At 69.1% G+C, this 225934-nt stretch carries 213 protein-coding genes, 4 tRNA genes, 3 pseudogenes and 1 riboswitch (2 of these 221 only partly in view); of the genes and pseudogenes, 105 read left to right on the top strand and 115 right to left on the bottom strand.

Features of this window, described 5'->3' with window-relative positions:
* Window positions 1-271, bottom strand: a protein-coding gene (locus tag HPY32_RS46890) for an IS630 family transposase (RefSeq protein ID WP_444939652.1) (it extends 802 nt beyond the left edge of the window). Within the gene, window positions 1-271 belong to an annotated coding region that runs on past the window's edge; the region does not span the whole gene.
* A gap of 149 nt (window positions 272-420) precedes the next feature.
* On the opposite strand from HPY32_RS46890, the gene HPY32_RS40990 reads away from it, so the two are divergent.
* The gene (locus HPY32_RS40990; protein WP_067587083.1) at window positions 421-1437 is read left to right on the top strand and encodes a DUF418 domain-containing protein; all 1017 of its coding nucleotides are present in this window, start codon (window positions 421-423) and stop codon (window positions 1435-1437) included.
* A gap of 457 nt (window positions 1438-1894) precedes the next feature.
* On the opposite strand, the gene HPY32_RS40985 is transcribed toward HPY32_RS40990, so the two are convergent.
* A complete protein-coding gene (locus HPY32_RS40985; RefSeq protein ID WP_216676723.1) occupies window positions 1895-2626 on the bottom strand; it encodes a hypothetical protein in 732 nt (243 codons plus the stop codon).
* Between the two features lie 559 nt (window positions 2627-3185).
* Here HPY32_RS40985 and HPY32_RS40980 point away from each other — a divergent pair.
* Window positions 3186-3896, top strand: a complete 711-nt coding sequence (locus HPY32_RS40980) for a carbon-nitrogen hydrolase family protein (protein ID WP_067587089.1) — start codon at window positions 3186-3188, stop codon at window positions 3894-3896.
* A 27-nt stretch (window positions 3897-3923) separates the two neighbouring features.
* On the opposite strand, the gene HPY32_RS40975 is transcribed toward HPY32_RS40980, so the two are convergent.
* From HPY32_RS40975 to HPY32_RS40960, 4 genes are all read right to left on the bottom strand, one after another.
* Entirely contained in the window at window positions 3924-4418 is a 495-nt protein-coding gene (locus tag HPY32_RS40975) for a DinB family protein (protein ID WP_171983288.1), read from the bottom strand.
* 246 nt (window positions 4419-4664) lie between these two features.
* Window positions 4665-5897 (bottom strand): glycoside hydrolase family 64 protein, encoded by a 1233-nt coding sequence (locus tag HPY32_RS40970; RefSeq protein WP_067587095.1) that lies wholly within the window; start codon window positions 5895-5897, stop codon window positions 4665-4667.
* Window positions 5898-5970: 73 nt separating this feature from the next.
* Window positions 5971-6303: a sterol carrier protein domain-containing protein gene (locus tag HPY32_RS40965; protein WP_067587098.1), complete on the bottom strand. Its 333-nt coding sequence runs from the start codon at window positions 6301-6303 to the stop codon at window positions 5971-5973.
* Window positions 6304-6347: 44 nt separating this feature from the next.
* Window positions 6348-6713, bottom strand: a complete 366-nt coding sequence (locus tag HPY32_RS40960; RefSeq protein ID WP_082871291.1) for a MerR family transcriptional regulator — start codon at window positions 6711-6713, stop codon at window positions 6348-6350.
* 143 nt (window positions 6714-6856) lie between these two features.
* Here HPY32_RS40960 and HPY32_RS40955 point away from each other — a divergent pair, with 143 nt between their 5' ends.
* Both HPY32_RS40955 and HPY32_RS40950 read left to right on the top strand, forming a co-directional pair.
* The gene (locus HPY32_RS40955; RefSeq protein WP_067595637.1) at window positions 6857-7279 is read left to right on the top strand and encodes an Hsp20/alpha crystallin family protein; all 423 of its coding nucleotides are present in this window, start codon (window positions 6857-6859) and stop codon (window positions 7277-7279) included.
* Between the two features lie 664 nt (window positions 7280-7943).
* On the top strand, window positions 7944-8282 hold the full coding sequence (locus HPY32_RS40950; RefSeq protein WP_067587101.1) for a hypothetical protein: 339 nt from the start codon (window positions 7944-7946) through the stop codon (window positions 8280-8282).
* A 728-nt stretch (window positions 8283-9010) separates the two neighbouring features.
* Here the strand turns inward: HPY32_RS40950 and HPY32_RS40945 are convergent.
* The gene (locus HPY32_RS40945) at window positions 9011-9502 is read right to left on the bottom strand and encodes a GNAT family N-acetyltransferase (RefSeq protein WP_231951921.1); all 492 of its coding nucleotides are present in this window, start codon (window positions 9500-9502) and stop codon (window positions 9011-9013) included.
* 136 nt (window positions 9503-9638) lie between these two features.
* Between HPY32_RS40945 and HPY32_RS40940 the strand changes: the two genes are divergently transcribed.
* Both HPY32_RS40940 and HPY32_RS46390 read left to right on the top strand, forming a co-directional pair.
* Window positions 9639-10637, top strand: a complete 999-nt coding sequence (locus tag HPY32_RS40940; protein ID WP_067595639.1) for a serine/threonine protein phosphatase — start codon at window positions 9639-9641, stop codon at window positions 10635-10637.
* An 843-nt stretch (window positions 10638-11480) separates the two neighbouring features.
* Window positions 11481-11603 (top strand): annotated as a pseudogene (locus tag HPY32_RS46390) (LysE family translocator); the annotation flags it as partial.
* Between the two features lie 48 nt (window positions 11604-11651).
* Here the strand turns inward: HPY32_RS46390 and HPY32_RS40935 are convergent.
* On the bottom strand, window positions 11652-12644 hold the full coding sequence (locus HPY32_RS40935; RefSeq protein WP_067587104.1) for an aldo/keto reductase: 993 nt from the start codon (window positions 12642-12644) through the stop codon (window positions 11652-11654).
* 102 nt (window positions 12645-12746) lie between these two features.
* On the opposite strand from HPY32_RS40935, the gene HPY32_RS40930 reads away from it, so the two are divergent.
* Entirely contained in the window at window positions 12747-13340 is a 594-nt protein-coding gene (locus HPY32_RS40930; RefSeq protein WP_067587107.1) for a TetR/AcrR family transcriptional regulator, read from the top strand.
* A 157-nt stretch (window positions 13341-13497) separates the two neighbouring features.
* On the opposite strand, the gene HPY32_RS40925 is transcribed toward HPY32_RS40930, so the two are convergent.
* Window positions 13498-13833: a GNAT family N-acetyltransferase gene (locus HPY32_RS40925; protein WP_216676845.1), complete on the bottom strand. Its 336-nt coding sequence runs from the start codon at window positions 13831-13833 to the stop codon at window positions 13498-13500.
* 318 nt (window positions 13834-14151) lie between these two features.
* Here HPY32_RS40925 and HPY32_RS40920 point away from each other — a divergent pair, with 318 nt between their 5' ends.
* Together HPY32_RS40920 and HPY32_RS40915 are read left to right on the top strand one after the other, a co-directional pair.
* On the top strand, window positions 14152-14484 hold the full coding sequence (locus HPY32_RS40920; protein WP_197696479.1) for a hypothetical protein: 333 nt from the start codon (window positions 14152-14154) through the stop codon (window positions 14482-14484).
* Between the two features lie 30 nt (window positions 14485-14514).
* Window positions 14515-14979, top strand: a complete 465-nt coding sequence (locus tag HPY32_RS40915; protein WP_067587113.1) for a hypothetical protein — start codon at window positions 14515-14517, stop codon at window positions 14977-14979.
* 435 nt (window positions 14980-15414) lie between these two features.
* Here the strand turns inward: HPY32_RS40915 and HPY32_RS40910 are convergent, their stop codons facing one another.
* Complete coding sequence (locus HPY32_RS40910; protein WP_156674403.1) at window positions 15415-15981, bottom strand: hypothetical protein; 567 nt, start codon at window positions 15979-15981, stop codon at window positions 15415-15417.
* 26 nt (window positions 15982-16007) lie between these two features.
* Window positions 16008-17018, bottom strand: a complete 1011-nt coding sequence (locus HPY32_RS40905) for an MIP/aquaporin family protein (RefSeq protein WP_067587119.1) — start codon at window positions 17016-17018, stop codon at window positions 16008-16010.
* A gap of 518 nt (window positions 17019-17536) precedes the next feature.
* On the opposite strand from HPY32_RS40905, the gene HPY32_RS40900 reads away from it, so the two are divergent.
* Window positions 17537-19747 (top strand): penicillin acylase family protein, encoded by a 2211-nt coding sequence (locus HPY32_RS40900; RefSeq protein WP_067587122.1) that lies wholly within the window; start codon window positions 17537-17539, stop codon window positions 19745-19747.
* 14 nt (window positions 19748-19761) lie between these two features.
* On the opposite strand, the gene HPY32_RS40895 is transcribed toward HPY32_RS40900, so the two are convergent.
* From HPY32_RS40895 to HPY32_RS40880, 4 genes are all read right to left on the bottom strand, one after another.
* Complete coding sequence (locus HPY32_RS40895) at window positions 19762-20682, bottom strand: aminoglycoside phosphotransferase/kinase family protein (protein ID WP_156674404.1); 921 nt, start codon at window positions 20680-20682, stop codon at window positions 19762-19764.
* A 60-nt stretch (window positions 20683-20742) separates the two neighbouring features.
* Window positions 20743-22047: a hypothetical protein gene (locus tag HPY32_RS40890; protein ID WP_067587125.1), complete on the bottom strand. Its 1305-nt coding sequence runs from the start codon at window positions 22045-22047 to the stop codon at window positions 20743-20745.
* Entirely contained in the window at window positions 22044-22463 is a 420-nt protein-coding gene (locus HPY32_RS40885) for a D-alanyl-D-alanine carboxypeptidase family protein (RefSeq protein ID WP_231951608.1), read from the bottom strand. Before HPY32_RS40885 ends, HPY32_RS40890 begins: the two co-directional genes overlap by 4 nt.
* Before the next feature lie 139 nt (window positions 22464-22602).
* A protein-coding gene (locus HPY32_RS40880) for an IS5 family transposase (RefSeq protein ID WP_373686626.1) occupies window positions 22603-23408 on the bottom strand; the annotation gives its coding sequence in 2 pieces (ribosomal slippage) (window positions 22603-23078 and window positions 23078-23408; 807 coding nt in all).
* A gap of 96 nt (window positions 23409-23504) precedes the next feature.
* Here HPY32_RS40880 and HPY32_RS40875 point away from each other — a divergent pair.
* Together HPY32_RS40875 and HPY32_RS40870 are read left to right on the top strand one after the other, a co-directional pair.
* A complete protein-coding gene (locus HPY32_RS40875) occupies window positions 23505-24200 on the top strand; it encodes a response regulator transcription factor (protein ID WP_067587131.1) in 696 nt (231 codons plus the stop codon).
* 10 nt (window positions 24201-24210) lie between these two features.
* Entirely contained in the window at window positions 24211-25287 is a 1077-nt protein-coding gene (locus tag HPY32_RS40870; protein WP_216676908.1) for a sensor histidine kinase, read from the top strand.
* Between the two features lie 17 nt (window positions 25288-25304).
* On the opposite strand, the gene HPY32_RS40865 is transcribed toward HPY32_RS40870, so the two are convergent.
* Complete coding sequence (locus HPY32_RS40865) at window positions 25305-26987, bottom strand: amidohydrolase (RefSeq protein ID WP_231951609.1); 1683 nt, start codon at window positions 26985-26987, stop codon at window positions 25305-25307.
* Window positions 26984-28420, bottom strand: a complete 1437-nt coding sequence (locus HPY32_RS40860) for an APC family permease (RefSeq protein WP_067587136.1) — start codon at window positions 28418-28420, stop codon at window positions 26984-26986. The genes HPY32_RS40865 and HPY32_RS40860 overlap by 4 nt, the downstream gene beginning before the upstream one ends.
* Before the next feature lie 126 nt (window positions 28421-28546).
* Between HPY32_RS40860 and HPY32_RS40855 the strand changes: the two genes are divergently transcribed.
* The 3 genes from HPY32_RS40855 (at window position 28547) to HPY32_RS40845 (ending at window position 30061) form a co-directional block, all read left to right on the top strand.
* Window positions 28547-29146, top strand: coding sequence for a TetR/AcrR family transcriptional regulator (locus HPY32_RS40855; protein WP_067587139.1), 600 nt, complete (start codon window positions 28547-28549; stop codon window positions 29144-29146).
* A gap of 31 nt (window positions 29147-29177) precedes the next feature.
* Window positions 29178-29327 carry a hypothetical protein gene (locus tag HPY32_RS40850; RefSeq protein WP_156674405.1) on the top strand — a complete coding sequence of 50 codons (150 nt, stop codon included), beginning with the start codon at window positions 29178-29180 and terminating at the stop codon, window positions 29325-29327.
* Between the two features lie 239 nt (window positions 29328-29566).
* Window positions 29567-30061: a GNAT family N-acetyltransferase gene (locus tag HPY32_RS40845; protein WP_067587142.1), complete on the top strand. Its 495-nt coding sequence runs from the start codon at window positions 29567-29569 to the stop codon at window positions 30059-30061.
* Here the strand turns inward: HPY32_RS40845 and HPY32_RS40840 are convergent.
* The 3 genes from HPY32_RS40840 to HPY32_RS40830 all read right to left on the bottom strand — a co-directional run bounded on the left by HPY32_RS40840 (window position 30058) and on the right by HPY32_RS40830 (window position 34661).
* Window positions 30058-31062 (bottom strand): SCO2521 family protein, encoded by a 1005-nt coding sequence (locus HPY32_RS40840; protein ID WP_067587144.1) that lies wholly within the window; start codon window positions 31060-31062, stop codon window positions 30058-30060. The two genes, HPY32_RS40845 and HPY32_RS40840, sit on opposite strands and share 4 nt — an antisense overlap.
* Window position 31063: 1 nt before the next feature.
* Complete coding sequence (locus HPY32_RS40835) at window positions 31064-32068, bottom strand: SCO2522 family protein (protein WP_082871295.1); 1005 nt, start codon at window positions 32066-32068, stop codon at window positions 31064-31066.
* 514 nt (window positions 32069-32582) lie between these two features.
* Window positions 32583-34661, bottom strand: coding sequence for an acyltransferase family protein (locus HPY32_RS40830; RefSeq protein WP_067595645.1), 2079 nt, complete (start codon window positions 34659-34661; stop codon window positions 32583-32585).
* A gap of 174 nt (window positions 34662-34835) precedes the next feature.
* On the opposite strand from HPY32_RS40830, the gene HPY32_RS40825 reads away from it, so the two are divergent.
* On the top strand, window positions 34836-35141 hold the full coding sequence (locus tag HPY32_RS40825; RefSeq protein WP_067595646.1) for a nitroreductase/quinone reductase family protein: 306 nt from the start codon (window positions 34836-34838) through the stop codon (window positions 35139-35141).
* An 11-nt stretch (window positions 35142-35152) separates the two neighbouring features.
* Here HPY32_RS40825 and HPY32_RS40820 read toward each other — a convergent pair whose 3' ends face one another.
* A complete protein-coding gene (locus HPY32_RS40820; protein ID WP_067587149.1) occupies window positions 35153-35710 on the bottom strand; it encodes a hypothetical protein in 558 nt (185 codons plus the stop codon).
* Between the two features lie 27 nt (window positions 35711-35737).
* Window positions 35738-36640 (bottom strand): class I SAM-dependent methyltransferase, encoded by a 903-nt coding sequence (locus tag HPY32_RS40815; RefSeq protein ID WP_067587151.1) that lies wholly within the window; start codon window positions 36638-36640, stop codon window positions 35738-35740.
* 175 nt (window positions 36641-36815) lie between these two features.
* Between HPY32_RS40815 and HPY32_RS40810 the strand changes: the two genes are divergently transcribed.
* A complete protein-coding gene (locus HPY32_RS40810; RefSeq protein ID WP_082871296.1) occupies window positions 36816-37817 on the top strand; it encodes an alpha/beta hydrolase in 1002 nt (333 codons plus the stop codon).
* On the opposite strand, the gene HPY32_RS40805 is transcribed toward HPY32_RS40810, so the two are convergent.
* From HPY32_RS40805 to HPY32_RS40770, 8 genes are all read right to left on the bottom strand, one after another.
* Window positions 37807-38619: an SAM-dependent methyltransferase gene (locus HPY32_RS40805; RefSeq protein ID WP_067587155.1), complete on the bottom strand. Its 813-nt coding sequence runs from the start codon at window positions 38617-38619 to the stop codon at window positions 37807-37809. The two genes, HPY32_RS40810 and HPY32_RS40805, sit on opposite strands and share 11 nt — an antisense overlap.
* 4 nt (window positions 38620-38623) lie before the next feature.
* A complete protein-coding gene (locus tag HPY32_RS40800) occupies window positions 38624-39928 on the bottom strand; it encodes a diguanylate cyclase domain-containing protein (RefSeq protein WP_082871297.1) in 1305 nt (434 codons plus the stop codon).
* 693 nt (window positions 39929-40621) lie between these two features.
* Window positions 40622-40957 carry a histone-like nucleoid-structuring protein Lsr2 gene (locus HPY32_RS40795; protein ID WP_067587162.1) on the bottom strand — a complete coding sequence of 112 codons (336 nt, stop codon included), beginning with the start codon at window positions 40955-40957 and terminating at the stop codon, window positions 40622-40624.
* Window positions 40958-41215: 258 nt separating this feature from the next.
* Window positions 41216-42016, bottom strand: a complete 801-nt coding sequence (locus HPY32_RS40790) for a GntR family transcriptional regulator (RefSeq protein ID WP_082871298.1) — start codon at window positions 42014-42016, stop codon at window positions 41216-41218.
* A gap of 58 nt (window positions 42017-42074) precedes the next feature.
* Entirely contained in the window at window positions 42075-42656 is a 582-nt protein-coding gene (locus HPY32_RS40785) for a hydrolase (protein WP_067587164.1), read from the bottom strand.
* 36 nt (window positions 42657-42692) lie between these two features.
* On the bottom strand, window positions 42693-43145 hold the full coding sequence (locus tag HPY32_RS40780; RefSeq protein ID WP_171983287.1) for a MarR family winged helix-turn-helix transcriptional regulator: 453 nt from the start codon (window positions 43143-43145) through the stop codon (window positions 42693-42695).
* A gap of 157 nt (window positions 43146-43302) precedes the next feature.
* Window positions 43303-45063 carry an NRAMP family divalent metal transporter gene (locus HPY32_RS40775; RefSeq protein WP_067587170.1) on the bottom strand — a complete coding sequence of 587 codons (1761 nt, stop codon included), beginning with the start codon at window positions 45061-45063 and terminating at the stop codon, window positions 43303-43305.
* Between the two features lie 263 nt (window positions 45064-45326).
* The gene (locus tag HPY32_RS40770; RefSeq protein ID WP_156674406.1) at window positions 45327-45500 is read right to left on the bottom strand and encodes a hypothetical protein; all 174 of its coding nucleotides are present in this window, start codon (window positions 45498-45500) and stop codon (window positions 45327-45329) included.
* A 269-nt stretch (window positions 45501-45769) separates the two neighbouring features.
* Window positions 45770-45939, bottom strand: a riboswitch (M-box (ykoK) riboswitch).
* A 216-nt stretch (window positions 45940-46155) separates the two neighbouring features.
* Between HPY32_RS40770 and HPY32_RS40765 the strand changes: the two genes are divergently transcribed.
* The 3 genes from HPY32_RS40765 (at window position 46156) to HPY32_RS40755 (ending at window position 48669) form a co-directional block, all read left to right on the top strand.
* On the top strand, window positions 46156-47157 hold the full coding sequence (locus HPY32_RS40765; RefSeq protein ID WP_067587173.1) for a cation diffusion facilitator family transporter: 1002 nt from the start codon (window positions 46156-46158) through the stop codon (window positions 47155-47157).
* 108 nt (window positions 47158-47265) lie between these two features.
* The gene (locus HPY32_RS40760) at window positions 47266-48246 is read left to right on the top strand and encodes a cytochrome c oxidase assembly protein (protein ID WP_067587176.1); all 981 of its coding nucleotides are present in this window, start codon (window positions 47266-47268) and stop codon (window positions 48244-48246) included.
* A gap of 72 nt (window positions 48247-48318) precedes the next feature.
* Window positions 48319-48669, top strand: coding sequence for a hypothetical protein (locus HPY32_RS40755; protein ID WP_156674407.1), 351 nt, complete (start codon window positions 48319-48321; stop codon window positions 48667-48669).
* Between the two features lie 15 nt (window positions 48670-48684).
* Here the strand turns inward: HPY32_RS40755 and lexA are convergent, their stop codons facing one another.
* Window positions 48685-49398, bottom strand: coding sequence for a transcriptional repressor LexA (gene lexA, locus HPY32_RS40750; protein WP_067595651.1), 714 nt, complete (start codon window positions 49396-49398; stop codon window positions 48685-48687).
* 264 nt (window positions 49399-49662) lie between these two features.
* Between lexA and HPY32_RS45975 the strand changes: the two genes are divergently transcribed.
* From HPY32_RS45975 to nrdR, 3 genes are all read left to right on the top strand, one after another.
* Entirely contained in the window at window positions 49663-50157 is a 495-nt protein-coding gene (locus HPY32_RS45975) for a LysM peptidoglycan-binding domain-containing protein (RefSeq protein WP_156674408.1), read from the top strand.
* A 134-nt stretch (window positions 50158-50291) separates the two neighbouring features.
* On the top strand, window positions 50292-51548 hold the full coding sequence (locus HPY32_RS40740) for a hypothetical protein (RefSeq protein WP_067587184.1): 1257 nt from the start codon (window positions 50292-50294) through the stop codon (window positions 51546-51548).
* A gap of 118 nt (window positions 51549-51666) precedes the next feature.
* Window positions 51667-52140 carry a transcriptional regulator NrdR gene (nrdR, locus tag HPY32_RS40735; RefSeq protein WP_067587187.1) on the top strand — a complete coding sequence of 158 codons (474 nt, stop codon included), beginning with the start codon at window positions 51667-51669 and terminating at the stop codon, window positions 52138-52140.
* A 15-nt stretch (window positions 52141-52155) separates the two neighbouring features.
* Here the strand turns inward: nrdR and hrpA are convergent, their stop codons facing one another.
* Window positions 52156-56232 (bottom strand): ATP-dependent RNA helicase HrpA, encoded by a 4077-nt coding sequence (hrpA, locus tag HPY32_RS40730; protein ID WP_171983286.1) that lies wholly within the window; start codon window positions 56230-56232, stop codon window positions 52156-52158.
* A gap of 127 nt (window positions 56233-56359) precedes the next feature.
* Between hrpA and HPY32_RS40725 the strand changes: the two genes are divergently transcribed.
* Together HPY32_RS40725 and HPY32_RS40720 are read left to right on the top strand one after the other, a co-directional pair.
* Window positions 56360-56548 carry a hypothetical protein gene (locus tag HPY32_RS40725; RefSeq protein WP_067587192.1) on the top strand — a complete coding sequence of 63 codons (189 nt, stop codon included), beginning with the start codon at window positions 56360-56362 and terminating at the stop codon, window positions 56546-56548.
* Between the two features lie 192 nt (window positions 56549-56740).
* Window positions 56741-57964, top strand: coding sequence for an aminotransferase family protein (locus tag HPY32_RS40720; protein ID WP_082871302.1), 1224 nt, complete (start codon window positions 56741-56743; stop codon window positions 57962-57964).
* Window positions 57965-58295: 331 nt separating this feature from the next.
* On the opposite strand, the gene HPY32_RS40715 is transcribed toward HPY32_RS40720, so the two are convergent.
* Complete coding sequence (locus HPY32_RS40715; RefSeq protein WP_067587196.1) at window positions 58296-58751, bottom strand: GNAT family N-acetyltransferase; 456 nt, start codon at window positions 58749-58751, stop codon at window positions 58296-58298.
* 141 nt (window positions 58752-58892) lie between these two features.
* Here HPY32_RS40715 and HPY32_RS40710 point away from each other — a divergent pair, with 141 nt between their 5' ends.
* A complete protein-coding gene (locus HPY32_RS40710; RefSeq protein WP_156674409.1) occupies window positions 58893-59513 on the top strand; it encodes a DUF5134 domain-containing protein in 621 nt (206 codons plus the stop codon).
* A 7-nt stretch (window positions 59514-59520) separates the two neighbouring features.
* On the opposite strand, the gene HPY32_RS40705 is transcribed toward HPY32_RS40710, so the two are convergent.
* From HPY32_RS40705 to HPY32_RS40690, 4 genes are all read right to left on the bottom strand, one after another.
* Window positions 59521-59970, bottom strand: a complete 450-nt coding sequence (locus tag HPY32_RS40705; protein ID WP_067587202.1) for a gamma-glutamylcyclotransferase family protein — start codon at window positions 59968-59970, stop codon at window positions 59521-59523.
* Window positions 59967-60167 (bottom strand): hypothetical protein, encoded by a 201-nt coding sequence (locus tag HPY32_RS40700; protein WP_067587205.1) that lies wholly within the window; start codon window positions 60165-60167, stop codon window positions 59967-59969. Before HPY32_RS40700 ends, HPY32_RS40705 begins: the two co-directional genes overlap by 4 nt.
* A gap of 122 nt (window positions 60168-60289) precedes the next feature.
* Window positions 60290-61135 carry an MBL fold metallo-hydrolase gene (locus HPY32_RS40695; protein ID WP_231951610.1) on the bottom strand — a complete coding sequence of 282 codons (846 nt, stop codon included), beginning with the start codon at window positions 61133-61135 and terminating at the stop codon, window positions 60290-60292.
* Window positions 61136-61166: 31 nt separating this feature from the next.
* Complete coding sequence (locus HPY32_RS40690) at window positions 61167-62075, bottom strand: hydrogen peroxide-inducible genes activator (RefSeq protein WP_067587208.1); 909 nt, start codon at window positions 62073-62075, stop codon at window positions 61167-61169.
* 108 nt (window positions 62076-62183) lie between these two features.
* Here HPY32_RS40690 and HPY32_RS40685 point away from each other — a divergent pair, with 108 nt between their 5' ends.
* The 4 genes from HPY32_RS40685 (at window position 62184) to HPY32_RS40670 (ending at window position 67802) form a co-directional block, all read left to right on the top strand.
* The gene (locus tag HPY32_RS40685; RefSeq protein WP_067587211.1) at window positions 62184-62771 is read left to right on the top strand and encodes a peroxiredoxin; all 588 of its coding nucleotides are present in this window, start codon (window positions 62184-62186) and stop codon (window positions 62769-62771) included.
* A 10-nt stretch (window positions 62772-62781) separates the two neighbouring features.
* Entirely contained in the window at window positions 62782-63321 is a 540-nt protein-coding gene (ahpD, locus tag HPY32_RS40680) for an alkylhydroperoxidase, AhpD family (protein ID WP_067587214.1), read from the top strand.
* 105 nt (window positions 63322-63426) lie between these two features.
* Window positions 63427-64119: a PhzF family phenazine biosynthesis protein gene (locus HPY32_RS40675; protein WP_067595655.1), complete on the top strand. Its 693-nt coding sequence runs from the start codon at window positions 63427-63429 to the stop codon at window positions 64117-64119.
* A gap of 212 nt (window positions 64120-64331) precedes the next feature.
* A complete protein-coding gene (locus tag HPY32_RS40670) occupies window positions 64332-67802 on the top strand; it encodes an indolepyruvate ferredoxin oxidoreductase family protein (RefSeq protein WP_067595657.1) in 3471 nt (1156 codons plus the stop codon).
* 285 nt (window positions 67803-68087) lie between these two features.
* Here HPY32_RS40670 and HPY32_RS40665 read toward each other — a convergent pair whose 3' ends face one another.
* The 4 genes from HPY32_RS40665 to HPY32_RS40650 all read right to left on the bottom strand — a co-directional run bounded on the left by HPY32_RS40665 (window position 68088) and on the right by HPY32_RS40650 (window position 72352).
* Window positions 68088-69608 carry a cytochrome P450 gene (locus tag HPY32_RS40665; RefSeq protein WP_067587217.1) on the bottom strand — a complete coding sequence of 507 codons (1521 nt, stop codon included), beginning with the start codon at window positions 69606-69608 and terminating at the stop codon, window positions 68088-68090.
* 143 nt (window positions 69609-69751) lie between these two features.
* Complete coding sequence (locus HPY32_RS40660) at window positions 69752-70774, bottom strand: ABC transporter substrate-binding protein (protein ID WP_067587219.1); 1023 nt, start codon at window positions 70772-70774, stop codon at window positions 69752-69754.
* On the bottom strand, window positions 70771-71565 hold the full coding sequence (locus HPY32_RS40655; protein WP_067587222.1) for an ABC transporter permease: 795 nt from the start codon (window positions 71563-71565) through the stop codon (window positions 70771-70773). The genes HPY32_RS40660 and HPY32_RS40655 overlap by 4 nt, the downstream gene beginning before the upstream one ends.
* Window positions 71549-72352 (bottom strand): ABC transporter ATP-binding protein, encoded by an 804-nt coding sequence (locus HPY32_RS40650; RefSeq protein WP_067587224.1) that lies wholly within the window; start codon window positions 72350-72352, stop codon window positions 71549-71551. Before HPY32_RS40650 ends, HPY32_RS40655 begins: the two co-directional genes overlap by 17 nt.
* Window positions 72353-72399: 47 nt before the next feature.
* Between HPY32_RS40650 and HPY32_RS40645 the strand changes: the two genes are divergently transcribed.
* Window positions 72400-72573: a hypothetical protein gene (locus tag HPY32_RS40645; protein ID WP_156674410.1), complete on the top strand. Its 174-nt coding sequence runs from the start codon at window positions 72400-72402 to the stop codon at window positions 72571-72573.
* Window positions 72574-72597: 24 nt separating this feature from the next.
* Here HPY32_RS40645 and speD read toward each other — a convergent pair whose 3' ends face one another.
* The 5 genes from speD to HPY32_RS40620 all read right to left on the bottom strand — a co-directional run bounded on the left by speD (window position 72598) and on the right by HPY32_RS40620 (window position 79630).
* Window positions 72598-73812 carry an adenosylmethionine decarboxylase gene (speD, locus tag HPY32_RS40640; RefSeq protein ID WP_067587226.1) on the bottom strand — a complete coding sequence of 405 codons (1215 nt, stop codon included), beginning with the start codon at window positions 73810-73812 and terminating at the stop codon, window positions 72598-72600.
* Window positions 73813-73820: 8 nt separating this feature from the next.
* On the bottom strand, window positions 73821-74921 hold the full coding sequence (locus tag HPY32_RS40635) for a type III PLP-dependent enzyme (RefSeq protein ID WP_067587229.1): 1101 nt from the start codon (window positions 74919-74921) through the stop codon (window positions 73821-73823).
* Between the two features lie 188 nt (window positions 74922-75109).
* The gene (locus HPY32_RS40630; RefSeq protein WP_067587232.1) at window positions 75110-77617 is read right to left on the bottom strand and encodes a DEAD/DEAH box helicase; all 2508 of its coding nucleotides are present in this window, start codon (window positions 77615-77617) and stop codon (window positions 75110-75112) included.
* A gap of 45 nt (window positions 77618-77662) precedes the next feature.
* Complete coding sequence (locus HPY32_RS40625) at window positions 77663-78607, bottom strand: proteasome assembly chaperone family protein (RefSeq protein WP_067587235.1); 945 nt, start codon at window positions 78605-78607, stop codon at window positions 77663-77665.
* A 240-nt stretch (window positions 78608-78847) separates the two neighbouring features.
* Complete coding sequence (locus HPY32_RS40620) at window positions 78848-79630, bottom strand: amidohydrolase family protein (RefSeq protein ID WP_067595658.1); 783 nt, start codon at window positions 79628-79630, stop codon at window positions 78848-78850.
* Window positions 79631-79729: 99 nt separating this feature from the next.
* Here HPY32_RS40620 and HPY32_RS40615 point away from each other — a divergent pair, with 99 nt between their 5' ends.
* From HPY32_RS40615 to HPY32_RS40595, 5 genes are all read left to right on the top strand, one after another.
* Window positions 79730-80092: a MerR family transcriptional regulator gene (locus tag HPY32_RS40615; protein WP_067587238.1), complete on the top strand. Its 363-nt coding sequence runs from the start codon at window positions 79730-79732 to the stop codon at window positions 80090-80092.
* A 336-nt stretch (window positions 80093-80428) separates the two neighbouring features.
* On the top strand, window positions 80429-81463 hold the full coding sequence (locus tag HPY32_RS40610) for a polyprenyl synthetase family protein (RefSeq protein ID WP_082871305.1): 1035 nt from the start codon (window positions 80429-80431) through the stop codon (window positions 81461-81463).
* Window positions 81460-82119 (top strand): HAD family hydrolase, encoded by a 660-nt coding sequence (locus HPY32_RS40605; protein ID WP_067587245.1) that lies wholly within the window; start codon window positions 81460-81462, stop codon window positions 82117-82119. The genes HPY32_RS40610 and HPY32_RS40605 overlap by 4 nt, the downstream gene beginning before the upstream one ends.
* 76 nt (window positions 82120-82195) lie before the next feature.
* On the top strand, window positions 82196-82930 hold the full coding sequence (locus tag HPY32_RS40600; protein WP_231951611.1) for a DUF5642 family protein: 735 nt from the start codon (window positions 82196-82198) through the stop codon (window positions 82928-82930).
* A gap of 165 nt (window positions 82931-83095) precedes the next feature.
* A complete protein-coding gene (locus tag HPY32_RS40595; RefSeq protein WP_156674411.1) occupies window positions 83096-84334 on the top strand; it encodes a DUF4192 domain-containing protein in 1239 nt (412 codons plus the stop codon).
* A 29-nt stretch (window positions 84335-84363) separates the two neighbouring features.
* Here HPY32_RS40595 and galE read toward each other — a convergent pair whose 3' ends face one another.
* Entirely contained in the window at window positions 84364-85344 is a 981-nt protein-coding gene (gene galE, locus HPY32_RS40590) for a UDP-glucose 4-epimerase GalE (protein ID WP_067587248.1), read from the bottom strand.
* A 3-nt stretch (window positions 85345-85347) separates the two neighbouring features.
* Entirely contained in the window at window positions 85348-86034 is a 687-nt protein-coding gene (locus HPY32_RS40585) for an iron-dependent transcriptional repressor DtxR (RefSeq protein ID WP_067587251.1), read from the bottom strand.
* 245 nt (window positions 86035-86279) lie between these two features.
* Between HPY32_RS40585 and HPY32_RS40580 the strand changes: the two genes are divergently transcribed.
* The 3 genes from HPY32_RS40580 to ppc all read left to right on the top strand — a co-directional run bounded on the left by HPY32_RS40580 (window position 86280) and on the right by ppc (window position 93060).
* Window positions 86280-87524, top strand: coding sequence for an acetoin utilization protein AcuC (locus HPY32_RS40580; RefSeq protein WP_067587254.1), 1245 nt, complete (start codon window positions 86280-86282; stop codon window positions 87522-87524).
* Window positions 87517-90225: a bifunctional acetate--CoA ligase family protein/GNAT family N-acetyltransferase gene (locus tag HPY32_RS40575; protein ID WP_067587257.1), complete on the top strand. Its 2709-nt coding sequence runs from the start codon at window positions 87517-87519 to the stop codon at window positions 90223-90225. Before HPY32_RS40580 ends, HPY32_RS40575 begins: the two co-directional genes overlap by 8 nt.
* Before the next feature lie 69 nt (window positions 90226-90294).
* Window positions 90295-93060, top strand: coding sequence for a phosphoenolpyruvate carboxylase (gene ppc / locus HPY32_RS40570; RefSeq protein ID WP_067587260.1), 2766 nt, complete (start codon window positions 90295-90297; stop codon window positions 93058-93060).
* A 3-nt stretch (window positions 93061-93063) separates the two neighbouring features.
* Here ppc and HPY32_RS40565 read toward each other — a convergent pair whose 3' ends face one another.
* Entirely contained in the window at window positions 93064-93843 is a 780-nt protein-coding gene (locus HPY32_RS40565) for a putative hydro-lyase (RefSeq protein WP_067587262.1), read from the bottom strand.
* 81 nt (window positions 93844-93924) lie between these two features.
* On the opposite strand from HPY32_RS40565, the gene HPY32_RS40560 reads away from it, so the two are divergent.
* Together HPY32_RS40560 and HPY32_RS40555 are read left to right on the top strand one after the other, a co-directional pair.
* Window positions 93925-94314 carry an ArsR/SmtB family transcription factor gene (locus HPY32_RS40560; protein ID WP_373686716.1) on the top strand — a complete coding sequence of 130 codons (390 nt, stop codon included), beginning with the start codon at window positions 93925-93927 and terminating at the stop codon, window positions 94312-94314.
* Window positions 94311-94784: an SRPBCC family protein gene (locus HPY32_RS40555; protein ID WP_067587268.1), complete on the top strand. Its 474-nt coding sequence runs from the start codon at window positions 94311-94313 to the stop codon at window positions 94782-94784. The genes HPY32_RS40560 and HPY32_RS40555 overlap by 4 nt, the downstream gene beginning before the upstream one ends.
* 193 nt (window positions 94785-94977) lie before the next feature.
* Here HPY32_RS40555 and HPY32_RS40550 read toward each other — a convergent pair whose 3' ends face one another.
* From HPY32_RS40550 to HPY32_RS40530, 5 genes are all read right to left on the bottom strand, one after another.
* Window positions 94978-95373: a hypothetical protein gene (locus HPY32_RS40550; protein WP_067587271.1), complete on the bottom strand. Its 396-nt coding sequence runs from the start codon at window positions 95371-95373 to the stop codon at window positions 94978-94980.
* Between the two features lie 367 nt (window positions 95374-95740).
* Entirely contained in the window at window positions 95741-96709 is a 969-nt protein-coding gene (locus HPY32_RS40545; RefSeq protein ID WP_067587273.1) for a sigma-70 family RNA polymerase sigma factor, read from the bottom strand.
* Window positions 96710-96914: 205 nt separating this feature from the next.
* Window positions 96915-98441, bottom strand: a complete 1527-nt coding sequence (locus tag HPY32_RS40540; protein WP_067587276.1) for a DUF7782 domain-containing protein — start codon at window positions 98439-98441, stop codon at window positions 96915-96917.
* A gap of 51 nt (window positions 98442-98492) precedes the next feature.
* Window positions 98493-99467, bottom strand: a complete 975-nt coding sequence (locus HPY32_RS40535) for a GlxA family transcriptional regulator (RefSeq protein WP_067587279.1) — start codon at window positions 99465-99467, stop codon at window positions 98493-98495.
* Entirely contained in the window at window positions 99464-100195 is a 732-nt protein-coding gene (locus HPY32_RS40530; RefSeq protein WP_067587282.1) for a VOC family protein, read from the bottom strand. The genes HPY32_RS40535 and HPY32_RS40530 overlap by 4 nt, the downstream gene beginning before the upstream one ends.
* Window positions 100196-100284: 89 nt before the next feature.
* Here HPY32_RS40530 and HPY32_RS40525 point away from each other — a divergent pair, with 89 nt between their 5' ends.
* Complete coding sequence (locus HPY32_RS40525) at window positions 100285-101601, top strand: MFS transporter (protein WP_067587285.1); 1317 nt, start codon at window positions 100285-100287, stop codon at window positions 101599-101601.
* On the opposite strand, the gene HPY32_RS40520 is transcribed toward HPY32_RS40525, so the two are convergent.
* Window positions 101572-102024: a DUF3099 domain-containing protein gene (locus tag HPY32_RS40520; protein WP_082871817.1), complete on the bottom strand. Its 453-nt coding sequence runs from the start codon at window positions 102022-102024 to the stop codon at window positions 101572-101574. The genes HPY32_RS40525 and HPY32_RS40520 overlap by 30 nt on opposite strands.
* A gap of 58 nt (window positions 102025-102082) precedes the next feature.
* On the opposite strand from HPY32_RS40520, the gene HPY32_RS40515 reads away from it, so the two are divergent.
* Window positions 102083-102316: a DUF3039 domain-containing protein gene (locus tag HPY32_RS40515; protein ID WP_067595665.1), complete on the top strand. Its 234-nt coding sequence runs from the start codon at window positions 102083-102085 to the stop codon at window positions 102314-102316.
* A gap of 58 nt (window positions 102317-102374) precedes the next feature.
* The gene (locus HPY32_RS40510; RefSeq protein WP_156674412.1) at window positions 102375-102647 is read left to right on the top strand and encodes a penicillin acylase family protein; all 273 of its coding nucleotides are present in this window, start codon (window positions 102375-102377) and stop codon (window positions 102645-102647) included.
* On the opposite strand, the gene HPY32_RS40505 is transcribed toward HPY32_RS40510, so the two are convergent.
* Window positions 102615-103646 carry a YihY/virulence factor BrkB family protein gene (locus HPY32_RS40505; protein WP_082871308.1) on the bottom strand — a complete coding sequence of 344 codons (1032 nt, stop codon included), beginning with the start codon at window positions 103644-103646 and terminating at the stop codon, window positions 102615-102617. The genes HPY32_RS40510 and HPY32_RS40505 overlap by 33 nt on opposite strands.
* A 133-nt stretch (window positions 103647-103779) precedes the next feature.
* Here HPY32_RS40505 and HPY32_RS40500 point away from each other — a divergent pair, with 133 nt between their 5' ends.
* Window positions 103780-105495: a DEAD/DEAH box helicase gene (locus tag HPY32_RS40500; protein WP_231951612.1), complete on the top strand. Its 1716-nt coding sequence runs from the start codon at window positions 103780-103782 to the stop codon at window positions 105493-105495.
* Window positions 105496-105775: 280 nt separating this feature from the next.
* Here HPY32_RS40500 and HPY32_RS40495 read toward each other — a convergent pair whose 3' ends face one another.
* The gene (locus HPY32_RS40495) at window positions 105776-106390 is read right to left on the bottom strand and encodes a TetR/AcrR family transcriptional regulator (protein WP_067595670.1); all 615 of its coding nucleotides are present in this window, start codon (window positions 106388-106390) and stop codon (window positions 105776-105778) included.
* A 109-nt stretch (window positions 106391-106499) separates the two neighbouring features.
* Here HPY32_RS40495 and HPY32_RS40490 point away from each other — a divergent pair, with 109 nt between their 5' ends.
* A complete protein-coding gene (locus HPY32_RS40490; RefSeq protein ID WP_067595672.1) occupies window positions 106500-107240 on the top strand; it encodes an SDR family NAD(P)-dependent oxidoreductase in 741 nt (246 codons plus the stop codon).
* Window positions 107241-107243: 3 nt separating this feature from the next.
* Here HPY32_RS40490 and HPY32_RS40485 read toward each other — a convergent pair whose 3' ends face one another.
* A complete protein-coding gene (locus HPY32_RS40485) occupies window positions 107244-108011 on the bottom strand; it encodes an AraC family transcriptional regulator (protein WP_231951613.1) in 768 nt (255 codons plus the stop codon).
* Between the two features lie 55 nt (window positions 108012-108066).
* Between HPY32_RS40485 and HPY32_RS40480 the strand changes: the two genes are divergently transcribed.
* Window positions 108067-108633, top strand: a complete 567-nt coding sequence (locus HPY32_RS40480; protein WP_067587293.1) for a class I SAM-dependent methyltransferase — start codon at window positions 108067-108069, stop codon at window positions 108631-108633.
* 6 nt (window positions 108634-108639) lie between these two features.
* On the opposite strand, the gene HPY32_RS40475 is transcribed toward HPY32_RS40480, so the two are convergent.
* Both HPY32_RS40475 and HPY32_RS40470 read right to left on the bottom strand, forming a co-directional pair.
* Entirely contained in the window at window positions 108640-109200 is a 561-nt protein-coding gene (locus tag HPY32_RS40475) for a hypothetical protein (RefSeq protein WP_067587297.1), read from the bottom strand.
* 1 nt (window position 109201) lies between these two features.
* The gene (locus HPY32_RS40470; RefSeq protein WP_067587300.1) at window positions 109202-110926 is read right to left on the bottom strand and encodes a DEAD/DEAH box helicase; all 1725 of its coding nucleotides are present in this window, start codon (window positions 110924-110926) and stop codon (window positions 109202-109204) included.
* Window positions 110927-111045: 119 nt separating this feature from the next.
* Between HPY32_RS40470 and HPY32_RS40465 the strand changes: the two genes are divergently transcribed.
* Window positions 111046-111801 carry a TetR/AcrR family transcriptional regulator gene (locus tag HPY32_RS40465; RefSeq protein ID WP_082871309.1) on the top strand — a complete coding sequence of 252 codons (756 nt, stop codon included), beginning with the start codon at window positions 111046-111048 and terminating at the stop codon, window positions 111799-111801.
* Between the two features lie 114 nt (window positions 111802-111915).
* Here HPY32_RS40465 and HPY32_RS40460 read toward each other — a convergent pair whose 3' ends face one another.
* Window positions 111916-112110, bottom strand: a complete 195-nt coding sequence (locus HPY32_RS40460) for a DUF7455 domain-containing protein (protein ID WP_067587303.1) — start codon at window positions 112108-112110, stop codon at window positions 111916-111918.
* 351 nt (window positions 112111-112461) lie between these two features.
* Between HPY32_RS40460 and HPY32_RS40455 the strand changes: the two genes are divergently transcribed.
* The 3 genes from HPY32_RS40455 to HPY32_RS40445 are packed head-to-tail and all read left to right on the top strand — an operon-like array spanning window position 112462 to window position 114525.
* A complete protein-coding gene (locus tag HPY32_RS40455) occupies window positions 112462-112848 on the top strand; it encodes a DUF952 domain-containing protein (RefSeq protein WP_067587306.1) in 387 nt (128 codons plus the stop codon).
* 5 nt (window positions 112849-112853) lie between these two features.
* Window positions 112854-113336 (top strand): cation:proton antiporter regulatory subunit, encoded by a 483-nt coding sequence (locus HPY32_RS40450; protein WP_067595679.1) that lies wholly within the window; start codon window positions 112854-112856, stop codon window positions 113334-113336.
* A 4-nt stretch (window positions 113337-113340) separates the two neighbouring features.
* Entirely contained in the window at window positions 113341-114525 is a 1185-nt protein-coding gene (locus tag HPY32_RS40445) for a cation:proton antiporter (protein WP_067587310.1), read from the top strand.
* Here the strand turns inward: HPY32_RS40445 and HPY32_RS40440 are convergent.
* Window positions 114442-115344 carry a rhomboid-like protein gene (locus HPY32_RS40440; protein WP_197696481.1) on the bottom strand — a complete coding sequence of 301 codons (903 nt, stop codon included), beginning with the start codon at window positions 115342-115344 and terminating at the stop codon, window positions 114442-114444. The genes HPY32_RS40445 and HPY32_RS40440 overlap by 84 nt on opposite strands.
* A gap of 153 nt (window positions 115345-115497) precedes the next feature.
* On the opposite strand from HPY32_RS40440, the gene HPY32_RS40435 reads away from it, so the two are divergent.
* Window positions 115498-116910, top strand: coding sequence for an ethanolamine ammonia-lyase subunit EutB (locus HPY32_RS40435; protein WP_067587316.1), 1413 nt, complete (start codon window positions 115498-115500; stop codon window positions 116908-116910).
* Window positions 116911-117168: 258 nt separating this feature from the next.
* On the top strand, window positions 117169-118005 hold the full coding sequence (gene eutC / locus HPY32_RS40430; protein ID WP_067587319.1) for an ethanolamine ammonia-lyase subunit EutC: 837 nt from the start codon (window positions 117169-117171) through the stop codon (window positions 118003-118005).
* On the opposite strand, the gene HPY32_RS40425 is transcribed toward eutC, so the two are convergent.
* Both HPY32_RS40425 and HPY32_RS40420 read right to left on the bottom strand, forming a co-directional pair.
* The gene (locus HPY32_RS40425; RefSeq protein WP_067595680.1) at window positions 117959-119545 is read right to left on the bottom strand and encodes a cation:proton antiporter; all 1587 of its coding nucleotides are present in this window, start codon (window positions 119543-119545) and stop codon (window positions 117959-117961) included. The genes eutC and HPY32_RS40425 overlap by 47 nt on opposite strands.
* Before the next feature lie 72 nt (window positions 119546-119617).
* Window positions 119618-121207 (bottom strand): Na+/H+ antiporter, encoded by a 1590-nt coding sequence (locus tag HPY32_RS40420; protein WP_067587322.1) that lies wholly within the window; start codon window positions 121205-121207, stop codon window positions 119618-119620.
* Window positions 121208-121313: 106 nt separating this feature from the next.
* Here HPY32_RS40420 and HPY32_RS40415 point away from each other — a divergent pair, with 106 nt between their 5' ends.
* On the top strand, window positions 121314-126065 hold the full coding sequence (locus HPY32_RS40415) for an eIF2A-related protein (RefSeq protein ID WP_082871310.1): 4752 nt from the start codon (window positions 121314-121316) through the stop codon (window positions 126063-126065).
* Here the strand turns inward: HPY32_RS40415 and HPY32_RS40410 are convergent.
* Window positions 126062-127453 carry an RNA polymerase sigma factor gene (locus HPY32_RS40410; RefSeq protein ID WP_067587328.1) on the bottom strand — a complete coding sequence of 464 codons (1392 nt, stop codon included), beginning with the start codon at window positions 127451-127453 and terminating at the stop codon, window positions 126062-126064. The two genes, HPY32_RS40415 and HPY32_RS40410, sit on opposite strands and share 4 nt — an antisense overlap.
* A gap of 155 nt (window positions 127454-127608) precedes the next feature.
* A complete protein-coding gene (ppgK, locus tag HPY32_RS40405; protein WP_067587331.1) occupies window positions 127609-128367 on the bottom strand; it encodes a polyphosphate--glucose phosphotransferase in 759 nt (252 codons plus the stop codon).
* Between the two features lie 142 nt (window positions 128368-128509).
* Here ppgK and HPY32_RS40400 point away from each other — a divergent pair, with 142 nt between their 5' ends.
* Window positions 128510-129433: an inositol monophosphatase family protein gene (locus HPY32_RS40400; protein WP_082871311.1), complete on the top strand. Its 924-nt coding sequence runs from the start codon at window positions 128510-128512 to the stop codon at window positions 129431-129433.
* 54 nt (window positions 129434-129487) lie between these two features.
* On the opposite strand, the gene cei is transcribed toward HPY32_RS40400, so the two are convergent.
* The gene (gene cei, locus HPY32_RS40395) at window positions 129488-130165 is read right to left on the bottom strand and encodes an envelope integrity protein Cei (protein WP_067595684.1); all 678 of its coding nucleotides are present in this window, start codon (window positions 130163-130165) and stop codon (window positions 129488-129490) included.
* Window positions 130166-130614: 449 nt separating this feature from the next.
* Between cei and HPY32_RS40390 the strand changes: the two genes are divergently transcribed.
* Complete coding sequence (locus HPY32_RS40390) at window positions 130615-130917, top strand: DUF4193 domain-containing protein (RefSeq protein ID WP_067587334.1); 303 nt, start codon at window positions 130615-130617, stop codon at window positions 130915-130917.
* A gap of 170 nt (window positions 130918-131087) precedes the next feature.
* Here HPY32_RS40390 and HPY32_RS40385 read toward each other — a convergent pair whose 3' ends face one another.
* Complete coding sequence (locus tag HPY32_RS40385; RefSeq protein WP_067587337.1) at window positions 131088-131594, bottom strand: DUF3093 domain-containing protein; 507 nt, start codon at window positions 131592-131594, stop codon at window positions 131088-131090.
* Between the two features lie 52 nt (window positions 131595-131646).
* Here HPY32_RS40385 and dut point away from each other — a divergent pair, with 52 nt between their 5' ends.
* Together dut and HPY32_RS40375 are read left to right on the top strand one after the other, a co-directional pair.
* Complete coding sequence (gene dut, locus HPY32_RS40380; RefSeq protein WP_082871312.1) at window positions 131647-132144, top strand: dUTP diphosphatase; 498 nt, start codon at window positions 131647-131649, stop codon at window positions 132142-132144.
* Between the two features lie 2 nt (window positions 132145-132146).
* Window positions 132147-133055 carry a DUF3710 domain-containing protein gene (locus HPY32_RS40375; protein WP_067587343.1) on the top strand — a complete coding sequence of 303 codons (909 nt, stop codon included), beginning with the start codon at window positions 132147-132149 and terminating at the stop codon, window positions 133053-133055.
* Window positions 133056-133442: 387 nt separating this feature from the next.
* Here HPY32_RS40375 and HPY32_RS40370 read toward each other — a convergent pair whose 3' ends face one another.
* The gene (locus HPY32_RS40370) at window positions 133443-133904 is read right to left on the bottom strand and encodes a nuclear transport factor 2 family protein (RefSeq protein ID WP_067595686.1); all 462 of its coding nucleotides are present in this window, start codon (window positions 133902-133904) and stop codon (window positions 133443-133445) included.
* A 77-nt stretch (window positions 133905-133981) separates the two neighbouring features.
* Complete coding sequence (locus HPY32_RS40365; protein ID WP_067587346.1) at window positions 133982-134698, bottom strand: alpha/beta fold hydrolase; 717 nt, start codon at window positions 134696-134698, stop codon at window positions 133982-133984.
* Window positions 134699-134954: 256 nt separating this feature from the next.
* On the opposite strand from HPY32_RS40365, the gene HPY32_RS40360 reads away from it, so the two are divergent.
* The 3 genes from HPY32_RS40360 to HPY32_RS40350 all read left to right on the top strand — a co-directional run bounded on the left by HPY32_RS40360 (window position 134955) and on the right by HPY32_RS40350 (window position 136973).
* Window positions 134955-135365 (top strand): OB-fold nucleic acid binding domain-containing protein, encoded by a 411-nt coding sequence (locus HPY32_RS40360; RefSeq protein ID WP_067595688.1) that lies wholly within the window; start codon window positions 134955-134957, stop codon window positions 135363-135365.
* Between the two features lie 3 nt (window positions 135366-135368).
* On the top strand, window positions 135369-136130 hold the full coding sequence (locus HPY32_RS40355; RefSeq protein WP_082871313.1) for a DUF3159 domain-containing protein: 762 nt from the start codon (window positions 135369-135371) through the stop codon (window positions 136128-136130).
* Between the two features lie 258 nt (window positions 136131-136388).
* The gene (locus HPY32_RS40350) at window positions 136389-136973 is read left to right on the top strand and encodes a sigma-70 family RNA polymerase sigma factor (protein WP_067595690.1); all 585 of its coding nucleotides are present in this window, start codon (window positions 136389-136391) and stop codon (window positions 136971-136973) included.
* A gap of 3 nt (window positions 136974-136976) precedes the next feature.
* On the opposite strand, the gene HPY32_RS40345 is transcribed toward HPY32_RS40350, so the two are convergent.
* Both HPY32_RS40345 and HPY32_RS40340 read right to left on the bottom strand, forming a co-directional pair.
* Entirely contained in the window at window positions 136977-137651 is a 675-nt protein-coding gene (locus HPY32_RS40345; RefSeq protein WP_171983284.1) for a potassium channel family protein, read from the bottom strand.
* Window positions 137648-138319, bottom strand: coding sequence for a potassium channel family protein (locus HPY32_RS40340; RefSeq protein ID WP_067587352.1), 672 nt, complete (start codon window positions 138317-138319; stop codon window positions 137648-137650). Before HPY32_RS40340 ends, HPY32_RS40345 begins: the two co-directional genes overlap by 4 nt.
* Window positions 138320-138481: 162 nt before the next feature.
* Between HPY32_RS40340 and HPY32_RS40335 the strand changes: the two genes are divergently transcribed.
* Together HPY32_RS40335 and HPY32_RS40330 are read left to right on the top strand one after the other, a co-directional pair.
* A complete protein-coding gene (locus HPY32_RS40335) occupies window positions 138482-140470 on the top strand; it encodes an APC family permease (RefSeq protein ID WP_067595691.1) in 1989 nt (662 codons plus the stop codon).
* 26 nt (window positions 140471-140496) lie between these two features.
* On the top strand, window positions 140497-141765 hold the full coding sequence (locus HPY32_RS40330; protein WP_067595693.1) for a class I SAM-dependent RNA methyltransferase: 1269 nt from the start codon (window positions 140497-140499) through the stop codon (window positions 141763-141765).
* A gap of 288 nt (window positions 141766-142053) precedes the next feature.
* Here HPY32_RS40330 and HPY32_RS45970 read toward each other — a convergent pair whose 3' ends face one another.
* Window positions 142054-142722 (bottom strand): SIMPL domain-containing protein, encoded by a 669-nt coding sequence (locus tag HPY32_RS45970; RefSeq protein ID WP_067587354.1) that lies wholly within the window; start codon window positions 142720-142722, stop codon window positions 142054-142056.
* Window positions 142723-142876: 154 nt separating this feature from the next.
* On the opposite strand from HPY32_RS45970, the gene dxs reads away from it, so the two are divergent.
* The 5 genes from dxs to HPY32_RS40300 all read left to right on the top strand — a co-directional run bounded on the left by dxs (window position 142877) and on the right by HPY32_RS40300 (window position 148036).
* Window positions 142877-144769: a 1-deoxy-D-xylulose-5-phosphate synthase gene (dxs, locus tag HPY32_RS40320; RefSeq protein WP_067587357.1), complete on the top strand. Its 1893-nt coding sequence runs from the start codon at window positions 142877-142879 to the stop codon at window positions 144767-144769.
* A gap of 95 nt (window positions 144770-144864) precedes the next feature.
* Window positions 144865-145095: a hypothetical protein gene (locus tag HPY32_RS40315; RefSeq protein ID WP_156674413.1), complete on the top strand. Its 231-nt coding sequence runs from the start codon at window positions 144865-144867 to the stop codon at window positions 145093-145095.
* 67 nt (window positions 145096-145162) lie between these two features.
* The gene (locus HPY32_RS40310; protein ID WP_067587363.1) at window positions 145163-145870 is read left to right on the top strand and encodes a response regulator transcription factor; all 708 of its coding nucleotides are present in this window, start codon (window positions 145163-145165) and stop codon (window positions 145868-145870) included.
* The gene (locus tag HPY32_RS45965; protein ID WP_067587365.1) at window positions 145867-147201 is read left to right on the top strand and encodes a HAMP domain-containing sensor histidine kinase; all 1335 of its coding nucleotides are present in this window, start codon (window positions 145867-145869) and stop codon (window positions 147199-147201) included. Before HPY32_RS40310 ends, HPY32_RS45965 begins: the two co-directional genes overlap by 4 nt.
* A gap of 31 nt (window positions 147202-147232) precedes the next feature.
* On the top strand, window positions 147233-148036 hold the full coding sequence (locus tag HPY32_RS40300) for an enoyl-CoA hydratase (protein ID WP_067587368.1): 804 nt from the start codon (window positions 147233-147235) through the stop codon (window positions 148034-148036).
* Between the two features lie 66 nt (window positions 148037-148102).
* Here the strand turns inward: HPY32_RS40300 and HPY32_RS40295 are convergent, their stop codons facing one another.
* Window positions 148103-149353, bottom strand: a complete 1251-nt coding sequence (locus tag HPY32_RS40295; protein WP_067587371.1) for an HRDC domain-containing protein — start codon at window positions 149351-149353, stop codon at window positions 148103-148105.
* Window positions 149354-149375: 22 nt separating this feature from the next.
* Window positions 149376-149927 carry a DUF3000 domain-containing protein gene (locus HPY32_RS40290; protein WP_067595694.1) on the bottom strand — a complete coding sequence of 184 codons (552 nt, stop codon included), beginning with the start codon at window positions 149925-149927 and terminating at the stop codon, window positions 149376-149378.
* Window positions 149928-150846: 919 nt separating this feature from the next.
* Between HPY32_RS40290 and hemE the strand changes: the two genes are divergently transcribed.
* The 3 genes from hemE to hemQ all read left to right on the top strand — a co-directional run bounded on the left by hemE (window position 150847) and on the right by hemQ (window position 154285).
* Complete coding sequence (hemE, locus tag HPY32_RS40285; RefSeq protein WP_171983282.1) at window positions 150847-151923, top strand: uroporphyrinogen decarboxylase; 1077 nt, start codon at window positions 150847-150849, stop codon at window positions 151921-151923.
* A gap of 144 nt (window positions 151924-152067) precedes the next feature.
* Window positions 152068-153417, top strand: coding sequence for a protoporphyrinogen oxidase (locus tag HPY32_RS40280; RefSeq protein WP_171983281.1), 1350 nt, complete (start codon window positions 152068-152070; stop codon window positions 153415-153417).
* A 172-nt stretch (window positions 153418-153589) separates the two neighbouring features.
* Window positions 153590-154285 carry a hydrogen peroxide-dependent heme synthase gene (gene hemQ, locus HPY32_RS40275; protein ID WP_067587374.1) on the top strand — a complete coding sequence of 232 codons (696 nt, stop codon included), beginning with the start codon at window positions 153590-153592 and terminating at the stop codon, window positions 154283-154285.
* 31 nt (window positions 154286-154316) lie between these two features.
* Here the strand turns inward: hemQ and msrB are convergent, their stop codons facing one another.
* The 4 genes from msrB to HPY32_RS40255 are packed head-to-tail and all read right to left on the bottom strand — an operon-like array spanning window position 154317 to window position 158514.
* Window positions 154317-154754, bottom strand: coding sequence for a peptide-methionine (R)-S-oxide reductase MsrB (gene msrB, locus HPY32_RS40270; protein ID WP_082871317.1), 438 nt, complete (start codon window positions 154752-154754; stop codon window positions 154317-154319).
* A 31-nt stretch (window positions 154755-154785) separates the two neighbouring features.
* The gene (locus HPY32_RS40265; protein ID WP_067587377.1) at window positions 154786-156093 is read right to left on the bottom strand and encodes a glycosyltransferase family 87 protein; all 1308 of its coding nucleotides are present in this window, start codon (window positions 156091-156093) and stop codon (window positions 154786-154788) included.
* Between the two features lie 49 nt (window positions 156094-156142).
* Window positions 156143-157708, bottom strand: a complete 1566-nt coding sequence (locus HPY32_RS40260; RefSeq protein WP_067587380.1) for an alpha/beta hydrolase — start codon at window positions 157706-157708, stop codon at window positions 156143-156145.
* Window positions 157709-157740: 32 nt separating this feature from the next.
* Window positions 157741-158514 carry a pyrimidine reductase family protein gene (locus tag HPY32_RS40255; protein WP_067587383.1) on the bottom strand — a complete coding sequence of 258 codons (774 nt, stop codon included), beginning with the start codon at window positions 158512-158514 and terminating at the stop codon, window positions 157741-157743.
* Between the two features lie 35 nt (window positions 158515-158549).
* On the opposite strand from HPY32_RS40255, the gene zapE reads away from it, so the two are divergent.
* The 3 genes from zapE (at window position 158550) to HPY32_RS40240 (ending at window position 161624) form a co-directional block, all read left to right on the top strand.
* Window positions 158550-159572, top strand: coding sequence for a cell division protein ZapE (gene zapE / locus HPY32_RS40250; protein WP_067587386.1), 1023 nt, complete (start codon window positions 158550-158552; stop codon window positions 159570-159572).
* Between the two features lie 93 nt (window positions 159573-159665).
* Complete coding sequence (locus tag HPY32_RS40245; RefSeq protein WP_067587389.1) at window positions 159666-160472, top strand: tyrosine-protein phosphatase; 807 nt, start codon at window positions 159666-159668, stop codon at window positions 160470-160472.
* 237 nt (window positions 160473-160709) lie between these two features.
* Window positions 160710-161624, top strand: a complete 915-nt coding sequence (locus HPY32_RS40240) for a class I SAM-dependent methyltransferase (protein ID WP_067595698.1) — start codon at window positions 160710-160712, stop codon at window positions 161622-161624.
* A gap of 4 nt (window positions 161625-161628) precedes the next feature.
* Here HPY32_RS40240 and HPY32_RS40235 read toward each other — a convergent pair whose 3' ends face one another.
* Window positions 161629-162168, bottom strand: coding sequence for a GNAT family N-acetyltransferase (locus tag HPY32_RS40235; RefSeq protein WP_067587393.1), 540 nt, complete (start codon window positions 162166-162168; stop codon window positions 161629-161631).
* On the bottom strand, window positions 162165-163391 hold the full coding sequence (locus HPY32_RS40230; protein ID WP_067587396.1) for an MFS transporter: 1227 nt from the start codon (window positions 163389-163391) through the stop codon (window positions 162165-162167). The genes HPY32_RS40235 and HPY32_RS40230 overlap by 4 nt, the downstream gene beginning before the upstream one ends.
* A 210-nt stretch (window positions 163392-163601) precedes the next feature.
* On the opposite strand from HPY32_RS40230, the gene HPY32_RS40225 reads away from it, so the two are divergent.
* Window positions 163602-164540: a hypothetical protein gene (locus tag HPY32_RS40225; RefSeq protein WP_231951614.1), complete on the top strand. Its 939-nt coding sequence runs from the start codon at window positions 163602-163604 to the stop codon at window positions 164538-164540.
* A 137-nt stretch (window positions 164541-164677) separates the two neighbouring features.
* Here HPY32_RS40225 and HPY32_RS40220 read toward each other — a convergent pair whose 3' ends face one another.
* The 5 genes from HPY32_RS40220 to HPY32_RS40200 all read right to left on the bottom strand — a co-directional run bounded on the left by HPY32_RS40220 (window position 164678) and on the right by HPY32_RS40200 (window position 169919).
* Window positions 164678-165865: a hypothetical protein gene (locus HPY32_RS40220; RefSeq protein WP_067595702.1), complete on the bottom strand. Its 1188-nt coding sequence runs from the start codon at window positions 165863-165865 to the stop codon at window positions 164678-164680.
* Window positions 165866-166706: 841 nt separating this feature from the next.
* Window positions 166707-167282 (bottom strand): histidine phosphatase family protein, encoded by a 576-nt coding sequence (locus HPY32_RS40215; protein WP_067587399.1) that lies wholly within the window; start codon window positions 167280-167282, stop codon window positions 166707-166709.
* Window positions 167279-168127 carry a CbtA family protein gene (locus tag HPY32_RS40210; protein WP_067587402.1) on the bottom strand — a complete coding sequence of 283 codons (849 nt, stop codon included), beginning with the start codon at window positions 168125-168127 and terminating at the stop codon, window positions 167279-167281. The genes HPY32_RS40215 and HPY32_RS40210 overlap by 4 nt, the downstream gene beginning before the upstream one ends.
* Before the next feature lie 21 nt (window positions 168128-168148).
* Entirely contained in the window at window positions 168149-168364 is a 216-nt protein-coding gene (locus HPY32_RS40205) for a CbtB domain-containing protein (protein ID WP_067587405.1), read from the bottom strand.
* A gap of 172 nt (window positions 168365-168536) precedes the next feature.
* Window positions 168537-169919: an MFS transporter gene (locus HPY32_RS40200; protein ID WP_067587408.1), complete on the bottom strand. Its 1383-nt coding sequence runs from the start codon at window positions 169917-169919 to the stop codon at window positions 168537-168539.
* A gap of 594 nt (window positions 169920-170513) precedes the next feature.
* Here HPY32_RS40200 and HPY32_RS40195 point away from each other — a divergent pair.
* Window positions 170514-171281, top strand: coding sequence for an ArsR/SmtB family transcription factor (locus tag HPY32_RS40195; RefSeq protein ID WP_156674414.1), 768 nt, complete (start codon window positions 170514-170516; stop codon window positions 171279-171281).
* A 56-nt stretch (window positions 171282-171337) separates the two neighbouring features.
* Here HPY32_RS40195 and HPY32_RS40190 read toward each other — a convergent pair.
* From HPY32_RS40190 to HPY32_RS40180, 3 genes are all read right to left on the bottom strand, one after another.
* Window positions 171338-171412, bottom strand: a tRNA-Val gene (locus HPY32_RS40190).
* Window positions 171413-171429: 17 nt separating this feature from the next.
* A tRNA-Cys gene (locus HPY32_RS40185) sits at window positions 171430-171500 on the bottom strand.
* A 23-nt stretch (window positions 171501-171523) separates the two neighbouring features.
* Window positions 171524-171596 (bottom strand) — tRNA-Gly (locus HPY32_RS40180).
* Window positions 171597-171912: 316 nt separating this feature from the next.
* On the opposite strand from HPY32_RS40180, the gene HPY32_RS40175 reads away from it, so the two are divergent.
* The 13 genes from HPY32_RS40175 to HPY32_RS40120 all read left to right on the top strand — a co-directional run bounded on the left by HPY32_RS40175 (window position 171913) and on the right by HPY32_RS40120 (window position 183552).
* Window positions 171913-171984, top strand: a tRNA-Val gene (locus tag HPY32_RS40175).
* Window positions 171985-172138: 154 nt separating this feature from the next.
* Window positions 172139-172402, top strand: coding sequence for a hypothetical protein (locus HPY32_RS44210; RefSeq protein WP_067587411.1), 264 nt, complete (start codon window positions 172139-172141; stop codon window positions 172400-172402).
* A 557-nt stretch (window positions 172403-172959) separates the two neighbouring features.
* Window positions 172960-173565 (top strand): DUF8020 domain-containing protein, encoded by a 606-nt coding sequence (locus tag HPY32_RS40170; protein WP_067587414.1) that lies wholly within the window; start codon window positions 172960-172962, stop codon window positions 173563-173565.
* A gap of 599 nt (window positions 173566-174164) precedes the next feature.
* The gene (locus HPY32_RS40165; RefSeq protein WP_171983280.1) at window positions 174165-175319 is read left to right on the top strand and encodes an AraC family transcriptional regulator; all 1155 of its coding nucleotides are present in this window, start codon (window positions 174165-174167) and stop codon (window positions 175317-175319) included.
* Between the two features lie 449 nt (window positions 175320-175768).
* Window positions 175769-177562 carry a thiamine pyrophosphate-requiring protein gene (locus HPY32_RS40160; RefSeq protein ID WP_171983279.1) on the top strand — a complete coding sequence of 598 codons (1794 nt, stop codon included), beginning with the start codon at window positions 175769-175771 and terminating at the stop codon, window positions 177560-177562.
* A gap of 7 nt (window positions 177563-177569) precedes the next feature.
* Complete coding sequence (locus tag HPY32_RS40155; RefSeq protein WP_067587420.1) at window positions 177570-178076, top strand: Na+/H+ antiporter subunit E; 507 nt, start codon at window positions 177570-177572, stop codon at window positions 178074-178076.
* Window positions 178076-178339, top strand: a complete 264-nt coding sequence (locus HPY32_RS40150) for a monovalent cation/H+ antiporter complex subunit F (RefSeq protein ID WP_067587423.1) — start codon at window positions 178076-178078, stop codon at window positions 178337-178339. Before HPY32_RS40155 ends, HPY32_RS40150 begins: the two co-directional genes overlap by 1 nt.
* Window positions 178332-178628, top strand: coding sequence for a monovalent cation/H(+) antiporter subunit G (locus tag HPY32_RS40145; protein ID WP_067587426.1), 297 nt, complete (start codon window positions 178332-178334; stop codon window positions 178626-178628). The genes HPY32_RS40150 and HPY32_RS40145 overlap by 8 nt, the downstream gene beginning before the upstream one ends.
* Complete coding sequence (locus HPY32_RS40140; protein WP_067587429.1) at window positions 178625-178867, top strand: hydrogenase subunit MbhD domain-containing protein; 243 nt, start codon at window positions 178625-178627, stop codon at window positions 178865-178867. The genes HPY32_RS40145 and HPY32_RS40140 overlap by 4 nt, the downstream gene beginning before the upstream one ends.
* Window positions 178864-179595, top strand: coding sequence for an MnhB domain-containing protein (locus tag HPY32_RS40135; RefSeq protein WP_067587432.1), 732 nt, complete (start codon window positions 178864-178866; stop codon window positions 179593-179595). The genes HPY32_RS40140 and HPY32_RS40135 overlap by 4 nt, the downstream gene beginning before the upstream one ends.
* Entirely contained in the window at window positions 179592-179939 is a 348-nt protein-coding gene (locus tag HPY32_RS40130; protein ID WP_067587435.1) for a sodium:proton antiporter, read from the top strand. Before HPY32_RS40135 ends, HPY32_RS40130 begins: the two co-directional genes overlap by 4 nt.
* On the top strand, window positions 179939-181744 hold the full coding sequence (locus HPY32_RS40125) for a complex I subunit 5 family protein (protein ID WP_067587438.1): 1806 nt from the start codon (window positions 179939-179941) through the stop codon (window positions 181742-181744). The genes HPY32_RS40130 and HPY32_RS40125 overlap by 1 nt, the downstream gene beginning before the upstream one ends.
* Before the next feature lie 56 nt (window positions 181745-181800).
* Entirely contained in the window at window positions 181801-183552 is a 1752-nt protein-coding gene (locus HPY32_RS40120) for a glycoside hydrolase family 15 protein (RefSeq protein WP_067587442.1), read from the top strand.
* Window positions 183553-183555: 3 nt separating this feature from the next.
* Here HPY32_RS40120 and HPY32_RS40115 read toward each other — a convergent pair whose 3' ends face one another.
* Both HPY32_RS40115 and HPY32_RS40110 read right to left on the bottom strand, forming a co-directional pair.
* Entirely contained in the window at window positions 183556-184383 is an 828-nt protein-coding gene (locus HPY32_RS40115) for a nucleotidyltransferase family protein (protein WP_067587445.1), read from the bottom strand.
* A 95-nt stretch (window positions 184384-184478) separates the two neighbouring features.
* Entirely contained in the window at window positions 184479-185036 is a 558-nt protein-coding gene (locus tag HPY32_RS40110; RefSeq protein WP_309247575.1) for a DUF7144 family membrane protein, read from the bottom strand.
* 253 nt (window positions 185037-185289) lie between these two features.
* Here HPY32_RS40110 and HPY32_RS40105 point away from each other — a divergent pair, with 253 nt between their 5' ends.
* Complete coding sequence (locus tag HPY32_RS40105) at window positions 185290-185862, top strand: hemerythrin domain-containing protein (RefSeq protein WP_067587448.1); 573 nt, start codon at window positions 185290-185292, stop codon at window positions 185860-185862.
* A 6-nt stretch (window positions 185863-185868) separates the two neighbouring features.
* Here HPY32_RS40105 and HPY32_RS40100 read toward each other — a convergent pair whose 3' ends face one another.
* On the bottom strand, window positions 185869-186774 hold the full coding sequence (locus HPY32_RS40100; protein ID WP_067595712.1) for an esterase/lipase family protein: 906 nt from the start codon (window positions 186772-186774) through the stop codon (window positions 185869-185871).
* Between the two features lie 450 nt (window positions 186775-187224).
* Entirely contained in the window at window positions 187225-187656 is a 432-nt protein-coding gene (locus HPY32_RS40095) for a hypothetical protein (protein ID WP_156674416.1), read from the bottom strand.
* 590 nt (window positions 187657-188246) lie between these two features.
* On the opposite strand from HPY32_RS40095, the gene HPY32_RS40090 reads away from it, so the two are divergent.
* Window positions 188247-188831: a VOC family protein gene (locus HPY32_RS40090; protein WP_067587457.1), complete on the top strand. Its 585-nt coding sequence runs from the start codon at window positions 188247-188249 to the stop codon at window positions 188829-188831.
* Between the two features lie 547 nt (window positions 188832-189378).
* On the opposite strand, the pseudogene HPY32_RS40085 reads toward HPY32_RS40090, so the two are convergent.
* Window positions 189379-189813: pseudogene (locus HPY32_RS40085) on the bottom strand (nitroreductase family deazaflavin-dependent oxidoreductase).
* 296 nt (window positions 189814-190109) lie between these two features.
* Complete coding sequence (locus HPY32_RS40080) at window positions 190110-190655, bottom strand: GyrI-like domain-containing protein (RefSeq protein WP_373686714.1); 546 nt, start codon at window positions 190653-190655, stop codon at window positions 190110-190112.
* Between the two features lie 712 nt (window positions 190656-191367).
* Between HPY32_RS40080 and HPY32_RS40075 the strand changes: the two genes are divergently transcribed.
* Complete coding sequence (locus HPY32_RS40075; RefSeq protein ID WP_156674417.1) at window positions 191368-191538, top strand: hypothetical protein; 171 nt, start codon at window positions 191368-191370, stop codon at window positions 191536-191538.
* On the opposite strand, the gene HPY32_RS40070 is transcribed toward HPY32_RS40075, so the two are convergent.
* A complete protein-coding gene (locus HPY32_RS40070; RefSeq protein ID WP_067587466.1) occupies window positions 191535-192137 on the bottom strand; it encodes a short chain dehydrogenase in 603 nt (200 codons plus the stop codon). The two genes, HPY32_RS40075 and HPY32_RS40070, sit on opposite strands and share 4 nt — an antisense overlap.
* Before the next feature lie 89 nt (window positions 192138-192226).
* Here HPY32_RS40070 and HPY32_RS45375 point away from each other — a divergent pair.
* The 4 genes and pseudogenes from HPY32_RS45375 to HPY32_RS40050 all read left to right on the top strand — a co-directional run.
* A pseudogene (locus HPY32_RS45375) lies at window positions 192227-192508 on the top strand (VOC family protein); the annotation flags it as partial.
* A gap of 669 nt (window positions 192509-193177) precedes the next feature.
* Entirely contained in the window at window positions 193178-194011 is an 834-nt protein-coding gene (locus HPY32_RS46885) for a hypothetical protein (protein WP_309247574.1), read from the top strand.
* Between the two features lie 269 nt (window positions 194012-194280).
* Window positions 194281-195522, top strand: coding sequence for an AAA family ATPase (locus HPY32_RS40055; protein WP_067587469.1), 1242 nt, complete (start codon window positions 194281-194283; stop codon window positions 195520-195522).
* On the top strand, window positions 195519-196739 hold the full coding sequence (locus HPY32_RS40050; protein ID WP_067587472.1) for a vWA domain-containing protein: 1221 nt from the start codon (window positions 195519-195521) through the stop codon (window positions 196737-196739). The genes HPY32_RS40055 and HPY32_RS40050 overlap by 4 nt, the downstream gene beginning before the upstream one ends.
* A gap of 8 nt (window positions 196740-196747) precedes the next feature.
* Here HPY32_RS40050 and HPY32_RS40045 read toward each other — a convergent pair whose 3' ends face one another.
* Together HPY32_RS40045 and HPY32_RS45370 are read right to left on the bottom strand one after the other, a co-directional pair.
* Window positions 196748-196891 carry a hypothetical protein gene (locus HPY32_RS40045; protein WP_156674418.1) on the bottom strand — a complete coding sequence of 48 codons (144 nt, stop codon included), beginning with the start codon at window positions 196889-196891 and terminating at the stop codon, window positions 196748-196750.
* A 92-nt stretch (window positions 196892-196983) separates the two neighbouring features.
* The gene (locus HPY32_RS45370; protein WP_269456532.1) at window positions 196984-197304 is read right to left on the bottom strand and encodes a TetR-like C-terminal domain-containing protein; all 321 of its coding nucleotides are present in this window, start codon (window positions 197302-197304) and stop codon (window positions 196984-196986) included.
* A gap of 220 nt (window positions 197305-197524) precedes the next feature.
* Between HPY32_RS45370 and HPY32_RS40035 the strand changes: the two genes are divergently transcribed.
* Window positions 197525-198187, top strand: a complete 663-nt coding sequence (locus tag HPY32_RS40035) for a lysophospholipid acyltransferase family protein (RefSeq protein ID WP_067587478.1) — start codon at window positions 197525-197527, stop codon at window positions 198185-198187.
* A 125-nt stretch (window positions 198188-198312) separates the two neighbouring features.
* On the opposite strand, the gene HPY32_RS40030 is transcribed toward HPY32_RS40035, so the two are convergent.
* Window positions 198313-198987 carry a TetR/AcrR family transcriptional regulator gene (locus tag HPY32_RS40030; RefSeq protein ID WP_156674419.1) on the bottom strand — a complete coding sequence of 225 codons (675 nt, stop codon included), beginning with the start codon at window positions 198985-198987 and terminating at the stop codon, window positions 198313-198315.
* 160 nt (window positions 198988-199147) lie between these two features.
* Between HPY32_RS40030 and HPY32_RS40025 the strand changes: the two genes are divergently transcribed.
* The gene (locus HPY32_RS40025) at window positions 199148-200686 is read left to right on the top strand and encodes an MFS transporter (RefSeq protein ID WP_231951615.1); all 1539 of its coding nucleotides are present in this window, start codon (window positions 199148-199150) and stop codon (window positions 200684-200686) included.
* Between the two features lies 1 nt (window position 200687).
* Here the strand turns inward: HPY32_RS40025 and HPY32_RS46380 are convergent, their stop codons facing one another.
* Genes HPY32_RS46380 through HPY32_RS40000 form a run of 5 tightly spaced genes read right to left on the bottom strand, consistent with a single transcriptional unit; the run spans window position 200688 to window position 207367 of the window.
* A complete protein-coding gene (locus HPY32_RS46380) occupies window positions 200688-202259 on the bottom strand; it encodes a helix-turn-helix domain-containing protein (protein WP_067587487.1) in 1572 nt (523 codons plus the stop codon).
* On the bottom strand, window positions 202256-203341 hold the full coding sequence (locus tag HPY32_RS40015) for an S-methyl thiohydantoin desulfurase family protein (protein WP_067587490.1): 1086 nt from the start codon (window positions 203339-203341) through the stop codon (window positions 202256-202258). The genes HPY32_RS46380 and HPY32_RS40015 overlap by 4 nt, the downstream gene beginning before the upstream one ends.
* Window positions 203338-204432 (bottom strand): S-methyl thiohydantoin desulfurase family protein, encoded by a 1095-nt coding sequence (locus tag HPY32_RS40010; RefSeq protein WP_067587493.1) that lies wholly within the window; start codon window positions 204430-204432, stop codon window positions 203338-203340. The genes HPY32_RS40015 and HPY32_RS40010 overlap by 4 nt, the downstream gene beginning before the upstream one ends.
* Window positions 204422-205987 (bottom strand): hydantoinase/oxoprolinase N-terminal domain-containing protein, encoded by a 1566-nt coding sequence (locus HPY32_RS40005; RefSeq protein WP_067587497.1) that lies wholly within the window; start codon window positions 205985-205987, stop codon window positions 204422-204424. The genes HPY32_RS40010 and HPY32_RS40005 overlap by 11 nt, the downstream gene beginning before the upstream one ends.
* 48 nt (window positions 205988-206035) lie before the next feature.
* Window positions 206036-207367, bottom strand: coding sequence for a purine-cytosine permease family protein (locus HPY32_RS40000; protein WP_067595719.1), 1332 nt, complete (start codon window positions 207365-207367; stop codon window positions 206036-206038).
* A gap of 390 nt (window positions 207368-207757) precedes the next feature.
* Between HPY32_RS40000 and HPY32_RS39995 the strand changes: the two genes are divergently transcribed.
* A complete protein-coding gene (locus HPY32_RS39995) occupies window positions 207758-208315 on the top strand; it encodes a GGDEF domain-containing protein (RefSeq protein ID WP_067587500.1) in 558 nt (185 codons plus the stop codon).
* A 333-nt stretch (window positions 208316-208648) separates the two neighbouring features.
* Here HPY32_RS39995 and HPY32_RS45955 read toward each other — a convergent pair whose 3' ends face one another.
* The 3 genes from HPY32_RS45955 to HPY32_RS39985 form a co-directional block, all read right to left on the bottom strand.
* A complete protein-coding gene (locus HPY32_RS45955; RefSeq protein WP_267466421.1) occupies window positions 208649-208783 on the bottom strand; it encodes a hypothetical protein in 135 nt (44 codons plus the stop codon).
* Window positions 208784-209362: 579 nt separating this feature from the next.
* Window positions 209363-209668, bottom strand: coding sequence for a GAF domain-containing protein (locus HPY32_RS39990; RefSeq protein ID WP_156674420.1), 306 nt, complete (start codon window positions 209666-209668; stop codon window positions 209363-209365).
* Window positions 209669-209822: 154 nt separating this feature from the next.
* The gene (locus tag HPY32_RS39985; RefSeq protein WP_067587506.1) at window positions 209823-211049 is read right to left on the bottom strand and encodes an FAD-dependent oxidoreductase; all 1227 of its coding nucleotides are present in this window, start codon (window positions 211047-211049) and stop codon (window positions 209823-209825) included.
* 1028 nt (window positions 211050-212077) lie between these two features.
* Here HPY32_RS39985 and HPY32_RS39980 point away from each other — a divergent pair.
* Entirely contained in the window at window positions 212078-212491 is a 414-nt protein-coding gene (locus tag HPY32_RS39980; RefSeq protein ID WP_156674421.1) for a site-specific integrase, read from the top strand.
* Between the two features lie 154 nt (window positions 212492-212645).
* On the opposite strand, the gene HPY32_RS39975 is transcribed toward HPY32_RS39980, so the two are convergent.
* The 3 genes from HPY32_RS39975 to HPY32_RS39965 form a co-directional block, all read right to left on the bottom strand.
* A complete protein-coding gene (locus tag HPY32_RS39975) occupies window positions 212646-213074 on the bottom strand; it encodes a hypothetical protein (protein WP_067587511.1) in 429 nt (142 codons plus the stop codon).
* 174 nt (window positions 213075-213248) lie between these two features.
* Window positions 213249-213500, bottom strand: coding sequence for a hypothetical protein (locus HPY32_RS39970; protein ID WP_067587514.1), 252 nt, complete (start codon window positions 213498-213500; stop codon window positions 213249-213251).
* Entirely contained in the window at window positions 213500-213901 is a 402-nt protein-coding gene (locus tag HPY32_RS39965; RefSeq protein ID WP_156674422.1) for a hypothetical protein, read from the bottom strand. The genes HPY32_RS39970 and HPY32_RS39965 overlap by 1 nt, the downstream gene beginning before the upstream one ends.
* Window positions 213902-214538: 637 nt before the next feature.
* Here HPY32_RS39965 and HPY32_RS44205 point away from each other — a divergent pair.
* On the top strand, window positions 214539-214754 hold the full coding sequence (locus HPY32_RS44205) for a hypothetical protein (RefSeq protein ID WP_082871325.1): 216 nt from the start codon (window positions 214539-214541) through the stop codon (window positions 214752-214754).
* A 104-nt stretch (window positions 214755-214858) separates the two neighbouring features.
* The gene (locus tag HPY32_RS39955) at window positions 214859-215200 is read left to right on the top strand and encodes a hypothetical protein (protein WP_067587521.1); all 342 of its coding nucleotides are present in this window, start codon (window positions 214859-214861) and stop codon (window positions 215198-215200) included.
* Here HPY32_RS39955 and HPY32_RS39950 read toward each other — a convergent pair.
* Both HPY32_RS39950 and HPY32_RS39945 read right to left on the bottom strand, forming a co-directional pair.
* On the bottom strand, window positions 215179-216369 hold the full coding sequence (locus HPY32_RS39950) for an FAD-dependent monooxygenase (RefSeq protein WP_067587524.1): 1191 nt from the start codon (window positions 216367-216369) through the stop codon (window positions 215179-215181). The genes HPY32_RS39955 and HPY32_RS39950 overlap by 22 nt on opposite strands.
* Window positions 216370-216501: 132 nt before the next feature.
* Window positions 216502-217728: a cytochrome P450 gene (locus HPY32_RS39945; RefSeq protein WP_067587527.1), complete on the bottom strand. Its 1227-nt coding sequence runs from the start codon at window positions 217726-217728 to the stop codon at window positions 216502-216504.
* Window positions 217729-217855: 127 nt separating this feature from the next.
* Between HPY32_RS39945 and HPY32_RS39940 the strand changes: the two genes are divergently transcribed.
* Window positions 217856-218446 (top strand): TetR/AcrR family transcriptional regulator, encoded by a 591-nt coding sequence (locus HPY32_RS39940; RefSeq protein WP_067587530.1) that lies wholly within the window; start codon window positions 217856-217858, stop codon window positions 218444-218446.
* Window position 218447: 1 nt separating this feature from the next.
* On the opposite strand, the gene HPY32_RS39935 is transcribed toward HPY32_RS39940, so the two are convergent.
* Complete coding sequence (locus tag HPY32_RS39935; RefSeq protein ID WP_067595722.1) at window positions 218448-218864, bottom strand: helix-turn-helix domain-containing protein; 417 nt, start codon at window positions 218862-218864, stop codon at window positions 218448-218450.
* Window positions 218865-219469: 605 nt separating this feature from the next.
* Between HPY32_RS39935 and HPY32_RS39930 the strand changes: the two genes are divergently transcribed.
* The gene (locus HPY32_RS39930; RefSeq protein WP_067595725.1) at window positions 219470-220258 is read left to right on the top strand and encodes a cyclase family protein; all 789 of its coding nucleotides are present in this window, start codon (window positions 219470-219472) and stop codon (window positions 220256-220258) included.
* Here the strand turns inward: HPY32_RS39930 and HPY32_RS39925 are convergent.
* Entirely contained in the window at window positions 220237-221838 is a 1602-nt protein-coding gene (locus HPY32_RS39925) for an FAD-dependent monooxygenase (RefSeq protein ID WP_171983277.1), read from the bottom strand. The two genes, HPY32_RS39930 and HPY32_RS39925, sit on opposite strands and share 22 nt — an antisense overlap.
* A 10-nt stretch (window positions 221839-221848) precedes the next feature.
* Window positions 221849-222823 (bottom strand): MBL fold metallo-hydrolase, encoded by a 975-nt coding sequence (locus HPY32_RS39920; protein WP_067587533.1) that lies wholly within the window; start codon window positions 222821-222823, stop codon window positions 221849-221851.
* Between the two features lie 435 nt (window positions 222824-223258).
* Here HPY32_RS39920 and HPY32_RS39915 point away from each other — a divergent pair, with 435 nt between their 5' ends.
* Window positions 223259-225934, top strand: partial view of a Pls/PosA family non-ribosomal peptide synthetase gene (locus tag HPY32_RS39915; protein ID WP_231951617.1) — the 5' portion only. It continues 1260 nt past the right edge of the window; the window shows 2676 of its 3936 coding nt (coding positions 1-2676); its start codon is at window positions 223259-223261; its stop codon lies beyond the right edge, outside the window.

The following is a 225934-nucleotide window of genomic DNA, read 5'->3' as shown; positions in this document are numbered from 1 at the left end:
CCGGGCCCTTGGCCAGCTCGTGTTCGAGTACCTGGAACTGTTCGTCGGACAGCAACGGCAGCGACGCGGGGCCCTTGGACCGCAACGCTTCCCGCCCCGCCGATCCCCACGCCTGGCGCCACCGTTGCACCGACCGCACGCTGACTCGCAGCCGGTGGGCGATCACCGCATTGTCCTCGCCCCGGGCGAAAGCGTCCGCGGCTTCCAGCCGCAACCGCTCCCGCAACATCCGTCGCTCGGCGGTCAGCCCACCGCCTTGCGGATACCGCACCCACCAGATGTACCCCACCCACCAGCCACGGCCGTCAAGCCCAGCGACAACACGAATTCAGCCGCTGTAGTACGTAATCCCCAGGTCGGAGCGGGGTTTCATCCCGTGGTCCGATGAGGACGGCGACGTCGGCGTGCTCGAATTGCGGTATGGAGAAACGGATCGTCGATATTGATGTGGTCCGTGGCTTCGCGGTCGCGGGGCTGCCCGTGGTGAATCTCGGACTGACTGTCGGCAAAACACATTATCCGACGGCGGGGCCACTGGCTTCGGTGATCTACGACGACCTGTTCCTGCATCGCTTCGTCACGATCTTCACGTTCCTGTTCGGGGTCAGTTTCGCGCTGGTGCTGCACGGGGCTTCCGAGCGAGCCGCCCGGCCACGGCTGGTGCTGGTGCGGCGGTTGGTCGCGTTGATCGCGTTCGGGGTGTTTCAGCTGTTCCTGCTCGACGGCAACCTGCAACTGTTCATCTACGCGGTACTGGGCCTGGTCGTACTGCTGCCCGTGTCGTACCTGCCTCGACCGGCCATGCCCACGATCGCGGTTGTGCTGCTGCTGTTTTCGCTGCCGTTCGCCGGAGAGGGTCTCGGAGTCGGTGCGGCAGTGAAACTGGTGTCGATATCAATGGCGTTGCTGGTGCTCGGCGCGTCCGTTGTCGCCTACGGGATCCACGCCGACCTGCCGCGCCGCGGACCGGAGATTCGGACGGTCTTCCTGATCGCGGCACCGCTGGCGGTGGTCACCAACGTGCTGAACCATGGCGCCACAACGGTATTCGGGTCAGTCATCGACGAACTCGCCATGTTGTCGACCTCGGTCGCATACGTGACGGGGCTACTGTTGCTATTGCGCACCAGAGCCAGGCGGCCACTGGTCGCCGTACTGTCGCCGCTCGGGCGCATGGCGCTGACGAACTTCCTCGTACAGGCCGCCGCCGCAACGGTTTTCGCCGCCGTGGTCGTCGATATCCGCGACTGGAACTACGTGGCGATCACCTTCGGACTCACGATACTGTTCGTTGCCGTCCAGTCCGTACTCTGCACCCTGTGGCTTCGCAGATTCCGATACGGCCCGTTCGAGTGGCTGTGGCGCTGCGCGACCTGGCTGACCGTGGTCCCGATCGGCTCGACCCCCACACTTTCGTCGGAGGGCACCCCGTCGTGAGCGGGGCAGTTATTGCCACCCTCCCGGATCCACACCCCCTGGCCTACCCGGCCGTCGAGATCCTGTTCGCCGCAACCGACCTGCAAGCGGGGCCGGTCTCGATCCCCGACACGGGCGAGGCCGACCGACGTCGGGTACAGGGCTGCTCGTGCGGCGGCATGGCTTCCACCGCCGCGCGGCATGTCGGTCGTCAGCCGGGTACACAGCTTTTTGACGGCACATGGCACGCGCGACGGCGCGGGGACAGGTTCACCGACCCGAGCAGGGGCGCGCCTACCCGCAGCGGGAAGGACACGACTCCAGCCAATACAGGGCATAGGTGGGTCGGCACCGCATTGACCCCAAGGACTCACTCATTACCCCCTGTCACGGGTTGATGCGAACGCGCCCCACCTGCCTCCCTCTCGTCCATGACCAGCGTTTATGTAGCACACTTCGTGTCATCCGCTCATGCCGCCTATCGCGTGCGTCGTGCAGTTTGCTGATGGTTGTCCGGTGGGGTCTGCGGGTGGGCTAGATCGGTCATGATGGCTCGGTAGGCTTGGCGGGCGATGGAGCGCTCGAGGCAGCGGATGATTTCGCGTTTGGACAAGCCGTCGGTGGTGTGTCTGGCGACGTAGGCGTGGGTCGCCGGGTCGTGGCGCATGCGGACGACCGCGATCATAGGCAGGGCGGCGTTGGCGTCACGGTCGCCGAAGGGATTCAACCGGTGACGGCGGGTTGCCGCTGCTGGCCGGGATCGGGTTCGCGGCGCACAGTGCTGCGAACGCGGATTCCGAGCGCAGCCGGTCGGGTTGCCGCCCGCGGTGACCAACAGCTGGCCCGCGTGGTCGGTGGACACGCCGAACAACGCCATCGTCGTGGGTGCGACCGCTTCCAGCGATGCGGTCGATTGCTTTGTCACGGCGTCGATCTCGTCGGTGAGTGCCGCGATGCGGCGGCCGATGTTGCGCAGCGCGAGTTTCGTGGCCTGAGCGGGATGATCGGGACGGTTGATCTCTACCACCGAAACCGAACGTGATCGCAGATAGCGGGTGAGTCCGGCGCCATAGCAACCGGTGCCTTCCACCCCGACGTGTGTCACGGTCCCGAACGACTCCAGCCATCGCAGCAGAGCGTGGTAACCGCCTGTGTCGGCGTGAGTATCCACTCCGCCGAGGATCGCGTTTCGGTCACCAGCGTTGCTCATCGGCCTCCTCGCGTCGAAACGTCCTGCGCCGCAGCGGGTTGGACGGACACGACAGTGATGAGCTTCGGCAAGGTCCTATGAGGTCACGGCCACCCGCGCACGACGCACGTGCGGTCGCGCGAGCGCCGGGTCGACAGATCGCAAGGACGACATCCCACCTCGATAGGAATCGGTCAAGCCAGAGGTCAAACCCGACACTCGCGCGACCCAACCATCTTCACTGTCCATGCCCGACGAATCGGTGAACAGTGATGGGAGGGTCAGTCCCCGTAGCCCGATGTGCAGGCCCGGTCGACAATGTGGGCGCCGGACTTGTTCTTCGACAGTGCCTCGCTCCGGGCTTCGCGGCGGGTGTAGCCGTCGCCGACTGTCCACAGTGTGTCCGAAGCGGCCAGTGCGCCACAGCCATTGGCCCACGATCAACGGAAACCTCTACGGCGCGGGGGCGATTCCGGAGATCCGCAACGCCTCGACCTTGATCGGGGTCAACCGTACGAACTGTTCGACCAGGACATAGCGTGGGACAGTGCGTTTACCTGGTGCGGCTAGTCTGCGATACATGAGAGTTGCTGCGGCACAGGTTACTTGCGTACCCGCCGATGTTCGGGCGAATATCGGTCGACTGGCCGGGCTTGCTGGGCGGGCGGGTGCGGACTCTGCCGAGCTGATTGTTTTCCCGGAGTTGGCGGTGACCGGGTACGAGCTGGCCGCTATCGCGGCCGATGAGCGTCTGTGGCTCCGCGCCGACGATCCTCGGCTGGATCCGTTGCGCACCACCGGGATAGCGACCGTGGTGAACTGCGCCGCCCCGGCACTCGACGGTCGTCGCCCGGTCATCGCCACCTACGTCTACGGCGCCGACGGCGATCTCCTCACCTGCTATCACAAACAGCACTTGTTCGGCGAGGAGCAGCGATGGTTCACCGCCGCGGACAAGGATGGCCGGTTCGAATTGCGGGGTCTGCGTTTCTCTCTTGCCACCTGCTTCGACAACCACTTCCCCGACCTGGTCGGCCGAATCGCCGATGATGGTTGTGACGTCCATCTGGCCAGCGCCCTGTACGGCACGGGCGGCGGCGTCGCCGAGCGTGCGTCGATCTATCCCGATATCGCAGCACGGGCGGACGTTTACGTGGTCCTTGCCAATCACGTGGGACGGGCGGGTCCGGTCATCGGGTGCGGCCGTGCCGCTGTGTGGAGCCCAGGGGGAGCCCTGCTTGTCCAAGCCGACGAACAGACACCGATGATCGTCACTGCCGAAATCGTCTAGCAGAGGGGACATGTCGCCCTGTCCGGGCTACAGTCCCCGGCTCCCATCGAGAGTTTCTCGGATGATGTCAGCGTGGCCGACGTGCCGGGCGGTCTCCTCGATCAGGTGAACCAGCACCCAGCGCAAGTTGCCGTCGACGATATCGGTACGTGCGCAGGCGTGGTCGAGATCCATGGCGGCCACGATCTGCCGGGACACTCCCACCGCATCCTCGTAGCGAGCGACCCACTGTCCCACCGTATCTGCCTCGTCAACGAGGAAGTCCAGATCTGGGACTTGGGACCGACACTCCGGCCACCCATCGGGAAGGGGGCGTCCAGCGACGACGCCTTGAAACCACCGCTGCTCCCACACCGTCGAGTGCTTCAGTAGCCCGAGCAGGGACAGCGAGCTGGCCGTCGGTGCTCGGCGTGCGTCGAAGTCACTGACCCCTCGGACCTTTCTGATCAACGCATCTCGCTGCTTGTCCAGGAAACCGGTGAGGGCGTCCCGCTCATTCGCCGGAGAGAACTCGACTGCCACGTAGCGAACACTACAGTCGATCAGACATCGTGTGCCACAGTCGATCTCGCCGCACAGAACCCCCGATCAGCGGCTATAAGGGTGCGCTCGCGTGCGGTCAGTGGTGTCGCGCGGCATTCAAGGTCGGCATGATGGTCCATGCGTCGCAAGCCTTCCGCCAAAGTCGCAGTCCGCCGCGCAAAGTCGCAGTCCGCCGCGTCCGCGCGGGTGACCGCTGCGAGCCAGTGCCCGCCGGTGGACGGTCGGCTATGCGCTCGGCTTGCCCGGCGTACCCGAACCGCCGGGCCCGCCGAGCGTCACGGTCAGCCTGGCGGGGTCGGCGGACTGTACGGAGCCGGACAGGTCGGTGCCGCCGGTGGGGTGTACGTCGTCGTAGGGGAAGGCGTAGCCGAGTCCGTTGGTGGCCGTGGCGTGGACGATGCGGGCGTAGTGATTGGTCTGCGCGGCCGTGTAGTAGTCGGAGACGTGCTCGCCGTCGGGCTGCTTGCTGTCGATCAGCAAGGTGGTGCGGTTGAACGCGGCGGCCAGTCGGGCACTGATATTGCCCATCTCGTCGTTGCCGGTCGTGAACGGTCCACTGCTGCAGCTGAATACGTCTCTGGTGGCGGGCTTGGCGAATGTGCCGACTCCGTTGAAGGTCAGCAGTCCGTTCACCACCTGCCCGGTGACCGTGCCCCACGTGTATTGCGTGTCGATGGTGAGCTGGCTGCTCGCGTACTTCGACCAGACCTGGTCGATGTAGTTGTCGAAGTAGCCGGAGAACAATGACGTGCCGCCAGCCATCGCTTGGTTCGGGCTCAGCGCCCTGATGTTGCGGCCGTTGCCGGTGACGATCAACTTGCCCCAGTCGCTGCCGTCGCTGGCGGCTTGCGTGGCCAGGGCCGAGCATATCGTGGTCAGGCCGTCGCCCGGCAGTCCCGCAATGGTCTGTGTGCCTGAGGATGTGGCGAGTGTGAGGCCGATGGGCAGTGCGACGAAGTCGACGAAGCTGATATTCGCGTACAGCTGCGAGGCGTCGTAGGTGAACTCGCAGAAGTCCCACAGGACATTGATATTCGGGTCACTCGGATTGCTGACCGACGGCTCCACCAATGCCGGGCCGGGGTTGACCGAGAACGCCAGCGTGCTGCCGATCGAGAACCAGATTCGCCCACCGGCGATATGCGGGATCGTGATCGTCCTGGGCGAGCCACCCGAGGCGTTGAGCGGGATCGCGCAGTCGACCGCCACCGGCGTCTGCGACGACGGCGAGGGCGGATAGTAGGGGGTCCGACCGTCGGCCTCCAACAGCATCAGGGCATTTCCGTTATCGATCGCCTGACCCGTCACATACGCGTAGACGGTGTTCGATCCGCTGTTGTTCACCACATCGACCGGCAGCGTCGCGGGTGTCGCCGCGGAAACCACCCGTTCGACCCCGACCCCCAGCACCGGCACCGACAACACCGAGGCCCGCAGAAGTGTCCGACGCGATATCACAATGCACCTCCTTCCGGATCACTCCCATGGTCCCACGCGTCGGGAAATCACATCGCTTAAGCCGCAACATAATTCAGTACAGGGGAAATGCCCATCCGCCCGGGTAGTGTAGTTCGCGGTCGTGGCGGAAGGCGGTGCTGGCGTGGGCGACCACTCCTGTCCGCAGTTCCTCGATCAGACCCGCGGCGGCGAGGCTGGCCAGGGTCGTGCCTCCCAGATAGGCCGCGCCGAGTTCGGTCGATGTCAGGCGTAGGTCGGCGGGGGCGTGAGTGCGCTGGCAACTAGCCGACACACTGTCTGCCTGCAGGCGGTAACGTCCCGCGTTCCATGGGCAGAAGCGGTCCTCGATATCGAGGACGATATCCAAGGGGGCCGAGTAGCGGCGTCCGGCCAGCGCCCGGTCCACATCGATCAGCCGAACCCACTTCGGTAGGGCACTGTCCGAGGCTGTTATGGCGCAGTGCGGTCCTCGCGCAGTTGGTCGCGTTCGGCGGTGAGGGCGGCGTTGGCGTGGCGCAGGGCGGTGTTGTCGTCTTCGAGGTCGAGGATGCGGGCGATGGCGGCGAGGTTGATCCCCTGTCCGGTCAGTGCGGCGATACGTGCGAGCCGTGCGAGGTCGTCGTCGCTGTAGCGGCGGGTGCCCCCCGAACTGCGGGCCGGGGTGAGCAGGCCGTGCTGCTCGTACAAGCGCAGTGAATGCGTGCCCATCCCGGACAGTTCGGCGGCGACGGAGATCCCGTACACCGCCTGCCCCGGGCCGGGCCGGTGCGCGGGACCGGGGTCGGTCGGGTGGTGGTCGTGTGGGTCGGGCAGCATCGGACTCCTCTCTCGCTCCTCCAGATTAGCTCAGCATGATGCTTGCACTCTCCTCGGTGGAGTGCTAAAATAAATCTAAGCCAGATGACAGAGGTTATCTGAGTACCTTCGATCGAGAATGGAGAGTGTTGGAGGTGGCGACCATGCTGATGCGCACCGATCCGTTCCGGGACCTGGATCGCTTGACACAGCAGGTGTTCGGCACGCCGGCTCGGCCGGTGGTGATGCCGATGGACGCCTGGCGTGAGGGCAACGAGTTCTTCGTCGAACTCGACCTACCCGGCATCGACCCGGAGTCCCTGGACCTGGATATCGAACGCAATGTGGTGACCGTGCGCGCGTCTCGCCCGCAGTTGGATCAGGATCGGGCGATGATCGCCGCGGAACGCACCCGCGGGGTGTTCAGTCGCCAGTTGTTCCTCGGGGAGAATCTCGACACCGACGCCATTCGCGCCGACTACCACGACGGTGTCCTGCGTCTGGTTATCCCGGTCGCGGAGAAGGCCAAGCCCCGCAAGATCGAGATCACCCGCCACCACGACGAACGCCAGGCGATCAACGCCTGACCCGGGCGGCGTCACGGGAGGGTCCTGTGATGGTGCACGCGACCGGTCCTGCTCCGAGCGAGGCCGCCGAGGAGCTGTCGCGCCTGGATCCCCGGCTGTTGACTCTCGATCCGGACCTCGAGGAGTTGTTCGCCGAGATCGAGGAGGTCTTGTGCGAGGCCCGCGACCGATGGAGGTCACTGCCAGCGCGCGAGCGTCGGATGCCTTGGCCGGGCGCGCGATGGCGGCGTCGGCGGGCGGTCCGACTCCACGCGCGCCGACCGGGCGCGGGGGCGGCCCGCCAGCGCGGTCCGCCCCCGAAGGCCGCTGGCGGCCCACGGTATCCGATGGTGAGTGAGAGCGAGATCCGATGGCGAGTGAGAGCGAGGTGATGCCTGTCGAATCACATGAAATGTTCTCGCGCAGAAAGGTTCTCGCGATGGTCCGAGTCGGCGGCCCGGGTTTCGGCACCTGCACACCGGCGCCAGTGCGTTAGGACATCCCGTCCAGCGCGTGCCAGCCACGGTAGTGGCATCGACAGGCGAGCACGGCTCGCCGCCCCTCGCAGGGAGCATCGCAGAAGGTCCTGTTCAGATTCCTTCCGTCGACGGGTGGGCCCGGATGGCCTGGGTCTTGCGGGCCCACCCGGCCTTTCATTGCATCGTGACATTCGAAAGGGGACATCGTGACCGACGCCTGGACCACCATCTTGGCGGGCAGTGATTTCGACCGCGCCGACCAGAACGTTCCCGTCCACGAATGCGATATAGGCCTGGACACCACCGCGCTGTGCGCCCCGGCCGAAGCAGCGCGCGCCGCGATCGACCCCGCCGAACTCACCGATCGTATCGACCAAGCCTGGATCACCCCACTGGATCTCGAAGACGACTACAGCCTCCGATCACATATCACCGACACAGCCGAACGCTTCCTCCGGATGAGCCACATACCCACCGCCGCAAGCGATCCCGATGTCTCGCCGGTGGTGCGCTGGCCTGAACCCAGCCCGCTGGAACCCTGGTGAAGCACCGTCATGCGTCCTGTACGCCCGACTTGGCGCTGAACAATAAGTCTAGGTAGACGCGATGACGGTCACCGTGCTCCCAGCCGGTGGAACCGCCATCTCGGACGCGCCGCTGACCTACAACACGGACGAATCGGATGCCTTATGAAGGGTGTCGACGATGGCCAGTTCGACAGGCGTGCACAGGTTTCCAGGCGCGGCCCCGCTCCGATCATCGAGGTCGGAGCGGGGCACATATGGAGGCAGGAACCAGCAGCAGTCCGACTCCGCATGTGTCTCCACGATCTCGATGACGCACTGCGCTGGACAACCTGCATGAGCAGCTCGTGCAACACCCGGCACTAGGTTTCCTGACATAGCCGAAACTGCACTGCCTCAATGATATTCGTGCCGAGGATGGGCGCGGCACACGGAATCAGCCACTCGCGCTGGGAATGTCGGCCACCGCGATTCGGCACTCGCGCTGTCCCAGTTCAGTTGGCTCAACCCCGACGGCACCGCGTCTCACCGCAACCACCAATCTCATCAACGGCCTGGGTGCGGCTGGATCGGCGGCGACACCTACCGGGAGTCTCACGAAGGCGAACCAGTCTCCGCGACTGCGTATTTCGAGCACGTGCGCCGGTAGTCGGGCGCGGGCGGGACAGGTATTGGCCGCGCATCACGATCGGATCTGAGCCCGGCCAGATCGAGTGAATTCCAGGACCCTTCAGGCCAACACGATTGATTCAACCGCGCGGCGTCGGCGGCGTGGTCGAGGGGGAAGGAGGTTGGCCCAAAGATGGCTGGTCCTTATCCCAGCAAGGTCGCCAGACGTAACGGATGTCCGGCTCGCGTTCCTCGTTGCGCATCCCGTCGGTCCGGTCGACCTCGACGAATCCGTGGCGCTCATAGAAGCGGCGCGCCGGATGGTTGACCTGGAAGGTCCACAGGCCCAGGCCGTTCGGCCTGCGCTGTTTTGCAAGTCTCATGAATCGGTCGCCGAGGCCGCGTCCTCGCCAGGTCGGTTCCAGATACAGCTGCTCCAGCTCGGCGTCGGCTAATGCCAGCAGTCCGACGATCACATCGTCGGCCACCGCTACCCACGCCTCGTGCTGCGGTAGGACCACCTCGGCGAACCAGTTCCGGACATCGTCATCGGTGTGCCCGTCGCACGGTCGGTAGTGCAGCCGCAAAGGACCGCAGCCACACCTCTGACATGGCGGCCGCGTCGGAATCATCCGCACGACGAAAAGCAACATCCATAGGTTTGGACCTTAGGGGACCGCTCTGGCCTGGCTTGCATAATCGACTATCAGCGCGCATTGGAAGTCCATGTCCTCCAACCAATCCGAACACCTGCGGCAGAATAGTGCGATGACAACCGCCAGGAGGCACCACCAGAAGCTCACGGGAATGTTGGCTTCCCGCAGCGATATCGAGCTCACCGAGCTCATGGAAGCTGGGCGGCCCAACGGCGTTGGGGTGGGTGGTGGCTCCGCTGTTCTCGATGTCGAGGGCGTATCGGTGTTCGCCAAACGTATTCCGCTCACCGATCGAGAGCTCGCACACCGCGGGTCGACCTCGAACCTGTTCGGGCTACCGGTGTTCTGCCAGTACGGCATTGGCGGCCCGAGTTTCAATGCATGGCGTGAACTCGCCGCGAATATCATTGTCACCAACGGGGTTCTGAGCGGACAGACTCGGGCATTCCCGATGCTCTACCACTGGCGAGTTCTGCCCGGCCGCTCTCCGATCGCGGCTGAGCATGCCGATCTGGACGCAGTGGTCGCCGCCTACGACGGCTGCCCAGCCGTAGGCGATCGCCTCGAAGCCCTGGCGGCCGCATCGTCGAGCCTCGTGCTGTTCTGCGAGCACATCCGAGATCCGATATCGAATTGGCTGCGCGAGAACCCGATTGGCAAGGCCGCCGCGGTCGAGCGGCAGCTGTTGCAGATTGTGACGTTCCTACGAGATCGGGAACTGCTGCACATGGACGGGCACTTCGGCAATATGCGCACCAACGGGGAGCGGATCTATCTCAGCGACTTCGGGCTGGCAACCTCGCCGCGTTTCGACCTGTCGGCCGCCGAGCGCGACTTCGCCGAACGCCATACCACTCACGATGCCGATTATGCCGCCATGCGGCTGGTCAACTGGCTGGTGACCGAGGTATGCGGAATTACGATGCCGACCAGCGGCGGCCCGCTCGCGCGCAATGAGTACGTACTCCGGTGCGCTGCCGGTCATATCCCGGACAGCGTGCCGCCGGTTGTGGCTGCAATTCTGACCCGGCACGCACCCGCTGCCGCAAGAATGAATGCCTTCTACTGGAAACTGTTCGGCGGCGACATACATGCCGAATACCCTGGTTGATATGCCCGCCCTGTCATCTTCATTCAGCCGCGGATATTTGAGATGCCATGTGGCCGAGCCCGTGTGGGCCGCCGGAACGTAGTTGGGATGCCGGTCTAGGGTGATGCGCTCGTCCTCGGCAGTGCGGACGTTTCGCGAGATCGGTTGGCGGCCAACCGCTATGTCTCGCCAGGCCCAGAGCGGGAACGCATTCGCGGCCGAGCAAGCGTGGGTGTGCAGCACCGGCTGAAATACCCTGTGGTCTGCACGCCGCAAGCGGGCAGACCACGCTCAACCATAGGGAATCCAGGATGACCCATCCTGGAAATGTCCAGCCGCAACCGAACCTCGACAGGGGTTGAGCCTCGGCCGCGAACCGGACTGTGTCTACGTGCGCTTCCTGTTCCTGTTCTCCAGGGCTTCAACACCGGATTCAGCGGCGGCCGACTTGGCCTTCTTCTCCGCTCGCTTCTCCTTGATGGATTTTCCCTGCTTCTTGGACATCGTGCTACGCGGAGATTTATCGGACAACTGGGGGTCCTTTGTTTGCAAGACCTCGGCGGTCTCGATGCCTCGACCATACGCTACCCCGGAGCGATTCCGCCCGGATACGAGCGAGGCGCGCCGTCGGGGGAGCTGATCGAGACCTGTTCGGCCGCACCGGAGGACGATGAGCGGGACTGGTACGCGCGGTGTGGCGGCGGGGGAGTGGCTCCTGCAACCACCGACCACCCACTCATGAGCGTCCGCCGATCGGATGTTCCTGTTGGGCAATCGGTCAGAAGCGGTTCGATGAACGCCTGCACGGCGGCAATCGGGTGTCGGGTCCGGGATGAATACCGGTGGACGCGAGCAGTTCGCACGGCGTCGACGGCACGGGATTGGTTCGGTCGCTCCCCGCGGCGGTTGTCTCTGGTTGGTGGTGTCGGCGGGCTCACGATGATCGGCCTTGGCGTTGCTGTGGCGGTGACGGGCCGCAAGGAGTGAACGATTCCTCCGCGATACCGGTTGCTGATCCAGATTCGCCCGCAGGTATCAGTAATAGGACGGAATGGGGTGGGGGACGTACGGTGCGGTGAGGCGGTCGAGTTCGTCGCTGGTCAGGGTTAATTCGAGGGCGGCGACGGCATCGTCGAGATGGTGTGGTTTGGTGGCGCCGACAATCGGTGCGGTGACGGCGGGTTGGGCGAGGAGCCAGGCGAGCGCGATCTGGGCGCGCGATATCCCGCGCTCGTCGGCAATGGTGGCTACGGTCTGGGCGACCGCGCGATCGGCGGTCTCGGTTCCGGTGCGGAATTCTCGGTTGATCAATTGGGCATTGTCGTCTTTTGTGGCCCGGTCGGTTTCGGTGCCCCAATCCCGGGTGAGCAGTCCTCTGGCCAAGGGGCTCCACGGTGTGACGCCGATGCCCTCTCGCAGCGCGAAGGGGATTACCTCGCGTTCGTCTTCGCGGGTGATGAGGTTGTACTGGTTCTGAACGCAGATATAGCGGGTCCAGCCGTGCAGATCCGCGGCGTGCTGGGCGACGGCGAGTTGATAGCCCCGGACATTGGAGGCGCCGAGATAGCGGACCTTGCCCGCCTTGACCGCGTCGTGCAGGGCTTCCATGGTCTCCTCGATCTCGGTGTCGGGATCCCATCGGTGGGTGATATAGAGGTCGAGGTAATCGGTATCGAGGCGGCGCAGGCTCTGGTCGAGTTCGGCGAAAATCTCCTTGCGCGACAGGCCACCGGCGACGGGGCCGGTATTCATCGGGCCGGAAACCTTGGTCGCGAGCACCACTTCGTCGCGCCGGGCGAAGTCCTTGACGGCCCGGCCGAGGATTTCCTCACTGCTGCCGTTGCTGTAGACATTGGCGGTGTCGAAGTAGTTGATCCCCGCTTCCAATGCCTGGCGGATGAACGGGCGGGCCTGGTCCTCGGGCAGCGTCCACGCATGCGCCCCACGATCCGGAGCGCCATAACTCATGCAGCCCAACGCGAGTCGCGACACTCGCAACCCGGACTTGCCGAGGCGGACGTATTCCATTGGGGCACTCCTTGATTGGTCGGCAGGTCAGGTCTCCACGGGACACGATAGCATTACTTGGACTAAGTCTAATATTAGATAAAGTCCAGCTATACTGGGGGCATGTCGGCGTCTCCAGTTCTCGGTCACAGGCAGCAGAAGAAGCTCGACACCTGGCGTGCCCTGCGCGAAGCCGCGATTCGGCTGATGCTCGAGCGGTCGTTCGACGAGGTGAGCGTCGACGAAATCGCCGCTGCCGCAAGGGTTTCCCGCGCTACGTTCTTCAACTACTTCCGCAGCAAGGAAGCGGTGATCCTGGATCCCGACCCGGCCATGGCCGCGGAAGCGGTCGAGATCCTGGCCGCCCGCCCCTCCGGTGAACCGATCTGGGAGTCGCTCACCGAGTCGGTCATCGACTTCGCGCGCCGCAACAGCGATCGGCTCACCGTGAAGTACCGCATAACGGCATCGTCCCCCGCGCTGGCGCAATCACGGCGCAACGCAGGCCAACCCTTCTGGGACGAGATCCGCCGATGGCTCGCCGACCGCGTTCCGAACGGTCCCTATGCGCGGTTCCAGATCGACCTGATCACTAATATCGCACTGGCGGTGGCCGATACCGCGACCGCCACCTGGAACCCCGACGACGGGCCTGATGCATTGGCGGAACTGCTGCGGATGGGGTTCGATGCTGTTGAGGTTTCCGGGTTTCGGTAATAGGTACTGCGAGGATTGCGTTGGAACACGATGTCGTGCAACCATTCCGGAGTGAGACGGCTGGTCGAGCCACGCCATGCGGCTGTTAGCGCCTCCAGTCCATGGTGATCGCGAAGGCCGCCTTTGCGATCGGCGGTTCGGAGATTGGGATGGTTTGTCACGTCCGGGGTTTGGTGAGATAGACCGCGCCATTGATGTGACCCGGCGGGGTCGGAACCGATAGCGGGACGAGTCGGTATCCCGCCTTCTGATACATGCGGATGTTGCGCTCACTGCGGGTCCCGGTGAACAGAATGAATTGCTCTACGTGAGGTGGCGCAAGGCCCTCCATCAGGCGGAGAAGGTGCGAGCCGATCCGGCGTCGGGCCAGGTCCGGGGCGACCATGAATCGGCCTATCTGCCAGTCGGTGCCCTCGGTTCTGCCGCGCGATGCGGCGACCAGACGTCCGCGTTGGCGTACGACGAGTGTGGTCCAGGTAGTCGCCCACGCCAGGATCTCCTTCGTCCGGAACCTATCTAGGCGCTCATTCGTAGGATGAGTGTGAGACTGATGCGTCGAGAACGAAAGCGCCGCCGTCGCGGCAGGCTATCTGGCGTTAAGCACGAGGCTGTGGAAGTCGGCGTCGATGTGGCGTCGGAACTGGCTTTATCCGGTGTGCTCCATGCTGCCGTCGCGGGCTTTCGGGCCGTTGCTCGTGTGATCTCTGGACTCCTCGGTTGAGCAAGGTCGTTGTGGCAACTGCCCGACAAGGTCGGCCCGGTTGCCGGTTTCGGGACCGGACGTCCGGACTCCATCCGCCACACTTGTGACGTGGAACGAGAGCTGACCGATAACGAGCAGGAGGCCCTGCACGCCATGTTGGCGGGCGACTTCCCGGGCGCTGTCGAACTGCGAGCGCAGGCGCTCACGGCCAAGGTCGTCGGGCAGTGCCGCTGCGGCTGCCCCACCATCGACCTCATGGTGGACCCGAGCGCACCCGCCGCTGCGAACCTACCCAATCCGGTAACGGAGGCCGCGACCGACGACGGCGGCCTCCTCCTGTTCGTCCGGGACGGAAAGCTGGTCGGCCTCGAGTATTATTCGCTGACCGACGACACACCCGATCGTTTCCCAGCACCGGACCGAATCCGCCTGACGCCGTGACTGGGCTGGTTCAGCGGTAGATTGCAGCACATGACCCGGCACCAGGTATTTCGGACGGCGCATATCGCAGGCCATGTCTTCTGGTGGGTATTCATCGTGGCAGTCATGCTGGCCGGAGGTATCACCTGGTTCAGTGCCGACCAGCCGAACGACTTCGGCTGGACCGCCTACACACCCCTCACCGATCTACCGCGCCGGTACATGGACTATCTGCCCTCGGACGGATTCGACCACATGGCCCCTCTGTCACTCATCGCATTCTGCCTGCTGGCCCTAGCGGCCCTCGTGGAGGCAGTGGCAGTGCGACGCCCCCTCGCCGGAATCATCACCGTAACAGTGCCGTTCGTGGCCGCAGCACTGATCTGGTGCGCACTGCCCCACGGCCACTGGAGCTTCTACATCAAACCCATCGTGGCACTGCCGATAATCCTTGCGGCAGTAGCGATCCGAGAGCTTTGGGAACGAAAGTTCGCCCCCGCGGTCAGTGATACATGATCACGCGAGAACGGGCCGAAGACGCACTGACATCGGCATGAGCGAACGTTGGAAACGAGATGGCAAAGGCTCCCGGATCTCGCCAACACTCGTGGCGCGACGGGACAGGTGAGGCCAGTGCGCGTCGACGGTGTGCCCATCCGACGCCTCGTGATTGTCACTACGTCGCGACTACAAGGCCGGTCTGCAACGGGTTCGGTCCAGATCATCGAATGATTGCCGTGGGATTTGTCCGATCTGGCGGGCACAGGCGTGGCCGATGATCTCCTCGACAGCGTGCTGCGACTGGATTCCGGATCTGGCATTTGCAATCAGGATCGACCGCATACGCGAGCCCGAGCACTGGAACTCCTACTCACACAGCGAATAGCCGACTTCGCCGCAGTGAGTGTTGCGGGATGCGCTGCACCGCAGGGCATCCCGCAACATCCTTTGTTACCGGATCGGTTGATCCGAGTTGTCGGGCGGTATCCTCCCTGCGTAATTGTCCAGTTCGGTCAGTAGGGCGTGGAAGGTCGTGCTGATGCCCCAGGCGCCTACCGCTGCGGCGGCGGCGATGAGGGTGGGGGTGACGTCTATGGCGGCGTTGTACCAATCTCCGTGTGCGGCTAGGGGGGCGACTATGAGGGTGGCTACCGAGGTGAAGACTATGGTTTCGACGGTGGCGATTCGCCAGAGGTGGCCGATGCCCCATCGGATTGCTGCGTCTACGCCGAAGACGCAGCAGATGACCAGGGCGCTTGCCCAGAGGGCGACGGCTGGGCCGTCCCAGGAGACCGGGTCGCCGGGGCCGTTGCCCGGAAGGGAATGGTGGATTGCGTAGCCGGACCACATCATTGCGCCGGTGATGGCCGTGGCCAAGGCGGTCAGGCAGCGGATTCGCTTGTGTCGCAGTCTGTTCGATACCGCGGTCGGGTCGGTGGTTTGTCGGATGTCCGCCATGGCATTGCGGGCGGCGTCGAGATCGGCGGTCTCGCTTCGCAGTTGCCTCCACCTCGTCACCGGCAGCGAGGCTATCGCTCGGGGATTCATCGGGGGAGTTCTTCCTTTTCCGGGCGTCGATTCGGGTGGTCGGCGCCCTCCGAATCGGTCCCGTCCTGGGGGCCGGTGATCGATTCGAAATCCGTACCGCACGCACCGATCGATGCATGCTCGGCCCTTTCCCCCTCGCGCGCAACCGATTCAACTCCGGCGTCGGCGTGCGTCGGGGCATCCTCGCGTGCGAGCACCGACAGTTCCCCCACCGCGTCGGGCACCGTTGTGCGAGTGGTGAATTCACGCTCGAACTCGGCCATGAACACCGCGCCGCTCGGGCGTGGGCCATCGCCGTCCACGGGCGTCGACTCCGGTGTGGAGGAGTGGGCGATGAGGGTGTCCAAGTGTTCGGAGATATCGTCGGCGGGCAGTTCGCAGGCGCGAGTGATGATTTCGCCGACCTGGCCGGTGATCATGTGGTGGCCGAACAGGGCAATGCCGATCATGAGGGGTGCGACGGTATGCACCGCGACACCGAACCAGTCACCGACCCGAAGATAGGGGGAGGTGCTCACGGCGATCATGCCCACCAGCAGGAACACCCCGGTCCAGCGAATCGTGGTCGTGCCCGCGGTGACCGGCCATCGGACCGTGGCCGAACCGGAGACCATGAACACCACGAGCACGGTGCCGATGAAGCCTTCCAGCACGTAGCTGGCCCAGTACAGCGGATCGGTCGGACCATCGGGTGCGATGCTGTGCTGCGCGTTGACCGCGGACCACGCCATCGCGGCGACGACCACGCCGACCAGGCCGCGCACGGACCACTTCTTCACCCGATACAGGTAGGCCAGTTGCGCGTACAGCCCGGACTCACACCGCGCCTCGGCCACCGCCGGACCTGGGGCTGGTCGATGCTCGGAGCGTTCCTCCACTAGCACCAGGACATCCTGGCGGGTCGAGCGCTCGCAGACGATCGTCACCTGCCGGGACGACTCTGCTGAGACCAGCATGCGGTCCTGCATCGGCTGCGATGTGGTCATGGACGGTGTGCGGCGGAACATCTACGGGATCCCTCTTCTGAAAGCGTTGAGCAGAGCGTGGAGCCGGTGGTGGTGCCTTTCCGCGGACGGCAGTGCCCGTGCGGGCCTCCGCGTAGGCACCGGCCGAGCTTTCGCGCAACGAGACGATCTCGCCGCACGACTGGCCGACATCATTGCGCGCCAACGCCCGAGCCGAAGAAGATTCACCCGAACCCATGGCGTGTCGGCGAAACGTGTCGCGTCGCGCCCGGTGTTACTCGGCCGCGACTACCCGACGCGATATCGTGCTCGACGCCCGATGTCCTTCTCTCGGAACGGAATTCGATACGTCGGCCCGTGCGGCGCGCCACTCGATGACTGAGCTACCGTCCAGTCGTCCCCCGTCACGTGTCCGTTCGGTCACTGTGCGGGATGGGCTTCCGCGGCGGTGTGGATCTTCTTGTCGGCTCGGCTGCCGCAGCAGGTCGACGGCGGGAATCGCGTGCGTTCGGCCGCCGAGCCGGATACCGTTGCGGGGCAACCGATCAGGGGAACAACTCATGGACCTTGCACAGAACGACAGGCTGAGCCGACGCCGGTTCCTGGGTGGAGCGGCCGCCGTTGTCGCGGCGAGCCTGCCCTCCGGGCGCGCGGGCGCCGATCCCGCGCAAACCCCGGATCTCGCCCGCTGGTTGATGCGAGCGGCGCAGGTGACGATCACCCGCGACGACTGGGGGATCGCGCATGTCGATGGCGGGACCGATGCCGATGCGGTGTTCGGGATGATTTATGCGCAGGCCGAGGATGATTTCGATCGGATCGAGATCAACTATCTGACCAGCCTCGGCAGGCTCGCCGAGGCGGAGGGCGAGAGTGCGATCTGGCAGGACCTGCGCCAGCGGTTGTTCATCGATCCCGAGGTGCTGAAGAACGAGCTCTATCCGAATAGCCCGGCCTGGTTACGCACGCTGATGGAGGCATGGGCGGACGGGCTGAACTATTACCTGGCGACGCATCCCGGGGTGCGTCCGCTCGTGATCACGCGGTTCGAGCCGTGGATGGCGTTGAGCTTCACGGAAGGCAGTATCGGCGGCGACATTACGCGGGCGTCGCTCACCCGGCTCCAGGCTTTCTACGATAAGCGGGAGGTGGCACCGGCCGATGCGGAGCCCGGGCCGCTGCTCCGCGAGCCCTCGGGCTCGAATGGCATCGCGATCGCGCCGAGCCGCACGCAGGACGGCCATGCGCTGCTGCTGATCAACCCGCACACCACCTTCTACTTCCGCTCGGAACAGCAGGTGACGAGCGGTGAAGGGCTCAATGCCTACGGTGCGGCCACCTGGGGGCAGTTCTTTCTGTATCAGGGTTTCAACGCGAACGTGGGTTGGATGCACACATCGACCGGCGCCGATAATGTGGACGAATTCGCCGAGACGATCGTGACGGGGGCGGATGGCGGCCTTTCCTACCGGTACGGCGGCGAGCTGCGACCGGTGACGACCAAGACGATCACGGTGACCTATCGCGCGGCGGACGGCGGACAGGCCCAGCGCAGCTTCACTACCTTCGCCACGCATCACGGCCCGATCGTGGACGAGGCGGACGGCAAGTGGATCGCGTTCGCGCTCATGAACAAGCCCGTGGAGGCGTTGCAGCAAAGCTACTTGCGCACCAAGGCACGGGACTATGCGGAATACATTCAGGCGGCACAGTTCAAGGCAAACAGCTCGAACAACACGATATTCGCGGACTCGAAGGGCGACATCGCCTTCCTGATGCCGCAGTTCATGCCGATCCGCGACAATCGCTTCGACTACACGCGGCCCGTCGACGGCAGCGATCCGGCGACCGACTGGCAAGGGCTGCACAGTCTCGAGGACATGCCGCAGGCAGTGAATCCGCGAAATGGCTGGGTGTTCAACTCGAACAACTGGCCCTGGACCTGCGCCGGTCCGGACAGTCCCGCGGCGGCCGATTATCCGCGGTATTTCGACCAGGTCGGCGAGACCGAACGCGGGCCGCATGCCGTGCAGTTGCTGACCGCGCGGCACACCTTCACCCCACAGACGTTGCGCGACACCGCCTTCGATTCCCACATCCCCGCCTTCGCTCCCGACGCGGGTAATGGGGAACCGGTGAGCGGGCTCATCCCGCGGCTGGTCGCCGCGTGGGACGCATTGGCCGAGGACAATCCGCGCAAGGCGAAGCTCGCCGACCCGATCGGCCTGTTACGCGGCTGGGACGCTCGCTGGGGCGCGGATTCGGCGGCGACGTCGCTGGCCATATTCTGGGCCGCAGGGCCGCACGACACCGATGAGCAGCGACTCGCATCGCTCGAGGCTGCGATGCAGCGGCTCACGCAGGACTTCGGCAGCTGGCGGGTGCCCTGGGGTGAGATCAATCGATTTCAGCGCCTCGACGACGCGATCAGCCAGACATTCGACGACGAGAAGCCAAGCGCCCCGGTGCCTTTCGTCTCCGCGACATGGGGATCGCTCGCTTCGTTCGGAGCGAATCGCCAGCCGACACCGAACGGTGGCACAACGAAGCGCTTGTACGGCGCCAGCGGCAATACCTTCGTGGCGGTCGTGGAGTTCGGGCCGAGGCTGCGGGCCATGGCGGTGCGGGAAGGGGGTCAGAGCGGCCATCCCGACTCGCCGCACTTCACCGACCAGGTCGAACGCTACGCAAGCGGCAACCTCCGGCCCGTCTATTTCTACCCCGACGACCTCGACGGCCACGTCGAGCGGAGCTACCACCCGGGGATGTGACCCCCGAGCCCGGGTCAGGCGTTGGCTCGACGGAGGCGTTCGGCCGCCTGCGCACGCAGGGCAGCGGAGCACACCGGGGGATCGCCGTGCAGGGCCTCCCAGCGGGCATTGTGCGCCGCGGGCCACAGGCTGGCCGCCCACGCGATCTCCCGCTCCGCCACGGTGAATCGGCGTCCCCGCGCCTGCTGATAGGCCGTCAGGAATGCGGCGGAGCTCTCGATCGGGGCCAGGGTCGGCGGCGAATCGCTGGCGAATGCGCCGCAGGCCGCACCCACCAGCGCCGCCTCCGGCTGCCATGCCAGGCTGTCCCAGTCGTGCACGACCCAGACAGCCCCGCTGCGCCAGCGGAGGTTCTGCGCTTCGAAGTCGGCATGGCCCAGCACACAGGGCAGGTCGGCGGCCAGCATCCGCTCGCGGGCCCGCTCGGCCGTGTCGACGACGTACGCGGGCACGCCGGACTGATCTCGTTCATCGAGGAACCCGATCGACGGCCACAACCCGGAATCGGTGTGATCCCAACGCGCCCACCGCGGATTCGGCAGCGGCGGCGCGACGGTCACGCCGCCCAGTTCGTCCATCAGCCGGGCGAACACCCTCGCGTACCGCACGGCGACCTCCGGCGAGTCACCGCCCAACAGTTCACCACCGGGCCGATACTCCTCCGCATGGACGGCCAGCGCACCGACGCCGACCGCGGGCGTGAGCGGTAGCGCGCACGGAAACCCACGCTCCGCCAACCGGGTTTGCGCGGCGAGACACGATGCGGCCCGCCCATCGTCCTCCCGCGCCTTCACCACGACCTCACGCCCGTCGTCCAACCGCACCCCGAACACGGCCGACACCGAGCACCGCTCGAACAGCACAGCAACCGGCTCGCCCCCCAGCCGCTCCATGCACCAGCGCGGCAACCAGTCGGGCAGATCATCCAACAACACGGTCGAACGGTGCCACGGAAGCTGGCATTCGGGGAAGACCGTTCACCGAACTCGGCATTTCTACAGATTAGGGCGGTTCTGCACCCAGTGGAATGGTGTGCTTCGCTGCGGGAAGTCGTTCGGGTCGATGCGGTCGAGTGTGAGTGTCACCTGGTGGCCGTTCAGTTCGCCGGTCAGGACGGCTCGGTTGGGGGTGGGCTGTTGGAAGGTTAACGTGCCCAATGGGTTTCGGGTGTCGCCGGGGGTTACCGCTGATTGGGGCGGCGCTGCTAGCTGGATGCGGTGGGTGACGGGGTCGACGTCGGTGGGGACGGTTGTCAGGGTGTCGTCCATGCGCTGGTAGGTTACTGCGTTCGGGTTGTCGAATATTACTGTTTTCCAACGGGTTTCGTCGGTGGTCAGGGGTGGGGTCGGTTGGCCGTCGCGGGTGTACCGCGATACCGACCAGATGCCGTACAGCGGGGGTTTGGAGCGATCGGGGCCGCCGCCGCGCCAGGCGTGCCAGCCGCCCTGTACCAGCGCCACCGCGATCCAGATGCCGAGTGCGATCTGGGCGAGGGCTGCGATGCGGCGAGACCTTGTGGCGTGGAACGGATATGGTGCGGCGGATGGGTCGGTGGTGCGGTTGAGTAGCAGTGCTCGGGTCAGTCGCCGAGCCTCGGGCGCGAGCAGCAGCAGCGACATCAGCAGAAGGTGGGTGGACGAAATCTTTTCCGGCACATCGAAGGTCATGTTCAGGACGACGATCTGTAGCGTGTCGATCAGGGTCAGCAGTGCGCCGAGTAGCGCGGTCCGCGGGATGAACAGCAGGATGGCCGCGGTGACTTCCGCTGCGCCGAGCAGCATTTCGTATGGTCTCGATACACCCACCTGCGACCACAGCACCGCCATCGGCGTGAAGTCGCCGTACCTGGTCAGCAGCCTGGTCAGCGATGGCTGCGGCATCTGCGTCGGAATCAGCTTGGCGACGCCGAAGCTCGCCATCTGCCCGGCCAGCATCAGCCGGATGCCGAGCAGATACCAGCCCGCGAGCGTGCGATAGTGCGTGCGGCGACGATCCAGCACCGACCACACCGCCGTCCCGGCCACCGCCACGACCAGGATGCAGAACAGCAGCACCCAGAAGATGGTCTGGTCGCCGACGCCGTTCGGGTACAGCTGTGCGGCAGTGCCGAACAGGCGCTCGCTGACCCAATTCAGGGCAGGCTGCATTTTCCGGATGTGCCAGTACTGAGCGTCGTAGCCCAGCCAGCGGCCGAACCATCCGGTCAGCGTGAAGACGAGCGGGGGAGTCAGTAGGCAGAACAAGCCGAAGTATACGAAGCAGAACCGAAATGCGATGCGGGTGAGCGGTTTCCAGGTCACCGCCGCATCCTCGGATCTTGGGCGGGGTCGGGATACAGGGCAGGGCAACCGTGTTCGATCGCCTCGGGGCGTAATTCGTAGTGCCAGGGTTCGTTGCGGTAGATCTGGCACAGTCCGTATGCGGCGCCGTGCCGGGACAGCCACGCACCGGCGGCGAGGCGGAGGTCGATCGCGGTGCCGGATACGTGCCCGGAGGTGTCCGCGGTGGCGACCCAGCGGGCGGCCTCCGCTTCCGAGCCGTACTTCCGGACCGCCGCACGGCGAAGCCGATTCTGGTAGGCCGGGGAACGCCATCCGCTGGTGACGTAGAACTCGACGCCCTCGGCGGCAGCGGCCGTCGCCGCTGCGCGCAGGGCGTGCAGCAGAGCGGGATCGAGGTTGGCTATTCCGGGATATTTGTCATCGAACACCGTCACGCGGCGGGGGAGGACGCCATCCTGCCTGGTACGGACGCGGGTTGGGTGAATCATGACGCCAGTCAAGGCATCGCGGTGTTGTCAGCGCGTCTGTGATTTTCGGTACGCCGACGATATGTGCGGGCTCTTAGACCGTGTCTCATATGGCCGCTTTCATCAGCTTCTTGAAGCAGGTGAGTGCGGCGGCTAGCGTCAGGAAGCCCAGATAATGAATTCCCTTGCGGTCGTAGCGAATGTTGAGCCGGTGGTAGCCGGTCAGCCACGACACGGTGCGTTCGATCACCCACCGGTGGCGGCCGAGTCGCTGGTTGGACTCGATTCCCTTGCGGGCGATGCGGACTGCGATGCCCCGGTGGCGCACCCACCGCCGCAGTTCGGGCTGGTCGTATGCCTTGTCGGCGTGCAACTTGCCCGGCCGGCGTCGCCGCGGGCCACGTCGCGACCGGACTGCCGGGATCGCTTTCACCAACGGTTTGAGCGCTTGGGAGTCGTGGACGTTGGCGGCCGAAACCGCCACGGACAACGGGATTCCCGTCCGATCGGACAGGATGTGCTGCTTGGAGCCGGGCTTGCCGCGATCGGTCGGGTTCGGCCCGGTCAGATCGCCCCTTTTTTCGCCCGTACGCTCGCCGCATCGACTACCGCCCGCGACCAGTCGATCAGGCCCCGGCTGCCCAGCTCGTCGAGTATCGCCCGGTGCAGTCGCCGCCACACGCCGGCCTGGGTCCACACCGTGAACCGGCGATGCGCCGTCGGCACACTCACACCGAACGACGGCGGGAGCATCCGCCACGCACAACCGCTGGTCAGCACATACACCACCGCCGTGAACACCGCCCGCTGGTCGGTCGGGGCGATGCCGCCGCCCTGCGGGCGCGAGGCGAACTCCGGCAGCAGCGGCTCGACCAGCTCCCACAACTCGTCCGGCACCAACCGCTGCGACAACACATCCGTCACGACCGAACATCATGCAACACAACCAATCTCGGTGCAGGCAAAACGGATTACATCCATGTGAGACACGGTCTTAGCATCGAGGGCATGCGTGTGCTGGTGGTCGAGGACGAGCCCTACATGGCCGAAGCCATTCGTGACGGGCTGCGTTTGGAGGCGATCGCGGCCGATATCGCCGGTGACGGTGACACCGCCCTGGAACTGTTGAGCCTCAATGCCTACGACATCGCCGTCCTCGATCGTGACATTCCCGGGCCCTCCGGCGACGAGATCGCCGCACGCATCGTCGCCTCCGGTAGCGGTATGCCGATCCTGATGCTCACCGCCGCCGATCGGCTCGACGACAAGGCTTCCGGGTTCGAACTCGGCGCCGACGATTACCTCACCAAGCCGTTCGCGCTCCGAGAACTCGTGCTCCGGCTGCGGGCCCTGGACCGCAGGCGCGCCCACAACAGGCCGCCCGTGCGGGAGATCGCGGGCCTGCGGGTGGATCCGTTTCGTCGTGAGGTCTATCGCGACGGCCGCTATGTCGCGTTGACCCGCAAGCAGTTCGCGGTGCTGGAGGTCCTCGTCGCCGCCGAGGGCGGTGTCGTCAGCGCCGAGGAATTGTTGGAACGGGCGTGGGATGAGAATGCCGACCCATTCACCAACGCCGTGCGCATTACGGTCTCGGCACTGCGCAAACGGCTCGGCGAACCCTGGATCATCGCCACCGTCGCCGGTGTCGGCTACCGCATCGACACAACACCCGGCACCGGGGGCGCGGGACGGGACCGTGAATAGGGAACCCGGGGTGAGCGTTCGGCTCAAGCTCACCCTCAGCTACGCCGGATTCCTCATGCTCGCAGGCGTTTTGCTGCTGGCGGTCGTGTGGGTGTTCCTGCTGCGGCATCTTCCGCCCGATAGTTTCGTCCCCACCCTCGCCAATCTTCCGTGCGTCCTCGACCCACACAACTTCGGTCCGTCCGTATTCGGCACGGCGGCAGCCGTTGTGCTGGCGTTCCTGCTGGTGTTCGGTCTCGTGGGAGGGTGGATTCTCGCCGGGCGCATGCTCGCCCCGCTGAATCGCATTACCGAGGCCACCCGGATGGCCGCGAACGGGTCGCTCTCGCACCGAATCCGGCTGCCGGGCCGCAGGGACGAGTTCCGCGAACTCGCCGACAGCTTCGACGCCATGTTCGCACGGCTGGAAGCACATGTCGCCGAACAGCAGCGGTTCGCGGCCAACGCCTCGCACGAACTGCGCACCCCGCTGGCGATCACCCAGGCCCTGCTCGACGTGGCCCGCGAGGATCCGAACCGCGACGGCGGCGAGCTCGACGAACGTCTCCGCATCGTCAATGCCCGGGCGATCGACCTCACCGAGGCACTGCTCCTGCTCAGCCGCGCCGACCGGCGGTCGTTCACCCGGGAACACGTCGACCTGTCCCTGGTGGCCGAGGAGGCCGCCGAAACGCTGCTGCCCCTTGCGGAAACGCATGGTGTCACCATCGAGACCAACGGGGATATCACTCCCACCATCGGCTCACCCGCCCTTTTGCTCCAGATGACCACGAACCTCCTGCACAACGCCATCGTCCACAACCTCCCCGAACAAGGCACCGTGCACGTTCACACCGCCGTCGCCCCCGAGTCCGTCGTGCTCACCGTCGAGAACACCGGCGACACACTCACTCCCCAGCTCGTGTCGACACTCACCGAACCGTTCCAGCGCGGCACCAAACGCATCCGCACCGACCATGCGGGTGTCGGCCTCGGCCTGGCCATCGTCAAAAGCATCGTGCAAGCGCATGACGGCACCCTCACCCTCACCCCCCGGACCGCCGGGGGGCTTCGTGTCACGGTGCGACTACCGCATAGCGGCGGCTGACGATCGGCGGGGTTGCGTTATCTGCCCACCAACCTGACCCTGCCCGAAATCGCCCGCGAACTCGGCCTTCTCGTCCACCGGTGATCACGGGGACGGTCATTCGTCGGCGGCGGGGTCGCGGTGGGTGATCCTGCCGTCGACGACCGTCGCGACGATCGGGGCCGCGGCGAGTTCGTCCGGGTCGGCGCGGAGCGGGTCGACGGCGAAGGCGGTGAGGTCCGCGCGGGTCCCGACCGCGATGATGCCGGTTTCCCGGCGGCGGCCGCGGCGAGGCGGGTGTAACCGTCCAGGGCCATGCGCGCGGTGAGGGCCTGATCCGGTTGCACCGCAGGTATTTCGGGAGCCCCGGCGGGGCGGCGCAGCTGCGCGGTGGCCAGCCCGTGCCGGGCGTCGAACGGGGCTATCGGCCAGTCGGAGCCGAGCACCACCGAGACACCGGCGTCGCGGAGGTCGCGGCAGCGCCAGGCTCGGTCGGCCCGGCCGTCGCCGAGCCGCACCGACCAGTTGTCGGTGTGGTCGGCGCGGGTGAAACGACAGTGCGCCGGTTGCATGCTCGCCACCACCCGCTGGCGGCGGAAGCGGCCGATCAACGCGGACGGCAGGGTCTCGATGTGTTCGATGCGGTGCGGCGCGGCCGCGCGGTGGCCGATGCCGTCGAGGGAGTCCAGGACGTGGCGGACCGCGGCGTCGCCGATGGCGTGGGTCGCCGTCGGCACCCCGGCATCGGCGAATGTCCTTACCGCCCTGGTGTATTCGGCGGGGTCGGGCCAGAAGCTGGAGGTCGACTGCCCGAACGTGTCGGGCCGCTCCAGCCAGGCCGTTCCATTGTCGATCGTCCCGTCGATCATGAACTTGACGCCGCCGATCCGCCACCGCCGCCCGCCACGCCCCTGCACGGCAATGAGCTCCGCCAGGCCGTCGGCGTCGATGCCGGGCACACACCACGGCGCGAACCGCAGGCGCAGCGGGAGATCCGCGAGGTCCTCCGCGGCCGCGACGACGGCGCGACTGTCTCCGTTGAAATCCATGACGTGGCCGCCGGTGAGCCCGGTGGCCGCCATCTCGGTGAGCAGGGCCTGTAACCGCGCCCCGCGCACCGCGACCGATTCGGCCGTGATGTGCTCGGCCACCAGATCCATCGCCGCGGACTCCAGCAGCAGGCCGGTGGGCCGCCCGTCCGCATCGCACACCACGCTGGCGTTCTCGGCGAATGTCCGCGGGCCGTCGACGCCCGCCCGCCGCAGCGCGGCCGGTGTCGCCAGGGCGGAGTGGGCGTCGAAGAGCCGGACGAACGCGGGCCTGCCGCCGACGGCCGCCTCGATGGCCGCGCCGTCGATTCGCCGCTCGCCGAACACATTCGGATCCAGCCCCCACCCCTGCACCCAGTCGCCGGGGGCGCACTCGGCGGCGGCCGCCGCGAGCAGCGCCCGCACCTCCGCCAGCGAGCGGGCGGCGCCGAGGTCGACCCCCGTGAGTTGCAGCCCCAGCACCGGATGGAGGTGCCCGTCGATCAGGCCGGGGGTGAGCACGGCGGCACCCAGATCGACGATCTCGGTTGCGGCGCCGCGCCATTCGCGGACATCGCGGCGGGCGCCGGTGGCGACGACCACGCCGTCGCGCATCGCGATCGCCTCGATCGGACGGTCGTCGTCGGTCAGGGTGTGCACGGTATCCGCGCACAGGACGAGGTCGGGATTCATTCGCGGACTCCTTCACAGGTGGTGAGATCGTTGGCGCCGATGCGGTGGTAGATCGCCGGGCGACGCCCGCGCATCCAGGCCGCGAGGACCCCGCCGAGCAGCAGCGTCGCCGGGACCACGGCGGCCGACAGCGCGTTGATCGCTCCCGAGCCGCCGGTCAGCAGATCGATATGGTCGACGACGAGGAACACCGCGGCGACCAGGAGAACGGTGGCCAGCACGCCGCTGCACACCGTGCCGCGAGAACCCGCAGCCGGATTGCGCCGCGTGAAATACACGACCGCGGCGATCGCCGTAAGTGCCTGCAGCACGAGCAGACCCACGACCCCGGGGGTGTTCAGCCACAGCATGAGCCGCGTGTACGGGTCCGCGCCCGCGACCGCGAACGCCGCGATCAGGACCACCGCCAGCAGCGTCTGCACCGTGCTCGCCCGGTACGGGGAGCCGTACCGGGGATGAGTCTTCCCGACCCAGGCGGGCAGCACCCCGTCCGCGGCGAGCGCGTGGGTGTAGCGGGTGATCGCGTTGTGGAAGGCCAGCTGTGCGGCGAAGACGCTGCTGATCACGAGCAGCCGCATGGTGACGGCCGCCCAGGAGCCGACATACGTTCGGGCCGAATCGAAGAACAGCCCGGTGATGTCCTCGCGGGCCACCGCGACCGCGTGCGCGCTGCCGACGGCCTGGATGACCGCCCAGGCGACAACGCAGTAGAACACCGCCATGAACCCCACCGCCGCGTAGGTCGCCCGCGGGATCGTCCGTTCCGGATTCCGGGCCTCCCGCCGGTACAGCACCGTGGACTCGAAACCCATGAAGGCGGCGAAACAGATGCCGAGCACCGCACCCATCCCGGGCCGCGTCAGCGCGGCGGGCGCGAACGACGCGGCATCGAGCCCGGCCGCCCCGCCCGCGGCCACCACCCGAATCGCCAGCAGCAGCAGGATTCCCGACTCCGCGACGAGCAGCACGCCGAGCACCTTCGCCCCGACATCGATGCCGAGCCGGGCCACCAGCAGCACCCCCGCGACACCGGCGAGCGCGAGAACCGGCCACGGCACCGCGAACCCGAACAGCTCGCGCACCGTCTGCCTCGCCTGCGCGGCGAACAATCCGTAGACGCCGATCTGCAGCAGGTTGTAGGACACGAGCGCCAGCAGGGCGGCGGCGAGTCCCCACCCCTTGCCGAGCCCGGTCGCGATATAGGCGTAGAAACCGCCCGTGCCGTCGACGTGCCCGGTCATCCGGGTGAAGGCGATCGCGAAAACCGTCAGCACCAGCCCCGCGGCCAGATAGCCGACGGGAGCGCCCACGCCGCCCACCGTGATGGCCAGCGGCGCGACGCCCGCCATCACGGTCAGCGGCGCCGCGGCGGCGACCACCATGAAAACCAGGCTGCCGGTGCCGAGTACGCCGAGTTTGAGCTGATCGATCATGGCCGTTCCTTCGGGTCGAGACCCTTAACCGAATAATATTCGGTTAAGGATTCCGCCGACCCTACCGCCCGATTGTTGATTTCGTGTCACAACGACGGAACTTGTCGCGCATACAGTGGAGGACGCATGGTGCAACGACGAAAACGGTTGCTCGACACCGAGATGATCCTCGATGCCGCCCTGGCGTGCGTCGAGGAGTCCGGGCGGCTGACGATGGCGGACCTGGCCGCCCGCCTCGGCGCGAGCGCCTCGTCGATCTACCACCATCTGCCCGGCCGCGCGGCGATCATCGAGGCGCTGCGGCATCGGATCGTCGCCACCGTCGACCCACCCGACCCCGGCGACGACTGGGCGGGCGAGATCTCCCGCTGGATGCGGTCCTATCGCGAGGCATTCGCCCGGCACCCCACCGTGATCGCGCTGCTCGTCGGGCAGACCATGACCGTCGATTCGGCCCTGCGCGGCTACGACCGCGTCGCCGCCCTGCTGCGCGTGGCGGGCGTCCCCGCCGCCGACATCGTGCCCTGGATCAGCGTCCTGGACAGCTACGCCCTCGGCTCCGCCCTCGACCTCGCCGGAGCGGGCGAACCCTGGCCCGCCGACCCCGCCGATCTCCCGGAACTCACGGCGGCGATCGAGGCGGCGCCGCACGGTCGCGCCCGCGCCGACCGAGCATTCGACCTGGGCCTGACCGCCCTGCTGGCCGGGATCGAGCGCCGGATGTAACGCGAGGATCGACGCCGCGAATTCACTAGCGATGGTCAAGGTTTTCACCGTCCTTCGGGACAAGCTGGTCGGCGGGCGCGGGCGCGCGGAACTGCCCGCGGGTCTGCTGGTTACCCGGCGGCTCGATCCCGGCGAGATCACCGTGCGGGTGTGCCGGGCCGAGCGGATCGGGCGGCACTGATTCCGCGCGATGCGGTCGGCTCGTATTTGCCGAAAGGTGTCGGTGGATTGCGCTAGCGTCCTTTTCGACGGCAGATCGAGACCCGGCCAGGGAAGGAGGCGTCTTGATCAGGCAGATGCGCAATGGTCACCGAACGGTTGCGGTATGCGCCGATTCGATGCTCGCCACAACAGTACGAGCGGTATGGGGACGTTCTAGGCTGGAAATCGGACGGCGTATGCCCAGGCGCTAGGGAGACTATGGAGATCGCTGAGGTTCCGCAGCCGGTGTACCGGCAGGCCCGCTTGGAGGACCTGCCCGCGATCGCGGCCATCGAGGCGGAGGTCTTCGAGGAACCGTATGTCTACCTCATGTTGCGCCAACTCTACGACCTGTACGGATCCGATTGGCTGGTGGCCGAACTCGACGGCATGCCGATCGGCTACGCGTTGATCCTGGAGAAGGCGGGGCGGGTGCTGCTGTTCACCTTCGCGGTCGCCCGGTCGTTCCAGTGCCGCGGCTACGGCGGGGTACTGCTCGAGCGCACCCTGGATCGCTGCCGATTATTGCGCGCCGAGGCGATCTACCTGACCGTGCGTCCCGACAATCATCCGGCCTGCAATCTGTTCAAGCAGGCCGGATTCGTCGTCATCGGCCGCGACGACCACTACTTCGGCCCGGCCGATCCGCGCTACGTCTTCGAATACCGGCTGCGGCCCCGGCGCACCGGATTCGGTCCCGAGCCGCGCGACTAGGGCTCCGGCCGCTGCCACTCGTCGCCGAACACCTTCTGCCGCAACGTCTCCAGCGTCGCCACCGCGATGCTGTCCCGCAACCGGCCGACGAGGGTGTTCCACTGCCGGGAGAATCCGGGATCGGACTGCAGCCCGGTCCACAACGCCCGCAACGCCGCCGGGGTGTGCGCGCCCGGCATCCACAGTCCCGCCAGGTGTTCCAGCAGTGGCGCCAGGATGTCCAGGCGCTCGCGGCTGTGCGGCCGGTGGCGGTTCGCCTCGTCCAGCGCGCCCGCGGTCACCGTCAGCAGCCAGTCGTGCGCCGCGAGATCCTCGCAGAAGCGTTGCGCCGCATCGAGATCGGCGCCGTCGCGGACGATCAGCCGGGCCGAGCGGGTGAGGTCGTCGTCCATGTGCAGCGACAGCGCGGGCCCCGCGCCGCCGCCGACCACCGCGGTCCAGCGCAGCCGGGTGATGCCCGCCCGCACCGGCGGACTCTGGTCCAGCCGGGCGTCGGCGCGCACCCGGGCCAGCAGCCGCTCGCTGATCGAGGCCAGATCCAGGATGTCCGGCCCGGCCGCGCCCGTCAGGTAGCCGTCGGCCAAAGCCGCACTGGCCGTGGCCCGTTCGGGAATGCGGCTGATCGCCTCGGTGACGCCGACCCGGCTGATGTAGTGCGACCACGGCTGCCGCCGCCGTTCGCTCGCGCGCACCACCCGGGTGCGGGCCGAGGACTGCACCACCCGGCCGCCGGTCAGCGCCACGCTGGTGGCCACCGTGCCCACCACGCGCGCGGTCGCGCCCTCGGGCATCGCATTGCCGCCCAGGCGCACCTCGCAGTCCACCCCGACCGCCAGCGTCGGCGAAATCGCCAGGGAGCCGGGGCGTTCCCGCCATCGCACGGGGCGGCCGGGCATCAGGGCCAGCAGTTCCCCCGCCTGGGGCCGGGCCAGCGCGGTGGCCGACGGCAGCAGACCGGTGCGCACCTCGCCGAGCACGACCAGGGGCGTTGCGGCGGCCATCTCAGGCTCCGTCGAGCAGCAGGTGCGATAGGCGTTCGCTGACCCGTGCCGGTACCGTGACCGGAATGTGTTCTGCCGCACCGGATGCGGTGATCAGCTCTGCGACATCGTCGTCGAGATCGAGGTGATCGAGGATGAGCAGCACGGCGTGCTCGATGCCGAGGTAGCGCTTGGGGAGCATCGACAGCGCCTTGTACGCTGCGAAGGGCGCGGCCTGCGGATTGAGCTGGAGCAGCGGCGGCACCTCGAACCAGTTGTGCGGCCAGGGGTCCGCGAGCGGCCACGGATACGGCTCGGCCACCGCGGCGCCGTGATACCGCAGCATGCCCAGCCGCAGCAGGTGCCACACCGCGGCCAAAAACGGGCACGACCAGCGGGTGGTGGCGACGCCCCCGGCCCCGACCTGCTGGCTCCACAGCTGCACGTCCAGGAAGATCGAGTGCTCGCGCCGCCCGAACTCCTCCGGCGGCCGATACGTCCGGCCCCGCATCGCCTGCGGCGGTTCGTGTTCGGAGGAGCGGCGGCCGTTGCACAGCCACCCGGATTCCGCGGTGGGCGGGCGGCGGCCGCTGTCGGGCGGCGCGGGCTCGGCGACGATGCGGGCGGCCACCATCTCCGCCACCGCCAGCGACTCGCCCAGCGGCACGCCGTCGACGAAGCGCTCGGTCTGCCAGCAACCGGATTCCCGTGCGAGATAATCGATCACGAGCCCGGCGTCGCTCGCGGCGCCGAGCAGGTTACCGAGAATCTTCGCCGCGTCGGTGTCGGGCTGGAAGTAGTCGTCGATCAGATAGCAGGTGCTGATCCGGGCGTCGGCGCCGAATTGTATTCGCGCACTGTCCCGGAACGCCGCCACCAGCGGCACCATCCGGCGGAATTCGTCGCGCAGCCGATCCGCGGCCCCGACGATGTCGTTGAGGTAGAAGTGCCCGACCTCGATGGACAGATGCGACAACGGCACCGCCGCGATGCGTGGCTGCTCGGTGGCCTCGCTGTATCCCCGCACGATCTACAGCCTTTCCCAGGTGGCGGCATCGACCACCCGTTCCATCCGACCGCCGCACGCCGACACTTAGAGTGTGCCTCCGGTTCGTCCGATCGGCCAGACGGACAACCTCCCCAACCGGGATTTCCCCTGCGACCGTACCCATTTCACCCCCGCGGGCAAGTCGGCTGCATAGCCACGCGTGTGCGGAAATCGTTGCCGCCCGTATGCCCTCACATCACCCGGGTGCGTTTCGATCTCATCATCCGAGCACGCTTCGCCCTCGCCATCCGGCGCTTTGCCGTCGTCATGCGGGCGTGCTGATCCCCGTCATCCGGCGCTTTGCCCCGTCATCCCGGGCGCGCTTTGCCTCGTCCTCCGGGGCGCTTTGCCCTGTCATGCGGCGTTTCGCCCCCGTCATCCGGGCGTGCTTCGCCCCGTTATGCGGCGTTTCGCCCCCGTCATCCCGGCGTGCTTCGCCCCCGTCATGCGGGCGTGCTTCGCCCCCATGATCCCGGCGTGCTTTTGGCCGGGATCACCACCAGCCCAGTACAGGCTGGAGTTTCCGGCCCAGTTCGGGGGCGAGGGAGCGGGAGTAGGTGCTGGTGAGGTGGTGTTCGTCGTGGTAGATCAAGACATTGCCCTCGACCACGGGGCAGACGTCGGGTTCGCAGACGGCGTCGGTCAGGTCGATGGGGAAGACATTGGGGAATGCGGCGGCGGCCGCGAGGGCGGGATCGACGGGGCTCAGGGCGTCCTCGCGTCGCATTCCGCAGCTGACCGGGGTGCCGCGATGCGCCAGGCAGTCGATGGCGCGGTAGCGAATTCCATTGCGCCGCAACCATGGAGTGTCGCGGATGGCGACCACGTTCAGGCCGCGGTCGTGCAGCGCCGACCACACGTCGAGGTATTCGGCGGGCGTCTCGTCGCCGCCGTCGTCGACCGGCCGGGTGCCGGTGGTGAACACCCAGTCGGGGCGCTCGGCGCCCAGCAGATCCACCACGTCGCGGGACCAGTCGCGGCAGTCCGGATTGGGCTCGCCCTTGTACATCGGGTCGTCGGCGAGGGTGAGCGGGCAACCCATCTTGAGGTGCACCAGGATTCGGAATCGGTGCTGTTCGGCGAGGATCTGCAGGGCGGGCATCCAGTGCTCGGCGTGCGAGTTGCCGACCACCGCTAGGGTGCGCTCGGCGCCGAGATCGCCGTAGGTGCAGGTGATTACGTCGCGGGTGTCCCAGTCGGCGATGCAGCCGTCGCGGGTCGGGAACGGCAGCTCGGCGGGCGCCTCCGACACCGTGGGCCGCATCGGCGCGCTCGGCACCGGCAGCCCGCTCGCCAGCGCCTCCGCGCCCGGATAGCGGTCGGCGTCCAGATAGGCCACCGGCCGTGCGGGATTCGCCTTCGCGACCAGCTGCCAGCCGAACGCCGACCCGGCCACCGCGATCCCGGTCAGCGAGACCAGCGCACCCACCGCGTACCGGGACCGTCGCGGCACGTTCACCCGAATCGGCTTGGCGCGCAACGGCTCCTCGACGAAGCGGTGGGTCAGGTAGGCCAGCACCAACGACAACCCGAGGACGAGCAGCCCGGTCTCGAAATCCGCGCTCGCCGCACCGGTTTCGGTGAGCACCACGATGAGAATCGGCCAGTGCCACAGGTACAGCGCGTAGGCGAGCTCGCCGAGCAGGACCGGTGGCGCGGCGGCGAGCAGCCGATTGGGCAGCGGCAGCCGGTCCGGGGCGAGGCCCGCGCCCGCCACGATCAGCGCCGCGGCCGCACCCACCGGCAGCAGCGCGGCCGGGCCCGGGAACCGGTGCACGCCGTCGACCAGCCAGCCGCACAGCACGACCGCCGCCAGCCCGGCGGTGCCGAGCACGAGCCGAACCAGCCGCCCCGGCGCCAGATACGGCACCGCCAGCGCCAGCCCAGCGCCCGCCAGCAATTCCCATGCGCGCGCGGCACTGTCGTAGTAGTTCCAGCCCTGATGGGTCGAAACACCGTGCGCGGCATAGAGGAACGACGCGACCGCCGCCACCGCGATCACCCCGGCCGCCACCGGGCGCGCCGACTCCGGCCGTCCCAGCGCCCGGCACACCCACGCCACCGCCGCGATCGCCAGCAGCGCGGCGAGATAGTACTGTCCCTGCACCGCCATCGACCACAGATGCTGCAGCGGGCTCACCGACGGATCGGCGGCCAGATAGTCCGACCATGACAGCGCCAGCTGCCAATTCTGGTAGTACAGCAGCGAAGCGATGGTCTGCCGCGCGATATCCGACCACTGCGTGAACGGGCGCAGCGCCACGGTCGCGGCCAGCACCGCCGCCAGCACCACGACCAGCGCCGGAAGCAGTCGCCGGGCGGTGCGCCGCAGGGTAACCAGCACGCCCGCCGACCCGGTCGAGCCGACGCGGCGCAGCAGCGAGCCGGTGAAGAAGTATCCGGACAGCACCAGGAACACATCGACCCCGCCGGACACCCGCCCGACCCAGACGTGGAAGATCGCGACCAGCGCGATGGCGATGCCGCGCAGCCCGTCCAGGTCGCGACGATGACCGCTCGCCCCGGACGGGGTGGTGGCGGTCGCCGTTGCGATCGTCGCGGCGCCCGTCACCGCGTCGGCGTGCACCGGTCGCGGACCGGCGGGTGAACGGCGAGTGAAAGGGACACGCCATCTCTCTTATCACGGGATCCGAAGAAGGGTCCAATTGCGGCGCGGCCGCGCTACGTTGGAGCGGTGACGCTCCCTGCCCTGGTACGACCCGTCGTGCGCGGCGTGAATGCCGCGATGGTCGCCGCGACCCGCCTGCCGCTGCTGGGTCCGCTGCTGCGACGCGGCATAACCGAGATCACCTACGTGGGCCGCCGCTCCGGGCGTACCTTCCGCACCCCGGTCGGCTATCGCCGCGACGGTGACGAGGTCTCGATCATCGTGCTGATGCCCGACCGCAAGACCTGGTGGCGCAACTTCCTCGCCGCGGGCGGCCCGATCGCGGTGCACCTGGACGGCGTCGACCGCCCCGGGCACGCCGTCGCCCGTCGCGACGAGCGCGGCCGCGTCACCGTCACCGTGCGCTTGGACCCCGAGGGCTGATCCGGCGCCCGCTATGGCCGCGGAATCCCGTTGATCAGCAAGGGGATTCGCGCGGCGTAATCGGTGGGCAGATAGGCGATCCGGCTGCGGGTCCACGGCTGGCCCGATTCCGGGTCGTAGCGATCGGGCATCGCGATCCCGGCGGGCGCGTACGCCCGGAAGCCGTGCGCGGCCGTGGTGCGGGTGGCGCGCCACCGATGGTCGGCGAACGCGATCACCCCCGCGGTGTCGCCCGCCACGAGCGGTCCGCGCAGCGCGGCGACCTTGGCGGCCGCCCCGTCGGTGGACAGGTAGGCGAGGGTGCCGTCCGGGCGGCGGTCGGCCGCGACGGGGACCACATCGGTCAGGCCGTACCGCGCGCGCAGCACGTCGGCGATCGGGGTCTGGGCGTAGACCGGGATCGCCCGATCGCCCCGCGCGGCGACCACGGCGGCGGCCAGCGCCTCGTTCACCGGGCCGGGCTCACCCTCGGTGCGCTCGGGATCGGCACCGGCCGGGATCCGATTGCCGAAGCTGTAGGCGATGATCAGGGTCAGCCGATCGGGGGCGATGGTGGGGACGGTCCACATGTCGGTGACATTCGGTTCGGCGTGTTCTCATCGGCTCGTGTCCGGTCGGTCCGCACTACCTGGCCGTGGACGCTGCGCGGCGGACGGTGGTCGATGCGTGGCACGAACGATGTGTGGTGGTCGGGGCAGCGAATCCGGGTAGGTCGGCGGTTGCTCCATGTAGTCGGCCAATACCTCGGGCGCGGAACGGTCTTCGATATCGCGGTAACCCAGGTCGCCCAGCACTCGCGCGAACTCCTCGGCGGTGAAGTACGACCGCCACGGCTCGCCCAGCGCGGCCACCCGGTCGGCCCGCGCGGTCATGGCCGCCTGCGCGGCACCGTTCTCGGTGGCGGGCGGATACAGGTAGTCGAGCACCACCCGCACCGGGGCCGCCTGTTCGGCTATGAAACGCAGTGTGCCGGTGATGGTTTCGGGCGTCAGATAGAACACGACACCCATCCAGGCGAATACCGTCGGGGCCGTGCGGTCGAAGCCCGCGGCGGCCAGGCCCGCCGCCAGGGTTCCGGTCTCGAAGTCGACCGGGGCGAAGGTCAGCGAGGTCGGGATCGCAATGTCGGCCTCGGCCAGCCGCTGTCGCTTCCACGCCTGGGTGTCGGGGTGGTCGACCTCGAACACCCGCAGCCCCGGGTGCGGGTTGCGGCAGCCGAACGTGTCCAGCCCCGCCCCCAGGATCACGGCCTGCCGGGCGCCGTCGGCCACCGCCTCGGCAATGGTGTCCTCGGCGAATCGGGCGCGGCCCGCCAGGAACAACCGCCGCAGCCGCGGCCACTCGTCCCCGCTGTCGTTCGTCTCGCCGAGCTCGGCGGCCGGAATGCCCGCGATCGGCACCGCGAGTTCGTCGGTGAACACCCGCGGCTCCGCGGCGACCTGGTGATACGCCCGCGCGTACGCGGTGGCCAACGCGGTCCGGCTGGGTTGTCCGTTCATAGGCGCCAATCTATGCCCGCCCGCCGCGAGCGGGCCCCGGATGCCCGGGGTGATCTGGGCCGCATTCGGCGCGCCGCCGGAACGCCGGTCGGTTGCCGGTCGTTGGAGGGGTGGCGTCGCGCTGCCGGGACGGCGGGCCGCCGGACCGATGTCGACAGGACGTGAGGCGACTGGCATGCGAAAAGAATTGCGCAGGTGGGGCGGTCGAACAGCGCTCGCGGGACTGGTGGCCTCGATGCTGGCGGCGGTGCCGGGATTCGCGGTCGCGGCCCCTGTCGCGGCGGGTGCCGATGGTTCGCGCATCGACCACGTGGTCACCACCGACGCCCGGCGCTCCACCGTCTACGTGTACTCGGCCGCCATGGACCGGGTGATCGCGCTGGACCTGCTCCGCCCCGCCGACACCAGCCGCCCGCGGCCCACGCTGTACCTGCTCGACGGGGCGGAGGACGGCATCGGCGCGAACGGCGCCGAGACCTCGTGGGAGACCAAGACCGACCTGGCCGCCTTCACCGCCGATCAGAACCTGAACGTGGTGACGGTCCTGGACGGCCGCTACTCCTACTACACCGACTGGGCGGCCGACGATCCCCGGCTGGGCCGCAACAGGTGGACCACCTTCCTCACCCGGGAACTGCCGCCGCTGCTGGATTCCTATCTGGGCGCCTCCGGGCGCAATGCCATTGCGGGAGTATCGATGTCGGCGACCTCGGCGCTCGCGCTGGCCGAGGCCGCGCCGGGCCTGTACCGCAGCGTCGGATCCTTCAGCGGCTGCGACCAGACCAGCGTCGATCCCGGCCGCCGCTACCTGCAGGCGGTGGTGCTGTCCGGCGGCGGCAATCCGTGGAATATCTGGGGCCCCGACGGCGCACCGGGCTGGGCCGCCAACGATCCCTCCACCGACGCGAATCTGATGAAGCTGCGCGGCGTGGACCTCTACATCGCCGCGGGCACCGGCGGACCCGCCACCGACGGCCGCCCGGCCAATCCGTCCGGCGGGATGCTGGAATCGGTGGTGGCCGACTGCACCCACCGATTGCAGGACAGCACAACCCGATTGGGCATACCCGCCACCTACCGCTACGTTCCCGGCGGTCAGCACGCCTGGCCGTACTGGCAGGACGATCTGCACGCCGCATGGCCCGAACTCACGCGTCCGCTGGGCATCACCTCTTGACGGCCACCGCCGCGTAACCGTCCAGCGGGCGGACCTCCGGCTCCGGCTCGTCCGGATCGGGACGCCACCGCGCCAGATGCACCAGGCCCGGCTCGATCGGCACGAGATCGCCCAGCAGCTCCAGGATTTCGGCTCGTGTGCGGAGCCGGTCGCCGCGACCGGTGACCTGCGCGGTCACGGCCAGCATGCGTTCGAGTTGTTCGCTGGGGCCCTCCCGGGTCAGGTGTGACAGCGCGAGATGGCTGCCCACGGCCATGGTTTCGCGCAGCCGCGCGAAAAGCCTTGCCGCCACCGCGTCGTCGCCCACGAAATGCAGCACCGACACCAGCAGCACCGCGATCGGGCGGGTGAAGTCGAGCAGCTCGGTGACCTGCGATTGCTCCAGGACGCCATCGATGTCGGTGAGATCGCCGTGTACCGCGGTCGCATTCGGATTGTCGATGAGCATGCGGCGGCTCATGGTGACCGCCACCGGATCGATGTCCACATACACCACCCGGGCCGCCGGATTGCGACGCTGCGCGATCTCGTGCACATTGCCCGCGGTGGGAATTCCGGAGCCCAGATCGAGGAATTGGTCGATGCCCGAGTCGGCGAGAAAGCCGACCGCGCGTTGTAGGAAGGCCCGATTGGCGCGGGCGGTGCGCGGCACCTCCGGAATGATCTCGCGCATCCGGGCGGCGATGCGCCGATCTATGTCGAAGTTGGCGAACCCACCGAGGAGATGGTCGTAAACTCTTGCGGGACTAGGGATCCGAGGATCGATGTCGTCGGCCGCCCAGTCCGGTAGAAGCGGTTGCACCGGCTCATCCTAGGCCGAGGACCCCGGCTCCCGCGGTCACGTCGATGCTGTGCAGCACCCAGCGATTCGGCCCGGCGGCCTTGGCCCGATACAGCCCGGCATCCGCCGCGTCGAGCAGCTTCTCGGCGTCGGTGCCGGCCACCGGGGTGACCACCGCCCCGATGCACGCCGAGATCGTCAGGCAGTGGCCGGCCACGCTGATCGGTTCGGCGAGCGCGTTGAGCAGCGTCTCCGCGATCGCCCCCACGCGTGCGGCGTCGCACGGCGGCCCGAACAGCACCACGAACTCGTCGCCGCCGACGCGCGCGAGCATCGAGCCCACCGCGCGGGCGGCCAAGCGGTTGGCCACCGCGGTCAGTAATCGGTCGCCGACGCCGTGCCCGTACGTGTCGTTGACGGCCTTGAAACCGTCGAGGTCGATGAAGCCCAGGCCGATCCGATCGTCGGGCCCGGCGTCGGCGATGATCTTCGACAGCGCGTCCACCAGCTGCCGCCGGTTGGGCAGCCCGGTCAGCGGGTCGTGGCGGGCCTGCCGGTGCAGCTCGGCCTGCAGGGCGCGGCGCTGCGTGGTGTCCTCGCCGACCACGAGCAGATACGCCGTGCGGCCGCCGGTTTCGGGCACCAGCGTGATCGCCCACGCCGCCCAGCCGACCGCGCCGTCGGCCCGGACGTAGCGCACCTCGAGGCGCTCGGTGCCGGACCCGGCCGCGATCAGGTTCTCGAAGACCCGGGTCTGCACCTCCTCGCGGTCCTCCGGGTCCACCAGCTCGGCCACCGGCCGCCCGCGCAGCTCCGCCGGGGTGGCGCCGACCATGGCGGCGAAGGTGGGATTGACGTCCACGACCCGGCCCGCGGTGTCGCCGATGCCGATGGCGATCGCGGCATTGTCGAACACCACCCGGAACCGGACCTCGGCGGCGTGCCGGGCGTCGGCCATGGCCGCGTGCAGCATCTCCTGGTGGCGGGCCCGGGTTGCCAGCAATTCCTCGGTGTAGCCGCGCGACAGTTCGCCCAGGGCCGGGACGAACCGGTCCGCGTGCGGGGCCACCAGATTCGCCAGCGGCGCGAGTACCGCGGCCGTGCGGGCCACCACCTGGGGATCGGTGAGATTGGCGTGGACCAGCTCCGCGCCGACGGTGCGGGCGGCCACCGGATCGAACGACTCGGCCGTGATGGCGGCGACCAGCCGGTGCAGCAGGTCCACGAGCATCCGGTCGAGCTCGCGTAAAGGCATCGGGATGAAGCCGGTGTCGGCCAGGGCTACCCGCCACTGCCGCGCCAGCTCCGCGAGCGCGCTCTCTCCTGTCACGCAAATCCACCCCCGCCCGGATCCGACCTGCAACCAGCGACTGCGGGAACGGCGTGGCGCCGTACCAGATTCACAGGCTACCGCGTCCGCGGCCTACCGCCCGCCACCGGGACGGTTGTCCGGCGCGTTGCGCGGAAGCTGTCGGTTGGCTGTGAATCTCGTTGCGACGCTGCCGATCCGGTTGATTACAGCCTACCCTGGGAATGGGCTGCGGCATACATGTCCCCCGATCGGGCCGCAACCCGCACAAGCGCGCTCGCCGAGAATCTCTTCCCTCATCCCCTCGGCGGGCGTGCTACATATTTGCTGGGTTGGCCGAAGTGGATGAAGTCGCCGGGCTCGGAGACCGTCGGGTCTGTTCTGGATTGCGGAGAAAGCGATCACAGGTGCGCGGCGAAATCGTGGGGGTTGCCCGTGATTATGAGACCGGCTGGGTTCGGATTATTTGCGCAGGTGGCGTAGTTGTCCCGGCCAAAAGCATGCCGGGATGACGGGAACGTACGCCGGGACGACGGGAACCTACGCCGGGACAACGGGAACCTGCGCCGGGATGACGGGAACGTACGCCGGGACGACGGGAAGGTACTCCGGGATGGCGGGAAGGTACGCAGGGATGACCGGAACGCATGCCGGGGCGGCGGGGAGGGGCGGGCGCGCCGTGCCCCTGATTCCGGGGGCAAAGCGCGAGCGTCGTTACTTGCTGGCTTTGTGATAGGCGGCGACGATCTCGGAGGAAATTCGGCCGCGCGCGGAGACGTTGTAGCCGTGTTTCTTGGCCCATTCCCGGATGGCGACCGTTTGCTCGCGGTCGGCGGCCGACTTCGGGCGGGCGGTGACCGCGCCCTTCAAACGGCCCACCTTGCGGGCCTTTTCCGTCCAGGGCTCGAGTGCTCCCCGCAGCTTGCCGGCATTCAGCGTGGACAGATCGATTTCGTAGGCCGCACCATCGATCGAGAACTGTACGGTCTCATCCGCTTTGGACTTCCCGTCGAAATCGTCGATGAGTGTGACGGTGACCTTCTTGGCCATGAGTGAGCCCTTTCGCACGGACACGGATCAACTCGGATTGTCTATACCGTACCTCAGCGCCGTCGAATGCAGCGAATCCGGCGTTATTCGGCGTTTCCGACGCGTGCCAGGAATGCCGGAATGAAGCGAAAACAATCCGGTCCCTCGGCAATTCCGCCCCGGCCCATTCGGATATGTGAATGTGCCGCGCGGAGCCGCCGCGGTGCTCGTCGCCGGTGGTGTGCACCCGCCCGACCGGCGCTTACGTCCGGCCGGGGCTCAGTGCGGGAGCGAGCCGGTGATATCGATGCGGGGAATGCGGCCGATGTCCATCAGCAGTTCGCTGCGCAGGGTCCCCAGCGCGAAGTCGACCACCCGGCCCGCCCGATCGTGAATTCGCTGGTGCATGAGCATCACCGGCTCGCCGGGCAGCACGTGCAGCAGATCGGCGGAGTAGTCGTCGGCGAGCGCGGCCTGCAGGCTCACGTCGCAGCTGGCGAGGTCGACGCCGCCGGAGTACAGCAGCGCGTAGAAGTCGCGCCGGAACAGGGCCTGATCGAGCCGCGCGGCCTCGGGCCCGCGAACATAGTTGGTGAACACCGCGATCGGGTCCTGATCGGCGAGCGCGACGTATTCGATGCACAGGCAGTCGTCGCCGACGCGGGTGTCGTCGAGCTGATCGGCGACCACCCGCGGCGCCGGGGACCACGCCCAGTGCAGCAGCCGCGGCGTCATCCGGCCGAGCCGCAGATATTCGTCGAACGGTCGCTCGGCGGGCGGCATCGCGCCGGAGACGACGTATTCCGGCCGCACCGCGACGGTGCCCAGCCCGCGCCGCCGTTCGATCAGCCCGTCGGTGCGCAGCAGATCCAGCGCCTCCCGCACCACGTCCGGCGGCGCCTGGAAGTGCGTGATCAGCTCGGCCTCGCCGGGCAGCCGCCCCGAGCCGAACTCTCCGGTGCGCAGGGCGATGCGCAGCAGATCGCGCAGGCGCCGGGCGGACAGGTGCGAGGCTGCCGGTAGCAACTCCCGCACCTGATCGGACTCGGTCGGCTCGGGGCGCTGGTCGCTGGGGAACATGGCCGTAGCGTGCCCATTCCGGAGTGCGGCCGCAAGGTGCCCCCGCGTCAAGCTCCCATTACACGCGCGAATTCAGCAGCGCCAGGATCTCTTCGGTGGTCACCGTCTCGCCCAGCCGCGGGAAGATCCTGGTGACGCTGTGGTCGTGCGAGTCGGCGTCCCGGTCGGCGGACGCGTCGGTGGCGATCGTCACGTGGTAGCCGTGCTCGTGCGCGGCGCGGGCGGTGGACTCGACGCCGATGCTGGTGGCGATGCCGCCCAGCACGATCCCGGTGACGCCGCGACGGCGCAGCTGCAAATCCAGCTCGGTGCCGTGGAACGCGCCCCACTGGCGCTTGGTGATGAGAATGTCGGAGGGCTGCACCTCCAGCTCGTCGACCAGTTCGTCCCAGCCCGCCGGGAAGGGGCCCGCCATGCGCGGGGCCTCGGTGCGTCCGGGCGGGGTGTCGGAGCCGTCCGGCGCGAACGACACCCGCACCAGCACGACGGGCAGCTCGGCCTTGCGGAATGCCCGCGCCAACTCGGCGCCGCGGCCGACGACGTCGGGGGCGGCGTGCGGCACGGTCGGCGCGCCGGCGATGCCGCGCTGCAGGTCGATGAGGACCAGCGCGGTGCGCGGGTCGAGGGTGGTGGCGGGCATGAAGGTTCCTCTCGGCTGTCGGGGTGAATAGGGGGCTCAGGGTTCGAGGAGGCGGCGCAGCAGCGGAATCGCGGTGAGCAGCGAATCCTGTTCGGCGCGCGACAGTTTCGTCGCGATGGCCTGAGCGAGCCAGTCCTCCTTGGCAATACGGGCGGCCTCGATCAGCCGCTCTCCCGCAGGGGTCAGCGACAGCAGCTGCTGCCGCTGATCGGTGGGATGCGGTGTGCGCGTGACCAATTCGCGCTCCTCCAGCGCGGCGAGGGTCAGCCGCATGGACTGCGGCCGCACGCTCTCCGCGCGGGCGAGCGCGGCCACGGTGGCCGGGCCGTCGGTGACCAGGCGGCTCATCACCACCGCCTGCGACGGCGTCACGTCGACATCGGAGCGGGCGGCCCGCAGCTGCCGCAGCAGGCGGCCGACGACGACCCGCAGGTCCGCGGCCGCCCCGGCGAGGTCCGCCGCGGACCGTCCGCCCGGTTGCTTCGACACCCGCACGAGTCTAAACAAGACAGGGAAACTTGCAAGTTTTACTGTCAAAACTGCCAGACCTGCGCGGCATTCATTGCGCTGTCCGCGCTCGGGTGCTATCGACGGCAACGGCCGGGTGGCGCGTCGCGCGCCACCCGGCCGTCCTCGCCGGTTCGTGCTAGCCGGTGATTTGCTGGAAGATCTTCACGCCGACCAGGACCACGGCGAGCAGCAGGTACCCGCGCAGGGCGATCATTCCCGCCGTGCGCAGCGGGGAGAAGCCCGGGCGCTCCAGGGTGTCCAGGGCCGGGGTGCGCCAGATGTCGCGGTCCTGGTCCAGGATCGCCTTGCGCTCGGACCGGGACAGTCGGGTGGAGTCCAGCTCCTCGACCTGGTCGGGGTCGAGGCCGCCGAGTTCGGCCGCGGTCCGCTCGGCCGCCCGGCGCTCGGCGCGGTGCCGGGCGAGGGCGACGGCCAGGCCGCCGAGCACGCCGACCAGCGCGCCGACGGCGAAGCCGATCTCCAGCGTGGTCTGCGACAGATCGTGGAAGAACGTCGTCGCGGTGAGCGCCAGCGACAGCAGCACCAGCGACCACACGATGATGCCCGCGACGATGTTCTGCCGGGTGGTGTTGACCCACGGGCCCAGCACGGCCTTGTCGTTGCACAGCAGCACCAGGAACACCGTGGCCGACGGCAGCAGCACCCCCGCCAGCGCCTGCACGCCCTGGGTGATCAGGCCCAGCACGTGGTCCGGGCTGAACGCGACCGCGGCGGCGATGCCCAGCAGCAGCGCGTAGGCCAGGTAGAACACCGGCGCCTCGCGGACCTTCCAGTGCAGCGAGTGCCGCTTGCCCATGGTGTCGCCGAGGGCGTAGGTGGTGGCCAGCGCCACGGCGTTGGCGCCGATCAGCGAGGCGTCCAGCAGCAGGATCGCGAACAGCGCGCCCACGGTGTTGCCCATGTGGTCGTGCAGCGCGTGCGCGGTGGCCCCGGCGTCGGTGAAGTTGCCGAAGGCGTCGGTGCCCGCCAGGCCGAACGCGGCGGCCGCCATGATCGCCACGGCGCCCAGCATCACCACGACGATGCCGACCCACAGGTCCACCCGCTCGTAGCGGATCCAGCGCGGGGTGATGCGCTTGTCGACGATGTTGGACTGCTGGAAGAACAGCTGCCACGGCGCGACGGTGGTACCGACGATCGAGACGACGAGCAGCAGCAGCGTCGAGTTCAGCCCACCCGGGAAGGACGGGATGACGCCCTTGGCGGTCTCGGTCACGCTGGGGTGCACCATGATCGCCAGCGGGAACATGACGATATTGATTGCGATGAGCGCGAACAGGAATCGCTCCCAGCGCCGGAACGACCCGCCCGCGACGACCGCGAACAGCAGCACCGCGGCCAGCGGCACCGAGATCGACTTGGGCAGCCCGAAGTAGCCCAGGGCCATGGAGACGCCGATGAATTCGGTGACGATGGTGAGCGCGTTGACGATGAACAGATCGCCCACGCTGAACGCGCCCCAGAACTTGCCGAACCGGGAGAAGATCAACCGGGCGTGCCCGACCCCGGCGACCGCGCCGAGCCGGACCACCATCTCCTGATTGACGTAGAGGACCGGGATGAGCAGCGCCAGCGTCCACACCAGCGCCATGCCGTAGTTCTGGCCCGCGTTGGCGTAGGTCGCGACGCCACCGGCGTCGTTGTCGCCGACCATCACGATCAGGCCGGGGCCGATCACGGCCAGCAGCATGCGGAATCGCTGCCAGCGCCCGCGGCCCTCGGTGGTGTCGTGCTGACGAATGGTGCCCAGCGCCCCGACGATGTCGCCGACGTGCGCGGAATCCATGACGGCGCCGTGGGTGGTGGTGTCGACCGGATCCGGTGCGGTGACGGTGCTGCTGTTGCGGCGGGTCCCGCCATTGGAGAAGAAGGCCATGGCCGTCCCTCCCTTCCTGAAATCTTTTGTCTTACTGCGTGTCTCGTCGGGCGGCGGATTCAGTGCGCGCCGTGGCGATCAGGAGTGGGACGACGCCGACCTTCATCTCCGGCGCCGCGGCCACGACACTCGGCCGCGCTGGGTGTGCTCATCGAAACTTCCTCGGGTTCTTCGGACACGGCGAACACGCCGGCCCGCGAAATCGACCGGCGTGCTCGAAACGGTGTGCGGCGCATGGGATTACCCGGCCGCGACGACGGCCCCTACCGGTGGTAGGGGTGGCCGCCCAGGGATGCGGTGACGACGGCCAGCGGGGTGTGCGAGGCCCGCAGGTTGTGCCGCTCCTCGGGGGTGAGCTGGTAACGGGCGCGAACCCGGCGAGCCGAGCCCAGTGCGGTCACGAGCGAGCCCTGACGGGGGAACACGGTGAAGGTCATGGCAATGCTCCTTCATGAAAAGGCAGCTGCCACAGCAGTTTCCGCGCATGCCAAAATGGCCGAAGCCGGATTGTGGTTCGGAATCAGGCGGTCACGGTGCCGCAGCAAGCTGGGTGCGAAACGGGTTTTCGAACCGGACTCGGATACGGACTATCGCCGGACTTCATTTCGTCCCTTCACCTCCTTGCTGCCAGGACGCACGTGCGCGTCGGTACTCGGCGTCAACCGCGTAGTAATGGGGGGCTCAACCCGCCGAACGAGGGCGGGATGCTGCACCCCTCTCGTCAGAGCTTCGGCACTGAACGACGTATCCCCTCGCGGGAAGCCACTTGGGATCACCCCTTAATCCGGGAAGATCTGTCCTAACCCTGGGCGTCTCTCGACGTCGTGGGGTCAGTGGCCTGTGTTCGAACAGGAGCCTCGCCTAGCGAGGTGCTGACCATGAAATGGTGGACCCCATACCGTGATAAGTCAAGTCGGACGCGCCGGTGGGCGAAATGTCCTGTCGATCAACGGATTTGACATCCGAGCGCGTCGGGTTAGCGGTGGGATTGCGGACTCGCTCCGAGCCGGTGTGACCTCGCCGACTTTGTACACATAGGCATGTATGCATATGATCGGGAGGGTGGCCCGAACAGACAGAGAGGGGAACGTGATGGGTGTCGGACACGCGCATGGCAACGCGTCCGCAAATGGTCACGCGCACGGTGGGCATTCGCACGTACACGCCACGCCGGACAGCGACCGGCGCTGGCTGGCGGGCGCGCTCGCCGTCATCGCGGTCTTCATGGTCGGCGAGGTGACCGTCGGCATCCTGGCCGGATCGCTGGCCCTGCTGTCCGACGCCGCGCACATGCTCACCGACGCGGCATCGATCGTGTTGGCGCTGTGGGCCATTCGGCTCGCGGCGCGCCCCGCGGCCGGGCGGATGACCTTCGGCTGGAAGCGGGTGGAGATCCTGTCCGCCCAGGCCAACGGCCTGACCCTGCTGCTGCTGGCGGCCTGGCTCGGCTACGAGGCCGTCCGCCGCCTGATCACCCCGCCCCCGGTGACCGGTGGCCTGGTGCTCACCACCGCCCTGATCGGCGTGGTGGTCAATCTGCTCGCGACCTGGATGATCTCGCGCGCCAATCGCACCAGCCTCAATGTCGAGGGCGCCTATCAGCACATCCTCAACGACCTGTTCGCGTTCATCGCCACCGCCGTGGCCGGTGTCGTGATCGTGCTCACCGGCTTCGAGCGCGCCGACGCGATCGCCACCCTGGTCGTGGTGGCCCTCATGCTCAAGGCCGGTGTCGGCCTGGTTCGCGCCTCCAGCCGGATCTTCCTCGAGGCCGCGCCCGTCGATCTGGACCCCACCGCGATCGGCCGCGCCATGGCCGCGCGGGACGGCGTGGTGGAGGTGCACGACCTGCACATCTGGGAGATCACCTCCGGCTCGCCCGCGCTCTCGGCCCACGTGCTGGTGCAGCCGGGCCGCGACTGCCACGCCGTGCGGGAGGATCTGGCGCACTGGCTGGCCGACGATCATCACATCGAACACGCCACCCTCCAGGTCGATCATGCGCAGCCGGAGCTGATCCAGTTGGGTTCCGCCGCCGGTGCCCACTGCGAGGATTCGCACGGGCCGACCCATCGGTCCGATCGCGCGAACTGACCCGGGGCCATCCGGCCGTTTACCCGAATGATCCGAATTGTCCGGTCCATCACCGGGTTCGGATGAGGGGGCCGCGCGGCCGGGTGGATACTGGCTGCCGTGGCATGGATGGACACCCCGCTGACCTTGCAGTCGCCGTTCACCGAATGGCGGTGGGACACCGCGACGGTGGTGGTGACCGCCGCGCTCGCGATCGGCTACGGCGTGGCGCACGCTCGGGCCAACCGGCGCGGCGCGGCGCTCGCGGGCGGGCGGGCGACGGCGTTCCTGGTCATGGGCCTGGGCGTGTGGCTGCTCACCGGGGTCAGCGTGATCGGCGTCTACTCCGGCACGCTGTTCTGGGTGCGGGCGCTGCAGATCCTGCTGCTGCTCTATGTGGTGCCGTTCGGCCTGGCGACCGGGCGGCCGGTCACCGTGTTGCGCGCGGCGCTCGGCCCGGCGGGGCAGGGGCGGCTGGATCGGGTGCTGGCCACGCCGATCGCGCGGGTGCTCACCTATCCGCTGGTGCCGTCCGCGGCCATCCTGGCCCTGCCCTGGCTGCTGTTCCTGACACCCTGGTACGAGGCCGTGCTCCGCAACGGCGCGGTCGATGCGCTGACCCGAATCCTGGTGGTGGCCATCGGATTCGGGTACTTCTACTCGCGGTTGCAGACCGACCCGGTGCCGCACCGGTACTCGCAGGGGATCTCGCTGCTCATCACCGTGTTCGAATCGCTCGCCGACGGCATCCTGGGGATCGTGCTGTGGTGGGGCCCGCTGGTCGCCGCGGGCTACTACGCCGAGGTCGGGCGCGTCTGGGGACCGGATCAGCGGCTGGATCAGACCATCGGCGCGGGCATCATCTGGGTGCTCGGCGACGTTCTGGGCCTGCCCTACCTGCTGGCCCTGATGCGGTCCTGGGCCGCCGACGAGCGCCGCCGGGCCGCGGAGGTCGACGCGGAACTGGATGCGGCCGAAGCGGATTCGGCTCCCGCCCCGGCCGCGCGCCGCACCGTGCGGGCGGCCGCGTCCGCCGCGCCGGAGGAGCCCGCCACCACCGGGCTGTGGTGGGAGAACGACCCGCAGCTGCGCGATCGCTTCCGCCGCTGACCCCTGGCGCCGCCGCAACACGTCGGGTCCGATTAATCCAAATCTCATGGTCGGCGGAGGACCATGGGTGGCATGGCCTCGCCTCGTACGCTCGCCCGCCGCACCGGCCTGCTCGTCTTGACGGCGGCCGCGCTGATGGCGGGTGCGGCCGGACCCGCCGGGGCGAGCCCGGCCGTGGCCTATCGCGGCGGGAAGACGATCGCCGCGCACGTCACGGGCGAGCGGCACGGCTACCGCTGCCAGGTCGCCGCCCACGATATCGACGGACCCTGGCAGACGGTGAATTCCGCCGGTGTGGCCGACCTCGATTCCGGGCCGGTGCCGCCGGGGCGGCACCTGGTCCAGGTCATCTGCGAGGACCTTCGCCGCGGCGATGTCACCACCCATGTCGTCGGCCGGAGCACCGAGGTGGTCACCGGCTGAGCGCCGCGCTGGCGCTCAGATCTTGCGGATGACCGTGACGACCTTGCCCAGGATCTGGGCGTCGTTGCCGGGGATGGGCTCGAACAGCGGGTTGTGCGGCAGCAGCCAGACCTGCTTGCCGGTGCGCTTGAAGGTCTTGACCGTGGCCTCGCCCTCGATCATGGCGGCGACGATGTCGCCGTTCTCGGCCACGTTCTGCTGGCGCACGACCACCCAGTCGCCGTCGCAGATGGCGGCGTCGATCATCGACTCGCCGACGACCTTCAGCAGGAACAGCGAGCCCTCGCCGACCAGCTCGCGCGGCAGCGGGAAGACATCTTCCACGGCCTGCTCGGCCAGGATCGGGCCACCGGCGGCGATCCGGCCCAGCACGGGGACGTAGGTGGGCAGCGGCTGGTCGCCCGCGGCCTCGGTGTCCACCGTGCGCAGGCGCGTGACGCCCGCGACCGCGCGCACCGCGGTCTCGTCCAGACCCCGGACATCCACGGCGCGTGGACGATTCGGGTCGCGGCGCAGATAGCCCTTGCGCTCCAGGGCGCGGAGCTGGTGGGCGACCGACGAGGTCGAGGTGAGACCGACGGCGTCGCCGATCTCGCGGATGCTGGGCGGGTAGCCGCGCTCGGCCACCGAGGTGCGGATGACCTCCAGAACCTTGCGCTGGCGGACGGTGAGATCCGCCCCGGTGCCGGGCGATTCGGCGCTGTCGGTCGTCACGACCGGGCCGTCCACATCGTGTCCGTCCGCCGTACGTTCGCTCACGGTCGCCGTCCTCCGTTCATGGGTGTGCTGGGTTCTCCTCGCGCGATGGCGTGTCTCGAATGTAGTCCGGTCGCGGGCAGGTTTCAAACATCTGTTCGACGCATGTCGCGGAAATCGATGACTTTGTCGGCGGCCCGTGGTAAGAATTCGAACATCAGTTCTTCGAACAGATGATCGAACGATACCCGTCACGCACAGAGATTCCATCCCGCCCACCTCATGGAGGTCTGTCCGATGCGCACTGCGATCAGCGAATCCGATTCCGTCACAACCGGTCCGGATGTCCCCGGCGCGCCCGCCCTGCGCCCGGCGCCCGCGCCCCGCGCCCGGCACGCCGCCGTCCGCCGCCCGCGCGGCGCCCGGCCGCCCGCCGCGACGGTGCGCTACGAGCGCGCCCACCTGGCCACCCGCCCCTGCGGCCCGCACCCGGCGCAGCGGGTCGACCGCGCCCGGGTCGGTTTGGCGACCATCGCGGTGACGGCCCTGCTCAGCGCCGTGGCGGTGGGCGGTCTCCTCGCCGTGGCCCAGCTCCGGTCCGAGGGCGGCGTCGCCACCGGCACCACGCTCGTCCAGGTGCGCGAGGGCGAGTCGCTGTCGGAGGTGGCCGCGCGCGTCGATCCCGCCGACCCGGTCCGCGCCACGGTCGACAAGATCATCGAACTGAACGGCCTGCGCGGCGCGGAGGTGGCGCCCGGGCGGACGCTACTCGTGCCGACCCACGAGCGCTGACCGCGCGCCGGTGTGGCCGGGCGGCCATGGGGCGTGGCCGATTTTGTTGATCAATAGCCGAAACATGTTGCTACTGTGCTCGAAATGTGATCCAGGCGACATTCGCCGATCATCGATTTCGAGGGCGTGGCAGCATGACGCAACCCATCTCGACCGCGCGATGCGCGCGGGTGCTCCTCCGATTCGCCGCAGTGCTGGCCTGTTTCGGGATCGCGCTCGCGACCACGTCCGTCGCGCAGGCCGCCCCCGCGTACACCCCCTACCTGGACCTCCCGGCCGTCAACGGTGACGGCTCCGGCGGGGGCGGGCTGAATCCCGCACTGCCGCTGGATATTCCGACCCTGCGGGCCGCCGTCGAGCAGGCCCGCGCGGCAGGCATCCCGCCGCGCCGGTACGCGACCCTGCTGCACCAGTACTGGCTGGTCGTGGCCACCACCAACGCCGGTATCGACCTGGCCGCTTGGGATCCGGCCCGGGGGGTGGCCGCGAACTCCCGCACGTTCATTCAGGTCTACGAGAACTACCGTCGGCTCACCCTGCAGCGCCCGGACTTCTACTGGGCGGGGCTGGCCGAACTGGCGGGCGGCTCGTTCGCCTCGGGTTTCATGGATATGACCGATGTCGGCGGGTTGCTCGGGGTGCCGGGCATTCATCAGCTCGGCGCCGCCGTCGCCGATCGGCTGCGCGGGCTGCCGCCGGAGGTGCTCGACCGGCTGCCGTCGGATCTGCGGCTGCTCGGCAGCGAGGGGGAGCGGCTGACGCCGGAGGATCTGACCTGGTACCAGACCCGCCTGATGATCATGCAGAAGCACATCTTCCTCGACCAGGTGCCGATGCACGAGGCGTACCTCGCCGAGGGCCTGCCCGCCATCGAGGAGATGCACCGCGCCGGGATACTGGACGAAAACGCCGTCGCCGCATGGCATTCCATCGCCTCGGGCACGGCCGCCGGATTCGACGACGCGCTGCTGCGCATGACCGACCGCGAGCAGAACCAGATCATCGCCGACCAGTGGGACGCCACCGCCGCCGGGCGCGGCGTCCTGGGCCGGGTGCTGACCTACGTGAGCACGCTCGCCGGTAAGCCCGCGGTGCCCGGGGTCCGCGCACCCGGCGTCTTCGCGCCCATCGCGTTCACCGCGCAGGTCGGCGGCCGGTCGATGACGCTGGATGTGCCGCTGCCGAACTTCAACTGGGCCGATCGCGACACCCGCTGGACCTACATCACCGGCGACCTGCTGCCCCGCTACACCGACCTGCAGGCCGACCCGCCCGGGGCGCGGGCGGTGCTGTCCGAACCGTTCGCGGCGAAACTGGCGGCGGGACGGCTGCTGCGGCGGCTGCCGGATCTGCTGACCGATCTGACCGGCCACTGGCAACTCACCGACTGAACGTCTGCCGACCGACCGGTTGTCGAGGCCGTGGGACGGATGAGTATCCTGGAGATTGCTGTGAACCTACCTGCCGTCCACAGCGGCGGCGAGCCCAGGCATCGACGAAGGACTTCGGATGCATTGCCCGTACTGTCGGCACCCCGATTCGCGAGTCGTGGACTCGCGTGAGGCCGAGGAAGGCTCGGCGATCAGGCGTCGTCGCGCCTGCCCGCAGTGTGGGCGACGGTTCACCACGGTCGAGACCGCCATCCTGTCGGTGGTCAAGCGCAGCGGCGTCACCGAACCGTTCAGCCGGGAAAAGGTGATCCGCGGGGTGCGCCGCGCCTGCCAGGGCCGCGAGGTCGACGACGACGCGCTGAACCTGCTCGCCCAGCAGGTCGAGGATGCGGTGCGCGCCAAGGGTTCCCCCGAGGTGCCCAGCCACGAGGTGGGGCTGGCCATCCTCGTGGCTGGGCACCTCGACGAGGTCGCCTACCTCCGGTTCGCCTCGGTCTACCGATCCTTCAGCTCCGCCGACGATTTCGAGCACGAGATCGCCGAACTGCGCCGCCACCGCGCGGAGCACGCCGTCGGCGCGACCGCGGACTGACCCCGCCCGCGGCGCTCACCGCCGGGCGGGCGCCGAGCGCACCGCGGTGATCGCCCGCTCGATCCGCTTGGCCGACACCGGATACGGCGTGCCCAGCTGCTGGGCGAACAGGCTGACCCGGAATTCCTCGATCATCCACCAGATCTCGGTGACCTCGGGCGCGGTCCGGCGGCCCGGCGCCACACTGTCGAGCAGCCGCTGATAGGCCGCGTGCACGCGGTCGAGTTCGACCATGCCCTGGTGATCGCGCTGCGCCGACGCGGGCAGCGCCTCCAGCCGGACCACCGCGGCCTGCAGGTAGCGCGGCAGCTCCCGCAGCCGGGCGCTGCCGAACTCGGCGATGAATCCGGCGAACACCAGCTCGTCCAGCTGCGCGCCGACATCCTCGGCGATCTCGCGATCGGCGGTGCCGGACAGGGCCGTTCGCACCCGATGCGCCTCGGCCAGCACCGGCACCGCGAGCCGCAGAATGCGCGCCACCGCGTCGCCGAACTCCGGCCGGATCGCGTCCACCAGCTGCTGGAACCGGTCGGGGCTGCGCACCGGGCCGCCGCGGGCGGCGATGAGTTCGTCGGCGGCGCAGGCGCGGCAGTCCTCGATGAGCGCGTCCAGCGAACCGTACGGATTCTGGCTCAGCGCCAGGCGATCCGCCGCCGACAGACCGGCGGTCAGCCCGCGCGGCGAGGTCGGCAGCCGCCGCAGCAGCAGCGCCCGGGTGCCCGCGCGCATGGCGGCCGCCTGGGCGGCGGGGGAGGACAGCACCCGCACGGCGACGCCGTCGCCCTCCGGGACCAGCGCCGGATATCCGGTGATGGTCTGCCCGCCCACCTCGCGGCGCACCGTCGGCGCCAGCGTGCCCAGCGATTCCGAGGTCCACACCGTCGCCGCCGGGCGCTCCGCGGCGCTGGTCGCGCGCGCGACGGATTTCGAGACCTGGTCGGCCAGGCGGGTTTTCAGCTCCGCCAGGTTCTTGCCGCGCGCGGCCACCGAGCCGTCGGCGGCGACGGCGGCGAAGGTCATCCGCAGGTGGTCCGGCAGCGCCGCCGGGTCCAGGTCGGCGGGAGTGATCGTGACCGAGCCCAGCCGCGACAGCTCGCGGGCGAGCCCGGTGCGCAGCGGTTCCGCGCGCGGGGTGAGCCGGGCCAGCGCCGCCGCGGCGAAGTCCGGGGCGGGAACCACGCTGCGCCGCAGCTGTTTCGGCAGCGTCTTGATCAGCGCCGCCGCCAGCTCCTCGCGCATGCCGGGCACCAGCCAGTCGAATCCGACCGCCCGCACGTGCGCGAGCTGGGCGACCGGAATGTGCACGGTCACACCGTCGTCGGCCTGGCCGGGCTCGAACTGGTAGGTGAGGCCGAAGGTCAGCTCGCCCTGGCGCCAGCTGTCGGGGAAGGCGGTCGGATCCAGCACCGCCGCGTCCTCGTTGACCACCGTCGAGGTCGAGAAGTCCAGCAGCGTCGGATCCTTGCGCGCGGCCTTGCGCCACCAGCTGTCGAAGTGCCGCACCGAGACCACGTCGGCGGGGACGCGCCGGTCGTAGAAGTCGAACAGCACCTGATCGTCGACGAGGATGTCGCGGCGGCGCGCCCGGTTCTCCAGATCGGCGACATCCTCGAGCAGGTCGCGATTGCGCTGGAAGAACTCGTGGCGGGTCTGCCATTCGCCCTGCACCAGCGCGTGCCGGAGGAACAGCTCGCGCGCCAGCTCGGGATCGATCCGGCCGAAGTCGACCCGGCGCTGGGTGACCAGCGGAATGCCGTACAGCGTGACCCGTTCGTAGGCCATGGCCGCGCCGCGCCGGGCGGACCAGTGCGGTTCGGAGTACTGGCGTTTCACCAGATCGCCCGCCAGCTTCTCGGCCCACTCCGGCTCGATGCGACCGGCCATGCGGCCCCACAGCCGGGAGGTCTCCACCAGTTCCGCGGCCATCACCCAGCGCGGCGGCTTCTTGGCCAGCGAGGAGCCGGGGAAGATCATGAACTTGGCGTTGCGCGCGCCGAGGAACTCTCGGGTCTCGCCCTCGCGCAGGCCGATGTGCGAGAGCATGCCCGCCAGCAGCGCGCGGTGGACGGCCGCGGAATCCCAGGGCAGGCCGTCGGATTCGCCGACCGGGGCGAGGGAGCCCTCGCTGCTCCAGCCCAGGCCCCGGGTGATGGTGCGCAGCTGGCCGTGCAGGTCCTGCCACTCCCGAATGCGTAGGTAGTGCAGGAACTCGTCGCGGCACATCCGCCGGAACTGATTGGACGACAGCGCCTTGCGCTGTGTGCGCAGATAATCCCAGAGTCGCAGGTGGGCCAGGAAATCCGAGCCCTCCACCACGAAGCGGGCGTGTTTGGCGTCGGCGGCCTGCTGCGCCTCCGCCGGACGCTCGCGCACGTCCTGGATCGACAGCGCCGCCACGATCACCAGCACCTCGGGCAGGCAGCCGGTCGCGTTGGCCTCCACCAGCATTCGCGCCATGCGCGGATCCACCGGAATCTGCGCCATCTCCCGGCCCACCGCCGTGAGCGCGAGATCGCCCACCGCGGCCGCACGATCGGCGCGCTTGCCGTCGCCGCGATCGGCGTCCTCGGTCGCGGCGTCGGGCGGTGCGTCGCCTCGGTCGGTGGATCGCGGCGTGGGAGTGGGCTTGCGGGTGAGGGCGCCCAGTTCCTCCAGCAGCGCGATGCCGTCGCGGATGGCGCGGCGGTCGGGGGGCTCCACGAAGGGGAAGTTCTCGATGTCGCCCAGGCCGAGCGCGGTCATCTGGAGGATGACCGCGGCCAGGTTGGTGCGCAGGATCTCCGGTTCGGTGAAGGCCGGGCGCGCGTCGAAGTCGTCCTCGGAGTACAGCCGGATGCAGATGCCGTCGGCGACGCGGCCGCAGCGGCCCGAGCGCTGGCGCGCCGACGCCTGCGAGATCGGCTCGATCGGCAGCCGCTGCACCTTGGTCCGTATCGAATAGCGGGAGATGCGGGCGGTTCCCGGGTCCACCACGTAGCGGATGCCGGGCACGGTCAGCGAGGTCTCGGCCACGTTGGTGGCCAGCACCACGCGACGTCCGGTGTGCGGCTGGAACACTCGGTGCTGCTCGGCCGCCGACAGCCGCGCGTACAGCGGCAGGATCTCGGTGCGCGGCAGCTTCAGGTCCCGCAGAGCGTCGGCGGTGTCCCGGATTTCGCGCTCACCGGAGAGGAAGACCAGCACGTCGCCGTCGCCCTCGGACAGCAGCTCGGTGACCGCGTCGCCGATGGCGTCCACCGGATCGCGGTCGACGATGCGCGGATCGTCGTCCTCGTCGTCCTCCCCGTCCCCGGCGGGCGCCGAGATCTGCAGCGCCAGCGGCCGATAGCGGAGCTCCACCGGATACGAGCGCCCGGAGACCTCGACAATCGGTGCGGGAGTGCCCTTCTCGTCGGCGAAGTGCCTCGCGAACAGCTCCGGATCGATGGTGGCCGAGGTGATGATCACCTTCAGGTCCGGCCGCCGGGGCAGCAGCTGCTTCAGATATCCGAGCAGGAAGTCGATATTGAGGCTGCGCTCGTGCGCCTCGTCGATGATGATCGTGTCGTAGCGGCGCAGCATGTGGTCCCGCTGGATCTCGGCGAGCAGGATGCCGTCGGTCATCAGCTTGACCAGGGTGCGATCGGACGCCTGATCGGTGAATCGCACCGTGTAGCCGATCACGTCGCCGAGTTCGGTGCCCAGTTCCTCGGCGATGCGCTCGGCGACGGTGCGCGCGGCCAGCCGGCGCGGCTGGGTGTGGCCGATGGTGCCGCGGATGCCGCGGCCCAATTCCAGGCAGATCTTGGGTATCTGGGTCGTCTTACCGGAGCCGGTCTCGCCCGCGATCACCACGACCTGGTGCGCGGCGATGGCGGCGGCGATGTCCTCGCGGCGCGCGGACACGGGTAGTTGCTCCGGGTACCCGATGCTGGGCACGGCGGCACGACGTTTCGCGATCCGCTGCTCGGCGGTGGCGATGTCGTTCTCGAGCTCGGCGAGGTCGCCGCCCCGGGCCTTGTCGAGCCGCCGGCGCAACCGGTGTTCGTCGCGGATCGAGAGATCGGCCAGGCGGGTACGGAGCTCGCGGGGAAGGGCGGCGGTCCTGGTCATTGCATTGTCCAGCGTAGCGAAGTCGGGCGCGGGTCCCGAACCCAGCGGCGTACCGGTCGGTTCACTAGATGATTGCCGTTTTCTTGATCTTGGACCGGGCTCGCGCCCGATATGTCACCATCGAGGAATGACCGCTGGTTCGGGTACTCCGCTGTGGGTCCGCGCCCTGCGGGCCCTCTCGCTCCTCGTCGGGATCGGGGCCCTGGTGTCGTCGCGGCTGCGCGCCCTGGGCGCGACCATCCGCACCACGCTGGGCCGATCGACCGATCGGGGACGCGACCCCGGCTATGGCGGACCCGCCGCCGAATCCTCCTGATCCGACTTTCGCGCCGCCCGGGGGAGTACCCGGCATCCTCGTGGCACACCCCGCGCCCGGCGCTCGCCGACGCGCGGTTGCCAGGCAGCTGCGCAACGGAGGGATTCCCTCGAATCCGGCCCGCGTTGTGAATCATCCCCGGGCGCACGGCAAGATGGGATGCGGTCGACCGAGGTGAGAGGAGCGGAGATCATGGGTGCGCTGTGGCACGGATTCGCCGATATGGGGGCGGTCGAGCGCGAGGGGGCGTTCGTGGTGGCGCGCGGTGACGGCGCCTACATCTGGGATCGCGACGACAACCGCTATCTCGACGCGACCGGCGGGCTGTGGTTCACCAATGTGGGGCACGGGCGGCGCGAGATCGCGGACGCGGTGGCCGCGCAGCTGAGCACGCTGGCGCACTACTCGAACTTCGGCGACCTGACCGCGCCGGTGACCCAGGAACTGGCGCAGCGGCTCTCGGAGATCGCGCCGGTGCCGGGCAGCAAGATCCTGTTCACCTCCGGCGGCTCCGATTCCGTCGACACCGCCGCCAAGCTGGCGCGCCGGTACTGGCAGGAACTCGGGCGTCCGGAGAAGACGCTGCTGATCGGGCGTCGGCTCGCGTACCACGGAATGCATGTCGCCGGAACGGCTCTGGGCGGTATCCCGGTCAATCGCGAGGGTTACGGCGAGCTCATGCCCGACGCCCGCACCGTCGAGTGGAACGAGGCCGAGGCGCTGCGCGCGCTCATCGAGGCGGTCGGCGCCAACCGGATCGCCGCGTTCTTCTGCGAGCCCATCATCGGCGCGGGCGGGGTGTACCTGCCGCCGGAGGGCTATCTCACCGAGGTGCGCCGCCTGTGCCGCGAACACGACATCCTGTTCGTCGCCGACGAGGTCGTCACCGGGTTCGGCCGCATCGGCGGATCCTGGTTCGCCTCCACGCGTTTCGGCCTCGAGCCCGATCTGATGACCACCGCCAAGGGCCTCACGTCCGGCTACCTGCCGATGGGCGCGGTTTTCGCCGCGCCCCGGGTGGCCGAGCCGTTCTTCGCGGGCGGCGTGTGGTTCCGCCACGGCTACACCTACGGCGGCCACGCCGGCGCCGCCGCCGCGGCCATGGCCAACCTCGACATCCTCGAGCGCGAACACCTGCTCGACGCCAGCAAGAACCTGGAATCCCTGCTGCACGAGCACTTCTCACCACTGGCCGCGCACCCCCGGGTAGCCGAGGTCCGCAGCGGCCTCGGCGCGGTCGCCGCCGTACAACTCGCCGACCCGACCGAGGGCCCCGCCATGGTGAAGGCCCTACGCGCCCAGGGCGTCTCGGGCCGCGCCGCAGGCCAGGGCGCCCTCCAGATCTCCCCGTCCTTCGTGATCACCGAGCAGCAGGTCGCCGACATGGCGGCGTCCTTCGAACGCGCGCTGGGCTGATCCCGGCGCTGGCCCACCCATTCCGGCACCCGCTCACCTCATTCCGGCGCTGGCCCGTCTCGTTCCGGCGTCGGCCCGCCTCGTTCCGGCGTCGGCCCGTCTCATTCCCGCGTCGGCCCGCCTAATTCCGGCGTCGGCCACATCTCTTGATTCCGGCGTGCTTTTGGCCGGAATCTCGCGGTAGATCCCGGCCAAAAGCACGCCGGGATCAGGGGGTTGGGTTTGCGTGTCGGGATGAGGGGGTTGGGTTTGCGTGTCGGGATGAGGGGGTTGGGTTTGCGTGCCGGGATCAGGTGGTGTGTGCGCCGGGGTCTGGGGCGGCGCGGCGGGGCTATAGCCGCAGGGTTATGAAGATGCTGTTCGGGTCGGGGGTGTAGTCGGCGAAGGGTGGGCACGGCCGGAAGCCGTGGCGTTTGTAGAGGTGGCGGGCGGGGGCGAAGTAGGGCTGGGCGCCGGTTTCCAGGCTCAGGTGGTGGTAGGCGCGGGTGCGGGACTCGGTGATGATGTGGTTGAGCATGAGGGTGGCGATGCCGCGGCGGCGGAAGGTGGCCGCGGTGCGCATGGACTTGATCTCGCCGTGGGCGGGGTTCAGCTCCTCGAGGGCGCCGCAGCCTGCGAGGGCATCGGCCTCCCAGATCGACCAGAACGTGATCTCCGGTTTGCGCAGTGCGGTCAGGTCCAGGGCATGCACGCTCTCCGCGGGAGAGGTCGCGTACATGTCGCCCAGGTGCTCGCCGAGCAGCGCGATCACCTCGGGTCCGGTCAACTCGTCCACCACGATTCGCATGTCGGCACGGTAGCGCGCCCGAACCGGGCGTTTTGTTACGCCGGGTAACGGGCCGGAAAAGCCTGGCAAAGGGTGGCCTTACCCGTGGGCGGGTGCGAGCATGGAGAGGCCGGGCTCGCCGCTCGAGGAAGGTGGTGGGGTGTGGGTGCTTTCGCGATGCAGTACGCCGCGCTGCGGTGGATCGTGGCGGCGGCGTTCGTGGGTACCGCGCTGATCGTGGCGGCCCGGTCGATCACCCTCCCGGTGTCGGACAATGCCGGGGGGCAACGAGTTTCCGCACCCGCCGTCGATCACGAATCCGACGCCGCGCATCTGCTGATGTGCCTGGTGATGCTGACCATGCTGCTCTTCCCGGCCGCCGCGCCCGAAGCCGTGCGGGGCGTGCTCACCGCGCTGACGGTGGTGTTCGCCGCCCTGCTCGCGGCGCGAATGCTGCGGTGGCGCAGGGGAAGTCGCGCCGAATCGGCGGGCCGCGCCGCGGCGCTGGGCTACCACCTGGTGGCCGCCGCCGCGATGACCTACACCATGTCCGGCGCAATGTCGGATGCCATGCCCGGTCACGCCGGTCTCGCGCACCGGGTGCTGCTCGCGCTGGCCGCGCTGTTCGCCCTCGACGCGGTCCTGATGCTCACGCCGGGCACCAAAGCGATTCTGCGACACACCATTCCGCATCCCGCGGGCGTCACCGGCCCGATCGCGGCCGTGCCGCATCTGGTGATGGACCTGGGCATGGCCTACATGCTGATCGCGGCCACGATGTAGCGGGCGGCTAGACCGGCTCGCCCTCGCCGCGGCGCCAGCGCGCGCAGCGGGCGACATAGCGCTCCAGGTGGTCGGTGGCGAAGGTCTCGGCGATCCAGTCGTTGCGGGTGACCTCGGCCGTCCACACGTACGCGGGCACCGGGTCGTCGCGCCCGATCAGCCGGATCGGATGCAGTTCGTACTCGTCGTCCTCGAAGGCGTCGATGACGTCCCACTCGGCCGCGGTGAGACCGCCGAGGACGAGACCGCCTGCCAGGCGGCCCGGTTGCGGCACCAGGCCCGGATACAGTCGCCGGGGCAGGACCGCCACCCGCCAGTCGCGGGCGACCGCGACCTCGAAGTCGGGTACGCGCCCGAGCAATTCGTCGAGCACGGGACCGAACTGCAAGGTGCCGTAGACGAACAGGGAATCGGTGACCGCGGCGAGCCTGCCGCCGGGGGTCGCGCCGTCGGTCACGCGAATCCCCGCTGCACTCTGCCGTCGGGCAGCACCCGGTAGGCCGCCCGAAAACGCATGCCGCCCACGGCTTCGGCGGTTGGTGCCGAGACGGCCCGGTCGGCGCGCAGGGTCTCGAGCGCATCCGCGATCCGCACCAGCCGATCGGGACGCGCCACGGTCAGAAGGGAATCGAGTTCGCGTGCATTACGTGTCATATATCCACTGTGCCGCAGCATTCCGGCAAAACCCGTATTGTCAAGCGTGACACCGCTCACGCTGCGTGTCGATTGCCGCGACAACCTAGCCCGGTTGTCGCGCAAGCGGTTTCGACCGCGGCCTATCGCACCGGCGGCGCGCTCGCGCCCGACAGGCGCGCGAACGCCTCCGGGTCGTGCGAGCAGAAGATCGTCATCTCGCCGCCGTGCATTCGGTTCAGTTCCACCAGGCGCCGCCGGTTCTCCCGATACGCCGGTCCGACGATCGCGCCCGCCTCGTATACGCGCCACAGCGGCGGCGTCCGCGGCCCGGCCGGGTCGATCTCGCTGCTCAGATAGAAAGCGTCCCCGGCGTGCAGCAGCCAGCCGTTACCGGTGTCCACCGCCACGCCCGCATGCCCGCGGGTATGCCCCGGGAGCGGAATCACCAGGATCTCCGGCGGCAGGCCCGGCAGGTCGCGCACCGCGCGGAAGCCGAACCAGTCCTCGCCGCCGTCGATTTCGTTGACCATCCACTTCGGCCCGTGCGCCCACTGCACGGCCCGGTAGCGCAGCCGCTCGGACAGGGTGCGGCCCGCCGTCGCCGCCCGGAACTCCGGCCCGTGCACGTGCACGACCGCGTCCGGAAAGTCGGCCAGCCCCCCGGCATGATCGAGATCGAGATGGGTGAGCAGGATGTGGCCGACATCGGCCGGGTCGTAACCCAGCGCCTGGATCTGGCGGTAGGCCGTCTCGTGCTCGACCGGCCGCACGCCGAGGAAGAAGCGGTTCGGACCCACCATCCGTCCCGGATTGCGCACGCAGTCGAGGCCGAACCCGGTATCGACGAGCACCAGGCTCGTCCTGGTCTCGACGAGCAGGCAGTGATCGACCATGCCCATTCCCATGCTGCCGCAATTGAGATGATGAATCCGCACGGCCCCGAGCGTCGCAGACGCGTCCGCGCCGGTCAATTGCAGCGCGCCCACTCCGTCATCCCGGCATGCTTTCGGCCGGGAATCACATCGGGCGCTGGGACCGAATGATGTCCGCGAGCTGTTCGTAATCCTCGGTGCGCGCGGTCGAGCCGCGGAACACCAGGCCCAGGGTGCGGCCCGGGGCGGGGCTGGCGAAGTGTGCGATATCCAGTGTGCCCCGGGCGGTTTCGGACGCCACCGCCATCCGCGGGATGAGCGTCACGCCCAGCCCGCCCGCCACGCACTGCACCGCGGTGGTCAGCGACGCGGCGCGGGTGTCGCCCACCGGTCCGGGCGTGATCTCCTGGGCGCGGCACAGATCCAGGGTCTGATCGCGCAGGCAGTGTCCCTCGTCGAGCAGCAGCAGCGGCAGCCGGTTCAGCGCCGCGGGGGACAGGTCGTCGCGCCCGGCCAGCTCGTGGTCGCGCGGGGTCACCAGGACGAATTCCTCGCTATAGAGCGGGATCTCCAGCAGGCCGGTGGCCTCGGTCGGCAGCGCCAGCAGCGCGACGTCCAGCACGCCGGTGCGCAGGCCGTCGAGCAGCCGCGCGGTCTGGTCCTCCACGACGTGCGGCACCAGCGCGGGCAGTTGCCGCCGCAACTCGGGCAGCAGGGTGGGCAGCACGTAGGGTGCGACCGTCGGGATGATGCCCAGCCGCAGCGTGCCGCCCAGCCCGTCGCCCGCCGCGGTGGCCACGAAGCGGTCGGCGGCCTCCAGCGTCGCCATCGCCTGGGGCAGCAGCCGTTTGCCCGCGGCGGTGACCAGCACCCGGCGCGTGCTGCGCTCGATCAGCTGCAGCCCCAGCCCGTTTTCCAGCGATGCCAGCGCCTGCGATAACGTGGGTTGGCTCACGCCGAGACGTGCTGCGGCCGTGCCGAAGTGGCGGTACTCCGCGATTGCCACGAACGCACGCAGCTGTGACAGGGTGGGCTGATAAGTCTGATCAGTCACGCCTATTAGTATAGTGCGACTGATCACCTTTACCTTTGGCTATCGCCTGGGCAAGATCGCAGGCGAAGAACTTCGCACGGCAATCCCGACAACGAAGAAGGAGAAAGCATGGCCCTGCTGACCATCGGCGACCAGTTCCCCGCCTACAACCTCACCGCGGTGATCGGCGGCGACCTGTCGCAGGTGAACGCCCAGCAGCCCGACGACTACTTCACCCAGGTCAGCAGCGACGACTACGCCGGCAAGTGGCGGATCGTGTTCTTCTGGCCCAAGGACTTCACCTTCGTGTGCCCGACCGAGATCGCGGCGTTCGGCAAGCTGAACGAGGAGTTCGCCGACCGCGACGCGCAGGTGCTCGGCGCCTCGGTCGACAACGAGTTCGTGCACTTCCAGTGGCGCGCGCAGCACGAGGATCTGAAGACCCTGCCGTTCCCCATGCTGTCCGACCTCAAGCGGGAGCTGTCCGCCGCGGCCGGTGTGCTGAACAGCGACGGCGTCGCCGACCGTGCCACCTTCATCATCGACCCGAACAACGAGATCCAGTTCGTGTCGGTCACCGCCGGTTCGGTGGGCCGCAACGTGGACGAGGTGCTGCGCGTGCTGGATGCGCTGCAGTCCGACGAGCTGTGCGCGTGCAACTGGAAGAAGGGTGACCCGACGATCAACGCGGGTGAGCTCATGACGGCCAGCGTCTGAGGAGTTCGTCGTGAGCGTGGAGAACCTCAAGAATTCGCTGCCCGAGTACGCCAAGGACCTCAAGCTCAACCTGTCGTCCATCGCGCGTTCCACGGTGCTGTCCGAACAGCAGCTGTGGGGCACCCTGCTGGCCACCGCGGCCGCCACGCGCTCGGCGAGCACGCTGCGCGAGATCGCCGAGGAGGCCGCCGACACGCTGTCGGCCGAGGCGTACAACGCCGCCCTCGGCGCCGCCTCGATCATGGGCATGAACAACGTGTTCTACCGGGGCAGGGCGTTTCTCGGCGGCCGCTACGACGATCTGCGGGCCGGGCTGCGCATGCAGATCATCGGCAATCCGGGCGTGGACAAGGTCGATTTCGAGCTGTGGTCGTTCGCGGTCTCGTCGATCAACGGCTGCCAGCACTGCCTGGAGGCGCACGAGCACACCCTGCGCGAGGGCGGTGTCTCGCGCGAGGTGATCTTCGAGGCCCTGCGCGTGGCCGCCATCGTCGCCGGTGTCGGCCAGGCGGTGCAGTCGACCGAGGCCCTCGCCGCGGCGAACGTGTAACGCATCACGAAAAATGCCCTGCCCCTGTATGTTCGGGGGCGGGGCATTTTTTTCGCGCTCGGCGTGTCTGGCTGGGCGATGATCACGACGGTAGGCTCGGCCCACATGAGCACTTCGCAGGAGGGCGGCACGCAGGTCGAGGTGGTGCGGGTCTTCACCGATCCCGCGGGCCGGTTCGGCAACCCGCTCGGCATCGCCCGCGCCGGTGACGTGGCCGATATCGACCATCAGGCCCTGGCCGCGCGGCTCGGTTACAGCGAGACGGTCGTGGTCGAGGACCCGGCCGCCGACTCCGCCCGGATGCGCATCTACACCCCCACCGTCGAGCTGCCCTTCGCCGGGCATCCCACCGTCGGCACGGCCTGGTGGCTGGCCGAGCGGGGCACGCCCGTGCGGGTGCTCGAGGTCCCGGCCGGTCCGGTGTCGGTCACCCCGGTGGACGGCATGACCTGGGTGCAGGCCCGCGCCGCGTGGACACCCGAGTTCACCTTCCACGAATTCGACGACCCCGAACTTCTCGCCACCCTCGCGCCCGCCGACTTCGACACCGGCAAGCATTACGTCTGGGCCTGGATCGATCACAACCGCGGCGCGGTGCGCTCGCGAATGTTCGCCCCCGCCATGGGCGTTCCCGAGGACGAGGCCACCGGCGCCGCCGCCGTCGCGCTCACCGCCCGCCTGCGCCGCAGCCTGGTCATCACCCAGGGGCAGGGTTCGCAGCTGTTCACCGAATGGGATTCCGACGGCTGGGTCCGCCTCGGCGGCCGCGTGGTTCCCGATCATCCGGTCGTGCTGTAACTCTCGTCTCGTCTTCCCAGGGGGAGTGTCAGGGGTCACAGCACACCCCACACCCTGCATAGCCGGTGCCCATTCCGATCTAGTGAGATTGCGCACTCTGCTCAATTTTGTGGACAACAGTTGTTCATCTAGCGCGGCAGAGACAGGATGACGGCGTCGAATGCTCAACAAGGGAGGCGCCCGATCGGTGCCGACCGGGACGGGTGGAACTGATGACCGAACTCGCCGATCGCGGGTTGATCCCAGCACCGTACGACCTCGCCGACCGCTATCGGGTCGGCGCGGGCACCGTTGTCCTGACCGGTGTGCAGGCCATTGCTCGGCAGTTGGTCGAGCAGCATGTGCGTGACCTGCGTGCGGGTCGGCGGGTGGGGACGTTCGTGTCCGGCTACCAGGGTTCGCCGCTGGGCGGGGTGGATCGGATGCTGGCGGGTATGCCGGGGGTGTTGTCCGAGCACGACATTCACTTCGTCCCGGGTTTGAACGAGGAGCTGGCCGCGACGTCGGTGTGGGGCAGTCAGGGCGAGCTGCCGCAGGGTGCGGCGACCCACGACGGTGTGGTAGGGGTCTGGTACGGCAAGGGGCCGGGCCTGGATCGGTCGACCGATGCGTTGCGGCACGCGAACATGTACGGCGCCAACCCGACCGGCGGTGTGCTGCTGCTGGTCGGTGACGATCCGGCGTCGAAGTCCTCCACCGTGCCCGCGGTGTCGGAGCGGTCGCTGGCCGCGCTGAACATTCCGGTGCTGTTCCCGCGCAATGCCCGCGAGATCATCACGATGGGCCTGCACGGGGTGGCGCTGTCGCGGGCGTCGGGGTGTCTGGTGGCGTTGAAGATCGTGGCCGATGTGGCCGACGGCGCGTGGACGGTGGACGGCACGGTCGGCGACATCGACATTGTCGTCCCCGAGATCCAGTGGGAGGGACGGCCGTTCACCTATGTGCAGCGGCCGATGGCGGCCCCGGCCGACAGCGTGATCGCCGAGGCCGACCTGTACGGGCCGCGCTGGGAGATGGTCAAGGCCTACAGCACGCTCAACGAGCTCGATGTCATCGAGGTGAATCCGGCCCGGGCGAGCATCGGGATCGCCGCCACCGGAACCACATTCGACGCCGTGCGGCAGGCGCTGATCGATCTCGGCGTCGACGACGACGCGCTGTATCGCGCCGGGGTCCGGCTGCTGCGCATCGGCATGCCGTTTCCCGTTGCGCCCGACCAGGTTCGGCGTTTCGCGGCGGGGGTGGAGCGGGTGATCGTGGTCGAGGACAAGACCGCGTTCATCGAGACCCAGATCCGCGAGATCCTGTACGGCACACCGGACGCGCCGCAGATCCTCGGAAAGCGTGATGGGGCGGGGCGGCCGCTGTTCGACCACGACGGCGAGCTCACCTCGGGCCGGATCGTCAAGCCGCTGCGCCGCGCCCTCGACGGCCACCTCGAGATGAAACGTCCACTGCCGCAGCCGCTGTCGCTGTCGGTGCTGCCCGCCAAGCGCGCCGCCTACTTCTGCAGCGGCTGCCCGCACAACCGGTCCACCGCGGTGCCGGAGGGCTCGCTGGCCGGTGGCGGCATCGGCTGCCACACCATGGTCACTCTCTCCAACCGCGAGGACAGTAAGGTGCTCGGCCTGACCCAGATGGGCGGCGAGGGCGCGCAGTGGATCGGCATGGCGCCGTTCACCGATGTGCCGCACCTGTTCCAGAACCTCGGCGACGGAACGTATTTCCACTCCGGGCAGCTGGCCGTGCAGGCGTGCATCGCGGCCGGGGTGAACATCACCTACAAGGTGCTCTACAACGACGTGGTCGCGATGACCGGCGCCCAAGACGCCGAGGGCGCGCTCGCGGTGCCGCGGCTGGCGCACAAGCTGACCGTCGAGGGTGTCAAGCAGATCATCGTCTGCGCCGACGAGCCGAAGAAGTACCGCCGCCGTGATTTCCCGGCGGGAACGCTGCTGTGGCACCGGGATCGGCTCGACGAGGCGCAGCGCACGCTGCGCGAGATCCCCGGCGTCACCGTGCTGATCTACGACCAGCACTGCGCCGCCGACGCGCGCCGCCAGCGCAAGCGCGGCACTCTCCCGGCGCGGCGCACCCGCGTGGTCATCAACGAGGCGGTGTGCGAGGGCTGCGGCGACTGCGGCGTGAAGAGCAACTGCCTGTCGGTGCAACCGGTGGAGACCGAATTCGGGCGCAAGACCCGCATCGACCAGACCTCGTGCAATACCGACTACAGCTGCCTGGATGGTGACTGCCCGTCGTTCGTGACCGTCGAGGTGCCCGATCCGGGGCAGGCGAAGCGGCGCAAACAGGAGCGGCCCGAGCCGCCGACGCTGCCCGAGATCGACGTCGCCGCACCGACATCCACGCAGAACGTCTTCCTCGCGGGCATCGGCGGCACCGGCATCGTCACCGTGAACCAGGTGCTGGCGACCGCGGCCCTGCGTGCGGGATACGACGTGGCGAGCCTGGACCAGATCGGGCTGAGCCAGAAGGCCGGGCCGGTGGTCTCGCACCTGCGGTTCGCGGCGGAGCGGCTGGAGCCGTCCAACCGGCTCACCCCGGCCAGCGCGGACTGCATCGTGGCCTTCGACCTGCTCGCCGCCACCGACAACAAGAATCTGGCCTACGGCTCGAAGGCGACCACGCTGTCGGTGGCCTCCACCAGCGTGACCCCGACCGGCGACATGGTCTACGACAAGTCGGTGAGCTACCCGCAGACCGGCGAGCTGCTGGCGCGGCTGGACCGGGTCTCGCGCACCGTGCGCTCGTTCGACGCGCTGGCCGCCGCCGAGATCCTGTTCGGCAACACCACCGCCGCCAACTTCCTGCTCGTGGGCGCGGCCTACCAGCTGGGCGGGCTGCGGCTGCCCGCCGCGGCGATCGAGGAGGCCATCGAGATCAACGGCGTCGCGGTGGCGGCCAATATCGCGGCGTTCCGGTGGGGGCGGGCCGCGGTGGCGCGGCCCGACGACTTCGCCGCCGCCACCACCCGGCCACAGCCGCGCAAGACCGAGATCCGGGTCCCCGCAGACCTTTTCGACGGGCTGACCGCCACCGGTGAGACCCGCAGGCTCGTCGAGCTGCGCGGCCGCGAACTCGTCGGTTTCCAGGGCGGGCGGGTGGCCCGCGACTACGTGCGGACCGTGGCGCGGATCTGGGCGGCCGAGCGACGGGTCACCGACCGCACCGAGTTCAGCGAGCAGGTGGCGCGCGGGCTGTACAAGTTCACCGCGTACAAGGACGAGTACGAGGTGGCCCGCCGCCTGGTGGACCCGGCCTTCCTCGGCGAGGTCGCCGCGCAGGTGCCCGACGGCGCCAACCTCACCTACCGGCTGCACCCGCCCATCCTGCGGGCCATGGGCCGCAGCAAGAAGGTCGGCTTCGGGCCGCGCAGCCACATCGCGCTGAAGGTGCTCGCGAAGGGAAAGCGCCTGCGCGGCACCAGGTTCGACCCGTTCGGCTACATGCACGTGCGCAAGGTGGAACGCGCCCTGCTCGCCCACTACGCCGCCATGGTGACCGACCTGGCCGCCACCCTGGAACGCGACTACGACCGCGCGGTACAGGCCGCGGGCCTGGCCGACGTCGTCCGCGGCTACGAGGACGTCAAGCTCGCCAACGTCGAGATCTACCGGGACCGCCTGCGGGAACTGGGAATCGAGCCGCCGCAGCTGCCGTGAGGTTCGGGCGGTGCGAGGCCACGATGAGGGGTCGCACCGCCCGTTCCCGCCGTGCGGCACCAATTTGTCCCCGGCGTGCAGTACCAATATTTTCCTGGTGTGCAGTACCAATTTTTCCCGGCGTGCGGTACGAATATTTTCCCGGCGTGCGGTACGAATATTTTCCCGGCGTGCGGTACGAATATTTTCCCGGCGTGCGGTACGAATATTTTCCCGGCGTGCGGTACCAATATTTTCCCGGCGTGCGGTACCAATTTTTTCCCGGCATGCTTTTGGCCGGGATCCCTAGGCCGTTCGCCGCACCGGATTCATCGGCATCGGCCCGTCGGGGCCGCCGGTGAAGGAGATCTGCGGCCGGATCGGACGGGCGTCGGCGGGATGCAGCTCGAGGCGCTGGGCGATGGTGGCCAGCACCAGTACGGCCTCCATGGTGGCGAATCCGTAGGCGATGCACATGCGTTTGCCCGCGCCGAACGGGATGGAGGCGGATTTCTGCTTCGGCTCCAGCCGGTCGGGCAGGTAGCGGGTCGGATCGAATTCGTCGGGCCGGTCCCAGATCCGGCTGTTGTGGTGCAGGCCGTGCAGGATGATCGCGACGGTGGTGCCCGCGCTGATCGGGTAGCCGCCGAGCACGTCGTCGCCGGTCGCCACCCGGGCCAGGCCGATGATCGGCGGGTAGACCCGCATCGTCTCGGACACAACGGCTTTGGTGTAGACCAGCCGGTCGACGTCCTCGGCGGTCGGCAGCCGTCCGGCCAGGACGGTGTCCAGTTCCTCCTGTAACCGGGCGCGCACCTCCGGATGCCTGCCGAGCAGATGCCACGTCCAGGCGAGAGCCGTTGCGGTGGTTTCCATTCCGGCGCCGATGAAGGTCATCAGCTCGTCGCGGATCTCCAGATCGGTGTAGGCGTAGCCGGTTTCGGGGTCGCGGGCGTCCATCAGCAGGGCGAGCAGATTGTCCTTGCGGGTGATGCGGCCGGTGCGGTGATCGGCGATGAGCCGGTCGATCACGTTTTCGACATGGCGCAGGTCCCGCATGGACCGGGGCGCGGTGAGCCAGCCCGCGGCGCGCATGACCCGCATGGGAAGCCGTGGGTTGTCGGCCGATTCGGGATGCGGCCCGTGCCGCAGCACCCACGTGGACATGGCGCGGATCGGGCGGCTCAGGTTGGTCATGAACCCGATCCCGAAGAACCGCAGCAGATTCGCCAGCCGCACCTGCGACATCGGGCCGGACAGGTCGGTGCCGAACATGGTGCGGGCGATGATATCCAGTGTGAGACGGTTCATTTCGGCATTGATGTCGACGGGATCGCCGGTGCGGTGCATGGCGAGGATGCGGTCGGCGGCCTCGCTGGCCGCCTCGGTCATCGGCCCGGCGAACCGGTCCACATTGCGCTTGCCGAACACCGGCTGCACGAGTCGTCTATTGCGCATCCACCGGCGATCGTCCAGATCCGTCACCAGCCCGCGCCCGAATGCGACGGCGAGCATGTCGTACTCGGCGCTCTTGGCGTAGTTGTTCTGATTGCCGACCAGCACGTGCCGGGCCAGCTCCGGGCTGCGCACCACCACGAACTTCAGGAACGGCACCCGCGCCACGATCACGTCGTCCTGCCCCGGCAGCCGGGTCGCGTACTCGACGATGGTGTGATCGCGCACCCTCGGCAGGGTTTTCACCGCGAGTTTCCACGACTCCCACCACGACACGTCGGTGTCGTGCCAGCGGATGAACGCCGGTAACCAGCGTGCCGGGTGAAGCCTGAGGGCGGGTGCCGAATCCGCCCGATCCGCGATCGCTGCCATAGCCGCTCCCTTGTCGACCCCGATTGCGGCCAGTGTACATATGTGCACCGATATGGCCAAGGGGCCTGAACGGAGGGGACGCGCCTTCAGCTGGTGGTACGCGCGCCGCCGAGGGGGCTAGTCGAGAATCGAGTGAACGCGATTCACGCCGGGCCGTCCGTCGGCAGGTACTCGTCGGAGTAGGTGCGGGACAGGTCGATATCGGCCTTGGCCACCTCGGGATCGGATTGGGCGAGCACCTTGCGTACCGCCTCCGCGCCCTCGGCGGGCATCCGGCCGTCGCGCGAGAATCCGTCCTTCATCTTGGCGATCGTGTCGATGTAGACGGCGCGGTTGTCCTGGGCGTACTCGGCGGGCATCGCGGCGGCGATCTGCTCGGCGGTGTGCTGGTCGATCCACCGCAGGGTGCGCACGATCGCGGCGGCGAGCGCGCGGGCATTGCGGTCGTTGCCGCCCAGCCATCGCGGGGTCGAATACAGCACGGCCGCAGGGTAATCGGAGACGCCGAAGGTCTGCCGCACGCCGTCGGCGGTGCGGGTGTCGGTGAGGACCCGCACCCGGTCGGCCCCGGCGCGCTGCTGCAGCAGCGAGAAGGCCGGGTCGACCATGGCCGCGGCGTCGACGCGGCCGTTCTCCATCGCCGCGACGGCGGTGGCGGCCCCGCCGATGGCCTGCACCGACACCGCGTCCGCGGGTGTGCCGCTCCGGGCGAGCAGGTATTGCAGGAAGAAGTGGCTCGACGAACCCGGCGCGGTGACACCGACATTCGCGCCGCGCAGATCGGCGACCGAGGCGATCGGCCGGTGCGCGGCCGGGGATACCGCGAGCACCAACTCGGGCCGGTCCAGCATCGTCACGAACGAGGTCACCGCGCGGTTCTTGGCCTGCATCTGAATGGTGTGGTCGTAGTACCCGGCAACGACGTCGACGCTGCCACCCTGCAGCGCCTGCAGGGCCTTGGACCCGCCCTGCATGTCCTCGATGCGGACGTCGACGCCCGCCCGGTCGAAGAAGCCGAGCCGCTGGGCCAGGGTCAGCGGGAGGTACACCGGCAGCGACTGGCCGCCGACGCCGATCGTAATGTGGTGGCCGCCACCGGATTTCTGCGCGCAGCCGACCAGGGCCACCAGTGCCAGCGCCAGCAGTGCGGCGATCTTCGCTCTCATCGTTCTCCCGTGCTTGTCGTGACTCGAGGGGGTTGCCACCGCAGCAGGCGGCGTTCGGCGCGCGCGACGGCGAGGTCGACGAGCAGCACCACCGCGCACAGCACGGTGATCCCGGTGAACACGCCGGTGGTGTCGAAGGTGCCCTCCGCCTGCGAGATCAGATAGCCGATCCCGCGCGAGGCGCCCAGGTACTCGCCGACGACGGCGCCCACCAGCGCGAAACCGATGCTGATGTGCAGGCTGGAGAAGATCCAGGTGAGCGCCGAGGGCAGCAGCACGTGCCGCAGCAGCCGGGCATCGCTCGCGCCCAGCATGCGGACGCTGTCCACGAGCACCGGATCGACCTCGCGCACACCGCGATAGGTGTTGAAGAAGACGATGAACAACACCAGGCTCACCCCCAGCGCGACCTTCGACCAGATGCCCAGCCCGAACCACAGCAGAAAGATCGGCGCCAGCACCACCCGCGGCAGCGCATTGCACATCTTCAGATAGGGATCGAGCACGGCGGCGGCGAATCGCGCACGGGCCAGCAGGAATCCGGCGACCATGCCCGCCGCGCCGCCCAGGAGCAGGGCCAGCGCCGCCTCGGTCAGCGTGACCCGCAGATGGCCCCAGATCGACCCCGAACCGAACCAGGCGCCGAGCCGGACCGCGATATCGCTGGGCCGGGAGAAGAAGAACACGTCGAGCGCGCCGCAGCGCGCCCCCAGCTCCCATCCGGCGACGACGAGCACGCCCACCAGGATCCGGGCCGCGCCCAGCACGACGCGCTCACCGCCCCGCCGCATAGGTTTTCACCACCTCGTCGCGCAGATCCGACCAGATGGAGCGGTGCATGCGCAGGAAGTCGGGCCGGGTGCGAATGTCGAGCAGCTCGCGCGGGCGCGGCAGGTCGATCGGATAGCTGCCGACGATCCGGCTGCCCGGCCCGGACGACAGCAGCACCACCTCGTCGGACAGGGCGATGGCCTCGTCGAGATCGTGGGTCACGAACAGCACGGTCTTGCCGCTGCCGGTCCACAGCCCCAGCAGCTCGGTCTCCATCAGCTGCCGGGTGTGGACGTCGAGCGCGCCGAACGGCTCGTCCATGAGCAGGATCTCCGGGTCCACGATCCAGGTCCGGGCGATGGCGGCCCGCCGGCGCATGCCGCCGGACAGCTGATACGGATAGGCGTCCTCGAACCCCGACAGGCCCACCCGGGCGAGCCATTCGCGCGCGCGGGCGGTCCGCTCGTCCTTGCCGACGCCGCGGATGCGCAGCCCGAGCGCCACATTGTCCAGCACGCTCTGCCAGGGCAGCAGGGTGTCCTGCTGAAACAGGTAGCCCGCCCGGTGATTACGGCCCGCCAGCGGCTGCCCGTCGACCAGCACCGTGCCGCTCGAGGGCCGCAGCAGGCCCGCCACGAGATTGAGCACGGTCGACTTGCCGCACCCGGTCGGGCCCACGATCGACACGAATCGGCCCCGGCCCACCGCGAGGTCCAGCCCGGATACCGCCACATGTTCCCCGGCGGCGGCCGGATACGACACGGTCACGTCCGTCAGCCGCACCTCGGCGGGGTTGCTGTCTGCCACGGCAATGTACTATATACGTACATACTTAGTATGTCAGGAGAGAGTGCATGCCCGGATTCCCGACGAGACGACAGCTCGCCGCCCTGGCCGACACGACCCTCGCGGCCCTGGCCGACCTCGGCGCGTCGATGGTCGGCATCCCGTATCCGCCGCCGATGGACGACCCGGAAGAGGCGGCGCAGCGAAAAGCCCGTCCGGACACGGTGTCCGGACGGGCCTGATCGGTATTCCCCTGTGCCACGGTGTCAGACGGGGACGGCCACCCGCAGCGCGTAGGGCTCGATGGCGCCGCGCACCAGGGCGCGCTCGTCGACGGTCTCGGCGCGGTAGGGCAGCCGGGACAGCCGCGACGTCATCGCCTCGACCGGGTCGGCGATCGGCTTGGCGACGCCGAACAGGAACGTCCACTCGTGCTCGTCGGAGCCGTAGGGGACGACCGTGTCGAACAGCTCGCCGAAGCGCTGCCAGGAGCGCTTCAGGGTTTCGTTGCGCCACATGGTCGCACAGCCCGCCTGGGCCGCCAGCACGCCGCCGTCGGAGAGCAGCGACTTGCAGCGGGTGAGGAATTCCTCCTCGTAGAGGCGGTTGTGCTGGGCGTCCTCGACCCGCTCGTCGGGCAGGTCGATACAGATGACGTCGTAGCGCACGCCCTGCTCCTGCGCCCGGGACAGGAAGTCCCAGCCGTCGGCGTAGTGCATCTTGATCGGGCCCTCGTGGGCGACCGCCGCGGCCAGATCGGCCTCGGTGTAGCCGTAGGGCAGATGCTTGGCGCACAGCTCCACCTCGAGCTGATCGATGTCGACGTGGTCGACGTGCGAGGCGCCCGCCGCCACCGACATCTGGCTCGCCACGCCCTCGCCCGAGCCGATGATCAGCACCCGGTCCAGCCGCTCGGCCAGCGCGTACGCCGGGACCAGCATGGCCTCGTGATAGGTCAGCTGGGAGAACTCCGTGGACTGGCGATCGTCGTCGGAGAACAGCGACACACCCTGCTCGGTCCGCGCGATCACCATGTGCTGGAACGGAGTTCGGGTGTCGACGATGACCTCGGACAGATCCCAGATCCGGGTCAGCCCGTTGCCGACCGGCTCGTGGATCCGGCGGGCGGTGTGGCCGCGCTGGACCACTTCCATGTTCACTGCCGTCGGCGAAAGTTCTTGCTGCAGTAGCTCTACCGCCTTGGTGGCGCCGGAACCGATACTGCCGCAAGTGAATACGTCGACGAAGATGTCACCGGACTCGGGGTAGGTGTGAATCGAGGCATGCGACTCCGACAGCAGGGCAAGTACCGTGACCCCCTGCGGCTCGAACTGTTTGCGCACGACATCGCAGATGGTCACCCCCGCGGCGACCAACGATTTTCGAAGTGCGGTTTCGAGTCGTTCGAGGTCGTTGCAGAGGGCTGCGTCGACACCACCGAACTCGGCCAGCACATGCCAGCCGGTGAATTCTGCCGTCATGGGCAAACTCACTCTCGCTCAGCGCCGATGACATGGACTGTCAAAGGCGGAAAACCGTTGAAGGACACCGACGAATAGCTCGCCGTATAGGCGCCGGTATCGAGGATCCGAACGGGATCACCGGCTCGCAACGTGGTCGGTAGGAGGACCCGCGTGCGTTGATAGAGTACATCGTCTCCATCGCAGGTCGGACCGGCTATCACCGCCTCGTCCCTGGTGTCACCGTCTCGTAAGGTTTCGATCCGGTAGGCGATGTACTCGTTCTCGGTCTCGGCCATGCCGTTGTAGCGGCCGACATCGAGGTATACCCAGCGCCGCCCGTCCGGCGCCATGCGCACGTTCACGACCTCGGCGTGGATCACCCCGGCGCTGCCCACCAGGGCGCGGCCGGGTTCCACCACCAGATCGGCGTGCTCCGGGAGGTGCCGGGCCGCGGCGGCGGCGATGACGGCACCCAGTTCGGCCAGCTCCGGCGCCGGGTCGGCGTACGAAATCGGCAGTCCCCCACCGATATTCACGGAGCTGACCGGAATGTCCTTGACGGCCAGCGCTTCCGCGATGGCACCGGCCTGTTCGATACCGATCCGCCAGGCGGCCGGATCGAGTTGCTGTGAGCCCACATGGAAATAGGGCCCGACCACCCGCAGCCCGAGATCGCGCGCCCGCACCATCAGCCGCACCGCCTCGCCGGGCGCGCAACCGAATTTGGTGCCGAAGGGCGTCTGCGACTGCGGCGCCGAGGCCAGGAACCGGCACTCGACCTCCGCGCCCGGGGCGTGGATCGCGATGCGCTCCAGATCGTCCTCGGTGTCGAAGGCGTACCGGCGCACGCCCGCCGTGTGGGCGGTGGCGATCTGGGTGGCCTTCTTGATCGGATTGCCGTAGCACATGACAGCCGGGTCGACGCCCAGGCTCAGGCACTGCTCGATCTCGCCGATGCTGGCGACATCGAATTCCGCACCCTCGTCGGCGAGCAGCCGGATGATCTCCGGCACCGGAGAAGCCTTGACCGCGAATCGAATTCGCGCTGTGGGTAGGGCGGATCGGAGTGCGCGGTAGTTGTCGCGCACCCGTTGCAGGTCGATGACGAGGCAGGGCGACTCGGGCACGTTGGAACCGAACAATCTAAGGGGACTCTCTTTCTTCCGGGCAGCCTCCCGCTGCAAGCCGAGCGCGAGGGTATCAGCGGGAAGCCGTGTGAAACGAACCGGTTGACGTCGTCTTGATCACGCGCAGGCGCGTCTACCGGGTTTTCGACGCAGAATTTTGACGACGGTTACGTCGTGACGGGCGGCGTTCATCCCGCCGTCACCGCGATCTCATCGAACACCACTTCGCCGGCGGCGTCGGATTCGGCGAGGTCGACCACGGCGTCGACGGACCAGCCGTGGTCGCCCGCGGGATCGTCGAGTACCTGGCGCACGCGCCAGAATTCGGGCCCCTGCCGGAGCTGGAACAGGCGCGGGCCGCGCGCGTTCGGGCCGGTGCCGATCGCGTCGTACTCGGCGAAGTAGGGGGCCAGCTCGGTCTCCCAGTCGGGGCCGTCGCCGAGCTCGCCGAGGGCGTCCCAGCGGTGCAGCGCGGCCAGCTCCACGCGCCGGAATACGGCGTTGCGCACCATGACTCGGAAGGCGCGCTCGTTGGCGGAGATCGGGCGCACCGTCTCCGCGCCGAACGCCAACTGGTCGGCATCGGTCTCCGCGCCCGGATTGGTGAGCTGCTCCCACTCGTCGAGCAGGCTCGAATCCACTTGGCGCACAAGCTCACCCAGCCACTCGGTGAGGTCCTCGAGCTCCTCGGTGCGGGCCGATTCGGGGACCGTGCGGCGCAGCGCGCGATAGGCGTCGGCGAGGTAGCGCAGCACCATGCCCTCGGAGCGGGCCAGCTCGTACTGGCTGATCAGTTCGGCGAAAGTCAGTGAGCGCTCGATCATTTCGCGCACCACGGCCTTGGGGGAGGGGCTGAACTCCGACACCCAGGGGTGCCCGGCGCGATAGGTCTCGAAGGCCGGTTCGATGAGCTCGGCCAGTGGTTTGGGCCAGGTGATGTCCTCGAGCAGCTCCATGCGCTCGTCGTAGTCGATGCCGTCGGCCTTCATCTCCGCGATGGCGGCGCCGCGCGCCCGGTGCTGCTGGGCGAGCAGCAACTGGCGGGGGTCCTCCAGCGTGGACTCGATGATCGACACCACATCAAGTGTGTAGGTCGGCGCGTCGCTGTCAAGTAGATCGAGCGCGGCGAGCGCGAACGGCGATAGGGGTTGGTCGAGCGCGAAGTCGCGCTGCAGGTCGACGGTGAGCCGGGCGCGGCGGCCGAACTCGTCGGGTTCGTCGAGCTGCTGCACCACACCGGCGTCGCGCAGCGCGCGATACAGGCGGATCGCCTTCAGGATGTGCTTGCGCTGTGCGGGCCGGGGCTCGTGGTTGTCCTCGAGCAGGTGGCGCATGGCGTCGAAGCAGTTGCCGCGGCGCGCGATCACATTGAGCAGCAGGGCATTGGTCACCCGGAAGCGCGACACCATCGGCTCCGGTGCGGCGGCGACCAGCCGGTCGAAGGTGTCCTCGGACCAGGACACGAAGCCCTCCGGCGGCTTGCGGCGCTGCACCTTGCGCTGCTTTTTCGGATCGTCGCCCGCCTTCGCGAGCAGGCGCGCGTTCTCGACCTCGTGCTCGGGGGCCTGCACCACGACCGTGCCCATGGTGTCGTAACCGGCGCGGCCCGCCCGCCCGGCGATCTGATGGAATTCGCGGGCCTTGAGCCGCCGGGTGCGCACGCCGTCGAACTTGGTGAGCCCGGTCAGCAGCACCGTGCGGATGGGCACGTTGATGCCGACGCCGAGGGTGTCGGTGCCGCACACCACCTTCAGCAGGCCCTCCTGCGCGAGGCGTTCCACGAGGCGACGGTACTTGGGCAGCATGCCCGCGTGGTGCACGCCGATGCCGTGTCGGATCAGCCGCGACAGCGTCTTGCCGAAACCGCTGGAGAAGCGGAAGCCGCCGATGGCCTCGGCGATGGCGTCCTTCTCGGCCTTGCTGGCGAAGTTGACGCTGGTCAGCGCCTGCGCGCGTTCGAGGGCGGCGGCCTGGGTGAAATGCACGACGTAGACGGGGGACTGGTTGGTGGTGACCAGTTCCTCGAGGGTTTCGGTGATCGGGGTGCGCCGATAGGAGAACAGCAGCGGCACCGGGCGTTCGGTACCGGCAACGATCGCGGTGGGGCGGCCGGTGCGCTGCTCGAGGTCGCCGCGGAAGAAGTCGACCTCGCCGAGGGTCGCCGACATGAGCAGGAACTGCGCCTTCGGCAGCTCCAGCAGCGGCACCTGCCAGGCCCAGCCGCGGTCGGGGTCGGAGTAGAAGTGGAACTCGTCCATCACGACCTGGCCGACATCGGCGTCCGCACCCTCGCGCAGCGCCAGATTCGCCAGGATCTCGGCGGTCGCGCAGATGATCGGCGCGTCCGGGTTGACCGCCGCGTCGCCGGTCACCATGCCGACCCGCTCCGCGCCGAACACCTCGCACAGCGCGAAGAACTTCTCGCTGACCAGCGCCTTGATCGGAGCCGTGTAGTAGCTGCGCTGCCCCCGATTGAGCGCGGCGAAGTGCGCGCCCAGGGCCACCAGGGATTTACCGGAGCCGGTCGGGGTCGCGAGAATGACGTTGGCGCCGGTCATCAGCTCGAGCAGCGCCTCCTCCTGCGCCGGGTACAGCGTCAGGTTCTGGCCGGCGGCCCATTCGGCGAACGATTCGTACAACCAGTCCGCGTCCACATCGGGCACGACACGGTCGGGAATCAGTTCGGACAGCTGCACGTGGCTCGACCTTACCGGCTGCCGCCCGGACTCCTCACATCGGAACTACCGGTGATCGTCGAATCCGTCGTCGCCGTAACCGGACTGCTCGGCGAGGAAGCGCTCGAACTCGGCGCCGAGTTCGTCGCCGGTGGGCAGGTCGGCCTCGCCGGCCAGCAGGCTGGACTGGCGCTCCTGCGCGGTGACGAAGCTGTCGTACTGGCGCTCGAGCGCGTGCACCACGGTCTCCACCTCGGCATTACCGGCGATGTGCTCGTTGACCTGCTCGCGCACCCGGGCCGCGGATTCGCTCAGCGCCGCCAGCGGCAGATCCAGCCCGGCGTTCTCGGCGACGTTCTCCAGAAGCGTCTGTGCCGCTTCGGGATACGCGGTCTGGGCGAGGTAGTGCGGCACGTGCACGGAGAAGCCGATCGACTCGTGGCCGTGCTGGGCCATGCGGTACTCCAGCAGCGAGGACGCGCTGCCGGGCACCTGCAGCTCACCCGGCCAGCGCTGGTGCTCGCCGATCAGGTCGCGGTCGCTGGCGTGCGCGGTGACGCCCAGCGGGCGGGTGTGCGGAATCGCCATCGGGATCGCGCTCAGGCCGATGGTGCGCCGGACCCCCAGCTGCTCGGCGAGTAGTCGCACCGCGGTGATGAACTTCTCCCAGCGCAGGTCCGGTTCCAGGCCGGCCAGCAGCAGGAACGGCGTCCCCGCGGTGTCACGCAGGGCCCACAGGTTCAGCTCCGGGTCGGCGTAGTCGGAGAAATGGTCGGTCTTGAAGGTCATGAGCGGTCGCCGGGAGCGGTAGTCGAGCAGCTCGTCCACATCGAACGAGGCGACCAGCTCGGCCTCGAGGCTCTCCCGCAGGTGGGTGGTGGCCAGGCGTACCGCGTGGCCGGCGTCGGTGAAACCCTCCAGCCCGTGCACCAGCACCGGACCCGCACCGTCCGCGGACGAGAGCTGGGGAGCGGGAAACTCCAACTCGTACATTCGCGACTCGTAGTCCATCGCGTACTCCTTCCTTCGGTCCACCACATCGGTCCGGCGGGCAACCGCCGCTGCCCGAGGTGGTCTCGCGGACCACCCCCATTGTCTCTCATATCGCCGACGGGCCGTTCCAGCCGGGTGGGCCGCACCCGCACAACAACACCGGGTTACCCGATCGACATTCCCGTTCGCGGGCGCGGGGAACCGCGCACGCCGCGCCGTTCGCTCTCGGCGAAACCCGCCGCCCGCCCGGCCGCATCGCTAGCGGCCCAGCAGCTGGGCGAGGGTTCCGCCGAGGACGCGGTCGCGGATCTCGCCCGCGCGGGTCACCCGTTCGACCGCGGCGCGGGCCAGGACGGGATCACCGTAGGGTGCGTCGGAACCGAACAGGGCGCGATCGGGGATCTCGGCGATCGCCAGCCGGATCGCGAAAATGATGCTGGCCGTGGACAGTTCGAGATACAGGGACGGGTGGTCGCGGACCAGTTCGATGGCGGTGAGCCAATTGGTCCCACCCAGTTGGCTGATCACCAGCGGGACCGTGCGGTAGCGGTCGGCGAGCGCGGCCAGCGTCCGCAGATCGTCGGCGGTAGTGGGGTCGAATCCGTGCACGACCACCGGCAGTCCGCCGTGATCGGCCGCCGCCGCCAGGACCGGCTCGATGATCGCGGCCCGGCCGGGTGGCGGTGTCAGCTCACCGATTCCGCGCAGGCCGCGCCCGGCCACCTCCCGATCGATGTAGTCCGCGATCCGCGCGCCCGGCAGATCCAGCCGGACCGTGCCGAAGCCGATGAACCGATCCGGATGGGCCGCGAGCGCGACATCGAGCTCCCGCCAGGCGATTCGATACGACTCCGGATCGACCTCGCCGCCCACCGCCGCGGTCAGCGCGGTCATCTGCGCGCGCAGCGAGGCCAGATCGGTGGCGCGCTCCGGATGCGGCCGGGTGGCGAACACCACCGCGCGGTCCACGCCCGCCTCGTCCAGCAGCGCGATATGACGGTCCACCGGATCGTGGACGTGGCTGTGTGCATCGATGATCAACGACATCTCCCTCGAACTGCTCCCGGCGACCGCGGAATACGGCCGCCACGGCAGTGTTGAACGTTGTCACTGTGACAAGGTCAAGATCGGGGGCACCGCATGCTGATCGGGCAGTTGGCCGAGCGAACCGGTGTCAGCGAGCGGCAGCTGCGCTACTACGAACAGGCGGGACTGCTGTCGTCGCGGCGGCGGGACAACGGCTACCGCGACTACGACGACTCCGCCGAACGGACGGTCCGGCAGATCCGGGCACTGCTCGCCGCGGGACTTCCGGTGCGGCTGATCCGGCAGGTGCTGCCCTGCGCGCTGGGCGACGGATCGCTGCGCCCGTGTCCCGGGGTGCTCGAAGCGCTACGCGGGCAACTGGATCGGCTCGATCGACGTGCGGCCGAGTTGGCCGATGCGCGGCAGATCTTGCGGCACACTATTGCGGTTGCCGAGAATGCGAGTGTGCGGCCGTGACCAGGCCGGACGACCGACCAGCCTGGTCAATGGGCCTGGTTTTTCCTGATCTGGTTTGCGCCATATAGAACTGATGTCCAGTTCGACGTCCCCGCGATTGTCGGACTGTGCACTGTGCGGGTCTTCGTGTCGCACTGGAGATTCCGTCGCAGGTCGGGCACGGTTTGATCGACTCGGCGGCGCGCGCTCGCCGACCATGATCGCGCACGGAATGTCTGAATCAGGCTGATTTGACAGTCACAAAAGGATTTTGCATCTGTACGTGCAAGCGTGTGCTGTACCGTTACAAGTGGTCTCTTTCTAACCCCCAACTCCCACTGAGCCGAGGCAGCCCCGATGTCGACAGCTGGGGACGCGCGGGTGCGACGACTGGCACCCGAAAGCGTCGATCTCACCGAATTCGCTTCGCTACTCACGTCCGAACTCGAACACGAATATCTGCTCCTGCTGGTTCCCTACGGATTGGAGGCCCATGCGCCCTCGCTCGCGGCCGGAAGGCTGATCCGCTCCCGCCTGGCCGCCACGGCGGCGGGGCTGCTGTCGGATCGGCTGATACGGCGTTGTGCCGCACTGGAAATGATGCACACCTCAACGCTGATCCACGACGACATCCTCGACCGCGGCACCGTGCGCCGGGGCCTGCCCACGTTGTGGAAGGCGGTCGGCCGCGAGCGGGCGCTGCTGATCGGAAACCTCGTCGCCGCCAGGGCTTTGGCGATCGCGCAGGCCGATTCCGCCGAGGCGGCGAACGTCTTCCTGGAGACCTGGCAGCGGGTGAACGTGGCCCAGCTGCGCGAGGTGAACGAACGCGGACGTGTCAAGGATCGGGCCGCGCACGTCGGCATCAGCATCGGCAAGGCCTCCGCCGCAATGGAACTCGGCCTGGTGATCGGCTGCATGTCCAGCCCGGGCTGGCCGGTCGACCTCACCCACCTGCGCGAGGCCGTCCGCGAATTCGGCCTCGGTTTCCAGTTCGCCGACGACGTCGAGGACGTGCGCGCGTGGCTGGGGGCGAGCGGGCCGCGGCGGTCGAAGGAGGCCGAATTCGATATCGATCTCGGCAATCTCACCCTGCCGGTCACCATCCTCGCCGAATCCGCCGGTGTCCGTTTCGAACCGGCGGGCCGCCGCAGCGTCCAGGTGTTACGCGCGCTGAGCCTGGAGGATTGGGAACCGTGCCTGCAGGCGACATTCCGCATCGCGCTCGATCATCTCGACCGCGCCCGTTGGCATCTCGATCGCGCCGAGGAGTTCAGCGGCGACCGGGAACTGGCGCGACGTGTCATCGAATGGGCCGACGAGATGATCGAATCCGTGCGCCGCAAGGGACTTGATATGACATTGAGCGAATTGCCCCAGGTGGCCCGATGATCCGGGCCGTCGTCTTCGATATCGGTGAATGCGTGGTCAATACCGAACGCGAATATCGCCGGTGGGCCCAATGGCTGGGCGTTCCGGCACACACCTTCGCCGCCGCGGTCGGGATGGCATTGGCCCGGGGGTTCGACGAGTACCACGCGCTGCGGCTGGTCGCTCCCGGTATCGACCCGGCCGCGGCGCGGGCCCGGCGCGCGGTCGAGGACGAGCTGGAGTATTTCACCGAGGACGATCTCTACCCCGATGTGCGGCCGGTGCTGACCGCGCTGCGGGCCCGCGGCGTGTGGACCGGCATCGCCGGCAACCAGACCCTCGAGACCCGCGACATCCTGCGATCGCTGCGCCTGCCGTGCGATCTCGTCGCCACCTCGGAGCAGTGGGGGGTGGCGAAGCCCGATCCGGCGTTCTTCCGGCGGCTGGTGCAGCACACCCCGTTCGAGCCGGGCGAGATTCTGTACGTGGGTGATCGACTCGACAACGACGTGCGCCCCGCGGCCGCGATGGGCCTGCACACCGCGCTCGTGCGCCGCGGGCCGTGGAGCCTGCTGCAATCGCCGGGCGCGGGCGACGAGCCCACCCTGCGGATCGGGGAGCTCACCGAGCTCGTGGGCCTGCTCGACCGGCTCGATCGCGATCCGCTGCGGGTATGACTCGCCCATATTCCGGTACGCCCGTACCGGCGTGGCGCGGCGTGCCGCACGCGGCGGGTTCGGCATAGTGAAGAGCGTGAACGAGCCGGATCCACCGGGCCGACGGCACCGGCTGCCCACCCGCCGCGGCGGGTGGCGCCGTGCGCTCGGCTGCGTGGCGCTGGGCTGCGTGCTGACCGCGTGCGGCTCGACCGTGCCCGGCCGGCCCACCGCCGACCCGTCGACGCCGAAGAACCGGCACATCGGCACGGCATTGGCGACGCTGCTGCCGAAGCAGGATCAGTTCCCGTCGCCCTATGCGGCGGTGGTGCCGCCCGCCGAGCAGGCCGCGCACATCGCGGGCGACCTGAGCGGAATCCCGCCGGGCGCCACCGTGGATCCGGCCGACTGCGCGCCGCCGCAGCGGCCGACCGGGCCCGACACGTCCGCCGTGGTGGTCGGCACCGACGCCGCCACGCGGACCACCCTCACCGTGCTGCTGACCCGCGTCGACACGCCGCTGTCGACGGTGCGGCAGCAGGCGCGGGGCTGCGGCACCGTGCACGTGCGCCGCGGCCCGATCACCGATACCGTGCTGACCCAACCCGATCCGGCGCCACCGGTGCGTGCCGACGACACGTTCGCGCTGCACCGCACGGTGACCGGCCCGGCGACCGGGCCGGGGCTGACCCGGTCGATGCGTACGCTGCTGGCGCAGGTGGGAGACGTGCGGATCGAGGCCACCGCCATGTCCTACGGCGACGGGCCGTCCGATCCGGCGGGGCTGGATCAGGTGTTCGTCGCGGCGGTGGAGGACGTGCGCGCGGGCTGACGGCGTCGCGCGAGCGGGCGATCGTATCAGCCTGTGCCGACAGGAATCTCGATCCGTGCACCCCGGCGCGGTGTCGTTCCACATGCCGGGCGGTTATCCCCAGGACCGCCGAAAGCCCAGGTCGGTGCGCGGGCGAGGGCGGCGGTGGCGCGCACGCTGAGGCCCATGACAGCTTCCGCCGATCGCCCCGCCGACAACGACGCCGCCCGCGTCACCGAGGACACCGCTCCGGGGTACTCGCCGCCGGACCTTCCCCGATACGACTGCGCCCGAGGGGAATCCACGCCCGAGCCGGACTGGCGGCACCCACTGCTGCGGGTGGAGCAGCCCGCGGAATTCATCGCCGCGATACCGGCCCTGCTGGGCTTCGTGCCGGAGCGCTCCCTGGTGGTGTGCCTGCTGCAGGACACCCCCGAGCGGCCCGGCGCGGTGTTCCTGGGCGCGGTGGCGCGCCACGACCTGGACGTGTCCGGCTGCGGCGCCTGGGTGCGGGTGGCCGGGCAACTCGCCGCGATCTGCGTGCAGGAGCGCGCCGTCGGGGTGGTGGTCCTGGTCGTCGACGATCGGGCGAGCGTCACCCGGGCGGGCCGCCCCGGCGCGCGGGCGAGCCGCCACCGCGACCTGATCCGGGCGCTCGGCGGCGCGCTGCGGGCCGCGGATGTCACCCTCGCCGACGCCTGGGCGGCGCGCGAGATCGCCACCGGCGCACCGTGGTGGAGCCTGACCGACCCGGAACGCACCGGCACCCAACAGGATCCGTCGGCCTCGCCGGTCACGCTCGCGCACGTGCTCGACGGCCGCCCGATCCGTTCCTCGCGCGCCGAGCTGCTGGCGACCGTCGAGGTGGACCGCGAACTCCGCGACGCGGTGGCCGCCGAACTGGAGCAGGCCGAGCTCACCGCGCGGCGGCTGTACCGGCGGGCCGTGAGCCGCAGCGCGCCGGGCGAATACCGCCGCGCCGCGCTGGAGATGGTGCTCTGGCAGATCGCGGCCGTCGGTTCCGCCGCCCCGATTCCACCGGACGCGGTCGCCGATGTGGCCGTCGCGCTGCGGGATTCGACGGTCCGCGACGCGCTGTTCGCGCTCGCCGTCGGCGAGCACGGGCGGGCGGCCGAGGAACTGTGGACCCGGCTGTGCCGCGCCCTGGACGGCCCCGACCGGGCCGAGGCCGCCACGCTGCTCGGCTACAGCGCCTACATTCGCGGCGACGGGCCGCTGGCCGGGGTCGCGCTCGAGGCGGCGCTGGAGGCCGACCCCAGCCACGGCATCGCCGGGCTGCTGGAGACGGCGCTGCGCACCGGGATGCATCCGCAGGAGATGCGCAAGCTGGCCCGCAGCGGGGCGCTGGCCGCGGCCGGACTCGGCGTAGATCTCGGGGTCGACCCGGCCGGGTGGCAGTCGTGACACCCGGTGCGGCCCAGGCCCGGACGCGGTCAGCGGGCGCTGTGCGCGCGGTCGCCGAGCGACCGCAGGAAGGCCCAGGCGTCGGCCACGATCTCGTCGAGATCGTTGTGCCGCGGGTTCCACCCCAGCTCGGCCACGGCCCGCTCGCTGGAGGCGACGAGCACCGCCGGATCCCCGGCCCGGCGCGGCGCGTTCACCGCCGCGATCGACCGTCCGGTGACCCGCTCGCAGGCCGAAATCACCTGGCGCACCGAGAAACCGGTGCCGCTGCCCAGATTGAAGAGGCGATGCGCACCCGGCCGCGACTGCGCCAGCGCCAGCAGATGCGCCTGCGCCAGATCGCGAATGTGGATGTAGTCGCGGATCGCGGTGCCGTCCGCGGTCGGGTAGTCGGTGCCGAACACCGAGATCGACTCCCGGTGGCCCAGCGCCGTCTGCAGCACCAGCGGAATGAGATGCGTTTCCACCACCCGGTTCTCGCCGAGCCCGCCGTAGGCGCCCGCGACGTTGAAGTAGCGCAGGCTGGTGGCCGCCAGCCCGTGCGCCACCGCGTAGGAGGTGATGGCGTGGTCGATGGCCAGCTTCGACGCGCCGTACGGATTCGTCGGGCGGGTCGGGGCGTCCTCGGTGATCGGCACCTGCTCGGGCTCGCCGTACACCGCGGCGGTCGAGGAGAACACCAGCCGCGGAGTTCCGGTGCGGCGCATGGCCTCCAGCAGGGCCAGGGTCTTGACCACGTTGCCGTACCAGTACTTCTCCGGCTGCTGCACCGACTCGCCGACCAGCGACTGCGCCGCGAAATGCAGGACGCCGTCGAAGGATTCGGATTCGATCAGCTCCACGCCGACGGTGGCGATATCGCCGTCGACGAACTTCGCGCCGTTCGGCACGCCCTCGGCATTACCGGTGGACAGATCGTCGACCACGACAACCTCGTGCCCGTCCTCGATCAGCACCTGTGCGCAGACGCCGCCGACGTATCCCGCGCCGCCCGTGACCAGAAGTTTCATGTATCAGACCAGCTTCACCTGAACCGCATGGGCCATCTCGTCGGACAATTCGAAACCCTCGTGCCCGGGCACCGAGATGACCACCGCGCCGGGCTTGGTCTCCACCGTCACGCGGGCATCGGGCACCACGCCCGCCTCGCGCAGCTGGTTGATGATCTCCGGGCCGGTCTGGATGTGCTCGGACAACCGGCGCACCACCACCGCCGACACCTGGCCGCTCGGCAGGTCCGACAGGCGGATCAGCTTCTCCTCGGCGCCCGAGGTCGGGATCACGCCCAATTCGTCCAGTCCCGGAATGGGATTGCCGTAGGGGGAGGTGGTGGGGTGATTGAGCACCTCGACGAGCCGGCGCTCGACGTCCTCGCTCATCACGTGCTCCCAGCGGCACGCCTCGGCGTGCACGTTCTGCCAGTCCAGGCCGATGACGTCGACCAGCAGGCGCTCGGCCAGCCGGTGCTTGCGCATGACCGCGACGGCCATGGCGCGGCCCTTCTCGGTCAGCTCGAGGTGGCGATCGCCGGCGACCAGCAACAATCCGTCGCGCTCCATGCGGGCAACCGTCTGGCTCACCGTCGGGCCGCTCTGCTCGAGGCGCTCGGCGATGCGCGCGCGCAGGGGCACGACGCCTTCCTCCTCGAGGTCGTAGATCGTACGGAGATACATCTCCGTGGTGTCGACCAGATCCTTCACCTGTTACCCCTTCGTCGGCACGAATTCTACCCACGCCCGGATCTCGCTCCGTGCGTCAGCATATTCGGCTTGTCCTGCGGAAACTTCGAACGCGCGGCGCGTCTCGGGGGCGCCCGGCCGCGGCGCGCCCGTACTGTCTTGCATTTCTACTGCATGACAACGACAAATTGGGTGCCCAGCTTCCCCGTGTTCGGTTCCGATGCAGGTAGCGCGCCCGGTGGCGGAGGTGCATTAGCGTGACAGCCATGGCACGTCGACCCTCCAGCGGCGCCACGGTGGTGTGGACCGATCGGTTTCTCGATTACACCTGGACCCCGGAGCATCCCATGAAACCGGCGCGGCTGCGGCTCACCATGGAATTGGCGCGCGGCCTCGGTCTGCTCGAGGGTGTCGAGACCGAGGCGCCCGGCCCGGCGGGCGAGGCCGACCTGCTGCGCATTCACACCCCCGCCTATGTCGAGGCCGTCCGGGGTGCGGTCCCGCCGCCACCGGGAACCGCGCTGCCGCTGGCGGCCCCGTTCGGGCTGGGCACGACGGACGATCCGATCTTCCCGCGCATGCACGAGGCGGCCTCGGTCCTGGTCGGCGGCACCCTGGCCGCGGCCGAGGCGATCGCGGCCGGGCGGACCCGGCGCGCGGTGAGCATCGCGGGCGGCATGCATCACGCGATGCCCGAGTCCGCCGCCGGATTCTGCGTGTACAACGATGTGGCCGTGGCGATTTCCTGGCTGCTCGACCACGGCTTCGACCGCATCGCCTACGTCGACGTCGACGTGCACCACGGCGACGGGGTGCAGCGCGCGTTCTACGGCGACCCCCGCGTGCTGACCGTCTCCCTGCACCAGCACCCGGCCACCCTGTGGCCCAACACCGGCTGGCCCGAGGAGACCGGCGCGGGCACGGCCGAGGGCACCGCGCTCAATCTCACGATGCTGCCCGGTACCCGGGATGCCCAGTGGCTGCGCGGTTTTCACGCGATCGTGCCGGGCGCGCTGGCGGCGTTCCGGCCGCAGCTGCTCGTCAGCCAGTGCGGGGTGGACACCCACCGCGAGGACCCGCTGGCCGATCTGGAACTCAGCGTCGACGGCCAGCGCGCGGCGTTCCTCGCGATGCGCGAACTCGCCGACCGGTACGCCGAGGGCCGCTGGCTGGCGGTGGGCGGCGGCGGGTACGGCGTGGTGCGGGTGGTGCCGCGCGCCTGGACCCACCTGCTGGCCGCGGCCCTGGACCGCGAGATCGACCCCGCCACCGCGGTTCCGGCCGACTGGGCCGAGCGGGCCCGCGCCTACGCGCCGTCCGTCGAGCCGCCGGGCACCATGGGCGACGGTGTCGACCCGGCCTTCGACCGCTGGGACGGCCCGGGCGGCACCCGCGAGACCGGCGACGAGCGCACCGACCGCGCGCAGCGCGCCCTCGACACCGCCGTATTGGCCACGCGCCGAGCGACTTTCGGGCTGCTGGGCCTGGACCCGGAGGACCCCCGTGACTGAACCCGCCGCGGGGCACGACAGCACGCCCCAGGACCCGCCCCCGCCGCCGCAGCACTGGGTGGCCGACGTGCTGGCCGCCGACGGCGGCGTGGTACGGGTGCGGCCGATCGCCCCCGCCGACGCCGAGGCGCTGCAGCGCTTCCACGCCGGGCTGTCCGACCGCACCCGCTACCTGCGCTACTTCGGGCCGTACCCGCGGATGACGCCGAAGGATCTGTACCGCACCACCCACGTCGACTACCGCGACCGGGTCGGCCTGGTCGTCGAGCTGGGCGCGGTGATCATCGCGGTCGGCCGCTACGAACTGCTGCCGGACCGGGAGGGCCCGCGGGCGGCCGAGGTGGCGTTCGTGGTCGCCGACGAGCATCAGGGTCGCGGTCTGGGCTCGATCCTGCTCGAGCATCTGGCGGGCGCGGCCGCCGAGAACGGCATCGAGACCTTCGTCGCCGAGGTGCTGGCGGAGAACAACGCGATGGTGACGGTGTTCCGCGACGCCGGATACCAGGTGCAGCGCAGCCGCGACGGCTCGGTGCTGCACCTGGAATTCGCCATCGACCCGACCGAAGCCCTGCTGTCGGTGCGGGATTCGCGCGAGCGCGCCTCGGAGGCGCGCAGCGTCGGCAATCTGCTCGCGCCGCGCTCGGTGGCGGTGATCGGCGCGACCCCCTCGTCGGGCCGGGTCGGCGGCGCGGTGCTGGCCAATCTGCTGTCCGGGGTGTTCCAGGGGCCGGTGTTCCCGGTCAACCCGAATCGCAGTTCGGTGCGCGGCGTGCGCGCCTATCCGACCGTGCGCGAGGTTCCCGACGAGGTGGACCTGGCGGTGGTGGCGGTGCCCGCGGGGGAGATCAAATCGGTGCTCGACGACTGTATGGCCAAGGGCGTCAAGGGCTTGGTGGTGCTCACCGCGGGGTTCTCCGAGATCGGCCCGGCCGGGTACGCCGCCGAACGCGATCTGGTGGCGGCGGCGCGCGGGCACGGCATGCGGGTGGTGGGCCCGAGCGCGCTCGGTATCGCCAATACCGATCCGGCGGTCTCGATGAACGCCACGCTGGCCCCGGTGCTGCCCGGCCGCGGCCGGATCGGATTCTTCTGCCAGTCCGGGCCGCTGGGTGCGGCGATCCTCGGTGAGGCCGCCGCCCGCAAGCTCGGACTGTCGACCTTCGTCTCGGCCGGTAACCGTGCCGACGTGTCGGGCAACGACATGCTGCAGTACTGGGACACCGACCCCGACACCGACGTGGTGCTGCTGTATCTGGAGACCTTCGGCAATCCGCGCAAGTTCTCCCGCATCGCGCGGCGGGTCGCGCGCGGGAAGCCGATCGTGGCGGTGAGCAGCGGGCGCAATGCCACGCACACCGCCGGGGCGCTGGACCCGAGCCATCCGCTGGACCGGTCGCTCGAGCGCGACCTGTTCGCGCAGGCGGGCATCGTGCAGGTGGACACCATCTCCGAATTGTTCGACTGCGCAATGCTGTTGGCGTACCAGCCGCTGCCGCCCGGCCCGCGGCTGGCGGTGATCGGCAACAGCGCCGCGCTGGGCTGGTTGGCGGTGGACGCGGCCCGCGGCGAGGGGCTGACCGCGGGCGCGCCGACCGATCTCGGCCCGCAGGCCGAGCCCGCCGACTATCTGACGGCCGTTGCGGCGGCGATGGATTCGTCGGACGTCGACGCGGTGATCGTGATCTTCGCCCCGCCGGTGCCGACCTCGGTGACCGCCTACGCCGAGGCGATCCGCGCGGGTGCGGGCGCGGGCGGCAAACCGGTGCTGACCACCTTCGTCGCCGATCTGGGCATGCCGAACCTGCTGGCCACCCGCGGCATCGGCGGCAGCCTCGAGCGCGGCTCGATCCCGTCCTATCCCGATCCGGAGCGGGCGGCGCGCGCCCTGGCTCGGGTGCGCCGCTACGCCGACTGGCGCACCCGCCCGGTGTCGCCGGTGCGCCGCCCCGCCGACGTGGACACCGAGCGGGCGCGAAATCTGGTGGGGGAGTGGATGCGTCGCGAACCGGACGGCGGCTGGCTGGCCGATCTGGAGGCGGTGCAGCTGCTGGACTGCTACGGCATCCGGGTGGTCGAGTTCCGGGAGGTGCGCGACCCGGAGGCGGCGGAGGCGGCCGCCGAGGAACTGGGCTATCCGGTCGCGGCCAAGGCCACCGGCGAGCTGTGGCGCAACCGGCCCGACCTCACCGGGGTGCGGCTAGATCTGTGGCGGCCCTCGGCGGTGCGGCGGGCCTACACCGATCTGGCCGAGGTCTCCGGCAACGAGGTGGTGCACATTCAGAAGATGGCCACCAAGGGCGTCGGCTGCGTGCTGCGGGTGCAGGACGATCCGTCGTTCGGTTCGGTGATCAGCTTCGGGCTGTCGGGCACCATCATCGATCTGCTGGGCGACCGGGTGTATCGGGCGCTGCCGCTGACCGAGGACGAATCGGCCGAACTGATCGACGCCCCGCGCGCCGCGCCGCTGCTGGATGGCAAGGCCGGGGTCGCGGGCCGCACCATCGGCGAGCCGGTGGACAAGCGGGCGCTGTCGGAGTTGGCCCGGCGCATCTCGGCGCTGTGCGACGACCTGCCGGAGATCCGGGAGCTGGCGGTGGAGCCGGCGCTGGCCTCGGCGCGGGGCGCGGCGATCCTGTACGCGCGGGTGCGCATCGGGCCCGAACCCAGCCGCTTCGACATCGGGCCGCGACGACTGGCCTGACCACCGGCGAACGGCGTTCCGGTACCCGCCCCGCTGCGAGGCGACCGGCGGTGCACAATACTGGCAGGCATGCGGGAAGATCAGATCGAAGCAGCGACCGCGCCGCTCCGGGACGACATCCGGTTCCTCGGCGCGATCCTCGGAGACACCATCCATGACCACGAGGGCGCGGAGGTGTTCGATCTCATCGAACGCGTCCGCGTCGAGGCCTTCCGGGTGCGCCGGTCGGAGGTGGAACGCAGCGCGGTGGCGGAGATGCTGCGCGATACCGACATTCACGTCGCGATCCCCCTGATCCGGGCGTTCAGCCACTTCCTGCTGCTGGCCAACCTGTGTGAGGACCTGCAGCGCGACCGGCGGCGTGCGGTGCACGTGGCCGCGGGCGAGCCGCCGCAGGACTCCAGCCTCGCCGCCACCTACCGCAAACTCGACGCCGCCGGGACCGACGGCGCCACGGTCGCCGAACAGCTCGCCGACGCGCTGGTCTCGCCGGTCATCACCGCCCACCCCACCGAGACCCGCCGCCGCACCGTCTTCGACGTGCAGGCCCGCATCACCGAGCTGATGCGCACCCGCCAGCGCTACACCCCGGCCGAACCCGAATACGCCGAGATCGACACCCAGCTGCGCCGCCAGGTGCTGGCGCTGTGGCGGGCCGCGCTGATTCGCCTGGCGCGCCTGCGGATTCAGGACGAGATCGAGGTCGGCCTGCGCTACTACGACATGTCGCTGCTGGAGGTGATCCCGCGCATCAACACCGAGGTGCGCGACGCGCTGCGCGCCCGCTGGCCGCAGTACGAGCTGCTGGAGCGGCCCATCCTGCGGCCGGGCTCGTGGATCGGCGGCGACCGCGACGGCAACCCGAACGTCACCGGCGAGGTGGTGCACCGCGCCACCCACCGCGCGGGTGCGGTCGCCTTCGCGCACTACCTGAAAGAGCTTGTCGGACTGGAGAAGTCGCTGTCGCAGTCGGCGCGGCTGGTGCGGATCACCCCGGAGCTGGCGCGGCTGGCCGACGCCGGGCACGACGACTCCCCGCAGCGCGCCGACGAACCGTACCGCCGGGCGGTGCGCGGCATCCGCGCCCGGCTCACCGCCTCGGCGCGGCGGGCGCTGGGCGAGGTGCCCGGCGACGCGGGCGTGGATACCGGTGCGCGCCCGTACGATTCGCCGCAGGAACTGCTGGACGATCTGGCCGTCGTGGACGCCTCGATGCGCGCCTCGGGCGACGGTCTGCTCGCCGACGACCGGCTGGCGGCGCTGCGCGGGGCCGTGCAGACCTTCGGATTCCACCTGCAGGGCCTGGACATGCGCCAGAACTCCGACGTGCACGAGCAGGTGGTGGCCGAGCTGTTCGCCTGGGCCGGTGTGCATTCCGACTACGCGAGCCTGCCCGAGGCGGAGCGGGTGCGGCTGCTCGCGGCGGAGCTGACCACGCGGCGGCCGCTGCTCGGCCCCGACGCGCGGCTGAGCGATCTGGCCGCCAAGGAGCTGGGCGTGGTGCGCGCGGCCAAGGCCGCCCTCGACGATCTGGGCCCGGACACGGTGCCCAACTACATCATCAGCATGTGCACCTCGGTCAGCGATGTGCTGGAGGCGGCGCTGCTGCTCAAGGAGGCCGGGATCCTCGATCCGGGCGACGCGCAGACCCCGCCGCACAGCCCGGTCGGGGTGGTGCCGCTGTTCGAGACCATCGACGACCTGCGGGCCGGGGCCGACACCCTGGTCGCCGCGCTGGAGGTGCCCGCCTATCACCGGCTGGTGGTGGCGCGCGGTATGCAGCAGGAGGTGATGCTCGGCTACTCCGACTCCAACAAGGACGGCGGGTACCTGGCCGCCAACTGGGCGCTGTACCGGGCCGAGCTCGATCTGGTGGAGGCGGCCCGCAAGACCGGAATCCGGTTGCGGCTGTTCCACGGTCGCGGCGGCACGGTCGGTCGCGGCGGCGGCCGCAGCTACGACGCGATCCTCGCCCAGCCGGCCGGTGCGGTGCGCGGGTCGCTGCGGCTCACCGAGCAGGGCGAGGTGATCTCCACCAAGTACGCCGACCGGCGCACCGCCCACCGCAACCTGGAGGCGCTGGTCGCGGGCACCCTGGAGTCGACCCTGCTGGACGTGGAGGGGCTGGGCGTCGGCGCCGACGCCGCCTACGAGATCTTCGACGAGCTGGCCGAGCTGGCCCGGCGGGCCTATGCGCGGCTGGTGCACGAAACCCCGGGATTCGTCGAGTACTTCCGCGCCTCCACCCCGATCGCGGAGGTCGCCGACCTCAATCTGGGTAGCCGCCCGGCCTCGCGCAAACCCACCAATTCCGTGAGCGACCTGCGCGCGATCCCGTGGGTGATGGCGTGGAGCCAGTCCCGGGTGATGCTGCCCGGCTGGTACGGCACCGGCACCGCGATCGAGCAGTGGCTGGGTGAGGACGAGTCGCGGCTGGCCGTCCTGTCGGATCTGTACCGGCGCTGGCCGTTCTTCCGCACGGTCATGTCGAATCTGGCGCAGGTGATGGCGAAGGCGGATATGGACATCGCCGCCCACTACGCGCAGCTGGTCGAGGATCCGGCGTTGCGGGACACCATCTTCGGGATGATCCGCGAGGAGTTCGAGCGCACGGTCCGCGCCCACGGCCTGATCACCGGTAGCGACCAGCTGCTGGCCGACAACCCCGCGCTCGCCGAATCCATCCGCAACCGCTTCCCGTACCTGGAGCCGCTCAACCGCATGCAGGTCGACCTGCTGCGCCGCCGCCGCGGCGGGGACGACTCGGAACTGGTCGAGCGCGGCATCCTGCTCACCATGAACGGTTTGGCGACGGCGCTGCGTAACTCGGGGTAGCGATCAGGAGTCGTCGCCGAGGTCGGTGATGAACATGTGCCCCGGCGCGTGCGTAATAGCCAGCGCGGGCCGGGACGCCATGATCACGGCCTGCGGGGTGACCCCGCAGGCCCAGAAGACCGGAACCTCGTCGGGCTCCGGCTCGATGGGATCACCGAAGTCGGGGTGGGCGAGGTCGGCGATGCCGATGGCCTCCGGGTCGCCGATATGCAGCGGGGCGCCGTGGGCCAGGGGAAGTGCGGCGGTGACGCGCCGTGCCGTCGCGACGCTGTCGCGATGGATCGGCCGCATGGACACGACCACGGGTCCGTGAAACCGCCCGGCCGGAACACAGGTCAGCCGGGTCACGAACATGGGCACATTGCGGCCCGACTCCTGATGCCGCAGCCGCACGCCCGCCGCCAGCAGCCGCGCCTCGGCGGTGAAGCTGCAGCCGAGCAGGAAGGCGACACCGTCGTCCGGCCACACCTCCCGCACATCGGTCGGCTCGGCCGCCAGCACCCCGTCCAGGTACACGCGATAGCGCGGCAGATCGGTGCGCAGGTCCGAACCCGGTGCGGCACACCGTGGTTCGGGATCGCCGGGCGCGGTCGCCTCGATCAGCGGCAGCGGCTGCGGGTTGGCCGCGCACAGGGCGCGGAACTCCGCCGCCGCCTCCGCCGGAAGAACCACCAGATTGGCCTGCACGAAGCCGAGGCACATGCCGCTGGTCACCCCGCTCGACCCGCCGGACCGGAAGCGTGCGCGGGCCACCGCAGGCGCCGCACGATCGAGATCACTCATATAGCGATGCTAGGGGGCGGAAAAAGGTAGGTTTTCTCCTACGGTTGACAGGTAGGCGAAATCCTACCTATATTCTGGGGCGTGACCACGTCACAGATCGGAGGGGCGATGCCGCATCGCGTGAAATCCAGCAGTACCGACCTGGTGTTCGGGGCGCTCGCCAACCCCACCCGGCGCGACATTCTCGACCTGCTGCTGGAGGGGGAACAGACGGTGCTGGTCATCGCCGAGCGGTTCGACATGGCCCGGCCCAGCGTGTCCGAACACCTGAAGGTGTTGCGCGACTGCGGCTTGGTCACAGAGGAGAAGCGCGGACGCTTCCGCTACTACCGGGTCGAACCGCAGCCCCTGCACGACCTGCAGTCCTGGCTCGACCCCTTCGAACGCTACTGGCGTGCCCGGCTGCGTGATCTGGGCGAGGTACTCGACGCCATGCCCGACGAGGCCGACCACCGAACGGAGACCACATGACCACCGACGACCCGACCACGATCGAACTCGACCACTTCTACCCGCACCCGCCCGCCAAGGTGTGGCGGGCGCTGACCACACCGGAACTGATGGCGCAGTGGATGATGCAGTCCACCGGCTTCGAACCGGTCGTCGGCACCGTCTTCCACATGCGAGGGCGGGCGGTCCCGCAGACCGGCTTCTCCGGCGAGATCCGCTGCGAGGTCCTGGAAGTCGTCGCCCCCGAACGCCTGAGCATGTCCTGGAGCGACGCGCAGGCCGACACCGACACCGGATGGGTCATCACCTGGCGGCTGCGCCCGGAGGGCACCGGCACCCGAATGCTGTTCACCCACACCGGCTTCGACCCGGACGACCCGACCTCGCAACTGTCCCGCACGATCATGCGCGGCGGCTGGCCCGGCATGCTGGAGCGGCTGGCCATCACGTTGGATGCCCCGGCCAAAAGCGTGCCGGGGCCGACGGGTTGAGAGCGTGCCCGGGTCGACGGGTTGAGAGCGTGCCCGGGTCGACGGGTTGAGAGCGTGCCCGGGTCGACGAGTTCAGAGCGTGCCGGGGTCGACGAGTTCAGAGCGTGTCGGGCCGACGGGTTGAGGTGTTGGGCCGACCGGTTGGGGTGCGGGGGCGACCGGTTGGGGTGCGGGGGCGACGAATTGAGCCGGGTCAGCCCAGGGGGACGCAGGACGAGCCGAGGTTGATGCCGTTGGATACGTGTACCGTGAGGCGGTTCAGGGCATCGGCGGGGTCGATGTAGGAACCGATGGCGACGGCGCTGATGATGTGGTCGCCCGGGGCGCTCGGGGTCCAGGCGATGCTGGCCTGCATGCTGCCACCCTGGTTGGTTACCTGCACGCGGCCCAGGTAGTCCAGGTTGTCGTAGAAGTCCAGGCTCATCGGGTTGCTGGAGGTGGTCGTGGCGGTGACCTGTGTCTGGCAGCCCTGCACGGCGGTGCCGGTCACGGTCATCGTGGTGCTCGCCGCCGCGGGCCCGGCGCCGAGTGCGACGGCCGCCGCGCCGCCCAGCGCGACACCGGTGATGCGAACCAGCTTAGATGCCATGATCTTTCCCTCCGTGCACCGATGCCGCGACGCGGGATTTCGCGCCCGACGACTGCGGCCATCCTAACGGCCCAGGCGCACAACACAACCCGGCGCCGGCCGGTTCGCGCAGTACCCGGAGGGGACGGGACGCGCGCCCGCCGGCCGGCGCCTCCGGTATGACCACCGAACCCACCATGACGAGCACACTGCGTCATTCCAGCGTGATGCGCGGCGAACGGAAACACAAGCGGTGTGGCGCGTACGCGCCCCCGTCCGCGCACCGCCACGGCGGCCGCCGCACAGGCTGCGGCGAACCACCGTGGCGGTGCGACAGAGGAGCTGGGCCGGGTTCCGGTCGGCCCAGCGTCTTGGGGCAGCGGTCGAATCAGCTGGCGTAGGCGCGCAGGCGGTCGGCCCGCTCGCCCTTGCGGAGCTTGGACATGACCTCGCGCTCGATCTGGCGGACCCGCTCGCGGGACAGGCCGAACAGCTTGCCGATCTGGTCCAGGGTGCGCGGCTGGCCGTCGTCGAGGCCGAAGCGCAGCCGGATGACCTGCTGCTCGCGCTCGTCCAGGGTGGCGAGCACGCTGCGCACGTCGCGGTGCATGAGACCGGCGATGACGGCACTCTCGGCCGAGGTGGCCTCGGAGTCCTCGATGAAGTCGCCCAGCGGGGCCTCTTCGTCGTTGCCGACCGGCATGTCCAGGCTGACCGGGTCGCGGCTGTGGTCGAGCAGGTCGGCGATCTTGTCGACCGGGATGCCCGACTCGTTGGCCAGCTCGTCGTCGGTGGCCTCGCGGCCGAGCTGCTGGTGCAGCTCGCGCTTGATGCGGGCCAGCTTGTTGACCTGCTCGACGAGGTGGACGGGGAGCCGGATGGTGCGGCTCTGGTCGGCCATGCCACGGGTGATGGCCTGCCGGATCCACCAGGTGGCGTAGGTGGAGAACTTGAAGCCCTTGGTGTAGTCGAACTTCTCCATCGCCCGGATCAGGCCCAGGTTGCCCTCCTGGATCAGGTCCAGCAGCGGCATGCCGCGGCCGGTGTAGCGCTTGGCCAGCGACACCACGAGCCGCAGGTTGGCCTCGAGCAGATGCTGCCGGGCGGCCTGGCCGTCCCGGACGAGGAATGCCAGATCGCGCTTGCGAGTGGCCGACAGTCGCTTCCCGGTCTCCAACAGGTGTTGGGCGTAGAGGCCCGCCTCGATGCGCTTGGCCAGCTCGACCTCGTCGGCCGCCGTGAGCAGCGCCGTCTTGCCGATCCCGTTCAGGTACACGCGTACCAGGTCGGCGGCGGGGCTCTGGGCGTCGAGGTCGGAATCGCTGGCGCGCACTGCAGTGGTGGCGGGGCTTGTCATGACTTGCCTCCTGTCGGTGGTGTCTCACTCCGAACAACGGACCCGACACCGGGAAAGTTCCCCGCCACCACATCCATAAACCGTTGCTGAGCTGCGGCTTTCGTCACTGCCATCTGAGAAGTTCCTAAGAAGGGCGTATATTGTGCACCTTCGGGAACTTCGTTGCCGGACGGCTATCCCGGCAGAACCGAATCGTGATGTGGCGTCAGGCCGCAGGCACCGGATGGACGAGGCCGTGCCCGACCAGTCCGGTGACGATGTCCAGCGCGGCGGCGCGGAACTCCGCGGTGGCGGAGGTGCCGGTTCGGCCGATTGCGAGCAATTCGACCAACTCCTCCAACGGCAGCCCCTCCGCGCGCATTCCCGCGAGCAGGGCCGCGATATCGTCGTCGATCTCGTGCTGCCAGCGCGGTCCGTCGCCGCGGTGCAGGCGGGCCACCCGCTGCTCCCAGCCCTGCGCGCCGGGCAGATACACCCGTTCCAGCGCGGTCGCCGGGTCCACGGTGAAGCGCGCCGACCAGGCGAGGTCGTCGTCCGCGGCGACCGCGCGCAGCCAGGCCGACCGTTCGAAGTAGGCGGTCGCCTCGGCGCCCAGCGGGTCGTCGAAGCCGTGCGTCAGGTCCTCGGCGAGCAGTTCGGTGGGGTCGTCGGTGGCGCGGAGATAGACGAATCCGAAGCCGACGCCCTCGACGTCGGCGGCCTCGAACGCGGCCAGCCACCGCTCGGCCTCCCGCTGCGCCTGCGGGTCGCGCGGATCGAGCCCGGCGTCGCGCAGCCAGGTGCCGACGTACAGGCCCGGGTCGGCGATATCGCGCTGCACGATCCAGGCATCGACGCCGTGGTCGGGCAGCCAGTCCGACACCCGGGCGCGCCAATCCTGGCCCGCCACATGGACCCACGAGGCCAGCATGGCCGCGGTGCCGCCGGGCGCCAGGACCTGCGGGGCCTGGGAGATGACCAGTTCGCTGGCGCCGTCGAGGGCGAGCCCGGAGTCCCGATAGGTGTGCTCGACGCGGGCCGGGCCGACCACGAACGGCGGATTGGCGACCACCTGGTCGAAGCGGCGGCCCGCGACGGGTTCGAACCAGGAGCCCGCCAGCAGTTCGAGGTCGAGGCCGTTGAGCGCGGCGGTGGCCTCGGCCAGCCACAGCGCCCGCCGGTTGACGTCGGTGCCGGTCACGGTGTTCGCGTAGGCCGCCGCGTGCACGGCCTGGATGCCGCAGCCGGTGCCCAGGTCCAGTACCGAGCCGACCGGCCGGGTCGGGGTCGCGCGCAGCAGCGACAGCGACGCGTGGCCGACGCCGAGCACGTGCTCGGTGGTCAGCGATCGCCGGGTCATCGAGTCGTCCAGGTCCGAGAGCGCCCAGCGGGTGCCCGCGCCCAGATCGAGCGGGCGCAGATCGAGCGCGGCCCGCACCCGGTCGCCGTCGCGGTCGAGCAGACCGGCGGCAACCGCGCGGTCCAGGTCGAGCGGGGCCAGCGCCGCGGCGACCTCGCGTTCGGGGAGAGCGTCGCCGAGCAGCAGCAGCCGGACCAGCGTGCCCAGCTCCCCGGCGTCACGCACGGCGCGGCGCACCGGGACCGGTTCGGACCGGCCGAGGGCGGCGTGCGCGTCGTCGCCGAGCGCGGCGAGCAGGGTGTCGGCGTCGTAGCGGGCGCGGGTCAGCGCGGCGCGCAGCTGCGGGGCCAGTGCGGCGAGCTCGGACGCGGTGGTCGTCTCATTCGTCGGCATAGCTGCGAACTCTGCCACCGCAATCGCCGGGCATTCGGTAGCGGGGCCGAATCACGACGCCGCGGCGCGGAAGGTCTTGCGGTAGGCCAGCGGTGGCACACCCAGTTCGGCGCGCATGTGGTGGCGCAGCGAGCTGGCGGTGCCCAGCCCGGCGGCGCGGGCGACCTCGTCGATGGGCAGCTCGGTGGCCTCCAGCAGTTGGCGGGCGTGCCGCAACCGCTGTTGCAGCAGCCAGGCGCCGGGCGCCACACCGGTCTCGGCCTTGAACCGCCGGGTGAAGGTGCGCACGCTCATGCGGGCGTGCGCCGACAGCGCGGCCAGGTCGAGATCGCGGTCCAGGTGCTGCAGCGCCCAGGCCCGGGTGGGCGCGGTGCCGTCGGAGCCGATCTCGGGCACCTGCCGGTCGATGAACTGGGACTGGCCGCCCTCGCGCCAGGGCGGCACCACGCAGTAGCGGGCCGCCCGATTGGCCACGCCGCTGCCGTGGTCGGTGCGCAGCAGGTGCAGGCACAGATCGACCCCGGCGGCCAGACCCGCTGCGGTGCAGATGTTTCCGTCCTCCACGAACAGCATGTTCTCGTCCAGCCGCACCCGCGGATACAGCCTGCGGAAATCGTCGGCGTGCCACCAGTGCGTGGTCGCGCGGCGGTCGTCGAGCAGGCCCGCCGCGCCCAGCACGAACGCGCCGGTGCAGATGGACACGATGCGGGCCTGCGGCCGGATGGTGGCCAGCGCCTCGGCCAGCCGCGGGGGCAGCGTGCCCCGGTAGCGGGGCTCGGGCATGGTGGTGCCGGGCACGATCACCGTGTCGGCGGTGGCCAGCGCCTCCGGCCCCGCGGCCGGGACGATGGCGTAGCCCTTCGTCGCCGGGACGGGCGCGGTGTCCAGGCCGCAGACGGTCACCTCGTAGAGGGGTTCGCCGTCGGCCGAGTACGCCTCGCCCAGCACGGTGGGTGGAATCGTGAGATCGAAACCGACGACCGGTGCCAGCGCCAGGACCGCCACGCGGTGCGGTGTCTCGGTCATGCGCGGCCCGTGTCCGGGTCGCGGCCGGTGAGGCAGTACACGCCGCCCGCCGGGTCGTTCATGACCGTCCAGTGCGCGCCCTGGGAGATCCGCCGCGCGCCCAGCGATTCGTGCCAGGCGGCGACGGCCTCGCGATCCGAGCACGCCATGTCGACGTGGGCGGCGGCCGGACGATTCTCGTCCAAGCGCTGCAACAGGATTCGCACCGGCATGCGGCGCGGCGGCACCAGCCGGGTGAATTCCGCCAGCGTGGCCGATTGCAGCTGCCAGCTGGTGAGCTCGGCCCAGAACCGGATCTCGTCGGCGTAGCCGTCCCGGCCGATATCGAGGCAGATCTGGTCGAGGCGGCTGCGGACGCCGCCGGGGCCGACGGTCGGCTCCGGTATCCGCGTGCCGTCCTCGGTGGTCAGGCAGAACGCCTGGCCCTGCGGTGAACGGAACGCCGACCAGCCGTCGTGGTCGGACAGCGTGGTCGCGCCGAGCGCCAGGGCTCGGGCGCGGGCGGCGTCGAGATCGTCGACATCGAAGTCCGGGTGCGCGCCCCCGGCGTCGCCTACCGCCTGCGCGCGCAGATACGAATCGCCCTGCGCCGGAATCAACTCCGCGAATTCGCTGTTGCGGCCCGTCCGCTCGGAGGGCCTGCTGCCGGTCACGGTGGCCCAGAAGGCGAACGCCTCGTCGAATCGATCGACCGGGCGGTCGAGGAATGCCCAGTTCCAGCGGATCATGCTGTCCTCCAACGGGTTGGCCAGATCTTGACGGATTGTGGCATTCAGGCCACTCGTCCGGCAACCGGATTTCCTGCACGATCCCCAGGGTGACCGAATTGCAAGACCCCTCTCCGCCAAGGGAATCCGTCGTCGTTGCCGCGCCGCGCGTACATCCGGCCTGGTACGTCGCCGTGGTCGGCTTTATCGCGCTGATCGGGGCGGGCGGGTTCCGGTCGGTGCCCAGCGTGCTGATGGATCCGCTGCATGCCGAATTCGGCTGGTCGCATGGGACCATCGGCGCGGCGGTATCGCTGAATATGCTGCTGTACGGGGTGATTTCGCCGTTCGCTGCGGCGCTGATGGATCGCTTCGGTATCCGCCGGGTGGTCGCGTGCGCACTGGTCCTGGTGGCCGCCGGGGCCGGGCTGACCGTGTTCATGACCCGGCCGTGGCAGCTGATGGCCACCTGGGGGCTGCTGGTCGGCGTGGGCGTGGGCTCGATGTCGATGCCGTTCGTGGCCACCATCACCGGACGCTGGTTCGTGCGGCACCGCGGCCTGGTGACCGGCGTGCTCACCGCGGCCGGGGCCACCGGTCAGCTGGTGTTCCTGCCGCTGATCTCGGCGCTGGCGCAGGCACACGGGTGGCGGGTGCCGTCGCTGGTGGTGGCGGCCACGGCGCTGGCGGTGGTGCCGCTGGTGCTGCTGTTCATCCGCGATTTCCCCAGCGATGCCGGGGTGCGCGCCTACGGCGCCGAACCGGGCAGCACGGTCGGCGTGCGCACGGTGGCGCGCGGCGGCGCGGCCCGGGCGGTGACGGTGCTCGCGCGGGTGGTGCGCACGCCCCAGTTCTGGCTGCTGGCAGGCGGATTCATGGTGTGCGGGGCCACCACCAACGGCCTGGTCGGTACGCATTTCGTGAGCGCCGCCCACGATCACGGCATGCCGCCCACCACCGCGGCCGGGCTGCTGGCCACGGTCGGCATCTTCGATGTGGCGGGCACGGTCGCCTCGGGCTGGCTCACCGACCGCCTCGACTCCCGGTTCCTGCTGGTCGGCTACTACACGCTGCGCGGGCTATCGCTGCTGATCCTGCCGTCGCTGTTCGCGGCCGATACCCGGCCCAGCATGTGGGTGTTCATCATCTTCTACGGCCTGGACTGGATCGCCACCGTGCCGCCCACGGTCGCGCTGTGCCGCAGGCACTTCGGCGACGACGGCCCGGTGGCCTTCGGCTGGGTGTTCGCCTCCCACCAGATCGGCGCCGCCCTCGCGGCCACCGGCGCGGGCGTCATCCGCGATATGCAGGGCAGCTACGACCTGGCCTGGTACATCGCGGGCGGGCTGTGCGCGCTGGCGGCGGTGATGTCCGGGCTGATCCGGGTGCGGTCGCGCTCAGCCGTCGATGGCGCGGTGATGGCCTGATTCGAGCGCCTTGGCGGCCCGCCGCTCGTCCCAGCGACTGGGTTCGTCCTTGCGCCGGGGCGGGCGGTCGTTGGCGATGAGCACCGCGATCCACGGCAGCGGAATGGACACGCCGATGATGGCCAGCGAGATGACCCAGTTGCCCCACAGGCTGTAGGCCACCGCGGCCAGGACCAGGCAGGGGATGCGGAATCCCATCAGGATCGAATACCGCTTCACGCGGTCGCGATGCTGCTGTTCCAGCGACGGCGCGGCCTCGGTGATCAGAGCCGGATGCTTCTGCTCACCGGGGAAGAAACCCTCGGCCGGGCGGGGCGGACGGGGAACCGAACCGGGCGGACGCCTCTCGAACTCGGGGCGCTCACCACCGTCGCGGACCTCGTCGCGGGGCTCGGCCTCGGAGGAGTCGCCGTCACGCTGCATACCCCCGAGTCTGGCACTGTCGAAGATCGAATGCACACGCGGTGGCATCATGGAACGGGTGAGCACCGATACCCTCGTTCGCCCCGACACCACCACCGACGAGACCACCGACAGCGACGTCCCCAAGTTCTTCCACTACGTGAAGAAGGACAAGATCGCCGAAAGCGCCGTCATGGGCACCCACGTAGTAGCCCTCTGCGGCGAGGTCTTCCCGGTCACCCGCTCCGCCAAGCCCGGCTCCCCGGTCTGCCCGGACTGCAAGCGGATCTACGAGATGATGAAGAAGGACTAGCGCTCCCGCGGATCGAACTCGAAGGCGCTCCGGTTTCGGCCCCGGCGGCCCCGGTGAGCTGGGTGTGCTGAACGTGATCGCGACCGACAACGACGAGCACGGCAACCCCGACGTGACGTTCGGTTCGAGCTTCATCGATGTCGTTCACTTCATCGGCGACGGCCCTCCGGTGGTGTCCACGGTGATGACCTATTCCCAATCGAGCGACCCGACCTCCCCGCACTACGCGGATCAAACCGAATTGTTCTCGGCCGGTCGATGGCTCACGGACAGATTCACCGAAGAGCAGATCGCCGCCTCACCCTCGCTGACCATCAAGACCCTCGATTGACTTCTCGGCGAGAGCGGTCGATTCGGGATCCACCCCCCGCATCCGCCGTAACACCCGGCGGCGGATCAGTTCCCACCGGGTGACCCGGGCGGGCCAGAGTTCCTGCACGGTCGCGTTGAACTCCGCGCCGAGGATTACCGCGAAGGCCAGGAAGAAGGTGAACAGCAGGAAGGCGATCGGGGTTGCCAGGGCGCCGTAGCTGATGCCGGTTCGGGCTACCCAGGTCAGGTAGCGGCGGAGGCCGTCGCTGGCGGTCATGAAGAACACGCCCGCCACCAGTGCGCCGCCGAAGAGGCGGTGCCACGGGAGGGAGCGGTGCAGGGCGAGTTTGTACAGCGTGGTGAGGCCGACGATCAGTAGCAGGCCGGTGCCGGGGTAGTAGAACGTGTCGATGAAACGCAGTCCGGGCTCGCGCCACATCTCCGGCAGCACCCGGCCGATCAGCGTCGGTCCCAGCGCCACCAGGGGCAGCACGAAGACCGATACCACCAGGAACAGCACGTACAGCAGGAGCGCGAAGATGCGCTGCCACACCGGATGTCGCGCGTCCTGCTGACCGTGGGCGGCCACGATCGCGTCGACGAAGGTCGCCATCGCCGAGGATCCGGCCCACAGCGACAGCACGAAGCCCACCGACACCACGGCGCCGCGCCCGCGCTGGAGCACGTCGGTGACCGTCGGCGCGATCAGGTCGTCGACCACGTTCGAGCTGAACAGGTTCCGGCTGAAGCTGATGATCTTGGATTCCACGATGTGCACGGTGTCCGGTCCGAACCACCCGCCGACATAGCCGAGACTGCCCAGCAGCCCCAGCAGCAGCGGGGCCAGCGACAGCGTCTGCCAGAACGCGGCCGCCGCCGACTCGGCGAAGATCGAGTCGTCCCACGCCTTGACCGCCACCCGTGTCACCAGTTCCCGCAGCCGCCGCGCGACACGCCCGGCAATGGCGGCACCGCGCCCGGCTGCGGTACGGGCCGGAGGTCTGTCGTGCGCGTTCATCGTGCCTACAGCATCACTCACCAGCGGTGCGATTGCCGAACGGCGATATCCGTGTCGCGTGTGGTGTGATCCTCGGCGCGGCGCACCGCGTGGGATTGGGCAGCTGTCGGTGGCGGTCGCTAATCTCTCTGGAGTGACTTCGGGTGGTGGCGGTTCGTTACGTGCATGGCAGCGCAGGGCTCTCACCAAATACCTGACGACGAAGCCTCGCGACTTCCTCGCGGTCGCGACGCCGGGCGCCGGTAAGACCACGTTCGCGCTGCGCCTGGCCTCCGAGCTGCTCACCGACCGCACCGTCGACCAGATCACGGTGGTGGCGCCCACCGAGCACCTCAAGCATCAGTGGGCGGCCTCGGCCGCTCGGATGGGCATCGCGCTGGACTCCAACTTCTCCAACACCACCGGCGCCACCTCCGGCGACTACCACGGGGTGGTCGTCACCTACGCGCAGGTGGCCTCGCATCCGTACAAGCATCGGGTGCGCACCGAAAACCGGCGCACCCTGGTCGTTCTCGACGAGATCCACCACGCGGGCGACGCCAAGAGCTGGGGCGAGGCCACCGCGGAGGCGTTCGGCGACGCCACCCGCCGCCTCGCGCTGACCGGTACCCCGTTCCGCAGCGACGATTCGCAGATCCCGTTCATCAGTTACGAGCCCGACGAGTCCGGCTTCCCGCGCTCGCGCGCCGACTACGCCTACGGCTACTCCGAGGCGCTGGCCGACGGCGTGGTGCGGCCGGTGGTATTCCTGGCCTACTCCGGCGAGGCGCACTGGCGCGACAGCGCGGGCGAGGAGTACTCGGCGCGGCTGGGCGAGCCGCTCAGCGTGGAACAGACCGCCCGCGCGTGGCGCACCGCGCTCGATCCCGCGGGCGACTGGATGTCGAAGGTGCTCGCCGCCGCCGACACCCGCCTGCGCCAGCTGCGCGCCACCGGCATGCCCGACGCGGGCGGCCTGGTCATCGCCACCGATCAGGAGAAGGCGCGCGACTACGCCGAACTGCTGGAACACATTTCGGGCACGCGGCCCGCGCTGGTGCTGTCCGACGACCCCACCTCCTCGGACCGCATCAGCGAGTTCTCGGCCAGCACCGATCCATGGATGGTCGCGGTGCGCATGGTGTCCGAGGGCGTGGACGTGCCGCGCCTGGCGGTCGGCGTGTATGCCACCAGCGCCTCCACGCCGCTGTATTTCGCGCAGGCGATCGGGCGGTTCGTGCGTGCGCGCAGACCGGGGGAGACGGCGAGCGTGTTCCTGCCGTCGGTGCCGGTGCTGCTGGACCTGGCCGCGCAGCTCGAGGTGCAGCGCGACCACGTGATCGGCAAGCCGCACCGGGAGAAGAACGCCCTCGACGACGAACTGCTGATCGACGCCAACAAGCAGCAGGACGAACCGGGCGAGGAGGAGCGCAAGTTCGTCGCGCTCGCCGCCGACGCCGAGCTGGATCAGGTGATCTACGACGGCGATTCGTTCGGCACCGCCACCTTCTCCGGCAGCGACGAGGAGGCCGACTACCTCGGCATCCCCGGCCTGCTCGACGCCGACCAGATGCGCGCCCTGCTGCGTGACCGCCAGACCCGCCAGATCAGCGAGCGCACCGCCGCCGCGGCCGCCGCCCCCGAATCCGGCCCCAGCGCCGCGGCCGCCGCCGAGCGCGTCGCCACCGCCGACCGCCTCGGCGAACTCCGCCGCGAACTCAACAGCCTCGTCGCCATGCACCACCACCGCACCGGCAAACCGCACGGCGTCATCCACGGCGAACTCCGCCGCGAATGCGGCGGCCCCCCCACGGCCCTCGCCACGGCCGACCAACTCTCCGAACGCATCTCGGCCCTCCGCCGAATGTAGGCCGATATTCGTTGCCCCTTGTTCCCGGTGTTCGTCGACCACTCTTGATTCCGGCGTTCGTCGTCCACTCTTGATTCCGGCGTCCGTCGACCACTCTTGTTCCCGGCGTTCGTCGTCCACTCTTGTTCCCGGCGTTCGTCGTCCACTCTTGTTCCCGGCGTTCGTCGTCCACCCTTGGTTCCGGCGTTCGTCGTCCACTCTTGTTCCCGGCGTGCTTTTGGCCGGGATCTACCGGAAGATCCCGGCCAAAAGCACGCCGGGATCAAGGAATGGTCTTCTGTCATCCCGGCATGCTTGTGGCCGGGACCGGCCAGGCGGACAGGGCGGTGTCGATGGAGGCGGTGAGGTCGGGGTGGGTGGCGCCGTCGCGGGCTTGGATGGAGAGGCCGTAGAGGACCGTGGTGTAGAAGCGGGCCAGGGCGGCGGTGTCGGTGTGGGCGGGGAGGTCGCCGTCGGTGATGCCGCGCTCCAGGCGATGGCGCACGTTTTCGGTTGTCTGCCTGCGTTTTTCGATGAGGAAGTCGCGGATGGCGGTGTTGCGGGTGGTGTAGGTGGAACCGGCGAGCACGACCATGCAGCCGTGCGGCGTGTCCGCGGCGGTGTAGGCGACGGCGTTGTCGCGCAGCATGGCCTCGATGCTCGCCCGGGCGGTGGGCTGCTCGCGCAGGGCGCGTTCGGTGTGGCTGCCCTCGCAGCGCGAGTACAGGTCCACCGCCTCGCGGAACAGTGCCTCCTTGCAGCCGAATGCCGCGTACAGGCTGGGTGAGTTGATGCCCATGGCCGCGGTCAGGTCGCCCATCGAGGCGCCCTCGTAACCGTGCTCCCAGAACACCTCCATGGCCCGCCGCAGCGCGCGGTCGCGGTCGAAGGCCCGGGGTCGCCCGCGCTCGGCCATGATCACCACCCTTTCTGTGTCGATCGTTAAATATACCCCTTGACGCGACCGTCCGGCGTCTGCTTGGGTTATTTATGTACTGATCGACACAAAAATGAAGGAGTGCACCATGAGCGACCTGACCGGCACCGTTGCCCTCGTGACCGGCGGCAGCAGGGGGATCGGCGCCGCGATCGCGCGGCGGCTGGCCGCGGCCGGGGCCGATGTGGCGCTGACCTACCGCGGCGACGAGGCCGCCGCGCGCACGGTGGCCGCCGAGGTCGAGGAGCTGGGCCGCCGCGCGCTGACCATCCGGGCCGACAGCGCCGACGCCGAGCAGGTCGTCGCCGCAGTGCACCGCGCCGCCGGGGAACTGGGGCGGCTCGACATCCTGGTCAACAACGCGGGCATCTTCCCGGCCAAGCCCTTCGAGGAGTTCACCGTCGCCGAGGTGGACACCGCGCTGAACATCCACGCCCGCGCCGCGTTCGTGGCCGCGCAGGCCGCCGTCGGCCACATGCGCGACGGCGGCCGCATCATCGGCATCGGCTCCAACCTGTCCGAGCGCGCCCTGTTCGGCGGCCTGGCGCTGTACAACCTGAGCAAGTCGGCCCTCAACGGCTTCACCAAAGCCCTTGCGCGCGAACTGGGCCCGCGCAATATCACGGTGAACCTGGTCCAGCCCGGCGCCACCGACACCGACATGAACCCCGCCGACGGCGACCACGCCGCCGACCAACTGAAGTTCAACCCCCTGGGCCGCTACGCCGCCCCCGACGAGGTCGCCGCCATGGTCGCCTTCCTGGCAAGTCCGCAGGGCCGCGCCGTCAACGGCGCCATCCTCACCGTCGACAGCGGCACCAACGCCTGACCGTCACCGCGCGAAGTAGCGCCCGGGAGACACCCCGACCGTGCGACGGAACGCGGCCACATAGGCGCTGGGCGTGCGGTAGCCGACTCGTTCGGCGATGCGGGCCACCGGCAGGCCCGCGGCGAGCAGGGGCAGGGAGGCGGCCAGGCGGATCTGAGTCCGCCACTGGCCGAAGGTGATTCCGGTGTCGGCGAGGAACGCACGCGCCAGGGTACGAGGACTGGCGGCGGCCACCGCCGCGAGCTGCGCCAGGGTGCGGTCATCGGCGGGGTTGCGCAGCAGGGCGTCGGCCACCGTCCGGGCTCGGGCGTCGGTGGGGAGGGGAGCGCCGACCGGGATCACCTCGACGGGGTCCAGCAGGTCGAAGACCACCGCCTCGGCGCGGCGGCGCTGCGCGGGGGCCGTGGTCTGCGCGGTGAGATGGTCGAACAGCTCGTGCAGCAATCGGCTCACCCGCAGCATGGTGGGTGCGGTGAAGGCGACCGGGCAGCGCCGGGGCTCGAGAAAGATGCCGCGCATGGCCGCCCCATCCGAGGTGCCGGTGCGGTGCGGGGTGCCGCCGGGCACCCACAGCGCCCGGGTCGGCGGCAGCACCCAGTGCCCGCCGCCCACCCGCACGCCCAGCACTCCCCTCGACGCCCAGACGATCTGGTGCTGCGGATGCTCGTGCAGCTCGAACCAGTGCCCGGCGGGCAGCACGCTGGCACCGAACACCATGGCCGTGGACCCGGTCGGCGCGTCCATCACCACCGGATGACCGTTCTGCGACACAGCTTGTCACCGTAGCGCCTGGCGGACATTTTAGGCGACCCTTACCGTCGTCGACATGGGAATGAACCTCGTACACCGGTGGCTGTGCAGCTCGAAGCGCTGGGAGAAGGCCAGCTCGACCCGGCTCGTCCCGTGGGCGCTGTCCGGCCTGGATCTCGGTGCGGCCACCCTCGAGATCGGCCCCGGTTACGGCGCGAACGTGCCGACGCTGCGGTCGCGGACCGGGGCGCTCACCGGGCTGGAGATCGATCCGGCGCTCGCGGCCCGGCTGCGCGCCCGGCACGGCGACGGGGTGCGGATCCTGGAGGGCGACGGCGCGGCAATGCCGTTGCCGGACGGGGAGTTCAGCGCGGTCGTGTCGTTCACCATGCTGCACCACGTGCCGTCGCCGGAACAGCAGGACGCCGTCTTCGCCGAGGCGCTGCGGGTGCTGCGCCCCGGCGGGACGTTCGTCGGCTGCGACGGCCTGGACAGCCTGTCGTTCCGGCTGCTGCACCTGGGCGACACCTGCGTCCCCGTGTCGCCGTACACCCTGAAGGACCGCCTCGCCCGGGTGGGCTTCAGCGATGTCGAGGTCGAGAGGGGCGTCGGCAGCTTCCGCTTCCAGGCCCGCCGCCCCTGAACGACCTCACGACGCCACGGCGTCGAAATATCGTGCCGGATCGAGCGTATCGATCGGCGTCCAGTGCGGCGGCGGGGCGGCCGGGTCCGCGGCGGCCGGTGCTCCACCGCCGCGGTACCCCTGGAGATCCAGTGCCAGCCAAGGGTTCTCGTCCACCCGGCGGGCCAGTGCGTAGCACGTGGCCAGCACGTGCAGGCACCGGGTGGTGCGGGCGCGGCAGGAACAGTCGGTACCGAGCGGTCGGGGCGCGACGGCGATGCCCGCGGCGCTGATCGTGGCCCGATGCTCATCGGCGAGTTCGACTGCGGCACCGGGGATCAGCGCCGCGATGGCGGCGATCGTCGCGGCCGGGAGCGGCGTCAGCTCCAGATGCGTCACCGACGCCTGCGCGCCGCGATGAATGCTCGCGCGCACCACCGTGCCCTCGATCTCGAGCCGCACCCCGCCGTTGCGGGCGATGCTGCGGGCGCGGGGGAGCAGCGGCTCGGGCCGGGTCGTCGTCAGGGGTTCGGCGAGGCGGACCCAGTCCATGCCCCAGGCGGTGTAGCCGAATTCGTTGTCGGGCATATCAGTTGCCTCGCTTCCGGCGCAGGACATCCAGCAAATGGTCGTCGTCGAGGCGGGCCAGCGCGGCAATGCTCGCGCCGCCCAGATCGGCGAGGGCGGACTTGCGGTCGTGCATGCCCGCGATGTGCTCCTCCACGGTGGTACCGGTGGTCAGCGTGGTGACGGTGACCGGCCGGGTCTGCCCGATCCGGTGGGCGCGGTCGGACGCCTGGGCCTCCACCGCCGGATTCCACCATCGGTCGTAGTGCACGACGTCCGCGGCGCGGGTGAGGGTCAGGCCGGTGCCCGCCGCGCGCAGGCTCAGGATCAGCACCGGTGGCCCGTCGGGAGCCTGGAAGTCCCGGACGATCGCGGCGCGCTCGGCCTGATCCAACCCGCCGTGGAAGAACGGCGCGGCCACGCCGAACCGCTCCGCGCAGTGCCGGACCAGCAGCTCGCCCGTGCGCCGGTACTGGGTGAAGATCAGCGTGGGCGCGCCCAGCTCCAGATTGTTGGCGACGATATCCGCGCACACGTCGAATTTGCCGGAGCGCCCGGCCAATTCGCCGAGGTCGCCGGTCACCAGGCCCGGATGGTTGCAGACCTGCTTGAGCGCGGTCAGCGCCGCCAGCACCCGGCTGTGCCGCTGCGCGCCCGTGCCGAAGCCCTCGGCCTCGGCGCGATCGAGCTGCTCGTCGTAGAGCCGCTGCTGCTCGGCGGTGAGATCGCACACCAGATCGCAGTGGATCTTCGGCGGCAGCGCGGCCGCCACCTGAACCTTCTTGCGCACCAGCACGATCGGCTCCAGCGCGTCGCGCAACCGCGCCGCGGCCGGCGCCGAACCCTCCTGGATCGGGCGCACGAATCGCCGCCGGAACTGCGCCTTGTGCGTGAACGCCCGCGGCACGACCAGATTCAGCAGCGCCCACAGCTCGTCGAGGTGGTTCTCCACCGGCGTGCCGGTCAGCGCCACCCGGGCGTCGGCCGCCAGGGTGCGGGCGGCGCGCGCCAGCTGGGTGCGCGGATTCTTCAGCACCTGCGCCTCGTCGAAAACCGCTGTCGCCCAGTGCTGTCCGGCGAGCACGCCACCGTGCCCGCGCAGCGTCGGATACCCGGTCACCAGCACGGTGCCCGGGGTCGGGGCCGGGAGTTCGCCGCCGCGCCACATGACCGGCCGCAGCCCCGGCGCGAATCGCTCGATCTCGTGCGCCCAGTTGCCGACCAGCGAGGTCGGGCACACCACCAGCTGCGGCCCGTCCGCGATGCGGCCGAGCAGATAGCCGATGGCCTGCACGGTCTTTCCGAGTCCCATCTCGTCGGCGAGCACCGCCCCGCCGTGCGCCGCGGTGGTCTCGCGCAGCCAGGCGATGCCGCGCACCTGATACGGCCGCAGCTCCGCCTTCAGCGTCGAGCGCAGTTCGGCGGCCAGCGCGAGCGTGTCGGCGCACGCCCGCACCGCCCGCGCGGCCGAGACGATCGCGGTCCCCGCGGCATTCGGTACCGCGTGCGCGGCGGGCGGCAGCCGATCCGGGTCGAGCTCACCGTCGAGCACGGCGCGCCAGGCGAGCACCGACGCCCCGGGCGCGGCAATATCCAAGGCCGCGAACCGATCCGCCTCCGCCAGTGCGCAGTCCACCGCGGTCACCGCGATCTCCGATCCGGCGGGCAGGGCGAGTTCCAGTGTCTCCCGTTCCTCGCCGGGCGCGGGACCGGGCGCGTGGCCGGTCCAGTTCCACAGCGCGAACATGTGTCGATCGGGCAGGTAGGTGGCGTGTGTGATGGGCAGAACGCACCCCTTCGTAACTCGGTACGGCGTACGAAGTATTCTAACGTCGTACAGCGTACCGAGATTCCCGGGAGCGTGCCGTGGCCGCCGAACCGCCCGCCGACCAGGCGAAACAACTGCTGAGCCTGCTGTGGCGGCACGCCCTGCCGTCGCGGCCGGTCGGGCGGGGGCCCAAGCAGGCGATCAGCGTCGACGAGGTGGTGCGCACCGCGGTCGCGATCGCCGACCGCGACGGCTACGAGAAGGTGTCCATCCGGGCGGTCGCCGCCGAACTGGGCCTGGGCCCGATGAGCCTGTACACCTACGTGCCGAGCAAGGAGGCGCTGATCGTGCTGATGGTGGACGCGGTGGCCGAGGCCGACGCGCCCATCGACGCGGCGCTGCCGGTGCGCGAGCGGATGGCCGCCATCGCCCACGGGGTGCGCTCGGAGCTGATCGCGCACCCGTGGCTGCTGGAGGTTCCGCCGTGGCGACTCGTGCTGGGGCCCGGGCGATTACGCCGCTACGAACGCCAGCTCGAGGCGCTCGACGGCAGCGGCCTGCCGGATCTGGAGATGGACCGGGTGATCGCGGTGCTGTCGGAGTTCGCGACGGGCAATGCCCGCATGGCGGTGGCCGCGCGGCGCAGCGCCCGCGAGATGAGCGACGCGCAGTGGTGGGAGGTGCACGGCCCGCTGCTGACCGAGCTCATGCCCGCCGCCGACTTCCCGCTGTCGGGCCGCGTGGGCGCGGCGGTCGGCCAGCACTACCAGGCCCCCGGCGACCCCGACGGCGCCTTCGCCTACGGCCTGGCCCGCCTGATCGACGGGATCGAAGGACGCTCGACGTCACGTTAGGCGGGCGGCCGCGCCGTATCCCTCGGCACGCGGAACGGGCGGCCACACCGGCCGCCCGTTCGGGTTGTTCTGTTGGAGGATTCAGTTGTGGGTCGAGCGGACGTGAGGAGCTGATTACAGCGCCGGCGCCGACTCCGTGTCGATCACGGCCTCGAGCTCACGCAGGCGCTCCATGTGCTCGTTGGCGTGATGCTGGCAGAAGAGCAACTCGCCACCGCCGGGAAGGGTTGCGCGTACCCGCGCGCCCGCCCCGCAGCGGTCGCAACGGTCGACCGCGGTCAGTGGGGTGCTAGTCAGTGTTCCTGGCATGACTCCTCCGTCCTGGCTCCCGGCGCAGAAGACCGTTCACCTGGTATGGGGCCCACGGTCCCTTCCGCGGGCTCGCTACCGCTACTTCCCAGCAGTGGATATGACTACTTTGTCAGACGTTCGGGACGGGGGCTTTGTTCCCGGAGATGTTTCTCTGTGTTTTCCCTAACATGACCAGGCGTTTCGCTGAAAGCGAACACACCTGCGCGTACAGGGCAAACGCAGTGGCTCACCTCCACGAACTCGCCGATCCAGTTGTCTACCCGGAGATTACCCCGCACTACCGACACTCACACTCCGGTTCCGGCAAACTCCGAGGCCACGGGGGTAGGGGTGGGCTAGGGTCGAGCCATGGTTGCGGAGAATGACCGAATTGGCAAGGCGCACAGACTGGTTCACCTGTGCACCCGGCAGGAGTGGGCGCAGGCGCAGGTCGGCGGACAGCGGCGGGCCCCGTCGCTGGACAGCGACGGTTTCATCCACCTGTCCACGCCCGAACAGGTGCACGTCCCGGCCAACCTGTTCTACGCCGGACAGCGGGATCTGGTGCTGCTGTGGCTGGACCCGGACCTGCTCGGCGACGTGCGGTTCGAGCCCGGCGTGCCCGCCGGGCCGGACGGCATGCTGTTCCCGCACCTGTACGGTCCGGTGCCGGTCGCCGCGGTCGCGGAGGTCACCGAATACCGACCGGGTCCGGACGGCGTCTTTCCGGCGATCACCCCGCCTGACTTAGGGTGAACTATGTGAACGTCGACGTGACAGCACTCCCCGGAATCGGGGTACGCAAGGATTTCGAAGCGCGCTCGGGTCGCCGCGTGGGGGTGGTCTCCCATCGCGACGGCGGCATCGATCTGATCCTCTCCAAAACGGACGATCCGGACGCATGTGCGGCGCAGATTCCGCTGACCACCGACGAGGCCGCGGTGCTGGCGAATCTGCTCGGCGCACCGCAGCTGGTCGAGAAGCTCAACGCCGAACATCGGGATATGCCGGGCATCGTGACCCGGCAGCTGCCGATCACCGAGAATTCGCCCTATCAGGGCCGCGAGCTCGGTGACACCCGGATGCGCACCCGCACCAAGGCGTCGATCGTCGCGGTGATGCGGGCCGGTCAGGTGTCGCCGTCGCCGGGCCCGGAGTACGTGCTCGCGGCCGGTGACCTGCTGGTCGTGGTCGGCACGCCGGACGGCCTGGACGCCGCCCTATCCATCCTGACGGACGGGTGATGCGGTGGAGTCGACCGCTCTGGCACTCGTTCAACTCGGTTCCATTCTGTTCGCCCTCGGGGTGCTCGGGCGATTAGCGGGAAAGTTCGGGATGTCGCCGATCCCGCTGTATCTGTTAGGCGGTCTGGCCTTCGGCAAGGGCGGGGTGATCCAGCTCGAGTCCGCCACCGAATTCGGCCATATCGCAGGCGAAATCGGGGTGGTCCTGCTGCTGTTGCTGCTGGGCCTGGAATACACCGCCCCGGAATTGATGACGGGACTGCGCCGGTCGTGGCTGGCCGGCGTGGTCGACATCGTGTTGAATGCGACGCCGGGCGTGGCGGTGGCACTGGTCCTCGGTTGGGGTCCGACCGGCGCCATCACCATGGGCGGCGTCACATACATCTCCTCGTCCGGGATCGTGGCCAAGGTGCTCAACGATCTGGGTCGGCTCGGTAACCGGGAGACCCCGGTGGTGCTGTCGATCCTGGTGTTCGAGGATCTGGCGATGGCCGTCTACCTGCCGATTCTCACCACCATCCTGGCCGGGGTGGGCTTCGCGGCCGGGCTGCGCTCGCTGGCCATCGCGCTGCTGGCGATCACCGTCGTGCTGGTGGTCGCGCTGCGCTACGGCCGCTACGTGTCCGCGATCGTGGACAGCTCCGATCGCGAGGTGTTCCTGCTCAAGCTGCTGGGGGCGGGTCTGCTGGTGGCGGGGGTGGCCTCGGCGCTGAACGTGTCGGCCGCGGTCGGCGCCTTCCTGCTGGGCATCGCCATCTCCGGGCCCACCGCGCACAATGCGACGAAACTGCTGGAGCCGCTGCGGGATCTGTTCGCGGCGATCTTCTTCGTCGCCTTCGGCCTCAATACCGATCCGCAGGCCATTCCGCCGGTGCTGGGCTGGGCCGTGCTGCTGGCGGTGGTGACCATGCTGACCAAGATCGGCACCGGCTGGTGGGCGGCGCGACAGCAGGGCATTCGGCGCATGGGCCGCGCCCGCGCCGGCGCGGCGCTGGTGGCGCGCGGCGAATTCTCGATCGTCATCGCCGGTCTGGCGGTGTCGGTCGGCGCGGTGAACGGCGACCTGGCCGCGCTCGCCTCGGCCTACGTGCTGATCATGGCGGTGCTAGGCCCGATTGCCGCGCGCCTGGTCGAGCCCGCCGTGGGGTTGTTGCAGCGGGGGCGGCAGCTCGTTCCCGCGCGGAGCTGAATCGGGGGCGGGGTCGGGGCGCTCGTGCGGGCGCGCCGCCCCCGCCGCCGGTGCGGTCGCCGAGACCTCCGCGGCGAGCGCGGACGTGCGGTCGCGGACCCGTTCCAGCCGCCGCGACGCCAGCACGGCGATCGCACCGACGATCAGGCCGATCACGATCGCGGTCAGGTGCCCGTAGTCGGTGAAGGTGCGCCCGCGCCAGACCCCGAACAGATACCAGCCGACCAGCCCGCCGATCCACAGCAGCCGCGGCGTGCCGCGCAGATGGAACGCCAGGGCGGCGAGGACCGCGGAGGAACCGTACGAGGAGCCCACATCCGGCGCGACGGCCACCTTCACCGGAATCAGCCTGTGGTGCACGGCATATGAGATCCCGGTGACCACGATCAGCGTCGCCCCGACGTGTCCGGTCGCGAAGACCAGGATCCAGCGCAGCGTGCCGAGCCAGCGCTCGGCGAAGGCCATCACGGTCAGGAATCCGAGGATACCGACCCAGGGGAGCCCGCCATCGGTCCAGAACGCCGACGCCACCAGCACCTGGAGCGGATCGCGGCGCATATTGTGCAGATTCGTCGACAACGACAGGATCAGCCGGTGCCCGGCGATATCGCTGATGCCGCGCAGCGTCCACCACGTCACGAACAGGGTGAAGGCGTAGGCGCAGCTGGCGGGGGCGCCGCCGAGAAAATCGTGGACCGCCCGGAGCCCGCGGACGATTCGCTCGGGACGTGTCCACCATGCTCCCAGCGCCCGCAGTTCGGTCCCGATGTCGATGGTCCGGGTCCACGGCGAGCGATAACGGTGCAAAACGGATGGCACACCGGCAAGTCTCTCGCGTCGACCGCTTCGCCGCAGCACGGTCGGCGTCGCGTGTTATCCGGCCGCAACAATTGCCAACCAGTCCGCAACATCGGTCGGCCAGAATCGGCGCGACGTGACCGCGGGGTCGCGGGCCGAGGAGGAACAGCGCAGATGACGGTGTATCACCAGCGGATACGGGGCGTGACCCATACCTTCGACGGCCTGGTGGACCTGCTGGCCAAGGCGACCCCCGCCCGCAGCGGCGACGAATTGGCCGGGTGCGCGGCCCATTCGGACGCCGAGCGGGCCGCCGCGCAGTGGGCGCTGGCGGAGGTGCCGCTGACCGCGTTCCTCTCCGATCCGGTGGTGCCGTACGAGACCGACGAGGTCACCCGGCTGATCCTGGACACCCACGACCGGATGGCGTTCCGCCCGATCGCCGCGCTGACCGTGGGCGGGCTGCGGGACTGGCTGCTGTCGGTGGCCGCCACCGACGAGGCCGCCGCGACGCTGGCGGCGGTCTCGCCGGGGCTGACCCCGGAGATGGTGGCGGCGGTGAGCAAGCTGATGCGCAATCAGGACCTGATCGCGGTCGCGCGGGCGGCGCGGGTGCGCGCCGGATTCCGCACGACGATCGGGCAGCCGGGCACGCTGGCCACGCGGCTGCAACCCAATCACCCCACCGACGATCCGCGCGGGATCGCCGCCGCGGTCCTGGACGGGCTGCTGCTCGGCTGCGGGGACGCGGTGATCGGGATCAATCCGGCCACCGATTCCCCCAGGGCGACAGCCGATCTGCTGCACCTACTGGACGAGGTGCGGCAGCGCTTCGACATTCCCACCCAGTCGTGCGTGCTGGCGCACGTGACCACGACGCTGGGGCTCATCGAATCCGGCGCCCCGGTGGATCTGGTGTTCCAGTCGATCGCGGGCACCGAGGGCGCCAATTCCGGCTTCGGCGTGACGCTTTCGCTGCTGCGGGAGGCGGAGCAGGCGGGCCGGTCGCTGCGGCGCGGGACCGTCGGCGACAACGTGATGTACCTCGAGACCGGGCAGGGGTCGGCGCTGAGCGCGGGCGCGCACCTGGGCACCGACGGGAAGCCGGTCGACCAGCAGACGCTGGAGGCGCGCGCGTACGCCGTTGCGCGCGAACTGAATCCGCTGCTGGTGAACACGGTGGTGGGTTTCATCGGGCCGGAATACCTCTACGACGGCAAGCAGATCGTCCGCGCCGGGCTGGAGGACCACTTCTGCGGCAAGCTGCTCGGCCTGCCGATGGGCGTGGACGTCTGCTACACCAACCACGCCGAGGCCGACTCCGACGATATGGACACCCTGCTGACCCTGCTCGGCGCGGCCGGTGTCGCCTTCGTGATCGCCGTCCCCGGCGCCGACGACGTCATGCTCGGCTACCAGAGCCTCAGCTTCCACGACGCCCTGTACGCCCGCCGAGTCCTGAACCTGCGCCCCGCACCGGAATTCGCCGCCTGGCTCGACCGCCTCGGCATGCTCGACACCACCGGCCGCATCCGCGAGATCGAGCCGCTGTCCTCCCCGCTGCGCGCCCTGGCGGGTAGCCGATGAGGCCGAGGTCGAGGTGCTGCGGCCGCGACGGCGGTCCGACGGGTATCGCGAAACGATCGTTCCCGCTGCTTGTTTCGGCGGGCGGCCGATGAGCGCCGGGCGGTGCCGCTCCCGCGATGGTGGTGTGGCAGGGAGCGCGAAACAGGCTGTACGGCAGCATGGTTCAACGCAGCAGCCACGGATTACCGCTGGCGGCTGGTCCATTCGATGTGTGCTCGGGCCGGACGGCCACCGAGGGCGGCGGGAGGGTGGTAGCTGATGCGAAGCGCGGCGGCCAGGGCCGAAGAACCGGAGTCCTTTGGGCCGGAGGAGTTTTGGAGCGAGTTGCGGCGGAGTACGCAGGCGCGGATCGGGCTCGGGCGGGCGGGGGATGCGGTGCCGACCGAGCATGTGTTGCGGTTCCGGGCGGCGCATGCCGCCGCCCGCGATGCCGTGCACACGCCTCTCGATACGGCGGAGTTCGCGGCCCGGGTGGCGGCGGTGGGGCTGGGGGAGCCGCTGCGGGTGCGCAGCCGGGCGGGCGATCGGGCGGAGTATCTGCGCCGCCCCGATCTCGGGCGCGTTCCGAATGCCGAAGCCGGACAGGGCTGCACCGACCTTCCCCGGGTGCGCGCCGATATCGGTGTCGTGCTGGCCGACGGCCTGTCGCCGCGCGCCCTGCACGAGCACGGCGCGGCCATGCTGGCGGCGCTGCGCGACGAACTGGGGGAGCGGCATCGGCTCGCACCGCCGGTCATCGCCACCCAGGCTCGCGTCGCCCTCGGCGACCATATCGGCGAATCCCTCGGCGTGACAACGATTCTGGTGCTGATCGGGGAACGGCCGGGCCTCTCGGTCGCCGACAGCCTGGGCATCTATCTGACCCACCACCCTCGACCCGGCCGCGCCGACTCCGAACGTAACTGCATCTCCAATATCCACCCGCCCGAGGGGCTGAGTTACCGCGCCGCGGCGCGGGTGGCGGCCAACCTCGTCGCGGGCGCGCGCCGACTGGGCCGCTCCGGCGTCGCCCTCAAGGACACCTCGGGCGGCGAATCCCTCGGCACGCTCAGGGCGGTCGATGCAGAGTGGCATGCAGGTCCAGGTGCCGGATGACGCGGTCGACCACGTCGGTCGGGGCGGCGGGCTCGCGGCGGGCGGCCAGCGCCTCGCGGCGGCCGGTGGCGTGAATCTCGGTGGCGATGCGGCGGATTCGGCCGTCCAGGCGCACGGTGCGGCCGGTGGCGACGGCCGCGTCGCTCCCGGTGCCGAGGCCGAAGGTCGGGCGGGCCGAAAAACCCTCGCGCAGCCCGCGATACAGCGGGCCGGGCAGCCGCTCGGCGACGGCGATCCGGTCCAGGCGGGCCAGCTGCGCCGCGCGGATCCGCTCCCACAGCCGCCGCTCGAACTCCCGGTCGGCGGCGGGATCGGCGCGCACACCCGTCGCCCGGACCACGGCCGGGAGCGTCGGCCCCTGCACCAGCAGCGTGAACAGCACCACCGCGAACGAGACGAAGATGATCTCGCTGCGCCCCGGAAACGGCGCCCCGGCGTCGGTGGTGAGCGGAATCGCCAGCGCCAGCGCGACCGTCACGACCCCGCGCTGCCCCGCCCACCAGGTCACGACCGTCTCCCGCCAGGTGTAGGGCTCGTCCGCGTCGCGCCGCCGCCACCGCGAATGCAGACCCGCCCAGGTCACCGTGAGCCAGCCCAGCCGCAGCCCGACCACCACCGCGATGATCGCCGCGGCCACCCCCAGCAGCGCGGGCCACGCCGAGCCGACCGCGCCCAGCGCGATCCGCAGCTCCAGCCCGACCATTCCGAAAGCCAGCCCGGTGACCAGCATCTCGGTGATCTGCCAGAACGAATCACCCATCAGCCGGTACTCGCCGCCGCACGAACCGAGCGTGGCCTCGGTCAGATACAGCGAGCACACCAGCACGGCCAGCACCGCCGAACCGCCCCACGCCGCGGCCAGCCCGTAGGCCGCGAACGGCAGCATCAGGCCCAGCGCCACCTGCCAGCTGGGCTCGGCGAGCCGCCGGGTGAGCAGGCTGCCGCACCAGCCCAGCCCCAGCCCGACCGCGACCGCCACCACCGCCGACACCACGAACGCCCACACCGCATGCCATCCGGAGAAGTGCCCGGTCGTCACCGCCTGCACCGCGACGGTGTACACCACCACCGCCGTGACGTCGTTGAACAATCCCTCGCCCTCGAGCGCCGCCACCAGCCGCCGCGGCAAGCCCAGCCGACCGGCCAGCGCCGCCACCGCCACCGGGTCCGGCGGCGCCACCAGCGCGCCCAGCGCCACCGCCGCCGCGAGCGGTATCGCCGGATGCCACGCGTACATCACCGCGGCCACCGCGCACGCCGTCGCCACCACCAGCCCGACCGCGGTCAGGCCGATCGCCGCCCAGTCCGCCGCGAACCGCCGCCACGAGGTGCGCCGCGCCGACGCGTACAGCAGCGGCGGAAGGACCAGCGGCAGAATGAGATTCGGATCGAAATGCGATTTCGGCACGAACGGCAGCACGGCCAGCACACAGCCGAATCCGGTCATCAGCACCGCGGGCGCGAGTCCGGTGCGGCGCGACAGGGGCTGCGCGAGGATCGTCGCGAACAGCAACACGAACACCAGCGCCAACTTGTCCACGTCCACCCACTGTCGTCGGCGTGTCTGAGAACCGCCGAAGCCCGGCCTGATGACCGTCGGGTGTAAAGCGGGCTAGAGCAGTGGCGGTGGTCGCAGATCCAGGCGGCGCATGACGCGGTCCACAAGATCCGGTGGCATCCCGGGCTCACGGCGGGCGGCCAGCGCCTCGCCGCGGCCCGCCTCCAGCACCTCCTTGCTGATCGCGCGCATCCGGCCGGTGTAGCGCAGCGTGTTCTCCACCGCCTTGGCGTCGTCGGCGGCCTCGGCGGCCTCCGGATCGGCGCGGGCCAGGCGGCGTTCGATGTTCTCGCGCAGCCGCTGGGAGATCTCGTCGGGGAAGTCCTCGCTGTTGGCGATCTCCCCGAGCCGGGACAGTTCGGCGCGCAGGATCCGGGTCCACAGCCGTCGCTCCAGCACCCGCTCGACCTCGGTGTCGGCCCGGACGCCGGTGGCGCGCACCACCAGCGGCAGCGTCGGACCCTGCAGCAGCAGCGTGAACAGCACCACCGCGAATGCGGTGAACAGGATCTCGGCCCGGCCCGGGAACGGCTCGCCCGAGTCGGTGGTGAACGGGACGGCCAGCGCCAGCGCCACGGTGACCACCCCGCGCATGCCCGCCCACCAGGTCACCACCGATTCCCGCCAGGTGTAGGGCTCGTCGGCCCGCCGCTCCCGCCACCACCGCTGGAACAGCGCGGTGGTGAGCAACAGCCAGATCAATCGCAGCGCCACCACCACGGCGATGACGACCGCCGCGCCGCCGAGCAACCGCTGCCAGCTCGGCCCGGTGGCCGCGAGCACCGTGGTCAGCTCCAGCCCGATCACCCCGAACGCGATGCCGGTGACCAGCATGTCGATGACCTCCCAGAACGAATCGCCGACGATCCGATAGGCCGCGTCGCTGAAATCCGTTGCGGCATCGGTGAGATAGAGCGCGCAGATCAGGACCGCGAGCACCGCCGAACCGTGCCAGTATTCGGCCAGTCCGTAGGCCGCGAACGGCAGCAGCAGTCCCAGCGCCACCTGCCAGGCCGCCTCGTCCAGCCGCCGCATCAACCAGCTCCCGGCCCAGCCGAGCACCACCCCCACCGCGATCGCGACCACGGCCGACACCACGAAATCCAGCAGCGTGTGCCAGGTCGAGAAGCGTCCGGTCACCACCGCCCGCAGGGCGACCTCGTAGAGCACCACCGCGGTCACATCGTTGAACAGGCCCTCCCCCTCGAGCACCGACACCAGCCGCCGCGGCAGCCCGAGCCGATCCGCCATCGCGCCGACCGCCACCGGATCCGGCGGCGCCACCACCGCCCCCAGCGCGAACGCCGCCGCCAGCGGCACCGCCGGATACCAGAGGTGGAACACGGCCGCCACCGCCGCGGCGGTCGCGACCACCAGCCCCACGGCCCGCAGCAGAATCGCCCCCGAATTCGCCGCGAACTGCTGCCAGGAGGTCCGCCGCGCCGACGCGTACAGCAGCGGCGGAAGCACCAGCGGCAGAATGAGCTCCGGCGAGATCTTGATATTCGGCACCGCCGGGATCAGCGCCAGGACCAACCCGAACACGGTCATCAGCACGGCCGGGGCGAGCCCCGTCCGCCGCCCCAGCGGCTGCGCCAGAATCGTCGCGAACGCCAGCACGAACAGCAGAATCAGTTGCTCCACGACCGCTCAGTCTGCTTCGTTCCCGCACCGAAGTCACCGAACCGCCGCGGTGCGTCAACAGGTTTCGCTCGTTGACCCGCGGCAGCCACCGGCCTACCGTCGCGGGATGCGAATCCTGCCGACGGTCGCGGCAACGAGACTTCGGGCGGTCGAGGGGTGGAATACGGATCCGGACCTAGAACGTGCTGTGAACCTGGCCGATTACATGGGCGAGCGCGGAGAGATCACCCTCGCCGAGGCGCTCGACGTCCTGCACCCGGGCGGAACCCGAGCCGCCAAGACTGCTTCGCTGAACCGAGTGGTCGCCGCCGTGCGTGCCTGCTCCGCCGATGTCGAGTTGGATACGACCGGAGCCCGGCATCCGGAGGGCCGCACGATCGGATTCGTCGCGGAGCGGGCAACCGAATCCGAGCCCCGGCTTGCCGAATTGGGCACGGTCGGAACGAGATTCGTGGATGGGCAGACGGCCACGGTGAGCCGGGACGGTAAGCCGCTGGTCCGGGTATTCCTGAGCTACAGCGCCGAGGACGAGCGCCGGGCGGGGGAGTTGTGGAAGCGGTTGTCGGAGTTCGCGGCCATCGATAACCGATTCCAGTTCGAGTTCTGGGATTTCAAGTCGGAGAGTTTGTTGCCGGGGGATGACTGGCATCGGAAGGTACTGGACGCGGTTGATCGGGGCGATCTCGGAATCTTCGCCGTCAGTCGGCATTTCCTGGCGAGTGAATACATTCACCGGCACGAGCTGCCGTCGTTCGTGGAACGCAATGCCGCCGTGCCGGTGCTGCTGGAGAAGATGGATCTGGACAAGGTCGATCTGAAAGGATTGGAGGGCAGGCAGATCTTCCGGCCGGCCGGTCGCGCCTTCGATCAATTGCGTGGGAATGCCGCGAAAAATACCTGGGTGCAGGCACTTCGGGACGCAGTGCACAATGTCCTCGATTGCCGCTCCGTGGCTGCGCGTCCGACCGACGGCACCCGCGACCACCGCTCCGACCGGAAGCGATCGGCGCGAGCCCGGCTGACCGACCTGGACTCGGTGCCCTTCCTCACCAGGGTCCTGGGCCGTCCCGGGAAACTCCCGGGAGACCCGGAACAGGCTGTGGTACAGGGTGGTTCGCGCGTCGACGCGGTCGATCACCTGCTCGGATGGGCGTCCTCCGGACGGTCTCCGCTCGCGGCGGTGCTGGGGGAGTACGGCACCGGAAAGACGATCACCTGCCAATCGGTGATGCGCGAGATCCAGTCGCAGCGAGAGCACGGCCGGACCGACCTACCCGAGCCGCTGTACTTCGACCTGCGCAATGTGAGCGGCCTGCGACAGCGAGAACAGGTCCCGACCCTGACCGAGATCCTCGACGAGTGCGTGCGACGAGGCTGGAGCGCAGGCGAATCCGGACGGCCCACCGCGACCGAACTGCTCGAGCGTGCCAAACGGGTGACGGTGCTGTTCATCATCGACGGACTCGACGAGGCACTAGTGCACCTGGACGGCGGCGACGGGTCGATCTTCACCCGAGAACTGTTGAGCCTGCGCCCACCTCGCGGCGGCAGCGACCCGGTGGCGGGCCCGGACACCAAGGTCCTGCTGTCCTGCCGGACGCATTACTTCCGCACCGTCGCAGAGCAATACGGGCAGTTCATCGGCCAGCACCGCGACATCGCCGAAGGAGACGACTTCGAGGCGTTGCTCCTGCTCCCGTTCACCGAAGACCAGATCCGCGACTACCTGGCTCGCGCCGTCCCCGACCGCGACTCCGGCCAAGTCTACGACATGCTCACAAGTCTCCACGACCTCGGCGACCTCACCAGCCGCCCGGTCACCTTGAAGCTTGTGGCACAACAGGTTTCGTTCATCGAGCGGAGACGAGCGGCCGGGAAGCCCGTGTACGCGGCCGATATCTACCACCGCGTCGTCGAGGAGTGGCTGGAACGCGACAAGGGCAAGGAGCAGCTGCGGGCACGCGACAAACTGACCCTGATGGCTCGCCTGTCGGCGTGGATGTGGCGGCAGAACAGCCGCACGGTCGATCTGGGGGCCATCGAGGATTGGCTGCACGAGCAGCTGACCGCCGATCCGGCGCTCGGCCGCAGGTACGGGCGGATCGACCCCGAACTGCTGGAGGAGGACCTCCGCACGGCCACCTTCCTGGTTCGGCAGGACAGTTCGGACGAATCCGAGACCGAGGGATTCCGCTTCGCGCACAGCTCTTTTCAGGAGTACTTCCTGGCCCGGTACCTGCTGGAAGCCGTGGAGGACCATCGGCCCGGCGACTGGGCCCTGCAGCCCGGTGACGAAACACTCGACTTCCTCGGCCAATTGATCCACGGCCATCGCGACACCGGGGTGCTGGTATCGACCCTGCGCGAATGGAGTCGCCGCTATCACCGCGTCGCGAGCGAACTGCTGCTGCAGTACGTCCTGCTCGCCGAATACCGGGACTGGCCGTGCCCCGATCTCGACGGCATCGACCTGACCGGCGCGGACCTTCTCGGCTCGATGATGATCGGGACTCCGGAGAACCCGGTGAACCTGTCCGGGGCCCGGCTGTCCGGTGCGGATCTGCGCGAATGCAGGCTGGACCATGTGGATCTCACCGCTGCGCACCTCGAGTCGGCACGGCTCGATCATGCGGTCCTGCACGATTGCCGACTCACCCGAGCCGACCTGACCGGCGCGGACCTGTCGGATGCCTTTCTGCACGACTGCCGGTTACATAGCGCCGTTCTGGCCGGTGCGGACTTGCGTGGCCTACGCCACGCGGGCCTCGATATCGCACTGCCCCTCTCATCGACCGCACAGCGGGTCGAATTGACCACGGTGACAGGGCAATTCGTGAGGACTGCCGCGGTCGCGTGGTCACCCGACGGTACCCGATTTCTGTCCGGCAGCGGAGAAGGGACGGCACGGATATGGGATGCCGGGAGCGGGGAACCGCTGCTCGTCCTGCCCGGTGGTGCGCGCGGCATCCAATCGGTGGCGTGGTCGCCGGAGGGGGCGACGATTCTGACCGGTGCCCGTGACGGATCGGTGCGCATGTGGAATGCCGCCACCGGTGAGCTGCTGCGATTGTTCGCGGCAGGGGAGGGCTGGGTCGGTACGGTGTCGTGGTCACCCGACGGAACGAGATTTCTCGTCGTCGGCAGCGGCTGGACCGCGGAGATACGAGACGCGGCGACCGGCAGATTGGTGAGGGAACTGGTCGGTCCCGTGGACCTGCCGAGGATCGGAGCTTGGTCGCCGGACGGGCGCCGAGTGCTGATCGGAGGTTGCGACGGATCGCTACTGATGTGGGATGTCGACACCGGGCGATCGAGGGAATGGGTCGGCCACACCGATGAGGTGACATCCATGGCCTGGTCGCCGGACGGATGCCGGGTACTGACCGGTGGGGAGGACGGGTCGGCCCTGGTGCGGGATGTCGACACCGGCGAGCCTGTGCTGATCTTGGCCACCTCCCAAGGGGCTACTTCGGCGGCGTGGTCGCCCGACGGTACGAGACTGCTCACCTCCGACCGTGCCGGGCATGTGACGATCTGGGACGCCGAGCGAGGTGTCGCCCTGTCGACGCTGCACGATGACGACGACAAGGCGGCGGTCGCCTGGTCACCCGACGGCACCCGAATCCTCACCGGAAGCGTCCTCGGGACGGTGAGTGTGCGAGACGTCCGAACCGGTCGGATAATGCACTGCGGCTACGGGTTCTCCTGGATCGAGACGGTGGCGTGGTCGCCCGACGGTTCCGAGATCGTTCTCACGGGCAGCGGCGTCGGCTGGCCGACGAAGGTGCTCAGCGCCGACACCGGTGAGCTGCGAGCCGTGTTCCCGGCGGGCGGCGCATCGGTGGCATGGTCACCGCAGGGCACTCGCATACTGGCGGCCAACAGTGCGGCGGTGGTCGTGTGGGACATCCGCAGCGGTGAACCGGCGTGGAGGCTGCAAGGAAATGGGATGGTGGAGGCGGTGGCGTGGTCGCCGGACGGCACCCGGGTGTTCGTCGGCTGCACCGACGAGGTCGTCACGTCGTGGGCGGTCGGGAGTGATCGGCCCGTGCTACTGGCCGATTTCAGCCACACCGCCAAGTCGGCGGCCTGGTCGCCGGACGGCACTCGGATACTCGTCGGAACCGAGGCCGACGGGACGCAGATCTGGGACGTCGATCACCTGGAATGCGTGCTGACCCTGCGCGACACCGAGGCGGTGCGTGCGGTGGCCTGGTCCCCAGACGGCGATCGAATCCTGACCGGCGATGGCGAAGGGGCGGTCTGCGTATGGGATGCCACGGACGGAGAGTTGTTGCGGCAGTTGGCCGGTCACCGGGACCGAGTGCGCGCGGTGGCCTGGGCGCCGCACGGCGACCGGGTGCTGACCGGTAGTGACGACCAGTCCGTGCGGATGCTGGATGCCGCCACCGGCGAGCAGCTGCGGGAGTTGATCGGTCATACCGACTGGGTGCGGGCGGTCGCCTGGTCCCCGGACGGTACACGGGTGGCGTCCTGCGGCTGCGACGGGTCGGTGCGGATCTGGGACGCAGACTCCGGCCACGAAATCCTGCACATCGCCGTGCTCCCCGACGGCGAAATCGCCTCGTGGACACCCGGAGCCGACGCCCTCCGGTACGCCACCGCAGGCGCATGGCGGCACCTGCGCGCCGCATGCTACGACGCCGAGGGCCGCATTCTCGGCCTGCAACCGCACGAGCCGTACTTCACTCCCGAGATCGCGCCCGCCGCAGGGCAACGAACCTTGGGCACCACTCGCTTCGGACGGTACTTCCGGCCGCTACTGCCGGTGGCCCCGGCCGAAACGACAAGCGCCGCCGGAGTTCCCGGCGGCGCTCGTCGTGTCCGAAGGACCTAATCCAGGTAGTCCCGCAAGACCTGCGACCGGCTCGGGTGGCGCAGCTTGCTCATCGTCTTCGACTCGATCTGGCGGATGCGCTCGCGCGTCACCCCGTAGACCTGGCCGATCTCGTCCAGCGTGCGGGGCTGGCCGTCGGTGAGGCCGAAGCGGAGGCGGACCACGCCCGCCTCGCGCTCGGACAGCGTCTCCAGCACCGACTGCAGCTGGTCCTGCAGCAGGGTGAAGCTCACCGCGTCGACGGCGACTACCGCCTCGCTGTCCTCGATGAAATCGCCGAGCTGCGAGTCGCCCTCGTCGCCGATGGTCTGGTCCAGCGAGATGGGCTCCCGGGCGTACTGCTGGATCTCCAGCACCTTCTCCGGGGTGATGTCCATCTCCTTGGCCAGCTCCTCCGGAGTGGGCTCGCGGCCCAGATCCTGGAGCAGCTCGCGCTGGATGCGGCCCAGCTTGTTGATGACCTCGACCATGTGCACCGGAATACGGATGGTGCGGGCCTGGTCGGCCATCGCGCGGGTGATGGCCTGCCGGATCCACCAGGTGGCGTAGGTGGAGAACTTGTAGCCCTTGGTGTAGTCGAACTTCTCGACCGCGCGTATCAGGCCCAGGTTGCCCTCCTGGATCAGGTCCAGGAACGCCATGCCGCGGCCGGTGTAGCGCTTGGCCAGCGACACCACCAGGCGCAGGTTGGCCTCGAGCAGATGGTTCTTGGCGCGGTTGCCGTCGCGCATGATCCAGTTCAGGTCGCGGCGGGCCTGCATGGGCAGCTTCTCGCCGCCGTCGGTCAGCTCGCGGACCTTCTCGGTGGCGTAGAGCCCGGCCTCGATGCGCTTGGCGAGCTCGACCTCCTCCTCCGCGTTGAGCAGCGCGACCTTACCGATCTGCTTGAGGTAGGCGCGCACCGAGTCGGCGGAGGCGGTGAGCTCGGCGTCCTTGCGGGCCTGCCGCAGCGCCTCGGACTCCTCCTCGTCCCAGACGAAGTCGCCGGACGCCTTGTCCTTCTCGGACGGCTCCTCGGCTTCCTCCGCGTCGGCCTCGTCGTCCTCGACGGTGACCTCCTCGTCGGCGAGGTCGGCGTCGTCGGCCAAATCGTCGTCGGAGACGTCGATATCACCGAGGTCGTCCAGTTCCAACGACTCGTCTTCGAGGGTCTCTTCGACCTCGTTCTCGGCGCCGGGCGCGCCCTTCTTGGCCGCCGCCTTCTTCGCGGGCGCCTTCTTGGCGGCCTTCTTGGCCGGCGCCTTCTTCGCCGCGGCCTTCTTGGCCGGGGCCTTCTTGGCCGGGGCCTTCTTCGCGGCAGCCTTGCGGACCGGCCGTGCTGCGGTACCTTCTGCGGAGTCGGCGGCTTCGGCCGATTCGGCGGTCTGTCGGGTATTCGTGGCTACCACGTACGCCCTTTCGTGACGGTCTCGTGCGGCGTCACGCCAGAGTTGATCATTCCGGCGGAGCGGTTCTGTCGGGGGTTAAACCCGGCTCTCCGGCCGGGGTCGGTTCCGGCTCACCGCCGGGCATGTGTTCCATTGTAACGATCGAACAGGGATGCTCATGGCGCGATACCGCCATCGACGGCCATGGCGGCCCCCACAATGCCCGCGGTGTTCTTCAGATGCGCGGCCACGACCGGAGTTCGGTTGCCGAGCAAGGGAATCCAGTGCTCGGCGTCGCGGCTGATGCCGCCGCCCGCCACGATCACGTCCGGCCACAGCAGATTTTCCAGGGTGATCAGTACCTTCGTCACCTCGCCCGCCCACGCCTTGTAGGACAGGTCCTTTCGCTCCTTCACCGAGGAGGCGGCGCGGTGCTCGGCCTCCTTGCCCTTGACCTCGATATGTCCGAATTCCGTGTTGGGGACCAGCGTGCCGTGATAGAGCAGGGCCGAGCCGATCCCGGTGCCGAAGGTGAGCAGCATGACCAGGCCCTCGATATTGCGGGCCGCGCCGTAGCGGTCCTCGGCCATGCCGGCGGCGTCGGCGTCGTTGAGCACCACCACCTCGCGGCCGTCCAGCGCCAGCGAGAACAGCTGCCGCGCGTCGGTGTCGACCCACGCCTTGTCGATATTGGCGGCGGTGCGGGCAATGCCGTTGACCACCACGCTGGGCAGGGTGATGCCGACGGGGCCGTCCCAGTCCGACTGCGCCACCAGCTTGGCGACCGTCTCGGCGACGGCGTTCGGGGTCGAAGGCTGCGGAGTGGCGATCTTGATGCGGTCGTGCGCGAGCTCGCCGGTGGCCAGGTCGACCACCGCGCCCTTGACGCCGCTCCCCCCGATATCGATACCGAAAGCTAGCCCCCGAGTGGACATACGACTCCTCGTTCGCTGTGGTGCCAGGTCGAAAACACGCGCGCGCGGCACAATACACGCCGCTGTGTGGTGGGTTGCTCGACGGACGGGTCTGTGTCGTGCACGACAAGCCTAATGCGCGCCGCGCCGGATCTGTGCTGCGATGGGTGTCGTGCCCGATTCGAACCCCGTGAACTCACCCGCCCCCGTCCCCGCCGATCCCGCCGTCGACCCGTCCGAGATCGCCGAATTGCGCCGGATCGCAGTTCATCTCGCCGAGACCGCCGCCGCGCACGTGCGTGCCCGCCGACGCGAGGTGTTCGACGCCGCCGATGCCCGCCCCGACGATGCCGTGCAGGCCAAGAGCTCACCCACCGACCCGGTCACCGTCGTCGACACCGAGACCGAGCAGCTGATCCGGGCCCTGCTGACCGAGCTGCGTCCCGGCGAGCGGGTGCTCGGCGAGGAGGGCGGCGGCAGCCTGGGCGGCGAGTCGGAGATCGTATGGGTCGTCGACCCGATCGACGGCACCGTGAACTTCATGTACGGCCTGCCCGCCTACGCGGTCTCGGTGGCCGCCATGCGCGGCGGGCGGTCGCTGGCCGGGTCGGTCGTCGACGTCGACCGCGCGGTCACCTACAGCGCCGGGCTGGCGGCGGGCGCCACCCGCACCGGCGTCGACGGCACGGCGCTCCCGTTGCGCTGCACCGCCGTCGACTCGGTGTCGATGGCGCTGGTGGCGACCGGCTTCGGCTACGGCGCCGCCCGGCGGGCGCGGCAGGGCCGGTTGGTGGCCGAGCTGCTGCCGCGGGTGCGCGACATCCGCCGCGTCGGCTCCGCCGCCCTGGATATGTGCATGGTGGCCGCCGGGATGGTCGACGCCCACTACGAGCACGGCCTCAACACCTGGGACTGGGCCGCCGGCGCCCTGATCGCCGCCGAGGCGGGTGCCCGCCTGTCGCTGCCGCCCGCGGGCTCGGTGAGCAAGACGGGCGAACTCACGGTGGCCGCCGCCCCCGGCATCGCCGACGAACTGCTCGAATTGTTCGACCACCTCGGCGTGTCGGAGGCGATTCCGCAGAACTGACCCGTCATTCCGGCGTGAGAACTGACCCGTCATTCCGGGGGCTGTCGGCCGGAATCAGCAGCGACCCTTGCGCGCCGCGTCGAGCAGGCCCGAGTCGATGCTCGGGCCGCCCGGCGCGGGGTTCTTCAGGGCCTTGAGGACCTCCTCGGCATTGGTGTCGGGGTGCAGGTCGTTGCTGAACAGCTCACCCAGGGCCAGATCGACCGAGTCGTCGCCGCGCTGGTCCTCGATCAGCTCGGCGCAGGGGGCGATCAGCTGCACCGACGCGGCGGCCGGGCGACCGTTGACCCCGTACCGGATCTGGCCGGTGCACTGGAGGTCGCCGTTGACGTATACCGGATCGTTAGCGAACTGTGGCGCGGGCGGACTCGCGAAGCCGTAATCGGCCAGCCGCGAGGCGATGTGCTCGGCCAGCCCGCGCTGCCCCGAGGCGTTGTACACGCGCACCTTGGACTGCGCCAGCGGCGCCGGTTCCACGTCGTGCAGCCGCGATGGCGACACCCGCTGTCCCAGCGGCGCGGGCTTGGGCGCGTTCGGGTCCGCGGCCGGGGTCGGCGAGTTGCAGGCCATCGCCGCATGCCCGTGCCCCTCGGTGGTCATCGCCTTGATCCACACGATGGCGCAGATGAGGGCGAGGATCGCGACCATGGCGACCCAGGGCTGGTAGCGGCGGCGGAGGAACGGGCGCCCCTTGTCGTCGACGGTGCGGCCCTCGGTGATCAGTGAAACCACATGCACACCATACGAGTTGGCCGGGAGTGATCTTGCATGTGGACACCCCGCGCGCCCGCGATCCGGGCCGGATATCGCTCCGGTAACGATTCGCTGGACAGTCGACTACGGAATCCGGTGTCGGGTATGGGCCGTGGTGACGATTGCCAGTCAGTTTCGGCCGAGGTGGGTTTTGATTGCGACTTTTGCTCCGCTGTCCGCTATTGTCTGGCGGCCCGATCCAATCGACTGATGTGAATCAGGGGAGCGATTTCGGGAACAACCAGGGCATGTCCTGCGTTGACCGAGCGCGATCCGGTACGGATCTCCGAGATCCGGGCCGGTCGGTGACCGGTGTACACGTGACGTACACCACGGCGGGACGGTGCTCGTCGAGTCGATTCCGGTAGGGGATCGACGCGGAGGGGGCCGGTCCGGGATATACGGAGTAAGGACGAGGGGAAGACGACATGGCAACCGACTATGACGCACCGAGGCGCACCGAATCCGACGAGGTGTCGGAGGACTCGCTCGAGGAGTTGAAGGCTCGTCGCAACGAAGCCGCGTCCGCCGTCGTGGATATCGACGAATCCGATACCGCGGAGTCGTTCGAGCTTCCCGGCGCGGATCTGTCCGAGGAGGTGCTGTCGGTTCGGGTGATCCCGAAGCAGGCCGACGAGTTCACCTGCTCGAGCTGCTTCCTTGTGCATCACCGGAGCCGGCTCGCCAGCGAGGCGGGCGGTCAGTTGATCTGCATGGACTGCGCGGCCTGAGCGTCGAGAGCGTAATCAGGTAATTCAGTCAGCCCGCGCTCGGCACGCCGAGCGCGGCCGGGGCCTGCCCGGGTCCCGGTACGCACGCTGACGCTCCTGTCGGGGCACAGCCCGCACCCGACAGGCTCTTTCGGCCGGCGCGGCCGCCCTGCGGCCCGCGCGTGGCCGGTTCACCGGGCGCTCGGCACCCCGAGCGCCGCCAGGACCTTCTCCGGCCGACGCGTGCTGATCAGCCAGTACGGCGTCGGGTCGTCCGGATCGTCGAGGACGAGCAGCACCATGGGCCCGATCCAGGGCCGGTGCTGGACGTAGGCGGCCGGGTCGAGTTGGCGACCGAGCGCCGCACTCTTCGCACTCACCGGCACCGCCGCAGCCCGGGCCACATACGTTACCGGCAGATGGGCCTTGCCCGTGCGCAATTCGAGCGTGCCGTCGGCATCGGATACCACTTCTACGCGATTGCGGCCCATCCACAGCAGGACCCACGTGGCGATCGGCAGCAGCACCGCGTACGGCAGCCACGACTGCACCCCCGGCGCGCCCATGTGCAGCGTCGCCGCGAGCAGCGTGATGATGCCGAGACCGGCCGGCCACCACCACAGGGGAGCCCACTGACGCTCGGAGTAGACGGGTGTGGTCGGGGTGGAGCCGGAAGCTGCCGGCGGCTGGTCGGACACGACATCAGACTAGGTCAGTGCGGCCGAGCGCGAACGCGTAGGCTCGCTGTACGTGACCGGTATTCCACCTATCTCCCTGCTGCGGCTCGATCCCGGCATCCCCGTCCCGACGCGCGCCCACGAAGGCGACGCGGGAGTGGACCTGTGCACCACCGAGGACGTCATCCTGGAGCCGGGGGAGCGGGTGCTCGTCGGCACCGGTATCGCCGTGGCGCTGCCGGTCGGCACCGTCGGACTGATCCATCCCCGCTCGGGCCTGGCCGCCAAGACCGGTCTATCGATCGTCAACACCCCTGGCACGGTGGACGCCGGATACCGGGGCGAGATCAAGGTGTGCCTGATCAACCACGATCCCCGCACCGCGATCGAGCTGCGGCGCGGCGACCGGATCGCGCAGCTGGTGGTGCAGCGCGTGGAACTGGTCGACTTCGTCGAGGTCGAGCGGCTCGACGAAACCTCGCGCGGCGCAGGGGGTTACGGATCCAGTGGCGGGCATGCGAGCCTGGCCACAGGGGTCGGCGGGGTGGGCCCGGCCGACAAGGAGGCATGACGATGTTCGGACGGAAGAAGAAGCGCTCGGAGGAAGACCTACAGCGGTCGGAGTATCACGACGACGCCGAGGATTACGGCTACGACGAGTACGAGGACGACCGGTACGCGGACGAGGAGTACGAGGACGGCGGCGAGTACGACGACTACGCCGAACCCGCCCGCGCGGCAACCGAATACGACGACGAGCCCGCCGCCGACTCGGGACCGCGCACCGGCCCCTACGACTACGAGGACGTCGCCGACCGGCTGGCCGCGGTCGCCGAGCAGCGCCTGGACCTGGGTTCGGTGATCCTGCCGGTCCCGCCCGGCGGCCAGCTGCAAGTGGAGATGACCCCGGACGGCACCCCGCAGGCGGTGCACCTGGCGACCCCGCACGGCCGGTTGACCGTCGCCGCCTACGCGGCCCCCAAGTCGCCGGGCCAATGGCGCACCGTCGCCGCGGATCTGGCCGATTCGCTGCGCACCGACGGCGCGCAGGTATCGATGCAGACCGGGCCTTGGGGGCGCGAGCTGCACGCCGTCACCGAGGGCGCGGACCTGCGCTTCATCGGCGTGGACGGTTACCGCTGGATGGTCCGGCTGGTCGCGGCGGGCCCGTCGGGCGCCGCGGACGACGGCCAGCCGCTGGTCGCCGCGGCCCGGGCGATCCTGGCCGAGACGGTGGTCCGCCGCGGCGACGAGCCGCTGCCGGTCCGCGAGCCGCTGCCGGTGGTGCTCCCGCAGGAACTGGCCGACCAGCTGATCGCCGCCCATCAGCAGCAGATCCAGGCCCAGCAGCAGGCCCGCGCGGCCCAGGCCGCCGAGGCCCAGGCCCACGCCACCGGCCAGTTCCCGGTGGTCCCCCCGGACCAGCAGGAACCCCGCCGCGGCGCGGAAGGCTCGGCCATGCAACAACTACGCCGCAACTGAGCTGTGTCATTGGCGCCGCCTCCGGCGTCGCGGTTTGCGGCCTCGTGACCCCGTCGTTCGGCACCCGCTGCTCGCGACTTCGTCGCATGCGCAGCGGGCACCGAACGACGGGGCGGCCGCAAACGGGGTCCGATCACGTCATCCGGCGTGTACCGCCGTCCCCGTCGTCCTGGCGTCTGCCGTTTTCGTCGTCCTGGCGTCTGCGGTCTTCGTCGTCCTGGCGTCTGCGGTCTTCGTGATCCTGGCGTCTGCGGTCTTCGTGATCCTGGCGTCTGCGGTCTTCGTGATCCTGGCGTCTGCGGTCTTCGTGATCCTGGCGTCAGCGGTCCTCGTCATCCCGGCGTCAGCCGTACTCGTGATCCCGGCATGCTTTTGGCCGGGATCGGCCTACCCCGCGAATGCCTGGGCGACCGCGAGGCTGTCCTCGTAGACGTGGTGGCGGGTGACCAGGCCGTTTTCGATGGTGAGGTGGAGGGCGAAGCGGGCGCGGTAGGGGCGGTTGGTGGGGCGGGCGGTCTGGCGGATCTCGCCGAGTACCACCGCGTCCGTGCCGTCGACGAGGATGCGTTCCACGACGGTGTCCACCTCCTCCGGCACGTGGTGGCGGGTCAGTTCCCGGTAGTGGTCGGCCGCGTCGGCCCGGGTGCTGCGGTGCCGGATCCACGGAGTCTCGGCGCGGCCGTGCTCGGCCTCGGGCCAGTTCAGCTTCCAGTCTCCGACCGGGGCGTACAGCTCGGCGATGTGGTCCGGATCGCCCGCGCCGATGCGGCGCAACAGTTCCGCCACGACCCTGCGGGTCTCGGCGGCGGTGTCGATGGTCACGGTGTCACTGGCGCGGGACGTGGTCATGATCACCACTGTGCCCCGGTCGGGTGCGAGGGTCGATTACCCGACAGGTAATGGACTCGGCCCCAACGATTTCGGCGTCAGCGGTGCGCGGCGTGGCGGTGCGTCAGCCGGGCCAGGCCACGGGCGCCGAGCACGCCCGGATCCGCGCCGAGCTCGGCCAGGGTGATGCGGTGCAGGTCGGCGCGCGGGATCAGATCGGCCCACTGCTCGGCCACCGCGATCGGGTGCACCGGGTCGTCGACGGCGGCCACGACCGTGGCCGGAACCGGCAGCGCCGCAAGGGTTTCCGAGGCGGGCCAGGGGTAGGCGGCGGCCTCGTCGAGGGCCTGCGGCAGGTGCGGCCACTGCGCGGTCCAGGACTGGGTCAGCGCGGCCGCCAGCCAGGGCGGGCTGCTGTCGCGCATGCGCGCCACCACCGCGTCGAGCCCGTCGGCGCGCAGCTGCGCGGCGGTCGCGGCGGCGCTGAGGGCTGCCGGGCACCCGGCGGCGTCGGGGCCGATCCACCCCGGCAGCGCCGCGATCACCCCGAACGCGGAATCGGCACGCCCGCAGGCCCATTCGACGGCGATCGCCGCCCCCAGCGAGATCCCGGCGGCCAGCACCGCGCCCGAGCGGGCGGCGGTGTCGAGGGCGGCGCGGCAGCTGGCCACCACCGCGCGCGGATCCGGTTCGACCGCCAGGAACGGCAGATCCAGTGCGGCACAGGCGGGTCCGAAGGCGCGCCGGGCGAAGTCGGCGTCGGATCCGGTGCCGGGCAGGGCGACCACGAGCGCCGGGCGGGGAAGATCGGGCACGCGCCGAGCCTACGCGGCGCCCGGGGTGGTTCGGCGGAGGCGGGCATGGGTAATCGTTATGGGTACGATCATCGCCGCGGCGGTGGGTGCGCGTAGAGGAAATCGATGCCCGCCTCCCGGTGGCGTCGGCCTCGAGATCCGGCGAGGATCTCAACTACAGTGGCGAGCAAAGTCGGCCGACCGGCCGAACCTCGAGAAGTCTGGTAACCGGAGACGACGTGCGAGCACGCCGTCCGCAGTGCAGGAAGAGTGCGAGATGCCTTTCACGGGCGCGAACCGGACCGCGGGCAAGGCGGGCCCCGACAGCGGCTATTTCCGCCGCCTGGGCCGCCGCCTGACCGCCGATCTCGGCACCCTCGACGCCGAGGAGCTGGCCGAGACCTCCGAGGCCAGCGGGGCCTGCCGGGCCGCCGAATGCCGGCGCGGCGAGGAGGTCACCATGCTGGGCCGGCTGCGCAGCGTGGACGCCTGCCCGTCGGCGGCCACCGCCAACCTGGAGGCCGAATTCTTCGACGGCACCGACGCGGTCGCGCTGGTGTGGATCGGTCGGCGTCGCATCCCGGGAATCGAACCCGGACGCCGTATCCTGGTCCGCGGCCGCATCGGGGAACGCGATGGCGCCAAGGTCATGTACAACCCCTACTACGAACTTCGCGGGAATTCCTGACCCATGCCGATACCCCGGAACGACGACGGCGCCGAGCGCGCCACCCTGGCCGACGACGAACGCACCGCCGTATTACCGGTCGTGCCGCCCGAGGATTACGCCGACACCGATCGCGCCCGCGCCGCCGCGGTCGACGACGAGCCCGGCCGCGCGGAGGAGCTGGAACAGACCCTGCTCGAGCAGCTGGGCGGCATCAGCGGCCTGATCTACTCCACCCTGCCGGTGGTGGTGTTCGTGCCCGCCAACGCGCTGTGGGGGCTCACCGGCGCGATCTGGGCGGCACTCGCCGTGGCCGCCGCGATCCTGGTGTGGCGCCTGGTGCGCCGATCGCCGATCCAACCCGCCATCTCCGGTTTCCTCGGCGTGGGCGTGTGCGCGCTCATCGCCTACCGGATGGGTGCGGCCAAGGGCTTCTTCCTGTTCGGCATCTGGGCCAGCCTGCTGTACGGGGGCGTGTTCCTGGCGTCGCTGGTGGTGCGCTGGCCGCTGGCCGGGGTGATCTGGGGCGTGCTCAACGGGCACGGCACCGAGTGGCGCTCCGATCGCCGCGTGCTGCGCCTCTACGATCTGGCGACCGTGGTGTGGGTGGTGGTGTTCGGCGCCCGCTTCCTGGTGCAGCAGCACTTCTACGAATCCGACAGCACCGGCCTGCTCGCCATCGCCCGCATCGCCATGGGCTGGCCGCTGACCGCGGTCGCGTTGCTGGTCACGGTGTGGGCCGTGCGTCGCGCCGGGCATCTGCCCGCCTCCTCGGCGCGCGATTGAACCTTCGCGGCCGTCGCCGCGAACAACCGGACGAGAACCTCTGCGCGCCCGCCGTTTCCGGTCAGGTGGGGATGAACCCACCCCTGGGGTGCCTATTGCGCGACCCCGGATCGTCGCACGATCGTTTCCGAGATCGATGATCGGCGAAAGGATTCCGGGGTGGTCACCGAGGACGATGCGGTTGCGACGGACACTGCGGTCGCGGCCCGGACGGGTGAGGCGCGGTCGAAGGGCCGGGGATCGGATCGGACCGCCGCGGTGGGCTCGGAGAGCCGCCGGGCCGCCGCGGAACTGGATCGGCTGATCGGACCGGCCGCCGCCGGGGACCAGCGGGCCGTCACCGACATCATCAAGATTGTTTACCCGCTGGCGCGCCGCTACTGCGCGGCCCGCATCGGCAGCGGTGGCCATCTGAGCGTCACCGCCGAGGACATCGCCCAGGAGATCTGCCTGTCGACGGTGCAGGCCATTCCGCGCTACCGGGATCAGGGCAAGTCGTTCCTGGCGTTCGTGTACGGCATCTCCGCCAACAAGGTCGCCGACGCGTTCCGCAAGGCCCAGAACCATCCCGCCTACCCGGTCGCGGAGTTCCCGGACCAGGCGTCGCCCGCCGCCGGGCCCGAGGAGCTGGCGCTGGCGTCCGAGCGCCGCCGCTACACCCGCGAGCTGATGAAGGTGCTCGCGCCCGCGCACCGCGAGGTGCTGGTGATGCGGATCGTGCTGGGCTGGACCGCGGCCCAGACCGCCGAGGCCATCGGCACCAGCCCGGGCGTGGTGCGGGTGATGCAGCACCGGGCGCTGAACAAGCTGCGCGCAGAGCTGCGGGCGACGCCGGCGTCCTGAGCGTCAGCGGTCGCCGGAACCGTTGACGCCCAGCGCCTTCCGCAACTCGTCCTCGGCATCCACCGAGGTTACGAACAGCAGTTCGTCCTCGCCCTCGAGCGGATCGTCGCGCTGCGGCACGATCACCCGGCCGCCGCGCAGGATGGTCACCAGCGCGACATCGCGCGGCAGCATGAGGGTGTGCACGGCCCGCCCGGCCAGCGGGGTATCGGCGGGCAGCGTGATCTCCACCAGATGCGCCTGACCCTGCCGCAACGTCAGCAGCCGCATCAGATCGCCCACCGACACCGCCTCCTCGGCGAGGGAGGCCAACAGGCGCGGCGTGGAGACCGCGACGTCCACACCCCAGGCGCCGTCGAACAGCCACTCGTTGCGAGGATCGTTGACCCGGGCCACCACCCGCCGCACCCCGAACTCGGTCTTGGCGAGCAGGCTGAACACCAGATTCACCTTGTCGTCGCCGGTGGCGGCGATGACCACGTCGTAGTCCTGCAGCCCGGCCTCCTCGAGCAGTTCCAGCTCGCAGGCGTCGCCGTGCACCCAGGTGGCGGCGGGCGCCACGATCGGGTCGACGTGATCGAGGCGGCGCTCCAGCAGGGTCACCGCGTGGCCGCCGCGCACCAGTTCCTGGGCGATGGAGCGGCCGACGGCGCCGGCTCCGGCGATGGCTACCTTCATGATCCGACCTCGCTCGACGGGGTGGTGGTGGCGAGCGCCACGGCCTCGCCGACATTGCCGGACAGGGCGGCGATATAGATCTTGTCCTCGGCCTGTAGCACGGTCCTGCCGTCGGGCAGCACGCCCTGCCCGAAGCGCAGCACGAACGCCACCCGGGCGCCGATCGCGGTCTCCAGGTCGCGCACCGTGTGGCCGTACCAGTCGTCGTGCAGGGTGAGCTCGGTGATCGCGACCGTGCCGGTGGGGTCGCGCCAGGTGGTCGTGGTGGTGTCGCCGACGATCGTGCGCAGGAAGCGGTCGGTGGTCCACGGCACCGTCGCGATGGTCGGGATGCCCAGCCGCTCGTACACGGCGGCGCGCTTGGCGTCGTAGATGCGGGCGACGACGCGTTCGATGCCGAACGTCTCGCGGGCCACGCGGGCGGCGATGATGTTGGAGTTGTCGCCGGAGGACACCGCGGCGAACGCGCCCGCGCGCTCGATGCCCGCCCGCAGCAGCACGTCCCGGTCGAATCCCACCCCGGTGACCGTGGCGCCCGCGAAATTCTTGCCGAGTCGCCGGAACGCCTCCGGGTCCCGGTCGATCACGGCGACCTCGTGGCCGACCCGGACCAGGGCGCGGGCCAGCGCCGAGCCGACTCGGCCGCACCCCATGATCACTACGTACACGTGTCGTCCCCAATTCGAAACCGTGATGTGCGGTTTGGTTCGTTTTTCGGGGGAACCGTACCCCGCCGATGCTTCTCCGAGCCACGTTCCCCCTGCGCCGCCGATCGAAACGTGGGGCACCGCCGCACCGCGGCCCGGGACAGTGGCCTTATGCTGGGGCGAGTGTCGAAGTTGACGACGGCAGCCAAGCGAATGGTGGTCGGCCGCCCGTTCCGTAGCGATTCCCTGGGACATACCCTGCTGCCCAAGCGGATTGCGCTACCCGTTTTCGCCTCGGACGCCCTGTCGTCGGTGGCGTACGCGCCGGAGGAGATCTTTCTCGTCCTGTCGACGGCCGGGCTGTCGGCGTACGTGTACGCACCCGCGATCGGTGTCGCGGTGGCGGCCGTGATGGCCGTGGTGGTCGCGAGTTACCGCCAGAACGTGCACGCCTACCCGTCGGGCGGCGGCGACTACGAGGTCGCGACCGTGAATCTCGGCCCGATGGCCGGATTGACCGTCGGCAGCGCGCTGCTGGTGGATTACGTGCTCACCGTGGCGGTGTCGATCTCGTCGGCGGCCTCCAACATCGGGTCGGCGATACCGTTCGTCGCCACCCACAAGGTGCTGTTCGCGGTCGCGGCGATCGTGCTGCTGACGGCGATGAACCTGCGCGGCGTGCGCGAGTCGGGGACCATGTTCGCCATCCCCACCTATGCGTTCATGATCGGTATGGGGGTGATGGCGGTCTGGGGCTTCTTCCGGATCGAGGTGCTCGGCGATCCGGTGCGCGCCGAATCGGCGGGGTTCGGCCTGAACGGCGAATCGCATCTGTACGGCGTGGCGTTCGCGTTCCTGATCGCGCGCGCCTTCTCCTCCGGATGCGCGGCGCTGACCGGTGTCGAGGCGATCAGCAACGGCGTCCCGGCGTTCCGGAAACCGAAGTCGCGCAATGCGGCGACCACGCTGCTGCTGCTCGGTGTCGTCGCGATCGCGTTGCTGCTCAGCATTATCGCGCTGGCGCGCCGGATCGGGGTGGTGTACGCCCACGACGCCTCCGACCTGGTGGGCGCGCCCGCCGGATACGAGCAGAAGACCCTCATCGCACAACTGGCGGAGGCGGTGTTCCGAGGTTTCCCGGCCGGGTTCTACTTCGTGACGATCGTCACCGCGCTGATTCTGGTGCTGGCGGCCAACACCGCGTTCAACGGATTCCCGGTGCTGGGGTCGATTCTGGCGCAGGATCGGTTCCTGCCGCGGCAGTTGCACACCCGCGGGGACCGGCTGGCGTTCTCCAACGGCATCCTGTTCCTGGCCGGGGCCGCCAGCGCCTTCGTGGTGCTGTTCGGCGCGGAGGTGACGCGGCTGATCCAGCTGTACATCATCGGCGTGTTCGTCTCGTTCGTGCTGAGCCAGACCGGGATGCTGCGGCACTGGACCCGCCTGCTGCGCACCGAGACCGATCCGGCGGAGCGGCGGCGGATGCGGCGGTCGCGGGTGATCAATGCGATCGGCCTGACCATGACCGGCACGGTGCTGGTCATCGTGCTGGTCACGAAGTTCCTGGCGGGCGCGTGGATCGCGATCGTCACCATGGCGGCGGTGTTCGTGCTGATGCGGATGATCCGGCGGCACTACGACACCGTCGCACGGGAATTGGACGAGACCGAGTGGGACACGGTGCTGCCCAGCCGGACGCATTCGATCGTGCTGGTGTCCAAGCTGCACCTGCCCACCCGGCGGGCGGTGGCCTACGCGCGGGCGACGCGACCGGACGTGCTGGAGGCGGTGACGGTGAACGTGGATCAGCCCGACACGCGCGAGCTGGTCCGGCAGTGGGAGGGCAGCGGGATCCCGGTGCCGCTCAAGGTGATCGAGTCGCCGTATCGGGAGATCACCAAGCCGGTGGTGGATTACGTCAAACGAGTACGCCGCGCGTCGCCGCGCGACGTGGTGACGGTGTTCATTCCCGAGTACGTCGTCGGTCACTGGTGGGAACAGTTGCTGCACAACCAGAGTGCGCTGCGGCTGAAGGGGCGGCTGCTGTTCGAGCCGGGGGTGATGGTGACCAGCGTGCCGTGGCAGCTGAGCTCGTCGACCCGGGCCCGGCAGCCCGGCCTGGTCGATGCGCCCGGTGCGGTCCGGCGCGGCTATGAGGGGCGGGGGTCGTGAGTACCGGCGAATCCGGTTGGGAGGGCATGGTTGTCGAGGTGCGGCTGGGCCCGCCGGGGCACGGCGGGTTCTGTGTGGCGCGGCACGAGGGCCGGGTGCTGTTCGTGCGGCACGGGCTGCCAGGGGAGCTGGTGCGGGCGCGGGTCACCGAGGATCGCGGGAAGTCGTTCTGTCGCGCCGAGGCCGTGCAGATCCTCGAGGCGTCGCCGGATCGGGTTCCGGCGACCTGCCCGGTCTCGGGGCCGGGCGGCGCCGGATGCTGTGACTTCTCCTTCGCCACCCCGGCGGCGCAGCGGGCGCTGAAGGCGTCGGTGGTGAGCGAGCAGCTGCGGCGGCTGGCGGGCTGGGAGACCGAGGTGGTGGTCGAGCCGATTCCCTTGGGCGACAGTGCGATCGATGCGGGCGACGGATGGCGGACCCGGATCCGGCTGGTGGTCGACGACGAGGGCCGCGCGGGTGTGCATCGCTATCGCAGCACCGACATCCTCACCGATCTTCGCTGCCCGCAACCGGTTTCGGGGGCGATGGCCGCCATCGCGGACCGATCCTGGACGCCGGGCGCGGAATTGGTGGTTGCCGTGGACGGCGACGGGCTGCGGCACATTGTCGAGCTGGCCCCGCCCAGGGTCGCGCCGCGCCGCGGCGGGGATCGGCGCAGTACGACGGCGCGGCGGGCGGCGGCGCATGCGGCGCGGGCAGAACGCGTCGCCGAGGGCAGCGGGCGGGCCGTGCAGTATGTGACGGGCCGCCGCTGGGAGGTGTCGGCCACCGGGTTCTGGCAGGCGCATCGCGGTGCGGCGCAATGCTATTCGGATGTGGTCGCGGAGTGGTCGGACGCGGCGCCCGGCGATGTGGCCTGGGATCTGTATTGCGGCGCGGGCGTTTTCGCCGCCCGCCTGGGCGAGCGGGTGGGCCCGACCGGGGCGGTGCGCGGGGTCGAATCGGCCCGCTCCGCGGTGGCCGACGGCGCCGCCGCGCTGCGCGACCTGCCGTGGGCGACGCTGCGAGCACAGCGGGTGGAGCACTGGATCGGCGACCGGATCGGCAGTGACACACCGAATGTCGTGGTGCTGGACCCGCCCCGCGCGGGCGCCGGAAAGGACGTGATCGGCCCGCTCACCGCATGTGCGCCCGACCGCATCGTGCACATCGGTTGCGACCCGGCATCATTCGCCCGCGATATCGGCCTGTACGGCAATGCCGGGTACCGCCCGACGCGCCTGCGCGCCTTCGACGCCTTTCCGGCCACGCACCACGTGGAGTGCCTGGCCCTCCTGGAACGTACCACCCCCTGATTCCGGCGCGCTTTTGGCCGGAATCTCGCGAGGTCCCGGCCAAAAGCACGCCGGGACCTGGTGCTTGGACGTGCTGGCCTTGGTGCTTGGACGCGTTGGGGCTTGGTGCTTGGACGCGTTGGGGTTTGGTGCTTGGGCGTGCTGGGGTTTGGTGCTTGGGCGTGCTGGGGCTTGGTGCTTCGACACGCCGGGACCTGGTCCTTGGTCAAAGCCGGGACCTGGTTCTTGTGGAAGCCGGGACTGGTTTTGGTCGAAGCCGGGAGTGGTCCTTGGCCGAATGTGGCGGGGCTAGTCGAGTTGCCAGGTGACGCGGATGGTGGCCGATACCTCGCTCTCGCCGTACTCCACCGGGACGGGGGAGGCGGGGGCGGCCATCTTGGCGGCCATGAGCTGGACGCCGTCGGAGGGGACGGGTGGGGCGGTGAGGTTCTCGGTGATCTCGAGCACCGCGCCGAGGGTGCGGTCGGCGCGCCCGGCATAGCGGTCGGCCTTGGCGCGGGCGTTGTCCCAGGCGGCGTCGCGGGCGCGGACCAGCAACTGCTCCTGATCGGCGAAGGTGAGGGTCAGCCCGCCCAGCCGCACGTCGTCGCCGCCCGCATCGACCGCGTGCGCGATGATCGCGGCCGGATCCGCGGCGTCGCCGCCGATGCGCAGCGACACCGTGAGTGTGGTGCTCGCGACATATCCGGTGATGCGGCTGCCGCCGCCCTCGATCCAGGTGGTCTCGGTGTGCACCGACAGGCCGTGCGTGCTGATCTCGGCGGAGCGCACGCCGTCGGCGCGCAGCGCGTCGGTCACCGCGCCGGTGCGGGCACCGGCCTGGTTGTAGGCGAGAGCGACTGTGCTGGCGCGGGTCTCGATGGATATCGAGACCCGCATCAGGTCGGGCGTGGCCGCGGCGGCGCCGTGACCGATGGTGGTCACCGTGGCGACGGGCCGGGCATGGTCGGCGGTCACGTGATCCCTCCTGAGGCGAGAACGGCTGGGGCACAGCGCAGAGCCCACTGTATCTTCGCAAAGCTCACTGTATCTTCGACCCGTCGGCGGCACCCCGAACGGCTCCGTAGACTGTTCCGAACAGACAGACGAGCCATCCAGAGGAGCGAGAGCGGTGGGAGTTCTTTCCCGGGTCGATACGCCCGAGGACCTGCGCCGACTGACGGTACCGGAGCTGTGCGAACTGGCCGAGGAGATTCGCGAGTTCCTGGTCCGCAAGGTCGCGGTGACGGGCGGTCACCTGGGACCGAACCTCGGCGTAGTGGAGCTGACGATCGCGGTGCACCGCATCTTCGACTCCCCGGCCGACCCGATCATCTTCGACACCGGCCATCAGGCCTATGTCCACAAGATCCTCACCGGGCGCAAGGACGGCTTCGACACGCTGCGCAAGCAGGGCGGCCTGTCCGGCTACCCGAGCCGCGCCGAGAGCCCGCACGACTGGGTGGAGTCCTCGCACGCGTCGGCGTCGCTGTCCTACGCCGACGGTCTGGCCAAGGCGTTCGCGCTGACCAAGCAGCGTCGGCACGTGGTCGCGGTGGTGGGCGACGGCGCGCTGACCGGCGGCATGTGCTGGGAGGCGCTGAACAATATCGCCGCCGGGCCGGATCGCTCGCTGATCGTCGTCGTCAACGACAACGGCCGCTCCTACTCGCCGACCATCGGCGGCCTGGCCGACCGGCTCTCGGCGCTGCGCATGCAGCCCGCCTACGAGCAGGCGCTCGACGCGACCAAGCGCTTCGTCCAGGGCATTCCGCGCGTCGGCGGCTCGGCCTATTCGATGCTGCACGCGCTCAAGGCGGGGATCAAGGATGCGGTGGCGCCGCAGGAGCTGTTCAGCGACCTCGGCCTGAAATACCTCGGCCCGGTCGACGGGCACGATCCGGTCGCGCTGGAGGCGGCGCTGCGCCGCGCCAAGGACTTCGGTGGCCAGGTGATCGTGCACGTCGTCACCCAGAAGGGCCGCGGCTATCGGCATGCCGAGGATCACGAGGCCGACCAGATGCATTCCATCGGGGCCATCGATCCGGAGACCGGGCAGCCGACGGGCGGCAGCTCGGTCGGCTGGACCTCGGTGTTCTCCGAGGAGCTGATCCGCCAGGCAGAGCAGCGCGACGACATCGTGGCCCTCACCGCCGCCATGCCCGGGCCCACCGGCCTGACCCCGTTCGGCGAGCGGTTCCCCGAGCGCATGTTCGACGTCGGCATCGCCGAACAGCACGCGGTCACCTCGGCCGCGGGGCTGGCGCTGGGTGGGCTGCACCCGGTGGTCGCGATCTACTCCACCTTCCTCAACCGCGCCTTCGACCAGTTGCTGATGGATGTGGCGCTGCTGAAGCTGCCGGTCACGCTGGTGCTCGACCGTGCCGGTGTCACCGGGGACGACGGGGCCAGCCACAACGGCATGTGGGATCTGTCGGTGCTGGGCATCGTGCCCGGTATCCGGGTGGCCGCCCCGCGCGACGCCGCCACGCTGCGCGAGGAACTGGCCGAGGCGTTGGCCGTCTCCGACGGCCCGACCGCCGTGCGGTTCCCGAAGGGCGCTGTCGCCGAGGACATTTCGGCGGTCGAGCGGCTCGACGGCGTGGACGTGCTGCGGTTGCCGGACGCGGGCCCGGCGCAGTCGGTGCGCGGCGACGTGCTGCTGGTCGCGGTCGGCCCGTTCGCGAGCATCGCCGTGCGGGCGGCGGAACTGCTTGCGCCGGAAGGGATCTCCGTGACGGTGGTGGATCCGCGCTGGGTGCTGCCGGTCTCGGACACCATCGTGAAGCTGGCCGAGAACTATCGGCTGGTGGTGACGCTCGAGGACAGCGGCCTGCACGGCGGCATCGGTTCCACCGTCTCGGCGCGGCTGCGGGCCGACGGACTGGACGTGCCCACCCGCGATATCGGTGTGCCGCAGCGATTCCTGGATCATGCCTCGCGCGGTCAGGTGCTGGCGGAGCTGGGGCTGACCCCGGCCGACATCGCCCGGCGCATCTCCGGCTGGCTCGCCCGCGGCGTCTGATCCGGCGCGGGTCTGGCACACTGCTCCTCAATTATCTGGCTGTTCGCTGTCCGATCCGAGGGCGACGATTTCGTCCGTGAGTGTTGGGAGTGTGCATGAGGGTGTTCTCTGTTCGCCGGGTGGTTGCTGTCCTATTGCTCGCGGCGGTCGCGGTGGCGGTGGCGGCCACTGCGGCGGGTGCGGACAGTCGGCCCGGCGTCTCGGTCGGCACCGGCTCGTCGGCCAAGGCCGGATCGTCGGACGGCTCGAACGGATCGAGTCGGCCCGAGAGCGATCCGGCACAGGGAGAGCCCGTCGAGCGGTCGTTGGTCATACCGTCGCGGTAGGCGTTTTCTATCCGAGTTCTAACCGTTCGTTGGCAAACGGCCGGGGATCGGCGCATGTCGCGCGGATATCGTCGACGTCGTGACGAACAGTCTGGTGCTGGTGGTGGATGACGACGCGCGGGTGTTGGCGTCGGTGGCCCGGGGCCTGCGATTGTCGGGTTTCGACGTCGACACCGCCGCGGACGGACCGGGCGCCCTGCAGCGTATCGCCGCGGTCGCCCCGGCCGCCGTCGTGCTCGACCTGAATATGCCGACGCTGGACGGCGTGCAGGTGGTCACGGCGCTGCGCGCGCTGGGCAACGAGATCCCGATCTGTGTGCTGAGCGCGCGCTCGGAGGTCACCGACCGGATCGGCGCGCTGGAGGCGGGGGCCGACGACTATCTGACCAAGCCGTTCGATCTCGGTGAGCTGGTGGCGCGGCTGCGGGCGCTGCTGCGCCGCGCCGCCACGTCCGCGGTGGCGACCGATTCCGGGCGGATCGTCGTGGGCCCGCTGGTGCTGCACCCACCGGCGCGGCGCGCGTACGTCGACGGCGCCCTGCTCGATCTCACCAAGCGCGAATACGACCTGCTCGCCGCGCTGGCCGCCGCGCCCGGCCAGGTGTTCTCCCGCACCCGGCTGCTGGATCGGGTATGGGGCTACGACTTCGAGACCCAGACGAAGGTGGTCGACGTGTTCGTGTCCTATCTGCGCCGCAAGATCGAGGCGACCGGCTGCCCCCGCCTGATCCACACCGTCCGCGGCGTCGGCTTCGTGCTCCGGGAGGAACCGTGACCCGCCCGTTCTCGCTGCGCGCCCGCGTCGCCCTGGCCAGCGCCGGCGCGGCCGCCCTCGTGGTGGTGGCAATGAGCGTGGTGATCGTCGCCGCCGTACAAACCCACACCGGACGCCAGGTGGACACGGTCCTCCGTTCGCTGGAGATCACCGGCCCCGGCGGCGTCCAGGCAGTTCCCGCCCTGCCACTCGGCTCCGCACCGTCCATCCCCCGGCCGCCCGCACCCGTAGCGCCGTCGCCTACCGCTGGCGGGTCCTCGGAGGTTCCGGTTGCCGGGCCTGCCGTTCCGGCGACGCCCGGGTCGCATGTCCTCGTTTCGGATGGCTCCGGTTATCAGTGGGAGCTGCCCACTCCGGGGAATCAGGTCACGGTGGCGGCCACGGTGCCGCGGTCGGTGGTGGCGTCGGCCATCGATACGCAGCGGGAGTACATCCTGCTGGTCGGGGTGGTCGCGATCGTGCTGGCGGCGGGGCTGGGGTGGGTGTTCGCACACCGGGCGGTGCTGCCGCTGCGGCGGCTGACCGCGGCCACGCAGGGGGTGGGATCGCGGCTGGCGCTGGATGTTTCGCCGCGGCCGGGGTCGACCGAGACCGCGGAGCTGGCCGGGGCCATGAACCGCATGCTCGACCGGATCGCCACGGAGCGTCGGCACACGGCCGAGGCGCTGGCCGCGGCGCGGGACTTCGCCGCCACCTCCGCGCACGAGCTGCGCACGCCGCTCACATCCATGCGTACCGACCTGGAGGTGCTGCGGTCGATGCCGCTGCCCGAGGCCGAGCGGGCCGCGATCCTCGACGACGTGCTCGCCGCGCAGCGGTCGGTGGAGAACACCCTGCTTGCGCTGGAGCGGCTGGCCCTGGGTGAGTTGACCACCGCGGCGGACTTCGAGGAGGTCGATCTCGACGAGCTTATCGATCAGGTCGTCGACGACGCGCCCCGGGCGCATCCGGGCCTGACCGTCGCCTCCGCGGTCACCGAGCCGGTGCGCATGCGCGGCCTGCCCGCCGGGCTGCGCTGCATTCTCGACAATGCGGTGACCAACGCCGTCCGGCACGGCGCGGCCACCCGGGTGCGCCTCGACGCGCGCACCGAGCCCGACGGCACCGTCACCCTGATCGTGGACGACGACGGCAGCGGCGTGCCGGAAGCCGAGCGCGAGCGGGTCTTCCAGCGCTTCTCCCGGGGGAGCACCACCGCGCCGGGCAGCGGGCTGGGCCTGGCGCTGGTCGCCCAGCAGGCCCGATTGCACGGCGGGACAGTGTGTCTGGAGGACAGCCCGCTCGGCGGCGCCCGGCTCCGCGTGACCTTGTCGGGACCGGTGGCGGCATAGTGACATTCTGAAACAGGTTACAGTTGTGCCCATGTCGTTCGTGCTCGTCGAGAAACCGCGTCCACACGTCGCGCTGGTCACGCTGAACCGGCCGGAGCGCATGAACGCCATGGCCTTCGATGTGATGATCCCGCTGCGCGAGACACTGGAGAGCGTCGCCGCGGACAACGAGGTGCGCGTCGTCGTTCTGACCGGAGCCGGACACGGTTTCTGCTCGGGCGCGGATCTGCAAGGGGCGGGCCGGGTTCCGAATGTCGACGGCCTCACGAAGACCACCGTGGCGCGGCGGTCGATGGATCTGCTCAACGACGTCATGGTCACGCTGCGGCGCATGCATCAGCCGGTGATCGCGGCCGTCAACGGCGCGGCGATCGGCGGCGGCTTCTGCCTGAGCATGGTCGCCGACATCCGGATCGCCTCGGAGCAGGCATATTTCCGGGCCGCGGGCATCAACAACGGACTCACCTCGGCCGAACTGGGCATCAGCTACCTGCTCCCGCGCGCGATCGGCACCTCCCGAGCCTTCGAGATCATGCTGTCCGGCCGCGACATCGACGCCACCGAGGCCGAGCGCATCGGCCTGGTATCCCGCACCGTACCCGCCGGCGGACTCCTGACCACCTGCTACGACCTGGCCGAGCGGATCATCGGCTTCAGCCGAGTGGGCACCGAGCTCACCAAGCGCATGCTGTGGACCGGCCTGGAGGCGGGCAGCTTCGAATCGCACATGCAGCACGAAGGGACGGCCCAGCTGTATGTACGGCTGACCACGGAGAACTTCGACGAAGCCATCCGCGCCCGCCGCGCCCGCCGTCCGCCTGTTTACGAGGACTGAGCGCCTTACCTGCCCGCGACCTCATGATTCCGGCATGCTTGTGGCCGGAATCCACCCGGGCGCGATTCAGGCACCGAACAGGGCCTTCGCCAGCTGTGGTACCGCGAGTTCGCGCTGCCAAGGCCGGGCGCCTCCGGCCTTGAGGAAATCGTCGATCTCGGCCGTCGGGTCGTCCGGGGTAGTGCCGGAACGGAATTCGGGCAGGCCGTCCCAGCACAGGCGGCGGACCAGGTCGGGGGTGAGGAGGTTCTCGACGGGGATCGCGTGCTGTTCGGACAGGGACGCCATGGCGGTGCGGGCGGCGGTGAGGCGGGCGGCGGCCTCGGGGTCGCGGCGCTCCCAGCGGTTCACCGGGGGCGGGCCATCGTAGGACTGGGTCAGCGTCGGTAACGCCGAATCCGGCAGCGTTCGAGCCCGTTCCACCGCGCCCAGCCACTCCCGCGAATAGCGGCGCTGGCGCGGGCCGCCGAACACGGGCAGCCCGCGCAGCTGCGCGATCGTCTTCGGCTCGGCCTCGGCGGCGGCGATGATCGCCGAATCCGGCAGGATCCGCGCCGGAGCCACGTCCCGGCCGCGCGCCAATTCGTCACGCGTGGTCCACAATTCGCGCACCACCGCGAGCTGTCGGGTGCGTCGCAGGGTGTGGATGCCCGACGTGCGCCGCCACCGGTCGGCCTTCGGCGCGTTCGGTTCGGTGCGGCGGATATGCTCGAATTCCTGCGCGGCCCAGTCGGTTTTCCCCTGCTCGTCGAGCGCGGCCGCCACCGCGTCGCGCAGCTCCAGTAACAGCTCCACGTCCAGCGCCGCGTAGTTCAGCCAGTCCGCGGGTAGCGGCCGGGTGGACCAGTCGGCGGCGCCGTGCCCCTTGCGCAGTTCGCGGCCCAACAGTCGCTCCACCATGGCGGCCAGGCCCACTCGCTCGAAACCGGCCAGCCGTCCGCCCAATTCGGTGTCGAACAGCCGCGCCGGGCGCAGCCCCAGCTCCGCCAGCCCCGGCAGATCCTGATCCGCCGAGTGCAGCACCCACTCCAGCTCGTTGATCACCTCGGCCAGCGGGCCCAACTCGCCGTGCACCGGGATCGGATCGATGAGGAAGCTGCCGGAGCCGTTGCGGCGCAACTGGATCAGATAGGCGCGATTGGAGTAGCGGAAGCCCGAGGCGCGTTCGGCGTCGACGGCCAGCGGACCGGATCCGGCGGCGAGGCGGGCCGCGGCATCGGCGACGTCCGCGGCGGTGTCCAGCACCGGGGGTACGCCGTCGGCGGGTACCAGCAGTGGGACGGCTACAGCGTTTTCGGACTCGTCGGCAACGGACATAGCCCAGAACTTTACGTGGCGGTCAGAACTGGTCGTCGGCAATCTGCGGACGAGGCCGCAAATGAGTAATGCCGGCGGGCGGCAAACCGGCCGCGTATGCCAGCACTTCGCAGAACGCCTCCACATGCGGTCCGAGCTGGGTGGAGCCCACCGTCCACGACGCCCGCAGCTCCAGCTGATAGGCGCGCGGCGGCCCGGCGATATCGCCGTAGCGCACCGAACTGGTGGAGGTCACCGTGCCGCCCAGCGCGGTGAACGGCTCCCCGTGCGACTCCAGCGCATCCACCAGCCAGCTCCACGCCACCTCCGGCAGCAGCGGATCGCCCGCCAGCGCGGCGTCGATATCGGCCTGGATATAGGCCACGAGCCGGAACACCCCGTGCCATGCCTCGTGCCCGTTCGGGTCGTGGAGCAGGATCAATCGGCCGAATGCGTCGCCGTCCGAATCGACCGGCACGACGTTCGTGTCCGGATGTTTGACTTCGGCTCCGATGGCGTATGAATAAGGTGCCAGTCGTTGCGGCGGCCGGATCGGTGCAAGCTCGATCCGGGGATGCACGGATGCGGTGCCCATCGCCTCGACCGCGGCGCGAAACTGGGCTGGTTCGCTGTCGGGGCCCGGGGTCGGTGCGGCGCCGTCGCGGAAGTCGAGCGGTGTCACGCCCCTGAACCTAGCTCCGAACGGCCCGGATCCGTCGGAGGCGCGCTGTGTTGGATTGCCTCCGCTCCGCTGCGGCGTGTTCGCGGCCCTGATGGCTCGTCGTTCGGCGGTCGAGACTCGCGCTGCGCGCATGCGCTTCGACCGCCGAACGACGAGCCGGCCGCGAACGGTCGCTCGTAAGACTCGCTCCGTGCACTATCCGCAGGTAGTGGGGACTTTTGAGGAAGCTTTCGTTGGGTCGGGAGTTTCGAGTGAGCTGTCGTTGCGTTGGGGCGGGCCTTGGACGAGCCGCTGTTGGGTTGGTGCGGGGGCCTTGAATGAGCTGTCGATTGGGTTGGGGCAGTGAGCTGCTGTCGGATTGGGGCGAGGGGCTGGGCGAGCTGCTGTTGCGCTGGGGCAGGGGCTGTCGAGCGAGCCGTCGGCGGGGCGAGTAGGGACTTCGAGGAGGCTTTCGTTGGAGAGGGACTCTCGAGTGAGCTTCCGTCGAGTTGAGGGGGGCTTTCGAGTGAGCTTCCGTCGCGTTAAGTGAGGGGCTTCGAGGCAGCTTCCGTTGCGGTGGGCAGGGGCCTATCGAGACAGTTTCCGTTGGGGTGAGCAGGGGGCATCTAGACAGTTTCTGTTGCGGTGGGGAGCCGCTATCGAGGTAGCTTCCGTTGGGGTCGGGGGGTTTTCGAGCGGGTTGCTGTTGGGATGGGAGCTTTCGAGCAACCTCTTCGTGTGGGAGCCGGATGGTTTTTCGGGTGGGGCGTCTCGGGGTGCTTGGGGGTTGTGTGGTCGGTGGTGGGGGTTTGTGCCGGTGGGGGCGGGTGGGGGTGGTTGGGGTGGTCGTACGATGGCCGTGATGAGCACTCCACTGCGTCGCCGGTTGACCGAATCGCCGTTTCTTGCTGCCGCTACCGGGGGGACGCCTGGTCGGCGGCCGGTCTGGTTCATGCGGCAGGCGGGGCGGTCGCTGCCCGAGTATCGGGAGTTGCGGGCGGGGGTGGGGATGTTGGAGTCGTGCTTCGATCCGGAGTTGGTGTGCGAGATCACTATGCAGCCGGTGCGGCGGCATGGGGTGGATGCGGCGATCCTGTTCTCTGACATCGTGGTTCCGTTGAAGGCGGCGGGGATCGATCTCGACATCGTGGCGGGGGTCGGGCCGGTGGTGGCGAATCCGGTGCGCACCACCGGCGATGTGCGGGCGCTGCCGCGGCTGCGGCGCGAGGAGGTGGGCGCGGTCGTCGACGGGGTGCGGTTGCTGGTGAGCGAGCTCGGTGACACCCCGCTCATCGGATTCGCCGGGGCCCCTTTCACTCTCGCCTCCTATCTGGTGGAGGGCGGGCCCAGCAGGAACCACGAGCGCACCAAGGCGATGATGCTCGCCGACCCCGACACCTGGCACGCGCTGCTGGGTGCGCTGACCGACATCACCATCGAATTCCTGCGCGCCCAGCTGTCGGCCGGTGTGGACGCGCTGCAACTGTTCGACTCCTGGGCCGGGGCGCTGTCGCTGGCCCAGTACCGCGAATTCGTGCTGCCGCATTCGGAGCGGGTGTTCGCGGAGCTGGCCGAGGCGGGCGTGCCGCGCATTCACTTCGGCGTCGGCACCGGTGAGCTGCTCGGCGCCATGGGCGAGGCCGGTGCCGACGTGGTCGGCGTCGACTGGCGCGTGCCGCTCACCGCGGCCGTCCGCCGCGTCGGCGCGGGAAAGGCATTGCAGGGCAACCTCGATCCGGCCACGCTGTTCGCCGGGCCCGCCGTCATCGAGCGTGAGGTCCGGCGCATCGCCCACGAGGCCGACGAGGCCATCGCGCTCGGCGCGGCCGGTCATATTTTCAATCTCGGTCACGGCGTCCTTCCCGACACCGACCCGGCCGTGATCACCGCCACGGTCGACCTGATTCACAGCCTGCCCGCCCCGCTCTGAGCGCTCGCGCACCGGCCGCCGAACACTCTCGGCCGTCGGTGCCCCGAATTCGGGCCGAGAGTACGGACCCGGCGTGGAGCATGTGCGCGGGACGGGTAGCTTGCAGGGAATCGGGTGGGGACGAGTCGGGACGAGGAGTGGGCGATGCGGATCGCAGTGGTGGGGGCGGGGATCAGTGGGCTGGTGGCGGCCTATCGGCTGCGCACGGCGCTGGGTCCGGGGCTCGAACTGGTCCTGGTCGAACAATCGGAGCGCATCGGCGGGATTCTGCACACCGGTGCGGTGGCGGGAGAGCCGCTGGACCTGGGGGCCGAGGCATTCGTGGGGCGGCGGCCCGAAATCCCGGCGCTGCTCACGGAATTGGGGATCGGCGAGCAACTGGTGTACCCGGCGGGCAGGCGGCCGCTGATCTGGTCCGGCGGGCGGGCGCATCCGCTGCCCGAGCGCACCCTCATGGGTATCCCGGCCGCCCCGGAGGCGATGGCCGGACTGGTCGACGAGGCGACGCTGGCCCGGATCGCCGATGAGCCCACGCGCCCGCTGCACTGGGTGCGCGGTGGCGATATGGCGGTAGCCGATCTGGTGGCCGACCGGTTCGGTGAGCAGGTGGTGCGCCGCAGTGTGGACCCGCTGCTCGGCGGAGTGTATGCGGGACTGGCGAATTCGATCGGCGTGCGGGCGGCGCTGCCCCCGCTGGCCGCGGCACTGGACCGGGGCGCGGCCAGCCTCTCGCAGGCCGTCGCCGAGGCGCTGCCGCCGCCGTCGACCGCGCCGGTGTTCGCCGGACTGCGCGACGGCTACCGGGTCCTGCTCGACGCCCTGCTCGCGGCGGCCCGGCCCGGCCTCGAAACCGGCACGGCGGCAAAGAATCTGGAGCGGACCCCGACCGGCTGGCGGCTGGATCCGGTGGGGGAGGTGGACGCGGTGATTCTCGCCACCCCCGCCCCCGTGACCGCCGCGCTGCTCGCCCCCCTCGCCCCGGACGCCGCCGCGGCCGCCGCGGGCATCGAGCTGTCCTCCTCGGTCGTGGTGGCGCTGGCCCTGCCCGCCGACACCGCCCTGCCGGACAACTCCGGCATCCTGGTCGCCACCGGGGAATCGTTGCGCGCCAAGGCATTCACGCTGTCCAGCCGCAAGTGGCCGCACCTGGCCGAGCGGGGCGTCGCGCTGGTGCGCGCCTCCTTCGGCCGCTTCGGCGACGACTCCGTCCTGGCCCGCACCGACGCCGAACTCGTCGCCGCGGCCGTCGAGGATCTGTCGACGGTGACCGGCCTCGACCTCGCCCCGAGCGGTGCCGTCGTCCAGCGGTGGCGCGGCGGACTGCCGCAGTACACGCCGGGCCACACCGAACGGGTGGCCGCCATCGAGTCCGCCCTCGCCGGGCTGCCCGGACTCGCGGTGGCGGGCGCATACCTGCACGGCGTGGGCGTCCCGGCCTGCGCGGCCTCGGGCACCGCCGCGGCGGAGCGGATCGTCGTGCACGCCGGGCGCTGAGCCGAATCGCATCGAGGTCATGCGCACAGCGTGACCCGGCGGCACCGACGCGGTCGAGGCGCTGCGCCGAGTCTTGTTGATCCGCACCCTTTTCCGCGGCGTGGCGAGGGCGTGTCGGTATGCAACGGGTGCGGCTGACGACCGGCGATCCCGGCAGTGGCACGATAGGGATATGGCGCGACTCGACTACCAGGCCCTCAACGACACGATCCGGTACCTGATGTTCTCGGTGTTCCAGGTGGAACCCGGTGCGCTGGGCGACGATCGGGAGGCCGCCATCAAGGAGGCCCGCGAATTCTTCGACTCGCTCGCCGAGCGCGGCGTGGTGGTCCGCGGCATCTACGACGTGGCGGGCATGCGCGCCGACGCCGACTTCATGATCTGGACCCACGCCGAGCGCATCGAAGACCTGCAGGCCGCCTACGCCGACTTCCGCCGCACCACCGAACTGGGCCGGGCCAGCATTCCGGTCTGGAGCAACGCCGCCCTGCACCGGCCCGCCGAGTTCAACAAGAGCCACATCCCGGCGTTCCTCGCCGGTGAGGACGCGGGCAACTACATCTGCGTGTACCCGTTCGTGCGCTCCTACGAGTGGTACCTGCTGCCCGACGAGGAGCGCCGCGCGATGCTCGCCGAGCACGGCAAGAAGGCCCGCGGCTACCCGGACGTGCGCGCCAACACCGTGGCCTCGTTCGCCCTCGGCGACTACGAGTGGATCCTCGCCTTCGAGGCCCCCGAGCTGCACCGCATCGTCGACCTGATGCGTGAGCTGCGCGCCACCGACGCCCGCCGCCACACGCGCGAGGAGACCCCGTTCTTCACCGGCCCGCGCGTGGACGTCGACAAGCTCATCCTCGCCCTGCCCTGAGGCCGCACGAGTGCCCGAGGGGGAGTGGGATTCACTTCTCCTCGGCGGGCTCCAGCCGCAGCGAGATCGAGTTGATGCAGTACCGCTTGTCGGTCGGGGTCGAGTAGCCCTCACCCTCGAAGACGTGCCCGAGGTGGCTGTGACAGTTCGCGCACAGCACCTCCACCCGCCGCATGCCCAGCGAGTCGTCGGCCCGCAGGATCACCGCGTCGGAGTCGGCGGGATCGAAGAACGACGGCCAGCCGCAGTGCGAATGGAACTTCTCGGTGCTGCGGAACAGCTCGGCACCGCACGCCCGGCACGCGTACACCCCGGCCGTCTCGGTGTCGGTGTATTCGCCGGTGAAGGCGCGTTCGGTACCGGCCTCGCGCAGTACCGCGTATTCCTGCGGGGTGAGCCGCGCCCGCCACTCCTGCGGCGTGAGCTGGATCTTGGGCGCGGGCAGCGTGGTATCGGAGTCGGAACTCATAAGCCGAGTCTAATGAGACCGGGCCGTTCGATCATCCGAGAGCGCTCACCGGGGGCTCGTCGGCCGCCGACACCGCGGATCCATTGCGCCGGTCCGGCGTTCGATCCGCCTGCGGCCGGTCGGTCCGCGGCAGCAGGAAGGCCGGGTCGATGCCCGAGTCCAGCCGCCCCTCCCGGCGCGCGGCCAGATACCGATCGCCCAGCACGCAGAACACCACGACCAGCAGCAGCCCCCAGCCGAAGGTGACGCGCAGGTATTCCAGCGCCCGGCCGGTGGACTGCCAGTGGTCGAGCAGCCACTTGTCGTAGGTCATGAACCCGAAGATCGCCAGCCACGCGGGCCAGTTGCGCAGCACCGAATTGCGCAGCACCACCGTCATCAGGAACGGGAACAGCATCATCGAGTAGTACTGCTGGCCCAGGCCCGGCAGCAGGAACGAGGCGGTGAGGATGACACCGGAGGCGGTGCAGATGAAGAACAGGTCGTCGTTGCGGTAGTAGCGGTACAGCAGCCACAGCGAGATCAACACCAGCACGCCCATGACGATCCGGATGCCCCAGATCAGCCCCGTCGGCAGCCCGTAGTAGGTGGCGTTGCCCACGATCGCGCTGTTGAAGTAGTCGCGCGACTTGAGAATGTAGGGACCGGTGCGGTGCACGAAGTCCATCGGATCCTTGATCAGCGGCCACGCCACCGCGGTCAGCACGACGGGCACGCCGATGGCGGTGATGAACACCTGCCACTGCTTGCGCACCAGCGGGATCAGCAGCAGCGGCGCCAGCGTCGGCTTGACCGCGATCGTCAGGCCCATCACCACCCCCGCCCACAGGTCGCGGCGCTTGAGCAGCAGATGGAAGAACACCACCTCGGCCAGCAGCAGGCAGCCGTTCACATTGCCGAAAGCCAGTGTGTTGATGACGGTTTCGGAGGCGAACATGAGCAGCAGCAACAGCGGCGCGGCCCACGACCGGATGCTGAACTTGAACAGCCGCAGCAGCAGATACCACGCCAGCACGATGGCCACGGCGTTGAGCGCGACGAAGCACCACTTCGACTTCTCGGGGTCGATGATCGCCAGCGGCGCGATGAGCAGGGTGCCGCTCGGCGGGTACAGGTAGTGCGGGTCGACCAGGTCGAAGTTCTCGTTGTAGACGGGGTTGTGGTTCAGGAACGCCAGCGACGCGTTGTACACCGGAGCGAAGTCGTCGGTGATCGTGAAGTTCGTGGCCTTGACGATGACCTGATGCAGCATGGTCATGATCGCGAACGGCCACAGCGCGAAGTTCAGGACCTCGGCGGCGGTTCGAGCGGTGCGGGGCTCGAGCTGACGAAGGAACACTGGGGCACGGTACACCGGATCGCCCCGGCGTGGTTGCGCGGACTCGCCGTCACGCGGGGCAGGCGGTCCCGTCGGCGGGCAGTTTCGCGTCCTTCAGATAGTCGGCGATCGCCTGCTGCGCGCACCCGGAGTGCGTGAACACCGGATGTCCCCAGCCCTGCCACATCACGGTGGAATCGGTCGCGCCCGCCCGGCCCAGCGCGCCGGTCACCGTCGGCAGCGCGTCGGAGCCCACCAGCGGATCGGCGGCCGAGCCGAGGACCAGCACCGGCAGGTTGAGCTTCGTCGGCAGCTGCGCCGGGCTGGGCACCGGCCACGCCACGCACGCCATGAGCCGCGCCGCGGCGTCCCGGCCGAAGACGGGATACCGGGTGGCCCAGGTGTTTTCGAGGGCCTTGGCCCGATCGGGCGTCACCGGCTGCTGATTGTCGCTGCACCGCGCGACGAACTGGCCGTCCCCGGCGGTGGCGCCCAGCTCGCGCGACACCAGCCCGGTGAGCGGGGCGGTATTACCGTTCCCGGCGGCCGACAGGGCATCGGCGAGCTCGCCGACCCGGGTCGGCTGATCGGCGCGCGGCTCACTCAGGAATCCGCCGATGGCCGTGAGCAATTCGCCCGCGGACACGCCGGGCAGACCGCCGCTACGCGCCCGGTTCACCAGATCGGCTACCGCGCCCTTCGGATTCGGGCCCAGCGAACAGCCCACGGCCGCACAGCGTTGCGCGAATCCGGTCAGCGCCGCCTCGGCGCCCTTGACCTGCTGCTCGGCACGGGTGACCTGGTCGGCCCCCACCGCGGTCGGGGCGTCGAGGACGAGCCGGGCCAGATGGTCGCCGTACTTGGCCGCGTAGGCGAGCGCGACGCGGCCGCCATCGCCGGTGCCCAGCACGGCGATCCGGTCGACCTGCCACTGCTTGCGCAGCTGCTCGAGGTCGTCGGCGGCGTGGGTGGCGTCCAGGGTGCCCTGGTACGGCTGCAGGAAGTCCTGGCAGGCGACGGTCGCGTCCTGGCTGATCTGGGCCATCGTGTCGACCGGGTCGCCGCCGGTCGAATTCTGTCCGGCCGCGGCCAATCCGCCGCGCACGTCGGTGGGCATGCAGTCGATCGGCTGCGAGCTGCCCAGGCCGCGCCGGTCCACCGCGACGACCGGATGCGCGGCCAGCACGGCCGCGGCCGGACCACTGGCGAGCCCGGCCAGAGTGGCGGTGGAGGAGCGATCGGAACCGGAGGTCAGCACCAGCGGCGCGGCGTCGGCGGGGGTCTGCGGCAGCCGGGCGCGGACCGCGCCGGTGCGGAAGGTGCCGAGCACCGTGCCGCCCGCGTCGATCGGGGCCGAGTACTGGGCGCACTCGAAGACCAGGCCCGGCGGCGGGGCGCCCAGGCCCAGCTGGTTGAACGTCGTTGCGGCGCAATCGTGCCAGTTCAGATCGGTCTTGGGCACCTGCGCCGGGGGCGGGCCCGCGGGGGTGGTCGTCGGATTGGCGGGTGCGGCCCCGGCCTGGTGCGGGCGCTCCACCGCGACACCGGGCCGCTGCGAGGGGCCCGCGCCGCAGGCGGCGGTGAGCAGAACCGTCAGCGACGACGTTGCCAGCAGGGCGGCCCGAGTCCAACGCATGCGCTACAGCCTGCCAGGTCCGGCGAGTCGTTTCAGCTCTGGGTGTGCGCGCGTTCCCATCGGGTCAGCACCGTGCCGTCGTCGTCGAGCAGGGCGTGCCGCAGCGCCATCGGGGTGGGCATGTCGTTGGGCGACACCGCGATTCGCCGCGCGGTCCCGCCGACGAGCAGCGGCGACACGGTCAGGCACAGCTCGTCGGCGGCACCGGCGGAGATCAATTCCCCGAACAGCGACGGCCCGCCCTCGCACAGCACCCGTAACAGTCCGCGGGCCGACAGCGCGTCGCGGATGCCCGCGGCGGTCACGGTGGTCTCGCCCGCCTCGATCACCTCCGCGCCCGCGTCGGCGAGGGCGCGCTTGCGATCGCCGGGGGCGTCGGCGGTGGTGAGGATCAGCGGCGGGCGCGTGGTGTCGGTGAACAACCGGCCGGTCGGATCGAGGGCGGCGCTGGCGGTGACGACCGCGATGGGCGGCGGCGCGCCGTCCTGCGCGCCGCCCAGGCCGTGATGGAACAGCCGGATGCGCCGGTGCGCGTCGGTCCGGGCGCCGCCGTAGTTCTCCTCGCGCACCGTGCCCGCGCCGACGACGATCACATCGGCCAGATCGCGCAGGATGGCGAACACCTGCTGGTCCGCGCTGCCGCCGAGGGCGCCGGAGCGTCCGTCCAGGGTCGCCGCGCCGTCGATGCTGCAGATGAAGTTGACTCGGATCCACGGGGATTCGAGCCACGACGGGTAGGAATACAGCCGCACCAGATCGTCGCCGGTCAGTGTTGTGAACTGGATCGCATTGGGGACACGCTGCATAACGACCGATCACACCACGTCAGTACGCTACGAGGGTGCAACAACGCCTCGTCGATCGTCATCCGGAGGTTCCGGCCGAGCAGCTCATCGCGCAGATGGTGCCGCCCCCGACCTTCGACGAGGTGAGTTTCGCCTCCTACATCCCCGATCCGAAGGAGCCCAGCCAGGCCGCCGCCGTCGCGAAAGCCGAGGACTTCGCCGGGCGCGTCGCGAAGATCCACGCCGCCGCCGGACGCAAGGGCCTGTTCGGGAAGAAGAAGCAGGTCGACGGGGCGGGCCTGTACCTGGACGGCGGCTTCGGCGTGGGCAAGACCCACCTGTTGGCCTCGATCTTCCACGCCTCGCCCGCGCCGAAGTCGTTCGGCACCTTCGGCGAGCTGACCAATCTGGTGGGCGCGCTGGGCTTCACCAACGCCGTGGACCGGCTGGCGGGCAACAGCGTGCTGTGCATCGACGAATTCGAGCTCGACGATCCCGGCGACACCATGCTGGTGTCGCGGCTGCTCACCGAGCTGACCGCCCGCGGAGTGTCGGTGGCGGCGACCTCCAACACGCTGCCCGATCAGCTGGGCGAGGGCCGGTTCGCCGCCCAGGACTTCCTGCGCGAGATCCGCAAGCTGGGCGCGCTGTTCGAGGCCGTGCGCGTCGACGGCCCGGACTACCGGCACCGCGACCTGCCGCCCGCGCCGGAGCCGACCGCGCCCGAGCTGCTGGCCGAAAAGGCCGCCGCCACACCGGGAACCACGCTCGACGACTTCGACGCGCTGCTGCGGCACCTGGCCACCCTGCACCCGTCCCGCTACGGCGCGCTGATCGCGGGCGTGTCGGCGGTGTACATCGACCATGTGCACACCATCACCGATCAGGCGGTGGCGCTGCGCATGGTGGTGCTGGCCGACCGCCTCTACGACGCGGGCATCCCGGTCACGGTCTCGGGCGTCAAGCTGGACCGGATCTTCTCCGAGGAGATGCTGGGCGGCGGCTACCGCAAGAAGTACCTGCGCGCCATCTCCCGCCTGCTGGCGCTCTCGCGCTTCGAGGTCCCCGCGGCATCCTGACCAACCTGCCACTCGGTAGGTGTGGGATGTGCGCGGTGTACGGTGAGCACCGGTTGTAAGACGACTGTCCAGTTCGCTCGATTGGGAGTTGCCATGGTCTCTCGCCCGATACGTCTCACGGCCGCGGTGGCCGCGGGTCTCACCCTCGCCTGCGGCCCGGTGCTCGGCGCCGCGACGGCCGCCCCGCCGCCCGCCGCCTCCGCTGCGGTGGTGTCGACCGTCGACCAGCGCGCGCTCGGGTTGCAGGGCGTGCAGAACGCCCGCGATCTCGGCGGCTACCGCACCACCGACGGCCATGTGGTGCGCGACGGCCTGGTGTTCCGCAGCGGTGACCTGAGCAAGGCCACCGACGCCGACCTGGCCGCGCTCACCGATCGCAAGGTGCGGGTGGTCGAGGATCTGCGCGCCTCCTATGAGCGGCTGGTCGCGCCGGACCGGGTTCCCGCGGGCGCGAGAGACGACTGGAACGACATCATCGGTCACGCCCCGCCGCAGGTGCTGGTCTCGACCCTGGTCGCGGGCACCGATCTGTACCGGGCGTTCATCACCGCGCCCGGCGCGAACCAGAGCTTCGCCAACGTGCTGCACGACATCGCCGATACCGACGGCGCGGTGCTGTTCCACTGCACCGCGGGCAAGGACCGCACCGGCTGGACGGCCGCGGTGCTGCTGACCATCCTCGGCGTCGACCGCGACACGGTGAACTACGACTACCTGCTGTCGAACTACTACCGCAATGCCGCGCCCGGCGACGCCCTCAACGGCGTCGTCCCCGCCGCCCTGGACGCGGCCTTCGATCAGGTGAACGCCAGCTACGGCAGCTTCGACAACTATGTGCACACCGGTCTGGGCCTGACCGACGCCGATATCGCCGCGTTGAAGGCGAAACTGCTGTCCTGACACCGTTTTCGGCCCTGGGGCCGCGGACCTGCGGGTTCGCGGCCCGTTCCATTGTTGCGGCCGCGATCGTTTCCAGTTATTTCCATCCTGTCCGATTCAGGAGCGGCGCGCGGGCCCGAGCGCTCGTAGGATCAATCTCGGTCACCACGGACGTCCATTCGAGACCGTTACCGCTTGCTGTTCACAGACTTTCGCCCGCTGTGCAGAGATCGCGTGCTGTTCAGGGGTTGGCTGTTCATGGATTTGGGAGGAAAGATCGTGCGTACCGACGGAGATACGTGGGACATCGTCAGCAGCGTGGGTGTGACCGCGCTCGGTGTCGCGGCCATGCGGGCGATGGAAACGCTGCAACCCGACCCGCTGATTCGCGACGACTACGCCGCGCTGTTCGTGGCCGCCTCCGGCCATGAGCCGATGAGTCGGCTGCTCGAGGATCCGGAGCCGCCGCAGGATTCGCCGCTGGCGTTCGGGCTCATGGGGCACCGCAGCAAGTTCTACGACGACTTCTTCCTGGATGCGGCGGCCGACGGGGTGCGCCAGGCGGTGATCCTCGCCGCCGGACTGGATGCCCGCGCCTACCGGCTGTCGTGGCCGACCGGCACGGTGGTGTTCGAACTCGACCAGCCGAAGGTGCTGGAATTCAAGCAGACCGTGCTCGACGAGCACGGTGCCGTCCCCACCGCCGATCGCCGCGCCCTCGCCGTCGACCTGCGCGACGACTGGCCCGCCGCGCTGCTCGCGGCGGGGTTCGATCCGGCCGCGCCGACCGCCTGGTCCGCGGAGGGGCTGCTGCCGTACCTGCCCGGCGCCGCCCAGGACCTGCTGTTCGAGCGGATCGAGCGGCTGTCCGCGCCCGGCAGCCGCCTGGCCACCGACATGGTCGCCGATCCGGACGGCCTGATCCGGATGCAGGACTTCTCGAAGGAGGAGTTGCAGGACACCATGTGGGGCGATGTCGACATCCGGGAACTGTTCTACACCGACGACCGCGCCGACCCCGACATCTGGTTCGCCGAACGCGGCTGGACCACCGGAGGGCTGCTGCCGCACGAACTGGCCGCCCGCTACGACCGACCCATGCCGGAAGTGCCCGAACCGTTTTCGGCGATGATGAACAGCATCCGCTACGTCACCGCCGTGCGGCCGCGGTGAGCGATCACAGCTCCCGCCGCATCACGTAGTCCCGGCAGGTCCGGGCGCCGAAGGACACGGATTTCGTGCCGACCGTGCGGAATCCGTGTTTGGCGTAGAAGCGCCGGGCGCGTTCGTTGTCCTGATTCACGCCCAGCCACACGCTCGCGTATCCGCCGCTGCGGGCGCTGTCGATGGCCGCCTGCATGAGCGCGGTCGACACCCCGCTGCCCTGGTGGCCGGGCAGCACGTACATCTTGCTGATCTCGATCATCGGGCGGCGATCGACGACCTCGGCGACGGCCGGGTCGGCGGGCTCCCCGGCGGTCAGCATGGTGTAACCAACGATGTCGCCGTCGGCCACGGCCTTGAGCACCGTGCGGTCCGGATCGGTCAGATAGTCGCCGAAGCGCTCGTCCGACAGCGCCTCGGTAATGAAACCCTCGATGTCCTCCGGCGTCAGCTCGGGCGGGCAGGCCAGCGGAAACGTCGCTGCCGCAACATCGCTGAGCGCCTCGGCGTCCCACAGTCCGGCCCGGTCCACGGTGACAGGGTTGACGATCATGAGTCCAGTGAAGCACGACTCGCGGGCGGCGAGGCGGCACGACCGCTGGACCCGTCACGGGTATGGAAGAACCGCGCGCCCGCGATCAGCGCCAGCGCGAACACCAGCGGAATCGCGAAGCCGATCCGCAGGCTCGCGGCCGCGGCCAGCGCGCCCACCACGCCGCCACCCACCAGCGTGCCCGCGTAGTTGAACAGATTCAGCCGCGCGATGACCGCGTCCAGACCCCGGCCGCCGGTCAGCCGCCCGGCCTCGCTGAAGCACAGCGGCGCGATCACGGGCAGGCCGAGCCCGGCGATCAGGAATCCGATCAGCGCGGGCACCGGTCCGGGCGCGCCGACCACGATCGCCAGGCCGACCGTGCCGATCGCCGCCGCCACCCGCACCACCGCGCGCGGCCCGAACCGCCGCACCCACCGGTCGCCGGTGAGCCGGGTGAGCAGCGACGCGCCCTGGTAGCAGGCCAGCGCGAGCGCGGCGGTCGACGACGAGGACAGCAGACCGTCGCGCAGGTACAGCGCCGACCAGTTGCCGACGGCGAGGTCGATCGCGAACACCAGCGCCATCGCCACGCCCAGCGCCAGATACGCCCGCAGCGGGGTGACCGCGGTCGTGCCCGCGTCGCCGGGATCGGCCTCGGCCTGCCGGGTGCCCAGCAGCCTCCGGCCCGCCGCGATCCCGGCGACGAGCACGATCGCGGCGGCGGTGAGCACCGATTCCCGCAGTGTGACATGGACTTTCTCGCAGGCGGACACGAACAGCGCCCCGAGGATCGAACCTCCGCTCCACGCCGCGTAGAACGACGACAGCACGAAGGTGCCGTACCCGTGCTGAATGAACACCGCCTGCATATTGGTACCGGCGTCGACCACGCCGACCGCGATCCCGTACACCCCCAGCGCCACGAACAGCACCGCGGTGTTCGGCGCCAGCCCGATCCCGACGCCGGTGACGGCGATCAGCGCCAGCCCGAACCGCAGCGCCACCCGGCTCGACCACCGCACGGCCAGCCGCTCGGCGAGCAGGCTGCCCCCGGCGGCCAGCAGCGAGATGAGCACCACCGCAAGCAGAATCAGCGTGTCGCTGAGGTGGAAGCGGTCCTTCTCCTGCGGCAGCTCGGTCAGGATCACCGCGAGGAAGAAGCCCTGCAACCCGAACGCCACCGAATTCGCCACCCGCGCGCCACGCAGCGGCGAGCCGGGGGAGAGCACGGGCGTGATCATGCGCGCAGCCTAATCGCCGGCGGGACATCGGGTGCGGCGAAATCGAATCGAGACCATGATCACCATCCGACCCACCGATGATCACGCCACGCTCCCGGTTCCATAACGAATCCTGTCAGGATCACATGAAGGCAGCCGCCATTTGCGGCACTCTGGAGGGAGTGGATCCGAGATCGGGTCGGCTGGTTGACGGGTAGGGGCGGTGCGGGCATGAGCGCTGAGGAACAGGTCGAGATCGGGCGCGCGGTAGTGCTGGCCCCACCCGACCAATTGGAACTGCCTGCGGTGGAACCGAATCCGCGCGGCCACCGCACGGGTGAGCGCTGCCGGGAGGCGGACTGCGGCGATTGTCGCTGGGACGTGCAGCGGCTCAAGTATTGGCTGCGCGGGCGGCTGCTCGCCTGCGGCGCCGACGACGCCGAGGTCGACAAGCCGCTCGGCGCGCAGACCACCGGCGTGCTGTGGCGGCGCGGGGCCCGGCTGTGCGCCATCGAAGTGCGCAGTGCGCCGGTCTCTTTGGTGCACGCGCAGGAGCGCACCGCCCGGCTGCGGGCGGTCGGCTGCGACGAGGTGCTGTGGCTGTGCCCGCCCGGCTTCTGGGTGCCGCCGGTGCCCGCGCTCGCCGTGGACGACTTCGCGCCCGCGGTGTGCGACTACCGGGTGGTGTCCGGGCTGCTGGAGTGCGGCCCCACCGGAGCGGTGGTCCCGCGGGAGAAGACCTGCGGGGTACGGGAATTCATCGAGCGCTGGGTCGCGGGCGAGGTGGCCTGGGGCTACCGCGACGAGAACACGGGAGGATGGGCGACGGTGACCGACTGGGAACAGCACACGCGCGCGCAGGCGCTCGTCATCGCGCAGCAGCGGCAGGAGCTGATGTACGAGCGCACCGCGGTGGCGTTGGCGCGCAAGGCGACCCGGGACAAGGCCAAGCAGGTGCACAAGCTCCTGCACCGCCTCGAACGCTACGAACAGATCGCCGAGGAACTCGACGGCGCCCGCCGCCGCCTCGCCGACCACGACCGCGTCGACGCCACCCTCCGCATCACCGTCTCCCGCCAACGCACCGCCCTCATGCACTGGCAACTGATCGCCTGCTTCGCCATGCTCCTGATAATCGCCTTCATAGCCGCAGGCATGATCCTGCACTGACGCGGCGGCCCGCCCTGCCCGTCTCCGTACCTTCGTCTTCTCTCCCGTATCTCCGTCTTCCCTCCGCACCCCCGTCTTCCCTCGGCACCCCCGTCTTCCCTCGGCACCCCCGTCTTCCCGCACGAAGTGCGGGACCATCACTCCCCCCGCGACAGCCGGAACGGACCTCGCTCCCAGCGCCACCCGTGCCGCAGCACCATGGATGCGAGGTCCACCACGTCGATGCCGGTCTCGTCTACGTAGCGGCGGAATTCCGTCCACTCCAGCGGCCCCGCGGCCAGTCTGTTGCGCAGCACGTTCTCGTGGCGGGCGTCGACGGTATGGGCGCGCAGGTCGGGCTCGCCGGTGCGGCTACCGGTGAAAACCAGCCAGCCCCAGCCGTGTTCGTGCGCCCGGTCGCGGGCGGCGTCGAGCTTGGCGCGATTGCCGTACACGGCGACGCGGCCCAGCGGCACCACATCGATCAGCACGGCGCGCCCGTCGGTGAGCCGGGCGGCGACGGTGGGGTGATGCAGGCGTTCGGTGCCGTCGAGCCGGTACTGCACCGCCAGCGGCCGCTCCGTGAAGGCGGCGACCTGCTCGCTGCCGTCCAGCATGCGCAGCAGCCGCGCCTCCAGCGCCGTGTCGAACGTCGTTTCCCTGCCGAGCTTTTCGGAGTACATCGAGCCGCGCGCGTCGTCCCCGGCATCGACGGTTCGAAGCGGAAGCTCCGGCAGGTCGGTCGGTTCGGTACGCGCCCACTCCACCCGCCGCAGCAGCGGAATCAATTGTCCCGCAACAGGTTCGACCGGACGCGGCTCCGCCGGATGCCAGCGCCCGCGCTGCTGCCAGCCCGCGATGCGCTGAAAGACGAAGCCCGCCATGCGTTTGGCGTCCATCAGCGCGTGCCCGGCCAGCCGGAGCTTGAGGTAGGCCAGCTCCTGCGCGGCGAGATCGACGTCGGTGACATAGGTTTCGGCGAGCAAGGTACGCACCAGCCGCTCGTCGCCCCAGCCGACCGGGTAGCGCTCGGCGAAGATCGCGGTGTCCGGATGGCCGGTGGCCTGCACCCGCCGCACCATCTGCCCGACCGCGCGGGTGTACAGCTGGCGGGTGCGGTCGCGCGAATACGCGTACCGGGCCCCGATCATCGTCAGCGTCTCGGGCCGTTCGCCGTCGAGACCGAGCCGCTGGGTGATCAGCTCGCCATCGCGCGGGCGCTCCTCGGCCTGCGCGGCGACCATCTCGGCCAGCGTCTCGTCCACCGCCTCGAGCCCGAACGACACACCCTCGCGCAGGTCGTCGAGCAGTCCGGCGTGCCCATCCTCGATCCGGATCGTCGTCACCACTCCCCGCTTTCGCCCGTCCGTTCGAAAGCGTAGCCCCCAGAACCGCGCACGTGTCGCAACCCCGCCCGTGTCGCCCTGCGGCACAGCCATTCTCACCACCCCCGTCACCTGCCAACCTGCCAGGTAGCCGAGCCACCAACCTGTCGGCCCGCCGACTCATTGGCCCGCCTACCCGTTGGGCCGCCGACCCGTCGCCTACCTCCCCGATGCTTGCCACGCATTGGTCCGCCGACCCGTTCCGTCCGAGCAGTTGGGTCCCTGACCTGCCGGGCCATTGGGGCTGTCGGGCTGCCGCCCCCGTTGGGCTATCGAGCCATTGGAGCTGTTGGGTTGTCGACCTGTTGGCCTGCCGGGCCGTCGGGGCTATCGGGCTGCCTACTTTTGACCCGCCGACCCGTGACCTGCCGGAGCCGTTGGGCCGCCGATCCGTCGCCCTACCTCCCCGTTGGCGTGCCATGCGTTGGTCTGCCGCCCACCCCATTGGAGCCGTTGGGCCGCTGATCTGCCAGGCCATAGGGGCTGTTGGGCCGCCGACCCGTTGGCCTGCCGGGCCGTTAGAGCTTTTGGGCTGTCGGCCTGTTGGTCTGCCGGGCCGTCGGGGCTGTTGGGCTGTCGACTTGTTGACCCGCCGACTCGTGACCTGCCGGGGCCGTTGGAGCCGTTGGGCTGTCGGCCCGTTGGTTTGCCGGGCCGTTGAGGCTTTTGGCTGTTGGCCTGTCGGGCCATTGGAGCCGTGGGCCGCCAACCTGCTGACTTGCTAGGCAGTCGGGCTGTTGGGCAGCCCGACCGGCTGGATCGTCGGGCGGTCGGTACCCATCGGCCGCCGGTCGGCAGGGGGCTACTGCCCCGCCAGCGGCGCGGCAGTACTGCGGACCGTCCACACGGGCCCGCGTCCGTGCAGGGTGGTGGCGCTGAGCGGTGGGATGTCGATCCGCCAGAAGGACGCGGCGGGCGCGGTGAGGGTGAGCAGTACCGCTGCTCGGACGATTCCGGGGTGGGTGACGGCCACGATGCGACCGGGCTCGGTCAGCGTGGCGAGCCAGGCCCGGACGCGTCCGAGCAGGTCCTCGATGGATTCTCCGCCGTGTTCCCGGAAGCCGGGATCGCCCAGCCACTGCCCGAGCTGCTCCGGCGGTACCTCGTTCATGGTCGCTCCAGACCATGAGCCGCAATGCAGATCGGCCAGTGCCGGTTCCACGGCACCATCGAGCCCGAGCGCCGCCGCGGTCTGCCGGGTCCGGGCCTCCGGGCCGACCCGGACCGTGCGGTCCGAATCGGCCTCCGGAAACCTGCCGATCTTCTCGACCGCGCGCAGCCCGAGCGCATTGAGCGGCTCGTCGGCGGGAAACCCGGCCTGCTGCACGGCATCGGTGATCGCGTGCGTCACCAGGGTGAGCCGGGTGACCGTACTCATCCGGCGATGGCGGTGGCGGAGTTCGTCTCCCGGTCCTCACCCAGCAGCCGCGGCGCCAGCCAGGCGAAGCCCACCCCGATCACGATCCACAGGATGGCCTGGGCCGCAAACGAATACAGCCGGAAGTGGAACAGGTCGTCGGCCGGGAACCCGGGATAGACGATCCGGCCGGTCGGGTCGGTGAGCGGTCGCGGTGTCTCGGTGTCGAAGTCGCCGTAGGCGTGATTGGCCGACAGGTGCCCGAGCGGGGGCAGCAGCACCATCACCACGCCGATCGCGACCACGAACGCCACACCGGCCGCGATCGTGGCGGTCCAGGTGTCCAGCCGCGCCCGCAGTTTCCGGCCTAGCCAGATCGCGCCCAGCAGAAGCACACCCGTGAGCACCACCATGGCCACATACAACCCGGTCCGCTCCTTGATGGTTTCCGGATGCCCGATCGACGGCGGGTTCGCCGGATACTTCAGGAACGGTACCGCGTACAGCGTCGCGAACATGCCCGCCGCCACCAGCAGCGCGAGCGTGCGCGACCGCAGCGCGCCCACCCGGCCCAGACAGACCGTGTACACGACCGCGAACAGCGCCCCCATGGCGACGCCGAACACGATCACCCCGAACCCGAGCCCGATATTGGCCTGCACGTCGCGGGTGAACAGCTCGGCGCCCTCCATGGGCATCGGACGCCCGGCGGCCTTGTCCAAGGCCATTTGCGCGTCGTCGCGCCCGCTCTCGTAGTCGATGGCGCGACCGATGATCGGCTCGGCCAGAATCCGGGCGAAGACGAACGCCAGCAATCCGCCGAGCGCGCCCAGCAACACACCTCGGCCGATGATTCGCTTTTCCATTGTGTGGGCTCTGCTCCCGCGTCAGTGGCAGGGGAATCCGAGGAAGTGCCGCCCGTCGTGGACGAACTCGTGCACGTGCATATCGCTGCCGAAGATCGACACCGCGCCCTGATCGATACCGATGAAGTAGTAGGCCAGCAGCGCCAGCACGGTGGTGCCGACCAGCCACAGGGCGGTGGTCGGAATGGACAGCTGCACGGCGCCCAGGCCGGTGCGGGGAGCGTAGGACGTGGCCACGACTTCTCCTCTACTACGGGGGATTTCGCGTCCCCGTCATCGTTGTGGCAATGAGCCGAGGGTCTGACTCGCACCCGGCGGACCGGATGCTCACAGTGGCGCGACCGCTCCGGAGTTGCACCGGATTCCTCGAATCATCGCTCACTCACGATACGAATCGGCGACGAGCAGGTCAATCGCGATGCGCTCCGGCAATGCCGAAGCGCGCCAGCGCCAGCGCCGCCACCCAGGCCACCGCCGCGGCGGCGCTGAGCGCATGAATGCTGCCGACGAAGTGCCCGCCGGTGGGCGCGCCCGCGACCGCGCCGAAGACGGCCACCCCGGACGCGGTCCCGATCTGCCGCGAGGTATTGGACATCCCGGTGGCGAGCCCGGCCCGATCCGGGGGAGTGGCCCGCACGACCGCGGCCACCGCGGCGGCGGTGGCCAGTCCCGCGCCGCCGCCGAGCAGCCCGAAACCGGCCAGCAGCCAGCCGATTCCGCCCGTCGCCCGCACACCGATCAGCAGCAGCGATCCGGCGGCGGCGATCGCGCAGCCGAGGCCGACGGCCGCGCGCGGCCCGCGCCGGGCGGTGATCCGTCCCGACACCGGCGCCAGCACCACCAGCGGAATCGCCATGGGCAACACCGTCACTCCGGCGACGATCGGCGAAAAGTGCCGCACGTCCTGCAGATACAGCATGCCCACGAACAGCGTCCCGTTGAAGATCAGGTTCATGGTCAGCGCGACCACGTTCGAGCTCAGGAACTCCTTGCGACGCAACAGGTCCAGCGGGAGCACCGGATGATCGCTGCGGCTCGACGACATCGCCGCCGCGCTCAGCGCCAACACGGTCACCAGCGCCGAGATCCCGACGACGGGCAGTCCCGCGCGATGCCCGGCGGAGATCACGGTGAACACGAAGCCGACCAGTCCGACGACGAATCCCGCGAGCCCGGTCACGTCGAGCCGCCCGCGCCGATCCCCGGGCCGATCCGGCACGACCAGCAGGATCGCGGCGATGGCGATCGCGGTGAGCGGCACATTGATCCAGAACACCGGTCGCCACCCGAACCAGCCGACGAGGAATCCGCCCAGCAGCGGCCCGGCGGGCAGCGCCAGCGAGGAGAACGCCGCCCAGGTGCCCAGCGCGCGGGCCTGTTCGCCGCGCTCGGGAAACGCCTCCACGATGACCGCCATCGTGCCCGGCAGCAGCAGCGCCCCGCCCACACCCTGCACGACGCGCCCCGCGATCACGACCCCGACGGTCGGTGCGAGCGCGCACACCAGCGAGGCCGCCCCGAAGATCGCGAACCCGGCCAGCAGCACCCGCCGATGCCCGATCCGATCGCCGATCGTGCCGCCCGCCAACAACAGTCCCGCGATCGCGACGACATACCCGTCCACCACCCACTGCAACATCGCCACATCCGACCGCAGCCCGTGCCCGATGCTCGGGAGCGCGACATTGACGATGGTCACATCCAGCAGCACCAGGAACATCCCGGCGCACATCACACCCAGTATCCGCCCCCGCCGCTCGACGTCCGCGGCAACGATTGTCGAAACATCCATGCGGGCAGTCTTTCCCCGAAACCCTTCGCCCCCGACCGAACTATTGCCACCCGGTCGCACCGCACCCGCTGAGCCGCTGAATCCCTCCGCGGCAGCCGCACGGTCATCCGCCGTTCCGACCTGACGATCCGCTCCAGCGTGGTCGTTCGTCGCTCGGGAGTGGCCCTTCGTCTTCGGGAAAGCAGGCCATCGTTCAGGCGTCGTATTCCGTCGTTCCGGTGATCACTCGTTGGTCGATGTGGTTGTTGGTTGTTCCGAGTGCTCACTCGTCGGGTGGTGTGGTCGTGGGTTGTTCCGAGTGCTCACTCGTCGGGTGGTGTGGTCGTGGGTCGTTCCGAGTGCTCACTCGTCGGGCGGTGTGGTCGTGCGTCGTCCCGGGTGATCATTCGCCGGTCGGTGTGTTTGTTCGTCCTTCCGAGTGGCCATTCCTCGGTCGGCGTATTAGTTGGTCGTTCCGGGGCATTCGCCGGTCAGTGTGGTCGGTCGTCCTTCCGCGTGGCGATTCGTGATTCCGGCGTGTTTGTGGCCGGAATCCACAGAGCGTGCGAGGACGCTTCGGTGCCAACCGAAGTATCTTCGCGACACACTGGTCTCATGAACGATGATCGCCCCTTGTATGGCTACGCGGATATCGCCGCGGTCGGCGCATTACTGGCGGATGCGACCCGGGCGCGCGTGGTGACCAGCCTCGCCGACGGCCGCGCCCTGCCCGCGTCGGTGCTGGCCGCCGAGGCGGGGGTGGCGGCATCGACGGCGAGCGAACATCTGTCCAGGCTGGTGGACGGCGGGTTGCTGACCGTGGAGCGGTCGGGTCGGCACAGGTACTACCGGCTGGCGAACGAGCGCGTGGGCGCGGCGATCGAGGCACTGGCCGTGCTGGCCCCGACCCGCCCGGTGCGATCGCTGCGGGAATCCACCCGGGCGGCCGCCCTGCGCCGAGCGCGCAGCTGCTACGACCATCTGGCCGGGCGCCTGGGCGTGGCGGTGACCGAGGCCCTGCTCACCCACGAGGCGCTGGTACGCACCGACGGCATCACGGGAACCGTTCGCGCCGAGGGCGATCCGATCTCCGCACCACTGCGCGAGCATCCGTACCGCCTGGGCCCCAACGCCGAATCACTGTTCGACCGGCTGGGCGTCGACCTCGAGTCGGCCCTGGACCAGCGCCGCCCGCTACTACGCTTCTGCGTCGACTGGAGCGAACAGCGTCACCACCTGAGCGGAGCCCTGGGCGCGGCGGTTCTCACCCGGATGGAGTCGGCAGGATGGGTGGTCCGCCACGATTCACGCCGCGCGCTGCGACTCACCGATTCCGGTGCGCGCGTACTGGATCGAGTGCTGGGCGTAGAACTGGCCGCCTGACCACAGCCCGGGAAACGACTGAAGGGGGCCCGGATATCCGGGCCCCCTTCAGGAGGTGGTGCGCGATACTGGGATTGAACCAGTGACCTCTTCCGTGTCAGGGAAGCGCTCTCCCGCTGAGCTAATCGCGCATGGTCTTGCCTCTAAGAGGCGGCGACGGGAATCGAACCCGTGTGCACGGCTTTGCAGGCCGTTGCCTCACCACTCGGCCACACCGCCAACCAAGGCCGGGTTGGCCTTCGAGCGGATGACGGGATTCGAACCCGCGACCCTCACCTTGGCAAGGTGATGCGCTACCAGCTGCGCTACATCCGCATGTCCCACCCGGTGGCTCTTCCGTGCCACCCGGCGACGAGAGAGAACATTAGCCGACAATCCGAGCGAGTAACAAATCGCCTGGTGAGCAGGGGTAAATACGAATCTCGAGTCTGTAATTCCCCATTCGCCCCCACGTCACCGCCGCCCCACCTCCCGTTCGACAACCCGCCACCCTCACTCCCTATCCGCACCCCAGCCCTCCGCTCCGAAAACCCCCAGGTAGACCCCCGATTTGGTGTGACAAGGGTGGTGCGTGTTAATGTTTCATCTCGTTCGGAGCGAGCCCCGCAGCCCGCCCCGGATTCCCACGCAAGGTCCCATAGCTCAGCGGGAGAGCGCTCGCCTCACACGCGAGAGGTCGCTGGTTCGAAACCAGCTGGGACCACTCGAAGCGGCTGGTCAGTGCGGTTTTCTGCAATGACCGGCCGCTTTTGTGCACTATACGTGCAGTATCGCTACTGGCGGACATGCCAAAGGCTGACGTAAAGCGTCGCGGAACCGAGGCAGCGCCGAAATTCTCGAGTGATGCTCGGAAGCCGTTGGAGTGCAATCCATTCCGTCTCTATACGCCCAAGCGCACCTCCACCCTCGACACCGAACTGTCCGCCGCCTACATCGAACACTTCTGGCGCATTCCGGCCTCGGCGATCCGGAGTGAGCGCATCGGAGGTTGGCTGGTGCACACCGAGCGGGGCAGTCGGGTGCACGCGTGGGCGTGTCGCGCGGATCTGCCGGGCGAGTGGTTCCGAATGACCTCATGGCTACACACGCTGGGTGATAGCCAACCGGGTGGATTCCTCTGACACGGCAGTATTAGATCAGGTGTTTTCGTGTCGAGGACTACTACTCTCGACACGAAAACACTCTTGGATGCTGTTCGGGCCCAACCCTATTCGATACAAGAAGCCGAATACCAGACCGCTGACGGGGGATGGTCGACGGGATCGACTGGGACGCATCGACTCTCGAGGCGGCCGAAATCTGCACCAGAATCTTCGCGATGCTGGCGGCGCTGCCGCCGGGTGAATCCGCCTAGCGTGCAAACACCGGGCAATCTCATGTCGACCGGTTGCGCCGCTGCCGGGTCTGCCGGGTGGCACTGTCCGGTCGGACCCCGGAACTGTCCGCTGTAACCCTCCATGTGGGAAATACGCCACGAATAAGGTCACTGACTGCCAGTAATTTCACATCGGGGTTGTATCTGACGGCGGGCGTGGCTCGATTCGGATGCAGCCAGGTTCATAGTCCAATTGTCGACAGGTCGGTCGCAATCAATCTGTAGTTATCGGCCTGCCGCGGTTGGGTCCCCGATCCGGAAAATGAGCTGGATCGTCGATGAAACCGAGAGGTTGTGATTAGCATGAGGATCAAGAAGTTTGTGGCGACGTCGATTCTCGCCATTGCCGCGACGGGCATCGCGGCCGCCGTGGCCGATGCCGAACCCGCCGCTCCGGCATCGCCGCTGAGCGGTACCGATCAGGGGGTCGGCTACACCACATCGCTGGCCGACAATCAGCAGGGTGTGACGACTCGTCTGACCGGTGGCTCGTTCTCGGTATCGGACGGTCAGCTCGTGGTGAAGAACTCGGACGGCGTGGTGATCGAACACGCTCCGCTGGCGTATCAGGTTGCCGGGCGTTCGGTCAGCCTGGAGCCGCAGGTGAGTGCGGACGGCGGCACCCTGACCCTGGGGACCCCGGACTGGAATACCCCGGTCGACAATGCGACCTTCGACAAGGGCATGCGTGATGTCGTGATGCCGCAGGTGCGGGCGAATCTGCCCGGTGAGCAGCAGGTCGGTCTGCTCGGCGCCTCCGCCGGTGCCATCATCGGTGTCGCGATCGGCGCCGCCGTCGGGTTCGCGGTGGGTCTGCCGTTCCTCGTTTTCGGCGCCATCCCGGGCATGTTCATCGGTGGTGCGGTCGGCGCTGCGATCGGCGCCGTGGTCGGTGCCGTCGTGCTCTGACGATCGGCCGCCGGATACGAGTCGTGCGGGCCACGAATCCTTATTCGTGGCCCGCACGACTGCGTCGTTCGTGACGAGCTCGCTCATCTTCGGCCACAAGGAAATCCAATCATTTGCGGGGCGACGGCGTGAACGGTTCATTGATGGTCGTGAAGTATTGGACGAGCCCAGATCGGCTTCGATGAGCACAGATTCTCCGGATGTGGAGCCGACCGGGCATTTTCGGATGCGACGCCGACGGCAGCGGTCGTCACAATCGGAAGTAATGCAACTGTCGTTAATTTTCCGAGATATGAGTACGCGGTGGCTTCCGATCACACGTTTCTACCACGGCCCCACGGCCGAAGAATTCGAGATCGTATACTCGAAAAAGCGTGGCATTATCGCACGTATTTTCACAGGGCTACTGCGGCCATCGAGGGGGTGTAGGCGGCCATCGTCCGATGCGGGCCGTGCCGTAAGCGGAAGTTAACTGAAAGGTTGCTACGCGGTCAACTGTGTGAGAAGATCACCCCACATCAGCTCGGCCGAACGACACCGCCAGCGGTTCCTCGCGCATCGCGCACGAGGGTCACCACCGCGGCCCGTCGAATGCGACCGTGGCGGCCGTCCGGCGACATGACCCTGTTCCGATCGTGCTCTGCCAGCGCGACCAGCACGAAGTCGACGTGCTGCGATCGAAGGAGTTGCCGTCGATGGACATCTGCGATCCCCAATTTAGTGTCGCCACCATCCCGCCGACCATCTTGGCGCGCTTGCGCGATATCGCTGCCGAACGCGGTTTCGACCCGGACCCGTGGTTCGTCGGGACCGGGGTATTGCCGGGGCAACTGGACGCCCCGGAAAGCCTGGTCTCGTTCCGGCAGGCCACGACGATTCTTCGCCGTGCCCTGCGTGCACTGCCGGACGGACCGCTGGGTGTGGAGGTCGGTGCGCGCAATGCGATCGTGGGATTCGGCGTTCTCGGCTTCGCGATGCGATCGTGCCGGACCGGCACCGAAGCCTTCGGCTTGGGAATCGAGATGCACCGCCTGTGCGGCAGCCTGCTGGATTACGAACTGGTGCAGGGCGATCCGCTGAGCACCCTTCGGGTCTACGAGCGCATTCCGGATCCGGAACTGTCTCGCTTCCTGATCGAGGAAACGTTCACCAACGCGCTGTTGTTCTCGCGGTCGGTGCTGAACGAGGAGATCATCCCGGTGCACGCCAGCGTCGGCTATCCGAAACCGGTCTACGCCGAGCAGTATCGCCGATACTTCGGCTGCCCGATCGAGTTCAATTGCGGCGTGACCGAGGCGAGCTTCGCCACCGAGTTGCTCGCCCGGCCCATCCGCACGCACAACGAGGCCAATTTGGCCGCAGCGCTGGATGCGGTCAAGCGCATGGCCGCCGCCACGAGCAGTCAACACGACACCGTTGCGTCGGTCGAGGCCATTCTCGGCGATAACCTGCGCAGGTCGATCACGATGGCCGAGGTCGCCGACCGACTGTTCGTCACCGAGCGCACATTGCGCCGACGGCTCAATGCCGCGGACGAACGCTTCAGCGACATCCTGGACCGGGTTCGGCAACGACGAGCACTGTTCCTGGTGCACGAGACCACCATGACCATCACGCAGATCGCCGCCGAGACCGGCTACAGCGACGCCCGCGAGTTCCGCCGCGCCTACATCCGATGGAACGGTGAACCGCCGAGCGATACCCGGCGGCTCCGGGAATTGGCGCGCGTCGATGCGGGCGCCCCTTGCGGGTGAGGAGGATGGCCAGGTTGCGGTTTCGCGGTCGGTGGTCACGTCGTTGAGGATGTGCTGATTGCCGATGTTGTTGGAGCGGCTGGGAATTCCGAGATCTCCGAGACGATCAGGCCGGTCGCCGTTGCCGAGTGCGACCGTTCGCTGCGGGCCGAGTGGCTGCGACTGGGCCTGAACCACTTCGTTCCGGATGGGTCGATGCTCACTCGGCATAACTCCTCTGCTATCTCCAGGATCGCGCAACCCAACTGGAGTCGGCGTGCCACGTCGACGGTTTTGCCTATGCCTGGTCGGCGGTCTAGGCACGACCAGCAGTCCGGTCGGGGTCAGTTCCTGCTGAGCGGTCGAGGGCGATTCCCGGCTCCACCACCCGGTGGTCATACGCGTGGTTTGGTCGGTGTGGGTCGGGTAAGCGGCGGGCAAAGAGGACTCGATGTGGATAGGAGAAGGGGATGACGCAGCAGGTTGGTGATTACGTCTTACAGCGGCTTCGGGAGTGGGGTGTGGCCCGGGTGTTCGGGTATCCGGGTGATGGGATCAATGGTTTGGTCGCCGCGTTCGGGCGGGCTGGGGATGATCCGGTGTTTGTGCAGGCGCGGCATGAGGAGATGGCGGCGTTCGAGGCGGTCGGGTACGCCAAGTTCAGTGGTGAGGTCGGCGTGTGCACCGCCACGTCGGGGCCGGGGGCGATTCACCTGTTGAACGGCCTGTACGACGCGAAACTCGATCATGTGCCGGTGGTGGCGATCATCGGGCAGGTCGCGCGGTCGGCGATGGGGGGTAGTTATCAGCAGGAGGTGGATTTGCAGTCGTTGTACAAGGATGTGGCCAGCGACTACCTGGTCGAGGTGAACGTGGCTGCCCAGTTGCCGAATGCCTTGGATCGGGCGTTCCGGGTGGCGCGTGCCCGGTCCGCTCCGACGGCGGTGATCATTCCCGCCGACCTGCAAGAAGAGCCCTATGAGCCGCCGACGCACGAGTTCAAGCAGGTCCCCTCCAGCCCGCCCGCGGTGTTGGGGGCCGGGATCGTCGCCCCCCGCGCCGACGTGGAGGAGGCCGCCGCGATCGTGAACGCGGGCCGCCGGGTGGCGATCCTGGTCGGTCAGGGCGCGCGGGGTGCGGCGGGGGAGGTGGTGGAGGTGGCCGAGCGGGTCGGGGCGGGGGTGGCCAAGGCGCTGCTGGGTAAGGATGTGTTGCCGGATGATCTGCCGTTCGTGACGGGGGCGGTGGGGTTGTTGGGGACGCGGCCGAGTTATGAGTTGATGCGTGATTGCGACACGTTGTTGATCGTGGGTTCGAATTTCCCGTATTCGCAGTTTCTTCCGGAGTTCGGGCAGGCGCGGGCGGTGCAGATCGATATCGACGCGACCATGATCGGGATGCGGTACCCGGTCGAGGTGTGCCTGGTCGGTGATGCGAAAACCACCCTGGCGGAGTTGATTCCGTTGCTGGAACGCAAATCGGATACGACGTGGCGGGACACGGTCGTGGCGAATGTGGGGCGGTGGTGGGAGACGGTGGAGCGGCAGGCGATGCTGGGTGCGCGGCCGGTGAATCCGATGCGGGTGGTGTGGGAGTTGTCGCGGCGGATTCCGGAGGATGCGATCGTGACCGCGGATTCGGGGTCGGCGGCGAACTGGTACGCGCGCTGCTGGCGGGTGCGGGGCCGGATGCGGGGGTCGTTGTCGGGGACGTTGGCGACGATGGGGCCGGGGGTGCCCTACGCGATCGGCGCGAAGTTCGCCCACCCCGACCGCCCGGTCATCGCCCTGGTCGGGGACGGGGCCATGCAGATGAACGGTTTGGCCGAACTGCTCACCATCTCCCGGTATCGGGACCGGTGGGCCGATCCGCGGCTGGTGGTGTGTGTGTTCCACAATAATGATCTCAATCAGGTGACCTGGGAGTTGCGGTCGATGGGCGGGGCCCCGAAATTCGAACAGTCCCAATCCCTCCCGGACCTGTCCTACGCCGACGTCGCCCGCGTGTTCGGGTTGGGCGCGGTCGCGGTCGACGACCCCGACGACCTGGCGGGGGCGTGGCGGCAGGCGTTGTCGGCGGACCGGCCGACCGTGCTGGATGTGCGATGTGACCCGGAGGTGCCGCCCATCCCCCCGCACGCGACGTGGGAACAGATGAAATCCACCGCCGAAGCAGTCCTGCGCGGCGACCCCAACGCCTGGCACCTGATCACCCAAGGCACCAAAACCAAAGCACAAGAATTCATCCCCCACCACCACAACTGAGCCGACGATGAACAACGCGGACGATCTCCGACGCCGCCTGCCCGCGATCGCCGAGCACGCGACCTGGTGGATGATCTGCGTCGCGATCTGGCTGGCGACACTGACCTCGTTCAGCGGGCAGGAACTCGTCGCGGCCGGGGTGTGTGCGATTCCCTGCGCTGCCGCCGCCCGCGCGGCCCGGCGCGCGGTGCGGGGGAGCTGGCGGCCGCCGCCGGATTCGCTGCGGGCCGCGGCCCTGCTGATTCCGGCGATCGTCGCCGACGCCGTCGGCGCGCTGCGCCTGGCCGCACGAGGCCGACCCACCGGGCGACTCGCCGCGCTGCCGCTACCGCGCGAACCGACCGAATCTCGCCGGGCCGGACGCGCGGCGGTGACCACCGTGCTGACCTCGGCCACGCCCGGCGCGGTGGTGGTCGGCGCCGACCGCGAACTGCTTGTCGTGCACGCGTTTCCGCTCCCGGCGACTCGAATGTCGCTGCGGCTGCGCCGATCCCGCGCACACCAGGACCGCTGATGTGGCCCGGCCTCTGGCTCGCCGCCGGTTTCGTGCTGCTGGTCGGTGCGATCCCGCCGGGCATCTGGCTGTCGGTGCGCGGTTCGGCGCCCGCGCGGATCATCGGACTGCAACTGGTCGGGTCGGCCGGTGGCCTCACGCTGGTCGCCATCAGCCTCGGCGTCTCGCGTCCCGACTATCTGATCGTGCCGCTGGTTCTGGTGCTGCTGACCTTCGCCGGAACCCTGGTCTACACCCGCTTGACGGGAGAATCCGATGGGTGACGCCGCCGCGGGACTGCTCGGGCTCGCCGTCGCCGTCGCGGTGGTGTCCGCACTGGCGACGCTTCGAGCACGAAATCTGCACGCGCGCTTACATTTTCCGGGGATGATCAGTTCGATCAGCGGGCCGTTGATCGCGCTCGCGGTGCTGCTGCAAGCCGGGCCCGGACTCACGGCGCTGACGGTCGCGGGGATCGCCCTGCTGTCGGCGCTCACCACCCCGGTGCTGACCGCCGCCATCGGCAAGCTGAACACGCCGACCGGCCGCGATACGGAGGCGCGATCCCGATGACCCCGCTGCTCGTTGCCGCGCTCGTCCTGGTCGCGCTGTCGGCGACCCTCGTGGTGTGCATCGGCGATCCACGGCGGCAGGTGGTGTCGCTGGCCGTCTACGGTGTCCTGCTCGCGCCGCTTTTTCTGCTGCTGGGCGCGCCCGATGTCGCGTTGTCCCAGATCGCGGTGGGCTCCGCGGTCGTGCCGCTGATGGTGCTGCTCGCGGTCCGTGTCGTCCGGAAGCGGCAACGCCGATGAGCACCCGCGCGCGCATGGCCTTGTTCGCGCTGGGGGCCACCGCGATGGCCGCGCTGCTGCTCGTTGCCGCGCTGCGGATTCCGTCGTTCGGCACGGACATCCACCCCTATCGTGACGCCACCGTCGCGCTGGCACAGCGACAGCACACCCCGAATGTGGTGTCCTCCATCAATTTCGATCAGCGCGGCCTCGACACCCTCGGGGAGGAAGCCATTCTCGTCGCGGCGGTCGTCGGCGCGGCCACCCTGCTGCGCGGGCCCGGCCGCCCGGCGAAGGACCGCCGGTCGGCCCGGGTGCTGACCGCCACCCGGATGACGGGTTACCTGCTGTTGCCGGTGACCCTCATGATCGGCGCCGATGTGGTCGTGCACGGGCATCTCACCCCGGGCGGGGGATTCCAGGGCGGGGTGGTGCTGGCGACCGGGTTGCATCTGCTCTACGTCGCCGGAGACTACGACGCCCTGCGCCGGATCCGCCCGCTGGCCTGGTACGAGTTCGGCGAGGCGAGCGGTTTGGGCGCCGTCGTCGCGCTCGGGGCGGCCGGATCGGTGACCGGCGCCGGATTCCTCGCCAACACGCTGCCGCTCGGCCGCACGGGGCAACTGGCGTCGGCGGGCACCGTGCCGCTGTTCAGCACGGCGGTCGGTGTCGCGGTCGGCAGCGGCGTCGTCGTGCTGCTCGCGCAGTTCCTCGATCAGTACGTCTCGTCCGAGAAGGGTTCGCCATGACCGTGTTTCCGTATCTGGTCGCCGGATGGCTGCTGCTGGCAGGGCTTTTCGGCGTCGTCCGCAGCAAGCATCTGGTGCACACGGTGGTGTGCGTGTCGGTCGCGCAGTCCAGCACCTATGTGCTGTTGCTGGCCATCGGTTACCAAAGCGGCGCCACCGCACCGATTTTCGGCTCGAGCAATCCGCCGGGCTCCCCGGTGGTGGATCCCGTCGTGCAGGCGATGGCATTGACCGATATCGTCGTCTCCGCGACCGTGACCGCACTGCTGCTGGCGCTGGTCGTCCAGGTCGCCGCCCGGCACGGCACCGTCGTCCCGGACGAATTGCACGCGTTGCGCGGCTGATGACGGCCGCCGCGCTGCCCCCGGCGGCCATCGCCGTACCCATTGCCGGAGCCTGCCTGCTGCTGGCTCTCGGGCGATTCCTGCCGCGCCGCGCGGTCGATCTGCTCGCGTCGGGTGTCGCGGTCGCGGGGGTGGTGGTGGCCGCGGCACTGCTGTGCGCCACGAATCGCGATCTGGTCGTCGCGTGGGCCGGGGGCTGGCAACCGAGCGCGCAGGCGACCGTCGGCATCGTGCTCGTCGCCGATCGGCTCGCCGCCGCCCTGACGCTGGCGATCGCCGCGCTGACCGCGCTCGCGCTGGTGTTCGGCTGGCGCTATTTCGACCATCTGCAGGCGCACTACCCGGCCCTGATACTGCTGTTCGCGGCGGGCATGACCGGATTCACCCTCACCGGCGACCTGTTCGACATGTTCGTGTTCTTCGAACTCATGAGCGTCGCGGCCTACGCGCTGACCGGTTTACGGATCGAGGAACCCGAATCCGTCCAGGGCGGACTGAATTTCGCGGTTGTCAACTCCCTCGGCGCCTACATCTGCCTGTTCGGTATCGCGCTGTTGTACGCGCGCACCGGACAGCTCGGCCTGCCGCAGCTGGGCACCGCGCTGCACGATCACGGCCGAGAGCCGGTGGTGGCCATCGCCTTTGCGTTCATCGCCACCGGATGGCTGGTGAAGGCCGCGATCGTGCCGTTCCACTTCTGGCTCGCCGACGCGCACGCGGTGGCGCCCGCACCGGTGTGCGTGCTGTTCTCCGGAGTCATGGCGCCCCTGGGGATCTACGGGCTAGCCCGGGTGTATTGGACCGTCTTCGACACCGCGATCACGCGGGCCGCCGCACATCGGATGATGCTGGTCCTGGCATTGATCACGGCGGCGCTCGGCACCGTGATGTGCCTGCTGCAACGCCATATCAAGCGGATGCTCGCGTATTCGACCATCGCGCACATCGGCCTGTTCCTGCTCGGCGTCGCGGCGCTGTCGTCCACCGGGATCGCCGCCTGCGCGCTCTACCTGGCCGGACACGCCGCCGTCAAGGGAGCGCTGTTTCTGATGACCGGAATCCTGCTGGCGCGGTATCGATCCCTCGACGAGCACCGCCTGTATCGGCGGGCCCGCCGCCACCGCGCCCTCGGCGCGCTGTTCCTGCTGGCCGGGCTGCTGCTGGCGGGGCTGCCGGTCTCGGGCGCCGGATTGGGTAAGGCGCTGCTCGAGGAGTCCGGTCACTCCGTGGCGCTCGCCGGGTTCGTGGTCGTGGTGTCCGCCGCCACCGGTGCGGCGGTGCTGCGCGTGGGGCTTCGGGTGTTCTTCGGCGTGGGCGCCCCGCCGCGGGAGGACGACGAGGCGGACGAGACCACCGGCGCCCACGAATACCCGGATGTCGTGACCGCGCGCGGCCGCACCCCGGTCACCATGGTCGGCACCGTCGTGGTGTTGCTGGCGGTGGCCGGACTGCTCGGCTTACCGGCCGTCGGCCGCTGGCTCGGACCCGCGGCCGCCGAGTTCGGCGCCAGCGACCGGTACCGTGGGCAGGCGCTGCACGGCATCGCCGCGATACCGGTGGTCGGTCCCGAAATCGGTTGGACCACAGTGGGAATCGTGCTCGGCGCGGTGTCGGCTCTGCTCGCCGCCGCGCTCGCGGCAGTGACCCTGACCCCGCCGCGATGGGCGCGGTCCCGGGTGCCGGACCGCTCGCCCGTTCGTGCGGTGGTCCACGTCCTGCATCGCGCCCACAGCGGCCATCTCGGTGATTACGCCGCCTGGCTCGTGGTCGGCAGCGTGGTCATCGCCGCGCTGATCGCGGGTTGACCGGTCGGTGGTTATCCGGGCGTCGGCGTGGTAATCGGACAGTCGTGGGCCCGGATATGATCTTCGCCCCGCACGTGCTGCGGGAGTACGCGTTCTTGGCGGACGGCCAGCGTGGCGCGCTCGTGGGCCCCCGGGGCGATGTGTCGTGGCTGTGCGTGCCCGGCTGGGACGATGACGCGGTCTTCGCCACGCTGCTGGGTGGTCGCGGCGTGTACGCGGTCGCGCCCGCGGACCGGTTCGTGTGGGGCGGCTATTACGAGACCGGCACGTTGATCTGGCGTTCGCGGTGGGTGGCGGGGTCGGCGGTGATCGAATGCCGTGAGGCGCTGGCCTTTCCGGGACAGGCGCACCGGGCGGTGCTGCTGCGCCGCATCGTCGCGGTGAACGAGACCGCGGAGGTCGATATCGTGTTGCGGCCCGCCGCGGCCTTCGGCGCACGGCCGATGACGGCCCCGCACCGCGACGGCGACGGTGTCTGGCATGCGCGCACGGGGCCGATCCGGGTGCGCTGGACGGGAGCGGCCGCCATGACGGTCACCGACGACGGGTACTGGAGTGGGCGTCTGTCGGTTCCCGCGGGCGAATCGCACGATCTGGTTCTCGAACTGTCCGACACCCGCCTGCCCGAGCGGCCGCCCGAGGCCGAATTCCTATGGGCGGAAACGGAATCCGCGTGGGCGAAGCAGGTGCCCGAGCTGGGTGGGTGCGTGGCGGCCCGGGACGCCGGCCAGGCGTTCGCGGTCCTGCGGGGGATGACCGCCGACAGCGGCGGCATGGTCGCGGCGGCGACGACGAGCCTGCCGGAGCGCGCCGACCAGAACGAGAACTACGACTACCGGTACGTGTGGATTCGCGACCAATGCCTGGCCGGTCAGGCGGTCGCCGCGGTCGGGCCGCATCCGCTGCTGGACGCCGCGGTCGATTTCACGGCCGAGCGCCTGCTCGCCGACGGCCCCGATGTGCTGCCCGCGTATACGGTGGCGGGCCGCCAGGTGCCCGCGGTGCGGGAGCTGGAGTTGCCGGGGTACCCGGGAGCCCGCCCGGTGGTGGGCAATCGGGCGCGCAGGCAGTTCCAGCTCGACACCTTCGGCGAGGCGCTGCTGCTGTTCGCCGCCGCGGGCCGCCACGATCGACTGTCGGCCGAGCATCGCCGCGCCGTCGAGGTGGCGGTCGCGGCCATCGCCGACCGGTACCGCCGCCCCGACGCGGGCATCTGGGAGCTCGACGACCAGCTGTGGACCCATTCGCGGCTGACCTGCGCCGCGGGCCTGCGGGCCGCGGCGTCCTGCCCGTCGACCGGGGTCGACACCGCGGCGTGTTCGGCGCTGGCCGACACGCTGCTCGCCGCGGCGGCGCGCACCGGCCTGCACCCCGAGGGGCGCTGGCAGCGCGGTCCCCGGCATCCCGGAGTGGATGCGGCGCTGCTGTTTCCGATGATCCGCGGCGCCCTCCCCGTCGACGATCCGCGGTACGCCAACACCTTTCGCGCCGTCGAGGACGAATTGTGCAGCGACTTCTACGTTTACCGGTATCGGCACGACGAGCGGCCGCTGGAGGTGTGCGAGGGCGCGTTCCTGCTGTGCGGGTTCACCACCGCCATCGCCGCGGCGCAACTCGGGCGGCCGGTGACGGCGATGCGGTTCTTCGAGCGCAACCGCGCCGCGTGCGGGACGCCCGGGCTGTTCGCCGAGGAATTCGACGTGACCCAGCGCCAGCTCCGCGGCAATCTGCCCCAGGCGTTCGTGCACGCGGCCCTGCTGGAAGCGGCCGTCTGCCTGTCCGGTCTGCGTGAACGCGGTGACGGGTGACGGTCAGTCGAGCCGCTCGCCGGTGGTCGGGGCGGTGCGATCGGTCACGCGAATACTGTTGTACACCTGGAGTTTCGGTGCCTGCTCGTGGACGATGTCCTCGAGTTGCCGCCGCCGGTGCGCGGTGTCGACCTCGCCGCGCAATTCCACCGCGTCGCCCTGAATGTCGACTCCGATACCGAGTTCGGCGGTCCGGGGGTCCTCGGCGAAGGCGCGGCGGAGGTTCGCCTCGAGATACTGGGGGAGGAGGCCACCGGCGGGGGCGACGGTCCGGGAGGCGTCCTCGTGGCTGATGTGCAGGTCGTCGAGCAGACCGAGAAATGCCTTGGCGTACGGCGACATTCCGGTCTCCTCCCGCACCCGTTGCCAGTCGACCTGCTCGCGGAGCGCGCGTGCGACCTGCAGCAGTCCGGCGAAATCGAGCCGGTGCGAGTCCAGGACCATGAGCTTGTCCACCATCAGGTCGGTGGCACTGATCACCGGGGCCATCGTCGGGCCGACGCGCAGCGTGGTCGCCCGCGCGAGCAGGGCCGCGGTGACCGGTCGGTGATTGGGCTGAAATATCAAGTCCACCAAGGTTTCTCCGTCATACGCCTTGGTGAGCCAATCCTCGGCGGGGTCGGCCGCCCGCAGCCCGGCGCGGACCAGCGCCCGCCGCGCGCGGGCGGCGTGGGCGGGTTCGACGAAGATGTCGACATCGTGGTCGGAGGCCGGGCCGCCGCGGGCGTAGATGGCGCACCCGCCCGCCACCGCGAACGGTACCTCCTCGCTGAGCAGGGCGTTCACCACCCGGGTGAGAGTCTGCAGCAACCGATCGATGTCCGTGGTCATGTCGGCGTTCTACCCGCCCGCGGCCCCGCCAATCGCGCAGTGCGGCAAGTCGCGCCGGACATGACCGAGCGCGGACACGATCGGGCTACGGCTCGTCACTCACGAGTGAGCGGCGCGGGTGCGGCAGCGGCGGGAGCGTGGTGGTGCCAGGTGGCCACGGCCCAGATCAGGAAGGCGTCCAGCGCGATGACGAGGACGGACCACCACGGGTTGTGCGGCAACCAGAGGAAGTTCGCCACGATCGACGCGGCGGCGAGCACGATCGCGATGGCCCGCCCCCAGATCCGCCCGGTGAACAATGCCCCGGCGACGACCACGAGCAGCGCGCCGATCACGATGTGGACCACACCCCAGCCGGTGGAGTTCCACTGATAGGTGTATTGCGGGCCGACCACGATGATGTCGTCGGCTTCGACGGCCGAGACCCCTTCCAGGATCTGCACCGCCCCGGCGACGACCAACAGCACCGCGGCCGCGATCGTGCCTACCATCGCGGCCCGGCTCTCGAGGTGCGCGACGTGACCACGGTGTGCTCGCGGCCCGGCCGCGGTGTCGGCGGTGCGGTCCGGAGTGGGCGGTGCCGGGGATGTGGTGGTGGGCGCCGGGGTCGAGGTGGTGGGCGTTGTGGTGGTGGGCGTTGTAGGGTCGGACATCATTCCTCCCTGAGTTCGTTTTGCTGCGAACATGATTTGCCGCACCGGTGCGGCTCGGGTTCGCCCTGCGCGGGCTCTGCCGGACATCCTCGGCCTACCCCTTCGGCCGTCTCCGAATCGCACGGAAACCGACCAGGCGCAATCGTGTGCCATTCGCTTTGGCGCACAGTTTGTTTCGTCTCGCGCAAGGTTGGGCTCGGGTGGCGCGGGTAGCCGGGAAGCGTCGGCCGTTCTGCGGGAAAAGGAGTATCGGATGCGACACGAATTCATCGGGCAGGAGCCGACCGCCGATCTGGTCGCGGTGCTGCTGGATCGGCATCGCCGAATCCATGATCTGCTCGACCGGATCCAGTCCGGCGGCCGGGCGATCCCGCGCCGCTTCGACGATCTGGTCCGGCTGTTCGCCGCGCACGAATACGCCGAACACCGCGTGGCACATCCGGCCGCCCGGAGCGCGGGGATCCCCGGCCATGTGGTCGATCACCTCATGGCCGAGGAGAACGACCTGGAACGCGCGCTCGCCGCGCTGTGCGCCCTGGGCGCCGACGATCCCCGATTCCACCTGGACTTCGGTGAATTCGCCGCGGCGGCGGGCCTGCACTGCGCCCGGGAGGAACAGGAGGAGTTCGTGTGGCTGGGCTCCCTGCCCGCCGCCGACCGCCGCGAACTCGGCCGGTCACTGCTCACGGCCGAGTCGCTGGCCCCCACCCGCCCGCACCCCCTGGCACGACGCTCCGGCCTCGCCCGCTGGACCGTGGCTCCCGTTGCGGCGCTGTGGGATCGGCTCGTCGACACGATGCGCCGGGACCGGTCCCGGTTGCCGTAGGCCGGATCAGACATAGGGCAGCATGGTCGGCTGGCAGGGGATGGGCGTGATCGTTTCCGGGGCAAGGGTATTGAGGATGAGCGCGCCGACGGTGCGGTCCTCGGAGAGGCCGTTGTGGCCGGACAGGTCGGTCGGGCAGATGTCCTGGAGCACGATGGTGGTGGCGTTGGGTGCGGCGCGGACGCCGCTGGTGTAGGGGATGACCTCGCGGTCGGCGGTGGTGACGATGTCGGTGTAGCGCACGCGGTCGGCGTAGACGCCGCTGGCTTGCAGCCGGGTGATGAACGCGGAGCCGGTCAGCATGTCCACGCACGATGCGCAGACGGGTGCCAACGCGGCGGCAGTGGCGTCGTAGGTGCCGGTTGCCTCGAGCGCGGACACCAGGGGCTGCGCGATCTGAGTGCCCTGCCAGATCGGCGCCAGGTTGATCACCTGCTCGACCGCCTCGGAGCCGCCCTCGAATTGGATGTAGTCGGCGCCGACCAGCGTGCCCTCCGACCAGGCCACCATATCCACCCGAGCCGCGCCGGTCGCCGCGCGCACCCGATCGACGAATTCCCGTAGCTGCACGCCGGATTCGGCGATCGGGACGAGCCCGCCCACCCCCGCCAACGGTCCTTGCGCGCCGGGCAGGGCACCGTAGGTGATCGCGAAGACGCAATAGCCTTCGTTGTAGAGCATCGGGGAATAGCTCTGCCAGCTGTCCTCGCCGTTCCCGCCGACCCCGTGCACCAGCACCACCGGCCGCGGATGCGCGGCATTCGGTACGCAGTGCCAGTCGTTGCCGCCCGGTGGGTCGAATGGCGCGGTCGCGGTGACCGCGGACGCGGCAAGCGCCGTCAGCGAATACGGCACGGGTAACGGCTCCGCATTCGCGCGCCCGGCAACCATGGATATCACTACGACCGTCATCGCGAGAAAGGTTCGGCGCACGACAAGCTCCCTGCATCGATTCGATGTTTCCGGTTACCGCAATGCATCGCCACGACTTCGGAACAGCTCGCCGGAGTTCCAACCTCCCGGCTACCGAGAACGATAACCCCGGGCCGTCGGCGGCCCCCGCGCCGACGCGCCCATGAGCGGCGACATTATGCCGCGCCCGGCGAAGTCCGGATAATGCAGATTCCTGACGCCAGAATCACCGAATGGTCGATGTCGCTGCCCGGAGTTCGATCTCCGAGGCGGCGACATCGTTGCCCACCGGTCAGGCCGGAACGGGTGCTGTCCGCAATGACTTCCCGACGCGGCTTGTCGGTCCGGCGACGACGTTGCGCGGCTGGCGGCATTGGTCCCCTTACTCCACGACCGGTCCTCGCGACCTGTGCTGTGCGAGAGTGCATGGGCGCAGGCCAACAGCTTTGCTCATGCCTCACCGCGCCGCTGCCGTAACCATTCGCGACGGCCCATCAAATACGGCTCGATGTCTTCGATTCTGGCTAGCGCAAGTGCATCGATGTCGATCCGCTCGGCCTCGATCACAATGCCATGTCCGGCGTAGGTGGCTGTCGCCCACCACCGATCCGTCCATTGCCAAATGCTGAAGTCCACTTCTTTGGAGTCGATCGGGATTGTCGCCGGAATGCCGGGATCTGCTGTCATGGCACTCAGGGTCTGCCACAGTCGATCCTCATCACCCGCCGGGCCGAGCAACCGCATACGCAAGCCGATTAGATCGCTCATCGTGTCGTTGGTCGTGGTCCGTACCTGAACAACAGGCCCATCCGAATCGGGATTTCCGTGCAGTAGACCTACGACAGCCAACTGCCCGTCGTGATACTCCCATTCGCCCAACATGACTGGCCCTCCCCAGTCCGCAACCTGAAATAGCGCTACGGCAGCGGCTTCCGAGCGAATCCGTCCTTCCGCCTCGTCGTAACGAGCCCAAAACTCCCCGGGCGGCAAGCGCCCTGAAAAATACACCCTTCCAGTGTCGCATCGACGGCGACAATAGCGCCGATCCGATAGGGGCACAGACTGATTCGCCGCACGGTCCTCGCCGAGCCAGGTCTCGAGGGCGGGCAGCAGGCCGGGGTGGGTGCGCGGCGCGGTGACATCGTGGGTGCGGCCGGGGCATACGCCGAGGTCCACAGTGGCCAGCCATCCGAGGCGGTGAGCACCTGGACGTTGCCGTCGTGGCGACGATGTTTGCCCGACGACCACGGATCCACCGGCCTGCCCTTCTTCTTCGTCGCCGTGGGTCCGGGTTCGTGAATGCGGTCGGCGTAGATCAGCGTGGATCCTGGTGCGGTGACGGTATTTTCGGAATATATTGCCGAGCACGGTGTTCCGTAACGCGGATCGGGTGCCAATTACCTGAACGGCTTTCAGTCTCCAACATCCTGACGCATCAACAGGTCAGTCAGTGACCTATTGGCCCTCTACCTTTGGATACGTCCATCCTGTCCACCGACGTCGCCCGGCTCACGAAACTCGGTGCGACCGTGGTGATTCCCGCCACTCAGGTCGGCGACGTGACCTGGTTCGCGGTTCTCGCCGACCCGCAGGGCAATGCCTTCTCGCTGTTTTCCCGCAGCACCAGCGAAAGATTCGAGGAACGCGTGGAAGTGGGGGAGGACTACATCGTCCAAGCCGCCGCCAAACCGGCACGGGGCTCGATGGCCTGGTTCGAGGTCGGAACCACCGACCACAAGGCCACGCAATCCTTCTACACCCGGGCGTTCGGTTGGCGTTTCGAATTCGACGACACCGCGGGCGGCAAGCAGTACTACAACATCTTCACCGGCAAAGAGTGGCCCTCCGGAGGGATGTACGACCTCGGAGCAGACGGTGCCGACTACCTCATCCCCTCGTTCCTGGTCGGTGACGTTCCCGAGGTGAACGAACTCGCCGAAAGCCTCGGAGCCGTAGTCGAATTCGGCCCGGACACCAATCCGGACGGGCTGGTCTACTCGCGCATCCTCGACCCGAACGGCAACCGATTCACGGTGTTCTCCACCCCCGGTATGTGAAGCGGGCGACCGCCGACATGTACACGCCGGTCACCGCACTTCGATTATGTACAACTGTACAGTACTCATATACAGTTCGATGGCTACCAGATAGCAACTTGACGATCACGGTATTGGCTCATCTCACCCTGCCCGAGCAGCATCGACGACTCCCGGCGGGGAGATCGCGGAGCCCCGTCTCCATTGAAGATCGTAGTACAAGGTATTGGCTGCCAGCCGATATTCGAAGGCGGCGGCGCGGGCGGCGAGGTAGCCGCCGGATCTGTTGTCCATCATGGTTGTCGCGTCAGGCCGGATGGCAGCGAAGCCCGCGACCTCGGGCGCGAACGCCTTCTAGTCCGGGCGGAAGGTCAGCCACTGCTCGTGCAGTAGCGTGCCCGGTCCGCGCAGTTCATGAGACGGCCTGCGCGGCGAATTCCACTGTCGCGCAGGGCGGCACCCTCCCGGGGTAATCCGTCAGAGGTCGACCGGAAGCAGCTGTGCCTTTCGAGCGAAGGCACAGTTGCTTTTCGTCGCTTGTGATCGACGTGGGTCGTCGGCTCACTCGCTACTTTGGCTCGAGTACGAACACCGGGATCTGGCGGTCGGTCTTCTTCTGGTAGTCGGCGTAGGCCGGGTAGGCGGCTACCGCGCGGTCCCACCACTCGGCTCGCTCGGTGGCGTCCTCGATCTCACGTGCGACGTAGTTCTTCGTCGTGGTGCCGTCCTGGAGCGGGAACTCGGGGTGCGCCTTGATGTTGTGGTATCAGGTGGGGTGCTCGGCGGCGCCGCCCTTGGATGCCACCACCGCGTACTTGCCGTCGTGTTCCACCCGCATCACCGGGGTGTAGCGCAGTTTGCCGGTCTTCGCGCCGCGCAGGGTCAGCAATACCACTGGAGACCCGAGCACTTCGATCCCCTCCGTGGTTCCGGTCTCGAGGATCTTCTTCGTCTGGTCCTGCACCCATCCCGTGGGGCTCAGTTCTGCGGTTTCGATTGCCATACGTGTTATCAACTTTCATTGCACGCGCCTTATTCCCGCGCCATCAACGTACGTGACGGCGCACTTCATGCAGAGCCATCGGGCGGCCGAGACTCTTGCCTGCCCGCAGTGAGACCGTTGCCGCGAATCAGCGACCTTCCGAGGAGGGGCATGATCGTTCTGCCGGAGATCCGTCGCTTGCTGATCGCGTTCGTGCTAACTCGGCTCAGTCCCGTCGATCACATCCGGCCCCGGTCACGCTGGCGACGCCGTGGCCCGCACTGCCGCCGTCGCGGTCACCACCGACCAGAGTCCGATTAATCCAGCGCCGCTACCGGCTGCCGCAGAACAGTTTTCAGCTTGGCGGAATCGGTCTTGCGCGGGTCGCTGAGGTAGATCTCATGGTGCAGTCCCGCTTCCCGGAGCCTGTTGGCGCGCAAGTAGTTCTGGTGCAGTTCGGCCAGCAGCGGGGCCTCGTCGTCGTAGGAGCCGATGTGCAGCACCTGGGCACATCGACCCTCCTGCAATGTGTGGTGACGCAGGTCGGCGATGCGGGGCAGCTTCTTCTTGGCCAGCGCGGCCTGTTTCGCGTTCTCGACCATGTCCTTGGTGATCCACTCCGGCTGGCTGATCAGCATGGTCCAATGCCAGGTGTCCTTCGCCCGGATCGTGAAAGCCTCATAGTCATCCGCCCACCACAATCCTTCCAGGGGAGCAACCACGAAATCCCGTCCCTCACCGCGCTTGCTTGCGAATTTGAGCGTGTATGCGACGGTGTACAGGGCCTCCACCGCACTCGCGTATTCGGCTGCGGTGTTGGGGTTTCCGACACCATCGACGGCAAGGAACTGCTGCTCGGGCACATCAACCAGCTCCCATGCCCGATTCCTCGGTGCGTACAGCTGTTTGAGTTCCCGTTTCGGATCGTAGGGTGACATGTTCAGCTCTCCTGGTCAGCGGTGTATGGCAGGCGGCCAGCTATGTCTCGTCTGCACACGTCGTGCTGCACAAACTACCCATGCTCCAAATCGGGGCCAGCGCCCGACACACGATCACTCACCTGACCCGTGGCTCAGCCAGGCGAGACTGGTCATCTATCCGATCACACAACGAATCATATACAGCCACAACATGTTCCAGCATCACCTGGGAAACTACAGTACCGAACCGGGCGAGTGCAGTTGCAGTGTTAAGTCGGCATACCGTAGGCGTATCTCCCCCGGCGCCACAGGGTGTCTTTACTCCTGAGGCGCTCTTGAGATGGACAAGCTGTCAGCAGCTTGGGTTGACGCGGTCGTCGCAATACTCGATGTGAGGGGTTGCGGCGATCGTGTCGTTTCGAAGGATGCGGCCGAATTCGGTGCGGCGATGGCGGCGTCCTGCTCGCCGTGACTGTGATCGGTGCCAGCGCGAAGTAGCGCAAGGCCGCGAATTCGGACTCGACTGTCGTCGCGGCTGGCCCGACAGCAACATCCTGGAAACTCCAGCCCGCCTTGGCCTTTGCCGCAGCGCATTCCTCACCGGGCGTGTAACTCCGGGTAGTATGTAGTGACACGATTCTGGAAGGGGGACGTCATGGCGTCGAATAGTCAGCGAGAGCAGGTCGGTGATCCACGCGCCCGGTGGCGCCGTCTGCCCGCCGAACCCGCCCGCTACGTCGAGGAAACCCACGTCGACGGGAGTTCGTCGAGCTACACGGTGCCCGCGGTCGACCCGACCCAGGACTTCATTCGCCTCTACGGCTAGTGCTCAGGTAGGTGATCCGGGCGGATCACCCGCCCGTTCGTCGTCCCGTCGACGAGCTCCACATAGGCGCGGACCACCTCGGACACCGGGGTTCCGGCCGCGCCGTCGCGTCCCATCGACTCCAGCGTTTCCGAAATCCAGCCCGGGCTCACCGAATTGACGCGGATCCCGCGCGGCATCTCGGATGCCGCGGCCGGTACGAATCCGTCGAGCCCGGTATTGACCGCCGCGGCGAACGACAGACCCGATTCGGTAGGTGGCACGACACCGCTGGTGAGAGTGACGAAACCGCCGCTGTTGAGACAACGTGCCGCGTGGCGCACCAAGTGGATCTGACCGAGGTATTTGCTGTCCGGACCGACGAAATAGTTGTCGTCGGACGGATCGGTGAGCTCGGTGAGGCGGCCGCTGCCCGCGACCGCGATCACCCCGTCGATGTTGTCGACCGTGGCGAACAGGGTCTTGATCGAAGCCGGATCGGCCAGGTCGACCCGGACCGCCCCGCGCCGGGAGGCCCGCACGACCTCATGGTCCGCCGCCAGCGCATCCGCAAGTGCCGCGCCGATGGTTCCGGTGGCGCCGATAACAACAATTTTCACGGGTACTCCTCGCGTCTTGTAGCTGGTGGGCGCATCACGGCCACGGGTCAGGCCAACCGCACTCGCGCTGGACCTATTCCGTCATCGCCGTGGATCCGGGACCGGTTCGACACCAGAAGGACGTTCCTCACTCACGAAACTCCTTCTCCCGCACACGCGTGCCCGAGGGGAAGGTGGTCGAGAATCGGGTGCATCTCGACGTGCGGGTCGGGACCGGGCCGGTGGGTGAGGAGCGCTTGGCCGTACTCGAGGCCGAATGCGCGCGACCGGTTGTGTTCGGCGCGGTACGCGTGCGGGTACTGCTTGCCGATGGGGGCAACGAGTCGTGTCTCGTGATGCGGGACATCGAGGGTAACGAGTTCTGTCTCGACTGGGTGGGCGGAATCCGATTGTCTCCCAACGTCTCACACGCCCATTCGTACCCTCGGGTGGCCCGGATCGGGGAGAGGCGATACCATCGACATGATGATGACTCATTCCGATCAAAGATTGGGGGTCCCGTTCGCGCCAGGTGAGTGCTGATGCACAATCACATCGCGAATGGGGACGATTCCCGAATTTCTCTCTGGCTGCGCGTACGTGAATTCGCCGTGCCGCCTTCCATGATCGAGACCGCGACTGTCCGGCGGCGCGTCGGGGACTGGGCCGGGGCATGTGCCGCAGCGGGTTTCGATGTCGATGTCGATCTGCGGTCGCTGGCGCGTACGCACGGCCGGGAACTTGCCGCCCTCGTGCGAGCCGATTTGCGTTGTCTAGCACCGGATCTGCTGCGCTGGCATATGCCCAGGGTTGCTCCCGATGGGTTGCTACGCCCGGGCCTCACGATGACGCTGGCTCGATACCATGCCGGAGCGGGCTCGGTGCACCTTGTGGTCCGAACCGCGCCCGCTTGGGCGGACGCCGGTCAGCGGATCAGCTTGGCGCTCTGGGACGAATCCGGGGTCGGTAACAGCCTGCATCCACATCCCCGTCCCAACCGCCGTTTTCGATTCGACCTCCACCATCACCTGTGGGATGCGCGCAGGACTGATGAACTTCGGATGCGTTCCGGCGCAGAGCAATTCGACGACGATGGCACGTTGGATTCCGCGCTCCGGAAGATGGTGCCGCAAGGTTGCGCCATCGACCGATGGGCGGCCGAGGCGGGGATTCTGCTGCGCGCCGAGGGACTCCCGGACGGTCCACTGCTGGTGCGATTCGGGGCACGGCGACGGATGGTTGTGGAATTACGTTCGCTCAGAGACGATCCGGTGCTGCGGATCGCGGACCGATACCCGCGTGGCAGGGTGCCCGCGCTGCCGATCCTGCCGGACGCTGCGACCTGGATGCTCCCCGACCTGCAACTGATCCGCGCCGGTGCGATAACGGCCGACCGGCTGCATCCACTGGTCGCCTCGGCACTCCTACCGGACTATCCGACCGAAACATCTTGCGGCACAGCCCGAACAGACCAGCTACGCCTGGTGGAGTGCAGGGGAGAGCAGCACCGAATCGGGCTGGTGAACGGCGTACTGACCGCACTGGACCACGACCCGGCCGAAATCCGGCGGGAGGAACTACTGATCGCACTGACCGGCACCCCACTACCCTGCCTACAGGCCATCGACCAAGCACACCGCCACCCGGATTGCCTTGTCGGCGTTCAGGACCGCTTGAGCCACGGCGACATCGCCGGTGCACTGGCCATCGTCGAGGGCCTACTCGGCCCCGACGCAGCACTGCGCCCCGGTGCGCTACGCGACGAACTGGAAGCCTCCGCACGACAACGGATCACCTACGGCCTGTTCCGATCCGGGCTGACCAGATCCACGCCCATTCCCACCGCTCGTCGTCACGATTGCCGCTCACACCCGCGCAATGCGACCTTGCGCTGACAGGGGACCACTCGCGCAATGCGATTTCGCGCTGACTTGGCGATCATTCGCGCAATGCGGTCTCGCGTTGGCCTGGGTTCATTTGCACAATGTGGTTCTCCCGGCGACTTGGAGACTACCCGCGCAACGTGGTCTTGCGATGACCTGGGGACGGACGGCCCGTGCAACGTGATCTCCCATTGACCCGACAACCACCCATTCCATCCAACCCCACGTCGATCCCCGTGACCTTCACGCCCAATTCTCTTCAACCCAAAGGTGATTCGCATATGCCCGCAAACACACCGTGCCTTCCGACCCCGGCCCGCGTCTCCCAACTCGATATCGCCGACGAGCTGCTGACTCTGCTCGGGGAGACAACCACCGAGTCGCGCACGGATATTCAGCTGGAAGCGCTCACGTTGGCTGTGGCTGCTGATCTGCCGGTGCTTCTGTGGGGGGAGCCTGGGATTGGGAAGACTGCGGCGTTGACTCGGCTTGCCGAGGCTCTGGAGCTTCCGTTGACCACTGTGATTGCGAGTGTGCATGAGCCGTCGGACTTTTCGGGACTGCCCGTTGTCGGAGATGATCCTGCGGCCCAGGGGGTTCCGATGGCTCCGCCGGATTGGGCCGTTCGGCTCGTGCGAGCCGGGCGGGGGCTGTTGTTTCTGGATGAGTTGTCGACCGCGCCGCCCGCCGTGCAGGCGGCTCTGCTTCGCCTCGTTCTGGAGCGGCGGATCGGGGCGCTGCAGCTGCCTGCCGGTGTTCGCATTGTTGCCGCCGCCAATCCGCGCTCGTCGGCGGCCGATGGCTGGGAGTTGAGTCCGCCGTTGGCCAACCGATTCGTGCATCTGCAGTGGACGCACGACCATGACGTGGTCGTGCGTGGCCTCGGCGGGACTTGGCCGCATGCGACCTTGCCCACGCTCGATCCCGAAAAGTTTTCGGAGGCAGTGGCTTTCGCTCGGCGGGCGGTGTGCGGACTGCTCGCGGCCCGGCCTAAACTGGTGCATCAGCTGCCCAGTAGCGAGGCACGGCGGGGCGGCGCCTGGCCGTCGCCGCGAAGCTGGGAGATGACGCTGCGACTGATCGCCTTCGCCACGGCGGCCGGTGCCTGCCGGGATGTGCTGTCCCTGCTGGTCCGGGGGACCGTCGGCGATGGTCCGGGCTTCGAACTGCTGACCGCCATCGACCGGATGGACCTTCCCGACCCGGAGGCGTTGCTCGCCGATCCGGCCGCCGCCGACCTGCCCGAACGCGGAGATCTGCGCCAGGCGGTGCTCGACGGCGTGGTGGCGGCGGTTCGTCGGCGACCGGACAGGTCCCGCTGGGACGCGGCCTGGGCGCTGCTGGTGAAGGCCGTGGAAACCGGAGCGCCGGACCTGGTGGTCGTCCCCGCGACCACCCTTGCCACACTGCGCCAAGACAATTGGGCCGTACCGGCATCGATCGAACAACTCGCCGGTATGGTGTCGGTGTCCCGAGACGCGGATCGTGCCGCGGCCCGCGTCGCCGCGAAGGTGGGGCAATGATGGCGGATCTGGATTTCGACAAGCTGTTCACCGCCCGTCTGCTGGCCGTTCGTGCCCGGCCGTACCTGGCGACCGCCCTGTACGCGCTGCACCTGGTCGAGTCGCGCCGGGTGCCCACGATGGGCGTGGATCGGTACTGGCGGTGCTACGTGTCGCCCGCGTTCGTGGACCGCACATCCGTGGAGGAACTGGCTTCGGTACTGGTGCATGAGGTTTCGCATCTGCTGCGCGACCATCACGGGCGCAGCGATCGATTCGCCCGCGAGCACAACCTGACCGGACCGGGGGAACGGCTGCGGATGAATATCGCCGCGGACGCCGAAATCAACGACGACGCGTACGGCGACGGGCTGGTTCGGCCCGAGGGCGCGGTCCTGCCCGCGACCCTGGGATTGCCCGACGGCGAACTCATGGAGGACTACCTGCATCAGTTCCGCCTGGGGCAGCACACGCAGGATATGGCGTGGCTGGACTGCGGCAGCGGCGCCGACGGACTGGACCGCGAGTGGGAGTTGGGGCCCGACGGCGCGGACGGTCTCAGCGAGCAGGAACGCGACGCGGTCCGATTCCGCGTGGCGCAGGGCATTATCGGCCGTCCGGGCGACACACCCGGGGGATGGCGACGCTGGGCGGAGGAGGCATTGCACCCGCCGCAACCCTGGCGAGATCTGCTGGGAGCGGCCATTCGCTCGGCGGTCTCCGCCCCCGGCGTCGGCGAGGACTACACCTACGGTCGACCCGCACGGCGGTCGCCCGGGCTGCCCGGTGTCGTGCTGCCGAGCCTGCGGCGCACACCACCTCGGGTGAGCGTGGTCATCGACACCTCCGGGTCGGTCAGCGACGCCGAACTGGGCAGCGCGCTGCTCGAAACGGCAGCCGTGTGCCGTGCCGTGGGCGGTCGCCGTGATCTGGTCACCGTCCTGTCGTGCGACGCCGCGGCGCGGATCGTGGATCCGCTGTGCCGCGCCGACGGGATACCGCTGATAGGCGGTGGCGGTACGGATCTGCGCACGGGTTTCGCCAAAGCACTACGCGCGCAACACCGCCCGGATGTGGTTGTGGTGCTGACGGATGGTTGGACGGCGTGGCCGACCGGTCGGCCGCCGTGCCGGACGGTGGTGGGGTTGTTCCGTCGGGAGCGCTCGTGGCGCGAAGACGATCCGGATTACGTTCCGGACAGGCCGCCTACGTGGGCGCGGGTGGTCGACATCGGGTGACGACTGGGTCAGAATTCGGGATGAGTTGTGGCCGTGTCCCATTGGAAGGGCCGTCCGGCGCGGAACAGTCCGCCGGTCGGAAGCGTTGCCGCCCAGACGATGCCGGGAGCGCTCTCGGCGGCAGGCCGGGCGGTGAGCGCGTACTTGGCCATCGAATGTCCCGGAGAGTAGACACTGCGCGCAGTGTCAACCTCTCCAGCGCGGCGGTCGCGCAGATCGCCGCCGGTGCCGCCCTTTCCCCGATTCAGCCCGGTGTTCCCAGGTATTGGGCCACCGCCCGTTCCACCAGGACCGGTACCTCGGTGCTCGGGGCGATGGCCTCGTAGCTGCGGTTGGCGACGACGACCGCGATGCCGTGCAGGTTGGTCCACAGGCTCAGTGCCCGTGCGCCCGTCGGGTCGGCGATGCATTCGGTGACGAGGGTTCGCCAATGCCGGAACAGGGGGATGGTGACCGTTTCCCGGAGGTTTTCGCCCGCGCCTTCGAGTAGGTCGTGACGGAACATGAGGGTGAACATCTCGCGGCGGCGGGTCGCGAAATCGACGTAGGCCAGGCCCGTGGCTATCAGCCGCCGTCGTGGCGAATCCGCTTGTACCGCTTCGATTTCGGAGCGGAGATCGGCGTAGCCACTGGCGGCGATCGCCGCGAGCAGGGAATTGTGGGTGGGGAAGTACCGCCGGGGCGCGCCGTGCGAAACTCCGGCTTCCCGGGCGATTGCCCGCAGGCCCAGTGCCTACGCCCATGGGGTAGACACTGTCTACGTGTTGGTTCGGAGGAGGTACTCCATGTGGTACTGGTTGCTGAAGCATGTGTTGGCGGGGCCGGTGCTCCGACTGCTGGGGCGGCCGAGAGTGGAAGGGCTGCAGCATGTTCCGGCCTCCGGTCCGGTCATCATCGCGGCCAATCACCTGGCTGTCGTGGATTCGCTGTATCTGTGCCTGGTGTTGCCGCGGCGGGTCACCTTCCTCGCCAAGCAGGAGTACTTCACCGGGGGCGGCTTCCGAGGCCGCATCAATCGCTGGGTCGTGAATGCCACCGGACAGGTCCCGGTCGATCGCAGTTGCGGCAGCTCCGGCGCTGATTCGCTGGCGGCGGCGGTACGAATTCTGGAACGGGGCGGCATCTGGGGCATCCACCCCGAGGGCACCCGCTCACCCGACGGCCGAATCTACCGAGGCCGCACCGGCGTCATTCGCGTCGCGATGCAAACCGGCGCCCCCGTAATCCCGGTAGTCCTATCCGGAACCGACCGTGTGAATCCCCGTAACCGCCGTTTCCTGCGCCCCGCAAAGGTACGCATCTCCTTCGGCCGCCCACGCTACTTCCGACCCGCCGATCCCCAGGCTGTACGCCGCGCAACCGACGAGCTCATGGCCGACATCTCCCGCCGATCCGGCCGACCGTATGTGGATTGCTACGCAACCACTTTCAGGGCTGGAGCGGCCTGAATCACCGGCCCCGCGCCACGTGCGTACCTGCATGGCTACGCCGTCATCGTTTCCCCGTCAGCCTGCGATCCACCCGAAGTGATCAACACGCCGCCGCTGCGCGCAGGTTGTGCCGGTAGGACCCGTTATCCGGCCGAATTCTCCGGATAGTCGAAAATCCGGTCGAGCCAGCGGTCGAAGACCTCGTCCTGGCTTATCGTCGGGATGTGTTCGTTCACCATGCGGACGGTGGGGAACTGCTCGGGATCCAGGGCTCGGAAGAGTCCTCGGACACGATTCCATGCGGTGGGATCGTTCGGATCGGTCCGTTTCGGATACATCAGGGCGCTGCCGAGGACGAAGCGTTGCAGGCCGCTGAACAGCATGATGGCTGTCTCGATGTCGTATCCGGCATCGAGCATGTGCCGGTACATGCGCTCGCCCATCAGCAGTTGGTGCGGGCTGTCGAGCGCGTAGTCGAGGGCGATGTGCACCAGGCCGGGATGCGCGTTCAGGACTCGATAGTATTGGCGGGCAAGCTCTTTCACGCCTTCGATGCCGGACTGCCGCGGTGCCTCGATACCCGCGAACACGTCGTCGACGAACGCCGCCAGCAGCGAATTCTTGTCCCGGAAATGCCGATAGAGCGCCATCGGATCGACCCCGAGCTCGGTGGCGATGCCGCGCATCGTGACGGCGTCGACCCCTTTGTTCGCGACCGTCGCGGCCACCGCGTCGAGTATGCGGCGACGGTTGAGGCTGCCACGCGGCGTCGTGGCGCGAGCGGCCCGTCCCCGTGCTCGGCTGCTGTTCTCGGTCACACGGCCGAGTCTAGTTGGCACGATGCGGCATTCGGCCGCCGGGCACGACCAGGGGTCAAGCACTAGATACGGCGTAGACTATGGTGTAGCGTAGCGGGCATGGGGCGGACTCGCACTGCCCGTGGGTAATTCGTGCTATCGACGACAAGAAATTCGAAAAATGAATATGACTGTTAATGCGGCGACCAGGTCGGCTCGGTCGTCGGCGGTGGTTCTCGCTGTTCTGTGTGTCTGCGTGATCGTGATCAATATGGACACCATGATCGTGAACGTGGCCTTGCCGGATCTGGTGGAGCAGTTACACGCCAATACCCGTGAGCTGCAATGGGTTGCGGATGCTTTCAATCTGGTCTTCGCGGCGCTGGTGATTGCCGCGGGAAGTCTCAGCGATCGGTTCGGTCGGCGCGGGGCCTTGATATTCGGATTGGCCGTGTTCACGCTGGCATCCGGGCTCGGCGCGTTCAGCGGCACGACGGTGCAGTTGATTCTGGCGCGTGCCGTCATGGGCGTCGGGGCGGCATTCATCTATCCGACGACATTGTCGATCCTGACGACGGTGTTCGTGGGGCGGAAGGAGCGGGCGGCCGCGATCGGCATCTGGGGCGCGTGCTCGGGCCTGGGAATGGTTCTCGGCCCACTCGTGGGCGGGGTGCTGCTACAGGAATTCTGGTGGGGCAGCATCTTTCTCGTCATGGCGCCGGTCGGCCTGGTGGCGCTGGTGTCGACGGCGGCTGTGGTGCCCACCTCCCGCGATCCGGAGACTCCCGATCTGGACAGGAGCGGCCTGGTCCTGTCGTGCCTGGCATTCGGCACCCTGGTGTACACCATTATCGAGGCTCCCCGGCTGGGGTGGGGCAGCGGCGGTGTCGTCGTCGGTTTCCTCGCGGCCGCAGCGCTTTTCGTTGCCCTGTACGTGCGTGAGATCAAGGCGCGCAGCCCGATGCTCGATGTGCGGCTGTTCCGGGACGCGCGGTTCTCGGCGGCGTGCGGGGCGATGACCACGGCGACGTTCACGCTGATGGGATTGACCTTCCTCTGCATGCAGTACCTGCAATTTCTGAAGCACTACACACCGATTCAGACCGGTCTGCGATTCACCCCGGTCGCGATCGGGATGGTGCTCGGCTCGATGCTCGGCGGAAAACTGGCGGTGCAGTGGGGTTCCCGCATCGTGATAACCAGCGGACTCGGGGTGCTGACCGTCCTGTACGTGTGGTTCACCGCCGAGGCCGACGACACGAGTTCTCCGGTGCTGGCCGCTCAAATGGCCCTCGTCGGGCTGGGATTGGGCGCGGTGGGAGTACCGGCGACCGACGCGATCATGCGCGCCGTGCCACCGGCCAAGGCGAGCGTCGGCTCGGCGATGAACGACGCCACCCGCCTCCTCGGTGGCACACTCGGCATCGCCGTGGTCGGCAGCCTCTTCCAATCGCTGTACACGCAACGCCTGATCGGCTCGGCATTACCGCACGAAACCCTGGCCGGAGCCCAGGATTCGATCGGCAACGCCCTGTCGGAGTCCGCGCGATACACCGGCGCCGGGCAACCGGAACTGGCCGAAAGACTGCTCCACACCGCGCAATCCAGCTTCTACCACGGCTTCCACGCCTCGTGCTGGACCATCGCGGCCCTGACGGCGATAGCGGTCGTCGTCGCGTGGTTCTGGCTACCAGCGGACAAACCGCAGGCGGCCGACTAGATCACACGATCGACTCCTGCTGTGCCCTGCGCACTTTGGGCCGCAGGGTCCGGCAGGCCAGCTCGACCGCCAACCGGTCGTCCGGGTCGCGCAGATTGACCCCGAGCATGCGCTGGGTCCGGGCGATCCTGTCCGCCACGGTGTTTCGATGCAGGCCGAGGGCGGCGGCGGTCGCTACCACCGAGGATTCGTGTTCGAGGTAGACATCCAGGGTGGTCAGGAGCAGTTCCTGATCGGACAGGGGAGCGAGCAGGGTGGTGGCGAGGGCGCGGGCCGAGCGGGAGCGGGTCCAGGCGCGGACCAGGCGGCCCACGCCCAGGGTGTCGATGTGCGCGATCCGGGTGCCGATGTCCTGGGTGGTGTCCATGGTGGTCGGGTCGATGGACAGCGCCGCCTCGCGCGCCTCGTCGACGGTGCGGCCGAGGCCGCCGATGCCCGGATGGCCGCGGCCGACGCCCGCCGCGATCTCGAGGCGGGAGCCGAGTCGCGCCAACGCCTTTCGGATCGAACCCAGCAGGTCGTCGACCTCCTGCGGGGACGGATCGTCCTTCGTGGTGTGCCAGGTGACCCAGCCGTCGGACTGTTCGACCAGGGGCCCGTTGATGCCGGTGTCGCCGAGCGCCCGCAGCATTTCGTCGCGGTCGCCGAGATTGTCGTAGGGCGACTCGTTGAGTCGGCGAATGTAGATCCCCATGTGCCAGCCGTCGAGCCGCCAGCCCAGCACGGCGGCTCGATGCCTGGGCACCGGGCCCGCCTCCTCCCGCAATCGCAACAGGTCCGACAGCAGCGTGGTGCGGGCGCGGGCGTCGCGTTCGGCGTCCAGGCGCTGGGTCGCGAGCCAGGCCAGCACCCACGGCTCCGCCGCGGCCAGCACCGCCTGCGCGCTCTCGACCAGCGCCTGCGCCGGGCGCGTCAGCGCGGTGGCGAGCCACAGTGGCGCGGAACCGGTTCGGACCGGATGGATGACGAAGGTGGTCTCGCCCTCCACCACCACCTGCGGCAACGCCAGGTCGCGCCGGAACTCCGCGGGCGAGTGATCGCCGTGCACGAGATCGCCGTCCGGGCTCAGGGCGCTGACCGGAGCCTGCAGCACCTCCGCGGCGGCCTTGATCACCGAGCCCAGGCTCTCCGCGCGCCCGGGGATCCGGCGCAGGAAGTCGAGCACATGCTCGGACCGCACCACCTCGGGAGTGGACACCAGTTGCGCCAGGCGCAGCGCCGCCTCGTGCGGGCTGGCCGTCTCCGGCAGCAGCACCAGCGGCAGGCCCAGCCGCTCGGCCAGCAGCACACTGGTGGCGAGCGGGCCGTGCGGACCGCCCGGCAGCACCAGGCCCGCGACACCGGCCAGCGCGCACCGGCGGATACCGGCCTCCACCTGCCACCCGGTCGAATCCGTAAGCCCGGCAACCACGATCAGATCGCCGTCGCCGAGCCCGGACGCGTCGACGCCGGACCGCACGCACACCCGGCGCACCGCGGTATCCACGACCGGGCCGCCGACCGCGCGCGCCCCCGCCAGCACGGGATGGGCGACGAGCTGACGCAGCGACACGAGACCGGGGGTTTGCTTCACCGCGTGCGCCTCCTCGATCGGTCCGCATAGCGCCGGACGGGGTCGGCGTCCATGCCGTGGGCGCGCGGACCGAACCGCGGCAGCAGGTCCGGGTCCCACAGGCGGTCGGGCACCGGCAGGGTCAGGATCATCACCTCGTGGCCGCGCCGCACCTGGCCGGTCTGGATCGGCCGCAGGCTGTGCGCGTCGAGCAGGCAGATGATGTCCGGGGTCGTGGCGACCACCTCGCCGTCCCGCAGCACCATCGAGTACTCGTTCTGCATTTCCACCCGCAGCACGTGCCGCCCGTCCACGGCCCGCACCGCCACGCTGCCGCTGGCGAAGGTGCCGCCCTCGTACCGGTAGACCTCCAGAACCGTGCCCTGGCCGAGGAAGTCGCCGCCCAGCCGCTCCGCCAGCGCGTCGCCGTCGTCGCCCGCGCCGACCCCGGCCCGGTGCCGATGGCCGAGGGTGAGGGCGTCGGTGACCGTGCCGGGCAACGCGACTCGCCGAAACATGCGCGCGGGAATCGGCGGATACGCCAGGACGGCCCACCCGCCCAGGCCGGTGAGCGCGCCCCGCATCACGCGCTCGGCGATGCGGGCGTCGACCCCGTCGACGATGACGGCCGCACCGCGCGCCTCGGCGGTCACCCAGGTGCCGGTGAGCTCGTCGGCGGGCACGACCGTCTGGTCCAGCCGGGAGAACGCCCGGCCCATCAGATCGCCGTCCACCACCGGTTTTCCGGTCTGGGCGGCCGCGATGAACGGGATCAGCGCATTGCTGCCGCCGATCTCGACCACGCCGATGGCGTCGACGACGGCACCGAGCTGCTGCTCGGCGGTGGCGACGCAGCGGCGCAATTCCTCTCCCGCGGGCAGCTTCTCGATGGCCACCGACGCGGTCGACCCGAACGCGCACATCACCAGCACCCAGCCCCGGTCGAGCTCGTCGATGCCGATCACGGGGACCGCGTCGCCGGTGGCCAGCTCCTTGCTCAGCCACAGCCCGCTCAGATGCGCGTCGCCGCCGCCGCCCGAACCGAGCAGGCTCGCCCCGCGCTGCAACGAATCCACGTCCGCGGCACCGAGTTTCGCGGTCACGCGAGTTCCTCGACCGGCTCGAAGTCGAGATCGAACCCGAACGCGCGCGGCCCGAACACGGCCAGGGCGGCGGATGTGCGCATGATCGGCGGCGCGGAGATCGCGTAGATGGTCACCCGCTGGCCGAAACGCAATGCCTCGGTGGTGATCGGCTCGGCGGTCTCGGCATTGAGCACCGTGATCAGGTCGGGCACCACGACCCGCACCCGGCCGTCGACGCGGGCGAGCAGATGCTCGTTCTGGAACGACAGCTCCAGCACCGACCGGTCGGCGAACGATCGGATCAGCGCCCGGCCGCGGGCGAAACCACCGACCGTGCGGCGTTCCACATCGAAGATCCGGCCGGTGAAAACCGGTGCCGCGTAACCGTAGATCGTCTCCTTGAACAACGCGGTCAGCGCCTGCAGCGGATCGCGGTGCCGCTCCCGGCTCTCGCGCAGGCACCGGCCCACCCGCAGCGACAGGGTGAGGGTGTGGCGAATGGCCGTGCGCCGCACGTCCGCTCCGGTCATCGAATAGTGCGCGATGTTGGCCGTGCCGCCGAGCCGGACCGTCACGCCGCGCGCGATCCGCTCCAGCCGGTGATTGTCGGCGCCGGTGTCGATGATGCCGTGCTCGTCGTGGCTGCCGCTGAATGCCATGGGCGAGCCGGGAATTCCGTACACGGCGAAGGTCAGCATCTGGAGTTCGGGGAACGCGCGGCCCATGCCGTCCGCGTCCACGACCGGCAGCCCGAGCTGCGCGCCGACCAGCAGCGGGACCATCGAATTGGAACCGCCGCACTCGATGGGCATGGTGGCGTCGGCACGGCGGCCGAGGTGCCGCTCCAGGGTGCGTAGCGCGAGCGCGGCCTCGGTGCCGCGCGGCAGCTTCTCGATCCGCACCGTCGGCGCACCCATTCCGGCGGTGGGGATCACGAGCGCGTCGTCGGCGATCTCGTCCGGGTCCACCAGTTCGACCGTGCGCCCGCGCAGGTACTCCTGCTGCACCAGCATCCGTCCCAGGTAGGGATCGCCCCCGCCGCCCGTGCCCAGCAGCGCGGCGCCGCGGGCGAGGTCGGGGAGGTCCTCCGCCTTCAGCTCAGTTCCCACGGCGGCTCGTCAGTAGCAGGTCGCCCACCGCCTTGACCCTGATGCGGGTGGCGTTTCCGGGCAGGTAGGCGATCGGGACCTCGTCGACGTCGACGATCTCCACCCGATCGGGGTCGGCGCCACCGGCGACCGCGCGATCGACGGCCTCCTGTTTGGCGGCGTCCAGCACGGCGTCGCGACGCCCCGGTTCCAGCGGATAGATACGGTCCACCTCACCTCCGATCTGGGCGATGGCCGCGCCGATCGCGTTGGCGACGGCATAGTGCTCGGTGCGGTGCACGCCGTCGACACCGACGAGGGTGTCCGGCACCAGGAATTCGCCGCCGCCGACCACCACGACCGGCGGCAGTTCGCGGGAGGTCCGCATGCGGTCGATCACCTCGCTGATCTTCGCCTCGATACTGCCCAGCGCCCGCTTCACGAAATCGCCGGACAGGTGCCGGACCCGCCCGGCGTCGCCGATGTCGAGCACGCCGGCGGCCACGCCGATGTCGGTCGCGGTGAGCACATCGCCGCCGAAGACCAGGGCCTGCCCGGTGAGCCGGTAGCCGACGCTGTCGGGGCCGACATCGATGCCCTGGGAACCGAACTCGCGCACCAGCGAACCGCCGCCGAGCCCGATGGAGATCACGTCGGGCATCCGGAAGTTGGTGCGCACCCCGGCGACGGTCACCTCGGTCGCCGCCTCGCGCGGGAAACCGCGTTGCAGCACACCGACATCCGTGGTCGTGCCGCCCACGTCGACCACCACGCAGTCGGCGAGCCCGGACAGGAACGCCGCGCCGCGCATGGAGTTGGTCGGGCCGGAGGCGAAGGTCGCGACCGGATACTTTCTGGCGTAGTGGATCTCCATCAGGGTGCCGTCGTTCTGGCTCAGATACAGCGGCGCGTCGATGCCCGCGCCGCGCACCGCGTCGGCCAGCCCGTCCACGATCTGCGTCGCCATCTCGGCGAGCGCGGCATTGATGATGGTGGCGTTCTCCCGCTGCAGCAGCCCGAGCCGCCCGATCTCGTGCGAGAGACTGACCGCCATGCCGGGCGCCTCCGCGGCGAAGATCTCGGCCGCCCGCGTCTCGTGCTCCGCGCTGACCGGTGAGAACACCGAGGAGATCGCGACGCTGCGCATGCCGCGCTCGAGCATGTCGCGTGCGGCGGACCGGATTTCGGATTCGTTCAGGTCCGAGATGGTCTGGCCGTCGTATTCGAATCCGCCGTGGCACAGATACGGGCGGCCCGCGATGGCCTGCACCAGCGACTCCGGCCAGTCCACCATGGGCGGCAGCGCGGCGGTCGCCGGCAAGCCCAGCCGCAGGGCCGCGGTCGGCGCGAGGCGGTTCGCCTCGACCAGGGCGTTGATGAAATGCGTCGTCCCGATCATCACCGCCCGCACCCGCGACGGGGCCACGCCGGAGTTGCGCTCGAGCTCGCCGAGCGCGGTCATGATTCCGGACGTGACGTCGTCGGTGGTGGGCGTCTTGACGGTGGAGACGACCTGCGCGCCGTCCATCAGAACCGCGTCGGTGTTGGTTCCGCCGACGTCGATGCCAATGCGCATGTGATCACCCTACGGGAGGAGACCGGTCGGGGTCACCTCGATGACGGGTCAAACCCTTTGCTGCGGAGCCGCATTGGCCACGGCCGATTCGGTGTCGTAGCTGCCGAACCCGCGCAGCAGCCCGATCCGGTCCGCGGCGACGTAGAGCACGAACGCGGCCACCAGCGCGTTCACGCTGGGCAGACCGACCGTCACGTACTTGCCGAACAGCGAAGCCAGCAGCCAGATCACCACGGTGGCGGGCACCCACAGCGGTGCGGTCCGGGGGAGATCGGCGCCCGCCGCGGCGAGTTGCGGCCGCCAGCGGCGGGCCACGAAGTACTCGGCGATCATGATCGCGGGAATCGGCGGGAACGCCACCGCCAGCAGATTGAGGAAATCGGTGTAGCGGGACAGGATTCCGGCCGCGCCCAGCGCGCTGCCCACCACCCCGGCCACGATGGACACCCACGCGCGATGCACCCGGTAGCCCGAGACCGTCTGCACGAAATTCGTCAGACCCAGCGACGACACGTACAGATTCCAGTCGTTGACCTTGACCGCGGCGGCGACGATCACCAGCACGCCCACCCATCCCGTCGACGAGGTGACGATCGTGGTGACGTCCTTGGTCCGCAGGGCGTGGGCGAGCAGCACCCCGACCGAGCCGATCACCCACTCGCCCAGCGTTATTCCGACGATGGTCTGTTTCACCACGTCCGCGGGCGACCGATTGAAACGGGTCATGTCCGGGGTGATCACGGCCCCGACCATGAACTGCCCGGCGACCAGGGTGACGGCCTGGACCAGGCTCAGGTGCGGCCCCGGCGGGGCGTCGCTCAGCAGGTGCCCCAGGTCGTGGCGGCTCAGCTCGATCACCACCGACACACCGGCCAGGATGAAGAAGGCGGGCACGGTGAGATAGGCGGTCCAGGCCATCCAGCGGAACCCGTAGGTCACGATCACGGTGACCAGCAGGCCGAACAGCATCGACCAGCCCCACACCGGCAGGCCCCCGAGGATCGCGGCCAGGCTCTTGCCCGCCAGCTGCGACTGCAGGCCGAACCAGCCGGTCACGCTCAGCCCGATGACCAGCCCCACCACCGCCGCACCGCCCCGGCCGAACCCGGTCCAGCGGCTGAGCACCGAGGTGGACAGCCCCTCCCGCTGGCCGATGATGCCGACCGCGATGGAGACCAGCTCCAGCACCACCGCACCCAGCGTGAACGCGAGAAACGCCTGCCAGAACGGCAGGCCGAAGCCCAGCGTGGCGCCGAGCAGGAACTGGCTGAGCCCCGAGATCTGGCCGAATCGCTGGGTGGCCATCGAAAGCCATGGGTAGCGCGCCGATTTCGGGACGCGGGACAATGCGTAGTCGTCGTGCCCGAGCGGGGCGGTCATCGGATCCTTCTGCTTTCCGTTGCAGCGTAGCGGGATTCGCATGCTACTGGGGAGCGCCCGCGCACCCCATGTGCGATCGGCACAATCGGCGAGGGGGACCTGTGCACGTCGCCCGGAAACGAATCCCGTATGGTGTCAACACGGTTCGACTGTTCTTGTCGAGGTGTGCCAGCCGCTCGATCGGCGACGTCCATCTGTGCAGTCCGCACGTGGACGGTTGGCGATCGAATATCTACCGTCTGGACATCTGTAGGAGGTGCGCATCGATCGAGAAGGGGGAACAGCGTGTTCATGGAACTGCTTCGCGGCCGTCGTACACGTCACGCGGGGGGTGATCACGGCGCATTTCCCTGCTGCCCCACCTGCGGAACACCGGTAGGCCACCAGGGTTTGGACTGGCTGACCGGCCTGCTCGACCGGCCGACCTGGCACCACCGCGCGGACCAGGCGCTGGCCGCGGCGACGGCACGGCGGAAGCCGGTCACGCTGCTCATCGCGGACCTCGATCGATTCAAGCTGATCAACGATGAACATGGGCATCTCGCCGGAGACGACGCCCTACGCCAGGTCGCGGCGATCCTGCGCTCGGTAACCCGGCCCACCGACCTGGTTGCGCGCTACGGGGGCGACGAGTTCCTGGTCCTCATGCCCGCCACCACGGCCGACGCCGCCCTCGCGGTGGCCCGAAACCTCAACGGCCACTTGAACTCGGCGCGGCTGCGGACCGTGAGCGCTCGGGACGGGGAGACTGTACTGACTGGTCTTTCGGTATCGGTGGGGCTGGCGTCGCGGGAGGGTGCTGCGCGGCTGGAGGGGTTGTTGCTGGCTGCGGATTCCGCTCTGCTGGCCGCCAAGCGTAATGGGCGGGCGCAGAGTTGTATCGAGGGGGACGGGCAGGAGTGGATGTTTGATCAGATGGTGCGGCCTTACGCTTTGCATGTGGGGTGATCCCACCGGCACCCATCCTGATCTCCCAGGGCTGATGACTCGAGAACATTCCGCGGTGTCAACGCGGCAGATCGCAGTGGCTTGTCATAACGAGATCGTGTCACTGTGATGAGGGTGGCGGAACACGGTTCGGGTCTTGTCGACACGCGCGAGTTCGATCATGCCGATTGCCTCGAGGAGAACTGCGGCGGCTTCGGCTTGGTCTGCGCCGGACAGGTGCACATTAGTTTCCTGTTGGCGATGACGTGCCCGGCGCTATAGGCGCTGCCGCAGCGCGGTGGGGCGGGGGAGTTCGCGTTTGCGTTCGACCTCGGTCACGGGCATGGCAATCAATCATCCTCTCCAGTGGATGGTGGTGTGCAGGCGGGCGAACTCCACCAGCGCGATCGGCCGTCCCCGCAGCCGCGCGAAATCCTCGATAAAAGTCGCAACACTGCAATCCCCCTCGAGCAGTCCGGCCCTCTCCATCCGGCTGATCAGGTGATCTGGTCAGTTGATCGTAATACCCCGCGCTGCAGACGATTTACTATCCATCGCGTTCGCCCTCGGGCCTCGGCGGTACCGAAAACCGTTGCTGCGCAGACCGTATCGCCGGTAGACCGTGCCATGCGCGGCTCGGCCGAATGATCCAGTTACAGCCCACGCCGCATCACCTCACCGCCTCGTCGCGCGAGCATCCAGTGCACGGCGGCCACCTGGATGCCTTCAAGAAGGAGGGGTCGTGTCCACGATGCTGAACCACGAGACCCTGCGTGCCGCTGCGCAGCGCTGCTGTGCGACATTCGGGCACCGCAACGTCGCCTGCGGGACGGACTCCACGAGGTGTCCCCGCAGTCTGGATATCTGTGTGGCGGAAAACGCTCCAGCCCGGTCTCGTTCGATACATCTGCTCCCTATGCATCACCGCGGTGGTGGTGGCCGTCGCCGTGCAGGCGAGAACCCCTCAGTGGCAGCGGGAAGCAGGAGACCGAGTGAGACAAGTCGCGAGCTTTTACCCAGCGATATATGCCTGGACGCTACTGGTGGAGACAAGCGCGGAACGATCGGCTAGTTTTCGATGTCCTCGGGATGGATGTCCCACACCCACGCACCGGCCGGCAACCGATCCGGTGGCGCGTCCTCGGGCTTCCCCGCCCACACCTGCACCCCGGTCACGATGTCCTGGGGCGTGAGAAATGGTTCCGCGATCACCCGCGTACCGCGAGAAACCTTGTGGTACGGCTCTTTCGATGTGTACGTCGCGAGGATCGGCTCTCGTGTCGCGCCCCACAACCGCTTGAAGGGCGACAGCGGCCGCGGCTCCCGCCCGATCGCCATGATGCGAGGTTCGCTCTCCGGCAGTGTCGCAACCAAGACCCAACCTTTAGCCATTCTCAGTAGGTTTAGGCCGTGGCACTTGTCCCTTACATCCCGATTGGACACCGCGGTCGAATCGGCCACAGGCCGGAATCGACATCCCTGGCCAGGCCCGGCGAGACCGATTAGGGGCAAGCTGCTGTGTCTTCGATCAGTACGAGCCCCAACGCCCGTACCGTCGTCGGGGAACGGGGATCTTGATAGGGCCGTTGGCCAGCCACATTCCCGCGGGAGGGAAGTAGGGTGCGACGCGGGCGGCGAACGCCCGACCCCGTCGCATCGCCGGGTCGCTGCCGCGCAGGATCCGCAGGCCCCGTCCGGAGATATCTCGGTTGTGCAGCCCCCAGGCCCGGCGCCGGACCGCGCAGCGATCGATCACCTGGCGTGCGTGCTCGGAATCGGTACTGCGTAAGGCGATGTGGATCGCTTCGGCGGCGTCGCTGGCGTCGAACACCCCGGAGTTCAAGCCACGGGCACCCCACGGCGCGAACACATGTGCGGCTTCGCCCGCCAGCAGGACTCGGCGATGCGGATCGGTGTAGGCGCTGGCGACGCTTTGCCGGAACTTGTACACCGACACCCACTGGACATGCTCGGGCTCGGCGTGCCAGGGGTCCACGATCATGGAGACCCATTCGCGCACACCGTCAGGGCTGGACAGGTACTCCACATCGTCGCCGGGCAGGCATTCCAGATCCAGACGCAGACCGGTCGCGAACGGTAACAACAACACATTGCGGCCGAGCAGGCCGGGATGGCGATAGTGGAAGGCGGCAGGCATGGCCGGTGTCGTACCGTCGGGGTGTTCGTCGACATCGGCGATCACGAACGGCGTTTCGTCGGTAACTCCTTCCAGCGTCGCGCCGATCGCCGTCCGCACCACCGACCGCGCGCCATCGGCGCCGATGACATACGGAGTGGTGATTGCCTCTCCCGTCGCCAATTCCACTCGGACACCGGTTCCGCTGGTCTCGACAGCTGTAACCGGCGTGTCCCACCTGAACTGAACGCCTTGTGCCACAGCTTCTTTCAGTAGGATTTCCTCGACCATGCGCTGTGGCAGGTTCGTGCCGAAGACGTGAAACGGCCCCACTTTCGGGTTCGGGGTACGGAATACCCGCCGACCTTCGTAGAACGTGTGGCCGCTCCGCATCGGAATACCCGTGCGGGAGATCGTGTCACCCAAGCCCGGCATGATCGTGTTGTAGCGCCCCAACACGGGCGGGGCGATCCCTATTGCACGACTCCCCGGCCGCACCCGCTGCTGCGGCTCCGCCTCGACCAGCAGGACCGGCACCCCCCACCGCCGCAATGCCAGCGCGGCGGTCAACCCCACCGGGCCCGCGCCGACGACCACACACGGTTCCTCGCTCAGCATCCCAGGTCACCTCTCCCGTCCCGGCTACCCCCGGACATGACTACGGTAGCCTCCAACACGCATACGGTAGCGGGGAAGCTCGCCTACCGAAAACCGTTGCGTGCCAATGGAACACTCATTGACATAGGGGTATGCCGACTCTAGGGTGGGTCCGCTGCCGGATGCGACTGGCTGGCGTAGCATCGGGTGCCCGAGTGGATCCGTCCGGCTGAGGGATTAGTGATCACAGTATCAGCTTGGCTTGATCCGGCACTGTTAGAACTGAGCGAACGCGGTTGCAGGTCAACACATGCCGCTGTGCTCACACATCGGAAAGTCGAACGGCGAGCCTTGTCGACCTCGGAGTCTTGGTCGCCGTGCATTCCGGCCGCTGAGTTGAGATCGGAGAGTCGAAAGCGGTCCCTCGAGCACCGGCCGGGCCCTTGCCCATTGCTCTGCCGCGGGTGAGGACGGAGGGGAGTAAACACATGGGTTATCGGCAATCGACGGAGCCGCCCCACCGGCAACTGACAGAGCCCGAGGGGAATCAGCCGGAGCGCATGGCCGGATCGGGGGACCGGACCATGGCGCAGACGTGCCGCGGACCTCGGCGGTTATCGACTTTGGCGGCCTTTTTCAGGTAACTGAGAAGCCGATCCGGTTCACTGGCATTCCGTTTGCGTTTCCGGAGGCTGCGAAGCCCTCGCCTGTGGGTCGAATTCACTGTGCGACGGCGCGACTCGACGATCATCGGCGAGTGTCGGATCGTTCCGCGTTGCGGTCGCTGGAGTTGCGGTCGCTGGAATGGGGTCCGCGACAGCGGGTGTCGTTCACCTCTGATGAGTCCGCCATACTCGTCCGCTGCGACGAGCACGGCCGTCGGGCGTTGAACGGGGCTGGCTACCTGCAACTTCCGGCCGGGGATGTGGAAGGTAGGCAATCATGAGCGATGACCTCAACGCTGCGGTTCGGCTCATCGCCGCCAAACTCGAGCTTCAGCCCGAGGACCTCGGTCTGGCCTCTGTGCCCTCGGCAAGCTGAGAAAGTCCATGTCGCGCCCGACCATCAGCAGTTACGACTCGTACTGGCGCGTAATCGAAAATGACTGGGGCGAAAGGTATCTCAACGAGCCCACCGCAACCGAGATCGATGAACTGGTCAAACTGCACCGTAGCCGTGCCGTCGTCCGACGCAACTCACGAGGTGGACGTGCCGCCGCGGAGCATCTGATCGCCGCTTTTCGATCGATCTACACCAACGCCCAACGCGACGGGATCCCGATCGACAATCCCGCACGCCAGGTCGCCAAGCCGCGGCGCCAACTGAGCCCTCGGCACGCACTCACCCACGACCAAGTCCTCCAGATCGGCCACGTCGCCTCTACCACGGGCGATGACGTAGAACTTGACTCGCTGCTGGTCGGGCTCCACATCGAAACAGCATGCCGCCGCGCGGGGCCCTGAGTGTCGAACTCGACGGCCTACTTCGAGGTCGCCGAAGCCCTCGCCGTGCTGACAGGCCAGCCCCATCCCCCCGTACGAGCAGCGCGGCGGCCTCTTGCCTCCGGGGCCGACGACAAAGGTAATCTGCTCGCATGAACTGGCATCCGATGCGAGTTCACCACGGTTTGTCGGCCGGTTCTCGTATACCGGGGACGGGCTCCCATGTCGTTTCGTCGCGCAGCCAGGCCGAGCGATGGTAGACGAGCCAATTCACGGCGGCGGTCATCGCGCTGCGCGTTGTGCCGGTGGTCTCGGCGAAGCCGCGAGGTGTGCGCGGCCATTCGGCGTTGCCGATCGCCACCAGCGCACGGATACGGTTCCCGGTGAGCTTCAGCTCGGCCGCGGCCGGATTGTCGGGGGCTGCGTCCTGGAGCGCCTCGAGGATCGCTGGTATCGACGGTTTCGCGCGTCCCTCGATATCGCTGGCGTCGGTGAGCGGGAGCCCGGTGAGGTGGGCGAGCTCGGCGGCGGTGCAGGCGTCCGGCGCATCGGTCAGTGCGCGCAGCACCGCGGATTGTTCATCGAAGAAGTAGCGAGAGCTCACGTTGTCCTTTCCGAGGTTGGTTGATGCTTATGAATCCACTGCTGGGCAACGGTTTTCAGGAAGTCGACGCGGTACCGGATGCTTCGTGCACGACCCTGATCTCGCCCGCGTCGACGACCAACTGTCATCCGCCAGTAGCGGTTTCGGGTCGGTTCGGGCCGCGTGGTTGCTCGTTCATCCGACCGGCTCCGACGCGCGAGCCAGCGCCGCGAGATACTGGAGACAGTCCGGCCCGTGGCCCGCGTGCTCGCAGAGAACGGCCGACCGGATCCTCGAGTGCACGGCATTCCACGCCGCCGCCTTGCGCGGGCAGCGCCGGAAATCGCAGTCCAGGTGGGTGAGCATCGCGAGGTGTGCCTGGGCAACCGTGCCGACCATCATCGCGTCGAGCCCACACGCGTACAGCAACATCAATGTTGCGGCCATCACCGGACTCCGGTCGACGGCGAAACGTGCGCATCCCGCAAGGCTTGTGCCGCAGCGTATTTCCGCGGACAGTTGTCAGGGCAGCCGTTATGAAGTTTCAAGGCCATGACGGCGCCGGTCACGGTGAAGGGTTCGTCGGGGGCGTCGTGCGGGAATCCGGGTGTCCAAACGGTTTCGTCCATCGGGGACTTTCCGTGAGAGTGACGGATGAACGCGGAACGCTGGGGTGCCCGTAGCGGTAGGCACAGCTCGGCCAACGTGAATGCGTTGATCCCTCCAACCAGCAAGATCAGAGACCGGATGCGCCCGATGGTCGAGGCCGTGGTGTAAGGAGACTTCTTGATGGTGCGCGTCGGCGTCACCGGCCATATGAACATCACCCCGGCCAGCGTGGCGCTCATCTATGACGAGATGGTTAGGCACTTTCTCGCAGCTGGAGGTCCTGCCGAGTTGGTGGGGATCAGTTGCATTGCGCGAGGCGCTGACTCGGTACTGTTCGACGAACTACTGCGCCGCGCCCACAACGTTCGAGTGATGGATTTCGACGACACCGGTGCCGACGCCTACGAGGCCGCGAATGACGCGGTCCTCGGTAGCTGCGACCGCCTGATCGCCGTATGGGACGGTCGAGCCGGTGAACGTAGCGGCACCGGCAGCGTTGTCGCTTCAGCGCGGGACAGGGGACTACCGGTCGATATTATCTGGCCCGTCGGCGCGACGTATGGCTCCCACCACCGTCGAACCTGGTTATGGATGACGACGAGCGGTGTCCCTGAGCATGAGGTGCCCCGTGTTTCGGGTCAGTATGGTGCCTGGACACAAGAGCCGAGTAGGTTCCCGATCGCTGCGGGTTCCTGGCGGTGTACGTAGCCGATCCGCTTGTCCGTAGTAGCGACCGCCGCGAACTGCGAGTGCATGACGACGTTGAGGACCCGGTGCGTGTCGGCGGCGGCGTGACCGGCCGCGTTGCGGAGGGATACCGTGTCGGTGGCGTCGATGAGGTGTTCGGTGGCGTAGATCAGGGCATTGTTGCAGGGGTTGGGTCGTTCTGGACGTCGATCACCGGCAGGGCGCGCTTCGGGGTGGGTCTCCGCGGGGACGACGGCCGCCATCGATACCGGCCTGCATCTGCTGCGCGATCAGCACGGGGCCGAGATCGTCAATCGGGTCGCGCGGCGGCTGGTGGCGCCGCCGTATCGGGAGGGTGGGCAGGCGCACCCCTCGGCCTACCGCACAACCTTCCGCCCCACGTAGGCATGATGAAACCCGCTGTACCACCGGGCATTAGGAATCCGTGGGATGCTGTACCGGTTGGTAGGGTCCATCGGTGGGACGGTTCGCGGGACGGGAGGGCGAGGATGGTGGAGGTCCTGGTTGCCGAGGTTCGGTCGGATGGGCGGCCGCGGCGGGGGCAGAAGGATCGGTCGAGTTCGAACTTCTCGTTGGACAGGGTTCCGGCGGGGGTGCGGGAGCTCGTGTGGCGGACGGAGCCCGATACCGGGCACATCAGGTTCAGTGTGATGGTGGATGTCCGGGCCAATTACGATCAGCGCGTTCTGTCGAATATCGAATCCGGGACGAGAACGACCGTGCCGTTGGAGCGGGAGTCGTTGTCCCGCCGCGGTTTCTACATTGCCAATCCCTCCGGCTCGACGCACGATGCGTTCGTCGTGAAGGTCTACGCCTTGGTCCCCGAGTAGTCGCCCGTCGCTCCGTACAGCCAGTCGATGTGGCGGACGATGGTCGAATCGTGGTCGCGCAGATAGGCATTGCGCAGGGTGGCCGCCATGCCGTCGCAATGCCACAGGTCGCCCCACCAGCGTGCGGTGGCCTGTATGCGCGTGGCGCGGGGCACCCGGCGTTCGTGGAAGATCTCGACGGCCTGCCGCCAGTGCGTGGTGTCGAGGGGGCCGTCGCCGAGCGCGCGCGTGAGTTCGCGGGCGTCCTCGATGGCCTGGCATGCCCCCTGGGCCAGGTATTGCAGCATGGGGTGGGCGGCATCGCCGATGAGCAGCAACCGATCTCGGCTCCACCGCGCCAGCGGTTCCCGATCGCTCATCGGCCACCGGCGATCCCGCCGGAGATTGCCGAGCGCGGACCGCACCGGGGCGCAGCATCGGGCGAAGGCCGCGTCGAGTTCATCGGGATCGCTCCACTCGGATGCAGCCGAATCGGCACGGGGGCTGCGGAATACGGCGACCTGATTCAAAATCTCGTGTCGGCGTAGGGGATACTGGACCAGATGGCAGTCCGGGCCGATCCAGCCGACGACATCGGACCCGGCGTGCTCGACCTCGGCGGCCGACACCGTTCCCCGATAGGCCACATAGCCCGATGGCACCGGAGCATCGTCGGAGATCAGCGACCGCAGCCGCGAATGGAGACCGTCCGCGCCGAGCACCACCCGGCTGACCAACTCCGCTCCCGACGCCAATGTTGTTGTCGCGCTGTCGGTGTCGAACCGTACGGCGACGACCTCACTGTCGGTGCGCAGTTCCACCCCGGCCGCCGCGGCCGCGTCGAGCAGGATGCCGTGCAGGTCGCTGCGGTGGGTCACCACATAGGGGCCGCCGTACCGCTGCCGGAACCCCTCGCCGAGATCGAGAGCGATCAGCTCGCGCCCGTCGCGTGCGTCCCGCAGCACCAACCGTGCGGGCAGCACCCCCGAGGCGATCACCCGATCGAGCAGTCCCCACTCGGCCAGGATGCGAGTTGCGTTGGGCCCCAGCTGAAGTCCCGCACCGACCTCACCGAACTCGGACGCCTTCTCCACCAGCCGAACCCGGCGGTCATCACGGGCCAGCGCCGACGCGGCGGCCAGACCCGCCACCCCGCCGCCGACCACCACCACATCAATCCCCGGGTCCATCGTTGTCCTCCCTCACAGCCGAGGTGCGGGAATGCGATCCGAACTGGAATCGAAGTTGAGCACGTAGTCGAAGGCTCTCCTCGTCATTCCGGTGATGTCGCCGATCACCCGATTTCGTTGTGCGAGTGTTGTTTACCAGGCGACCGGTAGGGCGGTGATTCCGGCGATGGCGGAACGGAATGGGGAGCGTTCGGCTGGGCCCGCGAGGTGGAGGGTGGGGATGCGGTCTAGTAGGGTGCGGAAGGCGATGTGGAGTTCGGTGCGGGCGAGGTTTTGGCCTAGGCACTGGTGGATGCCGTAGCCGAAGGCTATGTGGCGGCGGTCGGGGCGGTGGAGGTCGAGGTCTTCGGGGTGGGCGGTGAGGTCGGGGTCGTGGTTGGCGGCGCCGAGGAGCACCATGACGCCCTCTCCGGCGCGGATGAGTTGTCCGCCGATTTCGATGTCGGCCACGGCGACACGCGAGAGTGCGGGTACGAGCGAGACGAAGCGCAGTAGTTCCTCCACGGCGGCGGGGATCAGGTCGGGGTCGGCGCGCAGTTCGGCCAGCCGGTCGGGATGTTCCAGCAGGTACAGGGTGCCCAGGGCGATCATGTTCGCGGTGGTGTCGTGGCCCGCGATGAGCAGGATCAGGGCGAAGCTGACCAATTGGGCGCGATCGAGATCGCCGGTGCGCAGGGGTCCGGCGATCAGGTCGTCGAGCAGGCCGTCGCCCGGGGTGGTCTGCTTGTCCCGGATGAGCCGGTCCAGGTAGTCCTCCAGCCGATCGATCGCCTCGACGCCCCGCTCGGGATCCAGCCGCAGCCGGGCCTGCGTTTCGAAGAACTCGTGGTCGGCGTAGGGGACGCCGAGCAGCGCGCAGATCACCATCGACGGCACCGGGAGGGCGAAGGAGGCGACCAGGTCGGCGGGGGAGCCGTGCCGGAGCATATCGTCGAGCCGCTGGTCCACGATTCGTTGGATCGAAGGCCGTAGTTGCGCAATGCGTTTGACGGTGAAGCTGGGAATGAGCATCCGCCGCTGCCTGCCGTGTTCGGGCGCGTCGACGCCGATCAGTGCGGCGAAGGTATTGCCGGAGGAGTCTTTTCGCCGTCGGCGCAGCAGGGTGGCCGCGGCCGGGAAGGCGACCGGGAAGTTCGGGTGGGAGCGGTCGGAGGAGATGCCGGGGTGGGCGAGCAGCGCGCGGGCGTCGGCGTGGTCGGTCACCGCCCAGACGAGCGTGCCGTCGAACAGCCGCACCCGGCCGACCGAACCCCGGTCCCTGAGGTTGTCGTAGTCGGCCGAGGGGCGGTAGGGACACTCCCGGTCGAGCGGGAGCTCCGGCGGTTCGGGTTGGGTGCGCGAGGCGATGATTTCGGTCATGAGTCGGCCTCCGGACGGAAAAGCGACAAGGTAAAGAGAAAATAAGAAACGGTAGTACCTTATGTGATCGAGTCTAGACTGACCCGGTAAGCGCCGCAAGAGATTTGGCACAGAGAGGGGATCGTTCATGCCGTCCGCCACCTCCCGCCGGCGAGGCGAGACGCTGGAGCGGGCGATCTTCCGGGCCGTCCTGGACGAGCTGGCCGAGGTCGGCTACCAGAAGCTGACCATGGAGGGGGTGGCCGTCCGGGCCAATACCAGCAAGCCCGTGCTCTACCGGCGCTGGCCCAGTCGCCCGGCGCTGGTCCTGGCGGCCCTCGGCCACGACGCCCCCATTGCGGGCGAACTGCCCGATACGGGCGCGCTGCGCTCGGACCTGATCGCCCTGCTGCAGCGGCTGGTTCACCGATTCGACCACGTCCCCGGCACGGTTCTGGTCGGCCTGATCACCGAAACCGCCCGTGACCCAGAGCTTTCCGCCGCGCTGCGGGCCAAATTCGCCGATACGCCGGTGGAGACGCTGGTGCTGGAACTGGCGCGCCGCGCCACCGACCGGGGCGAGTTGGGACCGCGCCGCCCACCGGATCGAGTCGCCCGGGTGCCGTTCGACCTGCTGCGCAACGAGTATCTGCGGCAAGGCGTTCCGGACGACGACATCGTCATCGAGATCGTCGACGACATCGTGCTCCCCCTGCTCCGCGAGCACAGCCGCCGGTGAGCTATTCGGTGCCGTCCGGCGGAATCTCGGGCAACCCCTCGCTCGCCCGCAGCTTCTCGGCGATGGAGATCAGCAGGTTCTGCGCCTCTTCGGACAAATCGAATGCCCGCCTCGCCAACCGGCGCGGTCCGTCACCCTGCAACCGGGACAGCAGCCGGAGGTCGTGATCGACAGTGGCGGTGTAGGTGTCGCTGTCGAAGTAGTCCGGCTTGACCTTGAAGAACTTCGCCAGCGCGGCCACCGTCTCCTCGGACGGATCGGCCCGCTGTCCCGACCGCAGCTGCGCCAGATACGGTTTCGAGATCGGATGACCGGAGGCCGTCAGCGCGGCCACCACCTCGGCGTCGGTGTGCGGCCTACGGTCCGGAGGATGTGCGGTGTCGAACAGCCTGTTCAGCCGCACGGCGAAGGCCCCGATCGCCCGGTTTCTCGCCCACTCTTCGAGCCGGTAGACCGCGCCGGGCTCCTCTGCCTCGTCCGAGGGCGTACGGGTGCCCTCGGCGCGGAACCTCCGATAGCTCACATTCGGTGATAATGCGGGTGAATCCGCCTGCAGCAGACCGAAAAGCCCCAGCACCCGCCGGGGCAACGAGTCCTCGATCTTCCACCACCGCACGGATTCTCTCTCCCCCAGTCGATTTCACTGCTAAACACCACCATCGCGCCGGGGTAGCATCTCATGCCCGACGTCGTCGGCAACCGCGCCGCGCCGTTGCCGGTCGACCGGACCTGCCGGTCTGCCGGGCGGCGCGGCTGAGGGTTATGTGGCTGCCGGGGCGTCGGTCGGGGGTTGGTCGGGGGTGGGGGAGCAGGTCGATCGACGAGGCCACCGCAACCCTGGACACGGCATCCGAAGCCACAATCCGCCATGCCCACCGCATAGTGGTCCTCGAGGCGGGTCGAATAATCGAACAGGGCACCCACACCGAGCTGCTCGCGGCGAACGGCCGTTACGCCGAACTGTGCCGCCACTGATTCGGATTGCCGTCGCGGTCTAGTCGCGATCCTGACACTCTGGTGTCGATGGAGACTGTGGAATGGCGCGTCGAGTTCGACGCCGCGGTGACGTTCAGTAACGGTGGTTCGCTGCGTGTGGAGGGGTTTCGGCTGGATATACCCGGCGAAGACATATCCGATGCGGCGCTGGGCGAGTTGTTCGTGCGGCACCTCGGCCTGTTGATGGTGGGCACCGTGGCGATCGGTGGTAAGCGGCTGATTCGGGAGTCCCACAAGGGGTCACGCGGTGCGGATGCGAGCGGCCCGGTGTCCCGGAAGGTAGTGGAGCTCGGCCGGGTGATTTGCGACGATATGATCACCCACCCGGGCGTATCGGGGCCGCAGATCTCGGACCACCTCAGCCGAATTACGCTGGTAGCCAACACCGGAGTGGGGATCGGTGGCGTGGCCGATCTCGAGGGCATCGTGGTCAGGCTGACCGGGGCCGACGATCCCGCGATCGAGCGGGCAGCGCTGGCGGCGCACGAGGTGACCGGTCGCGCGGTGCTCATCCACACCGGCTGGGATCGGCACTGGGGGAGCGAGGACTACTTGCACGGGCATCCGTATCTGACCGCCGATGCCGTCGACTGGCTTGTCGCGCAGCGCCCGGCGCTGGTCGGTATCGACTCGCGCAATATCGACGGCACCGGTCCCGCGCATACCGCGCTGCTGGCCGCGGGGATACCGATCGTGGAGCACCTGTTCGGGTTGAATCGGTTGCCGCCGAACGGGTTCCGTTTTCATGCCGCCCCGCTGGCCGTGGCCGGAGTGGGTACCTACCCGGTCCGTGCCTACGCGGTTGTCGGGGGGTGACCGCTGGCGCGGCGGATTGCGGTGGTCAGGGCGTTGGGGGTGGGGTGGGGCAGTGTTGCTGCTATGTGGGCGTCGGGGCGTATCAGCCAGACTTCGCCGGGGTTGGATTGCAGTGCGGTGGAGAGGGTTCCGTCGGGGTCTATGGTCGTGAGCGCCAGGGTGGTGGTCGGTGCGGGGGTTGCGGTGGCCGCGCAGTGGGCCAGGGACTTGGCGTTCACGCCCGGCGTGGTCAGCAGGAGAAATCCGGTGCGGGCGAGGGCGCGTAGGCGGTTGGTCCCGCCCGGTAGGGCGATCGGGGTGTCGGGGACGATGGTGCCGGGCGCGGCGGGGTGCATGGTGCCGCGGGCGGGGCGGCCGTGGCAGGGGTGGTGGGGGTTCGGGGTGGTGAGGGGTGAGTCGGCGTACCAGAAGGGTTCGGACAGGCGGCCGGAGTCGACGGCCGCCCGGGCGGTGGGATCGGTGGTCGCGCGTTCCAGGGTTTCGCGGCGGGTGCGGTGCTGTTGGCCGGTGTGCGGTACCAGGAAGTTCATGGTGGCGGTGGTGACTTCGATGTTTTCCAGTGCGGCGGCGTGTCTTTCGTCGTGGTAGGTGTCCAGTAGTTCATCCGGGGCCCAGGCGTTGAGGACGAAAGCCAGTTTCCAGGCGGCGTTTTCGGCGTCGGCTACGCCGGAGTTCAGGCCGCGCGCGCCGAACGGCGATACCAGGTGTGCGCAATCGCCCGCCAGCAGTACGCGATTCACTCGCATTCGGTCGACGACGCGAGAATGGAAGCGGTACACCGAGTTCCAGACGATCTCGTAGGGGGCATCGCCGACTATGCGGCGGATGCGAGCGTCGAGTGCGCCGTTGGCTGTTTCGGTGTCGAGATCGTAGTCGCCGGGGACCTGCCAGTCGATGCGGAAGGTCGAGTCGGGGCAGGGGTGGATGAGTACCTGGCGGCCGGGGTTCCAGGCGGGGTCGAAGTAGAAGCGGCGTTCGTCGGCCCAGCCGGGCAGGTCGGCACGGATGTCGCAGATGAGGAAACGGTCGTCGAAGGACTCGCCGCCGAAGTCGACGCCGAGTGCGGCGCGCAGGTCGTCGCTGTGTGCGCCGGTGCAGGCGATCGCGTAGGCGGCGATCACCGTGGTTTCTCCGCGTACTGTGGTGCAGCGCAGGCGGACTCCGGTGTGGTCCTGGTCGATGTCGGTGACGGTGTGTCCCCAGCGGACGTCGATCAGGCCGGATTCGGCGATGCGGTCGTCGAGGATCTGCTCGGTGCGGGTCTGGGAGATATTGACGAAGGGCGGGAAGGTCGAGTGGCCGGGGTCGGGCAGGTCGTAGGCGAACAGTTCGCGATCGCGGTAGAAGGTGCGCGCGGTGGTCCAGGTGACCGCCTCGTCGGCGATCCGCCGCCCGGCGCCGACGCTCTCCCAGATATCGAGCACATCGCGCTGCTGGCAGATCGCCTTGGAGCCGACGGCGTCGCGCCTCGGGCGGGAATCGAGCACCGTCACCGGAATTCCCCGGCGGGCCAGCAGCAGCGCGGCGGTCTGTCCCACCGGACCGTTACCGACGACGGCGACCGCCTTGCCGGTTGTCACCTCGAAGCCCTCAGTCCTGCAACAGATTCCAGACTTCTCGGTCGCGCTCCGCGGTCCAGATGACGGGCCGCTCGATGCCCGACAGCTCGTCCCACAGGCGCGAGACGTCGAACGGCAGGCAGTGCTCGAAGATCGGCCAGTGCCCGTACCGGTCGTAGAGGGCGGCGTGGGCGGACTCGAACGCCTCCCGGAGGGTCCCGCCGCGCTCGTGCACCGCGCCGACCTCGTGCAGCAGCACCGTCAGGAAGTGCCGGGTCTGCTCGACCGCCGCGGCGCAGGCTTCGCGCCCCTGCACGACCGCGCCGCGGCCGCCGACGAGTCGCTCGGCGCCGAGTGCCGCGACGGCATCGAGGGTGGTCGACGACCACTCACGGTGGAAGGCGTCGCCGGTGTACAGGGCGGCCTCGGCCTCGACCAGATCACCCGCGAAGAGGATCTTGTGCCCCGGCAGCCAGGCGACGATGTCACCCTCGGTGTGCCCGCGCCCGAGGAATCTCAGGTGCAGGTCTCCGCGGTCGCCGCCGAGATCGATGGTCACCGCGTCGGAGAAGGTCTGGGTCGGCCACGACAGGCCCGGGATCGTCTCCGGCTGCTTGAAAAGCCTTGGCATGCGCCCGAATTCGGACTCCCAATCCTGCCGCCCGCGCTCGGCGATGAGCGCGCGTGTGGTGTCGTGCGCGATGATCACCTCCGCGTCGAAGGCGCTGGCGCCGAGCACGCGCACCGCGTGATAGTGCGACAGGACCAGATACCTGACCGGCTTGTCGGTGTGCTCGCGCAGGATCGCCAGCCACTGCCGCGCGGCCGCCGGCGTCGCCAGCGCCTCGAAGCAGACCACGAAATCCTCGCCCTCGATCGCGCCGATATTCGGATCGCCCTCCGCGGTCAGCGCGTACACGCCGTCGGCCAGCACCTCGAGGGTCTGCGCCTTCTCGCCGAGATCCGCCGAGGAGGCGAAAGCCTTCGCACCCACGGACACCTCCATCAGTTCGATTGTTCCGAACGAGTGTAACCCGCGCCACACCGCCCAGGGCGTCGCTATCGCTGCCCGGGGAGATGTGGGATGTCTTGCCGCGCAGCCGGAGAGTCGTGCGCTCCACTACTTCTGCACCGGAAATTCTTATGTTCACGCCGATTCGGATCATTGCTGAGACTGCGCTGTGAAATTAAATTCCGATCATCTGGACAGAGCGGACAATTGTCCTGTCGCATCGGATTCGAATTGTCGCGAATGACGGTAGCTATGGTGCTGTCATAGCGAGCAAACATTGTGGCCGCACGCGGTGGGACGTTTATTCCGTTGCCGTACACCGTGTTTGATCCCACATCTTCCAGATGGAAACTTCGTGGCAACATGTGCAATGTGTAGGAAACACGGAGGCGATGTCGGGGGCGGGATTCAAACCTGATGGAGGGCCGAGTGATCGAACTTGTAGCGGAAAGTTATTCGGCGGACGTGCGGTTCCGTCGAATGCATCACGTCTTCGAGTCCAGCTGCGATGCGAACCCCGATGCTATCGCACTGGATTGTGCGGGGCGGACACTCAGCTACGTCGAACTGGATTCACAGGCAAATAGTTTGGCGCACCATCTTCGAAATATCGGCGTCACCCCGCAGACGCGGGTGGCGGTGCTGCTGTCACGCTCGGTGCACACCTATGTGGCGCTGCTGGGTATCGGTAAGGCCGGAGCCGCGTTCGTGCCGATCGATCCCGGCGCACCGCCGGATCGGGTGGCCTACATCGTCGAGGACGCCGGTGTCGAGGTCGTGGTGACCTCCACCGAACTGGACAGTGCGCTGGCGGGGTTGCGCTGCACCGTCGTTCGGATGGACGCCGATGCGGCGGTGATCGCGTCGGCGCCGAGTACCCGGCCGGACCCGATCGCCGGTGCGGACGATCAGGTCGCGTACGTGATGTATACGTCGGGGTCGAGCGGTCGGCCGAAGGGTGTGCTCATCGCCCAGTCCAGCATCTGCAATTTCCTGGACGTGGTGCCGGATGTGTACGACGTGCGCCCCGGTGACCGGGTGTATCAGGGCATGACCATCTCCTTCGACTTCTCCGTCGAGGAGATCTGGCCGACCTGGGCGCGCGGCGCCACCGTCGTTGCGGGACCGACGGATTCGCGACGACTCGGCGCGGAGCTCGCCGACTTCCTGGAGGCCGCCGGGGTGACGGTGCTGTACTGCGTGCCGACGCTGCTGGCGACGATTCCCCGTGACCTGCCCGCGATTCGCAGCATCCTCGTCGGCGGCGAGGCCTGCCCCGCCCAGCTGGTCGACCGCTGGGCGAGACCCGGGCGGCGCATGCTCAACACCTACGGCCCCACCGAAACCACCGTCACCGCAACGGTCGGCGAGGTGGCGCCGGGGCGGACGGTGACGATCGGCACGGCGCTGCCCACCTACTCGGTCGTGCTGCTGGACGAGGATCGCGAGCCGGTGCCCGACGGCGCGGTGGGCGAGATCTGCATCGGCGGACCGGGTGTCGCGCTCGGCTATATCGGCCGCCCGGACCTGACCGCCGACCGATTCATCGACCATCCGGCCGCGCCCGACGGAAAGCTGTATCGCACCGGCGATCTGGGGCGGCTCGATGCCGACGGCAACCTCGAGTATCTGGGCCGGGCCGATGCCGAGGTGAAGATCCGCGGTCACCGCATCGACCTCGGCGAGATCGAATCCGTACTCCTGGAGGACCCCGCGGTGACCGAGGCGGTGGCCGCCACCACCGACGGCGCGGACGGGCCGGAACTGGCCGCCTTCGTGGTGCTCGCCGACGCGGGCGACGAGCGACTGCGGCAGCGCCTGCACCAGCGGATGCGAAATCGGTTGCCCGCCTACATGGTTGCCTCCTACGTCGAGGTGATCGACGCGCTGCCGACCATGCCGTCGGGCAAGGTGGACCGCCGGGCGCTGCCCGCGCCGACCGGTCACCGCTTCGTCGGGTCCGGCCGGGTGGTGGCACCGGCCGACGCCACCGAGCAGCGCATCCGCGATGTCTGGGCCGAGGCGCTGGGGTTGCCGCCGGAGACGGTGTCGGTGACCGCCGATTTCTTCACCGACCTGGGCGGGCACTCCCTGCTGGCGGCCCGGGTGGTGTCGCAACTGCGGGCGAGCGGTGCGGTGCCGCACGCCGCCCTGCGCGACCTGTACCGGTATCCGACCGTGCGGGCGATGGCCGCGCACCTGCCCGCCCCGCCGATCGCCGCCGCCGTCGAATCGGGCCCGAAACCCTTGCGGCACAGCAATGCAACGGTCGCGCGCAGCGCCGTCGCGCAGCTGGCCGTGCTGTATCTGCTGCTGTTGGTGACCACGCTGCCGTTCGCGTACGTCGATACCGCCAATGACGGTCACCTGTCGGTGCGGATGGTCGGGCAGCTGCTGGCGGCACTGCTGGTCGCCGATGTGGCCGTGCGCTGGGTGCTGCCGATTCTGCTGGTGCGCCTGCTCGGCGCCGGTATCCGGCCCGGCCGGTATCCGCTGTGGGGGCCGACCTATCTGCGGATCTGGGCACAGCACTTGCTGCTGACGGTCGGGCCGCTGCCGGTGCTGGCGGGCTCCCCGCTGGGCAATGCCTATCTGCGGCTGCTGGGCGCTCGAATCGGTCGCGGGGCGCACGTCGGCACCGCGGCGGTGAGCCTGCCCGCGCTGATCGATATCGGTCCCGGTGCGGCGCTCGGATACCGGGTCACGGTGTGGCCGTGGCGAGTCGAGGACGGCTGGGTGATCGTCGCACCGATAACCATTGGGGCCGATGCGTTCGTCGGCGCGCATGCGGTGCTGAATCCCGGCTCGCGGCTGGAATCCGGTGCGGCACTGGGACAGCAGTCGGCGCTCGGCGCGGGCGCGACCGTGCCCTCGGGGGCGCGGTGGGCGGGCTCGCCCGCCGAGCCGACGCAGCGGCTGTCGGATGCCGCCGAGGCGATCCTGGCGGCGCCGGTCCGGCAGGTGCCGTGGACGCTTCCGCAGCTGGCGGCCTTCGCCCTCGCCGCGGGCGTGCTCGAGATCGCCGCGATCGTCATGATCGCGCCCGCGGTCGTTCTCGTGTCCTGGGCGATGCTGGACGTCGACCCGCTCGTCGGCCTGATCGCC

Source organism: Nocardia terpenica, assembly GCF_013186535.1.
Lineage (GTDB): Bacteria > Actinomycetota > Actinomycetes > Mycobacteriales > Mycobacteriaceae > Nocardia > Nocardia terpenica.
The sequence above is the reverse complement of the archived record's forward strand: the minus strand, read 5'-3'. Positions and strand labels throughout refer to the sequence as shown.

What these genes read in the sequence shown, in the direction of transcription:
- HPY32_RS40990 (WP_067587083.1), top strand. Translation starts at nt 421, where the DNA reads ATGGAGAAACGGATCGTCGATATTGATGTGGTCCGTGGCTTCGCGGTC.
- HPY32_RS40985 (WP_216676723.1), bottom strand. Translation starts at nt 2,626, where the DNA reads ATGAGCAACGCTGGTGACCGAAACGCGATCCTCGGCGGAGTGGATACT.
- HPY32_RS40980 (WP_067587089.1), top strand. Translation starts at nt 3,186, where the DNA reads ATGAGAGTTGCTGCGGCACAGGTTACTTGCGTACCCGCCGATGTTCGG.
- HPY32_RS40960 (WP_082871291.1), bottom strand. Translation starts at nt 6,713, where the DNA reads ATGCTGCCCGACCCACACGACCACCACCCGACCGACCCCGGTCCCGCG.
- HPY32_RS40955 (WP_067595637.1), top strand. Translation starts at nt 6,857, where the DNA reads ATGCTGATGCGCACCGATCCGTTCCGGGACCTGGATCGCTTGACACAG.
- HPY32_RS40945 (WP_231951921.1), bottom strand. Translation starts at nt 9,502, where the DNA reads ATGATTCCGACGCGGCCGCCATGTCAGAGGTGTGGCTGCGGTCCTTTG.
- HPY32_RS40940 (WP_067595639.1), top strand. Translation starts at nt 9,639, where the DNA reads ATGACAACCGCCAGGAGGCACCACCAGAAGCTCACGGGAATGTTGGCT.
- HPY32_RS40935 (WP_067587104.1), bottom strand. Translation starts at nt 12,644, where the DNA reads ATGGAATACGTCCGCCTCGGCAAGTCCGGGTTGCGAGTGTCGCGACTC.
- HPY32_RS40930 (WP_067587107.1), top strand. Translation starts at nt 12,747, where the DNA reads ATGTCGGCGTCTCCAGTTCTCGGTCACAGGCAGCAGAAGAAGCTCGAC.
- HPY32_RS40915 (WP_067587113.1), top strand. Translation starts at nt 14,515, where the DNA reads ATGACCCGGCACCAGGTATTTCGGACGGCGCATATCGCAGGCCATGTC.
- HPY32_RS40905 (WP_067587119.1), bottom strand. Translation starts at nt 17,018, where the DNA reads ATGTTCCGCCGCACACCGTCCATGACCACATCGCAGCCGATGCAGGAC.
- HPY32_RS40900 (WP_067587122.1), top strand. Translation starts at nt 17,537, where the DNA reads ATGGACCTTGCACAGAACGACAGGCTGAGCCGACGCCGGTTCCTGGGT.
- HPY32_RS40875 (WP_067587131.1), top strand. Translation starts at nt 23,505, where the DNA reads ATGCGTGTGCTGGTGGTCGAGGACGAGCCCTACATGGCCGAAGCCATT.
- HPY32_RS40865 (WP_231951609.1), bottom strand. Translation starts at nt 26,987, where the DNA reads ATGAATCCCGACCTCGTCCTGTGCGCGGATACCGTGCACACCCTGACC.
- HPY32_RS40860 (WP_067587136.1), bottom strand. Translation starts at nt 28,420, where the DNA reads ATGATCGATCAGCTCAAACTCGGCGTACTCGGCACCGGCAGCCTGGTT.
- HPY32_RS40855 (WP_067587139.1), top strand. Translation starts at nt 28,547, where the DNA reads ATGGTGCAACGACGAAAACGGTTGCTCGACACCGAGATGATCCTCGAT.
- HPY32_RS40850 (WP_156674405.1), top strand. Translation starts at nt 29,178, where the DNA reads ATGGTCAAGGTTTTCACCGTCCTTCGGGACAAGCTGGTCGGCGGGCGC.
- HPY32_RS40845 (WP_067587142.1), top strand. Translation starts at nt 29,567, where the DNA reads ATGGAGATCGCTGAGGTTCCGCAGCCGGTGTACCGGCAGGCCCGCTTG.
- HPY32_RS40840 (WP_067587144.1), bottom strand. Translation starts at nt 31,062, where the DNA reads ATGGCCGCCGCAACGCCCCTGGTCGTGCTCGGCGAGGTGCGCACCGGT.
- HPY32_RS40825 (WP_067595646.1), top strand. Translation starts at nt 34,836, where the DNA reads ATGGTCGCCGCGACCCGCCTGCCGCTGCTGGGTCCGCTGCTGCGACGC.
- HPY32_RS40820 (WP_067587149.1), bottom strand. Translation starts at nt 35,710, where the DNA reads ATGTGGACCGTCCCCACCATCGCCCCCGATCGGCTGACCCTGATCATC.
- HPY32_RS40815 (WP_067587151.1), bottom strand. Translation starts at nt 36,640, where the DNA reads ATGAACGGACAACCCAGCCGGACCGCGTTGGCCACCGCGTACGCGCGG.
- HPY32_RS40810 (WP_082871296.1), top strand. Translation starts at nt 36,816, where the DNA reads ATGCGAAAAGAATTGCGCAGGTGGGGCGGTCGAACAGCGCTCGCGGGA.
- HPY32_RS40795 (WP_067587162.1), bottom strand. Translation starts at nt 40,957, where the DNA reads ATGGCCAAGAAGGTCACCGTCACACTCATCGACGATTTCGACGGGAAG.
- HPY32_RS40790 (WP_082871298.1), bottom strand. Translation starts at nt 42,016, where the DNA reads ATGTTCCCCAGCGACCAGCGCCCCGAGCCGACCGAGTCCGATCAGGTG.
- HPY32_RS40785 (WP_067587164.1), bottom strand. Translation starts at nt 42,656, where the DNA reads ATGCCCGCCACCACCCTCGACCCGCGCACCGCGCTGGTCCTCATCGAC.
- HPY32_RS40775 (WP_067587170.1), bottom strand. Translation starts at nt 45,063, where the DNA reads ATGGCCTTCTTCTCCAATGGCGGGACCCGCCGCAACAGCAGCACCGTC.
- HPY32_RS40770 (WP_156674406.1), bottom strand. Translation starts at nt 45,500, where the DNA reads ATGACCTTCACCGTGTTCCCCCGTCAGGGCTCGCTCGTGACCGCACTG.
- HPY32_RS40765 (WP_067587173.1), top strand. Translation starts at nt 46,156, where the DNA reads ATGGGTGTCGGACACGCGCATGGCAACGCGTCCGCAAATGGTCACGCG.
- HPY32_RS40760 (WP_067587176.1), top strand. Translation starts at nt 47,266, where the DNA reads ATGGACACCCCGCTGACCTTGCAGTCGCCGTTCACCGAATGGCGGTGG.
- HPY32_RS40755 (WP_156674407.1), top strand. Translation starts at nt 48,319, where the DNA reads ATGGCCTCGCCTCGTACGCTCGCCCGCCGCACCGGCCTGCTCGTCTTG.
- HPY32_RS45975 (WP_156674408.1), top strand. Translation starts at nt 49,663, where the DNA reads ATGCGCACTGCGATCAGCGAATCCGATTCCGTCACAACCGGTCCGGAT.
- HPY32_RS40740 (WP_067587184.1), top strand. Translation starts at nt 50,292, where the DNA reads ATGACGCAACCCATCTCGACCGCGCGATGCGCGCGGGTGCTCCTCCGA.
- nrdR (WP_067587187.1), top strand. Translation starts at nt 51,667, where the DNA reads ATGCATTGCCCGTACTGTCGGCACCCCGATTCGCGAGTCGTGGACTCG.
- hrpA (WP_171983286.1), bottom strand. Translation starts at nt 56,232, where the DNA reads ATGACCAGGACCGCCGCCCTTCCCCGCGAGCTCCGTACCCGCCTGGCC.
- HPY32_RS40725 (WP_067587192.1), top strand. Translation starts at nt 56,360, where the DNA reads ATGACCGCTGGTTCGGGTACTCCGCTGTGGGTCCGCGCCCTGCGGGCC.
- HPY32_RS40720 (WP_082871302.1), top strand. Translation starts at nt 56,741, where the DNA reads ATGGGTGCGCTGTGGCACGGATTCGCCGATATGGGGGCGGTCGAGCGC.
- HPY32_RS40715 (WP_067587196.1), bottom strand. Translation starts at nt 58,751, where the DNA reads ATGCGAATCGTGGTGGACGAGTTGACCGGACCCGAGGTGATCGCGCTG.
- HPY32_RS40700 (WP_067587205.1), bottom strand. Translation starts at nt 60,167, where the DNA reads ATGACACGTAATGCACGCGAACTCGATTCCCTTCTGACCGTGGCGCGT.
- HPY32_RS40685 (WP_067587211.1), top strand. Translation starts at nt 62,184, where the DNA reads ATGGCCCTGCTGACCATCGGCGACCAGTTCCCCGCCTACAACCTCACC.
- HPY32_RS40675 (WP_067595655.1), top strand. Translation starts at nt 63,427, where the DNA reads ATGAGCACTTCGCAGGAGGGCGGCACGCAGGTCGAGGTGGTGCGGGTC.
- HPY32_RS40670 (WP_067595657.1), top strand. Translation starts at nt 64,332, where the DNA reads ATGACCGAACTCGCCGATCGCGGGTTGATCCCAGCACCGTACGACCTC.
- HPY32_RS40665 (WP_067587217.1), bottom strand. Translation starts at nt 69,608, where the DNA reads ATGGCAGCGATCGCGGATCGGGCGGATTCGGCACCCGCCCTCAGGCTT.
- HPY32_RS40660 (WP_067587219.1), bottom strand. Translation starts at nt 70,774, where the DNA reads ATGAGAGCGAAGATCGCCGCACTGCTGGCGCTGGCACTGGTGGCCCTG.
- HPY32_RS40655 (WP_067587222.1), bottom strand. Translation starts at nt 71,565, where the DNA reads ATGCGGCGGGGCGGTGAGCGCGTCGTGCTGGGCGCGGCCCGGATCCTG.
- HPY32_RS40645 (WP_156674410.1), top strand. Translation starts at nt 72,400, where the DNA reads ATGCCCGGATTCCCGACGAGACGACAGCTCGCCGCCCTGGCCGACACG.
- speD (WP_067587226.1), bottom strand. Translation starts at nt 73,812, where the DNA reads ATGACGGCAGAATTCACCGGCTGGCATGTGCTGGCCGAGTTCGGTGGT.
- HPY32_RS40625 (WP_067587235.1), bottom strand. Translation starts at nt 78,607, where the DNA reads ATGGACTACGAGTCGCGAATGTACGAGTTGGAGTTTCCCGCTCCCCAG.
- HPY32_RS40615 (WP_067587238.1), top strand. Translation starts at nt 79,730, where the DNA reads ATGCTGATCGGGCAGTTGGCCGAGCGAACCGGTGTCAGCGAGCGGCAG.
- HPY32_RS40610 (WP_082871305.1), top strand. Translation starts at nt 80,429, where the DNA reads ATGTCGACAGCTGGGGACGCGCGGGTGCGACGACTGGCACCCGAAAGC.
- HPY32_RS40605 (WP_067587245.1), top strand. Translation starts at nt 81,460, where the DNA reads ATGATCCGGGCCGTCGTCTTCGATATCGGTGAATGCGTGGTCAATACC.
- HPY32_RS40595 (WP_156674411.1), top strand. Translation starts at nt 83,096, where the DNA reads ATGACAGCTTCCGCCGATCGCCCCGCCGACAACGACGCCGCCCGCGTC.
- galE (WP_067587248.1), bottom strand. Translation starts at nt 85,344, where the DNA reads ATGAAACTTCTGGTCACGGGCGGCGCGGGATACGTCGGCGGCGTCTGC.
- HPY32_RS40580 (WP_067587254.1), top strand. Translation starts at nt 86,280, where the DNA reads ATGGCACGTCGACCCTCCAGCGGCGCCACGGTGGTGTGGACCGATCGG.
- ppc (WP_067587260.1), top strand. Translation starts at nt 90,295, where the DNA reads ATGCGGGAAGATCAGATCGAAGCAGCGACCGCGCCGCTCCGGGACGAC.
- HPY32_RS40565 (WP_067587262.1), bottom strand. Translation starts at nt 93,843, where the DNA reads ATGAGTGATCTCGATCGTGCGGCGCCTGCGGTGGCCCGCGCACGCTTC.
- HPY32_RS40555 (WP_067587268.1), top strand. Translation starts at nt 94,311, where the DNA reads ATGACCACCGACGACCCGACCACGATCGAACTCGACCACTTCTACCCG.
- HPY32_RS40550 (WP_067587271.1), bottom strand. Translation starts at nt 95,373, where the DNA reads ATGGCATCTAAGCTGGTTCGCATCACCGGTGTCGCGCTGGGCGGCGCG.
- HPY32_RS40545 (WP_067587273.1), bottom strand. Translation starts at nt 96,709, where the DNA reads ATGACAAGCCCCGCCACCACTGCAGTGCGCGCCAGCGATTCCGACCTC.
- HPY32_RS40540 (WP_067587276.1), bottom strand. Translation starts at nt 98,441, where the DNA reads ATGCCGACGAATGAGACGACCACCGCGTCCGAGCTCGCCGCACTGGCC.
- HPY32_RS40535 (WP_067587279.1), bottom strand. Translation starts at nt 99,467, where the DNA reads ATGACCGAGACACCGCACCGCGTGGCGGTCCTGGCGCTGGCACCGGTC.
- HPY32_RS40530 (WP_067587282.1), bottom strand. Translation starts at nt 100,195, where the DNA reads ATGATCCGCTGGAACTGGGCATTCCTCGACCGCCCGGTCGATCGATTC.
- HPY32_RS40520 (WP_082871817.1), bottom strand. Translation starts at nt 102,024, where the DNA reads ATGCAGCGTGACGGCGACTCCTCCGAGGCCGAGCCCCGCGACGAGGTC.
- HPY32_RS40505 (WP_082871308.1), bottom strand. Translation starts at nt 103,646, where the DNA reads ATGAACGCGCACGACAGACCTCCGGCCCGTACCGCAGCCGGGCGCGGT.
- HPY32_RS40495 (WP_067595670.1), bottom strand. Translation starts at nt 106,390, where the DNA reads ATGGCCGAGCGCGGGCGACCCCGGGCCTTCGACCGCGACCGCGCGCTG.
- HPY32_RS40490 (WP_067595672.1), top strand. Translation starts at nt 106,500, where the DNA reads ATGAGCGACCTGACCGGCACCGTTGCCCTCGTGACCGGCGGCAGCAGG.
- HPY32_RS40480 (WP_067587293.1), top strand. Translation starts at nt 108,067, where the DNA reads ATGGGAATGAACCTCGTACACCGGTGGCTGTGCAGCTCGAAGCGCTGG.
- HPY32_RS40475 (WP_067587297.1), bottom strand. Translation starts at nt 109,200, where the DNA reads ATGCCCGACAACGAATTCGGCTACACCGCCTGGGGCATGGACTGGGTC.
- HPY32_RS40470 (WP_067587300.1), bottom strand. Translation starts at nt 110,926, where the DNA reads ATGTTCGCGCTGTGGAACTGGACCGGCCACGCGCCCGGTCCCGCGCCC.
- HPY32_RS40460 (WP_067587303.1), bottom strand. Translation starts at nt 112,110, where the DNA reads ATGCCAGGAACACTGACTAGCACCCCACTGACCGCGGTCGACCGTTGC.
- HPY32_RS40455 (WP_067587306.1), top strand. Translation starts at nt 112,462, where the DNA reads ATGGTTGCGGAGAATGACCGAATTGGCAAGGCGCACAGACTGGTTCAC.
- HPY32_RS40435 (WP_067587316.1), top strand. Translation starts at nt 115,498, where the DNA reads ATGACGGTGTATCACCAGCGGATACGGGGCGTGACCCATACCTTCGAC.
- eutC (WP_067587319.1), top strand. Translation starts at nt 117,169, where the DNA reads ATGCGAAGCGCGGCGGCCAGGGCCGAAGAACCGGAGTCCTTTGGGCCG.
- HPY32_RS40415 (WP_082871310.1), top strand. Translation starts at nt 121,314, where the DNA reads ATGCGAATCCTGCCGACGGTCGCGGCAACGAGACTTCGGGCGGTCGAG.
- ppgK (WP_067587331.1), bottom strand. Translation starts at nt 128,367, where the DNA reads ATGTCCACTCGGGGGCTAGCTTTCGGTATCGATATCGGGGGGAGCGGC.
- HPY32_RS40400 (WP_082871311.1), top strand. Translation starts at nt 128,510, where the DNA reads ATGGGTGTCGTGCCCGATTCGAACCCCGTGAACTCACCCGCCCCCGTC.
- HPY32_RS40390 (WP_067587334.1), top strand. Translation starts at nt 130,615, where the DNA reads ATGGCAACCGACTATGACGCACCGAGGCGCACCGAATCCGACGAGGTG.
- HPY32_RS40375 (WP_067587343.1), top strand. Translation starts at nt 132,147, where the DNA reads ATGTTCGGACGGAAGAAGAAGCGCTCGGAGGAAGACCTACAGCGGTCG.
- HPY32_RS40370 (WP_067595686.1), bottom strand. Translation starts at nt 133,904, where the DNA reads ATGACCACGTCCCGCGCCAGTGACACCGTGACCATCGACACCGCCGCC.
- HPY32_RS40360 (WP_067595688.1), top strand. Translation starts at nt 134,955, where the DNA reads ATGCCTTTCACGGGCGCGAACCGGACCGCGGGCAAGGCGGGCCCCGAC.
- HPY32_RS40355 (WP_082871313.1), top strand. Translation starts at nt 135,369, where the DNA reads ATGCCGATACCCCGGAACGACGACGGCGCCGAGCGCGCCACCCTGGCC.
- HPY32_RS40345 (WP_171983284.1), bottom strand. Translation starts at nt 137,651, where the DNA reads ATGAAGGTAGCCATCGCCGGAGCCGGCGCCGTCGGCCGCTCCATCGCC.
- HPY32_RS40330 (WP_067595693.1), top strand. Translation starts at nt 140,497, where the DNA reads ATGGTTGTCGAGGTGCGGCTGGGCCCGCCGGGGCACGGCGGGTTCTGT.
- HPY32_RS40315 (WP_156674413.1), top strand. Translation starts at nt 144,865, where the DNA reads ATGAGGGTGTTCTCTGTTCGCCGGGTGGTTGCTGTCCTATTGCTCGCG.
- HPY32_RS40300 (WP_067587368.1), top strand. Translation starts at nt 147,233, where the DNA reads ATGTCGTTCGTGCTCGTCGAGAAACCGCGTCCACACGTCGCGCTGGTC.
- HPY32_RS40295 (WP_067587371.1), bottom strand. Translation starts at nt 149,353, where the DNA reads ATGTCCGTTGCCGACGAGTCCGAAAACGCTGTAGCCGTCCCACTGCTG.
- HPY32_RS40290 (WP_067595694.1), bottom strand. Translation starts at nt 149,927, where the DNA reads ATGGGCACCGCATCCGTGCATCCCCGGATCGAGCTTGCACCGATCCGG.
- hemE (WP_171983282.1), top strand. Translation starts at nt 150,847, where the DNA reads ATGGCCGTGATGAGCACTCCACTGCGTCGCCGGTTGACCGAATCGCCG.
- HPY32_RS40280 (WP_171983281.1), top strand. Translation starts at nt 152,068, where the DNA reads ATGCGGATCGCAGTGGTGGGGGCGGGGATCAGTGGGCTGGTGGCGGCC.
- hemQ (WP_067587374.1), top strand. Translation starts at nt 153,590, where the DNA reads ATGGCGCGACTCGACTACCAGGCCCTCAACGACACGATCCGGTACCTG.
- msrB (WP_082871317.1), bottom strand. Translation starts at nt 154,754, where the DNA reads ATGAGTTCCGACTCCGATACCACGCTGCCCGCGCCCAAGATCCAGCTC.
- HPY32_RS40260 (WP_067587380.1), bottom strand. Translation starts at nt 157,708, where the DNA reads ATGCGTTGGACTCGGGCCGCCCTGCTGGCAACGTCGTCGCTGACGGTT.
- HPY32_RS40255 (WP_067587383.1), bottom strand. Translation starts at nt 158,514, where the DNA reads ATGCAGCGTGTCCCCAATGCGATCCAGTTCACAACACTGACCGGCGAC.
- HPY32_RS40245 (WP_067587389.1), top strand. Translation starts at nt 159,666, where the DNA reads ATGGTCTCTCGCCCGATACGTCTCACGGCCGCGGTGGCCGCGGGTCTC.
- HPY32_RS40240 (WP_067595698.1), top strand. Translation starts at nt 160,710, where the DNA reads ATGGATTTGGGAGGAAAGATCGTGCGTACCGACGGAGATACGTGGGAC.
- HPY32_RS40235 (WP_067587393.1), bottom strand. Translation starts at nt 162,168, where the DNA reads ATGATCGTCAACCCTGTCACCGTGGACCGGGCCGGACTGTGGGACGCC.
- HPY32_RS40230 (WP_067587396.1), bottom strand. Translation starts at nt 163,391, where the DNA reads ATGATCACGCCCGTGCTCTCCCCCGGCTCGCCGCTGCGTGGCGCGCGG.
- HPY32_RS40225 (WP_231951614.1), top strand. Translation starts at nt 163,602, where the DNA reads ATGAGCGCTGAGGAACAGGTCGAGATCGGGCGCGCGGTAGTGCTGGCC.
- HPY32_RS40215 (WP_067587399.1), bottom strand. Translation starts at nt 167,282, where the DNA reads ATGAGTACGGTCACCCGGCTCACCCTGGTGACGCACGCGATCACCGAT.
- HPY32_RS40210 (WP_067587402.1), bottom strand. Translation starts at nt 168,127, where the DNA reads ATGGAAAAGCGAATCATCGGCCGAGGTGTGTTGCTGGGCGCGCTCGGC.
- HPY32_RS40200 (WP_067587408.1), bottom strand. Translation starts at nt 169,919, where the DNA reads ATGGATGTTTCGACAATCGTTGCCGCGGACGTCGAGCGGCGGGGGCGG.
- HPY32_RS40195 (WP_156674414.1), top strand. Translation starts at nt 170,514, where the DNA reads ATGAACGATGATCGCCCCTTGTATGGCTACGCGGATATCGCCGCGGTC.
- HPY32_RS40170 (WP_067587414.1), top strand. Translation starts at nt 172,960, where the DNA reads ATGAGGATCAAGAAGTTTGTGGCGACGTCGATTCTCGCCATTGCCGCG.
- HPY32_RS40160 (WP_171983279.1), top strand. Translation starts at nt 175,769, where the DNA reads ATGACGCAGCAGGTTGGTGATTACGTCTTACAGCGGCTTCGGGAGTGG.
- HPY32_RS40155 (WP_067587420.1), top strand. Translation starts at nt 177,570, where the DNA reads ATGAACAACGCGGACGATCTCCGACGCCGCCTGCCCGCGATCGCCGAG.
- HPY32_RS40150 (WP_067587423.1), top strand. Translation starts at nt 178,076, where the DNA reads ATGTGGCCCGGCCTCTGGCTCGCCGCCGGTTTCGTGCTGCTGGTCGGT.
- HPY32_RS40145 (WP_067587426.1), top strand. Translation starts at nt 178,332, where the DNA reads ATGGGTGACGCCGCCGCGGGACTGCTCGGGCTCGCCGTCGCCGTCGCG.
- HPY32_RS40140 (WP_067587429.1), top strand. Translation starts at nt 178,625, where the DNA reads ATGACCCCGCTGCTCGTTGCCGCGCTCGTCCTGGTCGCGCTGTCGGCG.
- HPY32_RS40135 (WP_067587432.1), top strand. Translation starts at nt 178,864, where the DNA reads ATGAGCACCCGCGCGCGCATGGCCTTGTTCGCGCTGGGGGCCACCGCG.
- HPY32_RS40130 (WP_067587435.1), top strand. Translation starts at nt 179,592, where the DNA reads ATGACCGTGTTTCCGTATCTGGTCGCCGGATGGCTGCTGCTGGCAGGG.
- HPY32_RS40125 (WP_067587438.1), top strand. Translation starts at nt 179,939, where the DNA reads ATGACGGCCGCCGCGCTGCCCCCGGCGGCCATCGCCGTACCCATTGCC.
- HPY32_RS40120 (WP_067587442.1), top strand. Translation starts at nt 181,801, where the DNA reads ATGATCTTCGCCCCGCACGTGCTGCGGGAGTACGCGTTCTTGGCGGAC.
- HPY32_RS40115 (WP_067587445.1), bottom strand. Translation starts at nt 184,383, where the DNA reads ATGACCACGGACATCGATCGGTTGCTGCAGACTCTCACCCGGGTGGTG.
- HPY32_RS40110 (WP_309247575.1), bottom strand. Translation starts at nt 185,036, where the DNA reads ATGTCCGACCCTACAACGCCCACCACCACAACGCCCACCACCTCGACC.
- HPY32_RS40105 (WP_067587448.1), top strand. Translation starts at nt 185,290, where the DNA reads ATGCGACACGAATTCATCGGGCAGGAGCCGACCGCCGATCTGGTCGCG.
- HPY32_RS40100 (WP_067595712.1), bottom strand. Translation starts at nt 186,774, where the DNA reads ATGACGGTCGTAGTGATATCCATGGTTGCCGGGCGCGCGAATGCGGAG.
- HPY32_RS40095 (WP_156674416.1), bottom strand. Translation starts at nt 187,656, where the DNA reads ATGTTGGGCGAATGGGAGTATCACGACGGGCAGTTGGCTGTCGTAGGT.
- HPY32_RS40075 (WP_156674417.1), top strand. Translation starts at nt 191,368, where the DNA reads ATGGCGTCGAATAGTCAGCGAGAGCAGGTCGGTGATCCACGCGCCCGG.
- HPY32_RS46885 (WP_309247574.1), top strand. Translation starts at nt 193,178, where the DNA reads ATGCGTTCCGGCGCAGAGCAATTCGACGACGATGGCACGTTGGATTCC.
- HPY32_RS40055 (WP_067587469.1), top strand. Translation starts at nt 194,281, where the DNA reads ATGCCCGCAAACACACCGTGCCTTCCGACCCCGGCCCGCGTCTCCCAA.
- HPY32_RS40050 (WP_067587472.1), top strand. Translation starts at nt 195,519, where the DNA reads ATGATGGCGGATCTGGATTTCGACAAGCTGTTCACCGCCCGTCTGCTG.
- HPY32_RS40045 (WP_156674418.1), bottom strand. Translation starts at nt 196,891, where the DNA reads ATGGCCAAGTACGCGCTCACCGCCCGGCCTGCCGCCGAGAGCGCTCCC.
- HPY32_RS40035 (WP_067587478.1), top strand. Translation starts at nt 197,525, where the DNA reads ATGTGGTACTGGTTGCTGAAGCATGTGTTGGCGGGGCCGGTGCTCCGA.
- HPY32_RS40025 (WP_231951615.1), top strand. Translation starts at nt 199,148, where the DNA reads ATGAATATGACTGTTAATGCGGCGACCAGGTCGGCTCGGTCGTCGGCG.
- HPY32_RS40005 (WP_067587497.1), bottom strand. Translation starts at nt 205,987, where the DNA reads ATGCGCATTGGCATCGACGTCGGCGGAACCAACACCGACGCGGTTCTG.
- HPY32_RS40000 (WP_067595719.1), bottom strand. Translation starts at nt 207,367, where the DNA reads ATGACCGCCCCGCTCGGGCACGACGACTACGCATTGTCCCGCGTCCCG.
- HPY32_RS45955 (WP_267466421.1), bottom strand. Translation starts at nt 208,783, where the DNA reads ATGGAGAGGGCCGGACTGCTCGAGGGGGATTGCAGTGTTGCGACTTTT.
- HPY32_RS39985 (WP_067587506.1), bottom strand. Translation starts at nt 211,049, where the DNA reads ATGCTGAGCGAGGAACCGTGTGTGGTCGTCGGCGCGGGCCCGGTGGGG.
- HPY32_RS39980 (WP_156674421.1), top strand. Translation starts at nt 212,078, where the DNA reads ATGTCGCGCCCGACCATCAGCAGTTACGACTCGTACTGGCGCGTAATC.
- HPY32_RS39970 (WP_067587514.1), bottom strand. Translation starts at nt 213,500, where the DNA reads ATGGCCGCAACATTGATGTTGCTGTACGCGTGTGGGCTCGACGCGATG.
- HPY32_RS39965 (WP_156674422.1), bottom strand. Translation starts at nt 213,901, where the DNA reads ATGAGCGCCACGCTGGCCGGGGTGATGTTCATATGGCCGGTGACGCCG.
- HPY32_RS39955 (WP_067587521.1), top strand. Translation starts at nt 214,859, where the DNA reads ATGGTGGAGGTCCTGGTTGCCGAGGTTCGGTCGGATGGGCGGCCGCGG.
- HPY32_RS39950 (WP_067587524.1), bottom strand. Translation starts at nt 216,369, where the DNA reads ATGGACCCGGGGATTGATGTGGTGGTGGTCGGCGGCGGGGTGGCGGGT.
- HPY32_RS39945 (WP_067587527.1), bottom strand. Translation starts at nt 217,728, where the DNA reads ATGACCGAAATCATCGCCTCGCGCACCCAACCCGAACCGCCGGAGCTC.
- HPY32_RS39940 (WP_067587530.1), top strand. Translation starts at nt 217,856, where the DNA reads ATGCCGTCCGCCACCTCCCGCCGGCGAGGCGAGACGCTGGAGCGGGCG.
- HPY32_RS39930 (WP_067595725.1), top strand. Translation starts at nt 219,470, where the DNA reads ATGGAGACTGTGGAATGGCGCGTCGAGTTCGACGCCGCGGTGACGTTC.
- HPY32_RS39920 (WP_067587533.1), bottom strand. Translation starts at nt 222,823, where the DNA reads ATGGAGGTGTCCGTGGGTGCGAAGGCTTTCGCCTCCTCGGCGGATCTC.